Annotated in this window: 203 protein-coding genes, 1 tRNA gene and 3 riboswitches (1 of these 207 running past the window's edge); of the genes, 86 read left to right on the top strand and 118 right to left on the bottom strand. The window is 70.2% G+C overall.

Features of this window, described 5'->3' with window-relative positions; genetic code table 11:
• Both AC3ZJJ_RS01555 and AC3ZJJ_RS01550 read left to right on the top strand, forming a co-directional pair.
• Positions 1-292: the end of a glycosyltransferase gene (locus AC3ZJJ_RS01555; RefSeq protein WP_489893517.1), read on the top strand. Its footprint begins 1004 nt before the window's first position; 292 of the gene's 1296 nt are visible here — the last part of the coding sequence; its start codon lies off the left edge, out of view; the stop codon is at positions 290-292.
• 214 nt (positions 293-506) lie between these two features.
• Complete coding sequence (locus tag AC3ZJJ_RS01550) at positions 507-1472, top strand: trypsin-like serine peptidase (RefSeq protein ID WP_489893516.1); 966 nt, start codon at positions 507-509, stop codon at positions 1470-1472.
• 217 nt (positions 1473-1689) lie between these two features.
• Here AC3ZJJ_RS01550 and AC3ZJJ_RS01545 read toward each other — a convergent pair whose 3' ends face one another.
• Both AC3ZJJ_RS01545 and AC3ZJJ_RS01540 read right to left on the bottom strand, forming a co-directional pair.
• The gene (locus tag AC3ZJJ_RS01545; RefSeq protein ID WP_489893515.1) at positions 1690-3393 is read right to left on the bottom strand and encodes a DEAD/DEAH box helicase; all 1704 of its coding nucleotides are present in this window, start codon (positions 3391-3393) and stop codon (positions 1690-1692) included.
• A 293-nt stretch (positions 3394-3686) separates the two neighbouring features.
• Complete coding sequence (locus AC3ZJJ_RS01540; protein ID WP_489893514.1) at positions 3687-5885, bottom strand: MMPL family transporter; 2199 nt, start codon at positions 5883-5885, stop codon at positions 3687-3689.
• A 96-nt stretch (positions 5886-5981) separates the two neighbouring features.
• On the opposite strand from AC3ZJJ_RS01540, the gene AC3ZJJ_RS01535 reads away from it, so the two are divergent.
• From AC3ZJJ_RS01535 to AC3ZJJ_RS01510, 6 genes are read left to right on the top strand one after another with little or no spacing between them, the layout of a single operon-like run.
• Positions 5982-6443: a MarR family winged helix-turn-helix transcriptional regulator gene (locus AC3ZJJ_RS01535; RefSeq protein ID WP_489893513.1), complete on the top strand. Its 462-nt coding sequence runs from the start codon at positions 5982-5984 to the stop codon at positions 6441-6443.
• Positions 6444-6480: 37 nt separating this feature from the next.
• Positions 6481-7311 carry a class I SAM-dependent methyltransferase gene (locus AC3ZJJ_RS01530; RefSeq protein ID WP_489893512.1) on the top strand — a complete coding sequence of 277 codons (831 nt, stop codon included), beginning with the start codon at positions 6481-6483 and terminating at the stop codon, positions 7309-7311.
• A 24-nt stretch (positions 7312-7335) separates the two neighbouring features.
• Positions 7336-8949, top strand: a complete 1614-nt coding sequence (locus tag AC3ZJJ_RS01525; RefSeq protein ID WP_489893511.1) for a phytoene desaturase family protein — start codon at positions 7336-7338, stop codon at positions 8947-8949.
• Between the two features lie 20 nt (positions 8950-8969).
• Positions 8970-9593, top strand: coding sequence for a LysE family transporter (locus AC3ZJJ_RS01520; protein WP_489893510.1), 624 nt, complete (start codon positions 8970-8972; stop codon positions 9591-9593).
• A gap of 24 nt (positions 9594-9617) precedes the next feature.
• Positions 9618-10121, top strand: coding sequence for a low molecular weight protein-tyrosine-phosphatase (locus AC3ZJJ_RS01515; RefSeq protein WP_489893509.1), 504 nt, complete (start codon positions 9618-9620; stop codon positions 10119-10121).
• Positions 10111-12168: a chorismate-binding protein gene (locus AC3ZJJ_RS01510; protein ID WP_489893508.1), complete on the top strand. Its 2058-nt coding sequence runs from the start codon at positions 10111-10113 to the stop codon at positions 12166-12168. Before AC3ZJJ_RS01515 ends, AC3ZJJ_RS01510 begins: the two co-directional genes overlap by 11 nt.
• A 19-nt stretch (positions 12169-12187) precedes the next feature.
• On the opposite strand, the gene cls is transcribed toward AC3ZJJ_RS01510, so the two are convergent.
• Entirely contained in the window at positions 12188-13660 is a 1473-nt protein-coding gene (cls, locus tag AC3ZJJ_RS01505; RefSeq protein ID WP_489895630.1) for a cardiolipin synthase, read from the bottom strand.
• Between the two features lie 84 nt (positions 13661-13744).
• Between cls and AC3ZJJ_RS01500 the strand changes: the two genes are divergently transcribed.
• Positions 13745-14668 (top strand): aminodeoxychorismate lyase, encoded by a 924-nt coding sequence (locus tag AC3ZJJ_RS01500; protein WP_489893507.1) that lies wholly within the window; start codon positions 13745-13747, stop codon positions 14666-14668.
• A gap of 23 nt (positions 14669-14691) precedes the next feature.
• Here AC3ZJJ_RS01500 and AC3ZJJ_RS01495 read toward each other — a convergent pair whose 3' ends face one another.
• Together AC3ZJJ_RS01495 and AC3ZJJ_RS01490 are read right to left on the bottom strand one after the other, a co-directional pair.
• Positions 14692-17151 carry an ATP-binding cassette domain-containing protein gene (locus AC3ZJJ_RS01495; protein WP_489893506.1) on the bottom strand — a complete coding sequence of 820 codons (2460 nt, stop codon included), beginning with the start codon at positions 17149-17151 and terminating at the stop codon, positions 14692-14694.
• Positions 17152-17165: 14 nt separating this feature from the next.
• Complete coding sequence (locus tag AC3ZJJ_RS01490; RefSeq protein ID WP_489893505.1) at positions 17166-17783, bottom strand: ECF transporter S component; 618 nt, start codon at positions 17781-17783, stop codon at positions 17166-17168.
• A 50-nt stretch (positions 17784-17833) separates the two neighbouring features.
• Positions 17834-17962: riboswitch (TPP riboswitch) on the bottom strand.
• A gap of 70 nt (positions 17963-18032) precedes the next feature.
• Here AC3ZJJ_RS01490 and AC3ZJJ_RS01485 point away from each other — a divergent pair.
• Positions 18033-18302, top strand: a complete 270-nt coding sequence (locus tag AC3ZJJ_RS01485) for a DUF4235 domain-containing protein (protein ID WP_489893504.1) — start codon at positions 18033-18035, stop codon at positions 18300-18302.
• Positions 18303-18336: 34 nt separating this feature from the next.
• Here AC3ZJJ_RS01485 and mnhG read toward each other — a convergent pair whose 3' ends face one another.
• Genes mnhG through AC3ZJJ_RS01455 form a run of 6 tightly spaced genes read right to left on the bottom strand, consistent with a single transcriptional unit; the run spans position 18337 to position 24946 of the window.
• A complete protein-coding gene (gene mnhG, locus AC3ZJJ_RS01480; protein ID WP_489893503.1) occupies positions 18337-18879 on the bottom strand; it encodes a monovalent cation/H(+) antiporter subunit G in 543 nt (180 codons plus the stop codon).
• Positions 18879-19148: an MrpF/PhaF family protein gene (locus AC3ZJJ_RS01475; RefSeq protein ID WP_489893502.1), complete on the bottom strand. Its 270-nt coding sequence runs from the start codon at positions 19146-19148 to the stop codon at positions 18879-18881. Before AC3ZJJ_RS01475 ends, mnhG begins: the two co-directional genes overlap by 1 nt.
• Entirely contained in the window at positions 19145-19774 is a 630-nt protein-coding gene (locus AC3ZJJ_RS01470; protein WP_489893501.1) for a Na+/H+ antiporter subunit E, read from the bottom strand. The genes AC3ZJJ_RS01475 and AC3ZJJ_RS01470 overlap by 4 nt, the downstream gene beginning before the upstream one ends.
• Positions 19771-21420, bottom strand: a complete 1650-nt coding sequence (locus AC3ZJJ_RS01465; RefSeq protein WP_489893500.1) for a Na+/H+ antiporter subunit D — start codon at positions 21418-21420, stop codon at positions 19771-19773. Before AC3ZJJ_RS01465 ends, AC3ZJJ_RS01470 begins: the two co-directional genes overlap by 4 nt.
• Positions 21417-21965: a Na(+)/H(+) antiporter subunit C gene (locus AC3ZJJ_RS01460; RefSeq protein ID WP_489893499.1), complete on the bottom strand. Its 549-nt coding sequence runs from the start codon at positions 21963-21965 to the stop codon at positions 21417-21419. The genes AC3ZJJ_RS01465 and AC3ZJJ_RS01460 overlap by 4 nt, the downstream gene beginning before the upstream one ends.
• Positions 21962-24946, bottom strand: a complete 2985-nt coding sequence (locus AC3ZJJ_RS01455; RefSeq protein ID WP_489893498.1) for a Na+/H+ antiporter subunit A — start codon at positions 24944-24946, stop codon at positions 21962-21964. The genes AC3ZJJ_RS01460 and AC3ZJJ_RS01455 overlap by 4 nt, the downstream gene beginning before the upstream one ends.
• A gap of 154 nt (positions 24947-25100) precedes the next feature.
• Between AC3ZJJ_RS01455 and AC3ZJJ_RS01450 the strand changes: the two genes are divergently transcribed.
• Positions 25101-26432: an MFS transporter gene (locus tag AC3ZJJ_RS01450; RefSeq protein ID WP_489893497.1), complete on the top strand. Its 1332-nt coding sequence runs from the start codon at positions 25101-25103 to the stop codon at positions 26430-26432.
• A gap of 142 nt (positions 26433-26574) precedes the next feature.
• Here the strand turns inward: AC3ZJJ_RS01450 and dcd are convergent, their stop codons facing one another.
• Positions 26575-27156, bottom strand: a complete 582-nt coding sequence (gene dcd / locus AC3ZJJ_RS01445; protein ID WP_489893496.1) for a dCTP deaminase — start codon at positions 27154-27156, stop codon at positions 26575-26577.
• Between the two features lie 153 nt (positions 27157-27309).
• Here dcd and AC3ZJJ_RS01440 point away from each other — a divergent pair, with 153 nt between their 5' ends.
• The gene (locus AC3ZJJ_RS01440; RefSeq protein ID WP_489893495.1) at positions 27310-28113 is read left to right on the top strand and encodes a M15 family metallopeptidase; all 804 of its coding nucleotides are present in this window, start codon (positions 27310-27312) and stop codon (positions 28111-28113) included.
• A gap of 28 nt (positions 28114-28141) precedes the next feature.
• Here AC3ZJJ_RS01440 and kynA read toward each other — a convergent pair whose 3' ends face one another.
• Entirely contained in the window at positions 28142-28996 is an 855-nt protein-coding gene (gene kynA / locus AC3ZJJ_RS01435) for a tryptophan 2,3-dioxygenase (RefSeq protein WP_489893494.1), read from the bottom strand.
• A gap of 92 nt (positions 28997-29088) precedes the next feature.
• Positions 29089-30795, bottom strand: a complete 1707-nt coding sequence (locus AC3ZJJ_RS01430) for a fumarate hydratase (RefSeq protein WP_489893493.1) — start codon at positions 30793-30795, stop codon at positions 29089-29091.
• 155 nt (positions 30796-30950) lie between these two features.
• Between AC3ZJJ_RS01430 and AC3ZJJ_RS01425 the strand changes: the two genes are divergently transcribed.
• The 9 genes from AC3ZJJ_RS01425 (at position 30951) to AC3ZJJ_RS01385 (ending at position 37293) form a co-directional block, all read left to right on the top strand.
• Entirely contained in the window at positions 30951-31430 is a 480-nt protein-coding gene (locus tag AC3ZJJ_RS01425) for an SseB family protein (protein WP_489893492.1), read from the top strand.
• Between the two features lie 72 nt (positions 31431-31502).
• On the top strand, positions 31503-31985 hold the full coding sequence (locus tag AC3ZJJ_RS01420) for a cation:proton antiporter regulatory subunit (RefSeq protein WP_489893491.1): 483 nt from the start codon (positions 31503-31505) through the stop codon (positions 31983-31985).
• A 12-nt stretch (positions 31986-31997) separates the two neighbouring features.
• Positions 31998-33200 carry a cation:proton antiporter gene (locus tag AC3ZJJ_RS01415; protein WP_489893490.1) on the top strand — a complete coding sequence of 401 codons (1203 nt, stop codon included), beginning with the start codon at positions 31998-32000 and terminating at the stop codon, positions 33198-33200.
• Between the two features lie 136 nt (positions 33201-33336).
• Positions 33337-33407, top strand: a tRNA-Gly gene (locus AC3ZJJ_RS01410).
• Positions 33408-33466: 59 nt separating this feature from the next.
• Positions 33467-33964: an aspartate 1-decarboxylase gene (gene panD, locus AC3ZJJ_RS01405; protein WP_489893489.1), complete on the top strand. Its 498-nt coding sequence runs from the start codon at positions 33467-33469 to the stop codon at positions 33962-33964.
• A gap of 3 nt (positions 33965-33967) precedes the next feature.
• Entirely contained in the window at positions 33968-34894 is a 927-nt protein-coding gene (locus AC3ZJJ_RS01400) for an AEC family transporter (RefSeq protein ID WP_489893488.1), read from the top strand.
• Between the two features lie 107 nt (positions 34895-35001).
• On the top strand, positions 35002-35820 hold the full coding sequence (locus AC3ZJJ_RS01395; RefSeq protein ID WP_489893487.1) for an amino acid ABC transporter substrate-binding protein: 819 nt from the start codon (positions 35002-35004) through the stop codon (positions 35818-35820).
• Positions 35821-35858: 38 nt separating this feature from the next.
• Positions 35859-36524 (top strand): amino acid ABC transporter permease, encoded by a 666-nt coding sequence (locus tag AC3ZJJ_RS01390; RefSeq protein WP_489893486.1) that lies wholly within the window; start codon positions 35859-35861, stop codon positions 36522-36524.
• Positions 36511-37293, top strand: coding sequence for an amino acid ABC transporter ATP-binding protein (locus tag AC3ZJJ_RS01385; RefSeq protein WP_489893485.1), 783 nt, complete (start codon positions 36511-36513; stop codon positions 37291-37293). Before AC3ZJJ_RS01390 ends, AC3ZJJ_RS01385 begins: the two co-directional genes overlap by 14 nt.
• Positions 37294-37308: 15 nt before the next feature.
• Here the strand turns inward: AC3ZJJ_RS01385 and AC3ZJJ_RS01380 are convergent, their stop codons facing one another.
• A complete protein-coding gene (locus AC3ZJJ_RS01380) occupies positions 37309-38532 on the bottom strand; it encodes a cystathionine gamma-synthase (RefSeq protein WP_489893484.1) in 1224 nt (407 codons plus the stop codon).
• Between the two features lies 1 nt (position 38533).
• On the bottom strand, positions 38534-39802 hold the full coding sequence (locus AC3ZJJ_RS01375) for a PLP-dependent transferase (RefSeq protein ID WP_489893483.1): 1269 nt from the start codon (positions 39800-39802) through the stop codon (positions 38534-38536).
• On the opposite strand from AC3ZJJ_RS01375, the gene AC3ZJJ_RS01370 reads away from it, so the two are divergent.
• From AC3ZJJ_RS01370 to AC3ZJJ_RS01355, 4 genes are all read left to right on the top strand, one after another.
• Positions 39767-40789 carry a hypothetical protein gene (locus AC3ZJJ_RS01370; RefSeq protein ID WP_489893482.1) on the top strand — a complete coding sequence of 341 codons (1023 nt, stop codon included), beginning with the start codon at positions 39767-39769 and terminating at the stop codon, positions 40787-40789. The genes AC3ZJJ_RS01375 and AC3ZJJ_RS01370 overlap by 36 nt on opposite strands.
• Positions 40790-40875: 86 nt before the next feature.
• Complete coding sequence (locus AC3ZJJ_RS01365; protein WP_489895628.1) at positions 40876-41325, top strand: GNAT family N-acetyltransferase; 450 nt, start codon at positions 40876-40878, stop codon at positions 41323-41325.
• A gap of 41 nt (positions 41326-41366) precedes the next feature.
• On the top strand, positions 41367-43094 hold the full coding sequence (locus tag AC3ZJJ_RS01360; RefSeq protein WP_489893481.1) for a helicase HerA-like domain-containing protein: 1728 nt from the start codon (positions 41367-41369) through the stop codon (positions 43092-43094).
• A 79-nt stretch (positions 43095-43173) separates the two neighbouring features.
• Positions 43174-44145: a hypothetical protein gene (locus AC3ZJJ_RS01355; RefSeq protein WP_489893480.1), complete on the top strand. Its 972-nt coding sequence runs from the start codon at positions 43174-43176 to the stop codon at positions 44143-44145.
• A 370-nt stretch (positions 44146-44515) separates the two neighbouring features.
• On the opposite strand, the gene AC3ZJJ_RS01350 is transcribed toward AC3ZJJ_RS01355, so the two are convergent.
• Both AC3ZJJ_RS01350 and AC3ZJJ_RS01345 read right to left on the bottom strand, forming a co-directional pair.
• On the bottom strand, positions 44516-45871 hold the full coding sequence (locus tag AC3ZJJ_RS01350; RefSeq protein WP_489893479.1) for an MFS transporter: 1356 nt from the start codon (positions 45869-45871) through the stop codon (positions 44516-44518).
• Entirely contained in the window at positions 45868-46428 is a 561-nt protein-coding gene (locus AC3ZJJ_RS01345) for a MarR family winged helix-turn-helix transcriptional regulator (RefSeq protein WP_489893478.1), read from the bottom strand. Before AC3ZJJ_RS01345 ends, AC3ZJJ_RS01350 begins: the two co-directional genes overlap by 4 nt.
• 168 nt (positions 46429-46596) lie before the next feature.
• Here AC3ZJJ_RS01345 and AC3ZJJ_RS01340 point away from each other — a divergent pair, with 168 nt between their 5' ends.
• Positions 46597-47142, top strand: a complete 546-nt coding sequence (locus AC3ZJJ_RS01340; RefSeq protein ID WP_489893477.1) for a dihydrofolate reductase family protein — start codon at positions 46597-46599, stop codon at positions 47140-47142.
• Positions 47143-47178: 36 nt separating this feature from the next.
• On the opposite strand, the gene AC3ZJJ_RS01335 is transcribed toward AC3ZJJ_RS01340, so the two are convergent.
• From AC3ZJJ_RS01335 to AC3ZJJ_RS01305, 7 genes are all read right to left on the bottom strand, one after another.
• Entirely contained in the window at positions 47179-49137 is a 1959-nt protein-coding gene (locus tag AC3ZJJ_RS01335; protein WP_489893476.1) for an NHL domain-containing thioredoxin family protein, read from the bottom strand.
• Positions 49138-49373: 236 nt separating this feature from the next.
• A complete protein-coding gene (locus AC3ZJJ_RS01330) occupies positions 49374-49694 on the bottom strand; it encodes a hypothetical protein (protein ID WP_489893475.1) in 321 nt (106 codons plus the stop codon).
• 15 nt (positions 49695-49709) lie between these two features.
• Complete coding sequence (locus AC3ZJJ_RS01325; protein ID WP_489893474.1) at positions 49710-50579, bottom strand: hypothetical protein; 870 nt, start codon at positions 50577-50579, stop codon at positions 49710-49712.
• Positions 50569-52707 (bottom strand): bifunctional copper resistance protein CopD/cytochrome c oxidase assembly protein, encoded by a 2139-nt coding sequence (locus AC3ZJJ_RS01320; RefSeq protein WP_489893473.1) that lies wholly within the window; start codon positions 52705-52707, stop codon positions 50569-50571. Before AC3ZJJ_RS01320 ends, AC3ZJJ_RS01325 begins: the two co-directional genes overlap by 11 nt.
• Before the next feature lie 77 nt (positions 52708-52784).
• Positions 52785-53531, bottom strand: a complete 747-nt coding sequence (locus AC3ZJJ_RS01315; RefSeq protein ID WP_489893472.1) for a copper resistance CopC family protein — start codon at positions 53529-53531, stop codon at positions 52785-52787.
• Between the two features lie 48 nt (positions 53532-53579).
• Positions 53580-54242, bottom strand: a complete 663-nt coding sequence (locus tag AC3ZJJ_RS01310) for a hypothetical protein (RefSeq protein ID WP_489893471.1) — start codon at positions 54240-54242, stop codon at positions 53580-53582.
• 175 nt (positions 54243-54417) lie between these two features.
• Positions 54418-54702, bottom strand: a complete 285-nt coding sequence (locus tag AC3ZJJ_RS01305; RefSeq protein ID WP_435727334.1) for an HU family DNA-binding protein — start codon at positions 54700-54702, stop codon at positions 54418-54420.
• A gap of 295 nt (positions 54703-54997) precedes the next feature.
• Here AC3ZJJ_RS01305 and AC3ZJJ_RS01300 point away from each other — a divergent pair, with 295 nt between their 5' ends.
• Positions 54998-56086 (top strand): NAD-dependent epimerase/dehydratase family protein, encoded by a 1089-nt coding sequence (locus AC3ZJJ_RS01300; RefSeq protein ID WP_489893470.1) that lies wholly within the window; start codon positions 54998-55000, stop codon positions 56084-56086.
• A 314-nt stretch (positions 56087-56400) separates the two neighbouring features.
• Complete coding sequence (locus AC3ZJJ_RS01295) at positions 56401-57006, top strand: DnaJ family domain-containing protein (protein WP_489895626.1); 606 nt, start codon at positions 56401-56403, stop codon at positions 57004-57006.
• A 191-nt stretch (positions 57007-57197) separates the two neighbouring features.
• Here AC3ZJJ_RS01295 and rpsN read toward each other — a convergent pair whose 3' ends face one another.
• From rpsN to AC3ZJJ_RS01255, 8 genes are all read right to left on the bottom strand, one after another.
• The gene (rpsN, locus tag AC3ZJJ_RS01290; protein WP_435727335.1) at positions 57198-57503 is read right to left on the bottom strand and encodes a 30S ribosomal protein S14; all 306 of its coding nucleotides are present in this window, start codon (positions 57501-57503) and stop codon (positions 57198-57200) included.
• Positions 57504-57508: 5 nt separating this feature from the next.
• Positions 57509-57676 (bottom strand): 50S ribosomal protein L33, encoded by a 168-nt coding sequence (gene rpmG, locus AC3ZJJ_RS01285; RefSeq protein WP_435727336.1) that lies wholly within the window; start codon positions 57674-57676, stop codon positions 57509-57511.
• Entirely contained in the window at positions 57676-57912 is a 237-nt protein-coding gene (gene rpmB / locus AC3ZJJ_RS01280; protein WP_475375150.1) for a 50S ribosomal protein L28, read from the bottom strand. The genes rpmG and rpmB overlap by 1 nt, the downstream gene beginning before the upstream one ends.
• Positions 57913-58319: 407 nt before the next feature.
• A complete protein-coding gene (locus tag AC3ZJJ_RS01275) occupies positions 58320-58796 on the bottom strand; it encodes a MarR family winged helix-turn-helix transcriptional regulator (RefSeq protein ID WP_489893469.1) in 477 nt (158 codons plus the stop codon).
• 29 nt (positions 58797-58825) lie between these two features.
• The gene (locus tag AC3ZJJ_RS01270; RefSeq protein WP_489893468.1) at positions 58826-59623 is read right to left on the bottom strand and encodes an ABC transporter permease; all 798 of its coding nucleotides are present in this window, start codon (positions 59621-59623) and stop codon (positions 58826-58828) included.
• 8 nt (positions 59624-59631) lie between these two features.
• Positions 59632-60579 carry an ABC transporter permease gene (locus AC3ZJJ_RS01265; RefSeq protein ID WP_489893467.1) on the bottom strand — a complete coding sequence of 316 codons (948 nt, stop codon included), beginning with the start codon at positions 60577-60579 and terminating at the stop codon, positions 59632-59634.
• Complete coding sequence (locus AC3ZJJ_RS01260) at positions 60576-61733, bottom strand: ABC transporter ATP-binding protein (protein WP_489893466.1); 1158 nt, start codon at positions 61731-61733, stop codon at positions 60576-60578. The genes AC3ZJJ_RS01265 and AC3ZJJ_RS01260 overlap by 4 nt, the downstream gene beginning before the upstream one ends.
• Positions 61734-61736: 3 nt before the next feature.
• A complete protein-coding gene (locus AC3ZJJ_RS01255) occupies positions 61737-62969 on the bottom strand; it encodes an ABC transporter substrate-binding protein (protein WP_489893465.1) in 1233 nt (410 codons plus the stop codon).
• 292 nt (positions 62970-63261) lie between these two features.
• Here AC3ZJJ_RS01255 and AC3ZJJ_RS01250 point away from each other — a divergent pair, with 292 nt between their 5' ends.
• The 3 genes from AC3ZJJ_RS01250 (at position 63262) to AC3ZJJ_RS01240 (ending at position 67448) form a co-directional block, all read left to right on the top strand.
• Positions 63262-63699 carry an Lrp/AsnC family transcriptional regulator gene (locus AC3ZJJ_RS01250; RefSeq protein ID WP_489895624.1) on the top strand — a complete coding sequence of 146 codons (438 nt, stop codon included), beginning with the start codon at positions 63262-63264 and terminating at the stop codon, positions 63697-63699.
• Positions 63696-65099, top strand: coding sequence for an aspartate aminotransferase family protein (locus AC3ZJJ_RS01245; RefSeq protein WP_489893464.1), 1404 nt, complete (start codon positions 63696-63698; stop codon positions 65097-65099). Before AC3ZJJ_RS01250 ends, AC3ZJJ_RS01245 begins: the two co-directional genes overlap by 4 nt.
• A 318-nt stretch (positions 65100-65417) precedes the next feature.
• On the top strand, positions 65418-67448 hold the full coding sequence (locus AC3ZJJ_RS01240) for an acyl-CoA dehydrogenase family protein (RefSeq protein WP_489893463.1): 2031 nt from the start codon (positions 65418-65420) through the stop codon (positions 67446-67448).
• Here the strand turns inward: AC3ZJJ_RS01240 and AC3ZJJ_RS01235 are convergent.
• Entirely contained in the window at positions 67445-68260 is an 816-nt protein-coding gene (locus tag AC3ZJJ_RS01235; protein WP_489893462.1) for a gamma-glutamyl-gamma-aminobutyrate hydrolase family protein, read from the bottom strand. The genes AC3ZJJ_RS01240 and AC3ZJJ_RS01235 overlap by 4 nt on opposite strands.
• 106 nt (positions 68261-68366) lie before the next feature.
• Between AC3ZJJ_RS01235 and AC3ZJJ_RS01230 the strand changes: the two genes are divergently transcribed.
• From AC3ZJJ_RS01230 to AC3ZJJ_RS01220, 3 genes are all read left to right on the top strand, one after another.
• The gene (locus AC3ZJJ_RS01230) at positions 68367-69770 is read left to right on the top strand and encodes an aspartate aminotransferase family protein (protein WP_489893461.1); all 1404 of its coding nucleotides are present in this window, start codon (positions 68367-68369) and stop codon (positions 69768-69770) included.
• 204 nt (positions 69771-69974) lie between these two features.
• Positions 69975-71426 carry an NAD(P)/FAD-dependent oxidoreductase gene (locus AC3ZJJ_RS01225; RefSeq protein WP_489893460.1) on the top strand — a complete coding sequence of 484 codons (1452 nt, stop codon included), beginning with the start codon at positions 69975-69977 and terminating at the stop codon, positions 71424-71426.
• On the top strand, positions 71423-71827 hold the full coding sequence (locus AC3ZJJ_RS01220) for a cupin domain-containing protein (protein ID WP_489893459.1): 405 nt from the start codon (positions 71423-71425) through the stop codon (positions 71825-71827). The genes AC3ZJJ_RS01225 and AC3ZJJ_RS01220 overlap by 4 nt, the downstream gene beginning before the upstream one ends.
• Before the next feature lie 90 nt (positions 71828-71917).
• On the opposite strand, the gene AC3ZJJ_RS01215 is transcribed toward AC3ZJJ_RS01220, so the two are convergent.
• The 8 genes from AC3ZJJ_RS01215 to AC3ZJJ_RS01180 form a co-directional block, all read right to left on the bottom strand.
• Complete coding sequence (locus AC3ZJJ_RS01215; RefSeq protein ID WP_489893458.1) at positions 71918-73060, bottom strand: baeRF2 domain-containing protein; 1143 nt, start codon at positions 73058-73060, stop codon at positions 71918-71920.
• Positions 73061-73185: 125 nt separating this feature from the next.
• Positions 73186-73710: a GNAT family N-acetyltransferase gene (locus AC3ZJJ_RS01210; protein ID WP_489893457.1), complete on the bottom strand. Its 525-nt coding sequence runs from the start codon at positions 73708-73710 to the stop codon at positions 73186-73188.
• A 24-nt stretch (positions 73711-73734) separates the two neighbouring features.
• Positions 73735-75144 (bottom strand): L-serine ammonia-lyase, encoded by a 1410-nt coding sequence (locus AC3ZJJ_RS01205; protein WP_489893456.1) that lies wholly within the window; start codon positions 75142-75144, stop codon positions 73735-73737.
• Between the two features lie 95 nt (positions 75145-75239).
• On the bottom strand, positions 75240-76547 hold the full coding sequence (gene glyA / locus AC3ZJJ_RS01200; RefSeq protein ID WP_489893455.1) for a serine hydroxymethyltransferase: 1308 nt from the start codon (positions 76545-76547) through the stop codon (positions 75240-75242).
• Complete coding sequence (gene gcvH, locus AC3ZJJ_RS01195; protein ID WP_489893454.1) at positions 76544-76924, bottom strand: glycine cleavage system protein GcvH; 381 nt, start codon at positions 76922-76924, stop codon at positions 76544-76546. Before gcvH ends, glyA begins: the two co-directional genes overlap by 4 nt.
• Before the next feature lie 42 nt (positions 76925-76966).
• Positions 76967-78103: a glycine cleavage system aminomethyltransferase GcvT gene (gene gcvT, locus AC3ZJJ_RS01190; RefSeq protein WP_489893453.1), complete on the bottom strand. Its 1137-nt coding sequence runs from the start codon at positions 78101-78103 to the stop codon at positions 76967-76969.
• 31 nt (positions 78104-78134) lie between these two features.
• The gene (gene gcvP / locus AC3ZJJ_RS01185; RefSeq protein WP_489895622.1) at positions 78135-80924 is read right to left on the bottom strand and encodes an aminomethyl-transferring glycine dehydrogenase; all 2790 of its coding nucleotides are present in this window, start codon (positions 80922-80924) and stop codon (positions 78135-78137) included.
• A gap of 304 nt (positions 80925-81228) precedes the next feature.
• A riboswitch (glycine riboswitch) is annotated at positions 81229-81327 on the bottom strand.
• A gap of 101 nt (positions 81328-81428) precedes the next feature.
• The gene (locus AC3ZJJ_RS01180; protein ID WP_489893452.1) at positions 81429-82211 is read right to left on the bottom strand and encodes a VIT1/CCC1 transporter family protein; all 783 of its coding nucleotides are present in this window, start codon (positions 82209-82211) and stop codon (positions 81429-81431) included.
• Between the two features lie 197 nt (positions 82212-82408).
• Between AC3ZJJ_RS01180 and AC3ZJJ_RS01175 the strand changes: the two genes are divergently transcribed.
• Positions 82409-83995 carry a hypothetical protein gene (locus AC3ZJJ_RS01175; protein WP_489893451.1) on the top strand — a complete coding sequence of 529 codons (1587 nt, stop codon included), beginning with the start codon at positions 82409-82411 and terminating at the stop codon, positions 83993-83995.
• Positions 83996-84041: 46 nt separating this feature from the next.
• Here AC3ZJJ_RS01175 and AC3ZJJ_RS01170 read toward each other — a convergent pair whose 3' ends face one another.
• Positions 84042-84815, bottom strand: coding sequence for an SGNH/GDSL hydrolase family protein (locus AC3ZJJ_RS01170; RefSeq protein WP_489893450.1), 774 nt, complete (start codon positions 84813-84815; stop codon positions 84042-84044).
• A 57-nt stretch (positions 84816-84872) separates the two neighbouring features.
• Complete coding sequence (locus tag AC3ZJJ_RS01165) at positions 84873-85901, bottom strand: hypothetical protein (protein ID WP_489893449.1); 1029 nt, start codon at positions 85899-85901, stop codon at positions 84873-84875.
• A gap of 219 nt (positions 85902-86120) precedes the next feature.
• Between AC3ZJJ_RS01165 and AC3ZJJ_RS01160 the strand changes: the two genes are divergently transcribed.
• The gene (locus AC3ZJJ_RS01160; RefSeq protein WP_489893448.1) at positions 86121-86447 is read left to right on the top strand and encodes a hypothetical protein; all 327 of its coding nucleotides are present in this window, start codon (positions 86121-86123) and stop codon (positions 86445-86447) included.
• On the top strand, positions 86444-87148 hold the full coding sequence (locus AC3ZJJ_RS01155; RefSeq protein ID WP_489893447.1) for a hypothetical protein: 705 nt from the start codon (positions 86444-86446) through the stop codon (positions 87146-87148). Before AC3ZJJ_RS01160 ends, AC3ZJJ_RS01155 begins: the two co-directional genes overlap by 4 nt.
• On the opposite strand, the gene AC3ZJJ_RS01150 is transcribed toward AC3ZJJ_RS01155, so the two are convergent.
• Genes AC3ZJJ_RS01150 through AC3ZJJ_RS01140 form a run of 3 tightly spaced genes read right to left on the bottom strand, consistent with a single transcriptional unit; the run spans position 87145 to position 90573 of the window.
• Positions 87145-88320 carry a serine hydrolase domain-containing protein gene (locus AC3ZJJ_RS01150; protein WP_489893446.1) on the bottom strand — a complete coding sequence of 392 codons (1176 nt, stop codon included), beginning with the start codon at positions 88318-88320 and terminating at the stop codon, positions 87145-87147. The genes AC3ZJJ_RS01155 and AC3ZJJ_RS01150 overlap by 4 nt on opposite strands.
• A gap of 51 nt (positions 88321-88371) precedes the next feature.
• Positions 88372-89409, bottom strand: a complete 1038-nt coding sequence (locus AC3ZJJ_RS01145; protein WP_489893445.1) for an RNase H family protein — start codon at positions 89407-89409, stop codon at positions 88372-88374.
• A 51-nt stretch (positions 89410-89460) separates the two neighbouring features.
• On the bottom strand, positions 89461-90573 hold the full coding sequence (locus AC3ZJJ_RS01140) for a glutathione S-transferase family protein (RefSeq protein ID WP_489893444.1): 1113 nt from the start codon (positions 90571-90573) through the stop codon (positions 89461-89463).
• A 181-nt stretch (positions 90574-90754) separates the two neighbouring features.
• On the opposite strand from AC3ZJJ_RS01140, the gene AC3ZJJ_RS01135 reads away from it, so the two are divergent.
• Complete coding sequence (locus AC3ZJJ_RS01135; RefSeq protein WP_489893443.1) at positions 90755-91942, top strand: hypothetical protein; 1188 nt, start codon at positions 90755-90757, stop codon at positions 91940-91942.
• 15 nt (positions 91943-91957) lie between these two features.
• On the opposite strand, the gene AC3ZJJ_RS01130 is transcribed toward AC3ZJJ_RS01135, so the two are convergent.
• The gene (locus AC3ZJJ_RS01130; RefSeq protein ID WP_489893442.1) at positions 91958-93865 is read right to left on the bottom strand and encodes an ABC transporter ATP-binding protein; all 1908 of its coding nucleotides are present in this window, start codon (positions 93863-93865) and stop codon (positions 91958-91960) included.
• A 96-nt stretch (positions 93866-93961) separates the two neighbouring features.
• Here AC3ZJJ_RS01130 and AC3ZJJ_RS01125 point away from each other — a divergent pair, with 96 nt between their 5' ends.
• The gene (locus tag AC3ZJJ_RS01125) at positions 93962-94456 is read left to right on the top strand and encodes a MarR family winged helix-turn-helix transcriptional regulator (RefSeq protein WP_489893441.1); all 495 of its coding nucleotides are present in this window, start codon (positions 93962-93964) and stop codon (positions 94454-94456) included.
• Positions 94457-94493: 37 nt separating this feature from the next.
• Here the strand turns inward: AC3ZJJ_RS01125 and AC3ZJJ_RS01120 are convergent, their stop codons facing one another.
• Together AC3ZJJ_RS01120 and AC3ZJJ_RS01115 are read right to left on the bottom strand one after the other, a co-directional pair.
• The gene (locus AC3ZJJ_RS01120; RefSeq protein ID WP_489893440.1) at positions 94494-95441 is read right to left on the bottom strand and encodes a hypothetical protein; all 948 of its coding nucleotides are present in this window, start codon (positions 95439-95441) and stop codon (positions 94494-94496) included.
• A gap of 99 nt (positions 95442-95540) precedes the next feature.
• Positions 95541-96308, bottom strand: coding sequence for a phosphatase PAP2 family protein (locus tag AC3ZJJ_RS01115; RefSeq protein WP_489893439.1), 768 nt, complete (start codon positions 96306-96308; stop codon positions 95541-95543).
• Positions 96309-96403: 95 nt separating this feature from the next.
• Here AC3ZJJ_RS01115 and AC3ZJJ_RS01110 point away from each other — a divergent pair, with 95 nt between their 5' ends.
• Together AC3ZJJ_RS01110 and AC3ZJJ_RS01105 are read left to right on the top strand one after the other, a co-directional pair.
• The gene (locus AC3ZJJ_RS01110) at positions 96404-96820 is read left to right on the top strand and encodes an Hsp20/alpha crystallin family protein (protein ID WP_489893438.1); all 417 of its coding nucleotides are present in this window, start codon (positions 96404-96406) and stop codon (positions 96818-96820) included.
• Positions 96821-96876: 56 nt separating this feature from the next.
• Positions 96877-98088 carry an MFS transporter gene (locus AC3ZJJ_RS01105; protein WP_489893437.1) on the top strand — a complete coding sequence of 404 codons (1212 nt, stop codon included), beginning with the start codon at positions 96877-96879 and terminating at the stop codon, positions 98086-98088.
• On the opposite strand, the gene AC3ZJJ_RS01100 is transcribed toward AC3ZJJ_RS01105, so the two are convergent.
• From AC3ZJJ_RS01100 to AC3ZJJ_RS01040, 13 genes are all read right to left on the bottom strand, one after another.
• Positions 98085-99452 (bottom strand): amidohydrolase family protein, encoded by a 1368-nt coding sequence (locus tag AC3ZJJ_RS01100; protein WP_489893436.1) that lies wholly within the window; start codon positions 99450-99452, stop codon positions 98085-98087. The genes AC3ZJJ_RS01105 and AC3ZJJ_RS01100 overlap by 4 nt on opposite strands.
• 91 nt (positions 99453-99543) lie before the next feature.
• Positions 99544-101124, bottom strand: a complete 1581-nt coding sequence (locus tag AC3ZJJ_RS01095) for a GMC family oxidoreductase (protein ID WP_489893435.1) — start codon at positions 101122-101124, stop codon at positions 99544-99546.
• Positions 101124-101735 (bottom strand): thiamine pyrophosphate-dependent enzyme, encoded by a 612-nt coding sequence (locus AC3ZJJ_RS01090; protein WP_489893434.1) that lies wholly within the window; start codon positions 101733-101735, stop codon positions 101124-101126. Before AC3ZJJ_RS01090 ends, AC3ZJJ_RS01095 begins: the two co-directional genes overlap by 1 nt.
• The gene (locus AC3ZJJ_RS01085) at positions 101732-102232 is read right to left on the bottom strand and encodes a thiamine pyrophosphate-binding protein (RefSeq protein ID WP_489893433.1); all 501 of its coding nucleotides are present in this window, start codon (positions 102230-102232) and stop codon (positions 101732-101734) included. Before AC3ZJJ_RS01085 ends, AC3ZJJ_RS01090 begins: the two co-directional genes overlap by 4 nt.
• Positions 102229-103671, bottom strand: coding sequence for an NtaA/DmoA family FMN-dependent monooxygenase (locus AC3ZJJ_RS01080; protein ID WP_489893432.1), 1443 nt, complete (start codon positions 103669-103671; stop codon positions 102229-102231). Before AC3ZJJ_RS01080 ends, AC3ZJJ_RS01085 begins: the two co-directional genes overlap by 4 nt.
• Before the next feature lie 2 nt (positions 103672-103673).
• Positions 103674-105194 carry an aldehyde dehydrogenase family protein gene (locus AC3ZJJ_RS01075; RefSeq protein ID WP_489893431.1) on the bottom strand — a complete coding sequence of 507 codons (1521 nt, stop codon included), beginning with the start codon at positions 105192-105194 and terminating at the stop codon, positions 103674-103676.
• Between the two features lie 58 nt (positions 105195-105252).
• Entirely contained in the window at positions 105253-106626 is a 1374-nt protein-coding gene (locus AC3ZJJ_RS01070) for an 8-oxoguanine deaminase (protein ID WP_489893430.1), read from the bottom strand.
• Positions 106627-106824: 198 nt separating this feature from the next.
• Positions 106825-107658, bottom strand: coding sequence for an FAD binding domain-containing protein (locus AC3ZJJ_RS01065; RefSeq protein ID WP_489893429.1), 834 nt, complete (start codon positions 107656-107658; stop codon positions 106825-106827).
• Positions 107659-107664: 6 nt separating this feature from the next.
• Entirely contained in the window at positions 107665-108456 is a 792-nt protein-coding gene (locus AC3ZJJ_RS01060) for an ABC transporter permease (protein WP_489893428.1), read from the bottom strand.
• Entirely contained in the window at positions 108453-109346 is an 894-nt protein-coding gene (locus AC3ZJJ_RS01055; protein WP_489893427.1) for an ABC transporter permease, read from the bottom strand. Before AC3ZJJ_RS01055 ends, AC3ZJJ_RS01060 begins: the two co-directional genes overlap by 4 nt.
• A 26-nt stretch (positions 109347-109372) precedes the next feature.
• Entirely contained in the window at positions 109373-110200 is an 828-nt protein-coding gene (locus tag AC3ZJJ_RS01050) for an ABC transporter ATP-binding protein (RefSeq protein ID WP_489893426.1), read from the bottom strand.
• 141 nt (positions 110201-110341) lie between these two features.
• On the bottom strand, positions 110342-110845 hold the full coding sequence (locus AC3ZJJ_RS01045) for a nucleoside deaminase (protein WP_489893425.1): 504 nt from the start codon (positions 110843-110845) through the stop codon (positions 110342-110344).
• On the bottom strand, positions 110842-111927 hold the full coding sequence (locus AC3ZJJ_RS01040; protein WP_489893424.1) for an ABC transporter substrate-binding protein: 1086 nt from the start codon (positions 111925-111927) through the stop codon (positions 110842-110844). The genes AC3ZJJ_RS01045 and AC3ZJJ_RS01040 overlap by 4 nt, the downstream gene beginning before the upstream one ends.
• Positions 111928-112108: 181 nt before the next feature.
• Between AC3ZJJ_RS01040 and AC3ZJJ_RS01035 the strand changes: the two genes are divergently transcribed.
• Positions 112109-112729, top strand: coding sequence for a nucleoside deaminase (locus tag AC3ZJJ_RS01035; RefSeq protein ID WP_489893423.1), 621 nt, complete (start codon positions 112109-112111; stop codon positions 112727-112729).
• Here the strand turns inward: AC3ZJJ_RS01035 and AC3ZJJ_RS01030 are convergent.
• The 6 genes from AC3ZJJ_RS01030 to uraH are packed head-to-tail and all read right to left on the bottom strand — an operon-like array spanning position 112726 to position 120529.
• Positions 112726-113796, bottom strand: a complete 1071-nt coding sequence (locus tag AC3ZJJ_RS01030) for an isopenicillin N synthase family dioxygenase (protein WP_489893422.1) — start codon at positions 113794-113796, stop codon at positions 112726-112728. The genes AC3ZJJ_RS01035 and AC3ZJJ_RS01030 overlap by 4 nt on opposite strands.
• Positions 113793-116630 (bottom strand): molybdopterin-dependent oxidoreductase, encoded by a 2838-nt coding sequence (locus tag AC3ZJJ_RS01025; RefSeq protein WP_489893421.1) that lies wholly within the window; start codon positions 116628-116630, stop codon positions 113793-113795. The genes AC3ZJJ_RS01030 and AC3ZJJ_RS01025 overlap by 4 nt, the downstream gene beginning before the upstream one ends.
• Positions 116631-116661: 31 nt before the next feature.
• Complete coding sequence (locus AC3ZJJ_RS01020) at positions 116662-117846, bottom strand: XdhC family protein (protein ID WP_489893420.1); 1185 nt, start codon at positions 117844-117846, stop codon at positions 116662-116664.
• Positions 117846-119213 (bottom strand): allantoinase AllB, encoded by a 1368-nt coding sequence (gene allB / locus AC3ZJJ_RS01015; RefSeq protein ID WP_489893419.1) that lies wholly within the window; start codon positions 119211-119213, stop codon positions 117846-117848. The genes AC3ZJJ_RS01020 and allB overlap by 1 nt, the downstream gene beginning before the upstream one ends.
• A 57-nt stretch (positions 119214-119270) precedes the next feature.
• Positions 119271-120203 carry a factor-independent urate hydroxylase gene (pucL, locus tag AC3ZJJ_RS01010; protein ID WP_489893418.1) on the bottom strand — a complete coding sequence of 311 codons (933 nt, stop codon included), beginning with the start codon at positions 120201-120203 and terminating at the stop codon, positions 119271-119273.
• Between the two features lie 2 nt (positions 120204-120205).
• Positions 120206-120529 (bottom strand): hydroxyisourate hydrolase, encoded by a 324-nt coding sequence (gene uraH / locus AC3ZJJ_RS01005; protein ID WP_489895620.1) that lies wholly within the window; start codon positions 120527-120529, stop codon positions 120206-120208.
• A 296-nt stretch (positions 120530-120825) separates the two neighbouring features.
• On the opposite strand from uraH, the gene AC3ZJJ_RS01000 reads away from it, so the two are divergent.
• The gene (locus tag AC3ZJJ_RS01000; protein ID WP_489893417.1) at positions 120826-121899 is read left to right on the top strand and encodes an ABC transporter substrate-binding protein; all 1074 of its coding nucleotides are present in this window, start codon (positions 120826-120828) and stop codon (positions 121897-121899) included.
• 226 nt (positions 121900-122125) lie between these two features.
• Here the strand turns inward: AC3ZJJ_RS01000 and AC3ZJJ_RS00995 are convergent, their stop codons facing one another.
• From AC3ZJJ_RS00995 to uraD, 4 genes are all read right to left on the bottom strand, one after another.
• A complete protein-coding gene (locus AC3ZJJ_RS00995; RefSeq protein ID WP_489893416.1) occupies positions 122126-122974 on the bottom strand; it encodes a MurR/RpiR family transcriptional regulator in 849 nt (282 codons plus the stop codon).
• A gap of 9 nt (positions 122975-122983) precedes the next feature.
• Positions 122984-124261, bottom strand: coding sequence for an allantoate amidohydrolase (locus tag AC3ZJJ_RS00990; RefSeq protein ID WP_489893415.1), 1278 nt, complete (start codon positions 124259-124261; stop codon positions 122984-122986).
• Positions 124258-125499, bottom strand: a complete 1242-nt coding sequence (locus tag AC3ZJJ_RS00985) for a pyridoxal-phosphate-dependent aminotransferase family protein (protein ID WP_489893414.1) — start codon at positions 125497-125499, stop codon at positions 124258-124260. The genes AC3ZJJ_RS00990 and AC3ZJJ_RS00985 overlap by 4 nt, the downstream gene beginning before the upstream one ends.
• Before the next feature lie 119 nt (positions 125500-125618).
• Positions 125619-126104 carry a 2-oxo-4-hydroxy-4-carboxy-5-ureidoimidazoline decarboxylase gene (gene uraD, locus AC3ZJJ_RS00980; RefSeq protein WP_489893413.1) on the bottom strand — a complete coding sequence of 162 codons (486 nt, stop codon included), beginning with the start codon at positions 126102-126104 and terminating at the stop codon, positions 125619-125621.
• A gap of 449 nt (positions 126105-126553) precedes the next feature.
• On the opposite strand from uraD, the gene AC3ZJJ_RS00975 reads away from it, so the two are divergent.
• Complete coding sequence (locus AC3ZJJ_RS00975) at positions 126554-127027, top strand: universal stress protein (RefSeq protein ID WP_489893412.1); 474 nt, start codon at positions 126554-126556, stop codon at positions 127025-127027.
• On the opposite strand, the gene AC3ZJJ_RS00970 is transcribed toward AC3ZJJ_RS00975, so the two are convergent.
• The 4 genes from AC3ZJJ_RS00970 to AC3ZJJ_RS00955 form a co-directional block, all read right to left on the bottom strand.
• Positions 127024-129006, bottom strand: coding sequence for an APC family permease (locus AC3ZJJ_RS00970; protein WP_489893411.1), 1983 nt, complete (start codon positions 129004-129006; stop codon positions 127024-127026). The genes AC3ZJJ_RS00975 and AC3ZJJ_RS00970 overlap by 4 nt on opposite strands.
• Before the next feature lie 124 nt (positions 129007-129130).
• Positions 129131-129802 carry a response regulator gene (locus AC3ZJJ_RS00965; protein ID WP_489893410.1) on the bottom strand — a complete coding sequence of 224 codons (672 nt, stop codon included), beginning with the start codon at positions 129800-129802 and terminating at the stop codon, positions 129131-129133.
• A complete protein-coding gene (locus tag AC3ZJJ_RS00960; RefSeq protein WP_489893409.1) occupies positions 129780-131606 on the bottom strand; it encodes a DUF4118 domain-containing protein in 1827 nt (608 codons plus the stop codon). The genes AC3ZJJ_RS00965 and AC3ZJJ_RS00960 overlap by 23 nt, the downstream gene beginning before the upstream one ends.
• Before the next feature lie 378 nt (positions 131607-131984).
• Positions 131985-132821 (bottom strand): alpha/beta fold hydrolase, encoded by an 837-nt coding sequence (locus AC3ZJJ_RS00955; RefSeq protein WP_489893408.1) that lies wholly within the window; start codon positions 132819-132821, stop codon positions 131985-131987.
• A 191-nt stretch (positions 132822-133012) separates the two neighbouring features.
• Here AC3ZJJ_RS00955 and AC3ZJJ_RS00950 point away from each other — a divergent pair, with 191 nt between their 5' ends.
• The gene (locus AC3ZJJ_RS00950) at positions 133013-133645 is read left to right on the top strand and encodes an isochorismatase family protein (protein ID WP_489893407.1); all 633 of its coding nucleotides are present in this window, start codon (positions 133013-133015) and stop codon (positions 133643-133645) included.
• On the opposite strand, the gene AC3ZJJ_RS00945 is transcribed toward AC3ZJJ_RS00950, so the two are convergent.
• A complete protein-coding gene (locus AC3ZJJ_RS00945) occupies positions 133617-134375 on the bottom strand; it encodes a response regulator transcription factor (protein WP_489893406.1) in 759 nt (252 codons plus the stop codon). The two genes, AC3ZJJ_RS00950 and AC3ZJJ_RS00945, sit on opposite strands and share 29 nt — an antisense overlap.
• A 167-nt stretch (positions 134376-134542) precedes the next feature.
• Between AC3ZJJ_RS00945 and AC3ZJJ_RS00940 the strand changes: the two genes are divergently transcribed.
• Entirely contained in the window at positions 134543-136057 is a 1515-nt protein-coding gene (locus AC3ZJJ_RS00940) for a sensor histidine kinase (protein WP_489893405.1), read from the top strand.
• Positions 136058-136146: 89 nt separating this feature from the next.
• A riboswitch (glycine riboswitch) is annotated at positions 136147-136246 on the top strand.
• A gap of 148 nt (positions 136247-136394) precedes the next feature.
• The gene (locus AC3ZJJ_RS00935) at positions 136395-136565 is read left to right on the top strand and encodes a hypothetical protein (RefSeq protein WP_489893404.1); all 171 of its coding nucleotides are present in this window, start codon (positions 136395-136397) and stop codon (positions 136563-136565) included.
• 15 nt (positions 136566-136580) lie between these two features.
• Here the strand turns inward: AC3ZJJ_RS00935 and AC3ZJJ_RS00930 are convergent, their stop codons facing one another.
• The 6 genes from AC3ZJJ_RS00930 to AC3ZJJ_RS00905 all read right to left on the bottom strand — a co-directional run bounded on the left by AC3ZJJ_RS00930 (position 136581) and on the right by AC3ZJJ_RS00905 (position 142278).
• Positions 136581-136985, bottom strand: coding sequence for a hypothetical protein (locus AC3ZJJ_RS00930; protein ID WP_489893403.1), 405 nt, complete (start codon positions 136983-136985; stop codon positions 136581-136583).
• 41 nt (positions 136986-137026) lie between these two features.
• Entirely contained in the window at positions 137027-138166 is a 1140-nt protein-coding gene (locus AC3ZJJ_RS00925; protein WP_489893402.1) for an L-talarate/galactarate dehydratase, read from the bottom strand.
• 171 nt (positions 138167-138337) lie between these two features.
• Positions 138338-139555 carry an amidohydrolase gene (locus tag AC3ZJJ_RS00920; RefSeq protein WP_489893401.1) on the bottom strand — a complete coding sequence of 406 codons (1218 nt, stop codon included), beginning with the start codon at positions 139553-139555 and terminating at the stop codon, positions 138338-138340.
• Positions 139556-139654: 99 nt separating this feature from the next.
• Complete coding sequence (locus tag AC3ZJJ_RS00915; protein ID WP_489893400.1) at positions 139655-140374, bottom strand: hypothetical protein; 720 nt, start codon at positions 140372-140374, stop codon at positions 139655-139657.
• Between the two features lie 24 nt (positions 140375-140398).
• On the bottom strand, positions 140399-141145 hold the full coding sequence (locus AC3ZJJ_RS00910; RefSeq protein WP_489893399.1) for a DUF5058 family protein: 747 nt from the start codon (positions 141143-141145) through the stop codon (positions 140399-140401).
• 173 nt (positions 141146-141318) lie between these two features.
• Positions 141319-142278: an Lrp/AsnC family transcriptional regulator gene (locus AC3ZJJ_RS00905; RefSeq protein ID WP_489893398.1), complete on the bottom strand. Its 960-nt coding sequence runs from the start codon at positions 142276-142278 to the stop codon at positions 141319-141321.
• A 134-nt stretch (positions 142279-142412) separates the two neighbouring features.
• Between AC3ZJJ_RS00905 and AC3ZJJ_RS00900 the strand changes: the two genes are divergently transcribed.
• Complete coding sequence (locus AC3ZJJ_RS00900) at positions 142413-142910, top strand: DUF2975 domain-containing protein (RefSeq protein WP_489893397.1); 498 nt, start codon at positions 142413-142415, stop codon at positions 142908-142910.
• Positions 142910-143164 carry a helix-turn-helix domain-containing protein gene (locus AC3ZJJ_RS00895; RefSeq protein WP_489893396.1) on the top strand — a complete coding sequence of 85 codons (255 nt, stop codon included), beginning with the start codon at positions 142910-142912 and terminating at the stop codon, positions 143162-143164. The genes AC3ZJJ_RS00900 and AC3ZJJ_RS00895 overlap by 1 nt, the downstream gene beginning before the upstream one ends.
• On the opposite strand, the gene AC3ZJJ_RS00890 is transcribed toward AC3ZJJ_RS00895, so the two are convergent.
• Positions 143161-144717, bottom strand: coding sequence for an AtzH-like domain-containing protein (locus tag AC3ZJJ_RS00890; RefSeq protein WP_489893395.1), 1557 nt, complete (start codon positions 144715-144717; stop codon positions 143161-143163). The two genes, AC3ZJJ_RS00895 and AC3ZJJ_RS00890, sit on opposite strands and share 4 nt — an antisense overlap.
• Positions 144717-145808 (bottom strand): acetamidase/formamidase family protein, encoded by a 1092-nt coding sequence (locus AC3ZJJ_RS00885; RefSeq protein ID WP_489893394.1) that lies wholly within the window; start codon positions 145806-145808, stop codon positions 144717-144719. Before AC3ZJJ_RS00885 ends, AC3ZJJ_RS00890 begins: the two co-directional genes overlap by 1 nt.
• Positions 145809-145906: 98 nt before the next feature.
• Between AC3ZJJ_RS00885 and AC3ZJJ_RS00880 the strand changes: the two genes are divergently transcribed.
• Positions 145907-146680 (top strand): YoaK family protein, encoded by a 774-nt coding sequence (locus AC3ZJJ_RS00880; protein WP_489893393.1) that lies wholly within the window; start codon positions 145907-145909, stop codon positions 146678-146680.
• A gap of 27 nt (positions 146681-146707) precedes the next feature.
• Here AC3ZJJ_RS00880 and AC3ZJJ_RS00875 read toward each other — a convergent pair whose 3' ends face one another.
• Genes AC3ZJJ_RS00875 through AC3ZJJ_RS00860 form a run of 4 tightly spaced genes read right to left on the bottom strand, consistent with a single transcriptional unit; the run spans position 146708 to position 151489 of the window.
• Entirely contained in the window at positions 146708-147370 is a 663-nt protein-coding gene (locus AC3ZJJ_RS00875) for a nucleotidyltransferase family protein (protein WP_489893392.1), read from the bottom strand.
• A gap of 36 nt (positions 147371-147406) precedes the next feature.
• On the bottom strand, positions 147407-149401 hold the full coding sequence (locus tag AC3ZJJ_RS00870) for an SIP domain-containing protein (protein ID WP_489893391.1): 1995 nt from the start codon (positions 149399-149401) through the stop codon (positions 147407-147409).
• Position 149402: 1 nt separating this feature from the next.
• Positions 149403-150434 (bottom strand): FecCD family ABC transporter permease, encoded by a 1032-nt coding sequence (locus tag AC3ZJJ_RS00865; RefSeq protein ID WP_489893390.1) that lies wholly within the window; start codon positions 150432-150434, stop codon positions 149403-149405.
• Positions 150431-151489, bottom strand: a complete 1059-nt coding sequence (locus AC3ZJJ_RS00860) for a FecCD family ABC transporter permease (protein WP_489893389.1) — start codon at positions 151487-151489, stop codon at positions 150431-150433. Before AC3ZJJ_RS00860 ends, AC3ZJJ_RS00865 begins: the two co-directional genes overlap by 4 nt.
• Positions 151490-151545: 56 nt before the next feature.
• Here AC3ZJJ_RS00860 and AC3ZJJ_RS00855 point away from each other — a divergent pair, with 56 nt between their 5' ends.
• A complete protein-coding gene (locus AC3ZJJ_RS00855) occupies positions 151546-152391 on the top strand; it encodes an MBL fold metallo-hydrolase (protein WP_489893388.1) in 846 nt (281 codons plus the stop codon).
• A gap of 34 nt (positions 152392-152425) precedes the next feature.
• Here AC3ZJJ_RS00855 and AC3ZJJ_RS00850 read toward each other — a convergent pair whose 3' ends face one another.
• Entirely contained in the window at positions 152426-153466 is a 1041-nt protein-coding gene (locus tag AC3ZJJ_RS00850) for an ABC transporter substrate-binding protein (protein ID WP_489893387.1), read from the bottom strand.
• Positions 153467-153644: 178 nt separating this feature from the next.
• Between AC3ZJJ_RS00850 and AC3ZJJ_RS00845 the strand changes: the two genes are divergently transcribed.
• From AC3ZJJ_RS00845 to AC3ZJJ_RS00820, 6 genes are all read left to right on the top strand, one after another.
• Positions 153645-154451, top strand: a complete 807-nt coding sequence (locus AC3ZJJ_RS00845) for an SDR family NAD(P)-dependent oxidoreductase (protein WP_489893386.1) — start codon at positions 153645-153647, stop codon at positions 154449-154451.
• Between the two features lie 283 nt (positions 154452-154734).
• On the top strand, positions 154735-155682 hold the full coding sequence (locus tag AC3ZJJ_RS00840) for a siderophore ABC transporter substrate-binding protein (protein WP_489893385.1): 948 nt from the start codon (positions 154735-154737) through the stop codon (positions 155680-155682).
• A gap of 20 nt (positions 155683-155702) precedes the next feature.
• The gene (locus AC3ZJJ_RS00835) at positions 155703-156743 is read left to right on the top strand and encodes an ABC transporter permease (RefSeq protein WP_489893384.1); all 1041 of its coding nucleotides are present in this window, start codon (positions 155703-155705) and stop codon (positions 156741-156743) included.
• Positions 156736-157752: an iron chelate uptake ABC transporter family permease subunit gene (locus AC3ZJJ_RS00830; RefSeq protein ID WP_489893383.1), complete on the top strand. Its 1017-nt coding sequence runs from the start codon at positions 156736-156738 to the stop codon at positions 157750-157752. The genes AC3ZJJ_RS00835 and AC3ZJJ_RS00830 overlap by 8 nt, the downstream gene beginning before the upstream one ends.
• Entirely contained in the window at positions 157749-158507 is a 759-nt protein-coding gene (locus AC3ZJJ_RS00825) for an iron ABC transporter ATP-binding protein (RefSeq protein WP_489893382.1), read from the top strand. The genes AC3ZJJ_RS00830 and AC3ZJJ_RS00825 overlap by 4 nt, the downstream gene beginning before the upstream one ends.
• A 116-nt stretch (positions 158508-158623) precedes the next feature.
• The gene (locus AC3ZJJ_RS00820; RefSeq protein ID WP_489893381.1) at positions 158624-159025 is read left to right on the top strand and encodes a VOC family protein; all 402 of its coding nucleotides are present in this window, start codon (positions 158624-158626) and stop codon (positions 159023-159025) included.
• 25 nt (positions 159026-159050) lie between these two features.
• Here the strand turns inward: AC3ZJJ_RS00820 and AC3ZJJ_RS00815 are convergent, their stop codons facing one another.
• Complete coding sequence (locus AC3ZJJ_RS00815) at positions 159051-160157, bottom strand: mechanosensitive ion channel family protein (protein WP_489893380.1); 1107 nt, start codon at positions 160155-160157, stop codon at positions 159051-159053.
• Positions 160158-160478: 321 nt separating this feature from the next.
• Here AC3ZJJ_RS00815 and AC3ZJJ_RS00810 point away from each other — a divergent pair, with 321 nt between their 5' ends.
• The 6 genes from AC3ZJJ_RS00810 to AC3ZJJ_RS00785 all read left to right on the top strand — a co-directional run bounded on the left by AC3ZJJ_RS00810 (position 160479) and on the right by AC3ZJJ_RS00785 (position 166889).
• On the top strand, positions 160479-161024 hold the full coding sequence (locus AC3ZJJ_RS00810; RefSeq protein ID WP_489893379.1) for an AMIN-like domain-containing (lipo)protein: 546 nt from the start codon (positions 160479-160481) through the stop codon (positions 161022-161024).
• 157 nt (positions 161025-161181) lie between these two features.
• A complete protein-coding gene (locus AC3ZJJ_RS00805) occupies positions 161182-162168 on the top strand; it encodes a PhzF family phenazine biosynthesis protein (RefSeq protein WP_489893378.1) in 987 nt (328 codons plus the stop codon).
• Positions 162169-162271: 103 nt separating this feature from the next.
• Positions 162272-163750, top strand: a complete 1479-nt coding sequence (locus tag AC3ZJJ_RS00800; RefSeq protein WP_489895905.1) for a DHA2 family efflux MFS transporter permease subunit — start codon at positions 162272-162274, stop codon at positions 163748-163750.
• 45 nt (positions 163751-163795) lie between these two features.
• Positions 163796-164716, top strand: coding sequence for an amino acid-binding protein (locus tag AC3ZJJ_RS00795; RefSeq protein WP_489893377.1), 921 nt, complete (start codon positions 163796-163798; stop codon positions 164714-164716).
• 23 nt (positions 164717-164739) lie between these two features.
• On the top strand, positions 164740-165450 hold the full coding sequence (locus AC3ZJJ_RS00790; protein ID WP_489893376.1) for a TetR family transcriptional regulator: 711 nt from the start codon (positions 164740-164742) through the stop codon (positions 165448-165450).
• 155 nt (positions 165451-165605) lie between these two features.
• Entirely contained in the window at positions 165606-166889 is a 1284-nt protein-coding gene (locus tag AC3ZJJ_RS00785) for an acyl-CoA dehydrogenase family protein (RefSeq protein WP_489893375.1), read from the top strand.
• A gap of 40 nt (positions 166890-166929) precedes the next feature.
• On the opposite strand, the gene AC3ZJJ_RS00780 is transcribed toward AC3ZJJ_RS00785, so the two are convergent.
• Positions 166930-167718 (bottom strand): alpha/beta fold hydrolase, encoded by a 789-nt coding sequence (locus tag AC3ZJJ_RS00780; protein WP_489893374.1) that lies wholly within the window; start codon positions 167716-167718, stop codon positions 166930-166932.
• A 65-nt stretch (positions 167719-167783) separates the two neighbouring features.
• Between AC3ZJJ_RS00780 and AC3ZJJ_RS00775 the strand changes: the two genes are divergently transcribed.
• The 3 genes from AC3ZJJ_RS00775 (at position 167784) to AC3ZJJ_RS00765 (ending at position 170807) form a co-directional block, all read left to right on the top strand.
• Positions 167784-168968: an acetyl-CoA C-acetyltransferase gene (locus tag AC3ZJJ_RS00775; protein WP_489893373.1), complete on the top strand. Its 1185-nt coding sequence runs from the start codon at positions 167784-167786 to the stop codon at positions 168966-168968.
• Positions 168969-169304: 336 nt separating this feature from the next.
• Positions 169305-169517 carry a hypothetical protein gene (locus AC3ZJJ_RS00770; RefSeq protein ID WP_489893372.1) on the top strand — a complete coding sequence of 71 codons (213 nt, stop codon included), beginning with the start codon at positions 169305-169307 and terminating at the stop codon, positions 169515-169517.
• Positions 169518-169745: 228 nt separating this feature from the next.
• Positions 169746-170807 carry an aldo/keto reductase gene (locus AC3ZJJ_RS00765; protein WP_489893371.1) on the top strand — a complete coding sequence of 354 codons (1062 nt, stop codon included), beginning with the start codon at positions 169746-169748 and terminating at the stop codon, positions 170805-170807.
• A gap of 70 nt (positions 170808-170877) precedes the next feature.
• On the opposite strand, the gene AC3ZJJ_RS00760 is transcribed toward AC3ZJJ_RS00765, so the two are convergent.
• Entirely contained in the window at positions 170878-171801 is a 924-nt protein-coding gene (locus AC3ZJJ_RS00760; protein ID WP_489893370.1) for a LysR family transcriptional regulator, read from the bottom strand.
• A 270-nt stretch (positions 171802-172071) separates the two neighbouring features.
• On the opposite strand from AC3ZJJ_RS00760, the gene AC3ZJJ_RS00755 reads away from it, so the two are divergent.
• The 4 genes from AC3ZJJ_RS00755 (at position 172072) to AC3ZJJ_RS00740 (ending at position 178602) form a co-directional block, all read left to right on the top strand.
• A complete protein-coding gene (locus AC3ZJJ_RS00755) occupies positions 172072-174402 on the top strand; it encodes a PrpF domain-containing protein (RefSeq protein WP_489893369.1) in 2331 nt (776 codons plus the stop codon).
• Positions 174403-174411: 9 nt separating this feature from the next.
• Positions 174412-176571, top strand: a complete 2160-nt coding sequence (locus AC3ZJJ_RS00750; protein ID WP_489893368.1) for a tripartite tricarboxylate transporter permease — start codon at positions 174412-174414, stop codon at positions 176569-176571.
• Between the two features lie 24 nt (positions 176572-176595).
• Positions 176596-176982: a universal stress protein gene (locus AC3ZJJ_RS00745; RefSeq protein ID WP_489893367.1), complete on the top strand. Its 387-nt coding sequence runs from the start codon at positions 176596-176598 to the stop codon at positions 176980-176982.
• 138 nt (positions 176983-177120) lie between these two features.
• A complete protein-coding gene (locus tag AC3ZJJ_RS00740) occupies positions 177121-178602 on the top strand; it encodes a DUF5129 domain-containing protein (protein ID WP_489893366.1) in 1482 nt (493 codons plus the stop codon).
• Positions 178603-178623: 21 nt separating this feature from the next.
• Here the strand turns inward: AC3ZJJ_RS00740 and AC3ZJJ_RS00735 are convergent, their stop codons facing one another.
• Positions 178624-178932, bottom strand: a complete 309-nt coding sequence (locus AC3ZJJ_RS00735; protein ID WP_489893365.1) for an MmcQ/YjbR family DNA-binding protein — start codon at positions 178930-178932, stop codon at positions 178624-178626.
• Positions 178933-179109: 177 nt separating this feature from the next.
• On the opposite strand from AC3ZJJ_RS00735, the gene AC3ZJJ_RS00730 reads away from it, so the two are divergent.
• Entirely contained in the window at positions 179110-180513 is a 1404-nt protein-coding gene (locus AC3ZJJ_RS00730) for an NAD-dependent succinate-semialdehyde dehydrogenase (protein ID WP_489893364.1), read from the top strand.
• Positions 180514-180590: 77 nt separating this feature from the next.
• Here AC3ZJJ_RS00730 and AC3ZJJ_RS00725 read toward each other — a convergent pair whose 3' ends face one another.
• Together AC3ZJJ_RS00725 and AC3ZJJ_RS00720 are read right to left on the bottom strand one after the other, a co-directional pair.
• Positions 180591-180911: an META domain-containing protein gene (locus tag AC3ZJJ_RS00725; RefSeq protein ID WP_489893363.1), complete on the bottom strand. Its 321-nt coding sequence runs from the start codon at positions 180909-180911 to the stop codon at positions 180591-180593.
• A 32-nt stretch (positions 180912-180943) separates the two neighbouring features.
• Positions 180944-182020: an SH3 domain-containing protein gene (locus tag AC3ZJJ_RS00720; protein ID WP_489893362.1), complete on the bottom strand. Its 1077-nt coding sequence runs from the start codon at positions 182018-182020 to the stop codon at positions 180944-180946.
• Positions 182021-182203: 183 nt separating this feature from the next.
• Here AC3ZJJ_RS00720 and AC3ZJJ_RS00715 point away from each other — a divergent pair, with 183 nt between their 5' ends.
• On the top strand, positions 182204-183403 hold the full coding sequence (locus AC3ZJJ_RS00715; protein WP_489893361.1) for an AI-2E family transporter: 1200 nt from the start codon (positions 182204-182206) through the stop codon (positions 183401-183403).
• Here AC3ZJJ_RS00715 and AC3ZJJ_RS00710 read toward each other — a convergent pair.
• Positions 183400-184323, bottom strand: coding sequence for a LysR substrate-binding domain-containing protein (locus AC3ZJJ_RS00710; RefSeq protein WP_489893360.1), 924 nt, complete (start codon positions 184321-184323; stop codon positions 183400-183402). The genes AC3ZJJ_RS00715 and AC3ZJJ_RS00710 overlap by 4 nt on opposite strands.
• A 111-nt stretch (positions 184324-184434) precedes the next feature.
• Between AC3ZJJ_RS00710 and AC3ZJJ_RS00705 the strand changes: the two genes are divergently transcribed.
• Together AC3ZJJ_RS00705 and AC3ZJJ_RS00700 are read left to right on the top strand one after the other, a co-directional pair.
• Complete coding sequence (locus AC3ZJJ_RS00705; RefSeq protein WP_489893359.1) at positions 184435-185754, top strand: glucarate dehydratase family protein; 1320 nt, start codon at positions 184435-184437, stop codon at positions 185752-185754.
• The gene (locus AC3ZJJ_RS00700) at positions 185748-186773 is read left to right on the top strand and encodes a 2-hydroxyacid dehydrogenase (RefSeq protein ID WP_489893358.1); all 1026 of its coding nucleotides are present in this window, start codon (positions 185748-185750) and stop codon (positions 186771-186773) included. The genes AC3ZJJ_RS00705 and AC3ZJJ_RS00700 overlap by 7 nt, the downstream gene beginning before the upstream one ends.
• A 60-nt stretch (positions 186774-186833) precedes the next feature.
• On the opposite strand, the gene AC3ZJJ_RS00695 is transcribed toward AC3ZJJ_RS00700, so the two are convergent.
• Genes AC3ZJJ_RS00695 through AC3ZJJ_RS00670 form a run of 6 tightly spaced genes read right to left on the bottom strand, consistent with a single transcriptional unit; the run spans position 186834 to position 193358 of the window.
• On the bottom strand, positions 186834-187553 hold the full coding sequence (locus AC3ZJJ_RS00695) for a sulfite exporter TauE/SafE family protein (RefSeq protein WP_489893357.1): 720 nt from the start codon (positions 187551-187553) through the stop codon (positions 186834-186836).
• Positions 187550-188656 carry an ABC transporter ATP-binding protein gene (locus AC3ZJJ_RS00690; RefSeq protein WP_489893356.1) on the bottom strand — a complete coding sequence of 369 codons (1107 nt, stop codon included), beginning with the start codon at positions 188654-188656 and terminating at the stop codon, positions 187550-187552. Before AC3ZJJ_RS00690 ends, AC3ZJJ_RS00695 begins: the two co-directional genes overlap by 4 nt.
• Positions 188653-189696 carry an ABC transporter ATP-binding protein gene (locus AC3ZJJ_RS00685; RefSeq protein ID WP_489893355.1) on the bottom strand — a complete coding sequence of 348 codons (1044 nt, stop codon included), beginning with the start codon at positions 189694-189696 and terminating at the stop codon, positions 188653-188655. The genes AC3ZJJ_RS00690 and AC3ZJJ_RS00685 overlap by 4 nt, the downstream gene beginning before the upstream one ends.
• 2 nt (positions 189697-189698) lie before the next feature.
• Positions 189699-190700 (bottom strand): ABC transporter permease, encoded by a 1002-nt coding sequence (locus AC3ZJJ_RS00680; protein ID WP_489893354.1) that lies wholly within the window; start codon positions 190698-190700, stop codon positions 189699-189701.
• Positions 190701-190709: 9 nt separating this feature from the next.
• Positions 190710-191735, bottom strand: coding sequence for an ABC transporter permease (locus tag AC3ZJJ_RS00675; protein WP_489893353.1), 1026 nt, complete (start codon positions 191733-191735; stop codon positions 190710-190712).
• Between the two features lie 27 nt (positions 191736-191762).
• Complete coding sequence (locus AC3ZJJ_RS00670; protein ID WP_489893352.1) at positions 191763-193358, bottom strand: ABC transporter substrate-binding protein; 1596 nt, start codon at positions 193356-193358, stop codon at positions 191763-191765.
• 296 nt (positions 193359-193654) lie between these two features.
• On the opposite strand from AC3ZJJ_RS00670, the gene AC3ZJJ_RS00665 reads away from it, so the two are divergent.
• The 3 genes from AC3ZJJ_RS00665 (at position 193655) to AC3ZJJ_RS00655 (ending at position 195977) form a co-directional block, all read left to right on the top strand.
• Positions 193655-194647 carry a 2-hydroxyacid dehydrogenase gene (locus AC3ZJJ_RS00665; protein ID WP_489893351.1) on the top strand — a complete coding sequence of 331 codons (993 nt, stop codon included), beginning with the start codon at positions 193655-193657 and terminating at the stop codon, positions 194645-194647.
• 72 nt (positions 194648-194719) lie between these two features.
• The gene (locus tag AC3ZJJ_RS00660; RefSeq protein ID WP_489893350.1) at positions 194720-195112 is read left to right on the top strand and encodes a universal stress protein; all 393 of its coding nucleotides are present in this window, start codon (positions 194720-194722) and stop codon (positions 195110-195112) included.
• A gap of 64 nt (positions 195113-195176) precedes the next feature.
• Positions 195177-195977, top strand: coding sequence for an IclR family transcriptional regulator (locus AC3ZJJ_RS00655; protein ID WP_489893349.1), 801 nt, complete (start codon positions 195177-195179; stop codon positions 195975-195977).
• A 61-nt stretch (positions 195978-196038) separates the two neighbouring features.
• Here AC3ZJJ_RS00655 and AC3ZJJ_RS00650 read toward each other — a convergent pair whose 3' ends face one another.
• Positions 196039-196494 (bottom strand): SRPBCC family protein, encoded by a 456-nt coding sequence (locus AC3ZJJ_RS00650; protein ID WP_489893348.1) that lies wholly within the window; start codon positions 196492-196494, stop codon positions 196039-196041.
• Between the two features lie 54 nt (positions 196495-196548).
• Entirely contained in the window at positions 196549-197082 is a 534-nt protein-coding gene (locus AC3ZJJ_RS00645; protein ID WP_489893347.1) for a hypothetical protein, read from the bottom strand.
• Positions 197083-197656: 574 nt separating this feature from the next.
• Here AC3ZJJ_RS00645 and AC3ZJJ_RS00640 point away from each other — a divergent pair.
• The 3 genes from AC3ZJJ_RS00640 (at position 197657) to AC3ZJJ_RS00630 (ending at position 200831) form a co-directional block, all read left to right on the top strand.
• Positions 197657-198790: an L-talarate/galactarate dehydratase gene (locus AC3ZJJ_RS00640; protein ID WP_489893346.1), complete on the top strand. Its 1134-nt coding sequence runs from the start codon at positions 197657-197659 to the stop codon at positions 198788-198790.
• A 41-nt stretch (positions 198791-198831) separates the two neighbouring features.
• Positions 198832-199527, top strand: a complete 696-nt coding sequence (locus AC3ZJJ_RS00635) for a FadR/GntR family transcriptional regulator (protein WP_489893345.1) — start codon at positions 198832-198834, stop codon at positions 199525-199527.
• Positions 199528-199745: 218 nt separating this feature from the next.
• Positions 199746-200831, top strand: coding sequence for an SDR family oxidoreductase (locus tag AC3ZJJ_RS00630; RefSeq protein ID WP_489893344.1), 1086 nt, complete (start codon positions 199746-199748; stop codon positions 200829-200831).
• A gap of 88 nt (positions 200832-200919) precedes the next feature.
• Here AC3ZJJ_RS00630 and AC3ZJJ_RS00625 read toward each other — a convergent pair whose 3' ends face one another.
• The 4 genes from AC3ZJJ_RS00625 to AC3ZJJ_RS00610 are packed head-to-tail and all read right to left on the bottom strand — an operon-like array spanning position 200920 to position 204524.
• Positions 200920-201321, bottom strand: a complete 402-nt coding sequence (locus AC3ZJJ_RS00625) for a universal stress protein (protein ID WP_489893343.1) — start codon at positions 201319-201321, stop codon at positions 200920-200922.
• The gene (locus AC3ZJJ_RS00620; RefSeq protein ID WP_489893342.1) at positions 201318-202841 is read right to left on the bottom strand and encodes a tripartite tricarboxylate transporter permease; all 1524 of its coding nucleotides are present in this window, start codon (positions 202839-202841) and stop codon (positions 201318-201320) included. Before AC3ZJJ_RS00620 ends, AC3ZJJ_RS00625 begins: the two co-directional genes overlap by 4 nt.
• A gap of 21 nt (positions 202842-202862) precedes the next feature.
• Positions 202863-203498 (bottom strand): tripartite tricarboxylate transporter TctB family protein, encoded by a 636-nt coding sequence (locus AC3ZJJ_RS00615; protein WP_489893341.1) that lies wholly within the window; start codon positions 203496-203498, stop codon positions 202863-202865.
• Positions 203499-203525: 27 nt separating this feature from the next.
• Positions 203526-204524: a Bug family tripartite tricarboxylate transporter substrate binding protein gene (locus AC3ZJJ_RS00610; protein WP_489893340.1), complete on the bottom strand. Its 999-nt coding sequence runs from the start codon at positions 204522-204524 to the stop codon at positions 203526-203528.
• Positions 204525-204681: 157 nt separating this feature from the next.
• Between AC3ZJJ_RS00610 and AC3ZJJ_RS00605 the strand changes: the two genes are divergently transcribed.
• From AC3ZJJ_RS00605 to AC3ZJJ_RS00585, 5 genes are all read left to right on the top strand, one after another.
• Positions 204682-205566 (top strand): LysR family transcriptional regulator, encoded by an 885-nt coding sequence (locus AC3ZJJ_RS00605; RefSeq protein ID WP_489893339.1) that lies wholly within the window; start codon positions 204682-204684, stop codon positions 205564-205566.
• Between the two features lie 166 nt (positions 205567-205732).
• A complete protein-coding gene (kdgD, locus tag AC3ZJJ_RS00600) occupies positions 205733-206683 on the top strand; it encodes a 5-dehydro-4-deoxyglucarate dehydratase (RefSeq protein ID WP_489893338.1) in 951 nt (316 codons plus the stop codon).
• Between the two features lie 107 nt (positions 206684-206790).
• Positions 206791-208404 carry an aldehyde dehydrogenase (NADP(+)) gene (locus tag AC3ZJJ_RS00595; protein WP_489893337.1) on the top strand — a complete coding sequence of 538 codons (1614 nt, stop codon included), beginning with the start codon at positions 206791-206793 and terminating at the stop codon, positions 208402-208404.
• Positions 208401-209729 carry an enolase C-terminal domain-like protein gene (locus tag AC3ZJJ_RS00590; protein ID WP_489893336.1) on the top strand — a complete coding sequence of 443 codons (1329 nt, stop codon included), beginning with the start codon at positions 208401-208403 and terminating at the stop codon, positions 209727-209729. The genes AC3ZJJ_RS00595 and AC3ZJJ_RS00590 overlap by 4 nt, the downstream gene beginning before the upstream one ends.
• 199 nt (positions 209730-209928) lie before the next feature.
• Positions 209929-210879, top strand: a complete 951-nt coding sequence (locus AC3ZJJ_RS00585; protein WP_489893335.1) for an AEC family transporter — start codon at positions 209929-209931, stop codon at positions 210877-210879.
• A 42-nt stretch (positions 210880-210921) separates the two neighbouring features.
• Here the strand turns inward: AC3ZJJ_RS00585 and AC3ZJJ_RS00580 are convergent, their stop codons facing one another.
• Positions 210922-212028 (bottom strand): NAD(P)/FAD-dependent oxidoreductase, encoded by a 1107-nt coding sequence (locus AC3ZJJ_RS00580; protein ID WP_489893334.1) that lies wholly within the window; start codon positions 212026-212028, stop codon positions 210922-210924.
• Between the two features lie 337 nt (positions 212029-212365).
• Between AC3ZJJ_RS00580 and AC3ZJJ_RS00575 the strand changes: the two genes are divergently transcribed.
• Positions 212366-213319, top strand: a complete 954-nt coding sequence (locus AC3ZJJ_RS00575; RefSeq protein WP_489893333.1) for an aldo/keto reductase — start codon at positions 212366-212368, stop codon at positions 213317-213319.
• Positions 213320-213389: 70 nt separating this feature from the next.
• Here AC3ZJJ_RS00575 and galK read toward each other — a convergent pair whose 3' ends face one another.
• From galK to AC3ZJJ_RS00540, 7 genes are all read right to left on the bottom strand, one after another.
• Entirely contained in the window at positions 213390-214637 is a 1248-nt protein-coding gene (galK, locus tag AC3ZJJ_RS00570) for a galactokinase (protein WP_489893332.1), read from the bottom strand.
• The gene (galT, locus tag AC3ZJJ_RS00565) at positions 214634-215767 is read right to left on the bottom strand and encodes a galactose-1-phosphate uridylyltransferase (protein WP_489895903.1); all 1134 of its coding nucleotides are present in this window, start codon (positions 215765-215767) and stop codon (positions 214634-214636) included. Before galT ends, galK begins: the two co-directional genes overlap by 4 nt.
• A gap of 158 nt (positions 215768-215925) precedes the next feature.
• Positions 215926-218211 (bottom strand): alpha-galactosidase, encoded by a 2286-nt coding sequence (locus tag AC3ZJJ_RS00560; RefSeq protein WP_489893331.1) that lies wholly within the window; start codon positions 218209-218211, stop codon positions 215926-215928.
• Positions 218208-221510 carry a glycoside hydrolase family 2 TIM barrel-domain containing protein gene (locus AC3ZJJ_RS00555; RefSeq protein ID WP_489893330.1) on the bottom strand — a complete coding sequence of 1101 codons (3303 nt, stop codon included), beginning with the start codon at positions 221508-221510 and terminating at the stop codon, positions 218208-218210. Before AC3ZJJ_RS00555 ends, AC3ZJJ_RS00560 begins: the two co-directional genes overlap by 4 nt.
• A 7-nt stretch (positions 221511-221517) precedes the next feature.
• The gene (locus AC3ZJJ_RS00550) at positions 221518-222414 is read right to left on the bottom strand and encodes a carbohydrate ABC transporter permease (RefSeq protein ID WP_489893329.1); all 897 of its coding nucleotides are present in this window, start codon (positions 222412-222414) and stop codon (positions 221518-221520) included.
• Positions 222414-223322, bottom strand: coding sequence for a carbohydrate ABC transporter permease (locus AC3ZJJ_RS00545; RefSeq protein ID WP_489893328.1), 909 nt, complete (start codon positions 223320-223322; stop codon positions 222414-222416). Before AC3ZJJ_RS00545 ends, AC3ZJJ_RS00550 begins: the two co-directional genes overlap by 1 nt.
• 24 nt (positions 223323-223346) lie before the next feature.
• Positions 223347-224708 (bottom strand): ABC transporter substrate-binding protein, encoded by a 1362-nt coding sequence (locus AC3ZJJ_RS00540; RefSeq protein WP_489893327.1) that lies wholly within the window; start codon positions 224706-224708, stop codon positions 223347-223349.
• Positions 224709-224788 lie beyond the last annotated feature (80 nt).

The raw sequence follows: 224788 nt of genomic DNA, 5'->3' as shown, positions 1-224788 counted from the left end.
GTTCGGCATCGCGCTTGTCGAAAAGATGTTGGCCGGTGGCGGGCCGGTGGTCACCGCCGACACGGGCGGCATCCGGGAGGCCGTCGGCGAGTTCGCCACCTTCGTTCCGGTCGACGATCCCGGCGCCATCTCCAAGGCAATCGACCGCGCGGTCCTCGAGACGGACGTGGAGGAACGCCTGCGGCTCGAGGCGGGGGCACGCGAATACGCCATGCAGTTCGACCGCGCCGCCGTCTTCGAACGGCTCTTCTCGCGGCTCGCGCAAGAGCCCGTGGGAGTCGACGCCGGATAGCCGCGGCGTCCGGCCACACGCTACAGGCCCGTCGGAGGGTGGTCCGGCGGGCCTGAAGTGTGCTCGGGATGAGCGCGAGCGGGCATTTCACTTAATTTGTTATAGAAGCAAACCTCAAGCAAAACCTTTACAAAAAATGTTCTTATGGGTAACTTCTTGATCACGAACGGCATCGGAAGTACCTTTGCCGCCTGCACTCGAGAAAGGTTTTCCGATGGGAAAGCACCACCTGGGGCTCGGCATCGCAGCCGTCGCCGCACTCGCAACCTCGCTGGCGGCCGGCGTCCCGGCACAAGCCGCTCCCTCCGGCCAGGCCGGGGTCGTCAGCCACACCGTCGCGGCCTCCGAGAAGGCCGACGGCTACTGGACCGCGGAACGCATGCGCAACGCGGTGCCCGGCGACGTACTGGCCCAGGAGTCCCTGGCCGGCATTGCGGTGACCGCTCCCGAGCGGGTCGCCAAGGGCCTGGAGCAGCGTGTTGCGGGCATCAAGGGCAAGGCTGCCAAGGGCAAGCCGGTCCTGCACGCATCTGAAGAGCCGGTCGCCCACGTGGGCAAGGTCTTCTTCACGCTGGGCGGGCAAAACTACGTCTGCTCGGGCAACTCCGTCTCCGCCGACAACGAGAGCACCGTCTCCACCGCGGGGCACTGCCTCAACTCCGGTCCCGGCGCGTTCGCAACCAACTTCACGTTTGTCCCCGCCTACGAGAACGGAGAGGCACCCTACGGCCAATGGGAGGCCGAATCCCTTTACGCGCCCACCCAGTGGAGCAGCGCGGGCGACATGACCTACGACACCGGGTTCGCGGTGGTCTCCACCCTCGACGGCGAGACGCTCGCCGAAACGGTGGGCGCATCGGGAGTCCAGTTCAATGCGACCCGCGGCCAGGGATACACGGCCTTCGGCTATCCCGCGGCCCGGCCCTTCGACGGGCAGGAGCTGATCTCCTGCACGGGCACCGCCAGCAACGACCCCTACAACCCGCAGTTCGACTCGCAGGGCATCACGTGCGACATGACGGGAGGCTCGTCCGGCGGGCCGTGGTTCCTGGGCAGCGGCTCCGACGGGTTCCAGAACTCCGTCAACAGCTACGGCTACGGCAGCACTTCAACAACGATGTACGGCCCCTACTGGGGCTCGGTCATCCAAGCGACCTACCAGACGGCGTCCTCCAGCTAAGGTCGGGCCAACCCCCACACAACGGGAAACGGCGGGCGGCACCATGGTGATGGTGCCGCCCGCCGTTGTCTGCGAACGAAGTGTTTGCGCGACGGTGGCGCGCTGGCCTGTTCCGGCTAGTCGCCGGCTCCCGAGGGAGCCGGCGATGGCTTTCGGCCGGACGATGCGACCCGCGCGCCAGCGCCTGCCCTGAAGGGGGCTGGTCCCCCCGAAGGGACTAGTCCTTCTGGTTGGACTGCGGCGCGGTTGCGCGGCGGCTTCCGCGCGAGCGGCCCGTCCGGGCCGCGCCGCTGGCCGCGGCCGCCGCGTTCTGGCCCAGGGCGTCGGCGATGGTGTTGCCCAGTCCCCGGCTCGGTCCGGCCCCTGCGGGACGGTGGGTTCCGACACCCTGCGAGGCCGTGGTGTGGCGGGTTCCCGCGGGACGCCCCCCGGTTGCCCCTGCCGACTTCTGGCCGCCGCGGTTTCCCGTGGAGCCGGACTTCGGCGCCCCCTGGCGACGTGCGACGTCGCGGTCGCCGCGGCCCTCGGAGCGGTTCTCGCCACGGCCACCGCCGGTGGCCGGCCCCCGGGCCGCGTCGCGGCTCCCGGACCGTTCGCCCTGGCGGCCGCCGGAGCGACCGGCACCTTCCGCGGCGGGCTGGCGGGTGCGCCCGGCGCCCCGTCCGCGGCCCGAGCGCTGGGCGCCCGTGCCGGCGTCGCTTGCTCCACGGGTGCGGCGCTGCGGCGCTGCGGCCTGCGGCTCGACATAGGCCACCTCGGCGGCGCGGGAACCGACCACGGCGGCCACGGCCTCGGAGTCCGGCGTGACGGATTCGAACGGAACCTTCAGGCCCGCGGCGCGGAGCAACGAACGGACGTCGCCCTGCTGGTCCGGCGTCGCGATGGTCACTACGGTGCCGTCGCTGCCGGCGCGCGCCGTGCGGCCGGAGCGGTGCAGGTATGCCTTGTGCTCCGCCGGCGGGTCGATGTGGACGACCAGCTCGACGCCGTCCACGTGGACGCCGCGGGCCGCGACGTCCGTGGCGACGAGGACGCGGGCGTCCCCGCCGGAGAATGCCGCCAGGTTGCGGTCGCGGGCGTTCTGCGACAGGTTGCCGTGGAGGTCGACGGCCGGAACACCGGACTTCGAGAGCCACACGGCCATCTTCTTGGCGTGGTGCTTGGTGCGCATGAACATGATGCGGCGGCCGCTACCCGAGGCGAGCTCGCGGACAAGCTCCTTCTTCAGGTCGGCGTCGACGAGGAACACGTGGTGCTCCATGGTGTTCACCGCGGCCTGTGGCGCGTCCACGGAGTGGGTCACCGGGTTGTCGAGGTAGCGCTGGACCAGCTTGTCCACGCCGTTGTCCAGGGTCGCGGAGAACAGCATGTGCTGGATGCCGCGCGGGGCCCTGTCCAGGATGCGCTTGACGACCGGCAGGAAGCCGAGGTCGGCCATGTGGTCCGCCTCGTCGAGCACGGAGACCTCGACCTGCGAGAGGTCGACGCAGCGCTGGTTCAGCAGGTCCTCGAGGCGGCCGGGGCACGCGATGAGGATGTCGACGCCGGCGTTGAGTTCCTTCTCCTGGCGCGACTGGGACACCCCGCCAAAAACGACGGCGGTGCGGAGCTTCGCGGATTCGGCGAGGGGGATGACCACTCGGCTGATCTGTGTGGCGAGCTCGCGCGTCGGAGCCATGATGAGGGCGCGCGGGAAACGGGCGCGGCGCTGCTTGGGGTTGGCCACCAGGCGTGCGACGAGCGGGAGGGAGAAGGCCAGGGTCTTGCCGGAGCCGGTCTGTCCGCGTCCGAGGACGTCCTTGCCGGCCAGGGTGGACGGAAGGGTGGCCTCCTGGATCGGGAAGGCGGATTCGATGCCCTGCGAGGCAAGGACGTAGGCGAGTTCGGCGGGCACGCCGAGGGAAGTGAAGGAAGCGCTCATGGCTGCTTTCGGTCGTTGCTGCGCGCAACCGGGACCGGCGCGCGTTGTCGCCGAAGAAAAGGAATGCCTGGGCCCGTGTTCACAGGCTCCGCCAGACCGCCTCGAGGGGCGGGTGGCCTTCCGCCGCGACGGTGGCGCACTCTTGGTGCGTGCCGCGGCGGGAAAAGGATCAAATCTGTCGACGCATGGTCCCGCCTGCCCGTGCCTGAGGCCGGTTCGGCGGTACCACAAGTCCCAACACTACCAGCAGATGGCTCCGGGGCCCGCATCGGGCCCCGGAGCCTGGTCGGCCGCTAGCCGCGGACGGACGCTTCCTGATCCGCGGCGTCACGGCGCTTGTAGAGCTTGCCCGGCCACCAGATGAACCGGCCGATGTCCAGCGCGAGCGCCGGAACCAGGAGTGAGCGGACCACCAAGGTGTCCAGGAGCACACCGAAGGCGACGATGAATCCCAGCTGCACCAGGAACATGATCGGGATGACCCCCAGCGCCGCGAAGGTGGCCGCGAGGACGATGCCCGCGGACGTGATCACTCCACCCGTGACGGTGAGGCCGCGCAACACGCCCTCCCGCGTGCCGTGCAGCAGCGATTCCTCGCGGACACGGGTCATCAGGAAGATGTTGTAGTCCACCCCCAGCGCCACCAGGAACACGAAGCCGAACAGCGGCACGGAGGGGTCCGCGCCCGAGAAGCCGAAGATCCCGTTGAAGACCAGAGCCGAGACGCCGAGGGCCGTTCCGTAGGAAAGGACCGTGGTGACGATCAACAGCACCGGCGCCACGACGGAGCGCAGGACCAGCATCAGGATCAGCAGGATGGCGCCGAGAATCAGAGGGATGATCTTCACCAGGTCCGCCTGGGCGGTGGCGTTGGTGTCGAGCGAGGTGGCGGTGGACCCTCCCACGAGCGCCTCCGCGTCCATGGCGTGCGTCGCCTCGCGCAGGCCCACCACGGTGGCCTCGGCCTCCGGGGAGTCCGCGGCGTCGGCGAGGGTGACCGAGATCAGGACTCTGCCGTCGACCTCCATGGCCGGCCGCTCCGCTCCCGGGGCGCCGACGCCGGCGGGCCCTCCGTCCTCGGCCTGCACGTAGGCGGACGCGACGCCGTCGACCGCCTCGACGTCGGCCAGCATCGCCTGGGACCCGGCCGCGTCCGTCACGACGAATGCGGGGCTGCCCGTTCCGGCGTCGAAGTGCCGCGCGAGCGCCTGCTGGCCGGCGGCGGACTCGGTCTCGCCCAGCACCAGCTCGCTCTGCGGGACGCCGTTCGCCTTCAGTTGTGTGATGCCGAGGCAGCCGACCACCAGCACGAGCGCGGTCAGCGCCCAGATGGGCCGCGGGTGGCGGCCCACGAAGGAGGAAATTCCGCCCCACAGCCCGACCCTCTTGGCGGCATGCCCCCCCGTGCTCCGCTCCGGGCGCGGCACGAACGGCCAGTAGGCCGCGGGGCCCAACAGCGCCAACGCGGCGGGGAGGAACGTCAGTGCGGCCACCACGGAGAAGACGATGCCGGCCGCGCCGATGGGCCCCAACGCCTTGTTGGAGTTCAGGTCGGAGAACATCAGGCAGAGCAGGCCCACGGTGACGGTTCCGGCCGACGCGAGGATGGGTTCCGCGGCCCCCTTGAGGGCGCTGACGGCCGCCTCGAAGCGTCCCTGCCCCGCGGTCAGCGCCTCCTTGTGGCGCGCGACCATCAGGAGGGCGTAGTCGGTGGCGGCGCCGATGACCAGGATGGACAGGATTCCTTGCCCCTGCCCGTCGAGCTTGATCCAGTCCCACTTGGCCATGTAGTAGACGGCGAGGACGGCGGCGCAGAGGGCCGCGACGGAGGTGAACAGCACAGTGAAGGGCAACAGGAGCGAGCGGTACACGAGGAGCAGGATCACCAGCACGGCCAGCAGGGCGACGCCCAGCAGGATGCCGTCGATGCCGCCGAACGCCTCGACCAGGTCCGCGCTGAACCCAGCGGGACCCGTGACGTAGGCCTGCACCCCGGCCGGCGCGGCCGCGTCGACCAGGCTCCGCAGCTCGTCGACGGCGGTGTCGACGTCGGCCTCCGTGCTCAGGGGGACGAGGTACTCGAGCGCAAGCCCGTCCTCGGAGGGGAAGGGGCCAACCAGTTCGCCCTCGAGCGCCGCGCCGCCGCGGATGTCCTCGGCGAGAGCTTCCGTGTCCACCTCCGCCAGGCCGGCGGCGTCACCGGCCTCAATCAAAACGACGGCCGGTATCGCGTCGGTGCCGGTGAAGCGCTGCTGCCACTCCAGCGCGCGGGTGGCCTCCGCGGACGCGGGCAGGAACGATGCCTGCCCGTTGGTCTGGACCTCGCCCAGCTTGCCGAACGTCGGACCGCCCACGCCGCTGATTCCCAGCCACACGAGCACCAGGACAATCGCGACGAGCGCGCGCCCGGCGGCGCCCTTGGTGCGCGAGGGGCGCCTGGTGGCCGGGGGCTCGACGTCGCGGCGCTCCGCCAGCGTTTTTTGGGGGCCCATGGCCACTCCTCGGTTAGAACGGATAGAAAGGAAACAACTTCCACCAAAGACTAGTTCCATCGTGGAGAAATACCAACCCTGAACTAGACTGTCCGCATGGACCAGACAGCCGCTTTCCGCCTGGTTCGGGGACTGCAGCAGTTTGCGCTGGCCTCGGACCGCTTCATCGACGTGACCGGCGGCCGCAACAAGATGCACCGGACGGACCTGAACGCACTGTCCGCGGTCATGCGGCACGAGACGGCCGGGCAGGCGCCGACGGCCTCGCAGGTCGGGCGCGACCTGCACCTCAGTTCCCCCGCCACGACCGCCATGCTGGACCGGCTGGAACGCTCTGGCCACGTGGTCCGCGAGCGCTCGGAGTCGGACCGCAGGGTGGTCCTGGTCCGGTCCACACCCAAGGCCGCCGAGGACGGGCGCCGCATGTTTGGCCCGATGGCGCGTCTCCTCGGCGCATCTTTCGCGGACTACACCCCCGAAGAGGTCGAGGTCATCTCCCGCTTCCTGGCCGATGCCACCACCGCCATGGAAACCGCCGCGAAAGATCTCGCAACCTAGGGCTACCGGCCCCCAACGCGTCGCCTAGGCTCTTGCCATGAGCGACGAGGTCTACACCCACGGACACCACTCGAGCGTGGTCCGGGCACACGCCCACAGGACCGCCGAGGACTCCGCCCCGCACCTGGCCCCCCTCCTGAAGCCCGGCATGGTGCTGCTGGACGTCGGCTGCGGACCCGGAACCATCACCACGGGCCTCGCCGACCTCGTTGCCGCGCCGGACGGATCGGGCGGCGCCACGGGGCTGGACCGCTCCGAGGACGTCATCGCCGAGGCCAGGCGCCGGGCCTCGGAGGCGGGGGTCGCCAATGTCGCGTTCGAGGCGGGCAACGTCTACGACCTCCCCTTCGAGGACGCCAGCTTCGACGTCGCGCACACCCACCAGGTGCTCCACCACTTGGCCGATCCCGTGGCGGCCCTTCGCGAGATGCGCCGTGTGGTCCGCCCCGGCGGCCTGGTTTCCCTCCGCGAGGCCGACTACTCGGCCATGTCCTGGCATCCCGCGGCGTCGGCCCTGGACGAGTGGTTGCGGGTCTATGACTCCCTGTCCCGATCCAACGGGGCCGAGCCCAACGCCGGGCGCCACCTGCTGGAGTGGACCTTGGCCGCCGGGTTCGAGCCCGGGGACCTCACGCCGTCGGCATCGACGTGGATCTACGCGACGCCGGAGCGGCGTCGGCAGTTCGGGTCCAATTGGGCGGAGCGGGTGCTCCACTCCAACTACGCCGAGCAGGCGCTGGAGGTGGGGCTGGCCAGCCGCGCGGAACTGGACGCCATCGCGCGCGGTTGGCACGAATGGGCGGAAGACCCGTCGGGCGTGTTCCTGATGCCCAGCGTCGAAATCATCGCCGCCGTCCCCGCGGACTAGGGGCGCAGTGGTTAGGGTGTGACCATGACCACTCCTGCCGCCCCCGCCACACCGTCCGCCCCCCACACCGGGGCTACCCGCGACGTGGTGGTCGTCGGCGGCGGCCACAACGGCCTGGTCGCCGCCGCGCTGCTGGCCCGCGCGGGGCTGACCGTGACCGTGCTCGAACGGGCCGGCCACGCGGGAGGGGCCACCGTGTCCGAAGAGGTCTTTCCCGGGGCGCGAATCTCCCGCTACTCCTATCTGGTGAGCCTGTTCCCGCAGGAGCTTCTCGATGAGCTCGGCCTGGACCTCGATCTGGTGCCGCGCCGCTACTCCTCCTATACGCCCGTCCCCGGCACCGCCGCCGGCCTGCTGGTCGACAACCACGACGCCGCCGCCACGGCGGAGTCCTTCGCCTCGGTCGGGGCCGCGGCGGACGCGGACGGCTTGGCGGACCTGCTGAAAGGGACCACGGCGTTGGCGGCCGGGCTGTGGCCGACCGTAATGGGCCCCCTCCCCCGCCGATCCGAGGCCCGTGCCCTCGTGTCCGCGCAACCGGGCGGCGCGGCGGCATGGGACGACTTCGTCGAGCGTCCCCTGGGCCTCGCGATCGAGCGCGGCCTGGAATCGGACGTGGCCCGCGGCGTGGTCATGACGGACGGGCTGATCGGGACGTTCGCGGGGGCGCTGGACGCCTCGCTGGAACAGAACCGCTGCTTCCTGTACCACGTGATCGGCCGGGGAACCGGGGCATGGGACGTGCCCCGCGGAGGCATGGGCGCGTTGTCCGACGCGCTGGAGGACGCCGCGCGTCGCGCAGGCGCCGAGATCGTCACCGCCGCGGAAGTGACCCACGTGGAACCCGGCGGCGGTGTGCGGTACCGCCGCTCCGGCGTCGAACACGAACTGCGGGCCCTTCGCGTTCTTTCCAACGTGGCGCCGTCCGTGCTGTCCAGGCTCGTGGTCGGCGCGGCGGACGCGGAATCCGCCCCCGCGCCGGAGGGCGCGCAGGCCAAGGTCAACCTGCTGCTGTCCCGGCTGCCGCGCCTCAAGGACCCGGCCGTGGCGCCCGAGGCGGCCTTCGGCGGAACGTTCCACGTCAACGAGGGCTATGGGCAGCTGGAGGCGGCCCGCGTGGCGGCGTCCGCCGGGGACATCCCGTGCCCGCTCCCCCTGGAGACCTACTGCCACTCCCTGGCGGACCCCAGCATCCTCAGCCGGGAGCTCCGCGAGTCGGGCCACCACACCATGACCGTGTTCAGCCTGCACACGCCCCACCGGCTGGTGGCCGGGCTGGACCCCGACGAGGCCCGCGACAGGCTGCAGGAAGCGGTCTTGGCGTCGCTTAACTCGGTCTTGGCGGAACCCATTGAGGGTTGCATCGCTCTCGGCCCCGACGGGCAACCCTGCATTGAAACGCGCACCACGGCCGACCTCGAGGAGTCCTTGGGGATGCCCGGTGGCAACATTTTCCACGGGCCGCTCTCGTGGCCCTTCGCCGAGGACGACGAACCGCTCGACACCGCGGCCGAGCGGTGGGGTGTGGCCACGGCATGGGAGGGCATCCTCCTCTGCGGGGCGGGCTCCCGGCGGGGCGGAGGCGTCAGCGGACTGGGCGGTTGGGCCGCCGCGCGCGCGGTACTCGAAGCGCCCTGAGCCCGCCCTAGACTCTTCTGGTGACTCTCTCCCTCTGGCTGTCCCTGCTGGGCGCCTGCGTCCTGATTAGTTTCACGCCCGGCGCGGGCGCCATCAACACCATGACGAACTCGCTCAACGCCGGCTTCCGCCGGTCGATCTGGGGAGTGCTGGGGCAACAGGCCGCGCTGCTGGTGCACGTGGTCATCGTCGCGGCCGGTGTGGGGCTCCTGGTCGCCAGCTCCCCCGTGGCCTTCGCCACCGTCCGCTATGCGGGCGCGGCCTACCTCATTTTTCTCGGCGCGCGGCTCATCATGGCCACGCCGGATGCCGGCGCGGGCGCCCTCGACGTGAGGGGCGGCGAGCCAGCCTGGTCGATGTTCCGCCGCGGCCTCTGGGTGAACCTCCTGAACCCCAAGGCCATCGTCTTCTTCCTGGCCTTCACACCACAGTTCATCCGCCCGGACCAGAACCTGGCGCCGCAGTACGCCGTCTTCATCGCCACGGTGGTGGCCGTCGACATCCTGGTGATGTGGTTCTTCTTCGCGGCCGCGGCCAAGTCGTTCCGGCGCTTCACCCGCGGCGCGCGCGGGCAGCGGATCCTGAACCTCGTGTTCGGCGTCCTGTTCATTTTCGTGGCGGCCCTGTTGGTGCTGATGCACTAGGCCGCCCCAATCTAGACTGTTCCCATGTACCGGATCACCGCCGTCTGCACGGGCAACATCTGCCGCTCCCCCATGGCCGAATTTATGATCCGCCATGCGCTCGACGACGCCGGCGTCACCGACGTCGCTGTCGATTCCGCGGGCACCAGCGACTGGGAGACGGGCAATCCGGTGGATCCCCGCGCGGGCAAGCTCCTCGCCGCGGACGGGCTCGACGCCGGCGCCCACATCGCCCGCCGGTTCACGCACGAGTCCTTCGCCACCACCAGCCTGGTGCTCGCCCTGGACATGGACCACTACGCCGAGCTGCGGCGCCTCGCGGGCAACCCCGCGGACCAGGCCAAGGTACACATGCTGCGTTCCTTCGACCCGGCGTTGTCCGGCCTGGGGCCGGCGGACCAGGGCATCTACGACCCGTGGTTCGGCGACGCGGCGGACTTCGAGCTGTGCCGCGACATGATCCGTTCCGCGCTGCCCGGACTCGTTGAGCACGTCAGAAAAGAGACGGCCGAGGCGCGTGGGGCGTAGCGCGCCGGTCATCATCGCGGTCGACGGCCGCTCGGGCGCCGGCAAGAGCACCATCGGGCTGGAACTCGCCACGGAACTGCGCCGGCACCGCCCGGTGTCCCTGTTCCACCTGGAAGACCTTTATCCCGGATGGGACGGCTTGCGCGCGGGGATCGACGCCTACGTGAGCGACGTGCTGGATCCGCTCCACTGGGGTGAGGACGCGCGCTGGACGGCCTGGGACTGGGCCGCGGGAGCCGGCGGCGAGCGCCGCACCACGGCGGCCTCCCCCATTGTGGTGATCGAGGGAGTCGGCGCGGCCGCCGCCGCGGCCCGGGAGCACCTGGACGCCATCGTGTGGGTGGAGGTGTCCGACGACGAGCGGCGGCGCCGCGCCCTGGAGCGGGACGGCCAGAACTATGCGCCGCACTGGGAGCGCTGGGCAGCGCAGGAGGCCGCGTGGCTGTCCCGCGACCCCGTCCGGGAGGCGGCCGACGTCGTTGTCCACAACGCCGCCGACGGCCGCGCTCCGGGAGACGCCCTGCGAGCACTGCTGTCTGTCCCCGCGTTGCGGGCCGCACTGCACCCGGAGATCGCGCAGGCGGCCTCCCCCACCCTGTTGCACCGGGCGGTCCCGCTGCCCGCCGGCGCAACGGCGCCCCGCCTGTTCGAGGACCTCTACGGCGGCAGCACCCACGCCGTCCTTCTGGACTCCTCCAACACCGGGGACCCGGACCCCGGCGGGCGGAACCGCTTCAGCATCATGGCCGACGCCGGAGGCGCCGCCGGCGCGGTGGCCGAGCACCGGGCCGGCACCACGCGGTACACGGTCGGCTCCGCGGTCGCCAGCGTCCGCGGACCGTTCTTCGCGTGGCTGGACATGGCGTGGGGTTCCCCGCGGCTCCACGCGCCGGAGGGCTTCGAGTCCGGATTTTGCCTCGGCTGGCTGGGGTGGCTGGGCTACGAGCTCAAGCGGGAATGCGGCGGCTCCGACGTCGGCGGCTCAGTCGCCGCCGGGAGCGCCGCGGACGCCGCGCTGCTCCACGCTGGCCGCGCAGTCGTCATGGACCACCAGTCCGGGACCGCCTGGCTGCTGGCCCTGGCCGCGCCCGACGCCGACGAGTGGATGGAGTCCGCGGCCGCGGCCGTCGCGAACGCCAGCGCGGAACGTCCCGGAGGGCACGCCCCCGGTCCGCCCGCGCCGAGCTTCGCCTCCCTGGATGGCCGCTCGGGGTACCTCGCCAAGGTGCGCGACGCGCAGCGCGAGATCTTCGAGGGCAACAGCTACGAAATCTGCCTGACGACGGCGCTGCGCGCCGACGTCGCGGAAGCGGGGTGGGATCCGTGGGCAGCGTACCGGCTCCTGCGCGCGCGCAATCCCGCGCCGTTTGCCAACTACGCGCGGTTCGGCGGCACGGCCGTCGCGGGCACGTCGCCGGAACGGTTCCTGCGGGTGGGGGCCGACGGCGCGCTGCGCGCGGAACCGATCAAGGGCACCCGGCGGCGGTCCGCGGATCCGCTGGAGGACCGCCGCCTGCGGGACGAGCTGGCGTCCTCGCCCAAGGACCGCGCGGAAAACGTGATGATCGTCGACCTCCTCCGCAACGATCTGGTGCGCTCCGCCGATCCGGCGACGCTCACGGTGCCCCGGCTGTGTGCGGTGGAGTCCTATGCCACGGTCCATCAGCTCGTCTCCACCATCGACGCGCGGCTGCGCCCGGACGCCTCGCGCGCGGAGGCGGTGGCGGCCGCCTTCCCTCCGGGCTCGATGACCGGCGCCCCGAAGATCTCCACCATGGCCATCCTGGACAGGCTGGAGGACGGCCGGGCCCGCGGCGTCTATTCCGGCGCGTTCGGCTACTTCTCCCACACGGGAGCGGCGGACCTCTCCGTGGTCATCCGCACGCTGGCCATGCAGGAGGTTGTGGGCACTGCCGGGTGGCGCCTGAGCCTGGGGGTGGGCGGCGCGGTGACCGCGGACTCGGTCCCGGAGGACGAATGGGACGAGGTCCTCGCCAAGGCGCACGGCGTGCTCAGCGCCCTGGGATCGGATTTCCCGTCCGCCTAGGCTCCGCTGCGGGAACCGCCTACTGCAGCGTCGCGGTGAGCCGCGCGACGTTGTCCACCCAACGGGCCAGAGGCGGACGAGCCTTCCACTCCTCGAGCGTCAGGAGCTTCGACGACGCGCGGTACCCGTCCTGCACGCGCGACACCTCCGCGACGGCGTCGGCGCCGATCAGCATCACGGACACCTCCAGGTTCAGGGAGAACGACCGCATGTCCATGTTCGAGGAGCCGAAGACGGCTACCTCGTCGTCGACGGTGAAGCACTTGGAGTGCAGCACCATCGGCGAGTGGTAGCGGTAGATCTTCACACCGGCGGAGAGGAGCTGCGTGTAGTAGGACTGCTGCGCGTGGTGGACCAGCAGCTGGTCGCCGGTCTGCGAGACGAACAGCTCTACGTCCACGCCGCGCTGGGCCGCCGTCGTCATGGCGTACAGGAGCGAATCGTCCGGGACGAAGTAGGGGCTCGTGATGGTCAGGCGCTCGGTCGCCGAATAGATCAGGGTGGTGAAGAGCCGCAGGTTGTTCTCCAACTCGAAGCCCGGGCCGCTGGGCACGATCTGTCCGGTCAGTGGCCCGTGCGGCCCCTCCGGCATGGCGCGTGTGACGTCCTCCATCAGGTTCTCGTCGGTCTCCTGCGACCAGTCCGTCGCGAACACCACGTCGAGCCCGGTGACCAGGGGTCCGCGGATGCGGGCCATCAGGTCGACCCATTCGCGCCCCGCCGCGTGGGCGGACGCCCGCTTGTAGCCCGGTTCGATGAGGTTCTGGCTGCCGGTGAACGCCACCTCGCCGTCGATCACCAGGATCTTGCGGTGGTTGCGGAGATCCGGACGGCGCCACTGCCGCCGCTTGAGCGAGACGGGGAGCATGGCGCGCCACTCGATTCCGGCGTCGTCCAGGCGCTGCTTCAGCTTGGAGAACCCCTTGATCCGCAGGGTGCCCAGGTGGTCGAACAGGAAGCGGATCTTCACCCCGCGCGCCGCGGCCGCGTCAAGGGCGTCCAGCAGCGGGCCGGCGAATTCGTCGTCGTCCCCCACGATGTAGAACTGCACGTGGATGTAGCGCTTCGCGCCGTTGATCTCCTCGATCATCGCCCCCAGGGACTCGCGGTAGTCCGTGATGAACTCGATCGCGTTGCCCTCCTGCATGGGGAAGGCGCCGAGGTTCCGGTTCAGTTCGACGGCGGACCGGACCCACTCCGGGGCGTCGAATTCGCTGTCGTCGATGTCCAGGTGCCGCGTGGACTCCAGGACACGGTCGTTGACGTCCTTCTGCCGCTGGATACGGCGCTGCGAGAGCCGGAAGTTTCCGAACAGCAGGAACAGCACCAGGCCGACGATCGGCAGGAAGAAGATGGCCAGCAGCCAGGCCATGGCGGTGGTGGGGCGCCGGTTGCCGGGAACCACGCCCAGCATCAGGAGCCTGATGCCCATGTCCACGACCCACGCGGCCCCCAGCAGCCATCCGGGAAGCCTCTCCCACAGGGCAAGCATGTCGAACACGGAACCTCCAAGTCACCCCGAGCAATGCCTATCAGCCTAGCCGCAACCGTCGGGAGCCGGGCGTAGGGTTAATCCATGACTGTCTTGGTGTTTGTGGAGCCCTCCCACCCGGCCGGCCGGGTGGCCGACGCGTCCGTCCCGCAGCTCTCCGTGCTCGACCAAGGGATCACCCGCGGCGACGGCGTCTTCGAGTCCGCACTCTACAAGGGCGGGGTTGTCCGCAAGCTCGACGCGCACCTGGCACGCATGGCCGTGTCCGCCGCCAGCTGCGACCTGTCCCTTCCCACGGAGGAGGCCTGGCGCGCGGCCATCGCGACGGCGGTGGACGCCTACGGGGCCGGGCGCGCGGCGGGGACCGGCTCCGCCGACGCCCCGGGGTCCAAGGACGCCCAGGACAACGACGAGGCGGTCCTTAAGCTGGTTGCAACGCGCGGCACCGAGGGCGCCCCGCACGGCACGGCCTGGGTGACCGTGGCGCCGGCCCCCGCGTTGGGCCGCAGGCAACGCGCCGCGGGAGTCGCCGTTCTCCTGCTGGACCGCGGCTACGATTCCACGGTCGCCGAGCGCGCGCCGTGGCTGCTGATGGGCGCCAAGACCCTGTCCTACGCCGTGAACATGGCCGCGCTGCGGCACGCCCGCAAGCTGGGAGCGGACGACGTCATCTTCGTTTCCAGCGACGGCCGGGTGCTGGAGGGCCCCACGTCCACCGTGCTCCTCGCCGTCCGCGAGGGCGACCGAAAGCGCCTCATCACCCCGATGCTGGAGACAGGCATCCTGCCCGGCACCACGCAGGGCGCCATTTTCACCGCCGCCGAGGCGGCCGGCTGGGATCTGGGGTACGGGCCCCTGGAACCGCAGCATCTGATCCAGGCCGACGCCGTGTGGCTGGTTTCCAGCGTCCGGCTCCTGGCCCCCGTGAACTCGCTCGACGGGGTCGAGCTGTCCCGCGACGCCGAACTGCACGCGGAACTCACGGCCATGGTCGACGCCATCCGCTGACCGCACGGGGCGCACCACCGCGGCTAGGCCCAGACGAGGTTCCAAGCGCCCGCCGCGACGGCGGCCCACACGGCTGCGGCGCCGACGAGCGCGCCGCCGGCCACGATCCCCAGGTCGCGCCAGGCGAACACGGATTTGCGGGCCCACGTCCGTCGCGCCCCGCCGAAGCCCTTGGCCTCCATGGTGACCGCGAGGCGCGAGGCCCGGCGGATCGCCTGCACCAGCAGGCCGAACGCCTGGCCCAGATTCGCCGCGACCCGCTGCCCCAGCGAGCCGTGGGCGCCGACACCGCGGGCCCTCCGCGCCATGCCCAGGGTCGTCCACTCCTCCACAAGAAGGCCAAGCAGGCGCATTCCGGCCAAGGCTCCCAGGACGAAGCGGTGAGGCAGCCGCGCCTTTTGCGCCAGAGAGTTCGCGAGGTCCGTGGGGTCGGTGGTGGAGAAGACCAGGACCGCCGGCACCGCGACGGCGAATGCGCGCAATCCGGTCGCCAGGCCCGCTGCCAGGGAGCCCTCCGTGACCGTAAAGACCGCGAGGTCCAGCAGGACCTCGCCCGAATCGTTGCCCACAAGCGCGGTCCCCCACGCCCCGAACAGGCCCGCCACCAACAGCGGCCACGCCCGCGCGAGGAAGCGCCGGGCGGAGAGGCCCGCGAGCGGCAGAAGGAACAGGGTCGCCAGCACCACAACGCCGGCGCTGACAAAGTCCAGCGTCGCCACCAGCGGGATCGTCGTCAGGGCAACGGCCGCGAGCTTCGCCAGCGGGTTTGCCCTCCCGAGGAAACTGTTGCGCCCGGAGGCGCCGGGCTCGAGCAGCCCGGACCGCGGTGCGGCCGCAGTGGATTGCGGCACCGCAGGCGCCTCGATGGCCAGCGTCCGCGCCCCCAGCGCCGCGGCGAAGTGCTCGTCGTGGGTGACGGCCACAACGGAGGCCCCGGCGTCGAGCTGTTCGCGCAGCAGGAGCGCCAGCTCGCGCCAGGTGTTCAGGTCCTGGCCGAACGTGGGTTCGTCGACGATCAGCACGGACGGCCCGGAGGCCACAACGGTGGCGACCGAGAGGCGCCGCTTCTCGCCGCCGGAGAGCGTGAAGGGGTTTGCGTCGGCCAGGTGACGGAGCCGCAGCCGGTCCAGCAGGTCATCCACGCGCGCCGCGATCTGCTCCTCGCTGAAGAGCGGACGGCGGGTGCCGGCAACCCTCGCCCGGCGGGGACCGAAGGCCAGTTCGTCCCGCACCGTGGCGGTGACAAACTGGTGCTCGGGCTCCTGGAAGACGGTGCCGATGCGGCTGACGAGATCGGCCGCCTTCCACCGGTACGGGCGCTCCGGCAACGGGGCGCCCGCCCCGTCGTGGATCAGCGCGGCCCCGGCACGCACCTCTCCCGATCGCTCGGGCAGCAGTCCGGCCAGCGTCAGGGCCAGGGTGGACTTTCCGGAGCCGTTGGGTCCGGAAATGCACAGCGCGCCGGCGGCCGCGAGTTCCAGGTCTACCCCGCCCAGCGCTTCCGGCCCCCCACGCGCGCGGGCCACGGACAGCCTGTCCGCCCGCAGCAACGCGCCGCCCGCGGGCACGGCGCCCGGCGCGGCACCCGCCCGCGCGCCGGCGGGCGTCGCCGGCGGCACTCGCACCGGGAGCGTCGGGACGTGCCCGGGTACCCAGACGCCGGCGAGGATCAGCTCTTCGCGGACCGGACCGGGCCCGAAGAGTTCGGCCGGAGTGCCGTCGTGCCAGACGCCGCCGCCCGGCTCCAGGACCACCACACGGTCGACGTGCGGCGCCCACGCGTCGAGGCGGTGCTCGACGATGACCGCCGTCGCCCCGCTGGCGTCCAGCGCCGCGACCACGGCGTCGCGAACCTCCACCACGCCGTCCGGGTCCAGGTTGGCCGTGGGCTCGTCCAGCAGCACCAGCCCGGGCCGCATGGCGAGGATCCCGGCGAGGGCCAGGCGCTGCTTCTGTCCCCCGGACAGGGCCGAGGTGGGATAGTCCAGCCCCACCCGCAGCCCGACGGCGTCGAGCGCCGCGCGCACGCGGGGCCAGATCTCTTCGCGCGGAACGGCGAGGTTCTCGGCGCCGAAGGCCACGTCGTCGCCCACGCTGGCCTGGACCACCTGGGTTTCGGGATCCTGTTGCATCAGCCCGGCGCGGCCCCCCGAGGCGTGCGCGGGGATTCCGTCGATCGACAGCTCCCCCGTCGATGCGGTGTCCTCGTCCTCGTGGAGCACGCCGGCCAGCGCGTGCAGCAGCGTGGACTTGCCGGCGCCGGACGGCCCGGCGAGCAGGATCCGTTCTCCGGGGCGGATGTCCAGGTCCAGTCCGCGAAGCGCCGGGGCGTCGCGGCCGGCGTGCCGCCAGCCCCACCCGCGCGCGCCGACCGAGGCCGGCGGCCGGGCGGGGGTCCGTGCGTCCGCCGGGGCAGCCTGACGCGGTGCCGCCGCGCGGCCGGCCGGAACTCCGGCGGTATCGGGGATGGGTGGTGTGGCCACGTCGGATCCGGTCCCTAGCCCCGAACCGGTTCCTGGCCTGCCTTGCGGGAGGCCAGCGCGGAGAGGGCTCCAGTGCGCGCCAGCGCGCGCGTCGCAAGCCAGGACAACAGGCCGGCGACGACGACTCCGGAGACCGTCATGCAGACCACGTAGACCAGCTTCATCGCGTCGGTGTACTCGGGAAACCATTCGAAGATGAACGCGTCGTTGACACCGCCGAAGAGGCCGGCGGCCGCGCCGGCGAGCAGGGCGGTGGGGAGCCCCCAGTTGCGGTACAGGAAGGCGGCGAAGACCAGTTCGGCGCCCAGGCCCTGCACCAGCCCCGACACCAGGACGGTCCAGCCGTACTCGGACCCCAGGAACGACGACACCACGGCGGCGACGGTCTCGCAGAACAGCGCGGCGCCGGGCTTGCGGATGACCAGAGCGCCCAATACGGCCGGGAACAGCCAGAAGCCCGCGAGCAGGGCCGACGAGGGCGGGAACGCCACGAACAGGAAGTCCAGGACGTGGTGGAGGGTGTTCCAGCCGAAGAAGACGACGCCGGAGGCCACCGCGATCACGGCGGCCACAACGATGTCGACTACACGCCACGAGGCGCGCACGGGGCGGGGATTTTGCAGGGTGGTCATGGGTTTTTCCTCCTTGAGGCAAGGAGGGGAGGAAGAGCCGGCAAGCAGCTCACCCTGAGATCTCGACTCCCTTCGCCGGTACTAGCCGGAGCAGGTTCGAGGGTCTGCGTCGATGCGCACTCTCAGCGTCCGTGGCCCGGCCTTGGCGGCCGGATCCTGACGCTCCCCTGTCGTAGGTGTTCAGTTTTCCCAGTCTATCCCCGCGCTATGCTGGGCGGGTAATCACCCCAAACGACGGGAGCATCGCACGTGAAACTACTGCTGAAGGTTGTGGGCACGCTCGTGTCGCTGGGCGCGGGACTGGTGGGCGCCAAGCTTGTGGACGCGGTCTGGACAAAGATCACCGGACACGAGCCGCCCAAGCCGGCCAATCCGGAAAGCCAGGCGGAGGCCTCCCTGCGGCAGGCGCTCGGCTTCGCCGTGGTGTCCTCCGTGGTCGCGGCCATCATCCAGGTCGCCACCAACCGCGGCACGCAGCGCGCCATCGCCCGCTTTGGCAACAACCTCGACGAGGTCTAGGCCCGGACGAGTCCTGGCCCCACCGGGGCGCCGGCTAGTTGCGGGCGCCCTCGGGGCCCGGCGTCGCACCATCCGCGGCCTCACCGTCATCGGCCGCGGGCCCCGTGCCGCTCTGTGGCGCGGCTCCGGCCCCGGACTCCGCCCCGGCCTCGGCCGCCGCCGGGGGAACGGACAGGGCGTCGACCCGGCCCGCTCCGTCCACGGGGTGGAGGTGCCCGTCGGCCGCGCGGGACACGACCTCGTCAAGATCGTCCAGCACCAGGGTCTCCTTCTTCAGGTGCTTGGTGCGGTAGCCGGATCGGCCCACCATGTGGGCGCTGACGGGCGCCGTGAGCAGCTGGAACAACCACGCGAGCAGCAGGGCCGGGACCAGCGACCATTGGCCGAGTTGCAGTCCCACGGCCGTCAGCATCAGCAGCATGCCGAGCACCTGGGGCTTGGTCGCCGCGTGCATCCTCGAGAGCAGATCCGGGAAACGCAGCATGCCGATCCCCGCGGCGAGCGACATCAGCGCCCCCACAACCAGGCAGAGCGCGGACACGATGTCCACGGCGGTGCCGATTCCCGCATCCTGCATCAGGAGTTCCTCCTGTCCGTGACGTACCGCGAGACGGTGACCGAGCCGATGAAGCCCACCACGCTGGCGACCACGACAAACGGCAGGTTGTTGATGTGCCGGTTGGCGGCCATGTCCACGCAGAGCGCGGCGATGAGGATCGCCAGCAGCACGTCCAGCGCCAGCACCCTCTCCAGGATCGAGGGCCCGCGGGCGATGCGCACGATCGCCAGGGTGGCTGCCGCGGCAAGCAGGAGCCCGGCGACCCAGACCGCGATGTCGAAGATCATGCTTTCCTCTCCTGCTCCGGCGCGTCGACGGCGCCGTCCTCGGCGTTGAGCGCGGCCAATTCCTCGCGCGTTCCCATAACGCGGATGAGCCGGGCCTCCGTGTCGCGCACGGTGCGGCGGAAGTCCTCCGCCTCGGCCACTGTGTTCACGTTCAGGACATGCAGGTAGATGGTCGCGTGGGGGCGGTCCACCTCCACCACAAAGGAACCCGGCACCAGCGTGAGCACATGGGAGAGCGTGGTGGTCATCAGGTCCTCGCGGCTGCGCAGCTTGATGGCGACGACGGCGTTGCGCACCTTCGGCCCCCTGAACAGGGCGACCCCGAAGACCTGGAAGCTCGCCACGGCGACGTCCCACACGAAGCGGACGGCGAACAGCGCCGCGTGCAGGACGTTGAACCTGCCGCTCAGTTCCACCGGCGGGAGCCGGAACGTGGAGACGACGCCGAGCGAGATCAGGAAGCCGAAGACCAGGTTGCCGGCGCTGAAGTCCTGCCACAGGGCTCCCCACACCACGGCCATCCACACCAGCAGGGGAAGCTCCACCAGGAACCTGGCGCGCTTCCGCCGCCGGGACGTCGCGCCGGGGGTCCGCATCCCCAGGGCGGACGGGCGGGTCGGGCTCACGGGGCGACCCCCTTCACCGGATCGGTGGGCGCCGAGTCGGTCCCCAGCACGGCCTCGATGTAGTCGGTGCGGTCCAGCATGGCGCGCGCTGCCTGGTCGCTGAGATCGAACAGCGGCCCGGCGAAGACCGTCAGCGAGACGCCCAGCAGCACCAGGGCGGCCGTCGATCCCACCATGGTCCGCGGCAGCAGCTCGATGTCGCCGCGCTCGCTGAAGCGGCTCGCCGGGAAGTTCGCGACGTGGCTGTACGTGGTCACGCGGCCGCCGTCGGCCGCGCCCACCAGCAGCAGCGGATCCGGGTTCTCCGCGTCCTCCGCCTTGCGCCAGAAGGCGCGGTTCCAGACGCGGGCCACGGCCAACAGCGTGAGCAGCGAGGTGGCCACGGCGCCGACCAGCAACGTCCAGGCCAGGGGCGTCCCCAGCTCGATGCCGCCCTGTAGCAGCCCCAGCTTGCCGAGGAATCCGGAGAAGGGCGGGATGCCGGCCAGGTTCATGGCCGGCACGAAGAACAGGACCGCCAGGACCGGGGAGAGCTTGGACAGCGAGCCGAGGCGGTCCACGTTCGATGTCCCGGCGCGGCGTTCGATCAGGCCCGTCACCAGGAACAGGGACGTTTGGACGATGATGTGGTGCGCCACGTAGTAGACCGTCGCCGCCAGTGCCGCCACGTTGCCGACCGCGAGTCCGAAGACCATGTAGCCGATGTGGCTGGTCAGCGTGAAGGAGAGCATACGTTTGATGTCCGCCTGCGCGATGGCGCCGAGGATCCCGACCACCATCGTCAGCAGCGCGACGACCATCAGCAGGGAATTGATCCGGTCCCCCGGGAACAGGAGCGTCTCGGTGCGGACCATCGCGTAGACGCCGACCTTCGTCAGCAGGCCCGCGAACACCGCCGTCACGGGTGCGGGCGCGGTCGGGTAGGAGTCCGGCAGCCAGAACGAGAGCGGGAAGACCGCGGCCTTGATGCCGAAGGCCACCAGCAACATCAGGTGCAGGACCATCTGCGTGCCCGAATCGAGCTCGTTCAGCTTGATGGCGAGGTCCGCCATGTTGACCGTGCCCGTGGACGCGTAGATCATCGCGATGGCGATGAGGAACAGCATGGAGGAAACCACGGAGACGACGACGTAGGTCACGCCCGCGCGGATCCGCGCCGTGGTTCCGCCGAGCGTGAGCAGGACGTATGAGGCCGTCAGCAGGATCTCGAAGCCGACGTACAGGTTGAAGAGGTCGCCGGCCAGGAAGGCGTTGGAAACACCGGCCACCAGGATCAGGAAGGTCGGGTGGAAGACGGAGACGGGGCCGTCCTCGTCGCCGTCGGCCATGCCCTGCCCGGTCGCGTAGAGCAACACGGCGAGGCTTACTGCCGTCGAGACCACCAGCATCAGGGCGGAGAACTCGTCCACCACCATGGAGATGCCGAACGGCGGCGCCCAGCCGCCCAACAGGACGGCCTGGGCTCCGTTGCCCCACGCGGAGGACAGCATCCAGACCTCGAGCGCCAGCGTCAGGACCAGCGCGGAGATAGTGACCGCGCGCTGGACGCGGGTGTGCCGGCGCAGCACGAACGCCAGGGCGGCGCCAAGGATCGGCAGGGCGACGGCGAGCGGGGCGAAGGCCACGGCGGCCAGTGGTTCGGTCATCGTGCCTCCCTGTTCCGTCCATGGTTGTTGGTTCCGGCGCTTTCCTCCGACGCCGCCTGGCGCCGGTCCGATCTGTCCCGAGACCGCGTGGCCGCCGCCGTGGCCCGCGAGGCGGCCTCGTCGTCGTCTTCATCGGTGAACTCCGTGGTATCCGCCGCCACCTCCGAGTCCTCCTCGAAGTCGAAGTGCGACTGGGCCGCGACGCGGCGGTCCTCGACGTCGTCGACAACCTCGTCGCGGCGGGCGATCACCCACGAGCGGTAGATGATCGCGAGCATAAAGGCCGTCACCGCGAAGGTGATCACGATCGCCGTGAGGATCAGGGCCTGCGGCAGCGGGTCGGAATACTCCTCCGCGGCGACGTCCGCGTTGAAGAGCGGCGCCAGCCCCGGAAGGCCGCCGGTCGCCAGGAGCAACAGGTTCGCGCCGTTGCTGATGAGCATCAGGCCCAGCAGCACGCGGGTCAGGCTGCGTTCAAGGAGCAGGTAGATTCCCGTGGCGAAGAGCACGCCCATGACCACCAGCAGGGTCGCGTTGACGGTCATCGGGCCACCCCCTCGGCCTGGGCCTCGGCGGGCTCGTGGTCCTGGTGCGGCGCGGCGCCCTCGGACCGTTCGTCGATCTCGGAGCCGAGGCTGCGCAACACGTCCACGACCAGCCCGACCACCACCAGGTAGACGCCGATGTCGAAGATGGTCGACGTGACGAACTTGTGGTCGCCGAACACCGGGAGCGAGAACTCGAAGGCCGCGGACTGGAACACCTGTCCTCCAAAGAACAACGGCACGACGCCGGCGAGTGCGGCGGCGGCGAGGCCGAGGCCCAGCAGCGTGCCCGGGCTGATCGGCGTGGCCTCCGCGAGTTCGAACCGTCCGCCGGCCAGGTACCGGATGGCCAGGGCCAGCCCGGCCAGCAGGCCCCCGGCGAAGCCGCCGCCGGGCGTGTTGTGCCCGGCGAGCAGCAAGTAGACGGACACGAGGATCAAGGAGTGGAACAGCAGCCGCGTGACGACCTCAAGGATGATGGAGCGGCGCTCCGGGGCAAGGGTGCGCCCCGCCACGATCCAGGCGTCCTTGGCGGACTTGGCGAAGTGCCGGGCGATGGCCAGCGCCGCGGCGGACCGGTTCGGCTCGTGGATGTGCTCGGATCCGCGGTCCACCGAGCCCGGCTCGACGTCCTCCATGCTTCGCTTGTCGTCGCCGCGTCCGCGCACGTAGATCAGGCTGGCAACGCCGGTCGCGGCGGCCGCGAGAACGGTGATCTCACCGAAAGTGTCCCAGGCGCGGATGTCCACCAAGGTGACGTTGACGATGTTGCCGCCGGCTCCGCCGTAGTAGGCGAGCGCGGGGAACTGGAGGGAGATGGGGTCCGCCGTGCGCGAGGCCATGGCCGTCGCGGCCACGGCGATCATCACGAGGCCGAATCCGATGCCGATGGCCGCGCGGAGGACACGGTGCCCGGCCGGGTTGGATGTCCACAGTTGGGCGGGCAGCGTCCGCAGCGCCAGGACCATGGCCACCATTACGATCGTCTCCACCAGGAGCTGGGTGAGCGCCAGGTCGGGTGCCCCCTGCAGGGCGAACATGATGGCCATGCCGTAGCCCGTGACTCCCACCATCAGGACGGCGAGGAAGCGCTTGTTGGCCTTGATCGCGGCGATGGCGCCCACGGCCATGCACGCGCCGACCATCAGCTGCGCCGGGGTGTCGAACCAGACGATCTCACGCGGCAGCGGCGTCTCGAACCAGATGACCGCGACGGCCGGAGTCAGCAGGCCCACGGAGAGGATGACCGTCAGGTAGAACATCAGCGAACCGCGCTGGGTGCGGCCGGTGACCCAGACGGCGACCTCGTCCGTGGCGCCCAGGATGTACTTGTAGGCGCGCTCGGCGTCCAGGACCGGGTACAGCAGGTTCTGGGCGCGGGAGACCGCCCCTCGCAGCGCGAAGAACAGGACACCCACCACAACCACGAGGCCGGAGAGGCCGAGCGCCGGAGTGAAGCCGTGCCACAGGGCAAGGTGGACGGAATGCTCCTGCGCTGGGAACAGCGCGGCGTAGGGGGCGATCGCGTCCTCAAGGATGCCGGGCGCGAAGGCGAAGAAGACGGTGGCGACGGCCAGCAGCAGCGGCGCCGCCAGGAACAGCCAGGGGACGGGCTTGAAGGAGGTGGCGGGAACTCCGGGCTTGGTGGCGAAGCCTCCCCACACGAAGCGCGCGCTGTACGCGAACGTGAGCATCGAACCCGCCACGACGCCGGTGAGCAGCCATGTTCCTCCCGGCCCGCCGGCGGCGCCGTCGATCAGGGTCTCGAAGACGGACTCCTTGGAGACGAAGCCGAAGAATGGGGGCAGGCCCGCCATGGATGCGGCGCCGATGGTTGCGACGGCGAAGAGCTTGGGCGACGTCCGCCACAGGCCGGAGAGCTGGCGCAGGTCGCGCGTTCCGGCCTTGTGGTCGATGATGCCGACCACCAGGAAGAGCGTGGCCTTGAAAAACCCGTGCGCCAGCATCATGGCGATGCCGGCCATGGCCGCGTTGGCCGTCCCGATGCCCACCACAAGGATCAGGAAGCCGAGCTGGGAGACGGTGCCGTAGGCCAGGAGCAGTTTGATGTCGTTCTGGCGGAGCGCGCGCCATCCGCCCACCAGCATGGTCGCCAACCCCAGACCCAGCACCACCGGATGCCAGAAAGCGGTCTCGGAGAAGCCGGGGGCCAGTCGCGCCACCAGGTACACGCCGGCCTTCACCATGGCCGCGGCGTGCAGGTACGCGGACACCGGTGTCGGCGCCGCCATGGCGCCCGGGAGCCAGAAGTGGAAGGGAACCAGGGCCGACTTGGAGACGGCCCCGATCAGGATCAGGAGGATGGCGACGTCGACCGCCGTGCCCTGGGCCGCCACCGCGCCGGCCTGGGCCATGATGTCGGAAAGCCTGTAGGTGTCCGCGGCGTCGCCGAGCATGATGAGGCCAAGCAGCATCACCAATCCGCCGAACGTGGTGACGATAAGGGCCTGCAGCGCCGAGCGCCGGGCGAAGATTCGTGTCCGGGAGAAACCGATGAGCAGGTAGGACAGGACGGTGGTGAGTTCCCAGAAGATGAACAGGAGGATCAGGTCGTCCGCCGTCACGAGGCCGAACATGGCCCCGGCGAAGGCGAGCAGCTGCGCGCCGAACGGGCCGATGTTGGCGTCCTCGTTCTTGAAGTAGCGCGCGCAGTAGAAGAGCACCAGCGCGCCCACGCCGAGGACCAGCAGGCTCATGACGGCCGCGAGCGCGTCCATGCGGAAGGCCGCCTCGAGGTGCAGCGACTCGATCCAGGTGACCACGGTGGACGGCGGTGCGTTGGGTTCGCCCGACGCGGCGGCCTGCTCGGCCGAGGTGAATTCGCTGAAGTTGACGAGGAGCCACACGAAGCCGGCCGCGGGCACCGCGCCCAACACGTAGAACGTTCCCCGGCCCAACCTGCGGAAGATTAAGGGCGCCACGGCGGCCACCGCGAACAGAGCGATGAGCACGACGAGCACGATGATCTCCTGGTGGGCGCAAACTGCGTAGACACCGCTGGGCGTCGTGGCAGGTGGTCAAGGGCTGACTTAACTTTAACAGTTCGGCCGGGCCCCGCCGGACCAGGGGGGCCGTTCGGCGGGGCAATTACGCGTAGAGCGTTACGATTCAACCATGAGCCACCAGCCCGCGGCCGCGCCGGCCCCCGCCAACGCCGCGAGACCCATCAACCGGCAGGTTCTGGCATGGGCATCTTGGGACTGGGGCTCCGCGGCCATCAACGCGGTTATGACCACGTTCGTCTTCACGGTGTACCTGGCGAGCCCGCTGTTCGGAGAAACGGACTCCAACTCGGCGGTGTTGGGCAACGCGCTCGCGATCGCCGGCGTCGTCATCGCGCTGCTGGCGCCGGTGACCGGACAGCGATCCGACGCCGGCGGGCGGCGCCGCTTCTGGCTGGGCGTGAACACCGTCCTGGTGACCCTGGCGACGGCCGCCTGCTTCTTCGTTTTCCCGGAACCGAGGTTCCTGATCCTCGGCGTCACGCTGATCGCCGTGGCCAGCGTTTTCGCCGAGTTCGCGACCGTGAACTACAACGCCATGCTGCCCCAGGTCTCCACCCCCACGACCATCGGCAAGGTGTCCGGCTTCGGATGGGGCATGGGATATCTGGGCGGCATCATCGCCCTGGCCATCGTCCTCTTCGGATTTGTGCAGCCGATCGTGGACTGGCCGGGCGCCTCCGAGGACGGCTCGTTGAACCTGCGCCTCGTGGCCGTGTTCTCCGCCATCTGGTTCCTGGTATTCGGGTTGCCTGTCCTTTTCGCCGTGCCCGAGGTACCGAGAAGGGTGGACACGTCCAAGGTCGGCTTCCTGGAGTCGTACCGCATCCTCGGCCGGCACGTGAAGGCGCTCGCCGCGTCGGCTCCGCACACGCTGTACTTCCTGATCGCCGCGGCCGTCTTCCGGGACGGCCTGGCCGCCGTGTTCACCTTCGGCGGCATCATCGCCGCGGGGACCTTCGGCTTCTCGACGTCCCAGGTGATCGTTTTCGCCATCGTCGGAAACGTGGTGGCGGCGATCGGCGCCATGGTGGGCGGCCTGCTGGACGACAGGATCGGCCCGAAGGCGGTCATCATGGGCTCGCTCGTCGGCCTGCTGGTGGCCGGCGGCGGAGTGTTCCTCTCCCCCGACGCCGGCGGCTTCTGGGTGTTCGCGCTCCTGCTGTGCCTGTTCGTTGGGCCCGCGCAGTCCTCGGCTCGCGCTTTCGTCGCCCGGCTGGCGGAGCCGGGGCGGGAGGGGGAACTTTTCGGCCTGTACGCGACGACCGGCAGGGCGGTCAGCTTTATGGCGCCCGCCCTGTTCTCGCTGGCGATCGTGCTTGCCACCCCGCACGTCGCCGCCGGTGGCGCCCAGCGGTTCGGGATCCTCGGCATCCTGGCGGTCCTGCTGATCGGCCTTCTGTTGCTGCTGCCGGTGCGCAGGCCCGCCCGCCAGAACCCTTAGCCGCCGGCCCCGGCATCCCACGGTCCCGCTCCCGTGCGGTTCCGCGTCCAACCGGTTGCCACTTCTCCGGCCGCACTTCTCCGGCCGCACTTTTCCGGCCCTACTTTTCCGGCCCTACTTTTCCGGCCCTACTTTTCCGGTCCTACTTTTCCAGCCGGGTGCGGTGGAAGTTCAGGTGGCTGCGCGACGCCGTCGGTCCCCGCTGCCCCTGGTAGCGGTTGCCGTATTCGCCCGAACCGTAGGGGTGCTCTGCCGGGGAGCTGAGCTTGAAGAAGCACAGCTGGCCGATCTTCGAGCCCGGCCAGAGTTTGATGGGAAGCGTGGCCATGTTGGAGAGCTCAAGCGTCACGTGCCCGGAGAAGCCGGGATCGATGAAGCCCGCCGTCGAGTGGGTCAGCAGTCCGAGGCGGCCCAGCGACGACTTCCCCTCGAGCCGGGCGGCAACGTCGTTCGGAAGCGTGACGGCCTCGTAGGTGGAACCCAGGACGAACTCCCCGGGGTGCAGGATGAACGGCTCGTCCGGTTCGACCTCAACCAGCCGGGTCAGCTCCGGCTGGTCCAGCTCCGGATCGATGTGCGCGTACTTGTGGTTGTCGAAGAGGCGGAAGAAGCGGTCGATCCGCACGTCGACGCTCGAGGGTTGCACCATCGAAGGGTCGTAGGGGTCCAGCGCAATGCGGCCGGAGTCGAGTTCGGTCCGGATGTCGCGGTCTGAGATCAGCACCCGTCCAAAATATCCCATCGGGCGGCGTTCGCCGGCAAGCGTTTCGGCGCCACCCGAGTCGATGCCTTGGCTGTCCGCCCGGGCCGCGGAGGGATACCCTGAGTGCAACACACCCGAGGCGGGCGCAGCGCCCGCCCTAGCGATGGACGAACCATGGACGAACCCGCACTTCAGCGCCGGATTTACGGGGGCGCGGCACTTGTGGCCGCCGCGGCGCTGGCGCTTGCCGGGACGGCACCGGCGGCGGCCGCGACCTCCGCGGACCAGGACGCCGTGTTCGACTTCTCCGACCCGGCCGCCGCGACCGTGCTCGTCAACGGCAAGAACCCGCTAGATCCCCTCGACTACGTGCCCGCCGACCTGACGCCGGCCGGCGGCTCCGAGAACCTGATGGCGCCCGAGGCCGCCGTCGCCCTCGCCGTCCTGCTGGAGCACGCGGCCGCCGACGGCCACCGACTGATGGTGGAGAGCGCCTACCGGTCCCACTCCCGCCAGGACGCGCTCTACCGCCGCTACGTGGCGCGTTACGGAGAGGCCTACGCCTCCACCATCTCGGCCAAGCCGGGCACCAGCGAGCACCAGCTGGGACTTGCCGCCGACGTCGGCCTCGCCAGCGGCGAATGCTCGCTGGAACGCTGCTTTGGGGACACCCCGGCCGGGCGGTGGATCGACGGCAACGCGCGAGAGTTCGGGTTCATCGTCCGGTACCCCGACGGCCAGGAGGACGTCACGGGGTACAAGTACGAACCCTGGCACCTCCGCTACATCGGCACGACGGCGGTGGCCGCCATGGCGGAAACCGGCGCGCAGACTTTCGAGGAGTTCGCGGCCGCGGTGACGGTCGAGGGGGCCGGCGAGGTTCCCGGTTCCGGCGGAACGCCGTCCACCATTGCCCGTCCCGAGGCGCCGTCGCTGGACTGGTACCCGAAGTGGAGCCTGCGCATCAGGCCCTTCTGAGGCCGGGCTCGGCGACCGGACCTCCGGATCAGGCGCCGACCTCCGTGCGCACGGCCAGCAGCTCCGGGAAAAAGGTCAGCTCCAGCGCCTTTTGGAGGAAGCCGACGCCGGAGGAGCCGCCCGTGCCGCGCTTGAACCCGATCGTGCGCTCCACGGTCTTGAGGTGGCGAAAGCGCCATAGCTGGAAGTTTTCCTCGAGGTCGACGAATTCCTCGCAGGCCTCGTACAGGTCCCAGTACTCCCCGGCGCTCTCGTAGACCGTCTTGTAGACACCCACCAGCGCCTCGTTGAACACGTGCGCGCGCGTGACGTCGCGCTCCAGCAACTCGGCCGGGACGGGAAGGCCGCGGCGGGCCAGGAGCCGGATGAACTCGTCGTACAGCGACGGTGTCGCCAGCAGCTCGGTGAGCAGCTCGTGCGCCTGCGGATCGGCGTCGAACACGGCGACCATCGCGGCGTTCTTGTTGCCCAGCAGGAACTCGACCGCACGGTACTGGTAGGACTGGAAGCCGCTGGAGGACCCCAGGTCCCCGCGGAACTCCGCGTACTCGGACGGGGTCAGCGTGGCCAGCACGCTCCACTGTTCGGTCAGCGTGCGCTGGATGTGCTTGACGCGGGCAATGTGTTTGAGCGCGTAGCGCAGGTCGTCGTTCCGCAACCGGACCACGATGGCCCGCAACTCGTGCAGCATCAGCTTGAGCCACAGCTCGGAGGTCTGGTGCTGGATGATGAAGAGCAACTCGTCGTGGTGCTCGGGCCGGCTCACCGGGTGCTGCGAGGCGAGCAGGGTGTCAAGGCCCAGGTAGGACCCGTAGCTCATCTTGTCCCGGAAGTTGGTCTCGATGCCGTCCTCGAGGGCCCGCGTGTTCTTCTCGACGGACATGCCCGTCCCTTCTCCGGCGGCGCCGGAACGTGGTGGTTGATGGGATCCAGCCTACGCCGGGGGCCCACACCACGCACCGGCGGGCCGTCCGTCTAGCGTGCGCGGACGGGGATGCCCGTGAACGTCGGCTTCAGGGTCTCCGCGAAAAAGTCGTTGCCCTTGTCGTCGACCACGATGAACGCCGGGAAGTCCTCGACCTCGATCCTCCAGATGGCCTCCATTCCCAGCTCCGCATATTCGAGGACCTCGACCTTCTTGATGCAGTCCTGGGCCAGCCGCGCGGCCGGTCCGCCGATGGAGCCAAGGTAAAAGCCGCCATGGGTGTCGCACGCCTCCGTCACTTGGCGGGAGCGGTTCCCCTTGGCCAGCATCACCTTGGAGCCGCCGGCCGCCTGGAACTGGTCGACATAGGAGTCCATGCGACCCGCCGTCGTCGGGCCGAAGGAGCCGGACGCCATGCCTTCGGGAGTCTTTGCGGGGCCGGCGTAGTAGACCGGGTGGTCCTTGAGGTACTGCGGCATGTCCTCTCCGGCGTCGAGGCGCTCCTTGATCTTCGCGTGCGCGATGTCGCGCGCGACGACCAGCGGGCCGCTCAGGGAGAGCCGCGTCTTGACGGGGTGCCGCGTCAACTCGGTCAGGATGTCGTCCATCGGGCGGTTCAGGTCTATCTTGACGACAGAGTTCCCGCCGGTGCCGGAGACGCCGGCGGCGTCCTCGCCGTGCTCGGCGACGGCGGCGTGCGTCTCGTCCGGCATAAAGCGGGCGGGATCCGTCTCCAGCTTCTCGACGAACACGCCCTCCGGCGTGATCTTGGCCAGCATCTGACGGTCGGCGGAGCAGGAGACGGCGATGGCCACCGGCAGGGACGCGCCGTGGCGGGGCAGGCGCACCACGCGGACGTCGTGGCAGAAGTACTTGCCGCCGAACTGCGCGCCGATTCCGAAGTGTCGGGTCAGCTCGAGGACCTTTTCCTCGAGTTCGACGTCGCGGAATCCCCGGCCGGTCATGGACCCCGTCGTGGGCAGCCCGTCCAGGTACTTGGCCGAGCCGTACTTCGCGGTCTTGAGGGCGAACTCGGCGCTCGTGCCGCCGATGACGATGGACAGGTGGTACGGCGGGCAGGCCGCGGTGCCGAGCGAGCGCAGCTTCTCGTCGAGGAACCTCAGCATCGAGTTCTCGTTGAGGATGGCCTTGGTCTCCTGGTACAGGAAGGACTTGTTCGCGGAACCGCCGCCCTTGGCCATAAACAGGAACTTGTACTGGTTCTCGTGGCCCGGTTCGGTGTCGGCGTAGAGCTCGATCTGCGCGGGCAGGTTGTTGCCGGTGCTCTTCTCCTCCCACATGGTCAGCGGCGCCAGCTGCGAGTAGCGCAGGTTCAGCTGCGTGTAGGCGTCGTAGATGCCCTGCGAAAGGGACTTCTCGTCCGGGCCCTCCGTGACGACCCGCTGGCCGCGCTTGCCCATAACGATCGCGGTGCCGGTGTCCTGGCACATCGGCAGGACACCGCCGGCCGCGATGTTGGCGTTCTTGAGCAGGTCGAGGGCCACGAACTTGTCGTTCGGGCTGGCCTCGGCGTCGTCGAGGATGTTGCGCAGCTGCTGGAGGTGCGCCGGGCGCAGGTAGTGCGAGATGTCGTGCAGCGCCGTGCGGGAGAGAAGCGCCAGGGTCTCCGGATCCACCTCGAGGTACGTCCGGCCGCCGGGCCCCTCCACGGTCCTCACGCCATCGGTCGTGAGCAGGCGGTAGGGGGTCTCGTCCTGGCCGATCGGCAGCAGGTCCTCGTACTGGAATTCCGTCATGGTGCTTCCTCGCAGTGTCTCCATCTAGGGCGACTCCACTGTAGTTCGACAATCGGGTCTGCAAAGAAACCTGCGCCCCGATGACGCGCGCGGCGCCCCGGGTGCGGCCCCGCGGCGGCTTGCACAACGTCCATGGGCATGGTCGGCTGGAGTGCATGAGCGAACAGCCGAACGAAGCACCCGAGACCGAGAACACGGGCAACGAACCCCAGACGCACCTGGAGACGGTCCTGGTGGCCGGGCAGGCCGATCCCGGAATGGCCGGCACCGTCATCGGAACCTTCCTCCGGGAAGAGGTCTACTTCCTGAGCCGCGAAGAGGTCGGGGAATCCACGGAGAACGTCCAGCCGCTCCTGCTGCAGAACAGCGACGGAAGTCCGCTGATCGCCCTCTTCACCCACGTGGACCGCATTCCCGCCACCTACATCGAGGAGGCACCGTTCGCCGTGCGCGTGGTCGGCGCGGCCGTGATCGACAACCTCCAGGGCGCCGGCATGGTCATCAACCCCGGCCACCCCATCGGCTTCGAGATCGGCCCCGAGGGCGTCGAATCGATCCGCCGCGATTTCCGCCCCGACGGCACGTCCACCAGCCAGGCACCCGGCGACGCGGCACCGACGCAGGCCCCCGAATAACCCGCGGGCAGCCCCGCCGCCGGGTCCCGCGCACGGGATCCGGCGGCCGTGGAGCGGGTCTAAAGTGGAGTCATGAATCTTGAAGAGACCCCGCTGCCCGGCATCGGGGTGCGGCGCGAAATCACCCTGTCGACGGGTCGCCGGGTGGGTGTGGTCATGCGCCGCGACGGAGAGCTGGAACTCATCGTGTCCCAGCGCGACGATCCCGACGCCTGCCAGGCGTCGGTCCGCCTGACGGACGAGGAGGCGGCCGCGCTCGGCGGAATGCTGGGGGCGCCCCAGCTGGTCGCCCACCTCACCAGCCAGCACAGCAACCTTCCCGGGGTCAATACCCAACAGTTCGTGCTGAGCGACGAAAGCCCCTACGCGGAGAGCTCGCTGGGGGACACCCATCTGCGGACCCGCACCGGCGCATCGATCGTCGCCGTCTCGCGCGCGGGGCAGGTGGTCCCCTCCCCCGCGCCGTCGTTCCAGCTGGCCGCCGGCGATGTCCTTGTGGTCGTCGGCACCTCCGAGGGCCTGGACCGGGCCGCCGAACTTCTCGCCCGCGGGTAGGAGCGGACGCCCATGGATGACACCCAATTTGTCTTGATCGAACTGGGTGCCGTGTTCCTGGGACTCGGGCTCCTCGGCCGCCTGGCCGCGCGCATCGGCATGTCGCCGGTGCCCCTGTACCTCCTTGGCGGACTGCTGGTCGGCCACGGCGGCGTGGTGCCGCTGTCCGGGATCGAGGAGTTCGGCCACATCGCCAGCGAGCTGGGCGTGGTGCTGCTCCTGTTGATGCTCGGCCTGGAATACACGGCCAAGGAGCTGATGACCGGGCTCAAGAGGTCCTGGCTGGCCGGAGTGATGGACTTGGTCCTGAACTTCACGCCGGGCGCGGCGCTCGCCCTGATCCTTGGGTGGGGGTTCCCCGGCGCCCTGGTCCTTGGCGGCGTCACCTATATCTCGTCGTCCGGCATCGTCGCCAAGGTGCTGACCGATCTGGAGCGCCTGGGCAACCGCGAAACGCCGGTGGTCCTTTCCATCCTGGTTCTCGAGGATCTGGCGATGGCCGTCTATCTGCCCATCCTGACGGCCACGCTGGCCGGCGTCAGCTTCTGGGGCGGGCTCCGGGCGGTCGGCGTTGCGTTGCTCGCCGTCACCCTGGTCCTGTTGCTGGCCCTGCGCCACGGCGGGGCGATCTCTCGGCTTGTGCACTCCAACGACCGCGAGAACTTCCTCCTCAAGCTGATCGGAGCCGCGCTGCTCGTGGCGGGCTTCGCGGCCGCCCTGCAGGTCTCGGCCGCGGTCGGGGCGTTCCTCCTCGGCATCGCGATCTCGGGTTCCACGGCGCATTCGGCCGCCAAGATCCTCGAGCCGCTGCGCGATCTCTTCGCCGCCATGTTCTTTGTGGTCTTCGGCATCAACACCGATCCGACGACCATCCCGCCCGTGCTTGCGCTGGCCCTTGGGCTGGCCGTATTCACGTCCCTGACGAAGGTCGCGACCGGTGCCTGGGCGGCCAAGCGCGCCGGCATCGGCATGCGCGGGCGGATACGCGCGGGAACGGCGCTGATCGCGCGCGGGGAGTTCTCGATCGTGATCGCCGGCCTCGCCGTCTCCTCCGGCGCCGTCGGCTCGGAACTCGCCGCCCTCGCGACCACCTACGTGATGCTCCTGGCCGTCCTCGGCCCCGTGGCGGCACGCTACGCCGAGCCCGCCGTCCGGGCCCTCCGCGCCCCGCGCCAGGAACCGGAACCGACGCCTGACGCGTTCCCTTCGGGCTAGGCACCGGCGAGTCTTCCCGGCACTTGCGCCATCGGCGCCGCGCGCGGCACGCCGTCGCCAAGCCGATGGCGCAAGGCATGCCTGACGTGGGATATGCTGGGTTGCGCCCGCGGTACGAACGGACTTGCGGGCGTGTGCGGGCGTAGCTCAATGGTAGAGCGCCAGCTTCCCAAGCTGGACACGCGGGTTCGATTCCCGTCGCCCGCTCTCTTTGTGACCAAGTCAGGTCACCTGCCGACGGACCGGCGGCGTAAACTGGAGGCGCTATGAGACGCACCATGTTCAAGTCCAAGATCCACCGCGCCACGGTCACCCACGCCGACCTGCACTACGTCGGCTCGGTCACCGTGGACCTCGATCTGCTCGACGCCGCCGACATCCTTCCCGGCGAACTCGTGAGCATCGTGGACGTCACCAACGGCGCCAGGCTGGAGACCTACACGATCGCCGGCCAACGCGGCAGCGGCGTCGTCGGCATCAATGGCGCCGCTGCCCACCTGGTCAAGACGGGCGACGTCGTCATCCTCATGACCTACGCGGAAATGGACACGGCCGAGGCACGCGGGTTCGTCCCGAACGTGGTCCACGTCGACGCGGACAACCGCGTGGTCGACGTTGGATCGGATCCGGGCGCCGCACTCGTCGAGGGCCTTTCGCGTCCACCGCTGTCCGTCGTCCCCGACGACCACGCGCCCCGGACGGTGGTTCCGGGCGGCGTCCCGGACGACGCCCCTGGCGCCCGCCGAGCACGGTTCGAGTCCTAGGCCTTGCTGGGGGTCCTGTCGGGTTTCGCCGTTGTCTGGACCGTCATTGCCGTTGGCTACGCGGTGGGACGCACCGGGGTTCTGGGTCCCAACGCACGCTTCGTACTGAACCGCCTGACCTTTTTCGTCGCCAGCCCCGCCCTGCTCTTCACCACCGTTTCCGATTCGGATCCGGCGTCCGTCCTGGGGCCCATGCTCGGCGTCGCACTCGTCAGCGCCGTCATCGTGGCGCTCCTGTACCTGGCCATCACGGCCTGGTGGCTCAAGCGCGGCCGTTCGGAGGCGCTCATCGGCTCCATGAGCGCCGCCACCGTGAACTCAGCCAATCTTGGACTGCCGATCGCCGCGTACGTGCTCGGGGACATTTCCTACGCGGCTCCGGTCATCCTGTTCCAGCTGGCGCTCTTCAGCCCGGTGTTCCTGGCGATGCTGGACGCGTCGACGACCCGGCACCGAACAACCGCGCTGTCCATGATCGTGCAGACGGCCCGCAATCCCATGATCATCGGGTCGCTGCTAGGCCTGGCGTTCGCGATCTTCGGCTGGCAGCTTCCGCAGCAGCTGGCGGACCCCGTGGAGCTCATCGCGGGGGCCTCCATTCCGGCCATGCTGATCGCCTTCGGGATATCGCTCGTCGGTTCCAAGCCGTTGGACCGCGCCTCCGCGCGCCGCGCCGACGTCCTGGTCGCCTCCTTCCTGAAGCTCTTCCTGCAGCCCGCGCTGGCGTGGGCGATCGGCATGTGGCTGTTCGGCCTGCGCGACGCCGAGCTGTTCGCCGTTGTGGTGATGGCCGCCCTGCCCACGGCCCAGAACGTCTTTGTAACCGCCTCGCGCTACGAGCGCGGCGTTGTGGTGGCCAAGGACACCGTCCTGGTGACGACGATCGTGGCCGTCCCCGCGATGATGCTGGTCCCGCTGCTGCTGGCCTGACGGAATAAATGCCTCTCGCGGCGGCGTTGAGCCTGCTAGCGTACGCATTGCCGCCGGCTCGGGCCGGCAACCCGCACCATGCCCCAACAGCACCAAAGGATTCCGCCATGAACCGACGCAAGCTTTCACTCGCCGCCGCCGCCGTTGCCATCACGTTCGCCGCCGCGGGCTGCGGCGCCAGCGCCCCGGAGTCCGAGAACTCGACGGAGGCCGCGGGCGGCCTGACCCTGCAGGACGTCAAGGACGCCGGAGTGCTGAACGTCGGGACCGAGGGCACCTACAAGCCGTTTTCCTTCCACGAGGGCGGAACGGGCGAGCTGACCGGGTACGACGTCGAGGTCGTCACCGCGGTGGCGAAGAAGCTCGAGGTCGAGGCCAAGTTCCAGGAAACCCAGTGGGACGCCATCTTCGCTGGCCTGGAGTCCGGCCGCTTCGACACGATCGCGAACCAGGTGTCCATCACAGAAGACCGCGAGGCCAAGTACGACTTTTCCGAGCCGTACACGGTGAGCACCGGTGTCGTGGTGACCGCGGCGGACAACAACGAGATCAACTCCTTCGAGGACCTCTCCGGAAAGACCACCGCGCAGTCGCTCACGAGCAACTGGTACAACTTGGCGAAGGAGAGCGGCGCCAAGATCGAGGCCGTCGAAGGCTGGGCCCAGTCCATCACGCTGCTGGAGCAGGGTCGCGTCGACGCCACGATCAACGACAAGCTGACGTACCTCGACTACCAGAACACCGACAACAACCCGAACATCAAGATCGCCGTCGAGACCGACGAGCAGTCGTTCTCCGCGCTCGCCTTCCCGAAGGGCAGCGCTGACCTGGTCAACGCCGTGGACACGGCCCTGGCCGAACTCGAGGCGGACGGCACGCTGACGGAACTCTCCGAAAAGTACTTCGGTGCCGACATTTCCAAGTAGCGGATGGGCAGGATCGGGGCTAGCGATACTGTGAGCCCATGAGTATCGACTGGCAGCTCTTCCTCGACTCGCTGTGGCCGATTGTCCTGGGCGGGATAACGGGCACCATTCCGTTGTCTCTGATGAGCTTCGCGATCGGGCTCGCCATCGCTCTCGTTGTTGCGCTGATGCGCATCGGGCGAAACCCGGTGCTGTCCTGGATCGGCCGCGCCTACATCTCCATCATTCGCGGCACTCCCCTGCTGGTCCAGCTGTTCGTCATCTTCTACGGCCTGCCGTCGATCGGCGTGACGCTCGATCCGTGGCCGAGCGCGGTCATCGCCTTCTCCCTGAACGTGGGCGGCTACGCGGCCGAGATCATTCGCGCGGCGATCCTGTCGGTGCCCCGCGGCCAGTGGGAGGCCGGCTATACGATCGGCATGTCTCGGGGGAAGGCGCTGCGCCGGCTGATCCTGCCGCAGGCCGCACGGGTCTCCGTTCCGCCGCTGTCCAACACGTTCATCTCCCTCGTCAAGGACACCTCGCTCGCCTCGCTGATCCTGGTGACCGAGCTGTTCCGCCAGGCGCAGGAGGTGGCGGCGTTCAGCCAGGAGTTCATGTTGCTCTACGTGGAGGCCGCGCTGGTCTACTGGGTGTTCTGCCTGGTGCTGTCGGCGGGCCAAAACAAGATCGAGGAAAGGCTGGACCGGTATGTCGCCCACTGAGCCGTCGTCGCCCGCGGAGCCGTTGCTTTCCGTCAGCGGCCTGCAGAAGTCGTTCGGCGACCACCAGGTGTTGAGATCCATCGACCTGAAGGTCAACCAGGGCCAGGTCCTGGCACTCATCGGTCCCTCGGGCTCCGGCAAGACCACCGTGCTCCGTTGCCTCAACGGGCTGGAGAGGCCGGACGCCGGAACGGTCGCGTTCTCGGGCGGGCCCAGCGTCACCTTCGGCGCGAAGACCACCCGGGCGCAGGCGCAGTCCCTGAGGCAGAAGAGCGCCATGGTGTTCCAGGGCTACAACCTCTTCCCCCACATGACCGTGCTGCAGAACGTCATCGAGGGTCCAGTGCAGGTGCAGCGCCGCCGGAAGGCCGAGGCCACCGCCGACGCCGAGGCGCTGCTCGCCCGGGTCGGTCTGTCCGAAAAGCGCGACCAGTACCCCCACGAACTCTCCGGAGGACAGCAGCAGCGCGTGGGGATCGTGCGCGCGCTCGCATTGAAGCCGTCGCTGCTGCTCTTCGACGAGCCGACGTCCGCACTCGACCCCGAGCTGGTTGGCGACGTGCTCACGGTCATCAAGGAGCTCGCCGAGGAGGGCTGGACCATGGTCATGGTCACCCACGAGCTCGCGTTCGCGCGCGAGGTCGCGGACGAGGTGGTCTTTATGGATGGCGGGGTGGTCGTCGAACGGGGGCACCCGGACACGGTGTTGCGCGAGCCCGCGCAGGAGCGCACCCGCCAATTTGTGCACCGCCTGCTGAATCCCTTCTGAGGACCGCCGCCCCGTTCACACCGCCCGGAACCCGACCCGCATCCCGTCGAGCTCCCGCACCTTTCCCAGCGCCGCGGCCAGGTCTTCGCGCAGGTCCCCGACGTCCTCAACTCCGACCGAGAGCCGCACCAGGTCCGTGGGAACCGCCAGCCCGGTCCCACGGACCGAGGCATGCGTCATGTCGGAGCAGTAGCAGACCAGCGATTCGACCCCTCCCAGGCTGACGGACAGGCCGAACAATCGGGTCGATTCGGCGAAGGCGCGCGCCGCACGCTCCCCGCCCGCGAAGCGCAGCGACACGATGCCGCCGAACCCGGACATCTGCCGCGCGGCCAGCCGGTGTCCCGGATGCCCGGGCAACCCCGGGTAAAGGACGTCGGAGACGCCGTCCTGTTCGGAGAGCCACAGCGCCAAGTCGAGGGCGTTGGCGCAGTGCCGCTCCATCCGCAACCCCAGCGTCTTCAGGCCACGCGCCGCCAGGTAGCAGTCCTGCGGCCCCGCCACGGCCCCCGCCGCGAACTGCTGGTAGCCAACGCTCTGCGCCAGCGGTTGGCCGCGGTGCGACCGATCCGCCAACACGACGGCGCCGCCGAGCACGTCCGAATGCCCGCCGATGTACTTGGTCGTCGAATGGACCACGACGTCGGCGCCCAGGTCCAACGGTCGCTGGAGGTAGGGCGAGGCGAACGTGTTGTCGACGACCAACAGCGCCCCGGCCGCGTGCGCGACCCCGGCCCAACCGGCGATGTCGGCGATGCCCAGCAGGGGATTCGACGGCGTCTCCAGCCACAACAGGGCGGTCCGGCCCGGCTCCACGGCGGCCGCGACGGCGGCAAGGTCCGTGGTGTCCACGGGCGTGTTCGCGACCCCCCACGGGCCGAGCAGGTGGTTGACGAGGCGGTTGGTGCCCCCGTAGCCGTCGCCGCCGAGGACGATGTGGTCGCCCGGGAGCAGCAGCGCGCGCAGCAGGGCGTCCTCCGCCGCCAGTCCCGAGGCGAACGCGAATCCCGCGGCACCCCGCTCCAGCGCCGCCAACTGCGCCTCGAACCCGTTGCGGGTGGGATTCGATCCGCGGCTGTACTCGTGCCCGGCACGCAGCACGTTGATGCCGTCCTGGATAAAGGTGCTGGTCTGGTAGATCGGCGGGATGACGGCGCCAGTGAGCGGATCCGGCTCCTGCCCGGCGTGGATGGCGGTGGTGTTGAAGCCGCGGCTCGCCTGGCCGGCCGGCCACCCCACGTCAGCCCACCCGCCCTGCGGGCGCGGGCGGCCCGGCCGGCACGGGCGGCCCGGCAACCGCCGGGTCGGCCTCGGCGGGAAGGAGCGCCGACAACGCCCGGTCGAGGTCCGCCAGCAAGTCCCCCGGATCCTCCAGCCCCACGGAAAGGCGGATGGTGGTATCCGCGATTCCCGCGGCCGCCCGCTGGTCCGCGGTGAGCCGGCAATGCGTCATGGCCGCCGGGTGCGCGACCAGCGAGCGGGTGTCTCCCAGGTTGGCCGCGAGGGTGAAGAGCCGCAGCGAATCGATGAACGGGCCGACCCGGTCCGCGCGCGCCGCGAGATCGAAGGCGAAGACGGATCCGGCCCCGCGCGGGAAGTCGCGCGCTGCGATGCCCGCGTCCGCGTTGCCGGGGACGGAAGGGTGGTGCACCCGGGCTACCGCGGGGTGCGCCGCCAGGAAACGGGTGACCCGCGCCGTGTTGGAGGCGTGCCGTTCAACCCGCAGCCCCAGCGTCTCAAGCCCCCGCAGGATTTCCGCCGCGCTGGCCGGCGCCAACGACGGCCCCAGGTCGTGCAGGTACTTGCTGCGCGCGAGCGCCAGGTACGCCCCGCGGCCGTGCCGCCGGGCGAGGCTGTCGCCGCCGTACCGTGCCTTGGGGGACGCGAGTTGCGGCAACTTGTCCGGATGCGCGGCGAAGTCGAAGGATCCGGAGTCCACGACGGCACCGGCCAACACGGAGCCGTGCCCGCCAAGGAACTTCGTGGCGGAATGGACCACAACGTCGGCGCCGTGCTCGAAGGGCCGGTAGAGGACCGGCGTCGCCAACGTGTTGTCCACCACCACCGGCACGCCGGCCCGGTGGGCGGTCGCCGCGATGGCCGGCAGGTCCGGCAGGGTCGCCAGCGGATTGGTGATGGATTCGAGCAGCACCGCGCGCGTGTCTCCCGTGATCGCGGAGGCCCACTCCCGCGGGTTGCCGGGGTCGACGAAGTCCACGGCGATCCCGAAGTCGGCGAAGGTATCCGTCAGCAGGTCCACCGTTCCCCCGTGCAGCCGGGATGAGGCGACGACGTGCCTGCCGCCCGGCGTGCGGACGCCGTGTTCGTCCCGGCCGCCGCCCAGCAACGCCAGCAGCGCGACGGCGACGGCCGACTGCCCCGTGGACGTGGCGATCGCGCCGGTCCCGCCCCGCTGGCGGGCGATCCCGCTCGGCCCCCACGGTTCCTGAACCGCGAGGCGGTGGCCAAGCTGGTGGCCGAGAACGGCGAGCTGGACTTCGCGGAACACCTGTGGCCCCTGCTGGCGAAGGACGCGGCCTACGGCTACTACCGCGAGCTGTTCACGGGGCATCCGGACCGGGTCTCCATGGGTTGGCCCGAATTCGACGCCGGATACGCCGCCGTGGACTGGTACTCCGCGGGCCGAAGGGAGCTCGTCGAACACTCGGTGCCCCGCCACGAGGACAGACTGGAGTTCGAGTCGCTCGACCGGCCGCTGGACGGCGCCGTCTTCTCCCGTCGCGAGGACCTGCAGCGCGCCGTCGCCGAGCACATTGCCGGCGACCTGGAACTGCGTGACGGCGGCCGGAACACCGAGACGCTCGGCATCTTCCTCGGACTGCTGGGGGTGTACATGGAGCTCGGCCGGCTGGTGCCCCTGGATGCGCTCAACAAGGCTTCCCGCGCCACGGTCTCCGGCTGGTGGCACGGCTTCTTCAGCTATGTGGACTCCGGCCCGCCCGCCCACCGGCTCCGCGAGCTGTTGGCCCTCCACCGGGCCGGGCTGGTCGAGTTTCTGGGTCCGGACACGCGGTTTGGGGCCGACGAGTCGAGCGGGATGTTCACCGCGCACAGCGCGTCCCTGGGTCAGACCTTCGCAGCCCGCACCCTGGTGGAGGCCCGGCTCCCCCACCCCACGCTCTCCGGGAGCGCCAACCCGGTGTTGCGGTTCCTCCACGACGCAGGGATCGCCGCCGAGGAGGCCACCGGGACGGGCAAGCTTCTGGTCGACGCGGAGCGCCGCGTCGTCGGCCCCGACGGGTCGGCGCGGGCCTGGCTCTTTGCGGTGGGCGCCGGAGTCTCCGGATGGGGCGGCGGCGCGTTCGCCCGGCCACACAGCAACGCGGCCCCCTTCCGGGACACCGACGCGCTGGCCCGCTCGCTGCTGGGAACACTGGCGGAATCACCACCGGCCGCGGCCGACGCGTCCACGGCGGCCATGTCCGAATCGCAGTTGGCGGCGTCCGTCGCCGACCTCCACCGTTACGTAGGGTAGGCACAGTGAATCCGAGTCCCCCGGCGTCCACCACCACCCCGCCCGCCACGACCGCGCCGAGCACCCGCCGCACCGTCGTCGTCTCGATGGACGACCCGCGCGCCAGACCGTTGTTGGACGGCCTGACGCGGGAATACTCCGAGCGCTACGGCGACATTTTCGGTGGGGCCTCCGCCGAGATGGCACGCTACCCGGCCGCCGAGTTCGCGGCGCCGGACGGACTCCTCCTCCTGGTCATCGAGGACGGGGAGCCCGTCGCCGGCGGCGCGTACCGAAGGTACGACGCCGAGACCGCGGAGCTCAAACGGATCTGGACGCACGAAGCGCACCGGCGCCGGGGCCTGGCGCGGCTGGTCCTCGCTGAACTGGAATCGGCCGCAGCGCGCAACGGCTACGCGCGCCTGTATCTCACGACCGGGCCGCGCCAGCCCGAGGCCAAGCACCTCTACCTTGCCACCGGCTACACGCCCGGCTTCGATCTGGGCGCGGATCCCGAGACCGTGGTTCATCTGGCCTTCACCAAGCCCCTCGCCTGACGACGGGTGCGCGGCCGCGGCACGCGCCGTAGGCTGGGGCCATGTCGACGACCACACCGGCCGAGCAGGCCGAAAAGATCAGGACCGGCTACACGTTCGAGGGCGCCTCGGTGAACCTTGGTGCCGCACTCGTGGGTGGGGAGATCCACCCGGAGGCGCAGGTCAGGCTACCGCTCGGGATGATGAACCGCCACGGCCTGGTGGCGGGTGCGACCGGGACGGGCAAGACGATCACCCTCCAGGTGATGGCCGAGCAGCTCTCCGCCAACGGAGTCCCCGTGTTCCTGGCCGACATCAAGGGGGACTTGACGGGCCTCTCGACGCCGGGCACGGCCAGCGAGAAGCTCCTGGCCCGGACCAAGAGCGTCGGCATGGACTGGGAGGCGAAGAGCTACCCGGTCGAATACTTCTCCTTGGGCGGGGACGGCACCGGGATCCCGGTCCGAGCCACGATCTCCTCCTTCGGGCCGCTGCTCCTCTCCCGGATCATGGAGCTGAACGAAACGCAGGAGTCCAGCCTGCAGCTGATCTTCCACTACGCGGACACCAAGGACCTGGAGCTCTACGACCTCAAGGACCTCAGGGCCGTTATTTCCCACCTCACCGGCGACGAGGGCAAGGCGGAGCTCGAGGAGCTGGGCGGGCTGTCCAAGGCCACCGCCGGCGTCATACTGCGCGAGCTGGTGACCCTGGAGGCGCAGGGCATGGAAAAGTTCTTCGGCGAACCGGAGTTCGACACGGCGGAGCTGCTGCGCACGGCCCCCGACGGACGCGGGGTCATCTCCTGCCTCGAACTGCCGACCATCCTGCAGCGGCCGCTGGTCTTCTCCACGTTCCTGGTCTGGTTGCTCGCCGACCTCTTCGAGGAGCTGCCGGAGGTGGGCGACGTCGACAAGCCCAAGCTGGTGTTCTTCCTCGACGAGGCGCACCTGTTGTTCCGCGACGCGTCCAAGGCGTTCCTCGACTCGATCATGACCACGGTGCGCTTGATCCGTTCCAAGGGAGTCGGGGTCTTTTTCGTGACGCAGACGCCGAAGGACGTCCCCGAGGAGGTCTTGGGGCAGCTCGCCAACAGGGTCCAGCACGCTCTCCGGGCCTTCACCCCCGACGACGCGAAGGCCCTGAAGGCCACGGTCTCCACCTTCCCCGTGAGCGACTACGACCTCGACGAGGCGTTGACCCAAGCGGGAACGGGCGAGGCGATCGTGACGGTGATGAACGAGAAGGGCGCGCCCACACCCGTCGCCTGGACGCGCATGTGGAGCCCGGAGTCGAAGATGGGCGCCTCCGACCCCGCCGTAGTGGCCAAGGCCGTGGCCGACTCGGCGCTCTTGTCCGTGTACGGCACGGCGACGGACCGGGAGTCCGCCTACGAGGTGCTCAAGGGAAAGACCGCGGCGACGGCGGAGGCCCCGGCGCAGGTCCCAACGACCGGCGGCTCGGTGGCCGGCCGTGTGCCCGGCGCCGGCCAGACCCAGGCGGAGATCGACGAGGAGGCCCGCCGCATCGAAGCCGAGATCTTGGGCAGGCCCAGCAGCATCCCCAACGGCGCGCCCCAACCAGGCGCCGCGGACCACAGGGGTGCGGGCCAGGGGGGTGTGGACCACGACGGCGCTCGGCCGGCGTCGCGGACACGGACGTCGGCGCCCCGGCGCGAACCCGAACCGGAGTCGAACCCCATGATGGACTTCGCCGTTCAGGCCGCAGGCGCGATCGGCAAGGAACTGCTGCGCGGCATGTTCGGCACCAAGCGGCGCCGGCGCCGCTGATCCCGGCCCCGGCGTCGGCTGCCCGGGATGGTGGGCGCGGGCCGGTAACGTAGGTCGGGTGCAAAACGGTTCGCCCCTCGTGAAGGTAGTCGCCCTCTGGCTGGCTGCCCTGATGGTGGTGGTCGTCGCCGCCATCGTGACCGTCGCGACCGTCAACCAACGCGTCTACGGACCGGAGAAGCTGGTCGAGGACTACTTCGCGTTGCTGCGGGCGGGCGAGGGCGAGCGCGCGCTGGGGCTTGTGGGCGCGGAGGTGCCGGCCGGAAACGCTGTGCTCCTGGACGGCGATGGCCTGAAGGCGACCGTTGCGCCGATCTCCGACTTCCACGTCGCCGAGACAATCGCGCTCGCGGGAGGGCACGTCGAGGTGACGACCGCCTACACGGTGGACGGCGAGGAGCACAGCACGGTCTTCAAGCTGCGCAAGACAGGGAGCGACTGGTTGTTCTTCGACCGGTGGGCCTTCGAGGCACCACAGTTGCCCGTCCTCCAGGTTGAGGCCGACACCACGAACGAGGTCCTCGTCAACGGCCGCAAGTCCCCGCTGCTCAAGGGCTCGCAGCGCCTGCCCACCCTCGTTCCCGCGGTGGTCGAGGCAAGCTACAAGACCAAGTACTTCGAGGCTCCGGCCAAAACCCGCGTGGTCGATACCCGGTTGGCGGCCGAGCGCGAGCCACTGGACCTCGTCACCCAGCCCACCCAGCGGCTGGTCGACGACATCGACAAGCAGGTCCGTGCCTACGTCGACGGCTGCGCCGACCAGCAGGTCCTGAAGCCGGCGGCCTGCCCTTTGTCCTACACGACCAATGCGCGGGTCTCGGCGGACACGATCAAGTGGGACGTCGTCAGCTACCCGAAAATCGACGTGGGGGCGTACCAGGGCGGCTGGGTCCTCCGCCCGTTGGAGGTCGGGACCCGGCTGACTCTGGTGGAACAGGACCTAATGACTGGGGCGCTCGAAGAGAAGGCCGTGACCGAGACGTTCGGCTTCACCGCCACCCTCTCCGTGGGCCCGGACTCCGTCAGCGTCACCCCGGTCTCTGGCGACTGACCGCACCCCGCCCGCGTTGCGCGGCGGCTCCGGGGACTGGCCGCATGGCCGCTCACCGTTCCTGGTGCCCCTCTTCTCTCGTCCACGCCGTCCACCTAACGCTGCTTACCTGCAGCGTCGCGACGCGTGACGTACCCGCGGGAACAGGGCCCGACAGCAACTGCCCTTCTGATGCGTCGAGCCGGCCTATTAAAACGGGCTCCTTGGGGGCCGGCTCGTCCTAACGCGGCCATCCTGGCCCGCACAGGGCCGGATCGCCTTGGACAGGCCTGTGGGAAAACGGCTTCCCGCGGACCTGCCCCTTGGCGACCGATCGATTGAGTCAGGCCGAGAGACCCGGCGGCCCCGCGGCCATGAGTGTCGAGTGCGGCTATGAACGTCGAATGCTGCGGCTTGTTGGACGCCGGTACCAACTTCCCGGACGCTTGGTTGCGGTGTCGTCGGCGTCGTCGGCTTTGTCGGCGATGTCGGTGGCCGAGCCCTCGTCGCTCCCTGCCGGCGCGTCGTCCGGAGTGTCCTTTATGTTGAGACGGCCCCGGCGAATAGCCACCAAGGCCCACACGCCGGCAGCCAGCGCGATGAACCCACCGATGCCAACGGACCAACGCGCGCCAAACTCGGTACCGATCCAGCCGATCAGTGGTGCTCCGATCGGGGTTCCACCCTGGATGACCGCCATGTACAGCGCCAAGACCCTCCCTCGGAACTGGGGTTCCACGGAGAGCTGGATGGACGTGTTGCAGCTGTTCAGGAAGGTCAGCGCCGCCACACCCACCGGCACGAGCGCAAGCGCGTAGAGCCAAAACAGGGGCATCAGCGAGGCGACGACGGCGAAGGCCCCGAACCCCACCGCGCCGCCCACCAGATAGCGGAGCCTAAAGCGCCCGCGTCGGGCGGCCATCAGGGCGCCGGCCAGGGTTCCGAGTCCCATGATCGAACCCAACAAGCCGTACTCCCCCGGCCCCTGCCCGAACACCTGCGTCGCCATCATCACGTTCGTGACCTGAAAGTTGAGCCCGAAGGTCCCGATGAGACCGGCGAGGACAAGAATCATCACCAAATCGGGACGCCCGCTCACGTAGTGGACACCCTCCATGATCTGGTGCTTGCCGCGGGGCGCCCGCTCGCTGGGGTGCAGCTGATCGGTCTTCATCTTGGCGATCGAAAGGATCACCGCGGCGAAGCTTGCGGCATTGATGAGGAAAGCCGGGGCGGTACCGACCCAGGCGATGACCAGGCCCGCGACGCCGGGGCCGGCCAAACGGGCCAGGTTGAAGGAGGCGCTGTTCAGCGCGACGGCATTGGGGATGTCGCCCTTGCCGACCACCTCGGAGACAAACGCCTGCCGGGCAGGTGCGTCGAAGGCGCTGGCCACACCAAGCGCGAGCGCAATGGCGTAGACCATCCACAGCTCGGCCATGTCCGTGAGCACCAGCAGCCCAAGCAGCAGGGCGCACAGTCCCATGGCGGTCTGGGTGAGCAGCAGGAGCCGTCGCTTGTCGTAGCGGTCCGCAACGAGCCCCGCAAACGGACCGAGAAAGAGGATCGGGAGGAACTGCAGCCCGGTCGTGATTCCAACGGCCGTACCCGACTGGTCCGTGAGCACCGTCAGCACCAGCCAGTCCTGGGCCACCCGCTGCATCCAGGTGCCAATGTTGGACACCAGGGCGCCGGAAACCCACAGCCGGTAGTTCGGGTTCCGCATGGCGCTGAACATGGCGCTCATTGGGCGCTCATCCCCTGCAGCAGGCTCGCCGCGCGGGCCAATACGTCCCGGTCCTTGTCCCCCAGTTCGGCCACCCTGCGGGACAACCACGCCGTCCGCTGGCCCCGGGCCTCATCCAAGGCCGCGGCACCGGCGCTCGTGATGCCGATCAACACCCGGCGGCCGTCGTCGGGGTGCGCCTGCCGCTCGGCATACCCCTTGTCCTGGAGGGCCTTGACGATGCGCGTCATCGACGGCGCCTGAACATTCTCCCTCGCGGCAAGCCGACCAAGGGTCTGCGGCCCCCCCGAGAGCGCCACCAGGACGGAATACTGTCCGGCGGAGATCGAGTGCCCACTGGCGTCGATCCGCAACCGCCGCGACGTGCGCATGATGGCCACCCTCAGCTCCGCCGCGAGGTCGTTGTTCCCTGGTTTGGTGCCGTTGGGCAGGGGGCTGGCGAGAGGGGGGTCGGTGGGAGGTGCGTCGGCCGTGCAGGGATTCGCCGGATCACCTGTCGCGGCACCGGGCGCCCTCGCTTCATCGGGGCCGCCCTCCAGGGCCTCGGGGATTGGCACGCGCGCTCCTCTGCTGCTGGCTGGACCGGCGGCCTGAACATCCTCCGGATTTAGTTGCTTAGCAGTGCTAAGTATACTCCTCCATTGACGCCATGTCCCGGGTCGGGTGACGCTTGGTCAGGCCGGAGCCGCGTGCCGCGGCCCGCGTAGCCCACCGGAAGGAACCCAATGCGCAAGGTCACCGCAGGACTTTTCCACTCCGTCGACGGCGTGGTGGAATCGCCACACCTCTTCCAGTTCGACGCGTTCGACGACGAGCTGGGCGCCGGCATGGATGCCATGATCAAGAGGGTCGAGACCGTCCTGCTGGGCAGGGTCAGCTACCAGGAGTGGGCGGGGTACTGGCCGACCGCCACGGACGAATTCGGCTCCTTCATCAACCCCGTCGAAAAGTTTGTGGCCTCGAAAACCCTCAGCGGTCCCCTCGCGTGGAACAACTCGCGGCTCGTCGAAGGACCGCTGGAGGATTTCGTCGCGGAGCTCAAGCAGGGGGACGGCGGTGACATCGCAGTGTGCGGCAGCATCTCCGTGGTGCGCCAGCTCTTCTTCGCCGGGCTCTTGGACGAGCTGATGCTGATGACACACCCGGTGGTTGCCGGCTCCGGCCGCCGGCTGTTCGAGGCCGGCGATCCAACGACCCGCCTGGAACTCGCCGCTTCGACGATCACCAGCAAGGGAAACGCCGTGCTCACCTACACGCGCCGGGGCGAGTAGCGCAGGCGGGCAACCGCCTGCGCTCCCCGCGGAAGGCTAGTCCAGGCCCCGCAGATCCAGGGTCAGCCCGGTCTCGCCGTCGGCGTCGACCAGCACCGGGATGCCCCAGTCCTGCTGGTACAGATGACAAGCGGCATGGTCCGGGATCTCTCCCCCGGGCTCGCCGTCGCAGGCCGCGGCCCGTGCCGTGATGTGCAGGACACCCTCGGGCACATCGGGGTTGAGCCGCAGCGTCCGCGTCAGGCCCACGGACGTGCCGGCCCCGCCCACCAGCAGTTCCTCCGGCGAGGCCGAGATCTTCAGCTGGGTCGGGTCGCCCCAGCGGTCGTCCAGCTTCTGGCCCTTGGGGGCGGAGAAACGGACCACAAGCCGGTGGTCGCCCGGGGCCACCGGGGACTTGGGACGGGAGGTCTGCGACGCGCCCTCGTCCACGGTGAGCGCCTCCTTGGGCAGCGGCAGCCGCACCAGCTGGTGCTGGTTGGTCTCGACGACCAGCAGCACGGGCTCGCCGTCGACCGTTGTGTCCAGCAGGACGTCGGAGGGCTCGGCCAGGCCGCGCGCCAAGGTCGATACGGTCCCCGACGCCGGATCGTAGCGTCGGACGGCGCCGTTGTACGTGTCGGCGACGGCCACCGAGCCGTCGGGAAGCACGGTCACTCCGAGCGGGTGCTGCAGGCGCGCGTCGGCGGCCGCCCCGTCGCGGAAGCCGAAGTCGAACAGCCCGGCCCCCACAGCGGACTCGACCGCGGAGACGCGGCCGTCGTCCCCGAGCCGCAGCATACGCAGCGAGGAGGTTTCCGAGTCCGCGACCCAAATGTCGCCGTTGGCGTCGTCGGCGAGGCCGGAGGACTGGGCGAACCATGCCTGACCCGGCGCACCGTCCTGCAAGCCCTCGAGGCCCGTGCCCGCGAACACCTCGAGCGCGCCCGTGGCGGGTTCGAAAGAGAAGATCTGGTGGGTCCCGGCCATGGCGACGATCAGCCGGCCTGCCTTCTGTGACCACAGGACGTCCCAGGGCGAGGACAGGGATGTCTCCAGCGGGGCCGCGCCCAAATCGTGAATCCACGCGTCGGCGTCGTTCGCTGCGTCCCCCGCCGCCCGGGCCTGGTCGGCGTCGAGCAGGCGCTGAACGCCGTTCCCGGCGATGGTCGTGACCTCACCGGTCGAAAGGACCAGGCCGCGGAGCCTGTGGTTGACGGTGTCGGCGACGACGACGTCGTAGCCCACCCGCGCGGCGACGTCGGCCGGAAGCGCGGTGAGGCCCTGGGGTTCGTTGAAGCGTGCCGTGTCCGCCGGACCGTCGGCAAAGCCCTTGACTCCCTCGCCGATGGTCCGGACCACGGTGGTGAGGTCGTTGGCCAGCTCGACCAGGCGGTGGTGGCCCGAGTCGCCGACGAGGAAGTTGCCGTTCGGCAGGGCCAGGACCTTGCCGGGGAACCGCAGGTCGCCCTCGAGCGCGGGCGGCGCCACGTAGGGCCCGTCGCCACGATGCAGCGAGCCCTTGGCCTCGTGCTCGGCGACGAGCTCCTCGACGAGGACCTCCAAACCGTTGGCGTGGCCCTCGCCGGACAGGTGCGCAGCGATGTAGCCCTCGGGGTCGACGACGACGAGCGTGGGCCACGCGCGGGCGGAGTACGCCTGCCACGTCTCAAGCTCCGGGTCGTCCAGCACGGGGTGGTGGATCTCATAGCGCTCGACGGCCGCGGCGAGCGCCACCGGATCCGCCTCGTGTTCGAACTTCGGGGAGTGCACACCGACGATGACCAACAGGTCCCGGTACTTCTCCTCCAGCGGACGCAGCTCGTCCAGCACGTGCAGGCAGTTGATGCAGCAGAAGGTCCAGAAGTCCAGCACCACGATCTTCCCGCGGAGGTCCTCGAGCGTGACCTGCTTGCCGCCGGTGTTGAGCCAGTTGCGGCCCACGAGTTCGGAGGCGCGCACGCGGTAGGCGGCGCGGACGGATTCGGTGGTCACGGTTGTGGGCTCTGCTGACATGCTGGCACTCCTAAGACTTTGTCGGCTGACGTAGTTTCTCAACCCTATTATCGACGCGGTTGTTCCCGAGTCCGGGCCTGCATGACGGCGTACGACGCCGGCGCGCCGCAGACCCGCACTACGCACAGCACCAACGCGACGCAGCCCCTCGCGAGGGGGCCCGCCCGGGTCGGCCCGAGGGTCGAGGGTCGAGGAAAGGACGCGCGGCGGTCGAGGGCAGGACGCGCGCCCGCGGCTCAGCAGCGCAGCGCCCGCAGGATTCGTGCAGCCGCCAGCCCGGCCGCCCCGACAACGGGAGCGCTGGCCGCCAGCAAGGCCACGGGATTGGGCCTGAAGACCGTCCCGGTGTCCGTGGAGACGTAGGCCCCCACGGGACAGGCGAAGCCGCCGCCCCCGCCGCCGGCGGCCCCCTCCGGATCAGATCCGCCGCCCGCCCCGCACCAGACGAAGGCCACCGGGACGACTGTCCGCCCGCCGACGTCGACCGGTTGCCCCTGCGCGATTCCCATGAGCGAGTTCCGCAGTGATTCGAAGATGTCCGAGACCAGGTGTGCCATGGGCCGAAGATACCCCTATTCGGGCAGTTCGGCGATGGCGGCGTCGAGCACCGCGGTCGCCATGTCGCTGAATTGCTGTGCCTCCAGTCCCTCGGTCGCGATAAAGGAGACCATCGCCACGTGGTCCCCGCGCTCCTTCACCAGCACCAGCGCCTGCTGCCTGAGCTCGCTGTCGCCGCGTCCACGGGTCCACAGGAGCGCCGAATCGGCGGCGCCCTTCGCCACGTCGGGAACCTTGCTGGTGAGCGGGACGGTCTCAGTCACCACTCCCCCGCTGGGCCCCTCGGTCTGCATGTTCAGAGTCATGCCCTTGCACTCGCCGAGCATCTTTTCCACGGTGGCGTAGTGCGCCTCGAGGTCGGCACGGTCCTCCACGGCGGCGACCTCCACCGAACCGGTGGCCAGAACGTTGTCGGTGGCGAAGTCGGTGCGGGCGGAGTCGTCCCCGAGCAGCACCGGCGACCAATTCAGGTCCCTCAGCGCCGACTCGCAGGTGGACGGGATGACCACCACGCCCTCGAGGGTGCCGTCCGGCGCGGAGCGCAGCGCCTCGAGCTGTTCCTGGCCGGCCGCCAGGCTGCGGTCGAACCCGTAGCTCGCGGCCCGCTGGATCCCGGCGGCCACGGCCCGTCCAGCAACGGTATCGGGGGCCGCGGTCGCCGGCGACGTCGTGGCCTCGGCGCCCGGCACCCGGGTCTCGACGCCGGCGTGCGGGTCCGGTGTCTCCGCGGGATCCCCGCCCGCGGCGCAGCCGGACAGCGCGATCACCGCCGCGACGACGACGGCAAGGACCGCCAGGACCCTGGCCAGGCGCATGGCGGCCACGTGGGAGCGGACGCCGGGCGGTGGGGTGGTGCCCGGGGTGCGGTGCGGTTCAGCGGCCACGTTGGTCAAGCTCCTCGTCGTGGTTCTTCAGTTGGGAGAACATGCGGTTGTAGGCCTCCAGCTCGGCGTCGTCGTCGCGGTCCGCGGCTCGGTCCTTGCGTTTGGACTCGCGGGCGTCGTCGCGGCTCCACGAGACCATCACACCCAACGCGAGGAGCAGGGTCGGGATCTCCCCGATGCCCCACATGGCGGCGGCTCCGGTGCGCTGGTCCTCCAGCGCGGACGCGCCCCACGGGCGGCCCAGGTTGCCGAACCAGCTGGCCTGCATCAGCGACTCGCTGCCCATGATGGAGACGCCGTAGAAGGCGTGGAAGCTCATCGTGGCCAGCAAGATCACCAGCCGCAGCGGGTACGGGGCACGCCGCGGGAGGGGATCGGATCCCACCATGTTCAGCGCGAAGATGTATCCCGTCAACAGGAAGTGCAGGTTCATCAGCTCGTGGCCAACGTGCTCGCGCAGCGCAAACCCGAACAGATCCGTGTTGTAGAAAATGATGATCGAGCCCGCGAAGTTGGCGGCCGCAAACAGGGGGTTGGTGACGATCTTCGAGAACCACGAGTGGACCAGGACCAGGATCCATTCGCGCGGCCCGCGGGTTCCGTCCGTGCGGGCGGGAATGGCCTTCAGGGCCAGAGTCACCGGCGATCCGAGCACCAGGAAGAACGGTGCGACCATGGTCAGCGCCATGTGCGCCACCATGTGCATCGAGAACATCACCATGCCGTAGACGGCGGGGGCGCCCGAGGTGATGTAGAAGAGTGCCGCCAGCCCGAAGAGGAACGTCGCCAGGCGCAGCACCGGCCACTTGTCGCCCCGTCGGCGGACGGTGATGAAGCCCTTGAGATAGGCCGCGGCCAGGAAAACGATGATGGCCAGCCACAGCCAGTCGATCCGCCAGACCGTCAGCCAACTGCCGGACACCAGCTCGGGCGGCAGGTCGTAGCCGGTCAGGATGCGGGCCGGCGTCGCGGCCGGCGGGAGCTCTTCCGGCACGGGAGGGGCCGTCCGGCCCAGGGCCGTGGCGAGGCCCATGACCGCCGCCATGACGGCCGCCTCGACGGCGACGATGCGCCAGGCCAGCCGCGCCGCCGTCGCCCGCCCCGCCTCGAGCAGCCCGATGGCGCGATACCGGTGCGCCAGTCCCAGCACGCCAAGGACAAGCGTCAGGACAACCTTGGCGACCAGCAGACCGCCGTACGGGGTGGCCAGCTGGGCCCAGGACTCCATCCGAACGGTGGCGCTGACGACGCCGGAGGCGAAGACCAGGAAGAAGCACACCGTGGCCAGCGCGGAGAAGCGTCGCAGCACCACACCGGCCAACACGGGGCGCACATCGGCGAACCGGCCCGGCGCCCTGCCCTCGAGCAGCCCCGCCAAACAGGCCAGCACGCCGATCCCGCCGACCCAGATTGAAACCCCCACAAGGTGCAGCAGGATGGCGTTTGTGGCGCCCCAGTGGTCGTCTCCGCCGGAGGCGTGGCCCACCAGCGACACCGGCAGGACGCCGGCCAACGAGAAGACCGCGGCGACGCCGACGCCGGCCGGCGAGCGGACGCCGAAGGCAAGCGAGGAGGTGACGGCCGCGATGACCACCATCCACATCCAGGCCTGGCCGAGGGAGATGTTGACGACGTAGTCCAGCAGAGCCGCCGTGTAGGCGGAATCGGAACTCAGCGGGAGGCCGGAGACATCGGAGAAGGAGAGCACCAGCACGGTGGCCGCCGCGAGGGTCCACACGATCCCCGCGCCGGCGGCGATGTTCATGGCGCGGGCGAAGGCCGGATGCTCGGCGCCGCCGTCCGTGGTCCCGCCGCCGTCCTCGCCGCGGCGGGCGCGCTGCGGCTTGGTCGACCGCGGGAGGACGACGGCGGCAAACAACAGCGCGCCAACGGCGAGTGACATCGAAACGTGGTGGATGGCCACCGCGAACGGCAGCCCCCAGCGCGTGAACGCCCCGGGGTCGGAGAGCTGGCCGGCGACCGTGGACCCGGAATAGAGCAGGGCCGCGACCAGGCCGAAGACGCCCGCCACCAGGGCGGGCAGGACCAGGGCGGCCCAACGCCGGTCCGGGCCGGTCCCCGAGGGGTCGGCGGCACCGACGGTCGTGGTTCTGGCGTTCTGGTTCACTGGATCCTCTCGCACGGGCAGGCCTTCAATTCTCTCACTCCGCCCCGGGGCGGCGACGGCGCTCTTTCCGGGGTGCGCTACTTCGTTTGGCGGCGCGCCTTGGCCAGCACCACGCCGGCCGCGGCAACCACGGCCACGCCGAGGACGATCCAGACGACCGGCGCCGGCAGGCCGCCCAGTCCCGTCGCCTCGGTCTCGGCCGGCGCGGTGGACGCGGAGGCGTCCGGGGTGCCGCTCTCGGCGGCGCTCGGCGTGGCGGCGCCGCCGGAGGCGGCGGGGGCCGAGGCCGCGCCGCTCGAGGCGGTTGGGGTCTCGCTTGCGGCCGAAGCGGCCGCCGACTCCGTCGTGCTGCCGGCCTCGACCGTGAACTCGATGGCTTCACCGTTGGAGGGCGTGCCCTCGATCGGATGGCCATCGCTGGACACAACGCGCCAAACCAACGTGTAGCCGCCGTCGGGCAAGTCTTGGCCAAAGTCGACCGTCAGGGTGTCGCGGTTGATGCTGGCCTCGGCGTCCAGCTCGGTGCCCGCCTCGTCCGTCAGTTCCACGACGGTGCTCTTCCCGATGGTCTGCAGCGCGCCGCTGAAACGAAGGGTCGCCTCGTCCGGCGCTGTTTTTACGGTGGCGCCCGACGCGGGGGTCGATTCGACCAGCGCGTCGTGGGCGAAGGCGGCCGGCGCGGCAACCACGGCCGCGCCGGCCAGCAGCAGCGCTGCCGCGGCGGAGAGGAGAGTCCTCGTGGCTGCTCGCGGCACCAGGGTCGTGGCGGCGAGGGAACGTGCCGCGTCGGAGCGTGTTGGGGTGGGGGTGTGTACGTGCTGCATGGTGTGTTCCTTGTCTCCCCGCGGACGGGGCCTGCTGACTGCTGTCGGTTACGAGGCAGGGCAGGCGGGAGGCCCGCGGCGGCGGAGGGCGCGCAACGGGACGCCCAGGTCCGGCAGGCCGGGAACCTGGGCGGGGGCGGGAAGGAGAACCCGGACGACGGCGGGCGCCGACTTCCAGCGCAGCACCGCAATTGGAGCCGCGAGAAGTGCCGTCTCGGCGAGGGTGCGGAGGGTCAACTCGCCGCGGCGCAGGATAGCGATTGTCAATAGGGCGGCCGCCAGGTGGGCCACGGGCATCCACGTGGCCTCCGCCGGAGAGCCCGGCCCCGAGGCGGCGTCCGGACCCAACCCGCGGGCCGTCAGCGAGACGGACCACCAATCCGCGCGGCCGATGCCGTGCGCGGCGTGCGTGGCGTGTTCGGATGCGCCGGTCGGCGGCAAATAGCGCGCCCCCGCGTCGGCCGCGTGGCCCCAGCCGAAGGACAGGTGGTAGAGGCCCTGGCTGAAAGCAACCGCCAGCGAGGTTCGGGCCAGCGACAGCCCACGTCCGGACAGCGCCGTGCAGACGGCGGCGGAAAGCGCCAAGACCAACACCAGAAGCTGTGGGGCCGGAAGGCTTCCGCCGGCAAGGGTGTGCGATGCCGCGGCGAGGGTCGTGGCGGCGAGGGCGCCCAGCCAGCCGCGCAGAAGGCGCAGGCTGCGGTGCTCCACGGAAACGACTCCTTGGGACGGCTGGAAACTGGACGGCTGGGCGATCGGAAAGACCGACAAGCAACGGCATAAATTCTACGTCAAGTAGAAGCATGCGGCACGCTCGTCGGGCCCGCAAGACAGCAAGGGCCCGCCCTCCCCGTGGGGTGGGCGGGCCCTCGGCAGGCGCTGCGGACTACTTCTTCGCGACGGCGGCCTTCAGCTTGGAGCCGGCGGTCAGCTTCACGGAGTGGCCGGCCGGGATCTGGATGGTGTCGCCGGTCTGCGGGTTGCGGCCCGTGCGGGCGGCGCGGTCGGTGCGCTCGACGGCGAGCCAGCCCGGGATCGACACCTTTTCGCCCTTGGAAACCTGGTCAACGAACACCTCGAACACGGAATCCAGAACGCCGTTCACGGCGACCTGGGAGTTGCCGGTCTTCTCGGCGACGGCTGCAACGAGTTCACTACGGTTCATAGCCAATGTATGTCCTCCTGGACTGTTCCTTTCCGGCCCGTACGGGCCGGAATGCCCCGCGGTTACGGGGTCTTCTGACAAGGAAACTACCAGCCATGCCGGACAGACACGCCCGGTTTCGGGGGGTTTGGCCCGATTATTTTGGTTTTTCCGCGGAATTTCGGGGTTTTTCAGCCCTCGGCGTGATTTTCGCCGCCTTTCGGCGTGATGGTGCCCGCTCCGGCGGAACCCCGCGCCGGGGGCTGGAATCCCCACGGTTTGGCCGTCGGCCTCTCTCTACGGTGGTTGTTAGGCTGGCCGGATGCCCACCAGAGACCCCACAGCGTCCTCTCCCCGCGCGCTGGTGTTCGGCGGCACGGGACCCGTGGGCAGGGCCGTCGCCCAAGGCTTGCTCGCCGACGGATGGAGAGTGGACGTGACGGGGCGGGATCCGGCGCGCATGCCGCCCTCGTTGGCCGCCGCCGGTGCGCGCTTCCTTGCCTCCGACCGCACCAACGACCGCGAGGTGGGCGACGCCGTCGGCCCCGGGGCAGACCTCGTCGTCGACTGCCTCGCCTACACCGGCGCCCACGCGGCGATGTTGCTGCCCCTCCTGGCCGACGTCGGACACACGGTGATGGTCTCCGCCAAGGCCGTCTACGTCGACGCGCTGGGCAACCACGTGAACTCAAGCGTGCCCCCGGACTTTCGGGTGCCGGTGACCGAAGACCAGCCGACCCTGCCCCCCGGCGACATGGATTACGACTCCCGGGAGGGCTACGGGCCCAACAAGGTCGCCGCCGAACGGACCTTCTTGGACAGCGGACACCCCGTGTCCGTGCTGCGGGCTTCGAAGGTTCGCGGACCCGGGGCGGAACGCCCGCGTGAGTGGGTGTTCGTCCGTCGGGCCCTGGACAGGCGCCCGGCCCTGTTCCTACGCGGCCTGGGGCTTCAGCGCGAGCACTGCACGTCCGCCGTGAACCTCGCCGGGCTCGTGCGATTCATCGCGGACCGCCCGGCGCCCCGGATCCTCAACGTGGCAGATCCGGACAGGCCCAGCGCCGTCGAGCTCTCTCGGGTGGTCGCCTCCCACCTCGGTCACGTGTGGGACGAAGTGCTTCTGCCGGAGGGGACGGGTGGCGGATTGGGCCGGCATCCATGGGAGGCGGCACTCGCAATGGAACTGGACACATCGGCCGCGCGGAAGCTGGGCTACCGGCCGGTGGCCGGCTGCGCGTCCACCTTGCCCGGCGACATCGATTGGATGGTCGCCAGGGCATCCGCCGCGGGGACGGCTGCCGCCTTCGACGCCGACTATTTCCGCCCGTACTTCGACTACGCGGCGGAGGACGCCTATCTGGGAGGGGCCCACGGGCCCGGACGTGTTGCCCGAGGGCACCCCGCTCCCTAGGCTGGAGGCCAACGCCGCGAGGCGGTCAACTGCGGCGCTCCGCCGGCGTCGGACTCGGTACAGGCGTCGCGCGGACAGCGCGTTCGATGGGCGCCCGGTGGGCTGCGGGTGCGCGGCGGGCGCTCGACCGGGGGGCGGCCGATCGGCGGCTGGCGGCGGACACCAATGGAGGCAGGTGCGGGACCGTGGACGAAAAAGCAGGCAAACGCGATAGTCCGCGCGTTCGTGCGGCGCGCTACCGCGCCGCTGTGAGCAGCAGGGCACACCCGGAGACCGCCGACCCGGCCGGCGCGGACTGGTCGGCCGGAGTGGACATGCCGGACGAGGCGGGCGGGTCGGACGAGGCGCAGGAGCCGGGCGCGACGAGTCGGGCGGGCCGTGCCAACGGCGCGGGGGCCGCGCCCGACGATGGCACGCCGCCGATCCTTCCCACCGACGAGGCCTACGAGATCGCCAACAAGAGGATCGACGCCGCCGTGGCCCGGGGCGACTTCGACAACCTGGCCTATGCCGGAAAGCCGATCCCGAACCTCGGCGGCACCAGCGATCCGGACTGGTGGCTGAAGGGACTCATCGAGCGCGAGAAGCTCACGGGACTGGGGCCTCCGGCGCTGCTGCTGCGCACCGAGAACGTGGAGCTCGACGGCAGGCTGGACCGGCTGTTCTCGGAACGGGAGGTGCGCGAGGCGCTCGAGGACTTCAACGGCCGTGTCGTCGAGGCGAGGCGACAGCTACTCGGTGGCCCTCCCGTCATCACGCCCACCCGCGACGTCGAGGCGGAACTCCGCCGGTGGCACGAGCGCCGGGCCCCGGCCGCGGCCCCGCCCTCCCCCGCCGAAGGCGACGCGCCGGCGTCGTGGTGGAAGCGGTGCCTGCGGTGGTGGGAGCGACGGAGCGGCGCCTCCCGCCGCCCGTCCTGAGCACCTTCGGGTTCAAGCGTGCGCGTCACCGCACGTCGGGAACGCGCGGGCCGGGGAAGCCGCCCAGGACGGTCCAAAGCGTCTCGCGACGGGACGGAACCGGGCGGCCGGCCGCGCACAGCAGCACACACACAAAAAGGCGAGGGCCCCTCCGGTAACCGGAGGGACCCTCGCCGCAAGTTCGCTGGTGGTTACCAGGAAGACTTGGTGATGCCCGGAAGCTCGCCCTTGTGGGCCATGTCGCGGAAGCGGATGCGGGAGATCCCGAACTTCTGGAACGTGCCGCGGGGGCGGCCGTCGATGGCGTCGCGGTTGCGCAGGCGCACCGGCGAAGCGTTGCGGGGCAGCTTCTGCAGGCCCAGGCGGGCCTCTTCGCGTGCCTCGTCGGTCGCGTTTTCGTCGACCAGGGTCTTCTTCAGCTCGGCACGCTTCGCGGCGTAGCGCTCAACGACGACCTTGCGCTGCTCGTTGCGAGCAATCTTGGACTTCTTAGCCATAGGGTTTAGCGCTCCTCTCGGAATTCAACGTGCTTGCGGATAACCGGGTCGTACTTCTTCAGGACCATGCGGTCCGGGTTGTTACGACGGTTCTTGCGCGTGACGTAGGTGAATCCGGTGCCCGCGGTGGACTTGAGCTTGATGATGGGACGTACGTCCTGTGCCTTAGCCACTAGAGCTTCACACCCTTCGCAATCAGGTCGCCAACAACGCGCTCGATGCCACGGACGTCAATCGTCTTGATGCCCTTGGCGGACAGCGTCAACGTGACGTTGCGGCGCAGGGACGGAACCCAGTAGCGCTTCTTCTGGATATTCGGGTCGAACCGACGCTTGTTGCGGCGGTGCGAGTGGGAGATGCTGTGTCCGAAGCCCGGAACCGCACCTGTCACCTGGCATACAGCTGCCATGATCACTCCTCAGTAGTAGTAAAAATTGACGGTACTCGTAACAGATACAGCGCGGTCTTGCTGCCTCTGGATCTGCGCAAAGAGTCCCGCCACCAGTTGTGACACCGTTTATTACTGCGAACCGTTGAAGGTAACCAGGTTGGGTGAGAACCAACCGAAGCGCCTCGCCGCGTGAAAGTACGGTGAACCTCAGGACCGGGTGAGCATTTTTCCCTACTCGGTTGGTCCAGATATTCGGTAATACGGGTAAACACGCGGTCTTCCTTGCCGGCCCCAAGAGGAGCACGGCAGAGAACCCGCGTGACTTAACGCCTTACTATCTTAGGCCGGGCCGGCCGCGATCGCAAAACCGGGACGGACGACGCCGGAGGTCGGCTTCCTCACACGGCGCGCCAGGGCCCGCGGCGCTACTTGCGGAAGATCCAGTGTTCGGGGTCGAAGCCCGCGATGACTTTCCGCCCGATGCGGGCCAGGTCCTCGACGTCGCGCTCCGTGAGCCCGTCGAAGATCATCTGGCGGACCGACTCCACGTGTTGGGGCGCCAAGTCCTCCAGCATCTCCATGCCCTCGTCGCGCAGGTGGGCCATGGTGACCCGCGCGTCGGACGCACTCTGGGTGCGCTCCACCCAGCCGCGGCCCTCGAGCTTCTTGACCACGTGGCTCAGCCGGGACAGCGACGCGTTGGTCATCCCCGCCAGCTCGCTCATAGCCAACATGCGGCCGTCGCTCTCGGAGAGCATCGCCAGCACGTTGTAGTCGAAGAGCGTGATGCGCGCCTGCTTGTGCAGTTCGCTGTCCAGCCGGCTCGGCAGTTGCATGGACACGGCCAGGAGGGCCAGCCAGGAGTCGCGCTCCTGCTTGGAAAGCCAGCGGGGTTCGGTCATGATTCCTATCTTGGCATAGGAGCCGGAGGCTACCTGCCCGCGAGCGCCTTGCGGCGGCGGTAGGAAAGCACCTGCGAGCCGAGCACCACCAGCAGGGCCAGGATGAACATGGCGGAACCGATTACGTTGGCCTGGGCCGGTATGCCGCGGGTGGCCGCGACGTAGATGAACTTCGGGAAAGTGTCGTAGTTGCCCGAATTGAAGTTGGTGATGATGAAGTCGTCGAAGCTCATCGCGAAGGACAGCAGCGCGGCGGCGACGATACCCGGCAGCAGCAGCGGGAACGTGATCTTCCAGAAGGCCGCGAAAGGGGAAGCGTAGAGGTCCGCGGCCGCCTCCTCCAACCTGGGGTCCAGCGAGGAAACCCTGGCCCGGACCGTCACCACAACGAACGCCATGCAGAACACCGTGTGCGCGATGATGATCGTCCAGTAGCCGAGGTCCCAGCCGAGGTTCAGGAACTGGGCCAGGAGCGACGCACCCAGGACGACTTCCGGCGTCGCCAACGGCAGGATGATCAACAGGTCCGCCATGCTGCGGAAGCGGAACTTGTAGCGGACCAGCCCCATCGCGATGCACGTGCCGAAGACCGTCGCCAGGATGGTGGCCACGATGCCGACCTGGAGAGAGTTGCCCAGCGCCGCGCAAACGTCCGGGGCACCGCACGGGTTGGCCCAGTTCGCGAACGTGAAGCCGCGCCAGGTCAGGTTGGTGCGGCCGGCGTCGTTGAAGGAGAACACGAAGATGTAAGCGATCGGCACCAGAAGGTACACGAAGGCCAGCCCGCCGATCACGGGGATGATCCAACGTCCGATGGTGCGTTTCATGCCTCCCCCTAGAAGAGTTCTTTGGTGCCGAAGCGCCGGATGTAGATCATGACGAGGATCAGGATGGCGACCATCAGGATGAAGCTGAGCGCGGAGGCTCCCGGGTAGTCGACGACGCGGAAGAAGCGCGAGTCGATGACCTGGCCGATCATCGTGGTGTCCCGGTTGTTGCCCAAGAGGGCGGCGTTGACGAAGTCTCCCGACGCGGGGATGAACGTCAGCAGCGTCCCGGCGAAGACACCGGGCGCGGCCAGGGGCAGCGTCACCTTGCGGAAGGTGGTGAAGGGGCTGGCGTAGAGGTCCCCGGAGGCCTCCAGCAGCCGGATGTCCAGGCGTTCGAGGCTGGCGTAGATCGGCAGCGTCATGAACGGCAGGAAGTTGTACGTGAGCCCGCAGACGACGGCGAAGGCGGTCGCGGTCAGCCGCCCGTCCGGAGGCAGGATGGACACCGCCCTCAGGGTCTCGACGACGAGGCCCTCGTCCGCGAGAATCTGCTTCCAGGCCTGCGTGCGCAGGATAAAGCTGGAGAAGAACGGCGCGATGAGCAGCACCAGCAGGATCCCGGCCAGGAGCTTGCGTTCGCGCAGCCTCACGGCCACGAGGTAGGCCATGGGGAAGCCGATCAGCAGCGCGGCGACGGTGGCGATGAGCGCGAACCCGAAGGACCGCACCAGCGCCTCCCAATACGCCTCGAGGACCACCGCATAGTTGCTGAATTGGAGGGCGGGCACAAACTCGCCGATCTCGGCGCCCGCCGGACGGGCGTAGAGGGACATCGCCAGGAGGACCAGCACCGGCGCGGCGAAGAAAAGCAGCAGGAAGGTGAAACCGGGCAGGATGAGCGCCAGGCCGATCCGCCCGCGGCGCTTTTCGGCGACGACCTCCTCGGGGCTCCGGCCGTCGTCGGCCGGCTGCCTGCCGCCGCGGCGCGCCGCGGGATCGGCCAGGGCGGTCATACGGCGTCGACCCCCTCGGACGTCTCCTCGTCGCCGGGCAGTCCGAAGGAGTACTCCGGTTCCCAGACCAGGCGGACCTTGTCGCCCTTCCGGGCGGGCTTCTGGCCCATGTTCTGCGAGAAGGTCCCGATCATTCCCACGCCCGGGGCGTTGACGATGTATTCGGTGCTGACGCCCGTGAAGGAGGCGTCCACGACGTCGCCGATCAATTGGTTGGCGGTGGGCGAATAGGCCATGTCCATGTCCATGATGCGCATCTTCTCGGGACGCACCCCCACAACCACGCTGCCGTTGTGGCCGGAGCAGCGGTCCTTGGGCAGGACCACGCGGACCCCGGCGACGTCGACGCCCATGGCGTCGCCCAGGTCCTCGGCCACGCGCCCGCGCATCAAATTGGACTTGCCGAGGAAGTTGGCGACGAAGGCGGTGCGCGGCAGTTCGTAGAGTTCGCGGGGATTGCCCATCTGCTCGACGCGCCCCTTGTTCATCACGGCCACCGTGTCGGCCATGGTCATGGCCTCCTCCTGATCGTGCGTGACGTGGATGAAGGTCAGGCCGACGTCGGTCTGGATCGCCTTGAGCTCCACCTGCATCTGCCGGCGCAGCTTCATGTCCAGGGCGCCAAGAGGCTCGTCCAGAAGCAGCACGGCCGGCCGGTTTACGAGGGCGCGGGCCAACGCCACGCGCTGCTGCTGCCCGCCCGAGAGCTGGATCGGCTTCCGCGAGGCGAGGTGCCCGAGCTCGACCATCTCGAGCGCGGCCAGGGCCATGGCGTTCGAGTCGCGCACCCGCCGGCGCTTCAGCCCGAAGGACACGTTCTCCAGCACCGACATGTGCGGGAAAAGCGCGTAGGACTGGAAGACGGTGTTGACCTCCCGCTGGTGCGACGGCAGCGAGGTCACGTCGCGCCCGCCGATCGAGATGGAGCCCGACGTCGGCTGCTCCAGTCCCGCAACCATGCGCAGCGTCGTCGTTTTGCCGCAGCCGGACGGGCCCAGAAGGGCGAAGAAGGAACCAGCCGGGATGGTGAGCGACAGGTCGTCGACCGCCACGAAATCGGAGAACCTCTTGGTGACGTTGGACAGCACAAGGTCCTGGCCGCTGTTGTCTCCGCTGCCGGCCACCTCTTGGGCCTGCCTGACTTGCTGGACCATGCCTCAGACTCCGATGGCGGCCTGGAAGCGGGACCCGTAATCGGATTCCTCCTCGGCGGACAGGGAACGGAACACGTGGGCGTTGGCGAGGTCCTCCTCGGTGGGGAAGATCAGGGGGTTGTCCACCAGGTCGGGATCGACCTTCTCCATGGCCTCCTGCGCGCCGCTGACCGGACAGATGAAGTTGACGTAGGCCGCGACGACGGCCGCGACGTCGGGATCGAGGTAGTAGTCCATCAGCTGCTCCGCGTTCTTCTTGTGCGGCGAGCCGACGGGCACCATCATGTTGTCGCTCCACAGCGTGCCGCCGGCCTCGGGGATGGCGAACTCCCACTTGTCGTTGTTCTCGAAGTTGAGCTGGGTGATGTCCCCGGACCAGCAGATCACGGCGAGCGCGTCCCCGGAGACCAGGTCCTCCTTATAGGAGTTGCCCTTGACCTGGCGGATTTGACCCGACGCGATCTGCGCTTCGAGGACCTCCAGGGCGGCGTCGAACTGGTCCCCGCCCCACTCGCCGGAGATGTTCACCCCGTTCTGCAGCATCAGGAGTCCCACGGTGTCCCGCATTTCGTCGAGGACCTCCACACGGCCCTTGAGCTCGGGCTTCCACAGGTCCTCCACGGACTTCAGACCGCCGGGGACCTGCTCCTTGTTCCAGGCGATGCCGGCGAATCCCGACTGCCAGGTCAGCGAGTTCTTCCGCCCCGGATCGAAGTCGACCTCCTGCAGCGACGGCAGCAGGTTCTTGCTGTTCGGGATGTTGGCCAGGTCCAGCGCCTGCGTGTAGCCCTGCCGGATGACCCGGCCGGCCATCCAGTCCGTGAGCGTAATGATGTCCTGGCCGATGTCCTGCCCGGCCGACAGCTGCGCCTGCACCTTGCCGTAGTAGGTGTCGTTGCCGTCGATGTCCTCCGAGTAGTTGACCTTAATGCCGGTCTGCTTCGTGAACGCCTGGAGCGACGGGTATTCCTTCGTGGCGTCGTCGTAGTCCAGGTAGAGCGTCCAGTTCGCGAAGTTCACGACCTTCTCGGAGTCCGAGAGGTCCTGCACTGCGGGCGCGGCAGCGGACGTGCCACCCGTCCCGGTGCCTCCGCCGCCGGTTCCGCAGGCCGCGAGGAGTCCGCCCAGTCCCAGCCCGCCGGCCCCGGCCATAAACCGTCGGCGCGTCAGTTGCGCCCGGACGAGTGCCCGAAGCGCCGGATCGTTGGGTAGTTCCGGTCGAGGACGCGGTGCCATGTTCGTCTCCCTCACAAGAGTTGCCCGCGCGGCCTGTTGTGGCGCGGGCGGGGCCGCCATCAACATGTCAACCCTTGGTAGTGGATCATTCCAGCGCACAAACCCCGTGACAATAGTTCGAGTTGTAAATTCTAAGTTTCACCACTGAATCAGTTGCACTATTGGGCTTTTCACAACGGAATCTTTAGGGCTATCCTCGGTTGCGAGAGGGGACGTCCCTCCCGGTCCGATCCGCAGGAGGTACTCCCGGGTGTCCAATTCAGCCAGCCCGCCACCGGGGAACACCTACGTGATGGACGCAACCTCGAAGGCGATCATCGAGCAGCTCCAGGAGGACGGCCGCCGCTCCTATGCGGCCATCGGCAAGGCCGTGGGGCTCAGCGAGGCCGCGGTCCGCCAGCGCGTGCAGAAGCTCGTCGAGGCCAAGGTGATGCAGGTGGTCGCGGTAACCGACCCGCTTCAACTGGGGTTCACGCGGCAGGCCATGATCGGCATCCGCTCCCACGGCGACCTCGTCGCCACGGCCGACCGGATTGCCGCCATGCCCGCCGTGGACTACTGCGTCGTCGCGGCCGGATCCTTCGACATCCTCGCCGAGGTCGTCTGCGCGAGCGACGAGGACCTCCTGGACATCATCAACGAAATCCGAAGCATCGAGGGGGTCCGGGAATCGGAAACGTTCCTCTACCTCTCGTTGCGCAAACAGGAATACAACTGGGGCACACGATGACCGAAACCACCACCACGGCCAGCACCACACCACGCGGAACCGACCGCCAGCAGGCGGCCCGCGACCACCTCTGGATGCACATGGCCCGCCACTCCAACCTGGCCCGCGGCGGCACCGTGCCGGTGATCACCCGCGGGCAGGGCCATATGATCTACGACGACGCCGGCAAGGGCTACATCGACGGGCTGTCCGGCCTGTTTGTGGTCCAGGCGGGACACGGGCGGGCCGAGTTGGCCGAGGCCGCGGCAAAGCAGGCGGAGCAGCTGGCGTTTATGCCGATCTGGTCCTACGCGCACGAGCCTGCGATCGACCTGGCCGAGCGCCTGGCCGGCTACGCGCCGGGCGACCTGAACCGGGTGTTCTTCACGACGGGCGGCGGCGAGGCCGTCGAGTCGGCGTGGAAACTGGCCAAGCAGTACTTCAAGCTGATGGGAAAGCCGGGCAAAACCAAGGTGATTTCCCGCGCGGTCGCCTACCACGGGACACCGCAGGGCGCCCTGTCCATCACGTCCATTCCGGACATGAAGACGCCATTCGAGCCCCTGGTCCCCGGCACGTTCCGCGTCCCCAACACCAACTTCTACCGGGCGCCCGATCAGTTCGCGGACAACGAGAAGGACTTCGGGTTGTGGGCCGCGGAGCGCATCCGCGAGGCCATCGAGTTCGAGGGACCCGACTCGGTGTGCGCCGTCTTCCTCGAGCCCGTCCAAAACTCCGGCGGGTGCTTCCCGCCTCCGCCGGGCTACTTCCAGCGCGTGCGCGAGATCTGCGACGAGTACGACGTCCTGCTGGTGTCCGACGAGGTCATCTGCGCGTTCGGACGGATCGGATCAATGTTCGCGTGCAACGACTTCGGCTACGTGCCGGACATCATCACGTGCGCCAAGGGCCTCACCAGCGGCTACTCCCCCATCGGCGCGATGATCGCCTCCGACCGCCTGTTCGAACCGTTCAGGCACGGGGACACCACGTTCTACCACGGCTACACGTTCGGCGGGCACCCGGTCTCCGCGGCCGTCGCCATGGCCAACCTGGACATCTTCGAGCGCGAGGGGCTCAACCAGAACGTTAAGGACAACGCCCCCGCGTTCCGTGCCACGCTGGAGAAGCTGCTGGACCTGCCGATCGTCGGCGACGTGCGCGGCGAGGGCTACTTCTACGGCATCGAGCTGGTCAAGGACAAGGCGACCAAGGAGACGTTCAACGACGACGAATCCGAGCGCCTGCTGCGCGGCTTCCTGTCCAACGCGCTCTTCGAGGCCGGCCTCTACTGCCGGGCGGACGACCGCGGCGACCCGGTGGTGCAACTCGCGCCGCCGCTGACCACGGGGCAGAAGGAGTTCGACGAGATCGAGTCGATCCTCCGCTCGGTCCTGGTCGAGGGACTGAACCACCTCTGACCGTCTGACCTTCCGCCCCCAACCCTGCCCGCCCCCACCCCCCTACCCCGCCCCCGGAAGTGGACGACACCACGGTTCGTTAGCCGAGGTGTCGTCCACTTCCGGGGGTGAAAAGGCGGAAAGGCGGGACGGCGGCGGCTCGGGTGGTTCAGGGGTCGGAAACGGGACCGGGGGGCGGGCGGGGTTTTGGGTGCGGCCAACCGTAGCCCTCCGCGCTACCAGTCGGTAGCCTTGCGGTGAGCGTGAGGGCCCCCGGCCCGCGGCGGGCCCCGCACCACGGCGCCGCGCGCAGCGGTGCGCCAGCCGAAGGGGTCCTTCATGGAAAAAACCCAGGCCGAAGAAGCCGCAGCCGAGCATTCCGGGGCCGCCGGGGTCACGGTGCAGACCGCGGCCGAGGCCGCGAGGGCCGTCGCCGAGGCCGCCCGCGAGTCCGACTGGACGCGGCCCAGCTTCGCCAAGGGCCTGTACCTGGGTCACTTCGACTGGCACCTGGTCCACCCCCATCCCGTGCCGCCCGCGGCCGATTCCGCCCGCGGCGCGGAGTTCCTGGGGCGGCTTGCCAACGCCGTCGAAGGGTTCGACGGCGGACGGATCGAACGCGACGCGCGCATCCCCGACGAGTACATCCGCACCCTGGCGGAGCTGGGCGTGTTCGGCATGAAGATCCCGCGCCAGTACGGCGGCCTGGGGCTGACGCTGGCGGACTACGGCCGTGCCCTCATGCTCCTCGGTTCGGTCAGCCCGAGCATCGGCGCGCTGATCTCCGCCCACCAGTCCATCGGCGTCCCCGAACCGGTCCGCATGTTCGGCAGCGAGGATCAGAAGCGCGCCTTCCTCCCCCGCTGCGCGGCCGGCGCCATCACCGCGTTCCTCCTCACAGAGAACGACGTCGGATCCGATCCGGCGCGCATGGGCACCACGGCAACTGTGTCCGACGACGGCGAATCGTACGTCCTCAACGGCGCCAAGCTCTGGACCACCAACGGCGTCGTCGCCGAGCTCCTCGTGGTGCTGGCCGGCGTCGTCCCACACCAACTGGCGGACGGCACAACGTCGCGGGGAGGCATCACCGCCTTTGTCGTCGAGGCCGATTCGCCCGGGCTGGTGGTGGAGAACCGCAACGCGTTTATGGGCCTGCGCGGCATCGAGAACGGAGTCACCCGCTTCCACAACGTCCGTGTGCCCGCGGCCAACCGGCTGGGCCGCGAGGGACAGGGCATGCGGATCGCCCTGAGCACCCTGAACACCGGTCGCCTGTCCCTGCCGGCCATCAGCGCCGGCGGCGGCAAGTGGGCCCTGAAGATCGCGCGCGAGTGGTCCACCGAGCGCGTCCAATGGGGACGGCCGATCGGAAGGCACGAGGCGGTCGGCCAAAAGATCGCGTTCATCGCCGCCACCACGTTCGCCCTGGAGTCGGTCTTCGAACTCTCCGCGGCCCTGGCCGACTCGGGCATGAAGGACGTCCGGATCGAGGCGGCACTGGCCAAACTCTTCAGCTCGGAGATGGCGTGCCGGGTCGCGGACGAGCTCATGCAGATCCGCGGTGGCCGCGGCTACGAGACGGCGGACTCCCTGCGGGCCCGGGGCGAGCGCGCCGTGCCGGCCGAACAACTGCTGCGGGACCTGCGGATCAACCGCATCTTCGAGGGGTCCAGCGAGATCATGCACCTGCTCATCGCGCGGGAGGCCGTGGACGCCCACCTCAAGGCCGCCGGCGACCTGGCCAACGCCAAGGCCGACCTGTCCGCGAAGGCCCGGGCCGCGGTCGGCGCCTCCGGCTTCTACGCCAAGTGGCTGCCCACGCTCGCCGCCGGGCCCGGCCTGCTGCCGTCGTCGTACCGGGAGCTGGGGGCCCTCGCGCGGCACGTGCGCTACGCGGAGCGGGCGTCCCGGCGGCTGGCGCGGCACACGTTCGCCGGGATGGCTCGCTGGCAGGCCGCCATGGAGAGCCGGCAGGTCTTTCTGGGCCGGATCGTCGACATCGGCGCGGAACTCTTCGCCATGTCCGCCTGCGTCTCCCGCGTGGAGCTGCTGCGGAAAAGCGACGCGGAGCAGGGCCGGCAGGCCGCGGAACTCGCCGACGCGTTTTGCCGGCAGTCCCGCGCCCGGGTCGAGGTGCTCTTCGGGCAGCTGTGGCGGAACACGGATGCGCGGGACCGCCGGCTGTCCGGGCGTGTGCTGGACGGGCGATACACGTGGCTCGAAAAGGGCGTTGTGGACCAGTCCGAGGGGACCGGGCCGTGGATCGCGGCGTGGTCCTCGGAGGATTCCGCGCTACCGGACCGGCGCCGGCCTTATGGGCGCACCGGCGCACGGGCCCCGGCGGACGGCGACGGGTGGTCCGGCTAGGGCAGGTGGGCGGCCGGGGCCGATGCCCGGACGCCGGCGCGCAGTTCGGCACGACGCCGGCATTCGGAGACGAACGGCCCCATCAACGCCGCCATCTGACCCTCCGGCGTGCCCTCGTGCTCGGGGTGCCACTGCACGGCGACCAGCCATCCGTCGCCGTCGCCGCCGACCAGCTCGATGGCCTCGACGAGGCCGTCCGGCGCGAATGCCGAGGCCACCAGGCGTTCGCCGAGCATGCCGATCGCCTGGTGGTGGCCCGACATGACCCGGGACACCGACGCGCCGAGCATCGACTCGAGCCGGGAGCCGGGCACAACGTCAACCGGATGCCCCACCATCTCGTCGCCCGGCCCGTGGTCCTTGTGCGGTGACTGCGGGCCCAGATCCTCCACGAGCGTTCCGCCGAAGGCCACGTTGACCAGTTGCAGGCCGCGGCAGATGCCAAAAACGGGACGCTCGAGCGCCAGCGCCCCCAGGACGAGGGCAATCTCCAGGTCGTCCGCCCGCTGGTCCGCGTCGACGACGCTGGGGTGGCCCTCGCTTCCGTAGAGGGCCGGTTCCACGTCCCCTCCGCCGAGGATCAGGGCGCCGTCGATCGATGCCACGTCGGCGATGCTCTGCTTCGGGCCGTCCGGGTCCTCCCCCGCGGAATCCAGCACCAGGGCGGTGCCGCCCGCCGCCTCCACCGCCGCCTGCGCAAGCCCGGCCAACCGGACGAGATCGGCGCGGTACGCGTCGGAGTATGGCGCGGCCGACGCGGGGAACGTCAGCGCGATGACAGGTCTGGTCACGGCGTCAATGGCTTGAGTCATACCAGTAGGCTATCCGCTGCATCCGTCACGGGGGGGTATCGGTCGGTGAACCCGCGGGGACCGGTGGGTAGGGTGGGCCCAGAACACCCCCACGAAAGGAATCGCCATGAGCCCCGAGACCACTCTCCCCGTCACGGACGCGGACATCGAGGCGGGGCGCCGGGCCCACGCGCTGGACCGGGCCCACGTCTTCCACTCGTGGCAGGCGCAGGGGCGGTTCAACCCGATGACCGTCCTGCGCGCCGAGGGATCGCTGGTGTGGGACGGCGAGGGAAACCGCCTGATCGACCTCTCCAGCCAGCTGGTGAACACCAACATCGGGCACCAGCATCCGAAGGTGGTCGCGGCCATCCAGGAGCAGGCCGGCAAGCTCTGCACCATCGCCCCGCAGCACGTGAACGACGCGCGTTCGGAGGCCGCGCGCCTGATCGCCGAGCTCACGCCGGGCGACCTCAACCACGTCTTCTTCACCAACGGCGGCGCCGAGGCCGTCGAGCACGCCATCCGCATGGCCCGCCTCCACACGGGCCGCAAGAAGGTCTTCTCGGCCTACCGCAGCTACCACGGCGGCACCCAGCTGGCCGTGAACGTCACCGGTGACCCGCGCCGGTTCGCGAACGACGACGGCGACACCGGCGTCGTCCACTTCTTTCCCCCGTACCAGTACCGGTCCTACTTCGGCAGCACCACGGAGGCCGAAGAGTGCGAGCGGGCGCTCCGCCACCTCGCGGACATGATCGAACTGGAGGGGCCCGCCAACATCGCCGCGGTGATTCTGGAGTCGGTCCCCGGGACAGCGGGCATCTACCTGCCGCCGGCCGGATACCTGGCCGGCGTGCGGGAGCTGACCCGCAAGCACGGCATCATGTTCATCGCGGACGAGGTCATGGCCGGATTCGGCCGGACGGGCAAGTGGTTCGCCATCAACCACTGGGACGTGGAGCCGGACCTGCTGACCTTCGCCAAGGGGGTCAATTCCGGCTACGTGCCGTTGGGCGGCGTGGCGCTCTCCGACTCGATCTTCGAGACGTTCCGCGACCGTGCCTATCCCGGCGGCCTCACCTACTCGGGCCACCCGTTGGCCTGCGCCGCGTCCGTGGCGACGATCAACGCCATGCGCCAGGAGGAGATGGTCGAGAACGCCGCACGCCTGGGCGCGGACGTCATCGGCCCGGCGCTCCGCGAGATGGCGGAGCGCCACCCCTCGGTCGGCGAGGTCCGCGGCACCGGATGCTTCTGGGCAGTCGAGCTGGTCAAGGACCCCCAGACGCGCGAGCCGCTGGCCGCGTACGGCGGATCGTCGCCGGAGATGAACCATGTGATCGCCGCGCTCAAGGGGGAGGGCGTCCTGCCCTTCGCGAACTTCAACCGCATCCACGTGGTTCCGCCGCTGAACATCCCGGACGATCTCCTGCGCGAGGGACTGGCCGCGCTGGACCGGGCGCTGGACGTGGCGGACGGCTTCGTCCGCGCGGCGGACGCCCAGCCGGACGCGCAGCCGGACGCCTAGCCCGACGCCTGGCCGAACGCTCAGCCGGACGTCTCCCCCAACCCCACGGCACGGCCCAACGGTCGCCGAACCACGCCGTGCCGGCCCCGCGCGACGAATGCCCGTTGACGTGCCGGCGGGCATGGGATTCGATGAGTGCACGGCTGGTGGAACGACCCGCCGCGCGCCACGGGAACGCCCAGAGCAAGGACCGGAGCAGCACAGATGAGCCGACACGGAGTCCCCACCAGCTTCGAGCGCGCGGAACGGCGGGTGCCCGGATCGCTGGTCGATTCGGGCCTGGCCGGCGCCGCCCCGACCCCCTACTGGCTGGACCGGGCGGACCGTCCGGACGCCGGGCCCGCGCTTCGGGGCGGATCCACCACGGACCTCGCGATCGTTGGCGGCGGCTACACGGGCCTGTGGACGGCACTGCTGGCCAAGGAGCGCGACCCGTCCCGCCGGGTGGTGCTGCTGGAGGGCGGCAGGGTCGGTTGGGCCGCGTCCGGCCGCAACGGCGGCTTCTGCGAGTACAGCCTGACGCACGGCGAGTCCAACGGGGAGCGCCACCTGCCCCGGGAGGCGGAACGCCTGGCCGTGCTGGGCCGGAAGAACCTGGCGGAGATCGGCAACGCGGTGCGGCGCCACGGCATCGACTGCGACTACTCCCCCGCCGGCACCCTCACCGTGGCGACGGAGCCCCACCAGGCCGCCTGGCTGGCGGAGGAGGCTGCCGGAGATCCCGACGCCGAGTTCCTGGACGTGGAGGCAATCCGGGCCGAGGTGGCCTCGCCCCTCTTCCACGCCGCGCTGCGGGACAGGACCTCCACGGTCCTGCTGCATCCCGCCAAGCTGGCGTGGGGGCTGGCGCGGGCCTGCCGCGACCTGGGTGTGGAGATCCACGAGTCGACGCCGGTCCGTTCGCTGGAGTCCGCCGGAAGCGGAGTTGTGCTGCGCACCGACGGGGGCAGCGTCCACGCGGCGTTCGTCGCCCTGGCGACGAACGCGTTCCCGTCGCTGTTGCGGCGCCACCGACTCTTCACCGTGCCCGTCTACGATTACGCCTTGATGACCGGGCCGCTGGACGACGCGCAGCAGGCGGCGATCGGATGGGGCGGGGGCGAGGGCATCGCCGACCTCAACAACCGGTTTCACTACCTGCGACCCACCGTGGACGCCGAGGGCCGCCGCCGTATCCTGATCGGTGGATACGACGCCGTCTACCGCTACGGGCGGTCCCTGAAGCGGTCCCACGAGCAGAACCCCGCCTCCTTCCGGCGGCTGGCGGCCCACTTCTATGCCATGTTTCCGCAACTCGAGGATGTGGGCTTCAGCCACCGCTGGGGCGGGGCGATCGACACCTGCAGCCGATTCTTCCCCTTCTTCGACACCTCCCACGCCGGCCGCGTGGCGTACTGCGCCGGCTTCACCGGCCTGGGCGTGGGCGCCAGCCGTTTCGGCGCGAACGTGATGCTCGACCTGCTCGCCGGCGACCCCACGGAGCTGACCGAGCTGGAGATGGTCCGACGGAAGCCGATACCGTTTCCGCCCGAGCCGGCCGCCTGGCTGGGCATCAAGGCCACCACCGCCGCCCTCGTGGGCGCCGACCGCCACGAGGGGCGCCGCGGCCCGCTCCTGAAGGTGCTGGACGCCGTCGGAATGGGGTTCGACTCGTGAGCCCGCTCGGCGGGCCCGGCCCCGTGGTGCTGAAGCCCGGCCAGGCCCTGGTGGTCAACCGCCTGCCGCTGGAGCTCGCGCCCGTGCCGGAGGCACAATCCGGCGGCGGCGCGCCGTCGGTCGGCCATCGGCGGCTGGCGCTGCTGGACGGCCACGAGCTTGGCGTGTGGGAAATGACCGAGGGCACCATGTACGACGTCGAGGCCGACGAGGTCTTTGTGGTCACCGCCGGGCGGGGGGTGGTGGTGATCGACGCCGAAAACGGCCATCCGGTGCGGACTGCCGAGCTGCGCCAGGGCACCCTGATGCGGCTGTCCGCCGGCATGCGGACCACCTGGACCGTGATCGAGCCGCTGCGCAAGGTATACCTCACCCAGGCGGCCTTCACCGGCAACACCTAGGGGCGGAGCGCACGACGGCGGGGCGGCTTCTTCGCCGCCCCGCCGCACCGCAGGTCGGTGGACGGGCGCCCACCGACGGCGACCGTGTGGCTACCCTGTGGCGCTGCCGTTCGGCCAGCGCAGGAGCGCGGCGATGGTCGCCCCGGACGGCAGGACGCCGGACGGCACGTACCGGATCGACGCGTCCGTCAGTGCCACGGCTCGCAGCAGGACCTCGGGGGCCGGCCACGACCCGATGATTTCGGTTCCCGGGGTCCCTGACTCGTCCGTCGCCAGCCACGGCTCGGCGGCCAGCGCCAGAAGCGAGTGGTCGTCCTGGAACTCGGACACGATCACCGTTTCCGCCTGTGCCCGTTGCAGCGCGGCCACCACCTCCTCGAACCCGAGGACCGCCCCGGGATGGTCCCCGCTGGACCGGTTACCGATCTTCTCGGTCAGCTGGTTGATGTCGTCGGCCAGCACCTCGGCGACGCGGGACTCCACGGCCTTGGCGACCACCTCGGGGTCCGCCCCGCCCGTCCGCGTATGCTGGTCCAGCTCCGTGGTCACGGCCCGCGTCGCTTCCGCCAGCTGGGTCAGCACCAGCTCGCGCGCCTTGACGTCTCCGGAGAGGACCACCAGGCGGGCACGGTTTTCGCGCACAACCTCGTCGATGTGTTTCGCCAGTTCGTCGGCGTTGCGCCTCCAGATCTCCTCGGTCTGCGCCCTGTTCTGCGGCTCGTCGTACCGGCCCGGAACCCGCCGGGCGTGGTGCGCCTCCTCAGGGTCACCGGCGACGCTGCGCTCCTCGCTGACGCCGGGAACGGCGGAGTGCAGCAGGCGGATCTCGCCGCCGTCGCGCCCCACCTCGGCCACCACATAGGGGAATTGCCCGCCGCGTGCCCGCGCAAGCGGCACCAGGTTGGGGAAGGGCGCGCACTCGACGCGCGGCTCGCCGGCCAGGAAGCCCTGCACCAGCTCGTCGATCAGGACCTCGCCATCGTTGACGGCGACAAAGCGCGCCACTGGCGCCGGGCTGCCGTCCGCCGGCCGGATGGCGGCACGCATAGCCTCTATGTCTTGCGGTTTGGCCTGCTGGCTGGACAGGAGGTGGGCGACGGATTCGGGTAGCCGGTCCGCTGCCTCCTGCGCCGCCGAGGTGCCGAGCGATGCGTCGACGAAGGCCGTGCACCACGGGCCTTCCTTTCGGTACAGCGTGGCGTCGATTCCGTTGGAACCTGCCCTATTTGCCATGGGGAAACTCCTTCCCACACGGCGTAGCAGCCGTGTGCCTACTGGATCCGTCCGTTCACCGTAGCACCGGGCCACTCTGGCCGAAAGGGGCACTTTTTGTGCCCACCGGCCGGTAAAATCGCAGGTCAGGGCCTGGTTTCAACCCAATATCGGCGTTTGGCCACGCCGGGGACCAGTTCGATCGCGTCCTCGAAGACGCCGCCGGCGGCCTCGATGGTTCGAACCGACCCGACGTTGTCCTCGTCGCAGGTCAACAGGGCCGCCGGAATGCCGAGCACGGCCGCCACTTCCAGGGCCTCCCGCAGGATCCGCCCCGCGTGGCCGCGCCGGCGTGCCCCCGGGCGGACCGCGTAGCCGATGTGGCCGCCGATCGCCGCCAAATAGGCGTTGAGCTCGTGGCGGATGGACACCCTCCCGACCAGCGTCCCGCCGTCGTCGGCCACACGGAAGGTGTGCGGCACGGTCCCCCGGGGCAGGCGCTCGCCCCGCTCCTGCGCCGCCAGCAGCTCCAGGTATCCGTCCCAGTCGTCGCCGTCGTCGTAGCCCAGCAGGAAGTCGAAGCCCTCGGCCGCCAGCTCGGCGTGTGCCGCCAGCGCCTCGGCACGGTCGGAGTGCCGCAGCGGCCGCAGGAAGCCGGGGGGCGTGGTCATGAGATCCAGCCTATCCGCGGCCGGTCAGCACTCGACGACGTTGACCGCGAGTCCGCCGAGCGCCGTCTCCTTGTACTTCGAGCTCATGTCCTTGCCGGTCTCGCGCATGGTCACGATGACCTCGTCGAGCGAGACGCGGTGCTCGCCGTCGCCCATCAGCGCCATCTTGGCGGCGTTGATCGCCTTGGACGCGGCGATCGCGTTGCGCTCGATGCACGGAATCTGCACCAGGCCCCCGATGGGGTCGCACGTCAGTCCGAGGTTGTGCTCCATCGCGATCTCGGCGGCGTTCTCGACCTGGGCCGGCGAACCCCCGAGGATCTCGGCCAGCCCGGCGGCGGCCATGGAGGACGCGGAGCCGACCTCTCCCTGGCAGCCCACCTCGGCCCCGGAGATGGAGGCCTGCTCCTTGTAGAGCACGCCCACCGCCGCGGAGGCCAGGAGGAACTTCACGATCACGTCCTCCTTGTCCTGCTGGGTCGCCCATCCGATGCCCGGCGAGTAATGGGTGGCGTAGAACATCACGGCGGGGATGATGCCGGCCGCACCGTTGGTGGGCGCCGTGACCACCCGGCCGCCGGAGGCGTTCTCCTCGTTGACCGCCAGCGCCACCAGGTTCACCCACTCCTGCCAGTACTTGGGGTCGCGGTCCTTGTCCTCCTTCGAGAGCCGCTCGTGCCAGTCCGGGGCACGGCGGCGAACCTTGAGCCCGCCGGGCAGCAGCCCTTCGCGGGCCAGCGCGGAGTCCTTGGAGGCCTCCATGACGGACCAGATGTGCAGCAGGCCAGCGCGGATCTCCTCCTTGGACCTCGACGCCATCTCGTTCGCCAGCATGATCTCGCTGATCGGCAGCCCGGTGTCGCGGCAGTGGCCAAGCAGTTCGACGGCGGTGCGGAACGGGTATGGAACGGCACGGAGGTCCTGCTCGATCTCCTCGACGACGGCGTCCTCCTCGCCCTCGCGGACAATAAAGCCGCCGCCCACGGAGAAGTAGGTCTCGTCCAGCAGGACCCCGCCGTCGGCGCCGAGGGCCTGGAGGCGCATGCCGTTGGTGTGCCGCGGCAGGACCGTCAGCGGGTGCTGGACCATGTCCGGGACGCCGTAGTCGAGGTCCCGGCGCGCACCCAGTTCGGCGCACAGCCGGAGGACGCCGGTGGCTTCCTGGTCGGCAATGCGCTCGTCGACCTGTTCGGGCAGGATTTTCTCCGGCTGGAAGCCCTCGAGCCCCAGCATCACCGCCGTGAAGGTGCCGTGCCCGCGCCCGGTGGCCGCCAGCGACCCGTAGAGGTCCACTCGCAGTCCCACCGTGCGCTCCGCGAGCCCCTGCCGCGCCAGCCCCTCGGCGAAGCGGTGGGCCGCGCGCATGGGACCGACCGTGTGGGAACTGGACGGACCGATGCCGACGGAGAAGAGGTCGAAGACGCTGATGGCCATGGGAAGGGTTCCTCTGCTGGTGGTTTGGGAAAGCACAACGGGCCCGGCGAAGCGGCCGGGCCCGTTGGCTATGGCTTGCCCCGACGGGCCGCCCGTCAGGCGAGCGGTGCGAGGTCTGGGTAGAGGGGATGGGCCCGCGCGACGGCCTGGACCCGCGCCCGCAGACCGGACACGTCCGCGCCCGGACCCGCGACAAGGGCCTCCGCGATAATGTCCGCGACCTCCCCGAACGCCGCCGCGCCCAACCCCCGCGTCGCCAACGCCGGCGTCCCGATCCGCAACCCCGACGTCACCATCGGCGGCCGCGGATCAAACGGCACCGCGTTGCGGTTCACCGTGATCTCGATCGACGCCAACAAATCCTCCGCCTGCTGCCCGTCCAACTCCGAGTCCCGCAAGTCCACCAACACCAGGTGCACATCCGTACCCCCGGTCAACACGCTGATCCCCCGCGCCGCGACGTCCTCCCGGCCCAACCGCTCCGCCAGGATCCCCGCCCCCGCCAGGGTGCGCTCCTGCCGGTCCCGGAACTCCGCCGTCCCCGCGACCTTGAACGCCACCGCCTTGCCCGCGATCACATGCTCCAACGGCCCGCCCTGCTGCCCCGGGAACACCGCCGAGTTCACCTTCTTCGCCACGTCCGCGTCGTTGGTCAGGATGATCCCGCCCCGCGGACCCGCGAGCGTCTTGTGCGTCGTGGACGTCACCACGTGCGCGTGCGGCACCGGCGAGGGGTGCAGCCCCGCCGCGACCAGGCCCGCGAAGTGCGCCATGTCCACCATCAGGTACGCCCCCACCAGGTCAGCGACCCGCCGGAACGCCGCGAAGTCCAACTGCCGCGGATACGCCGACCAGCCCGCGATGATCAGCTTCGGCCGGTGCTCCACAGCCAACCGCTCGACCTCGGCCATGTCCACCCGGTTCGTCTCCGGATCCACCCCGTACGCCGCGACGTTGTACAGCCGCCCCGAGAAGTTGATCTTCATCCCGTGCGTCAGGTGCCCCCCGTGCGCCAGGTTCAACCCCAAAATCGTGTCCCCCGGACGGATCAGCGCGTGCATCGCCGACGCGTTCGCCTGCGCCCCCGAATGCGGCTGCACGTTCGCGAACCCCGCCCCGAACAGCGCTTTCACCCGGTCGATCGCCAACTGCTCGATCACGTCCACGTGCTCGCACCCACCGTAGTACCGCCGGCCCGGATACCCCTCCGCGTACTTGTTCGTCAGCACCGAACCCTGCGCCTGCATCACCGCCTGCGCCGTGTGGTTCTCCGACGCGATCATCTCCAACCCGTCCTGCTGCCGGCGCAACTCCGCATCGATACGCGCCGCAACCTCAGGATCCAGTTCGGACAGCGGGGCGGTCAGGGAGCGGGAAGCCACCGCCTCGTAGACAGCGCTCATGCCACGTCGCCGCCGTTGGCGGAGGCGTAGTCCTGCGCCGAAAGAAGCGGGCCCTCCTCGGAGACCTCGACCGTGAACAGCCATCCGGCGCCGTACGGGTCCTCGTTCAGGATCGCGGGGTTGTCCACGGCCTCCTGGTTGACCTCGACCACCGTTCCGGAGACCGGCGCGTAGAGGTCGGACACGGACTTGGTGGACTCGACCTCTCCGCAGGACTCCCCGGCGGTGATGGTGGCGCCGACCTCGGGCAGGTCGACGTAGACGACGTCGCCCAGGGCGTCCGCCGCGATCTGCGAGATGCCGACTTTGGGGGGCGTCGAGGAGTCGACCCACTCGTGCTCGGCGGAGTAGCGGAGGGTGGAGATGACCTTGCTCATGGTGTGTTCCTTTCGGGGAAGCCGGTGGGCTACGGGATGGCTTTACTTTTGGCGCTTGTAGAACGGGAGTGCGACGACCTCGAAGGGCTCCGCCTTGCCGCGCAGGTCGACGTCGAGCCGGGTTCCCGGCTCGGCGAGACCCGCGTCGACGTAGGCGAGCGCCACCGGGTAGCCAAGCGTGGGGCTCGGCTGCCCGGAGGTGACCTCGCCGACCGGCGCGCCATCCTTAAGGACAGGGTAGTGGGAACGGCCCGCCCTGCGTCCGAGCCCCTTCAGCCCAACGAGCACGCGGTCGGCACCGGCGGCCTTCTTGGCCTCCAGAGCCGAGCGGCCGACGAAGTCCTCCTCCTTCTTGAAGGAGACGACGCCGCCGAGCCCGGCCTCGAACGGGGTGACGTCCTCGGACAGCTCGTTGCCGTAGAGCGGCATGCCCGCCTCCAACCGGAGCGAATCGCGGCAGGCCAGGCCCGCCGGCACCAGTCCGTGGCCGTGGCCGGATTCGAGCAGCGCGCTCCACAGCGACGCGGCCGCGGCGTTGGGCACGTACAGCTCGAATCCGTCCTCGCCCGTGTAGCCGGTCCGCGCGAGGAGGACCTTGAGTGGGGCGCCGGACACCGTGAACTCGACGTCGTCCGCGGCGTAGTACTTCATGTCCGTGACCGTGGCTTGCTGAGCGGCCGGCACCAGCGGCAGGAGGATCTCCAGCGCGTTGGGGCCCTGGACGGCGACGAGTGAGGTCTCGGCCGACGCGTCCGTGACGGTCACGTCGAAGCCCTGCGCGCGCTCGGCCAGGGCCGCCGCGACGCGCGGCGCGTTGCCGGCATTGGGCACCACGAGGAAGCGGTCCTCGGCGCGGCGGTACGTGATCAGGTCGTCGATGATCCCGCCGTCGGCGTTGCAGATCAGCGAGTACTTTGCCTTGCCCACGGCGACGACGGCCAGGTTGCCCACGAGGGCGCTGTTGAGGAACGTTGCGGCCTGCGGGCCCTCGACCCACACCTCCCCCATGTGGGAGAGGTCGAAGAGGCCGGCGCCCTCGCGGACGGCCTTGTGCTCGGCCAGCTCGGAGCCGTACTTCAGCGGCATGTCCCAGCCTCCGAAGTCGGTGAAGGAGGCGCCGAGGCGGGCGTGCTCGTTGTGCAGCGCGGTCTGCCGCGGCGTGGCGGTTTCGGTAGTCACGGGGTGTGCCTTTCGGTTCGGGGAGGCCGGGCTAGTTCTCGAACGCCTCGGGCGCCGGGCAGGAGCAAATCAGGTTTCGGTCTCCCCCGGCCCCGTCGATGCGTCCCACCGGCGTGAAGTACTTGTCCTGCCGCAGGCTGTCCACCGGGAAGGCGGCCTGCTCGCGGGTGTACTTCCGGTCCCACTCCGTGCTGACGACGGCCGACGCGGTGTGCGGGGCGTTGCGCAGCGGCGACTCCTCCACCGTGAAGTCTCCGGCGAGGACCTGATCCATCTCCTTGCGGATGGAAATCATCGCCTCGATGAAACGCTCGATCTCCTCCAGGTCCTCCGACTCGGTCGGCTCGACCATCAGCGTCCCCGCAACGGGGAAGGCCAGGGTCGGAGCGTGGAACCCGTAATCGATCAGGCGCTTGGCGACGTCCTCGGCCGTCACGCCGGTCTTGGCGGTGACATCGCGCAGGTCCAGGATGCACTCGTGCGCGACGAGCCCCTTGTTGCCCGTGTAGAGCACCGGGAAGTGCTCGTTGAGGCGGGACGCGATGTAGTTGGCGGCCAGCAGGGCGTTCTTGGTGGCGTTGGTCAGCCCCTCGCCGCCCATCATGGCCACGTAGGCCCAAGAGATCGGGAGGACTCCGGCGGAGCCGTACGGGGTCGACGTGACCGGGGTGCCGTTGTTGCCGTTGGAGGCGCCGGCGGGGGCTCCGGGCAGGAACGGCACCAGGTGCTCGGCCACGGCCACGGGGCCGACACCCGGGCCGCCGCCGCCGTGCGGGATGCAGAACGTCTTGTGCAGGTTCAGGTGCGACACGTCGCCACCGAACTTGCCGGGCTGGCCGAGGCCGACCAGGGCGTTCATGTTGGCGCCGTCGATGTAGACCTGCCCGCCGGCCGCGTGGACCTTGTCGCAGACCTCGCGCACGTCGGCGTCGTACACGCCGTGGGTGGACGGGTAGGTGATCATGATGGCGGCCAGCGCCTCGCGGTGGGCCTCGATCTTTGCGTCCAGGTCCTCGGCGTCGATGGTGCCATTGGGCGCGGTCTTGACGACCACCACCTTCAGGCCGGCGAGCACCGCGGAGGCGGCGTTCGTCCCGTGCGCGGAGGCGGGGATCAGGCAGACGGTGCGGGCGTCGTCGCCGTTGGCCAGGTGGTACTGGCGGATGGCGAGCAGCCCCGCGTATTCGCCCTGGGAACCGGCGTTGGGCTGGATGGAGACGCCTGCGTAGCCCGTGATGGTGCTCAGCCGCGCCTCGAGGTCGGCGATCAGCTCGCGCCATCCGGCGGTCTGGTGCGCCGGGGCATACGGGTGGATGGAGGCGAACTCCGGCCAGGACATGGATTCCATCTCGGCCGTGGCGTTGAGCTTCATGGTGCAGGAGCCCAACGGGATCATGGTGCGGTCCAGCGCGAGGTCGCGGTCGGAGAGCTTGCGCAGGTAGCGCAGCATCTGCGTCTCGGAACGGATGGAGTGGAAGATCGGGTGCGTCATAAAGTCGCTGGTCCGCGCGACGGCGTCCGGCAGTTCGCGCCCGGCGTCGAGTTCGGCCTCGGCGACCTTGGCGGCCGCGTCTTCGATGCCGAAGGCCGCGGCGATGGCGGCGAGGTGCGCCGTCGTTGTGGTCTCGTCCGCGGAGGCCCCGATCGTCTCCGGGTCCACCAGGCGCAGGTTCACGCCGTGGGTCTCTGCGGCCGCGATGATCTGGGCGGCACGGCCCGGGACGCGCGCCTGGACGGTGTCGAAGAACGCCTCGGAAACCAGGGCGATTCCGGCGCCGGAGAGAACGGCGGCCAGCGTGCGGGCGCGCAGGTTGGCGCGCCGGGCGATCGCCTTCAGCCCCTCCGGGCCGTGGTAGACCGCGTACATGGATGCGGTGATGGCAAGCAGCGCCTGGGCGGTGCAGATGTTGGACGTGGCCTTTTCGCGGCGGATGTGCTGCTCGCGGGTCTGCAGGGCCAGCCGGTACGCGGGCGTGCCGGCGTCGTCCTTGGAGACGCCGACGAGGCGGCCGGGGAGGGACCGTTCGAGGCCCTTGCGGACCGCCATGTACGCGGCGTGGGGCCCGCCGAAGAACAGCGGAACGCCGAGGCGCTGGGTGTTACCGACGGCAATGTCGGCGCCCTGCTCCCCTGGCGCGGTGATGAGCGTGAGCGCGAGGATGTCCGCGGCGACCGTGACCATGGCGCCGCGCTCCTTGGCGGCGGCGATGGTGGCGGTGTGGTCCACTACTCGGCCGGAGTTGCCGGGCTGCTGCAGGACGATGCCGGAGATGTCCCCGTCCGGGAGTCCGGCGGAGAGGTCGGCGATCTCCACCTCGAAGCCGAGCGCCTCGGCGCGGCCGCGAACCACGGAGATGGTCTGGGGGAAGAGGTCGGCGTCGAGGACGGTCTTGGCGTCGCCCTTGGCCTTGTTGGAGCGGCGCATCAGCAGGACTGCCTCGGCCACGGCGGAGGCTTCGTCCAGCAGGGACGCGTTGGCGATGGGGAGGCCGGTCAGGTCCCCCACCATGGTCTGGAAGTTCAGCAGGGCCTCGAGCCGGCCCTGGGAGATCTCCGGCTGGTACGGCGTGTAGGCCGTGTACCAGGCCGGGTCCTCGAGGACATTGCGCAGGATGACGGGCGGCGTGAAGGTGTCGTAGAACCCCTGGCCGATCATCTGCGTCTTCATGGTGTTCTTGGACGCGATGGCCCGCAGGTCGGCGAGGACCTCCGCTTCGGAGCGCGGGGCCGGGAGTTCCAGCGGCTCGGACTGGCGAATGTCGGCGGGGACCGCCGTGTCCACCAGGTCGTCGAGCGTGGCGTAGCCCAGGTGTCGGAGCATGGACTCGGCGGCGTCGCCGCGCGGGCCGATGTGGCGGTCGGCGAAGACAAGGTCGCCGGGCTCGCGGGTGGTGCTCTCGCGGGCGGTGGTGGGGCGGGCCGGTGTCGCGGTCATAAGGGGAACTCCAAGGTTGGTCGATGTGCGTGCACGCCGAATGAGCTTTGGTTCCTCCCCGACTCTGTATTGGACCTGAGAGTTTCCGAGGTTCCGGGCGGTGGCCCGGCGCCTCTTGCACCGTCGGTGAGTCCCGCTGCGCCGACCGGTCGGACCGGATCGGAAAAACGCGACTGCTTTCCAGAGTTGCCTATGCGCGACGGTACGGGGGCCTGAGAGATTCCCGGGGAGGAAATTGCTCCTACGGCGCCCGCCAGTGGATCTGGCGGATCTCTCCCGCCGCATGTCATTGGCCGTGCCGCGAGGGCACAGGCACAGTCTAGTTGGAGACGCGGACCACAGACAACCGCGGGGCCGCCCGGCGTCGCACCGGACTCATGGAGGGAGGCCCTAGCCCACGATTCCCGTGGTCCCGAGCCACGAGCCGATCGCGAACGTGACGCCGAGCGCGGCGATCCCGCCCACGAGCACGCGGATGGTCGGCACGAGCGGTTTCGCGCCGCCGAGGTAGGCGCCGAGCGCGCCGGTGACCGCGAGGGCAACAAGGACCGCCGCGAAGGTGACGGGCACACGGAGCTCAGGGGGAAGGAGCACGGCGGTCAGGAACGGGAGGACGGCGCCGACCGTGAAGGCGACCGCCGAGGCGGAGGCGGCGTGCCAGGGGCTGACAACCTCGGTCTCGTCGATGTGGAGCTCCGCCTCGAGGTGGGCCTGGAGGGCGTCGTGTTCCGTCAGTTCGATCGCAACCCGGCGGGCCGTCTCCTGCGAGAGGCCCTTGGACTGGTAGATGTCCGCGAGTTCGGCGAGTTCCTCGGCGGGGGTTTCGGCAAGCTCCCGCTTCTCCTTCGCGATGAGTGCCCGCTGCGAATCCGCCGAGCTGGAGACCGAGACGTACTCCCCCAAGGCCATGGAGATGGCGCCACCGATCAGGGCCGCGGCACCCGCGGCCAGGATGGGCCCGGTCTGGGTCGTCGCGCCCGCCACGCCGACCACAACCGCCGCGACGGAGACGATGCCGTCGTTCGCGCCAAGCACGCCGGCCCGCAGCCAATTGAGCCTGTGGGCGACGCCCGCGGAGTCGTGGGGCTCGTCGCCGTGCCGCGACTCCACGGCTTCGGCTTCGGCGAACACCGCGGCGTCGGCGGACTCGTGCCCGGATTGCTGTTCGGTCATGGGAGTAGCTAAGCATCGAGTCCCCCGCCTTAGCTAGGCAGGCGCCTTCGCCCGCCCGGCCCCCGTGCAGCACCGCAACACCCCGGCACTCATCCAATTGCTGGGCAAACCCCCCGGCGTCGGTACGCTGAAGTGACCCAGTGTCGCCCCGCGCCATGCAGCGCGCCCCGTGACAAGGAACGACCAAAGGAATCCGCGTGAGCCGCAAGACCCTCCCCGTCCTCGGCTCGACGGCCGCAGTCGTTGCGCTGCCGCTTCTCGATCCGCTGACCCGCGCCCGCGTCCTCAACGGCGTGCTGTTCCAGCAGGGCGTGTGGATCGTCGTCGGGGCGCTGCTGATCCTGACCCTGTGCTGGGGGATCGTGGTGCTGGAGGAGCGCAGCAGGCGGCTGAAGCCGTCGCAGAAGTCCGCGGAGGCTGTGGACGCTGCGGAGGCTGCGGACTCCACGGAGCCGGCCCCCACCCCCGCGGGCACAACGGACCCGACCGGGCGGACCGAACGGGTCTGGGTGCCGTTCGCCGCCGCGGCCGCGATTGTGGTGATGGCCGTCGCGGGGTATTTCCTGCAGCAGTGGGACCGGCACACGACCCTGCGGGACACCTTTGCGATAGCCGACGTACCGGTGCCGGCCATGGGCATGCGCGCTCCGTACCTTGTCGCGGAGCGGCAGGCATCCTCCAACCTGTCCGGGACGGTCGGGAACATCGGCGAGACGGACTACCTGCCGGCATCGGACACCTACTCCACGCTCGTCAACCGCCCCGGCCCGCTGAACCCCGGGTATGAGGCCATCGTCTCCCAACAGCTGGCGCTGACGGGCAATGCAGACAGCACCATGTGCCGCTTCTCCGAGCAGGCGGACCAGCGCATGGGCGGCTTCCTGTGGAACTCGCTGGAACGCGGGATCGCCGCACACGACTTTATGCTCATCGCCAAGGAAAAGGACGCATGGGGCTACTGCGACGGCGACACCCCCATGGTCGTGGTGCCGCTGACGAAGCTGCACACTTGGCTTTCGCCGGTGGACGTGCCGGCAGGCGTCGCCGTGTACAACGGCGGGGACGGAGTCCTTGAGGTGCGGGACTCGGTCGAGGCCGGCGCGTTGCCCGGACCTGTTGTGTCCATCAGCCACGCGGAGCGCATCAACGCCTCGCTCGCCACGTTCGGCGGCACCTGGTGGTCGTCCCTCATCGGCCAAAGCGGTCTGACGGACCAGCCCAAGGACGAGGACGACACGAACATCTCCAACGCCTCAAACTTCAGCCTCGCCGTCGGACCGGACAAGCTCCAGGGGTTCGTCTCGCCGTTCACCTCGCGCGCCTCGAGCCGCACGATCGACCACGTGGGCGTCGTCGACTCCTCGCGCGTCGCCGCCGGAAACCACGCGGGCGCCTCCCTGCACACCCTGGCGACGCCGCGGCAATCCAACGCCGCCACGGCGGACGGCATCAAGTCGACCTACGCGTCCATGCCGGGCTGGGCCGCCGGCATGGCGGTCATGGAGATTGTCCCCGGCGGCGGGGAGGAGGTCTGGCAGGCCTCGATTGGGCAGAAGCAGAACGTGAACTACCGGGTGGAACTGCTGGCGGACGGCACCTCCTGCCTGCTCACCGCGACCGGCACCAAGCTTTCCTGTTCGGACGGAGAGGGCACCACGGAAGCGGTCGGCGGGACGGGTACGCCGATCGACGCCGACGCGGACCCGTCGGAATTGACCGACGAGCAGTTGGTCGAACTCCACGAAGCCGTGGTGGAGGAGATCCACCGGCGCCTGGCCGGCTAGCGCGACGACCGGGCCGCGGTGTGTGGTGGCCGAGGGCCTGCCCCGGCTAGGCGTCGGCCTGAAGGCGGACGTAGTCCGGGTAGCGGGCCGTGAGGGTGTCTCCCGAGGAGGTCCCGGTGAGCCTGCGCCTCACCCACGGCACCACGTGTTCGCGCGCCCACTGGGCGTCGGCCTGGACTTGCCGCAGCCGTCCGATCGCGGGCGCCGTCTCAAGCTCCGGCGTCGCGATGCCGTCCGTGGCGCGCAGCACCTCCAGGACCCTTTTCGCCATCAGCGTGTGGCCGGGCACGCCCATGTGCAACCGGTCCTGCGCCCAATAGCGCCAGTCCCGGAACTCGCGCCAGCGCCAGTAGTCGGCGATGGCGGCGTCGTGCTTCTCGGCGATTTCGCGCACCCACTCGTTGTAGATCGCCGTGCGGCCGCGGGTCTTGCCGAAGACGGCCGATGCGGACGAGTCGAATCCCGTGAAGAGCACGACGGCGGCGCCGGTTCCGCGCAGCGCGGCCACGGCCGCCTCGTACCCCTCCATCAGGTTGTCGATGTCCACGCTGGGGCGAAGGATGTCGTTCCCGCCGGCGTAGAGCGTGACCAGGGTCGGCTTCAGTTCCAGCGCCACGGGCAGCTGCTCGGCGACCACTTGGCGGATCTTCTTGCCCCGGACCGCAAGGTTCGCGTAACCCCATGCGGGGTCCGCCGCGCCCAGCTGTTCGGCCACCCTGTCGGCCCACCCGCGGACACCGTTGGGGCGGCCCGGGTCGTCGTCGCCCACACCTTCGGTGAACGAATCTCCCAGGGCCACGAATCGCTTTGTAAAGTCCACGCAGACAGCCTAGCCACGTTCCCGCGCCAATGCCGTACGTGCGGCGGCCGGCGGTCTCTAGCCGGCGGTCGCGCCGTCGAGGAGGTGGATACCCCGGCCCGTGGCCAGCGTGTGCCGGAGCCGGGGGGATTCCTCGGCGTCACGCAGGGGTGCGCGACCGCGCAGATGGTCCCGGTATCCCAACGCGGCCAGGGTCAGGTAGCCCAGGCCGGCCTCGGGCAGCGCGGCCTGCAGCTCCACCGTGGCCCCGTCCGCGATCAGCAACCCGAAGACGCGTTCGCGACCCTCGGCGGGTTCCCCGCGCTCCACGTCGACGCATCGCCGCAGCCCGTGCAGGGCGCCGACGTCCGCCATCACCGTCTTGCTCTCGATGACCAGCCTGTCCCCCCGGCGCAGCGGGCCGTCGTCGTGCCGCACGCGATACACGCGATCCGGCCGACGCCGTTCACCTGGGGCCAATTCTCTTCCGCCGCGTTGGCGGGCCGGATCGACCCGCGGTGCCAGGTCGTAGCCGAACGGCGCCAGCACCGAGATGTTGTCCTCCAGCCAGGCGGCGAATTGCCTCTCCGACCCAACGCGGGGCACCTCGAACGGACGCCCAAAGGGGTAGTCGGCCTGCCGGCCGAAGCCATCGACCCACGCGAACAGGACTAGCCCGAGATCGTCTAGGGACTCGTTCGTATACGCCGTCCGGATCGCCGCCAGCTCCGAGAGCAGGTTCAACTCGAAATACACCGGGTGTTGTTCGACGACTTCCGTTGCGAGACCCAGTGTTGCCGCGAGTTCCGGCGGTTCCAGCGTGTAGAGGTCCTCGGGCAGCGACCGGGCCTTGAACAGTCGCCAGACGGCGTCCCAGACGGGGTCGCCCACGCGCGTGTACATCAACGGTGGCGCAAAGATCGAACCGTCGTCTGTGACCAGGTCGCGCACCAGGTGTTCCGCGTCCTCGACGACGGACGCGACGTAGACGGGATCGAGCCCGCAGCGACGGGCGATCGACTGAACGCGCGCGCGATCGCGGTCCCGGTGCGCCGACCATCTCGGTCCCGGTGCCGTGGCGCCGCCGTGCTGCGTTTCGTTTCCCACCCCAAGGCCCCCAGACCAATTCCAGCGGTTGTTCCCCACAACCGCCTGCAAGAACATCAGGGGCACACCACGGTGTCAATGCTTGTGAACCGCGACTAGTCCCGGCCGCGCGCGGCGCTCACGGGCCCGGCGCACGGGGCTCACAGCCAACGCCTAGCTCCGGGCGAGAGGCTGGGAGGGCAGGCAGCAACCTGCTGCACGACCCGAAAGGACAACGCCGTGAACCTCCGCAGCGCGATCTTCGTCTCCGTCGCTTCCGCGGGGGTGGTGGCGACGGGATGGCTCGGCGGCACCGCCGCCGGTCCGCTCCTGGCGCCCGCGGCAGCTACCAGCTTCGCGGCGCCGACCAGCTTCGCGGCGCCCACCAGCTTCGCGGCGCCGGCGGCGCTCCCGGACACCCACGGAGCAACCGGAGCGGCGGTGGCCATGGTCGACAGGCGCGCCCTGGTGAGCGGATCGCCACTGCAGCTCGTCGGGGGCCCGGACTACGCGGCGGCCGACTATCCGCGCACCCTTCAGTCGACGGTGGACGGGGAGCACGCGTGAGCGGCGAGGGCCCGGCCTCCCGCGTCCCGGACGGGTCCTCTCCCTTGACCTTTCAGGTCGCCACCCGCACGTTTGTGGCCGTCGATACCGTGGTCGCGGTAAGCGCGCCGATGGACCCGGAGGAGCTCGCCGCCGTCGTCCAGGCCGTGGAACGCGTGTTCACCGAGGACGCGCACCGGATGCCGGGCGGGGCGGACCTGAAGGCCCGTCTCACGGCACGGACCGGCCGGGCCCTCATGGACTTGGCGCTCCCCCACTGGGCCGTCAACGCCGGCGGGGACATCCTCTGCACGGGATCGCCGTCCCCTGGCCAACCCACCGGCGGCGACCCGTACTACGGCACGCCGTGGCGGGCCGGCATCGCGGATTTGATCGGCGGGAGCTCCCTGGTGGCGGACGTTCCGCTGGCGGGCACGCCCGGGTTCACCGCGGCGCTGGCGACGTCGGCCGACGGTAGGCGGGGCGCCTACCGTCAGGTGAGCGTCCTCTCCGAAGACATCGTCGCCGCGGGACGCGCGGCCGCGGTCATTCTGGCCGGGGGCCCCGCCGCCCTGGCGGCGGCGCTGCGGGAACCCGGGCTCGCCGTTCTCGCCGTCAGGCATGGCGGGCAGGTGCTGGCATCGAACGCGTGGCCCCTGCCGGCGAGGGGTCGGGAAGGCGCCGGGGAGACCGGAGACCCGCGCCGGGGGCCGGAAGCCTAGACCCCGAGGACGGCCTGGCGGACCGCGACCGTCAGACGCGCACCGCGCGATCCCGTCCCCGACGCCTCCGCCCGCGCGGGGACGTAGCCGAAGCCGGTCCCGTACGCCGGGTCGGCGAATCCGAGCGATCCGTTGGCGCCGTCGTGCCCGAAAGCCCGCGCCGAACCGAAATCGTTGCGCGGCTGGGACTTCATAAAAACGACGCCGAACGCCCCGCTGAGGCCGTTGCCCCGATCGATCCCGAAGACCTGCTCCTGCGCCATCGCGGCTCGGGTGGCGTCGGAGAGGAACGGATCGCCCACGGTTCCGTCCGCTTGGACGACGCCGGTGCTCGCCGCCGCATACAGGCGCGCCAGTCCGCGGGCGCTGGCCACGCCGCCCGCCGAGGCGAGCCCGGCGGCGCGGATCGCGCGGACGTTCGGCAGGTCGAGGATGTCACGGCTCGGGCCTTCGGGCCCCTCGAAGCCGGCGGTGGAATTCACGGAGAGGCCGAGGACGCCGAACGGGTCGATGAAAGGAAGGTCCGGCGCTTGCGCGGGCTTGAGCACGTTGCGGAAGCGAGCCTCTTCGGCGTCGGGCAGTCCCAGGTGGAAGTCGATCCCGAAGGGGGCACGGATCCGACGCTCGTAGATGTCCTGCAGCTGTTCGCCGGCGACGCGTCGGGCCAGCTCTTCCATAAAAACGCCGATGCTCAGCGCGTGGTACGAATGCGCGGCGCCGGGCCGCCACGCCGGGGTCAGGGAGCCCAGGATGCGTGCCGCGAGCCGGGAGTCGACGTACTCCTCGAGGGTCATCCCGCCGTCGACGCCGGGAAGGCCCGCCTGGTGGCTCAGCAGTTGGCGGACCGTGACCAACTCCTTGCCGCCGGCCGCGAACTCGGGCCAGTACGCGGCAACCGGCGCGTCGAGCTCCAGCACTCCCTCCTGCAGGAGAATGCCGACCACCATGGCGGCGGCGCCCTTGGAGCAGGAGAAGATCCCCGTCAGGGAGTCCCGTTCGCTGTTCGGCCCGACGGCGACGTCCACGACCGGGCGACCCTCGTGGTAGACGGCGAGCTGCGCCGAGTAGTCGGGATCCTCGGCGGCGAAGTCGCGGAGCAGGTCGGCGACCGGCTCGAAGCGGGGGTCGGCCGGTTCCCCGGTCACGGTGCGGCTTTCGGTGCTCTCAGTCATCTGCCCCAGTGTATTGGGCCGGGAGGCGCGCGGCCGCCCGGCGGGCCGGCGCTAGGATTCGGGCGTCTCCTGGCGGAAGCGCAGCCGCCAGCGGCCGGCGTCCCGCTGCCACGAGGACCCCACGAGGATGGTTCCGTTCGGGTCGGAGAGCCGGTAGGCCAACTGCACCACGTCTCCCCCCAGGAGGTCGGAGGCGAGGAGTTCGAAGCGTCCGGAATGGCCCGGGCGCGCCCGCCGCTCCCCGGCGAGGTCGTCCTCGTCGGCATCGTCCCCGTCGTCGTCCGCCGCGCGCGCGGCGTCGTCCTCCGTGGCGAGCGAGGCGAGCACGGCGATCGTCGAGTCCTTGTCTCGAAGCGTCCCGTCGGAGGCGATCTCCCGGTAGCCGGGATGCAGGAGGTAGTTCAATTGCCCCACCTCGAACCGGACGGACGGTTCCAGGAGCTCGCGCTCGAGCGTCACGACCGCGTCGATGTCCACGCTGCCCGTTCCGGTCTCCTGAATGTCCTCGAGCGAGCTGAACAGATCGTCCTGCTCCACTCCGGCACTCCCCGGCTCCGCCGCGGGCGTCGGAGCGGTGCGTTTCGGCGCCGTGCCTGTCGGCGCGGCCTCCTCGATCGCCGTCGCCCCCGCGAAGCCGGGCCCCGCGTCGACGGCGCGCTTGCCCTGGTAGGCGGTGGCCGCGGCCCGCGCGCGCACGTCCGCGGCCTCGTTGAGATCGTGCCCGGCGTGCCCGCGAACCCACTCGAAGCTGTAGTCGCGGCCCTTGATGGCGTCGTCGATCTGCCGCAGGATGTCCACGTTCAGGACCGGCTTGCCGTCCGCCTTTTTCCAGCCCTTGCGCTTCCAGCCCGGCATCCACTTCGTGACGCAGTTGATGACGTACTGCGAGTCGCACAGGATGTGCAGGTGCTCTTGGGGAACGTGGGCGGTTGCCTCAAAGAGGTCCAGGACGGCCATCAACTCGCCCATGTTGTTGGTTCCGTGCGGCCATCCGCCGGCGCGCCAGCAATCGTCATCCACGTACCAGGCCCAACCCGCCGGGCCGGGGTTTCCGAGGGCAGAGCCGTCCGCGGCGGCAGTAATCGTCATGGATTCAATCCTGCCATGTCCCGCCCACGGCTTGCGGCGGCGGGACGCGGACTACGCGGGGGTCAGCGGATTGTGGCCGGGCTCGACCTCTTCCCCCGGGCGCACGGGGCCGGGTGCCGTGCCCGTTCCGAACGGGGCACCGCCCAACGCCTCGCGGCCGTGCGGATCCAGCCAATTGGCCAAGTCGGGGCCCGCCGGAACGATCCTTGTGGGGTTGATGTCCTCGTGCACCACGTAGTAGTGGGCCTTGATCTGTTCGAAGTCCACCGTGTCCCCGAACCCGGGCGTCTGGAACAGGTCCCGCGCGTAGGCCCACAGCACCGGCATGTCCGTGAGCCTGTTCCGGTTGCACTTGAAATGGCCGTGGTAGACGGGGTCGAACCGGACCAGCGTGGTGAAGAGGCGCACGTCCGCCTCGGTGATGGTGTCCCCCATGAGGTATCGCCGGCCCGCCAGGCGCTCCTCGAGCCAGTCCATCGCGGTCCATAGGCGATCGTAGGCGTCCTCGTAGGCCTCCTGCGAGCCGGCGAAGCCGCAACGGTAGACGCCGTTGTTCACCTCGGTGAAGATCCGCTTGATGACCGGTTGCATGTCCTCGAGGAGATCGGCCGGCAGGAGGTCCGGGGCGCCCTCCCTGTGGAAAGCGCGCCATTCGGTGCTGAAGTCCAGGGTCATCTGCGGGTAGTTGTTGGTGACCACCCCGCCGGAGGGGATGTCGACCATCGCCGGCACGGTGATCCCGCGCGGATAGTCGGGGAAGCGACGGAAAAAGTTCTCCTGCAGCCGCTCTGTGCCCAACACCGGGTCGCGGCCGTCGGGATCCAGGTCGAACGTCCAGGAACGGGCGTCGTGGACGGGACCGGGGGTGCCGAGCGAAATGGCGTCCTCGAGACCGAGCAGGCGCCGAACGATGATGGCCCGGTTAGCCCAGGGGCAGGCGCGCGCGGCCACCAAGCGGTACCGGCCCGGTTCGACCGGCCACGCGTCGGCTCCCTCCGCAAGGCCGCCACCGGGGTCGCCGATGCTGCTTCCCGTCGGGCCGGCCGAGGCCCGCGCGGCCTCCGGATCGGCGACGATCCGGTCCTCGATGTAGTTAGTGTCGCGGCTGAATTCGGCACCGCCGGTGACGTAGGAACCTCGCGTGGAGTACTCGTTTGCTGCCATGCCCCCAAGCCTACGGTCACGCGGGCGGCCACCTCCCCTTGGACCGTGCCGAAGCCATTGTCCGTTCAATGGATTTGCCTTACGATGTCAATCGGATGGGGAAATTGTTCCCTCCTGGGGGACAAAGGTGCTGGTGCGACTCAGCCATGGCCCCTGCCTTTCTTTCACTCCAGGGGAACCCATGAGCCGCCGCTTGACCACACTCCTTGCCGTTTCCACGACGATGGGCGGGCTCCTTCTCACCGCCACGCCCGCCCTGGCCGAGCCCGTCTCCGATCAGGTCGTGACCGACGTCGCCTCACCCCAGACTGCATCCGCGCCGGCCGAATCCGCCGCCCCTGCTGTTGCCGCGCCCGTTGTTTCCCCGGCCGCGCCTTCCGCTGCGGAGACGCCCGCTCCGCAGGAGGCCGGGGAGTCCACCGCGCCGGCCGGTGGCGGGACGGCCGGCGGGACCGACGTCGTGGTCGACGAAGCGACCACCGCGGTCCCGGAGCCGGTCGAGGCGCCAACCGAAACCTCCGATGGCGAGTCGCCGATCACCGACGCCGGCGGGGCCACCGAGGCGGTCGGCGAAGATCTGCCCGCCGGCCTGCCGGAAAACATCGCGTCCGACGTCGCTGCTCCCGTCCTCGTCGAGGCGCCGGCGGCGCCCGTTGCCACCGACGCGACGGCGGCAAACCTCGACAAGGTTGCCGTTCCGACCGCGGTCGAGGCAGCCCTTGCACAGGCCCTGGAAGCGACGGAGAGCGCGGACGCGTCGACCACCGCCAGGGCAGCGGCCGCGGCCCGCACGGACTATCCCACCCTGCCGGAAGGCTCCGAGCACTGGGATGACGAGAAGTGGTCCGACGAGGCATTCGACATGGTCCTCGACTGGCTGGACGAGAACGAGGAAGCGCTCGCGAACGACAAAGAGTTCTTCGACATCTTCGAAACCATCCTGGGCTACATGTTGGCGGAGGACGAAGACGCGCTCTTGGCGTACCTCGAGGAAGAGTTCGGTGACAACCAGGACTTCGCCTACGGTCTGACGCTCCTCATTGAACGGGCGCTGTCCGGCGAATGGCCCGGCGACGAAACCGACGGTACCGGGACCGGGGATCCCGAAACCCCTGCCGTACCCGTGGAGCCGGAGGTTCCGGCGGAACCCGTCGTGAACCCGGAGCCGGCAACGCCGCCGCGCATCGAACCCGTGGCGACCGTTGTGACGCCGCGTGCGCCCGTGGCCGCGGCCGCACCGGCCGAGTTGGCTCAGACCGGTCCCGACCAAGCCATTGTGGCCGCCGGCGCGGGAGCGGCACTGCTCCTCGCCGGCGCCGCGATGGTCCGTCTCGGCTCCCGCGGGCGGCGCTCCTCGCCCTCGATGTAGACGCACTCCGCACGGCTATTGGGCCGGCTGCCTTTCGGGGCGGCCGGCCTTTGCCGTTCCCGCCAGCCGGGCGTACGCCCCGTCGCCGGCCAACAACTCGTCCGGCGTTCCCCGTTCAACGATTCTGCCGCCGTGCAACACAACCAGCTGGTCGGCCCGCTCGACGGTGGAAAGTCGGTGGGCGATGGTGACGGTCGTGCGCCCTTGGGAGAGGCGGTCCAGAGCGGCCTGAACCTCGGCTTCCGTGGTGTTGTCCAGCGCCGATGTGGCCTCGTCCAGCACCAGCACGCGCGGATTGCGCAGAATCGTGCGCGCGATGGCCAGCCGCTGCTGCTCGCCGCCGGAAAAGCGGTGGCCGCGGGCCCCCACCACGGTGTCCAGGCCGTCCGAGAGGCCCGCAACGAGGTCGGCGATGCGCGCGGACGCCAAGGCCCGCCATAGCGCGGCGTCGTCGGCGTCCGGGGCCGCCAACAACAGGTTGTCCCGGATCGACGCATGCACGAGGTACGACTCCTGGGAGACGACGCCCACAATCCGGGCGAGGTCGTCCGTGGCGAAATCCCGCACGTCGATCCCGTCGATGGTGACGCGGCCTCCGGCGGTGTCGTGGAGCCGGGACACAAGCGAGCCCAGCGTCGTCTTTCCCGAACCGGTCGGGCCGACCACCGCCGTGGTTGTCCCGGCGGGCACGCGCAGGTCCACCTGGTGCAGGACCGCGGGGCCGCCGTCGTAGGCGAACGACACGCCTTCGAAGCGGAGCTCGCCCAGCACGGAGGCGTAATCCACACGCACGGGGCGGGCCGGAGGAAGGATCTCCGGCTCCAGATCCAGGTATTCGAAGATCCGGCTGAACAGGGCCAGGGCCGTGACCCACTGGACCCCGACGTTGAGCAGGCCCATGATCGGGCGGAAGATGGTTCCCTGCAGCGCGGTGAAGGCCACGAGGGTGCCGATGGTCATCCCGCCGGTGGCTGCCGGGAAGCCGGCCGCAAGATAGATCGCCGCGGGGATGGCCGCGAAGACGATCCCCATGGTGGCCATACGCCAGCGGCCCGCGAGCTGCGACCGCATCTCCAGGCCGATCAGCCGGTGGGAGGACTCCGAGAACCGGTCGGCGTCGCGTCCCGTGGTCCCCAGCGTCTTGGCCAGGCGGACCCCGGAGACGGACAGCCCCTCCTCGACGTGGGTGTGCAAGTTGGCGAGTTCGCGTTGCCGCTCGGCGGTGATGTCCCGGCGGAGCAGCGCCACGCGGCGGCTGAGCCAGACGGCGGGCGGGATGACCACCAGTGAGAGGAGGCTCAGTTGCGGCGAGAGAGCCACCATGGCGACGGCTGTGGCGACCGCAGTGGTCAGGTTGGAGGCGACCGACGTGGCCGTGTTCGTGACCACCGACTGCATGCCGGAGATGTCGTGGGTGAGGCGTGACTGGACGTCGCCGCCGTGGGTGCGCGTGAAAAATCCGAGGGACTGCCGCTGCAAGTGCGTGAAGAGGCCCGTTCGGAGCGTGTGCATAACGCGCTGTCCCATGTCCGTGGCCATCCACGTCTGCACCACTCCGATCACCGCCGTGGCCGCGGCGACGGCCACGAGGCCTCCGGCGAGCGCGGCCAGCAGCGCGGTGTTCCCGGTCGGCAGCGCGTCGTCGATGATGGCCCGGATGAGGAATGGCTGGGCGAGCCCGATGACCGAGGACAGGCTGATGAGGAGCACAACCAGTACGATGCGTGTCTTGTGTGGGGCGAACAGCCCTGCGATGCGCCGGAGGCTGACCGGGTGCGCCCTCAGCTGGCCCTTGTCCGCCGGGTCGACCCGCGCCGCGCGAGGCGCTCCGCCGGGTTCGCCGCGCGCCTGGCCCGCCGCGGATCGGCCCGTCCCGCCGTTGGAAGGCCGGGGTACTGCTGAGGAATTGGCTGGCATTGTCATGGGCACCACCTCCTGTGGTGTGGGGACGCTGGTTGCGCGTCAATATACAGAGGTTACCTCACTATGTGGTTGCCGGGCAATCTGTAGGATGGTGTTATGCCTCTCCCCCAGCACTCCTCCCCCGACTCCGCGGCGCTGGGGGATCTGTTCCACGCGGCGTTCCGGGGCCTGCGCAGGACCTGGTCGTCCCAGTTGGCCCCGTTCGAGCTGACGCCGCACCAGTGGCGCGCGCTGCACGTCCTCGCCGGCGGCCACGGACGCCCGCAAGGCCGTGGGCAGGCCGAGGCCCTGCGCCTGAACGAAGTCGCGGAGCGGCTGCGGATCGCGCCGCGTTCGGCGACGGAGGTGGTGGACCAGCTCGAAGCCAAGGGGCTCGCGGCCCGGCGGCCCGATCCACGAGATCGCCGCGCCACACAAGTGCTCCTGACGGGAGAGGGCGAAGAGCTGTTGGAGCGCGTGCTGGCGGTGCGGCGGCAGGAGTCCGGCCGCTTCTTTGGACGCCTGGGAGCGGACGAACAGGCTCAATTGGCCCGCCTCCTTGGCATCCTGGCGGACGACGGCGACATCCCCGGAGACGAACGCCCGCGGTGAGTGTCCGGCCACGCGAGCCACCCGGCGCGCCCCGGCGCTAGCCGCGCCTCCGGCGGACGCCCGCCTGCCGCGAACGGCGCTTCCTGTCGCGCTTGCGACCGGCCCGGCGGTCGGCGGCGTCCGACCGCTCCAGGCGGCCGCCCGCGGCGGCCCGCCCGGGGCGGCGCGCCGGCGCCTCCGGCCGGGTGGACGCCGGCAGCTTGAGGGCAAGCCAGGCGGCGAACACACACAGCCCCAGGACCGCGGGAAACGCCATTCCGAAAATCAGCCCCGCGGCCATCCCGCCCGCGCCCAAGGCACCCGTGAGCCAATGCGCCAGCACCAGGCGGTGGACGGCGGGCAAGTGGCCGGACTCGGCGCCGATCGCGTAGAACCACGCCACCGCGGCGGCCAGCAGGCCATAGGCGTAGATCTCCCACACGTCGTCGCGGGCAAACCAGGAGATCGTCAGCGACGCGAAGCTGCCGGTCAGCAGGAGTGCCGCCGGGACGCCTTTCCAGCCTGCCATGATGGCCGAACCCGCCACGGAAGAGATCAGGATGGCAAATCCGATCAAAGCCGCGAACGCCCCGACGACCCAGTCTCCGGAGCGGTACCAGGTCCCCGGCATGAACTCCGCAAGCGGGGCCAGGCCCGCCAACACGGCCGCAAGCACAACGAGCACCAGGGGAATCGATGTCGCCAGCCGCACGGCCGTCCCGGCCCGGGAGAACGCCACCCACTCGCCCCGGTCATCGATCCACGCGGCGCCGCCAACCTTGGCGATCAGCACCAGCGCCAGCGGAATCAGCACGCCCGGCGCCAAGATGTGGAGGATGGCGCCCGCCCAGCGGTTGCCGGGCGCGTGGCCGAGGAACGGGATGGTGAGCAGGCAGGCCGCGGCGGCCAGCACCGCCAATCCAGCGAGAATTCCGGCGGCCACCAGGAGCGAGCCGCGCGCGGCCTCCGCCCTGGTATCGCCGGCCTCGCGCTGCGCCACCGTCATCGCTCCGCTACGGCTCTCATGGCCTGAAGCCTAGCCCGCCGCGCCGCGGCCCCCGCCGCGCCGCGCGGACGAGGGCCGGTGGTCGGCGGCGGGCGCGGCCTAGCGGGACGCGGGCGGGCCGGCCGGCTCCGTCTCGGGGCCGGCCGGCGTCCCTTCCGGTTCCGCCGTGTGCCAAGTGTCGACGGCGATCACCAGGCCGAGGATCGCCAGCGCGATGCAGATGGAGCCGGTGACGTCGGTGAACCAGTGGAAGCCGGTGTAGAGGCGGCTGGACGCGGAGGACAGGATCCAGGCCGTCGCGGCGGCGAGCCCGCCCCAGAACATCCATGGCCTCGGATGGGTGTGCCGCGAGTACAGGACGTAGAAGCCCAGGAGGGCGAAGTTCGTGGCGCCCAGGGTGTGGCCGGAGATGAACGAGAACGTGTGGTCCGCCTCGAACAGCACCATCAGGTCCGGCGGCGGGCGGGGCTTGTCCACGGTGTCGCGGATCAGGATGGCGATCAGGACACCCAGAAGCATGCCGCCGGCAAGCATCGTGGGCCGCCAGGCGTGCTTCCCGAGCCAGATCCAGCCGACGGTCAGGACCAGCATCAGCACGGGAAGGAAGACCGGGCCCGTGACCATGGACAGGAACCACATCACCCCGTCCAGCCCCGGCCCGCGCAGATCAACGAAAAAGGCCCGCAGGGGTTCGTCGAGCGTTGCGGCGCCGGCATGGTTCAGGATGCTCCACAGGATGAACGCAAACCCCGCCAAGCCCACAACCGCCAGCGCGGCCGCGGTCCTCAGGAGTGCCTGCCGCGACTGCGCCGACATCGGCCGTTGTTCGTCGAAGTAGCGCCTCAAGACGGCGCGCACATGTGCCATGGGCAGAAGCGTATCCCTTGGCCTGTTGGTGCGTGTGGCCGCGACGTATTCTGATGCCACCCAAGACCAGACCAAGAGAAACAAGGTGATGGACCATGGCCGGAATTGTCAGGCGCGACAGGTTCGACTTTCTTCCGGAGCAGTTCCGCAAGTTCGTGGAGGGCGAGTGGGACACGTCGTGGATGCGGGTGGAGGAGTTCCAGGACGGAGGGACGCTGGTGGTCCGCGCCGAGCTTCCGGGCATCGATCCCGAGAACGACGTGGACATCACGGTGGCCGAGGGCGTGCTCCACATCAAGGCCGAACGCCGGGAACGGACGGAGAACAAGGACAAGTCGGGCTACCGCTCCGAGTTCCGCTACGGGGCGCTCACCCGCAGCATCACGTTGCCCAGCGGAGCCAGCCAGGACGACATCTCGGCGGCGTACCGGGACGGCGTCCTCGAGGTGCGGGTGCGCGTGCCGGAGGCCGGCGCGGGGACCACCACGAAAATTCCGGTCACCCGGGCGTGACGCGCGGGCGGCGCAACGATTGTGCCGCCCGGTCCCCGACGGGACAGTATGGGGCCGTGAACACACCCACGCGGCTCTGGCTCCCGGCCGGGCTTTCCCTGATGATGGTCGGCTGGGGGGCCAACCAGTTCGCCTCGCTCCTGGCGTTCTACCGGCAGGAACACGGCTTCTCCGAACTCGCCGTGACGTCCATGCTCGGCGTCTACGTCGCCGGGCTGATTCCGGCGCTGCTTGTCGCGGGGCCCGCCTCGGACCGCATGGGGCGGCGCGCCCCGACGCTCGGGGCCGTGCTGCTCTCCGTCGTTGCCAGCGCGGTCATGGCCCTCGGCGGCGTCGGGGCCGCGCCCCTGTTCGCCGGCAGGTTCCTGGCCGGTGTCGCGACAGGAATCGCCATGGCCGCCGCGACCAGCTGGATCAAGGAGCTTTCCCAGCCCCCGTGGTCCGCCGCCCAGCCCGTGGGGGCGGGCGCGCGGCGGGCGTCGCTGCTCACCACGGCGGGGTTCTGGCTCGGCCCGGTCGTGAGCGGGCTGGTGGCGAACTGGGCGCCATTGCCTGGGGTCCTCCCGTACCTGCTGCACATCGTTCTCTGCATTCCCCTGGTGGCCCTCGCCTGGCGCCTCCCGGAAACCCGGACCGGCGCTGGTTCTCCGGATGCGGGGATCCTCCGCTCGCTGCGCACGACCCCGGTCCCCCGGTTCCGCCGGGTCGTCGCACCGGCGGCGCCATGGGTGTTCGGATCCGGCACGATCGGCTTCGCCGTTGTGCCAGGCATGATCGACGACGTGGGCGACTTCCGGCTGCTCTATTCGACGGCGGCCGTGGCCCTCACGCTCGGCTGTGGGGTGGCGGTGCAGCCTCTGGCCCGGCGGATCGACACGGACCGCTCCGCGCGCGCCCTGCTGGTGTCCCTGGCGACGGCGCTGGGAGGCCTCCTGGTGGCCTTGCTTGCCGTCGTCGCCCAAGATCCCTGGACCGGGCTGGCGGCCTCCGCAGTGCTGGGCGCGGCCTACGGGCTCACGATGGTCTCCGGGCTACTCGAGACGCACCGAGCGGCCGCCCCCGCGCAGTTGGGGGCGTTGACGGGCCGCTACTACACGCTCGCCTACCTGGGATTCCTGGCGCCTACCGCTTTGGCCTTCGCCGGCCAGTGGCTGGGCTCCACGACGATCCTGGTCTCCGTGCTGGTGCTGTGCGCCGGGTCGATCGCGACCGTGGCCGCGAACGGGCGATTCCGCTCTCCAGCGCCCCCGCCGCTTCCCCGCCCCTAGGCGAACAGTCCTGCCGGCTCCCCCGTCCCCTCCAGATAGGCGCGCCGGCGGTCGAACAGGCCGGGCACGGCGTCGCGCGCGCGCTCGATGATCCGCGGCAGGTCCCCGGTCACGAGCCGTCCGCCGCGGACCACTTCGACCCCGTCGACCACGGTGAGGTCCACGTCGGAGCCGCGCACCGCGTGGACCAGGTTGTGGTGGATGTTGGCGTAGTGGCCCTCCCCGATCAGCGGCGTCATTCTGGGCGTGTCCGTCCGCACCGCGATGAAGTCCGCACGCTTTCCGGCCTCCAGCGACCCGAGCCGCCCCTCTTGACCGAGCGCGGCGGCGCCGCCCATGGTGGCCATCCGGAGGACGGTCCAGGAGTCCATCGCGGCGGCGTCCATGGCTCCCAGTTTGCCCAGCAGCGACGCGACCTTCATCTCCTCGAACATGTCCAGGTTGTTGTTCTCCTTTTCGCCGTCCGTCCCCAGACCGACATTCAGGCCCGCACGCAGCATGCCGGCCACGGGGGCGATGCCCGAGGCGAGCTTCATGTTGCTGACCGGGTTATGGGAGATTCCGACGCCGAACTCCGCCAAGTGCCCGATCTCGTCCCCGTCGAGCCACACCGCGTGGGCCAGCATCACTCGCGGCGCCTCGTAAAATCCCAGCTTCTCTAGCGCGAAGGCGGGCCGGCAACCGTAGCGTGTCCCGAACAGCTCCAGCTCCTGCTCGGACTCGCTGCAGTGCGTGTACAGCCCGGTGTTGTGCTTGATCGCGAGGTCCACGGCGCGGCGCTGCCCGGCCTCGTCGGCGTAGAAGGGATGCTCCAGCCCGACCCAGGGCACTATTCGGCCGTTGGCGGCGCCGGACCAGCGCTCCAGCATCCGCTCGTTGTCGTCCAGCGTGTCGAAGTAGTCGTAGTCCGGATGCTCGCCCACGTAGTTGACGGTGACCAGGCGGTTGCCAAGGGCCTCCGCGGCCCGGGCGGCGCCGTCCATAAAACGCCACATGTCCACGATGGTGGTGGTGCCCGCGAGCAGGCCCTCCGCGTAGCAGAGCCACGCGGCGGCCTCCGCCTCCTCCGGCCGAAGCACGCGGTGCATCGGGTCGATGTGCAGCCGCAGCCACTCCCACACGGGCAGATGTTCGGCGGTCCCGCGAAGCAGCCCCGAGTGGTGGTGCGCGTTGACCAGCCCCGGCATCAGGAGGCGGTCCCGGAGTTCGTGGGGCACTGCCGCCGGGTGGCGGGCGCGCAGCGTCGCGGCGTCCCCGACATCCAGGATCGCGCCGTCCGCCACGAGCATGGCGCCGTCTCTGAGGATGGTGTTCCGTGCGTCCATCGTGACGACGTGGTCGGCCGAGTAGAGGTGCTGCGTCATGTGTTCTCCCGCTGGGGTTTGGGGGCTGGTCTTCGGAGGGGTCGGTGTCCGGAGGGGCTGGTGTTCGGAACGGCGGTCCGGTGCGGCGGTCTCAACGCGTGGCCGCCGCCACGAGCTCGGCCGCGCGCTCCGCTACGGCCACCACCGGTGCCTGGATGTTGCACGTCGGGATCTCGGGGAAGACGGAGGCGTCGGCCACGAAGAGGCCACTGATGCCGTGCACGTCCAACCCGGGCGAGACGACGGATTCGGGGTCCGTTCCCATCCGCGCGGTGCCGCAGCAGTGGAAGAACGTGTCGCAGGATTCGCGGACGAACCGCTCCGCGTCGCGGCGGGAGAGCCGCCCGGGAGGGCTCAGCGGCCCGTCGACGAGTTCCCGGTAGCCACTGGTCCGGGCGAGGTCCTGGACAGTGTCCAACGATTCGACGAGCGCTTCGAGATCCGCGCGTTCGGACAGGTAGTTGGGTTGCAGGTCCAGCGTTCCGGCGGCATCGCGCAGCCGCACGTGACCGCGGCTGCGCGAACGCATCAGCCCCGGGGAGACGGCGCACACGTCGCCCTCGACCCCGTATCTGGCCGCGAGCTCGGGCCCGGCATGGGGACCCTGCACGACAAACGCGTGCAGATCCGGCCGGTGGTCCGCGCGCGAACTGCGCCAGTTCAGCATCGATCCCCCGCCGTTGTCCCGCAGGGCGGCCAGGGGGCCGCGGAGCCTGAAGTTCACGCCCATCAACAGCGGGTGGTCCTGGAGGTTGGCGCCCACGCCGGGCAGGGCCGCGCGCGTCCGGATGCCCAGCGGACCCAACTGCCCCGGATCCCCTATGCCGGAGAGCATCAGCAGCCGCGGGGTGCCGATGGCCCCGAGCGTCAGGACCACGGCGGCCCGCGCCAGAGTTATGGTGCCGCGCCCGCCGTCGTGGTGGGCGACGCCCGTGCACCGGTCCCCCTCGAACAGCAGCCCCGCCGCCTCCGCGCCGGTGCGCACGGTCAGGTTGGGCCAGCCCGTGGCGGGCCGAAGATACCCGCGGGCCGTGCTCCAGCGGCGCATCACGCCGTCCGGCCCCGTCGTCGCATTGAAGTTCGCGAATGTGGCACCCTCGTTGGATTCGGCGTTCGCGTCCTCGACGACGGGCAGGCCCAGCTCGGCGGCCCCGGTGAGCAGCGCGGCGGCGACCGGGTGCGGGTCCGGGGAAGTCTCGATGCGCATCGGCCCGCCCGCGCCGCGGAACGGGGTCCGGCCTCCCTGCCAATCCTCGCTTTTCCTGAAGTACGGCAGGAGCGCGGCGTAGTCCCATCCCTCGGCCCCGGCGTCCGCCCAGGCGTTGTAGTCGTCGGCGTGCCCGCGGTACCAGAGCATGGCGTTGAGGCTGCTGGAGCCTCCCAGCACCCTCCCGCGCGGGATGGCGATGGACCTCCCGTTCACCGCGCCGGTGGGTGTGTAGCGGTGCTTCCAATCGTGCTCGCCGCCCAGCAGCGAGGTCCAGCGCGCGGCCACGTCGATGTCGGCGGCTCCGGCGTCGGGCCCTCCGGCCTCGAGGAGCAGGACGGTCGCGTCCGGGTCCTCGGCGAGCCGCCGGGCCAGCACGCAGCCGGCGCTTCCGCCGCCGACCACCACGTAGTCGTAGGCCGCCGCGAGTTCCGCCCCGGGCGTCCGGTCCTCGACCCCGGGCATCAGTTGTGCTCGCTGGGGCCCATGATGGTGATCCCCTCGGTCTTCTCCACGTGGCGGACGAAGATGTACTTGTCCTCGCGGCCGTCCGAGTGCTTGCGCTTGATGCCCGGCTCGAGGATCCCGTCGGTCTTCGCCACCACGACGTAGGGCGCGGTCGCGGCGAGGCCCGCGGCGCAGTGCGCGTCGAAGTCTTCCAGGTTGTCCACCACATACGCGTCGCCGATACCGCATCCCTTCGCGATCTCGGCGAGGTTCACCCGGCCCCCGGCGGTGTGCGTCTTGGGTCCGCCGATGGACTGGTAACACTCGTTGTCCCAGACGACGACGAAGAGGTTTTCCGGGCGTTCGTTTCCCAGCGTGGCGAGGATGCCGAGGTTGAAGAGCAGGCCGCCGTCCGTGTCCAGCGAAACGATCCGGCGGTGCGGCAGGCCGACGGAGAGGCCGAACGCCTCCCCGGTGACGCAGCCCAGCTGCTGTTGGAACAGGGACGCGTCGCGCATGTGCGGGGCCGCGTTGTACCACTCGTCGACCGCGCCGCCGAGGGACAGGACCACCAGCTCGTTCTCGAGCCGGGCGCCGAGGCGGCGCATGCATTCGATTCTCTTCATCATCGGACGATTCCTCCCGAAAGGACGACGGCGGAGTGGTGGTAGGCGGCGTAGGACCAGGCGTAGGAGTCGGTGATGGCCCGCTCGATCTCGCCGGCGTCCTTGACGATCCGGTACGGTGTGCGCAGGGCGTCCAGGATGGGCTCCATGGTGATGCCGTGGGGGACGGCCCACCAGTTGTTCTCGCCGAGGTCACCGCGGTGGCTCATGACCATGACCACGGGGATGCCGGCCCCGAGCCCCAGGCGTGCAAGGTGCTCCACGGACGCGCGCAGACCGGAGTTCTCCATGATGAGCGCCGCCTTCTTGCCGGAGAGGAAGACCCCGCCGCAGATGGCGGCACCCTCGCCCTCGTTGGTGACTTGGATGGTGCGGATGTCCGGATCCGCGTCAAGCGCGGGGTAGAGCTCCTTCAGCAAAGAGTCGGGCAGGTAGCAGACCACCTCCACCCCGGCCATCTTCAGGCCGCGGATCACGGCGTCGACTGAGTCCTTGTTCATCGGTTTTCCTTCCTTGGTGCGTGCAATGGCTGGGGTGCGGTGCTGCGGGCGGGGCGGTGCCGGGCGCCTGGATGGCTCGCGGCCAGTCGTCCCTCCCCGCCGGTCAGCCGTTCGCGCAGTGTCCGCGGCGTCCCGCCGTCGTGGTCTTTCGTGGGCACGAGCCCGCGCTCCCGGAGCAGCGGCAGGACGCCGCCGATGAAGTCCGCGAAGCAGTCGGGGCCTCCGAAGGTCGGTTCGAGCATCAGGCCGTCTAGTCCCGTCTCGGAGACGAGGTCCCCGATCTGGTCGGCGACGCCGTCCGCGGTCCCCGTGAGTTGGAATCCGCGCAGGGCCTGCCGGCGGAATCCGTCCAGCACGGCCCCTATCGTCGGGACCGGCTGGCCGGGACGCACGTAGCGGTCCACCAGCGTCTGGCCCTGCTGGGCGTCCATGCCTGCGGCGGCGGCCTCCGTCACCGGCGCCTCGGGATCCGCGGAGCGCAGGTCGATTCCGGTCATCCCGGCGAACATGACCGCCGCGTCCCCAAGGGTGTAGAGCGCCTCGAGCTCCGCGCGCCTGGCGGCCGCGGCCGCCGGCGTCGCGCCGATGACCACCGTGGCGCCGCTGATGACCTTGATCGAGTCCGCCGGCCGCCCGTTGGCGACGGCCGCGGCCCGGATGGCCGCCACCTGCCCTGCGGCCTGGGCGTTGTTCTGGCCCTGGATGAAGACGGACTCGGCGTTCCGGGCCGCGAACTCCCGGCCGCGCGTGGAGGTTCCCGCCTGGAAGAGGACGGGCGTGCGTTGGCGTCCGGGCGCCACGCCGAAAATACCGGAGCTGGCGTAGTGCGCGCCCCGGTGCTCGATGCCGCGCACCCTCGTGGCATCCGCGTAGACGTTGGCGCCGGCGTCCCTGGCCTCCGCCCCGTCCTCCCAGCTGCCTTCCCAGAGCTTCAGGCAGACCTCGACGAACTCGTCCGCGCGGTCGTAGCGCCCGTTGTGGGTCGCGCCGGCGTCGGACAGCCCGAACAACCGGTCGGTGGTGGACTGCGAGCTGCCGGTGACCACGTTCCATCCGATGCGGCCGCCCGTGAAGTGGTCCAGGGTCGCGAAGCGTCGGGCCGAAGCGTAGGGGTGCTCCACCGTGGTGGGGGACGTGACCACAAAGCCGAGCTCACGGGTCTCCCGGGCCAAGGCGGCGATCAGGAGCATGGGGTCCAGCCCGGGGAACTGGATCCCATGCTCGATGACCTCGCGCGGCACTTCCCCGTCGATGCTGGCGTAGCCGTAGGTGTCCGCGAAGAACAGGAAGTCGAAGCCGGCGTCGTCCAGCATCCTGGCGACGCCGACCCAGTAGTCGACGCGGTCCCAGTCGCCGCCCTTCGCGTCCGGATGGGTCCAGGTGGGGAGCCCGTTGTTGGGGTTGAGCATCTCGAAGACGCCGAGGCTGATCTGTCCCACGGTTAGACCACCGCGCAGACGGTCTTGGACTCGAGGTAGTTCTCCAACCCGGGCATGCCGTTCTCGTAGCCCCAACCCGACTCCTTGTGTCCGCCCTTGGGCAGCTCGGGCGAGAAGTAGGAGTGGCAGTTGATCCACACCGTCCCGGCCTTCAGGTCGGCGGCGATCCGGTGGGCGCTGGACAGCGACTCCGTCCAGACGCTGGAGGCCAGCCCGTAGTCGGAGTCGTTGGCCCAGCCGAGCACCTCCGCCGTGGAATCGAAGGGTGTCACGACGGCGACGGGCCCGAAGATCTCCTCGCGCATCAGCGCCGAGTCCGCGGCCACCCCGGTGACGACGGTCGGGCGGAAGAACGTCCCGTTGTCCCCTTCGCGCACCCCTCCAGCGACGACCTCCGCTCCCTCGGCGCGGCCGGCGGCGATGCGGGACTCCACGCTCTCCGCCTGCTTCCGGCTCACCAGCGGGCCGAGGTCGCTGTCCGGGGCCAGCCCGTGGCCCAGCCGCACGCCCCGAGCGTAGTCGGCGAGGCCGGCGACCACGCCGTCGTAGACGTCGCGGTGCGCGTAGATGCGCGACCCGGCCACGCATACCTGACCGGCGTTGTCGAAGATGCCGTGCGCGACGCCGGGGACCGCGACGGCAAGGTCGGCGTCGGGCAGGATGATGGCCGGGGACTTGCCGCCGAGTTCCAGGGTGAGCCGTTTCAGGTTGCCGCGGGCGTCGGCGACGAGTTGGCGGCCGACGGCGGTCGAACCGGTGAAGGCGACCTTGTCGACGCCGCGGTGCCTGGACAGCGCGGAGCCCACCTCGTTGCCGTAGCCGGTGAGGATGTTCACGACGCCGTCGGGCGTCCCGGCCTCGAGGAGCAGCTCGCCCATGCGCAGCGCGGTCAGCGGCGTGTTCTCCGCGGGTTTGAGGACCACGGTGCAGCCGGCGGCCAGGGCAGGGGCCAGCTTCATTGCGGCCATCAGCAGCGGCGAGTTCCACGGCACGATGGCCGCGACCACGCCGACCGGCTCCTTGGTGGTGTACGCGAAGATCCGCTTCCCCGGACCCTGGCGGGTGATGGAGGTGGGGATGGTGGTGCCCAACACCTGCGAGGTGAGCCCGGAGTAGTAGCGGAACTGGGCGACGGCGGCGGGGATCTCCCCCTGCCGCGCGGTTCCCAGCACCTTGCCCTGGTCCAGGGTCTCCAGGACCGCAAGCTCATCGGCGTGGGTCTCCAGCAGGTCCGCGAGGCGCCACAGGAGCTTGGCGCGCCCCGCCGGCGGCATGCCGGCCCAGGGGCCGTCCGTCAACGCGCGTCGCGCGGCGGCGACGGCCAGGTCGGCGTCCGCGGAGTCCGCACGGGCCACCTCGGCGAGCAGTCCGCCGTCGGCGGGGTCGTGGGTGGCGAAGACCGCGCCGGAGACCGCGGCGACCCAGCGGCCCCCGATCAGCAGCCGCTTCGCTCCCCCGTCGAGGAAGCCGGCCGCCCTGCGCCGGTGTGCGGCCTCGGCCGCTGTTGTTGTGGTGGTGTCCATGGTTCTCCTCGGAGCGTTCTGGTTGTTTTGGTGCTGAGGCGTTGTGGTGGCGCGGGCCCTAGCCGGACAAACCCTGGAGCCTGCCGGCGGCCGCCCTGTGACGGGCCAGGATCTCGGCCAGCGCGGAGGCGACCGGCTCTCCGTTCCTGACCAGCGGCCGCCCGGCGACAAAGGTGTGCCAGGCGCGGGCCGGGCCGGTCCTCAGCCAGGCCTCGACGGGATCGCTGAGGGCACCCGCCAGCGCGACCGGATGCGTCTCCCAGACCACAAGGTCCGCGCAGGCGCCGGGCCTCAGGTGGCCGATCTCGTCGTCCCAGCCCAGGCAGGCGGCGCTGCCGCGCGTTGCCATGTCCAGGGCGTCGCGGGCGCGCATCGACGCGGGCCCGTTGCGCAGGCGGCCGAGGAGCAACGCGTTCCGGGTCTCCATCCACATCGACCCGCTGTCGGTGGAGGCGGATCCGTCGCAGCCCAAGCCGACGTTCATTCCCAGCTCCCGCCAGCGCATGGCGTCCATCGAACCGTGGCCGATCATCATGTTGGAACTGGGACACTGCGTCGCGCCCACGCCCGCGGCGCCCAGTCGCCGGACCTCGTCCTCGGACGGATAGATGAAGTGCGCCAGCCAGGTGCGCCCGGACGACCAGCCGACCCGCTCGAGATACTCGGCGGGCGTGCATCCGTAGACCTCGGCGCAGTACTCGTCCTCGTCGTGGTCCTCCGCGAGGTGGCTGTGCAGGCGGACGTTGTGCTTCTCCGCCAGTTCCGCGCTGGATGACATGATGCGCTCGGAGACTGAGAAGGGCGAGCACGGCGCCAGGGCGATGCGGGTCATGGCCCCGGGCGAGGGGTTGTGGTGGGCCGCGATCAGGCGCTCCGAGTCGGCCATGATCGAGTCGTGGTCCTGGACCACGGACGCCGGCGGAAGCCCGCCGTCCTCGACGGACCGCGTCATGGAGCCGCGGGTGGCCATCAGCCGGAACCCGAGCTCTGTCGAGGCCTTGACCTGCGCGTCGATGAATCCCGGGCGCGGGTGCACGTAGAGGTGGTCCGAACTCGTGGTGCAGCCGCCCATCAGCAACTCCACGACGGCCACGTAGGTGGACAGGTAGATGTCCTCCTCCTCGAGTCCCGCCCAGAGGGGGTAGAGGGTGGTCAACCAGTCGAAGAGGCTGCCGTTGATCGCGGGACCGTAGGCGCGGGTCAGGTTCTGGTACATGTGGTGGTGGGTGTTCACCAGGCCCGGCGTGACCAGCCGGCCGCCGGCATCGACCACGGTCTCCGCCGCCGGCCGCGGTTCTGTCGCCGCCCCGACCGCCAGGACGCGGCCGGCGCCGAGGGCGATCCAGCCGCCGTCGAGCTCGGTGTCCCGGTCCACAACGACGTAGGCGTTGGCGATCAGGGTGTCGCAGCGTGCGGTTCCTGGTTTCTGCATGGTCGCTCCCGAGGCAAGTAGCGCGGGGGCGCCTCCACCTTGGAGGGCCCCGTCCCTGTCTCAGGAGCTGCGTGGAACCTGAATCGTCACCGCTAGGCGGGCGGGCAGTGGATCGGCGGCCGGGGCCGGCCATTCCACCGGATGATGCTTGTTGACACGAGTGTTGCAGGGCTGCGTTTCGGGCCATGGACGCCGGCGTTACGGGCGCATTAAGGCGCCCAACTCGCCGCGGATCTCCTCGGCGAGGAGATGGGTCATGTCCCGGCGCCAGGCCGGGTGGCCGTGGACATCCCGGTGGTAGAGGTCCCCGGGGATGGCCGCCTCGAGGGCCGCCGACAGCTGCGCGGCCGTGGCGCCCGCCGGCAGCGTGAGCTGGATCGGGCGGACCGTGGCCGCCGTGACGGTCAGCCGCTGCGCGCCGTCCGGCAGGACCCGTCCCATCAGCACGACGGCGGAGCGCCCCAGGTTGGACAGGGACAGCCGGCGGAAGGCGGTCCGCTGCCGGAGCGAGGACCGGGGAACCAAGAAGGACCGGATCAGCTCCCCCGGCGCCAAGGAGGTCGCGCCGTCGCCGGTGACCAGTTCGGCGACGGGGAGGTCCCGCCGACCACCGCCGGGCGAAAGGACCGTGGCGACGGCGTCCAGCCCGGCGAGCAGGGAGGTCATCGGTCCGGCCGGCAGCGCGGTCGCGACGTTGCCGCCCACGGTGGAGGTGTTCCAGATCTTGAAGGAGGCCACAAACGCGTCGCAGCAGGGCCGGATCAGGGCCGTCGCTGGCCACGCGACGGCGCCCGGGAGCCCGCCGGACGGCAACTCGTACAGCTCCGCGATGGTGCAGGTCGCGGCCAGCTCAAGGCCGGCGTCGAGGACTTGCCACGGGCGCCAGCCGGCCGCGGTGATGTCCAGCAGGCGGAGAAGGCTATCGCTTCCGTCGGAGAATAGGACGGTCCCGCCGGCCAGCCAGGCGTCGCCGGGCCGCCAGTCGTCCGGGTCGGCGGTGGCGAGGAGTTCCTCGACGGTGTTCAGGTCCATGCGGTGTCAGGCCGCCTTGCCCATGCGCTTCATCACGGACGATTCGAGGACGGCGACGAGCGCGTAAAGGACCAGCGAGGCGACGGTGACGACGACGACGGAGGCCCAGACGGCGTCGTACCTAGCCCTGGACACGGCCGAGACGATCGAATAGCCGATGCCTTGGCCAGTGGCCAGCCATTCGGCGAGCAGCGCGCCGGTCAGCGCCCCCGGGATGGAGATGCGCAGGGCCGTGAAGAAGGCGGGCAGCGACGACGGGAAGGCGACCTTGCTGAAGGCGCTGAACTTCCTGCCCCCGAAGACGTGGACCACGTCAAGCATCGCGGGCGAGGAGGAGCGCAGCCCCATCACGATCGTGACCAGCGCCGGGAAGAGCACCACAACGCCGCCCATGGCGGCGACCGTGGCCGTCTCGCGGCCGAAGACCAGGATGATGATCGGGGCCATGGCCACCAGCGGCACCGAGCGCAGCAGCATGGCCAGCGGCATCAACGCGTGTTCCACGCCCTTGAACAGGGTGAAGAGGGTGGCGATGACCAGCGCGACCACCAGGCCGGAGATGAAGCCGATGCCGGCGTCGGCCAGCGTCCTGGCGAGGTCGGCGAAGATCGCGGCGCGGTTCGCGGCGGCGTCCTCCTCCGCCATGAGGTAGTTCCAGACGTCCAGCGGGCCTTTGCCGATGTACGTGGAGACGTCCAGGAGCTCGAGCGCGGCGATCCAGATGACAACAACGACGACGAGCGAGATCCCGACGCTGGCCGCGGATTTTCCCAGTCCCTGCAGGGCGGCGGTGTTCACGGGCGTGCTCCTTCGGTGCCGGCGGACCAGGGGGTGGCGAACCGGGATATGAGGCTGAAGACGAGGAATCCGGCGCCGGCCAACAGGCCACAGACCAGAGCGACGCCCCAGACCCGCTCGATCTCCAGGGATTGCTGGGCGTTGACCATGGCCGGGCCGAGGCCGCGGTCGACGCCGCCAACATACTCGCCCAACACGGCGCCGAGGAAGGCCGCCGGGGCCGCGATCTTCAGCGAGTTCAGGATGCTGGGGATCGCGGCGATGACCTGGACCTTCAGGAGCTGGTGGATCCGGCGCCCGCCGTAGACGCTGACGATGTCCAGGCTGGACCGGTCCGCGGCCTTGAGGCCCATCAGCGAGCCGACGAGGGTGGTGAAAAAGACGGACAGGGCGGCCAGCGCGACCGCCGTGCCGGAGGGCTCGCCGGTGGACGGCGGTCCCAGCACGATGAAGATGATGGGGCCGATGGCGACCACGGGGAGGCAGTAGCTGATGATGCCGAGTTGGGTCACCAGGCGTTCGAGGATCGGGAACACCATCACGAGCCCCGCGAGCACCAGCGCCGCCGCGTTGCCCCACAGGTAGCCCATGCCGGCCTCGGCGAGTGTGACGCTGGCGTTGCGCCAGTAGTAGTCCAGGCCGTCCACACCGTATTGCCGCACGATGGCCAGCGGCGTGGGGATGCTGCCGCCCTGGCCGTTGGGGCCGGCGCCAACGCCCTTCAGAAACGTCACCGCGCCGATCCACCAGACGGAGATGGTGAGGGCGACGCCGATGCCTCCGACGACCCACGGCGGCGGGCCCGGACGGGCGCGCCGGCGGGCGCCGGTGGTTGGGGCGCCGGCGGTTGGGGAGCCGGCGGTTGGGGTGCCGGTCATCGAGGTGCTCATGGCGGTTCTCCTCCTCGCTTCCGCGCTCAGTGTCCGTCCGCCGCCGCGCCGTTGGAGCCGAAGAGCAGCTCGGAGGCGTAGTCGTGCAGCGCGTGGAACTCGGGGGTCCGCATCATGTCCGGCGTCCGCGGCCGGGGCAGGTTGACCTCGAACACCTCCACGATGCGGCCGGGACGCGGGCTCATCACGGCCACGACGTCGGAGAGGAAGATCGCCTCGGCGATGCCGTGGGTCACCATCAGCGTCGTCGCGGGCTTCTCGGTCCAAATGCGCAGCAGCTCGAGGTTCAACCGCTGGCGGGTCATGTCGTCCAGGGCGCCGAACGGCTCGTCGAGCAGCAGGACGGAGGGCTTGACCACCAGCGAACGCGCGATGGAGACGCGTTGGCGCATCCCGCCCGAGAGCTGGCCGGGCTTGGCCTTCTCGAACCCCTTGAGCCCTACGAGTTCGATCAGGTCCCGGATGTAGGCGTCGTCAGCGGACAGGCCCGCGACCTCGAGCGGGAGACGGATGTTCGAGTACACCGAGCGCCACGGCAGCAGCGCGGAGTCCTGGAACGCGATGCCCAGCTTGTGGCTGCGGCGCAGCTCCTCCGGGTTGTGTCCGTCGACCATGGCGGTGCCGCCGCTTGGCGTTTCCAGCCCCGCGAGGATGCGCAGGATGGTGGACTTGCCGCAGCCCGACGGTCCAAGCAGGGACAGGAACGTGCCCTTGGACGTGGCGAGGTTGGCGTCTTCGAGCGCGGTCACGGTCTTGCGCCCCATGGTGAAGGTCTTGCCCAGGCCGCTGAGGTTGATGCCGGTGCCGCTGAAGAACGGTGTGCCTGATGTCTGTGGGGTGGTCTCTACAGTCATATCGTGAACTCGTTTTCTGTGGGCTTCCCGGGGCTGGCCCCGAGCCTATGGAACCCTTGTTTCACCGGGAATCGCTTCCCGTTACGTACGTGTAAATCGGAGGGACGGGGCCACCGCGGAACGGGGCGGCGGCCCCGCCGGTCACCGCCAGAAGCCCCGGTGGGGCGCGGCGGCCTCGTCCTCCAGGAGGGGTCCCACTACGTCGATGTGCCGCTGTCCGCGCTTGATGACTTCCCGGCAGGGAAGGTCGAACGTCGGATTCTCCGGATTGTCGCCGGTCAGTTCCAGCAGGCGGCGCTCGGACAGGGCGTAGACGATGCGCCCGATGCCGGTCCAGTAGGCCGCGCCGGTGCACATCACGCATGGTTCCGCGCTGGTGTAAAGGGTGGCCGCCGCCATCCCCTCGGGGCCCAGCACCGTGGAGGCCGTCGCGAGGGCGGTGAGTTCCGCGTGCCGGGTCGGGTCCCCTTCGGGCGGCATCGAGTTGTTGCCGGCGCGGGCGGCGATCCGTCCCTCCGCGTCGACCACGACCGATCCGAACGGGTGACGGCCGCGGCCCTTCGCCGCCGCCGCCTCGCCGATGGCCTCCCGCAGGAAGCCGAGCTCCGGCGTCGTCAGCTCCCGCCGGGTGGGCGCCCCGCTCATTCCTTGAGCTCCGGGTGCTCCGCGTAGACCTCCTCGAGGAGCGAGTTGTCGAACAGCTCCTCCGCGGTGATCTCGTAACCCGCGAGCTTGAGGACCTCGATGTTCGCGTTGGCGAGCTCGTCGGAGATGGTCAGGATGCCGTTGGACGCCGTGTCGTCGCTGGCGACCAGTTTGTTCTGCGCCGCCGCCTGGAGCTTCTCCTTCTCGGGGTTGAGGCCGAGGTCGGATCCGTACTCCTCGTAGGCCAGGCGGGCGGACTCGTCCGGATCCGCCAGCGCGTCCTGCCAACCCTTGATCGTGGCCGCCAGGAAGGCCTTGAGCTCGTCCCGCTTCTCCACGGTGTTCTCCTCCGTGGTGACGAAGGCCCCCGCGACGAAGGGAAGGCCGTTGTCCGCGAACGGCATGGTGGCCACGTCGTATCCCTCCAGGCCCACCGTGATGGCCTCGTTCGTGAGGAAGCCGATCTGACCGTCGACCTCGCCGTTCATCAGCGGCTGCGGATCGAACTGGACGGGCACGGCCTCCACCTGCGACGGATCGATCCCGTTGACCTCGAGGAGCGCCTCGAAAAGGACCTCGTTGGTGCCCGTGGCGACGCCGATCCTCTTACCGATCATGTCCGCGGGCTTTTCGATGGGATTGTCGCCCAAGGAATAGACGGTGAACGGGTTCTTCTGGAACTTGGCGCCGATCACCTTCAGCGGCGCATCCTCGCCGGCGGCCATCGAGCCCGCGGCGATCGGGGTGGTGGTGCCCACCAGCGCGCTGCCGGCCAGGACCATGGACTCGGAGGAGGTTCCGCTGGGGCCGCCGGAGATCAGGTTCACGGTGTCGAAGCCGGCCTCCTTGTAGTAGCCCTTCGAGTCGGCGAAGTACTCCCCGGCGAACTCGGTGGTCTTGATCCAGGACTGGTTGTAGTCCAAAGTGCCGAAGCTGGCCTCGGAGTCGCTGGACGCCTCCGAGGCGCCGGAGCAGGCTGTCAGCGCCAGGGCGGGGGCCAGCGCCAGTGCGGCAATGGCCAGCCGGGACCGGCGGGCGGAACGGCGGGATTCCTGGGCGGGGGAAACGCTGGGCGTGGTCATTCGGTGTCCTTGGCTGGTGCGGGTTGATGGCACCAACCTATGGAACATGTGTTTCAGCACGCACCGACTGTCGTTACGAATGTGTAAATGCGCGGGCGCCTCCGGCAACCTTCCCGATACCTGGGCCGCCTACGCTGGCCGACGGACCGTTTGTTGCCGCCGCACACAGGGAAGAGACCACATGGATACGACGTCGTTTGCCACCACTTTCGGAGTCGGCATTCCCGACTGGGTCCTCGCGGAGCTGGCTGGCGAGCCGGAGGTCCTGGAGACCCCCGAGGAGCGCATGCGCGTGCTGAACCGCCTGGCCGGGCGGAACTTCCGGGACGGCGGCGGAGGGCCGTTCTCCGCGATGGTCCTCGAGTCCGGAACGGGCCGCGTGGTCTCCGTCGGCGTGAACCGGGTCCTGGACTCCCAGCTCTCCAGCATGCACGCCGAGGTCACGGCGCTGTCGCTGGCCCAACGCCGGCTCGGCACGTGGGACCTCGGAGCGGCAGGCGGACCCGGGCACGAGCTGTGGGTCAATTGGCGCCCGTGCGTCCTCTGCTACGGGGCCACGATGTGGTCGGGCGTCCGCAGGCTCGTCATCGCCGGCGACGGCCCCGAGGTGGAGGAGCTCACGTCCTTCGACGAGGGGCCCATGCGCGCGGACTGGGTGGAAAAGTTCGCCGAGCGCGGGATCGACGTGGAGATCGGCGTCCTGCGCGAAGAGGCCCTGGACGTCTTCCGCGACTATCAGCGGTACGTCGCAGCGGGGAAGGCGACCGTCTACAACGCCCGCGGAACCGGCCTGAACACCTAGGTGGCGTTCCGGGCCGCCCCGGTCCCGGCGGCCGCCCGGATGCGTTCGGCCTCGGCCGCAGCCGTGGCGTTCAGCCTGCCCCTGCGGGAGCCCGCCAGCTTCGCGTTGATGTTCTCGATCACCGTCAGGGGCGGGTATTTGGGCTCCGTGCCCTCCGGCACACAGGTGGGGATGGCCCGCACGACGGCGTCGGCGTTGCCGTCGTGGAAGAACGCCGCCGAGCGCCGCCGGCGGATGGTCCCGTCGATGATCGGAGGCTTGACCCGGTGGAGCGTGGACCGCCACCGGTCGTTGGTCCACCGGGCGGTGATGTCTCCCAGGTTCACCAGCAGCGCGCCGTCGATGGGGGCCACGTCCTGCCAGGCGCCGTCCGGCCCGACAACCTGGAGGCCGGCCACCTGGTCCGCCCACAGCACGGTGACGATGCCGAAGTCGGTGTGTTCGCCCATGCCGGTCAGTTCGCCGTCCAGGTGGACCGCGCCCTCCGGCAGCGCATAGTTGATCATGCGCATCACGTCCAGGGAGCGGTCCGTGAACGGGGCGAAATAATCGGTGGGCATGCCCAGCGCGTCGGCGAAGACCTCGGTGAGGGTGCGCGCGACACGGCCGGCCTCTGCGAAGTAGGCCTCCACCCCCGGACGGAACGACTCCGGCTCCGGCCAGACGTTTTCCGGGTAGGCGTCCACGGAAAGCCCCGCGCCGGGGAAGTCGGACGACTGGGACCCGACGTTGAACGCCTCGAAGAAGTCGTTCATCCGCGTCGCGGACTCGACACCCGCCGAGAGGCTCAGGGATTCGGATTTCGGCGGCGAGTAGCCCCGGTTGACCGCTGCCGGAAGCCGGTACCCCAGCTTGTCCTCCAGCGGCAGCGCGAAGAACCCGTCGATTCCGGCTTTCAGCCCCTCGACCACCGCATCGGGTATGCCGTGGCCGAGGATTTGGACAAACCCGTACGTGCCGCAGGCCGCGTCCATGGCGCGCGCGACGTCGGCGCGCCCCGTGGCCGTGCCACCGGCGACGTAGGGGGTGATGTCGATGGCGGGAACCTCAAAGGGTGCTGCGCTCACGATGGTCCTCTCCGGGGTGATGGCGAATCAGCGGGTGATTGCGAATCCGCGGGTGATGCCGGCTGCTGGCCAGACCGGACCGCGCGGAGGCCCAGGTAGATCGTGTCGCGCCCCAGCGGAAGGCGGGGGTAGCGGACGCCGACCGCGTCGCGGACCGCGTTGGCGAGGGCCGGGGCGACCGGGTTGAAGGGGCTCTCGCTCATCGATTTCGCGCCGAGTGGGCCCAGCGCGTCGCTGGTGTCCGCGAAGTAGACCTCGGTCCGCGGCACGTCCGCGAACGTGGGGATGTGGTACTGGCGCAGGACGTCCGTGGCGACCCGTCCGTCGTCGTCCAGCGCCACCTCCTCGTACAGGGCCGCCCCGATGGCCTGAGCGGTCCCGCCCTCCACCTGCCCCCTGCACTGCATCGGGTTCACAACGTAGCCGGCGTCCGCCGCCTGCACGCTCTGCAGTATCCGCAGCTCGCCGGTGCGCTCGTTGACGGCCACGCGGAAACCGTGGACGTTGAAGGCCACCGAGCGCGGCGTCCCGTCCCAGCTCCCCTCCGCTCCGAGGACGGTGCCCCGCCCGGCGGCCCAGCGGCCCAGCTCCTCCCAGGAGACCGAACGCCCGGCGCCGCGCAGCCCCTCGGGTCCGGGCGTCCACGAGGCGTCCGCTACGCCCGTCAGCTCCGCGGCGGCGGCGGCCAGGCGCCGGGCCAGTCCGGTCGCCGCGATGTGGGTGGCCCGTCCCGCGACCACCGTCCCGGTGGACCCGTAGGCTCCGGTGTCGTGCCCCACCAGTGCCGTGTCCGATTGGCGGATCCGGATGCGGCTTGTGGGGCATCCCAGCGCCGTCGCGGCGAACTGGGCATGCACCGTGGTGGTGCCGTTGCCGAACTCGGCGGTGCCGACGTACACGTCGAAGCGGCCGTCGGCGGCGAGCTCGATCCGGCTGTGCGAGTAGTGGCCGCCGGGCGGGACCGTGTCCAGCATGGCCAGCGCCATGCCCTCGCCGACGCGCCAGCCCCGGCCCGCGTCCACGGCGTCGTCCGTGCCGCGGGCCTTTCCGCGCCTCAGCGCGTCCTGCACCAGGTCCAGGCACTGGTCCAGCCCGTAGCTGCCGATCTGCACGTCGGCCACCGGCTCCGGGCCGGTGGAGACCATGGGGTCGCCCGGCCGGATGGCGTTGATGCGGCGGAAGTCGAAAGGGTCGATGCCCAGCTGCCGGGCCAGCTCGTCCAGGGCCGATTCGACCGCGAACGCCGTCTGGCTGAGCCCATAGCCGCGGAACGCGCCCGACGGGACGGTGTTCGTGTAGACCACCCGGGCGTCGACCGCCTTGTTGGGGCAGTTGTAGACCGCCAGGCACTCCCCCGTGCCGTGGTACATGGTGCCCGGGCCGTGGTTGCCATAGGCGCCCGTGTTGGAGAGCAGCTCCAGGTGCAGGGCCGTGAGCCGTCCCGCGGCATCGGCCCCGGCGCGGACCCGCATTCGCATCGGGTGGCGGACGGACGTGGACGTGAACTGTTCGGTGCGCGTGTGCTCCAGCTGGGCGGGCCGACCCAGGCGCAGCGCCACCAGCACGGCCAAGTCCTCCGTGAACACCTCCTGCTTGCCGCCGAACCCGCCGCCCACGCGGGGGGCGACGACCCGGACCCCGTCCTCCGGGAGGGCGAAGAGCCGGCAGAGGGTGCGCTTGGCCAGGTAGGGAACCTGCGTGCTGGAGCGCACCACCAGCCCTCCGTCGTCGTCGAAGGACGCGATGGAGGCGTGCGTCTCCAGACTGACGTGCTGCAGCCGCTGGGTGCGGTAGACGCCGTCGTGCACAACCGCCGCCTCGGCCAGGCCCGCCTCGACGTCGCCCACGCGGCCGGTCAGTTCGGCGACGACGTTCCGCGCCGCGTCGGCGATGCCCGCTTCCGGTCCCTTGTCCCCGTGCAGGGCGGGCCCGCCGGTGGCGGCCTCCGGATCGAAGACCGCCTCGAGCACCTCGTAGCGCACGCGCAGGGCGCGCACCCCGGCCTCCGCCGCCGCGACGGTGTCCGCGGCGACGGCGGCCACCCGCTGTCCGACGAACCGCACGGTGCTGTCCAGCACGCGGGTGTCCAGCGGATCGTCGGTGTACGTCTCGTGCTGGCCGGTGGAGAACAACATGGGCGGGGCGTCCTCGTGCGTGAACACCCCGCGGACACCCTCGATGCCCAGCGCCGCCTCCGTGTCGATCGAGAGCACGCGGGCGTGGGCGTGCGGGGAGCGCAGGACCTTGATGTGGACCAGGCCCGGAAGCGACGCCGGATCCACGTCCAGCGTGAACGGCTCCGTGCCCGTGACGATCCTGCGGGCGGCGGGCGCCGCTCCGTTGCCGCCCGCCCCCGCGTTCGCGTGCACGTGGCCCACCCCGCAGACGGCGTCTTCGATGGCGCGGTAGCCGGTGCAGCGGCAGAGGTTCCCCTTGAGGCTGCGGGGCAGGTCCGCACGCTGTCTGTCGTCGAGCGCGGCCGCCGTCATGATGGCGCCCGCGGTGCAGAAGCCACACTGGAAGCCCTGCGCGTCCAGGAAGCCCTGCTGGGCGGGGTGCAGCTCGCCGCCGGCCGCGAGCCCGTTGATGGTGGTGACCTCCGTCCCCTCCGCCCGAACGGCCGGAAAGACGCAGCTGTGGACCGGCCTGCCGTCGACGTGCACCGTGCACGCGCCGCAGTCCCCGCCGTCGCAACCCTTCTTCACGCCCAGCCGGCCCAGCTCGCGCAGGTAGGTGCGCAGGCACTGGCCCGGCCTCGGCGGCGCGGCGGCCGGCACGCCGTCCACGACGGCGGGGGTCCGTCCGCCCGCGGGCGGTTCCTCGGCGCCGCTCATGCCTTGGCGCCCGTGTTGCGGCTGTTGCGGTTCATGCGATGGACCTCTCGGAACGTTCGGCCGTGGGGCGGTGGATGGGTTCGCCGGCCGCGCTGAGCCTCGGGGCGCTGAGCGGCGCCACGGCGGCGCGCCCGCGGCGCTCCGCGATCACCTCTGACATGATCGAGACGGCCACCTCCGCGGGAGTGGTGGCGCCAAGATCCAGCCCGATCGGCGAGCGCAACCGTCGCAGGGCGGAGCGGGCGACGCCGCCCGCGCTGAGGCGCGCGTCCCGTTCGCGGTGTGTCCGGCGGGAGCCCATGGCGCCCACGTAGCCCACGGGGAGCTCCAGTGCGCGGGCGATCAGCGGATCGTCCACCTTGGGATCGTGGCCCAGCACGCAGACCGCGCTGCGCGCGTCGAGGCGCCCGGCGGCGTTTTCGGCGCGGAGGTACTCGTGCGGCCACGCGACGACGACGCGGTCCGCGCCGGGGAAGCGGGCCGGTGTGGCGAGTGCGGCGCGGGGGTCGCAGACGGTTGTGTCGTAGCCGAGCAGGCGCCCCTGCTCGACGAGCGCCGCCGCGAAGTCGTTGGACCCGAACACCAGCAGCCTCGGCGGCGCCGTGGCTGTCGCGAGAAACAGTTCCGGCGCGCCGTCTGGGACGGAGGACAGGTGCACAATGCCGGTGTGCCCCTCCGCGGCGAGCGAGGCGACCCGCCGGGCCAGCCGCACCGTGTCCACGAGCGCGTGCGGCGGCCCGGGATCCGTCCGCGGGCCGGCGAACAGTCGTGCGAGCGCGGCGGCCCACGCCGAGGGGTCTCCGGCTTGGGACGGCGGGAGGTCGGCGCGGAGTTCCGGGCGGTCCAGCCTCAGGACGAGCGCTGAAGCGGCCGCGTCCGAGGCGGGACCCGGCCCGCGGGACGCGCCGTCGACGAGGTGGATCAGCACGTCCAGTTCCCCTCCGCACGTCAGGCCGGCCTCCCACGCGTCCGCGTCCGAGTATCCGTAGCGGCGCCGTTGCGGCTCTCCCGTGGCCAAGACCTCCTGGCAGGTGGCCAGGACGTCGCCCTCGACGCATCCACCGCTCAGGGAACCGCGCACCTCGCCGCCTGGCCCCAACGCCATGGAGGTGCCCGCCGGGCGGGGCGTGGAACCGCTGGCGGCCACGATGGTCGCCACGGCGAACGGCGCCCCTCCGGACGTCCAGTCGGCGCAGCGCCGCAGGAGGTCGAGCATCACTGCCTCCCCGCCCCGGGACCGGTCAGGAACGCCCCGTGTCCCTCGGCCACGGATCCGCCGTCGTACACCAGGTCTCCGCGAAGCATGGTTCCCACAACACCGCCGCGGATCTCCATGCCGTCGTAGGCCGAGAGAGGGTTGCGGTGCGCGAGCGCCGCGGCCCGCACCGTGTGGCCGTGGCGGGGATCGTAGAAGGCCAGGTCCGCGTCCCTGCCGGCGGCGATGGCGCCCTTGGCCGCGAGGCCCACCAGGGAGGCGGGGGCCGTGGACATCCAGCGGGTGACGTCCTGAAGCCCGATGCCGCGCTCCCGCGCCCGGGACGCGACGGCGCCGAATCCCACCTGGAGCCCGGAGATGCCCCCCCAGGCCTGTTGCAGGTCCGGTGCCCCGCGGTACTTCTCCCGCGCCGTGGAGGGCGAGTGGTCGCTGACCACCAGGTCGATCAGTCCGTCCGCGAGCCCCTGCCAGAGGGCTTCGCGGTTCCCGGCATCGCGGATGGGCGGGCAGCACTTGAATTCGGGGGCTCCGTCGGGGATCGCGGCCGCGTCGAAGCAGAGGTAGTGCGGGCAGGTCTCCACCGTCAGCGGCAATCCTTCCGCGCGGGCGTCCGCGATCAGGTCCAGGGCCCTGGCGCTGGAGAGGTGCAGCAGGTGGGTGCGCGCGCCGGACTCGCGCACGGCGTCGATCAGCCGGGCGATCGCGGTCAGCTCCGCGGCGTCCGGGCGCGAGGCGAGGAAGTCGGAGTAGGCGGCCGACGGCGTCGCCGGTGCGGCGTCGATGGTCCGGGCGTCCTCGGCGTGGACGATCACGAGCCCGCCGAAGCCCTCGACCTCGCGCATCGCCTCCCGCAGCTGGGCATCGTCCACGGGAGGGAACTCGTCCACGCCCGAGGGCAGCAGAAAGCACTTGAACCCGAACACACCCTCGTCCCACAGGGGGCGCAGTTGCGCCGTGTTGCCGGGAACGATCCCGCCCCAGAAGCCCGTGTCGACGCGGATCTTCCCATGCGCCGCGCGCTGCTTGGCCCGCAGCGACGCGACGTCGACCGTGGCCGGGATGCTGTTCAGGGGCATGTCGACGAGTGTGGTGACGCCGCCCAGGGCGGCCGCCGTGGTGGCGGAGGCAAAGCCCTCCCAGTCGGTCCGGCCGGGCTCGTTGATATGGACGTGCGTGTCCACCATGCCGGGAAGCACGCTGATGCCGTCCGGCACCACCAGCGTGTCCGGGCTGGCCGTTGTGCCGTCCGGCACCCCTTGTGGCAGGGGCAGGACGGCGGAGATCAGTCCGTCCGCCAGCCGAAGTTCGGCGGCGACGAACACTCCGTCGACCAGAACGCTCTCGGCGATGACGCGGGTGGGCTGCATGCGCTGTGTATTCCTCACGTGGTGCGTGGGCGGCCGGACGGCCGCTTGGGAGTGTCCTTAGCAGAACCCGGCAAGCCACTCCCAGGCGGCGGGCGCCTCCGGCTGTCCGGAGCGCGTGACGGCGGCGTTCATCAACCCGTAGGGGCGGTCGCCGGCGATGAACACCTCGTTGTTGTTTTCCAGGCCGAAGGGCGCGAGGTCCATCAGGTAGTGGTGCTTGTTCGGCATAACGAACCTGATCTCCGCCAGCTCGGGCCGTTCGGTGAGGATGCGCTCCCCGATAGCGAACAGGCTCTGCTGCAGGGACAGCGAATGGGTGAGGGCGAAGGTCTCCAGCAGGAGGGCCTTGACGGCGGCGTAGGTGGCGTCGAAATCGGGGCCGGGATCCAGGAAGCGCCAGCGCGCCGCGACCTCGGTGGCCAGGATGCGGTCCGTGGTCTCGGGCAGGGTGGTGTATCTGTCCCTGGGGAACCCGTGGAACTCGCTGCCGGTGGACTTGAGGACCGTCAGTCCCTTGAGTCCTCCGAGCACGTGTTCCACCCCGTCCTGGATTGTCAGCGCCGCCGTGCGCACCTCCTGGCCCGTCCTGACGAACGAGTGGTCGTGCCCGGAGCCATTGGCCACGATGCGCTCCCAGCCGAATTGCTCCGCCTCCCACCGCCCGCCGGTGATGCCGGGCGTCTGCGTGGTGAAGTGCCGGCCGAGCTCCTGGAGGAACCGTTCCGGCGAGGAGACGCCGCGCTCCTTCGCGAGCGCGTAGACGGTGTTCTTCTGGGTGTCCGTGGCCACAACGCGGGCGTTGTCACCGGTGCGGTAGCAGTCCTCGAAGTCGCCGCGCAGCATGGACGTCACGTTGAGGTCGCTGATCGTGTGCCGCGCGGTGTCGCGGTTGATGCGGACCAGCCGGACCTCCGCCTTGCCGTACTGGTTGGCGCCCAGCACGATTCCGCCGGATTTGACGGCTGTGTGTTCCATCATGGCCTCGCTCATGGTCAGCTTCCCCGGTAGGTGGAGAAGGCGAAGGGGCTCAGCAGGAGGGGCACGTGGCAGTGCCGCGCGGAGTCCACGGTGAAGGCCACGGAAACCTCCGGGAAGAAGGTCTCCTGGCCCCGCGCCGCGAAGTAGTCCCCCGTGGCGAAATCCAGGCGGTAGGTCCCGGCCTCCAGCCGCTCCGGCCCGAGGTCGGCCACCCGCCCGTCGGCGTCCGTGGTGCCGCTGCCGAGCGTGGCGCCGTCCGCGGTGGCCAGGACCACCGCGATGCCCGGCGCCGGGAGCCCGGTCGCGTTGTCCAAGACGTGGGTGGTGACGTGGCTGATGGCTGTCGCTCCTTGTTCGCGGGCCGTGGCCCTCCCCTGCTTGGCGGGCCGGTGTTCCGGTCCGCTCCAGACGCTACGGTGCCGGTTCGACGCTTCCGTTTCCCGCGCGTAAAACATTTGTTTCATGGACTCCCCCCGGAGAACCGCCCGATTCGGCGCGCCCCGGGCCCGCCAGTCACATTCTTGTTAACACACGGGTAACAACCCGCGAGAGCGGGTGAAACAAACGGTTCTTAGCTTGGAACCACTCCGTCCCGCCATTTTGCACCGGGACCCGTACGAAAAGAAGGTCACCCATGAGCCTTTCGGCACCCACCCACGTCAAGCGCCTCGCCCTGGCGACCGCCACGACGGCGGCGGTCCTCGCGCTGGCCGCATGCGGCGGTTCCGCCGCGTCCACCGAGAGGTCCGCGCCGGCCTCCGGGGAGGCCGCGGACTACGGGAGGTTGGACATGAACCTGTCCTGGATCAAGAATGCCGAGTTCGCGGGCGAGTTCTTTGCGCAGGAGAAGGACTACTTCGCGGACGCCGGGTTCAGCGAGGTCAACCTGATCGCCGGCGGCCCCAGCGGCACGTCTTCGGAAACCATGGTCCTCTCCGGGGGCGCGCTCGTCGGGACCACCAGCCCGCTGGGCGTCGCCCCGGTCATCCAGGAGGACGACGCGCCGCTGAAGATCATCGGCACGAAGTACCAGAAGAATCCCTTCACCGTGGTGTCGCTGGCCGACAATCCCATCAGCGCCCCCGCGGACCTGGTGGGCAAGAAGATTGGTGTCCAGGCGGGGGTCAACGAGACGCTTTTCGAGGGTCTGCTCGAGGTCAACGACATCGACCCGGCGGACGTGACCGTCGTCCCCGTGCAGTACGACCCCCAGCCGCTCGTCAACGGGGAGGTCGACGGCTTCTTCGCGTACATCACCAACGAGTCCCTCACGCTCGAGTTGGACGGCCACGAGGTGGAGAACCTGCCCCTGGCGGACAACGGACTGCCGTTCATGGCCGAAAGCCTGGTGACCACGGAGGAGAACATCGAAACGAAGCGGGAGGAGCTCAAGGCGTTCCTCGGCGCCATGATCAAGGGGTGGAAAGACTCGGTCGGCGACCCGGAGGAGTCGGCGCGCCTGGCGGTCGAGGTCTACGGCAAGGACCTGGGCTTGGACATGGAGAAGGAGGTCCGCCAGTCGGAGGAGCAGAACAAGCTCATAGAGACCGCCGACACGGAGGCCAACGGCCTGCTGACGATGTCCGATGCCCTGATGGAGGAGAACGTAGAGATCCTCAAGCTCGCCGGGTACGACCTGGCGGTGGAGGACCTCTTCGATCCGTCGCTGCTCGAGGAGGTCTACGCGGAGAATCCGGACCTGAAGTAAGTCCAGGGCGGCCGGGCGCCGGTTCTTTGGCCGGCCACGCGGGGAAGGCTCCGTCCGAGACTCGGACGGAGCCTTCCGGCTATCCGCCGTCGCCCGGCCGGCCATCCGGCGGGAGCGCCCGCGCGTCGCCGGTCGTTGAAGACGGACGCATTGCCCGAAGGATGGCCACGGCCACGCCCCGGTCATGGCCCGATTCTTGCCCCCGTCGCCGCCTTCGCCACCGCGGTCAGGCGTCCCCGAGTTCGCCGAGATCCTCGTAGGCGGCCGCGATGGCACTGATGCGCCGCCGGCCCGTGGTCACCTGCCGGTTCAGGACGCCGTTCGCCAGCAACCCGACCAACGCCATGGCGGTCGAGTAGCTGTCGAACGCGCCGTGGCTGTCGATCGGGCACTCGAGCCAGCAGTCGGCCGAGGCCGCGTAGGCCCGCGCGGTGCCGTCGCCCACAAGGATGACATCCGCCTGCGAGGCGTTGAGGGTTGCCACCAGCTTGGCGAACAGCGCGGGCCGGCGCCGGAAACCGATCAGCACCACAACGTCGTCCTTGCCCACCCCCGCGAGCTCCTCGCCGAGCGTCTGGCCGGGTTGCGGAGCCAGGCGGACCCCTGTCCTCGCCTGGATGAGCTGCTGGTGGAGGTGGAGCGCCACCGGGTAGCTGTTGCGCAGGCCCACCACCAGAAGGTTCCGCGCCCCGGCCATCAGCTCGACGGCGGTGTCCAGCCTGCCGTCCCCGAGCACCTCCAACAGGCGGTCGTGGTTCTCCCGCTCCTTCTCGGCGTGCACCTGCAGCGCCGAGGACACCTCGGCACCCGTGCGCGACGGCGATGCCATGGGCACGCCGCGCCCGCGCATCGCCCGGGTGTGGTCCTTGACCTCGCGGAAATCGGCGAACTCGAGCTTCCGGAACAGGCGGCTCACGGTGGCCTTCGAGACGCCGGTTTCCCGGCTGATGTCCGCCGCGCTGAAGACGGCAAGGTCGCCGAGGTGCTCCAACAGGAAGTCGGAAACGCGGCGCTCCTGCGGTGAGAGGTCCGCGTATTTGGCGTCGATCCGGGCGTCGATCCGGGCGTCGGTCATAAGTGAACCCTATCCGAGCCCGGCGACGGCCAGCACGGCCGCCTCGAGCGCATCGAGCGCCACGGCCACGTCCGCGGCCGTGACAAGCTCCGCGGGGTGGTGGCTGATGCCGTCCTCACAGCGGACAAAAAGCATGGCCATGTCCGTCACGCCGGCAACCGCCATGGCGTCGTGCCCGGCCTTGGAGAACAGCTCCATCGGTGAATCGTCGCCGGTGGCCCTGATGCCCGCGCCGACGGCGTCCTTGAGCCGGGGCGAGCAGCGGACCGCGGGGGCGGCATGGATCTCCTCCACCTCCACGCCGAGCCCGCGGCCCCCGCAGAACGCCTGGATTTCGGCCCTCACCAGGTCCCATACCCTGTCACGCAGCTCGTCCGTCTCGGCCCGCAGGTCCAGCGAGAGCTCGGCCCTGCCAGGCACCACGTTGACGGCTCCGGGGAAGGCCTCCATCTGGCCGACCGTCGCGATGGCCCCCTCGGCCCGGGCGATCGACTCGATGTCCAAGACGGCGCGGCTGGCCCCAACGAGCGCGTCGCGCCGGCGCCCGTAGGGGGTCCCGCCGGCGTGCCGGGCCTCCCCGACGACGGCGATCCGGAACCGGCGCGCCCCGGCGATGGACGTGACGATTCCCAGCGGTCGGCCGCCCTCCTCGAGGTAGGGACCCTGCTCGATGTGCGCCTCGAGGTAGCCGGCCAGCTCCTCCGGCCGGCGGGACGCGTCGGCGACCCGGTCGGGATCCAGGCCGAACGCGCGGAAGGCCTGCTCCATGGTGGTGCCCGACTCGTCGGCGAGCCCGAGCCACTCGGGATCCCACGTTCCGGCGAAGGCGCGGCTGCCCAAGAGCGTGGCCCCGAATCTTGTTCCCTCCTCGTCCCCGAACGCCACGGTCTCAAGGGCGAAGGGCAGCTCGGCGGCGCGCGGACGCAACCGCGCGGCGGTCTCGATGGCCAGCATCACGCCGAGGATTCCGTCGTAGCGGCCGGCGTCGGGGACGGTGTCGAGGTGCGAACCCAGCACCAGGGCGGGCAGGCCGGGTGTGCGGCCCTCGAGGCGCCCGCACTGGTTGCCGGCGGCGTCCTGCCAGGTCTTAAGGCCGGCCTCGGCCATCCACCGCGCGGCGAGGGCGTTGTGACGGGCGTGCTCCGGGGTCAGGTACGCGCGCACGATCCCGCCGTCCATGGCGCTGATGGCCGCCAGTTCGTCGCAGCGGTCCATGATGCGCACGGCCGCACCGCCCGGCGCCGGGGCGGTCGGGGAGGGGCGGGGGCCGGCGTCGTGGGTGCTCACGAGCGCACCACCGCGGGGTGCCTGTTGGACGCGTAGACCTCGCGGGCGGCGCCCGTGCCGCCACCCCCGACCACGGGGAACCCGCCGTCTCGCAGGACCTGCTCGAGGGCCGCGAGCGTGAGCAGCACCGCGTCCCGCCGCGCGTTGTAGCCCATGGTGCCGACGCGCCACACCTTGCCGTGCAGCGGTCCGAAGCTGGTGCCGATCTCGATGGCGTAGTCCTCCAGGAGTGCCTGCCGGGCCGCGTCTCCGTCGATGCCGTCCGGTATGCGCACGGCCACCACGTTGTTCATCTTGTGCGCCGTGTCTCCGAAGACCTCCAGGCCGAGCCCGATGACGCCGGCGAGCATGGCCTCGCCGTGAAGCCGGTGGCGCTCGACGGCGGCGTCCATCCCCTCGGCCCGCAGCAGCCGGGCGCACTCGCGGGCGGCATACAGCATGCTCGTGGCCTCCGTGTGGTGGTTCAGCCGTGCCTGCCCCCAATAGTCGAGGATCATGCCCAGATCGAAGTAGTTGGAGGCGATCCGGGTGCCGCGTGGCGTCGAGCCGTCGTCGATGCCGGCCTCGATGTGCCGGCGACCGTCGATGAGTTCGACGGCGCGCGGGGACAGGCTGACGGGGGAACTTCCGGACGGTCCGGAGAGGCACTTCTGCAGTCCGGCGGTGGCGGCGTCGATCCCCCAGGCGTCCATCTCGAACGCGTTCCCGGCCAGCGAGGCGGTGGCGTCGGTGTAGAACAGGACGCCGTGGCGGGCACAGACGTCCCCGATCCCCTCCAGAGGCTGGTTCATGGTGGTGGAGGTGTCGCCCTGGACCAGGGCCAGCAGCTTGGGCCGCGTCTCGACGATGGCCCGCTCGATCTGCGCGGCCGTGAAGACGCGGCCCCACTCGACCTCGCGGACGGCGACCTCGGCACCGCAGCGCTCCGCGATCTCCTTTAGCAAGTGTCCGAACCGCCCGAAGATGGGAACCAGCACCTTGTCGCCGGGCTCGATCAGCGAAACCAGGGCGGCCTCGATGCCCGCCCTGGACGTGCCGTCCACCAGCAGCGTGGCCTCGTTGCCCGTCTTGAAGACCCCCCGGTACAGCTCCATGGTCTCGTTCATGTAGCCGGTCATCGCCGGATCGTACTGGCCCACCAGCGGAGCGGACATCGCGCGCAGCACGCGGGGATCCGCGTTGATGGGCCCGGGGCCCATCAACAACCGTTGCGGTGGATGGATCTGCTGGGAGTTCATGCTGCCGTGTCCGTTCTGCAGTCTGCGGGTTTCTTGACCTCAATCTAATGAAACAATAGTTTCAGCGGTGTTTCTACTGCGGATCAACTGGGCAAATCCTCAACCTCCCGCGGCCCGGCTCACGCGGACACCAGCTGGCCCAGGCGGAGGAGGGCTATGTGCGCCAACTGCTCCGCGCGCTCGCGCTCCTCGTCCTTCACCGAGTTGCCCAGCCGGCGCTCGAGCTCGGCGAGCATGAGCGGCTGGGTCCGTCCGGCCGCGCGGATCAGGAAGATGACGCCGAAGCGCTCCTCGTAGCGCCGGTTCGCCTCTACCCACGCGTCCGCGTCGGTGACGCCCGACTGCTCCGCGGAGGAGTGCGCGGCCTCCTCGGGCGCTAGTGTCCGCGCCCGTTCGCCGATTCGCGGGTGGTGGGCCAACGCGCCGGCCACGTCCCCGCTGGTCCAGCGCCCCGCATGGTCGGCGGCGGCGTCCAGCAGTGCGGCAAGTGAAGGGTATGGCCGTCCGGCGAGCAGCGCATCCGCCCAGGACCGGATGGGCGCGCAGGCCAAAAGCGGGCCCTCCAGCGTCCGTGCCTCCGCGACGTTGAATTCATCGAGCCTCATCAGGGTTCCGTCCTTGTGGGTGTGTTCGAGCCAGTGCGTCCGTGCGCAACGCTACGGATCCCCGCGACCGTGATGGTTTCTGTCGTGTGAACGGCGCGTGACGGATGTTCCAGCCGCCTGTTTGGGCGTCAACTTCCGTTGCCGGCGGTGGCGGCGGCTCCGCCGAGTCGGTGCCGTCCCGTCTGCGACCATGGCGCCTGTCCCCGTCCTCCCGCCGTCCCGTCCCTGACCTGAAGGTTCCTCCAAGGCGTCGGCCACCGGAAGGGCGGGCGCACACATTCGCGCACGATGGGACCGGCCCCGCGGGTGTGCGGGATGCCCGCCCAAACCCCGCCGCGGTTCGCCCCGGTCCTACCCTGTGCAGCGCCCAAGGCAGGGCGCATGATGGGGTCACGTGGCAGCCCGAACGCCCGGCCGGTCCCGGCCCCGGCGGTGAGAACGGAGGAATCATGGAAGAGAACACCCGCGCCCCGCGGATCGTGGTCGGCGTCGACGGGTCCGAGGGGTCCGTGGAGGCCCTCCGTCAGGCGCACCGCATCGCCGCTCCCCTCGGTGCGCGCATCGAGGCGACGGCGTGCTGGGACTATCCGCGCATGGCCGACGGCTACGAACTGATGGGTATCGGCGGCTTCGAGGAGCGGGCCGGCGAGATCCTGGAGGAGACCCTTGTGAAGGCCTACGGGGACGAGCGACCCGCCAGCGTGGAATCGGTGGTGCGCCAGGGCAACGCACGCCCCATCCTCATCGAGGCCAGCCGCGACGCCGACATGCTGATCGTCGGCAGGCGCGGCCACGGCGGATTCCACGGCCTGCTGCTTGGGTCCGTGAGTTCGGCCTGCGTGGCGCGGGCCCACTGCCCGGTGCTCGTGGTCCACGCGCCGGACAGGAAGGCCGACAAGAAGGCGGAGGCCCGGCCCTCCTAGCCCACGTGGATTCCGGGACGCCGCCTCGGGTCGCTCTCGTTCTCGCGGATGATCTCGCGGACCACGGGCGCTGTGTCCCCCCTGCCCAGCAGCAGGTAGCGCATCAAGTGCCCCAGCGGATTGCCCTCGGACCACTCGAAGTACGCGTGCGGCCTGACTCCGGTGGCGTCGCGCAGGGCCAGGAGGATCGCCGCGATGGCGTTCGGGGCGGCGGGACTTTGCGCGCGAAGGACCCGGTGCCCGCCCACCTCGAACCCGTGGACCTCGAGGACGCTGCCGAAGCCCGAAGGATCCGTGATCTCGACCTCCAGGAAGATGACGTCCGTCGTCCCGGGAACCGGGTTCATGGCCCGCTGCACCGCCTCCTTCCGCGCGTACTCCTCGGCGTCGCGGAGGCGGGGGCGGTGCGCGATGATGTTCAGGCGGCCGTCGAAGTCCAGCGATTCCGTCAGGAAGCGCCGGGCCTCGTCGTCGAACTCGATCCTCTCGACGCGCAGTTCCGTGGTGCGGCTGACCCGCGAGACGAGCGAGACGGCGACAATACCGAGGATGAACAGGCCGGAGATCGCGAGCCCGTCCGGCTTCTCGACGATGTTTTCCATCAGCGCGTAGAGCATCACCACCGTCAGGACGGTGAAGCCCAGCGCTGCCGGGCGTTGCCTGGCCCGGGCCGCGGAGATGGCGACGGCGACTGCGCCGGAGACCATCATGGCCAGGATGCCCGTGGCGTAGGCCCCCGCTTGCGCGTTGACGTCCGCGTTGAATCCGATGGTGATGAGGATGCTGACCGCCGTGTACACCAGGACGACGGGCCGCACGGCGCGGGACCACTCCGGGGCCATGCCGTAGGAGGGCAGGTAGCGCGGAACGATGTTGATCAGCCCGGCCATCGCGGACGCTCCGGCGAACCAGAGGATCAGGATGCTGCTGACGTCGTAGACGGTCCCGAAGCCGTTTCCGAGCCGCTCATGGGCCAGATACGCCAGCGCGCGGCCGTTCGCCTCGCCGCCCTCGGCGAACTCGGCCGGCGGAATCAGCACGGTGGTCACGAAGCTGCTTCCCAGGAGGTAGACGCTCATGATGCAGGCGGCCGCCGTGAGCAGGCGCCGGGTGTTCCGCACGCGCGACGCGAGCCTCTCCTCGGCGGTCGCGCCCGAGGAGCGGACCAGGGGCATCATGCTGACGCCGGTCTCGAAGCCGGACAGGCCCAGGACCAGCAGGGGGAACGCCACAAGGGCGGGACCAAGGATGTTGCCCATGCCTCCGCCGGTGGAGGTCAGCGCGTCGGTCCAGGAGGCCAAGGCGCCGGGGGTGGTGAACACGTCGACCATGCCGGCGCCGATGATCACGGCGTTCAGCAGGAGGAAGACGGCGACGAGCGGAATGGCCACCACAACGGCCTCGGTGAACCCGAGCAGGAAGACCCCGCCGAGCACCAGCAGCATCAGGCTGGTGATGATGACGGACTTCCCCTCCAGCGCGTCCGGCACATACGGGTTTTCCAGGAGGTGCACGGTCGCGTCCGCGGCCGAGAGGGTGATGGTGATGATCCACGACGTGGCCACAAACCCCAGCAGGATGAGGACAAAAACCTTCCCGCGCCAAAACGGCAGGAGGTTCTCCAGCATCGCCACGGACCCCTGTCCGTGCGGGCTCTGCTTGGCCACGCGGCGGTACATGGGCAGCATGCCGCCCAGGGTAAGGACCACGATCAGCAGGGTGGCCAGCGGGGACAGCGCTCCGGCGGCCAGCGCGGCGATGCCGGGCAGGTAGGACAGGGTGGAGAAGTAGTCGACGCCGGTCAGGCACATGACCTTCCACCAGCTGTGGGGCCTGGCCTGGCCCGTGGCCGTGCCGGGCCCCACGGGCGGGTGGACACGGTTCTCCAACAGCCAGCGGACCGCCGCGCTGTGCGCGCGTGGCTCTGGCTTCGGGTTGGGCAGGATCGCGGGTATCGAGAACTGCGCGGAGGCGGTCAAAGGGGTGTCTTTCTGTCCACGACGGCGGGGTTTTCCTGCCGAACACCGGCGAGCGTAGCACCGGGAATGCGCCCGAATCCCCGAGATTCCGGGGATCTTAACGCTTTCTTAACGCCTCGCGGCCTTACGCCTGGAAGCGGTAGCCGAGCCCCGTGTCCGTGAGCAGGTGCCGGGGGTTCGCCGGATCCCGTTCCAGCTTCCGCCGCAGCTGCGCGAGGTAGACGCGCAGGTAGGCCGTCTCGCCCACGTAGGCGGGTCCCCACACCCGGGTCAGCAGCTCGTCGTGGGTGACCAGGGCGCCGCTGTTGCGCACGAGCAGCTCCAGGACGCCCCATTCCGTCGGCGTCAGGCGGACCGCCGCGCCGTCTCGGGTCACCTTCTTCGCCGCGAGGTCCACAACGAACGCGTCCGTCTCGACCACGGGGTCCCCGCCACCGTTGGTCCTCCGCAGCGCGGCGCGCATCCTCGCGAGAAGCTCGTCCATCCCGAAGGGCTTGGTGACGTAGTCGTCGGCGCCGGCGTCGAGCGCCTCGATCTTGTCCTCGGATCCGTGGCGCGCGGAGAGGACGATGACGGGAACGTCGGACCAGCGCCGCAGGCGGCGGATGACCTCCACGCCGTCCACGTCCGGAAGCCCGAGGTCCAGGACCATCAGGTCCACGCGCCGGCCCGCCGCCAGCTCGAGGGCGAGGGTCCCGGTCGGCGCCGTGAGGGTCGAGTACTTGCGCGCGGTGAGGTTGATTTCCAGGGCGCGCAGCAGCGGAAGATCGTCGTCAACTACCAGAACCGTCGGCACGGCCCTCCTTCGGTGTCGTGGTTCCGGCGGACGTGGACAGCGGCAACCGGATGATCATCGTGAGCCCTCCACCGGGGGTCGGCTCCGCGAGGAGTGCTCCGCCCATGGCTTCCATAAATCCTTTCGCCACGGCCAGCCCCAGACCGATCCCGGTCCCCGGCGTGGTGTCGTCGGCACGCTGGAACGGCCGGAACACGGACAGGATGTCCTCGGGCGGGACACCCGGGCCGTGGTCGGTGATGCGCAGCTCGCTGGCCGGAACGTCGCCGATCCGCGCGTCTCCGTAGCCCCCTGCGGTTGCCGTGACGTCGACGTCCGAGCCGGGCGCGTACTTGAGGGCGTTTTCCACCAGGTTTGCAATGACCCGTTCCAGCATGCCCGGATCGCCGTCAACGGGAGGAAGGTTGTAGGGCAGCAGAACCTGGACGCTCCCGGTGTCGGTCTCCCGCAGGGCCTCGCTGACCGCGTCGGCCCAGTACACGGGCCCGATCAGCGGCGAGACCGCGTCCGCCGTGATCCGGGACATGTCCAGCAGGTTGGCGATCAGCCGGTCCAACCGGTCCGCGCCCGACTCGATCGTGGCCAGTAGCTCGCCGCGTTCCTCCTCGGTGAAGACCACGGCCCGGCTGCGCAGGCTGCCCGACGCCAGCTTGATGGCGGCCAGCGGGGTCCGCAGGTCGTGCGAGACGGCGCGCAGGATCGCCGTGCGCATCTTGTTCCCCTCCGCCAGGCGCAGGTTCTCGTGCTGGCTGCGGGTCAGTTCCTCGCGCTGCAGCATGGCCAGCAGGTGGGCGGCAAACGCGCTCAGCAGCCTGCCCTCGCGCTGGTCCAAGACCCGTCCGGCCAGCGTGAGGGCCGTGTTGTCGTCCAGGCGTTCGACGACGTCGGCTTCCTTGGGCGTCGAGGGGCCGGGGACACCGGCGGAGGTTCGGAGCCGCCAGTCCGCGCCGTCCCCGCCGCCGCCTTTCGGCCGCCGCTCCCACAGCCCGGCGCCCTCCGCCTGGAAGTGGTCGCGGATCTGCTCCAGGAACACGGCGACGCTGTTGCCCTCCACCACCGCGCGGCGGCTGAGGTCGCCCAGGATGCGCGCCTCGGCCCCCGCCAGCCGCGCCTCCTTGCTGCGCCGCGCGGACCGGTCCACCACCAGCGAGACCGCGACGGCCACGGCCACGAAGATGGCCAGCGCCAGGACGCTTTCCGGATCGAGCACGGACAGCGACCCGTAGGGCACCACGCTGAAGTAATTCACCACCAGGCCGGCCAGCAACGCGGCGACGAGCGCGGGCCAGAGGCCGCCGAGCAGGGCCACCGCCACGATGCCGGCCAGCTGGACCAGCATGTCGGTGGAGAGCAGGTCGTGGGGCAGCAGGTCCAGCGTGAGCTGCAGGAGTGGCGGCAGGGCCACGGCCACGGCGAACCCCCAAGCCTCGCGGCGCCGGCCGAGGCGCGACGGCGCCCGCCGCTTGGCCCCCGGCGTGGCCGACGGGAGCGGGACGATGTGGAGGTCGACGTCGGCGGACCCTCCCAACCTTTCGGCCACGGTTGCCCGCCCGAACGGGTTTCGGGAACGGTGGTGCGGGGCGCCGAGGGCGATCTGGCTGGCGTTGTTGTTGCGGGCGAACTGCGCCAGCGCCGCGGCGGCGTCGTCGCCCCCGACGGTGTGGAAGACGCCCCCGAGCTCAACGGTAAGCTTCCGCTGCGCGTCGAGCTCGCGGGCGGCACCGACGTCGTTCCCCGCGGCGCTCTCCCGGACGTGCACCGCGTGCAGCTCCGCGCCAGGTGCCCCCGAGAGGGTGTCCGCCACGCGACGAAGTAGTTGCGCGCCCTCCGGCCCGCCGCTCAAGCCGACGACGACCCTTTCCGGAGCCGGCGGGCGTGCGTCGCCGCCCATGTGGGCTAGCGCCGCCCTTCGGATTGGTGTTCGTTCCCGTAGCCGCCGACGTCCCTCGGCAGCTCCGCGACGGAAGCCGGAACGATCCGGCGGCCCGGGAGGCGCGCATTGCGCAGTTCTATCACGGTTCAGACGATACCCACCATCAGGGCGCCAGTCACCGCGGCGCGCGTCAGCCCGGCCGGCGCCCGGTAGCGTCGTGCTGGTCGTCGGTCTCGTGGCGGAGGTGCCGTCGGCCGACGACCGGGTGGTGGAGCCGCTTGGCTCCGCTGCGGTGGCGGTGCCCGCGGTTCAGTCGGCCAGGAACTCCAGCAGGAGTTCGTTGATCTCCGCCGCGTGGGTCCACAGCATCCCGTGCGGCGCCCCCTCGATCTCCACGTACCTGGCCCCCGGCAGCGCCTCCGCAAACCTGCGGCCGGTCACGTCGACGGGCAGGATGTTGTCCGCGGTGCCGTGCACGATCAGGGCCGGCACGTCGATCTTGGGAATGTCCGCCCGAAAGTCCGTCAGCCAGGTTGGCTGCGCGGCCACCGAGGCGGTCGCCCCGGCCTTGGCGGCGGTCTGCCGGCTGGCGTCGAACGCTTCCTGGCTTAGGCGATCGGTGCCTAGGAATGTGTCCGCGTTGTAGAAATTCCTGAAGAACTCCGTGAAAAAGGCGTACCGGTCCGCCTTCACGGCCGCCGCAAGCCCGTCGAAGACGTCCTGCGGCACGCCGGCGGGGTTGTCGTCGGTCTGCAGCAGGAACGGCTCAAGCGATCCCAGGAACGCGGCCTTGGCCACCCGGCCCGAGCCGTGGTTCGCCAGGTAGCGGCCGACCTCGCCGGTTCCCATGGAGAACCCGACCAGGACGGCATCGCTCAGGTCCAAAGTCTCCATGAGGGTGTTCAGGTCGGCCGCGAACGTGTCGTAGTCGTAGCCGACCGTCGGCTTGCTCGATGCGCCGAAGCCCCGGCGGTCGTAGTGGACCACCCGGTGCCCGGCCGCCAGCAGGGCCGCCTCCTGTCTCTCCCACGACGCGCCGTCGAGCGGATAGCCATGGATCAGCACCACCGGGCGGCCGCTGCCGTGGTCCTCGTAGTGGATCTCGATGTCGGTGCTGTTCTCTTTCCCAACGGTGATGTAGCCCATGTCCGGTCCCTTCGTCGAGGTGGAAAAAGCGTTCGTCCTGCGGACCACACACACCCTAGTGACCACGGGTTGGGCGCGAAAGGGCAGGCGCCGGCCCTCTCCCCTTTCGCGCCCGGTCCTTATCGGGAATAGTCGCTGCTGTGGAGCCGGGTCCGTCCTGATCCCGGGGTGAACGTCTCGAGGAGGCATTGATGGCAAAAACCGAACCGGAACCCGTGCGCGACGCGCAGACCGACCACCTTCTGACGCCGGAAAACGCGGTCTTGGCGTTGATCGATTTCCAGCCCGAGCACTTCGGGACGGTGGCGTCGGCCGCCCGCGAGGACATCGACCTCAATGTGGTGGCCCTGTGCAAAATCGCCACGGCCTACGCGATCCCCGTGGTTGTGAGCACCGTCGCCGTGGGGATGGGCGTCAACGAAGGCACCGTGGCGCACATCCTGAAGGAGCTGCCCGGTGTTGTGGAAATCGACAGGACCGGAGTGAACGCCTGGGAAGACCCTGATTTCCGCGCCGCCATCGAGGGCAGCAAGCGCCGGAAGGTGGTGATCGCCGGCCTCTGGTCCGAGGTCTGCCTGGCGCTGCCCACGCTGGACATGCTGGCCGAGGGCTACGACGTCTACCCGGTCGTTGACGCCGTCGGTGGGATCAGCCCCCTCGCACACGAGAGCGCGCTGGAGCGGATGCGCGCCGGCGGCGCGTTGCCCGTGACCGCCCTTGCGTTCGGCTGCGAGATCATGCGCAACTGGGCGCGCGGGGACGCGGACCACATGCGTGGGGTGATGGATTGGTATTTCAGGGAGAGGGAGCGTCTGCGGGCTTGATGACGTAGCCGACGCTGCGGACCGTGTGGATCATGGGCGGCCGGCCGGCGTCGACCTTCTTGCGCAGGTATGAGATGTAGAGCTCGACGACGTTGTTCTGGCCGCCAAAGTCGTAGTTCCACACGTCGTCGAGGATCTGGGACTTGCTCACCACGGTCCGCGCGTTGACCATCAGGTAGCGCAACAGCTCGAACTGCGTGGCGCTGAGCCGGATGTTGGTGCCGTCGCGGGTGACTTCCCTGGTGTCCGTGTTCAGGACCAGATCCCCCACGACCAGCTCGGACCCGCTCGCGGCCACCGCACCGGAACGTTCGATCAGCCGATGCAGGCGCAGGATGAGTTCCTCCATGCTGAAGGGTTTGGTCACGTAGTCGTCGCCGCCCGCGGCCAGCCCCCGGATGCGGTGTTCGACCGCGTCCTTGGCGGTCAGGAAGACCGCCGGCACACCGGGAAACACGGCGCGGATGCGGCCGAGCGCCTCGATGCCGTCGAGCCCGGGCATCATCACGTCCAGCACCAGTACGTCCGGCCGGACCTCCCGTGCCAGCCGGACCGCCGCCTGGCCGTCGTTCGCGACCGAAACGTCCCAACCGACCATGCTCAGCCCCATGCGGACCAGGTCCGACAGCTGCGGCTCGTCGTCCACGACGAGCGCCCTGATGGGGCTGCCGTCGGGGTGCTTCAGGCGCGGCAGATCGGCGGTGAAGCTGGTGAAACCCTCGTCAACCATTCCGGTGCCCCTCCCTGCCCCACGGATGGATCCTGCGCCCACGATAGCCCGCTTCGGTGCCGCTGCCACAGCCTTTCCGTGCCGCGGCCCGGCCTCCTGCACTACAGTGTCGTCCATTACCGACGCCTCCCGGCCCGACCGGTGGGTCAACGAGCGAGGTGCAGGACATGCCAGAGACCGCGTGGACGGAGCCCCCTGCTCCGACGGGCCGCCGGCGTCGCGGCCCGTTCGCCAACTGGCAGCTGCGCAGCAAACTGGTCGCCGTGACGATGGCGCTGCTCGCGGTGATCTGCCTCGCCATCGGATTGTCCGCGCACGGCGCCATGGACCGTTTCCTGTCCGCGAAGCTGGACGAACAGCTCCAGCGGGCCGCCGACAGCGCCGTGCGCTCACAGCGCCAATTCCGGGACTTCGAGGACGCCGGGCTGGTTGCCCAGGACCATGGCCCGCCCATCCTCAACGCGCGCATCGCCCCCGACGAGATCGACCGCGCGGGCGTGTTCAACTCGGAGGGCCGCGTCGCCGACCTGACCCCGTCCGACCTCGAGGTCCTGTCCGCGCTGGTCCCCGACGGGCGGGCCACGAACCACACGCTCTCCATGGGAAACTACCGCCTCGTCGCCAACGTCCAAGAGGACAACGATGTTGTGATCGTCAGCGGGCTTCCCCTGGAGGACAACGAGTCGACCTTGTCCTCGCTGACCGCGATCATGACCATCGCCTCCCTGGGCGGCCTCGCCGCCGCCGCCGTCATCGGCATCGTGGTGATCCGCCGCACCCTCCGTCCGCTTCAGGAGCTCTCCAGCGTCGCCACACGCGTGGCCCGCCTGCCCCTCGGCGCGGGCGAGGTCTCCATGGTCGAACGGGTTCCCACCGACATGGCCGGTCCCGGCACCGAGGTGGGACGCCTCGGCCATGCCTTCAACCTGATGCTCGACAACATCGCCGGGGCGCTCCGGGCCCGGCACAACAGCGAGCTCGCGCTGCGCCAATTCATCGCCGACGCCAGCCACGAACTCCGCACTCCACTGACGTCGATCCGTGGCTACGCGGAGATGGTCCGCCTCGCCGAGGACCTCAGCCCCAACGGCCGCTCCTCCATCTCCAGGGTCGAGGCCGAGACCCGGCGCATGACGGAACTCGTGGAGGACCTGCTGTTCCTGGCGCGGATCGAGGAGGGCAACCCCACCGGCCAGGCCGACGTCGATCTGGCCGAGCTGGTGGTGGAGTCGGTCAACGACATCAGGATCGGCGCTCCCGACCACCGCTGGCTCCTGGATGTGCCCGAGGAGCCGCTCGTCGTCCGGGCCGACGCCGGACACCTGCGGCAGGTCCTCATCAATCTCCTGTCCAACGCCCACAAGCACACGGGCCCGGGGACGACCGTCACCACGTCGGTCAGGGAGGAACCCGACGGCGGCATCCTCCTGGTTGTGGCCGACGACGGTCCGGGCATCCCCGAGGACTTCATCGATCTGGTCTTCGCGCGCTTCGCGCGGGCGGACGTCTCGCGCTCCGACCGGAGCGGCACCCACGGCCTGGGACTGGCGATCGCCAAGGGCATCGTCGAGTCGCACGGGGGCCGGATCTCCGTGGTCAGCAGGCCGGGCCGGACCGAGTTCGCCGTTCGGCTGCCAGCCGGGGTGCACCCTCCCTTGATAGCGGACGCCGCACAGGCCTAAGGATCAGCCGCGCCCGGCCCCGCCGCGGTGCGCGGACCGATAAGCTTGGGACACCGTTCGCCCCGGCCGCGGAACAATTGAATAGCCTTCGAACCGCGGCGGGAGAGTCCCGCACGGCCATGTCGTCGGGCGCCGTAGGAGCAATTTCCTCCCCGGGAAACTCTCAGGCCCCCGCACCGCCGCGAAGAGGCACATCTGGAAAGCAGCCCGGCCCGGCCGGACGCACCGACGGAGCAAGCCCCCACGCGGCGGCGGAAACTCTCAGGTCCAAATACAGAGCGGGGAGGAACACAAGACAACGCGTGGCGCCGCCACCCAACGATCTGGAGTTCCTCCCATGTCACCGTTTCCCCCGCCCGGGACGCCGCCCGCCGACGCAGCCAAGGGTTCTGCCGGCAGAACGCTCGCGCGCATGTTCCTCCTGTCGATCGGCGTGACGGCCGCCGTAGCCGCAGTCGCCACGGGTTTGCTTGCCGCGCTGGCCGCGGCGGTGTGGCTGCTGCTCTAGCCGTCCCTCGCCACGTCAGGCGTCGGGTCCGAAGATGAACTCCTCCGCGTGGGCCACCGCCTTCTTGAACGAATCGTTCCGGAGCGCGGTCAGCCCCGCGTCCCCCATGTCCTCGACGTATTCGGTGTAGCCGGGCATGAGTGCCCAGATTCCACCGGCCGGCGGAAGATAGAACACGGCGAACGACCTGTTGGTGCTCTCGTCCTGCCAGACCGGCACGACGGCCACCGCCGCGCCGGTGTCCACGTTGATCCACTGGGCCCGCGGCCGCGGCTGGTTCTCGTCGTAGACGCCGGGGTCCAGGAACGGCGCCGTTCCCGGCCCCCAGCGCTCCTCAAACCGCTCGTGGAAAACAGGGAACAGGTTGTGGTCGTAGCGGCGCCACCCGCTGTTCCCGCCGTCGTTGCGTCCTCCGAACATCTTCGCTCCCTCGTCAAGGCCTGCGCGCCGATATCCATATTTTAGGTTCGGCGGTGCCCGATGACCACGCTGTCCGTCGTCCAGGCGCGCGCCTGCTCGCTGATCGTCAGCCCCAGCCCCGGCCGCGTCGGGACCACCATGCGCCCGTCCTTAAGCTCCACTCGCTCGTCGAACAAGGGCTCGAGCCAGTCGAAGTGCTCCACCCAGGCCTCGCGCGGGTACGCCGCGGCCAGGTGGAGGTGGATCTCCATCACAAAGTGCGGCGCCAGGTCCAGGCCGGCCTGGTCCGCCAGGGTCGCGACCCGGAGGAACTGCGTGATGCCGCCGATGCGCGGCGCGTCGGGCTGCAGGATGTCCGCGGAGCGCGCCTCGATCAGCCGCTCCAGCTCCGGCACCGCGGAAAGCATCTCTCCGGTGGCGATCGGGGTGTCCAGCGCGCGCGCCAGGTCCGCGTGGCCCACGGCGTCGTAGGCGTCCAGGGGCTCCTCGATCCAGGTGAGGCCGAACTCCTCTAGCCGCCGTCCCATGCGCAGGGCCGTGGTGCGGTCCCACTGCTGGTTGGCGTCGACCATCATGGGAACGTCCCCCCCGATGTGCGCGCGGACGCCGGCGACGCGGCGCAGGTCCTCGGCGGAATCGGGCAGGCCCACCTTGATCTTGACGCCGCCGATCCCCGCCTCCAAGGACTGGGTGGCCTTGTCCCGCACCTCCTCGAGGGAGGCGTTCAGGTAGCCGCCGGACGTGTTGTAGGTCCGCACCGAATCGCGGTGCGCCCCCAGGAGTTTGGCCAGGGACAGCGAGGCCCGCCTGGCCTTCAGGTCCCAGAGCGCGGTGTCCAACGCGGCGATGGCCTGTGGCGCGACGCCGGAGCGCCCCACGGACGCGCCGGCCCAGATGAGCTTCGTGTACAGCCGGGCAATGTCGTTGGGGTCTTCCCCGATCAGGCCCTCGGCGACCTCCCGCGCGTGGGCGTACTGCGCCGGGCCGCCGGCCCGCAGCGAATAGCTGAAGCCCATGCCCTCCAGCCCGCTCTCCGTGGTGACCTCGGCGAAGAGGAAGACCCCCTCGGTCGTGGCCTTCTGCCGCCCGGTGAAGACCTTGGCGTCGGAGATGGGGGTGGCCAGGGGGAGCGTCACACTCGAGAGCTTGACGGTGCGGATGGCGTCGACGGTGCCGGTCACGGGGTTCCTAGCGCTGGGGAATGGTTGGCACACCCCACGCTAGGGACGGGATGGAATGCTGTCCAAGATCATCTTTGGACCTGTCCATGCCCAATCCGCATGGATGAAAAGGCGGCGGCCCGCCAGTGGTGCGGAGCGTCGGGCCGACCGAAGGCGCGGTAGGCGGCGGGACTAGCGCTCGAGGTACGCCAACACCGCGGTGAGCGCCGCCGCCGTGCCGGTGGCAAGCGTGGGCTCGGGCACGGGCGCAAAAAAGGGCGAGTGGTTGACCGGCATCTCCTCCGCCGGTCCGTCGAAGCCACCGAACATCCAGTACACCTGCGGCACCCCGATCGAGTCGGCGAGGTGGCCGACGTCCTCGCTTCCCATCAGCGGCTGCTGCTCGTGCACGTGCGCGTCGCCCAGCACGCGGCGCAATGCCGCGGCCACGCGGTCCGTGGCGTCGGGATCGTTGTGGCAGCGCGGGAACGAGTAGAGCTCCTCGACCATCGGTTCCGGGGCGGCGCCCGCGGCCGCCTCCGCGCTCACAATCCTCCGCACGGCGGCGAGCACCTGGGTCCGGACCGGCTCCTCGAAGGTGCGGATGTTCAGCGTGAACTCCGCGCGGTCGGGGATGATGTTCTCTTTCAGCCCAGCGTGGAAGGTCCCCACGGTGACCACCGCCGGCCTCAGGGGGCCAAGCTCCCGCGAGACGATCGTCTGCAGGCGCGCCACCGTGTGCGCGCCGATGACGATCGGGTCGATGCTGTTCTGCGGCTGGGACCCGTGGGACTGCTTCCCGAAGATGGTGACCTTGAGCGAGTCCGCCATCGCCATAGCATTGCCCCGGCTGTAGTTCACGTGGCCGGCCCGCAGCGGCATCACGTGCTGGCCCAGCACCACCTCCGGCCGGGGCGCGCGGTCCCAGAGCCCGTCGTCGATCATCGCCCGCGCGCCGGCCGCGGTCTCCTCGCCGGGTTGGAACACCAGCACCAGCGTCCCGGACCAGCGGTCCCGTTCACGCAGGAGGACCCTGGCCATGGTGAGCGCGGCGGTCACGTGGGTGTCGTGGCCGCAGCCGTGCATCACGGGGACCTCCGTGCCGTCGTCGAGGACGCCGCGCGCCGTGCTGGCGTAGTCGACTCCTGTGGCCTCGGCGATGGGCAGGCCGTCGGTGTCGGCCCGGAACGCCACCACCGGACCGGCGCCGTTGGTGATGGTGCCCACCACGCCCGTGCCTCCGCACCGAAAGTTCTCCACACCCATCGCGTCGAGTTCGGCTTCGATGCGCGCGGCCGTGGCGTTTTCCTGCATGGACAGTTCCGGATGCGCGTGCAGGTGCCTGTACAGGGCATGCATGTGCTCGCGCTCGGCCTCGGTGGGCTCGGGTGCAACGTGTGTTGTGGCCATGGCCTGGGTACCCCTCTGTTCGGTGTCCGTTGTGCTCGGTGTCTGGTGCTGCTGGTTCCCGGCCGGCGCGCGGTCCGTCCGGGGGGCGTGGGCCCGGCGCTATCCCGCCGCCGCGACGTGCACTTCCCGCCGGTCCCGCAGCAACCAGGACAGGACGATCGTCGATACGACGACGATAGCGGTGCCGAACAGGGCGACCTGCGGCAGCGCCGGGATCACCACGAACAACATCACGAGGGACAGGACGACGGCGATGGCCGTGGGCCTGATCTGCCGCATGGTCGCGATGCTCTGCACCAGCACCGCGCCGAGCACGGCGGGGAGGATGTAGAGCCGCGCGACGTCGATGACGGTGGTCGGGATGACGCTGATCAGCCATGTTCCTAGGATCCCGACGAAGAACAGCAGCGACGCGAGGTGGACGGTGGCGGCGCCGCAGATGGCCATCACCGCGGCGATGTCGCCGCGGCGGGTGCCCGGCTTGGCGCCGATGCTGGACTGGGCCACGATGGCGGCCGGCAGCAGCTTGTTGGAGATGTTGCCGATCATAAACGCCTGGTACATGGCCGACGGGCCGAGGATCGGAAAATAGGTGACCGGCTCGAGGACCCACAACACGCCGAAGACGCCGGCGACGGCGATGAAGGCGACCCAGATCTGGCTGCCCGAGAGCTCCATGCCGGAGAACAGTGCAAGGTAGACGGGCCCGATGAGCGAAAGCATCAGGCCGGCGATCATCGTGATGCGTCCCCAGCGGGACGTGGTGGTCTCGAACTCGGCCATTCCCGCGGCGGCGCGCTGGTCGGTCTGGATGCTCATGGTGGTTCCTTTCGTGGCGGCGGGCTAGGCGGTGTGGGAGGCGTACGCGACGATGAGGGCGACGATGATGGCGATGCCCAGCGCCCATTCCCTGAGCCAGCGGATCCGGAACCTTGCGGCGGCGTGGAGGCATGCGGCCATCACAGCGGCGGACACGGCGACGGTCACCACGTGGACCCCGGACTTGGGGAGTTCCGTCAGGGTCAGCATGCTGAATGCCCCCAACAGGGCGGCGCAGGGGATGATGGCCATCGCCGCAGGGTTCACCCTGGCGAGGCTTTTGCTGCCGCGTTTGAGGACGGGCGTCAGGATCAGCGTGGCCAGCATCCACATGGCGCCGCTGAGGCTCATGGCGATAAATGCGAGCGCGAAGATCTGCTGTGTGTAGTCCGGCCCTCCCAGGGTGGCGCCCGCGGTGTTGGCCGCGATGCCGGCGGACGCCGTCTCGGCCGCGGCCGAGCCGATCAGACCGATGCGGACGAGGACAGCCGGTGTGCCGAACAGCGCCAGCAGTGCGATGGCCACAAGAACGACGGCCAGGGACGGGCCCACGGACGCGACCGCGCCGGCCCTGAAGGCGCCCTTGATCTCCGACGCCTCCATGCCGATTTCCGGCCCGGCCTTCCGGGCGGCCCTGACGTAGACGAGGGATTGGAAGCAGATGACGGCGAAAACGCCGAGCGCGCAGATCCACACCAGGGGCGAGTTGGCGAGCGCCAGGATGTCCGTGGAGCCGGGGGTGGCCTGTAGCGGAAGGTGCAATGGGCGCATTCTTGACGGCTCCTGTTTGTCGGTGGGGGACACCTTTTCGGTGTGCGGGGTGAAGACCACCTTCCAATGTGAGCCACGTCATGGCAATGAATGTCGGAAATGGCCACATTGTTGGCCAGAAACCCCATTTCGCGAACCCGAAGCGGCTCGATACCTACCGCACGTGACGGATGTCAGAAAGCGAGGTGGTTGAGCCTGCCCCCGCGCTTGCGCGCGTGGAGTAGCACCGTGGACTCGATCGATTCGGCCTCCTGGGCCCAGTCCGACGTCGTGATGAAGTCGTAAAGCTCCGCATTCGTGGCGAAGGTGACGTTGGCGACCACGTTGTGCGCTCCGGCCACGGCCACCGCGTAGCGGACCTGGCGGTGCGTGGCCAGCGACCGTCCCAGGGACTCCACCCGGTGTGGCGCGGCCTTGATCCACAACATCGCCTCCACGGGGAGCCCTAGCGTCGCGGGCTCCACCAGCGCACGGATCTGCACCCTGCTGTTGGCCAGCATCCAATCGAGTCGCCGACCGGCCGTGGTTTCCGAGGTCGCGGCCCGCCGCGCGATGGTCTCGAGGTTCGCGCGCCCATCCTCGGCGAGCACGTTGGCGATGCGCAGGTCGACGCCGGTCAGCACGTCGTCCGGGACCATGCCGCTCGTCTCCGGTGTGAGGTCGGTTGTGAGCGCGGCAATCTGCTGCGGCGTGATGGCCTCGGACGTCCAGCGCCTGATGGTGCGGAAATAGCGCAGGATCGGATAGCTCAGTGCGCGCACGAGCCCCACCGTGGCGGGGACCTCGGTGGTCAGCACATTGCGCATGTCGCCGTGGTCGAACAGGAGCTCGGCCACGCAGTCCGCCCCGCCAGTCATGATGTAGGAAAACGTCGAGTCCTGGCGCTGGGCTATCGACTCGGCCGTGACCCGAGCGGTTCCCGGCGCGCATTGGAGGCGCAACAGCGCCGATTCCGCGCGCAGCCTCACCCCGACGATGTTCACGAGCCGGGCGTCGATCAGCTCGTTGCCGCGCCGGCCCACCGTGCGCTCGGGTTCCCTCAGGACCGCGGCGATCTTGCGCCACGGCGCGCGGGGGTCCACCTGCAGCGCGGCAACGACGCGCAGTTCCAAGTCGTCCAGAACCCGGACCATCAGCGCCGCCCTCCTCGCATGTGCACCCAAGAAGCCTAGCCGCTGGCGACGGTTCGCTAAGCAGACCAGTCGGATGCATATCGATCGTTTATCGATGTATTATTACTGTTAATCAATTGTCTAAGGAGTTTCGCATGGGGAAGTTCACCGTCATCACTTTGCGCATCGTGCTCGCGCTGGTGCTCGCAGGATCGCTGTTCGTGCAGGCCGTGATGGTGCCGCTCCTGGCCATCGACCTGACCGAGTTCGGTCCCGACGTCGCCGCCGTCCGGACGCCGGTCGTCGTCATTGTGGTCCTCGGCATCGTCGCGGCCCAGGTCGTCCTGGTCTGCGTGTGGCGCCTGCTGACGATGGCCCGGCGCGGGACGGTTTTCTCCGACGCCTCGTTCCGGTACGTGGACGTAGTGATCGGCGCCGTCTCCAGCGCCGCCGCGCTGGTCTTCGCCCTCGGCGTGGTACTGGCGCCCGGGGACGCCGTGGCCCCCGGGATCGTGCTCCTCATCGGCGGAGGGGCCGTGACGATCGGCGCCGTGGCCCTCGTTGTCCTTGTGCTCCGCGCCCTCCTCGTCCAGGCCGTGGCGCGCGACGCAGAGGCGAACCACCTGCGGTCCGAGCTCGACGAGGTGATCTGATGCCGATCGTCGTCGACATCGACGTGATGCTGGCGCGGCGCAAGATGGCCGTCGGAACGCTCGCGGAGCGTGTCGGCATCACGCCCGCGAACCTGGCAGTGTTGAAGAACGGCCGCGCCAAGGCGGTGCGCTTCACCACGCTCGCCACCCTCTGCGAGGTCCTCGACTGCCAACCCGGCGACCTGTTGCGCTGGGAGCCCGGGGGTCCGTCGGCGGGCTCCGGCGTGGAGATGGCAGCGGACGCGGCGGACTAACCGAACCGCCGCGCGTAGGCCAACAGCGCGGCGTCGCATCCCGGAGCCGCCAGCAGGGACAGCCCGCAGGGCAGTCCCCCGGCCGTCCGGAGCGGGACGTTGACGGCGGGCAGCCCGGCCAGTCCCGCGAGGCAGGTCAGCAGCATGGTCAGCTCGCGACGCCGCTCGATGGCCTCGCCTCCGGCAGCGGACTCCTTGGCCAGCGGGGCCACGGACGACGCCGACGGAACCGCCAGGACGCCGTCGCCGACCAGAGCGCGGATCGTTCGGCCCGCCTCAGCGGCCACGGCGCGCGCGGCGGCCTCCTGCCCGGCGTTGATCACCGAGGCGGTCCGGAAACGCGCGGCCACGTCCGGGGCCATCGTGTCCCAGTGCGCCGACACCCAGTCCCCGTGCGCCGCCCACGCCTCCCTGCCCTGGATCGTCTGGAACGCCCTCAACCAATCCGTGTGGCGGTCGGCGTCCAGCGGCTCCAGTTCATCCACGTCCCGGTCGTGGCTCCACTGCCCCAGCGTGTCCCGCAGGGCTGCGGAGACGTCCGGTTCGGCGAGCTCCAGCAGCGCGGGGACAACGCGCAGCCCCGAGAACGGCGGTTGCGGCGGGCCGGTGGGCGGCAGCAGCACCTCGCCGACCTCCTCGAGCAGTTCCGGCGTCCGGCACATCCATCCCACCGTGTCGAAGCTCGGCGCCAGCGGCAGCAGGCCGTCGCGGGAGACGGCACCGTGGGTGGTGCGGATGCCCCACAGCCCCTGGTAGGCGGCCGGAACCCGGATCGAACCGCCCGTGTCGGTGCCGAGGCCGATGCTTGCGTGGCCCAGCGAGACAGCGGAGGCGGAGCCGGAGGAGGATCCCCCACTGATCCTGAACGGCGCCTTCGGGTTGGGCGGGGTGCCGTAGTGCGTGTTGGTGCCGGCGAGGCTGTAGGCGAACTCGTCCGTCGCGGAGATGCCCTTCACGGAGGCGCCGGCGGCCAGCAGCGAGGCGACGGCGTCCGCCGTCGTACCCTCGGCCGGCGCCGTCGCGAGGCGCGCGGGATTCCCCGCACCGATGGAGTGTCCCGCCACGGCGAACAAGTCCTTCACCGCCACCGTCTGCCCCGACAGCGCCCCGGCCGCGGAGCCGGATACCAGCGGGTCCCCGAGCACGCGCCAGATCCGTCGGTCGAAGGCGGGTCCCGAGACCATCACGTGCGCCACGGCGACGCGCCAGGCGCCGCCGATCCGCGACCATACTTGGGTCTGCTGTCCGCGGCCGCCGGTCAGCAGCTCGGTCACCGCCACGACTGCGGCGTGGTCCGGGCCCAGGGTGCGCACCTCCAGCGCCACAACGCGTCGCTTGGGCGCCCCGCCGCGCTTCCCGCGGAAACCGCTGATTTCTTCGTGGCCCACAAGAAGCCCGTTCACGTCGCCGCGCATCGTGTCCGGCCCCGGGGCGAACAGCGCGTCCATGGCGGGAAGGTCGTCCTCCATCAGTGCGCGCTCGTACTCCCAGAACGCCTCCACGACGCCGGGTGCCGCCGAGCCCTGCGCGGCCGGCCGCGGGTACTGCGGCATCACGGAGCCACCCCCGCGAAGTCCTCGAGCCGGATCCGCGCGTGAACTCCCTTCACCAGATCCACGACCTGGGAGATGTTGAAGTCCGTTGCCGCGCTCAGGTAGGCGTAGGCATGCTCGGCGTCCAGCCCCCAGCGGGCCTGCAACAGCGCGATCGCGGCGCGGACGCACTCCCGCACCGCCTCGTCCAGGTCCGCGTTCATGCCCGTGGGCACAAGAAACTCGGTGGTCTGGGCGACTGGCCCGAGCTGCTCGCCGAAGAGGCGCAGCGCGTCCTCGCGCGGAACGACGTCGAAATGAAGCCGGGCGCGCAGGCTGGCCTCCATGGCGGTGAGCGCCACCTCCCCGTCGCCCTGCGCGAAGTGTGGGTCCCCGACGTACGCCAGGGCGCCGTCGACCTGGACCGGCAGGTAGAGCGCCGCCCCCTCGGTCAAGAGGTTGATGTCTATGTTCCCGCCGTGGCGGCCGGGCGGCACCGAGTGCGGGCGGACGTCCCCGGCCACCGCGACACCCATGGTCCCCAGGAACGGGCGCAGCGGGAAACGGATGGCGCGCCCGGCCCCCGCGTTCGGCGCCATGGTGCCGAACGCCGCGCCGGAGTCGTGCTCTTCGACGCCGGCAAAGATGCTCACGTTGCCCGGCGAGCGCGGGAACTCGCCGGCCAGGGCGCCCTTCCCGTGCCGGTTGGAGACGATCCCGTAGGGAACCCTGCGCTCGAGCCGGGACACGGTAACCTTCAGCAGGTCGCCCGGCCGGGCGCCCGCCACGTGGATGGGTCCGGTGACCACGTGCGGCCCGTCCGTCGCCGCGTCGCGGTCGGCGTGGCTTGCGGCCAGCGCGACGGCGTCGCGCAGCACCAGCTCGCCGTCGACCCCGTGGGCGGCGAAGAACGCGCGCGGATCGCGGCCCTGGTCCTCGAGGACGCCCTCGTGGCTGAGGGTATCGACCACGGCCTCCTGCCCGGGCTCGAGCTTGAGCACGGGCGCGTCCGCCGCGCAGGGCAGGCGCCCCCACATCAGGTTGCCGGCGGCGGCGGGAAGGTATTCGGCGCCTGCGGGCAGGTGCTCGCCGGGCTGCAGGATGGTGGTCATCTCTCTCCTTCGGTTCCCCCCAGACTAGGAACGAAGTTTTACGTGGCTGTTACCAAAGGATGCAATGAGTGTTTCATTTGGATCCCTAAGGTGAAACGGTGACCGAAACGAAGGCCGGACAGGCCGCCGATCCCGCCGTCCGCGACGCCGCCAAGCTACACCTGCGCCTGATGCTGGCCCTCACGTTCGCCACCGGCATCGTCGATGCCGTCGGCTACCTGGGGCTGGACCGCGTTTTCACGGCCAACATGACCGGCAACGTCGTGATCCTTGGGATGGGCCTCGCGGGCGCCGACGACCTGCCGGTGGTGGGCCCGGCGCTGGCGCTGGCGGCGTTTATGCTCGGCGCCGTGGTGGGCGGGAGGACGATGCGCGGGCATACCGGTTCCTGGACGACGGCCGCCAGTTGGCTTTTCGGGGCCGTGGGGATGGTGGTCCTCGCTCTGGGCGCGTCGCTCATGCTGTGGACGGATCCGCCGGAGGCCGCGCTGTTGTCGGTGACCGGCGTCCTCGGTGGCGTGATGGGCGTCCAGGCTGCGGCCGCCCGCGCGATCGGGGTCAAGGACGTCACGACCGTGGTGATCACGTCCACGATCACCGGGCTGTCGATGGACTCGCGCCTGGCCGGCGGATCCGGGGACCTGTGGGGCCGCCGCGCCGCGGCAGTGCTGTTGATGCTCGCCGGCGCCGGCGTGGGGGCCCTGCTGCTGCGGGCGAACCTCGGCCTGGGACTGGTCGTTGCCGCGGCGGTCTGCCTGGCCGTCGCCGTGGTCGGCCACCTGAGGGCCCGCGGCCGGAACGCACGGACTAGGGCGCCACGGACCAGGGCAACGCCGGTCGGGAAAACACCGGCTGGAACAACACGGCCCTGAGGAACGCAAGAGTCCGGCCGGGCACCGTCACGCCTCGCCGCCGCCGTCGGACACGAGCCGAGCCAGATCCTCCGCGGTGTCCACGTCCCCCCCGTCGTCGAGGTCCGAACAGTCCACCAGGTCGATCAGGCCGGGATTCCGGGCCAGCCAGGTCCGCGCCGCCGAGTCCCCCCGGGCGAAAAGGGCCGCCGATCGGGCGTGCGCCGGCGCGAAGAGCACCGGATGGCCCCTCCGGAGCCCGCCGTCCTGTCCCGCGTAGCCGGCGGCCGTCACCCGTCCCGGCCGGTGGGCGTGGATGATCCGGGCGACGAGTCGTCGATCGGTGCCGGGCTGGTCCACCAGGGCCACGAGGGCGGCCGTCCCGGCGGGCAGCGCGGCGATCCCCGCGCGGAAGGAGCCGCCCATGCCGCTCCCCCACGCGCCGTTGACCAACACACGGGCGTGCGACGGGCCGCGCTCGTCCAGCCGGGCCTCGGCGCGCACCCTCTCCGCCTGCGCGCCCAGCACCACCACAACGTCGCCGCACCCGCCGGCGCGCAGCTCGGCCACGAGGTGTTCGGCGAGGGTGTTGCCACGGTGGCGGAGCAGCGCCTTCGGGCCCAGGCCCAGCCGCGTTCCGCCGCCGGCCGCGAGCAGGACGCCGGTCACGCGCGCCGCTCCGGTCGCCTGGTATGCGGGGTCCGTGGTCACGGATCCAGCGTAGTGCGGCGCCCGGCGTTTCGATCGCTAGGCCTCGGCCTTGCCCCGGCGCCAGTACCCCATGAACGAAACCTGCTTGCGGTCCATGCCCGCGTCCCGCACCAGGTAGCGGCGGAGGTCCTTGATGGTTCCGGCCTCCCCCGCCAGCCACGCGTAGAACGGCTGGGTGGCGCCGGTGGTGGTCTCCCACAGGATCGTCGCGTCGACGTCCACGTCCTCGGGTTCCGCGCCGGTGTCCACGGCCCCCGCGGCGGGGATGGCCACTGCGGAGCGCACCGCCGCGCCCAGCAGTTCGCCGTGCGGTCTGGAGTCGCGGGGAAGCCACTGCACGGTGACACCCGATCGCGTGAAGGATCCCTGGATGTCCTCCACGGTCGGCACCTCGATGTACGCGTTGCCGGTGATGCCGGGCGGCAGCGACTCGAGGATGGAGCAGATCGCCGGCGCGGCGGTCTCGTCGCCGGCCAGCAGGATCCGGCGGGCGGCACCGGGACGGAACTCGACGCCGCCGTAGTCCGGTCCGCACAAGCTCTTGTTGGGGCCCAGGAGCGTCAGTTCCGCGCCGGCGGTCGCCTCGGCCGCCCAAACGGACGCGGGGCCGCCCACCAGCCGGCCGTTTTCCCGGCGCACGTGCAGGACAAAGTCGATGTCCAATTCCGGGTTCGGACCCACGTTTCCGGGATGGCCCGCAGGGCGGAACGAGCGCACGGAATAGGTGCGCATGTTGCCGCGCACGGCCGCGTCCTGGGCCAGCCAGGCCCGGTACCACCCCGTCGCGTCGGCGTCGGAGATGGTTCCGTCCGGCCGGAGGTCGGCGAACAGGTCCTCGCCCCCTCCGCCGCCTACCGCCGCGGCGGCGGAGCCGGGCTCCCCGGACGGCGGGATGATGACCTTGATGCGCAGGTCCAGCGGGAACCCGCCCGTCCCGAAGTGCGCCAGGTCCGCGCCCGTGAACGTGATGCGCCGGAAACTGGGGCCGAGGTCCTGAACTTCCACCGCGGTCATGGCGAAGGCAAGGGTGGGGCAGACCTCGGCGGAGGGACGCCGCTCATCGACGGCCACCGCGACGGAGCCGGCCAGGGCTTCCGCGGCCGGCTCGGCGACGGCCGCGGCATGGCCCGTCGGGGTCGCCGCGGGCTCGCCGGCCTCCGCGGGCGCCGCGCCGGAGGATCCCGCCGCATCGCCCACGCGGCCCTCGGTGGACGCCGGCGCGCTGACCGCTGCGGCCGGACGCACCACCCGGTGCCGGCCGATGGGAAGAACCAGTGGGGTTCCCGCGACCGGGTCGGGGATCACGCGGCACGGCATGCCGAAGACGTCCTGCACCATGGCTTCAGTGACGACGTCGGCGGGCCGGCCCTGCGCCACGATCCGCCCGTCCTTCAGCGCGACCAGGTGGTCCGCGTAGCGCGCGGCCAGGTTGAGGTCGTGCAGCACGATCGCCACCGTGGTGCCGCGCCGGCGGTTCAGGTCGGCGACCACGTCCAGGACCTCCAGCTGGTGCGCGACGTCCAGGAACGTCGTCGGCTCGTCCAGCAGCAGCAGGTCCGTCTCCTGGGCAAGCGCCATGGCGATCCACACGCGCTGCCGCTGCCCGCCGGACAGCTCGTCGACCGGCCGCTCGGCGAGGTCCGCGGTGCCGGTGGAGGCCAGGGCGCGGTCCACGGCGGCGTCGTCCTCGCCGGTCCAACGCCTGAACCAGCCCTGGTGCGGGTAGCGCCCGCGGCCGACGAGTTCGCGCACGGAAATGCCGTCCGGGGCGAGCGGCGACTGGGGAAGCAGCCCCAGGACCTTGGCCACTTCCCGCGCCGGGCGCTCGTGGATGTCGCCGCCGTCGAGCAGGACGGCGCCGCCCGCCGGCTTCAGCAGGCGCGAAAGCCCGCGGAGCAGGGTGGACTTGCCGCAGCCGTTGGCCCCCACGATCATGGTGATCTCGCCCGCGGGCAGCACCAGTGTCAGGTCCTCGACCACGCGCGCGGCGTCGTAGGACAGGGTCAGGGAGCGCGCCTCAAGGGTCGCCATCTCAGCCTCCGGTTCCGGTTTTGTTGGTGCGGACCAGCAGCCAGAGGAGGAACGGCGCGCCGAGGGCGCCCGTGACCACCCCCACGGGCAGGCTGGTGTCGCCGAATGCGTTGCCTGCCACGAAGTTCGCGGCGAGCACCAGCACGGTGCCGGTGAGCGCTGAGCAGGCCAGGTTGTTGCGGCCGCCGGCCAACATGCGCGCCAGCGGACCGGCGAGGAAGGCGACGAACGCGAGGGGGCCCGTGACGGCCGTGGCGACCGCGGTGAAGGCGACGCCGAGCAGCACAAGCCCCAGCCGGGTGCGCCCGACGCGTAGCCCGAGTCCCGCGGCCGCGTCGTCTCCGAGTTCCAGGATGCGCAGCTTGGACCCGGCCAAGGCGGCGAACGGCAGCAGGACCGCCACGGCCGCCGCGAGCGTCGCGGCCCGCTCCCAGTTGCTGGAGGACAGGGAACCCACGAGCCAATGGAGGGCGTCGCCCGCGGTCCGGACGTCGGTGCGCGTCAGCAGGTAGCTGATCACGGCCTGGAGCATGGCGGCGAACGCGATGCCGGTCAGCACCATCCGCGCACCGGTGTGCCGCCCGGAGTCGGCCAGCCAGTACACGGCCAGGGCCACCGCCAGCGCCCCGGTGAAGGCGACCAGGGCGAGTGCCGGCCCCTGCAGGCCGAAGACCAACATGCCGACGACGGCGGCGGCGGCCGCCCCGTAGCCGATTCCGATCACGTCGGGGCTCGCCAGCGGGTTGCGCAGCAGCGTTTGGAAGATGGAGCCGGAGAGCCCGTAGGCGGCGCCCGCGAGCGCTCCGACGACGGCCGCGGGCAGCCTGTCCTCCATCACGATGAAGCTGGCGCCGGGCACGGTTTCCCCGGCCAGGATCGCAAAAAAGTCGGGCAGGGACACGCTGTAGGAGCCGAGGAGCACGTTGGCCAGGAACAGCAGGACGGCGCCGGCGCCGAGCCCCGCCGAGACGAGCGCGACGCGTCCTCGGCGGCGCCCGGCGCGGGGCGGGGCCATCTCGGGTGCGATGCTCACAGCGCGGCCCGCTTGCCGCGCCGGATCAGCCAGATGAAGACGGGCGCGCCGACGACCGCGGTCATCACGCCGACCTGGACCTCCGACGGCGGCAGGACGACGCGCCCCGCGACGTCGGCCAGCAGCAGCAGAACCGGGCCGGCCAACGCCGACAGCGGGAGGATCTTGCGATAGTCGCCGCCCACCAGGCTTCGTATGGCGTGCGGAACAACGAGTCCGACGAAGCCGATGGGTCCGGCGAGCGCGGTGGCCCCGCCGCACAACAGCACCACGCCCACCGCGGACACGGCGCGCGCGCGTCCCGTGCGGATGCCCAGGCCGCGGGCGGCGTCGTCCCCCAGGGCGAGACCGTTCAGCAGGCGGGCGGAGAACAGGACGACGGCGGCTCCGACCGCCAGGAACGGCACCACCTGCGCCATCTCGGCCAGGCTGCGCACACCCAGCGTGCCGACCTGCCAGAAGCGGAAGCGGTCCAGGACCTCGTCGCTCATCATCAGGACGGCGTTCATGACGCTGGCGAGCCCCGCCGCCAGCGCGGCTCCGGCCAGGGCGAGCTTGAGGGGGGTCGCGCCCTCCCTGCCGAGGGCGGCCACGAGGTACACCAGGACCGCGGCGGCCGCGGCCCCCGCGAAGGCAAACCAGACGTAGCCGGCGATGCTGACGATGCCCAGCAGGTAGATGCCCAGGACCACGGCCAGCGCGGCGCCGGCGTTGACGCCGAGGATGCCGGGGTCGGCGAGCGGGTTCCGGGCAATCCCCTGCATGGCCGCGCCGGCCAGGCTGAGCGAGGCCCCGACCAGCAGGCCCGCCAGCGTCCTCGGGATCCGGGATCCGACGACCGCATGGTCGCCGTTGGTGGCGTCCGGATTGGTCAGGGCGTCCCAGACCGTCCCCAGCGACGTGGCCCGCGCGCCCACGGTGAGCGAGAGGACGGCCGCGGCCAGGAGGAGGACCACCAGGACGGCGCCCAGCAGGACGGCGCCGCGCGGGCGCAGGGGTGCGCGCCGGCGGGGGGCCTCGCCGGTGGCGGCCGCGCTGCCGGTGGTGGTGCTCATGATCGGATCCCTCGTGGTTGCCAATGTGTTCCCGGGGCTGTCCCTAGACTGTGGGGATGGTACAAACGCCCCCGCAGGGACCCTACTCCGGCCCCGCCCCGGAACCCGTATCGGCCTTCGCCGCGGTGCTGACCGCACCCAACCCGGGCCCCATGACCCTTGACGGCACCAATTCCTATGTCCTTGGCTTCCCCGGCGCGGATTCGGTGGTGGTCGTCGATCCTGGGCCGGACCACGCCGGGCACCTTGCCGCGTTGGCCGGCCGGGGACGGGTGGAGCTGATCCTGGTCACGCACCGCCACGCCGACCACACGGCCGGCGTCGACACCCTGCATCGGCTGAGCGGGGCACCGGTCCGGGCGGTCCTGCCGGAGTTCTGCCGGGGGGCCGAGCCGCTGCTTGGCCCGGGAACCGGGGGACGCGAGGTGATCCGGGCGGCGGGGCTCGAGATCTGGGCTCTGGCGACGCCGGGCCACACGTCCGATTCCGTCAGCTTCTTCCTTCCCGACGACGGACCGCACGGGGCGATGGCGACGGGCGACACGATCCTGGGCCGCGGCACCACGATCCTCGACTTCCCGGACGGGACGCTCGGGGACTACCTGGCGTCGCTGGACACGCTGGGGGGCTTCGGCCACGCCGCACTGCTGCCCGCCCACGGGCCGGTCGGCGCGTCGCTCGTCGACGTCGTCGACCAGTACCGTGTGCACCGCCTGGAGCGCCTCGAGCAGATTCGGGACGCCTTGGCGGCCTTGGGTCACACCGCCGGGGGCCCGGCGCCGACCGTCGCCGAGGTGGCCGACGCCGTGTATTCCGACGTCGACCCCACGGTGCGCGGCGCCGCCGAGCAATCGGTGGCCGCCCAGCTCGAGTATTTGCTGGGCGGCCGTTCCGGGCGCTAGGACCACTGCGGGACCCGGGTGGACCGGCGCTGCCCTAGTTCTTCGCCGCTTCCGCGGCGTCGACGAGCAGCGGGGTGAACTCGTCCAGTGCCCATGGCAGGCTCAGCGGACTGGAGGCGGAAATGGCCAGGGTGAGCTGGTCGTCGGTGATGGAGACCAGCCCGCCGTCCTTGACCGCGGGGATCTGGCCGAACAGCGCGTGCTTCTGGATGGACGCGTTGGTCGTGCCGGCCGGCAGCCAGGTGAAGAATACGTCGGACTCGAGCTCGTTGCCGCGCTCGGCGGCCCACGTGTAGTAGAACTCGCCCTCCTTGGCGTTCTCGGCGACAACGGGCGCCTCGGTCATGCCCAGCGCGGACAGGAAACGCGGGCGGTTGTCGCCGCCGGCGTAGATGCTGAGTGCGTTGGTGGCGGGATCGAGGTTGCCGGCGATGAAGCTGGACTCCTTCAGCACGGGGTTCGCCTCGGTGACCGCGGCGACCTGCGCGTCCACGTCCTCGACCACGGCGTCCGCCTCGGCGGTCTTGCCGAGCGCCTTGCCGATGGTGGTGGTGGCGTCCTGCCACGACGTCGTGTAGTTCGCGGCGACCGGGCCCACCACGGGGGCGATCTTGGAGAGCTTGTCGTAGTCCTCCCGAGTCAGGCCCGAGTAGGCGGCCAGGATGACGTCCGGACTCAGCTTGGCGATCTCCTCGAAGTTCACGCCGTCGGTCTCGTCGTACTGGGCCGGAGCCTTGTCCCCGCCGATGGCCGCGCCGAGCTCGTCCAGCTTGGCGTCCTTCCAGTCGGTGGAGCCGTTCTCGTTGTTGCCCCACGTGTCCAGGGCCATGCCGACCGGGACGACGCCGAGGGCGAGCGAGACGTCCGCGTTGACCCAGGAGATGGTCGCGACGCGCTGCGGCTGCTCCTCGATGGTGGTCTCGCCGTAGACGTGCCCAACGGTCACGGGGAAGGCCGCGGACGCCGCTGGGGACGTGGCGGTCTCGGTTGACGCGGCGTCGGCGCCACAGGCAGAGGCGGACAGTACGACTGCGGCTGCGGCTGCGAGCAGGCCTGCGCGACGGGAGAATTCCATGGGAGTCCTTCGGGAGAAGAGAACGGTCCCGGACTGTTCCGGGATGGGGTTGCTCAGTAAGGCTAGCCTTAGTAGCTCGAATTACGCAAAGCTGATCTAACGTAAAGCGAATCCAACGCAGAACGGCCCGTGCCCCGTGGCCCTTGGGTGGCAGGCCGCGCTTCGCTACAGTCGGTTCATGTCCAGCGCCACGCCACATCCCGAAGCCCACTTCACGGCACACCCCGCGTACACCGCGCTGATCACGGGAGCCTCCGCCGGCCTGGGTGCGGAATTCGCGCGACAGTTGGCCTCGCGCGGGTACGGGCTGGTCCTGGTGGCGCGCAACGCGGAGCGCCTGTCCGACCTGGCGGCCGACCTCACGGCGCGCTATGCGGTTCCGGTGGAGACCATCCGGGCCGACCTGGTCACCGACGAAGGCATCGCCGCGGTCTCCGGCCGCCTCTCCGATCCCGACCGGCCCATCACGATGCTCGTCAACAACGCCGGGCACGGCCTCAAGGGCAACTTCGCGGACAACGACCTTTCGGAGGAGCTGGAGCAGCTGCGAATCCACACGGAGACCCCGCTGGTCCTCGCCCACGCCGCGTTGCGCGCCATGTCCGAACACGGCGGCGGCCGGATCATCAACGTCGCCTCCGTCGCCGCGTTCACGCCGCGCGGCGTCTACTCCGCCTCCAAGGCGCTCCTGGTGAACTTCAGCCGGTGGGCCAACGTCTTCTACCGCGACCGCGGCATCACCGTCACGGCGTTGTGCCCGGGCCTGGTCCACACCGAGTTCCACCAGCGAATGGGCATGGACAAGAAAGGCATTCCCCGATGGGCTTGGCTGCAGGCCGACCGGGTGGTCGAGGTGGCCCTCACCGACGCCAGCGCAGGCAGGTCCGTATCCATCCCCTCGGCGCGCTACCGAATAGCCGCAACCGTCGCCCGGATCGCCCCGGACTCGCTTGTCGAACGGATCGGACGCCTGGGGCGCGAGTAGGGCCCGTCCGGCCCGACACGGGGCGCCCGCCGGCGTTCCGAGGCGCAATGTGACTCCCCCATGGGCAACGTGGCGCGTATCACTCCACCCCGCATCTTCACCGAACTGGCGGGGCGTCGCGGCCGCCGCGGCCGCAACGAGTGGCCCTCTTGCGCGAATCCGCATTGGTACTTAGGCATGCCTTGCTATAGCTTCAAGTGAAGCCAGGGATTTACGAAAACAATCCGTGCGCTAATTACTCGACCGCACGCCGCAGGGCGCCCACACCACGGAGCACACCCCCATGAAGACCTCCCTCAGCACCGTCCTCGGCAGCGTTGCCGCAGGCGCCGCCCTCCTCGCAGTGACCGCATGTGGCGGCGCCGCCCAATCGGACCCGGGATCCGCCTCGGCCGAGGGCACCGTGTCCATCACGCACGCCCAGGGCACCACGGACGTTCCCGTGAACCCCGAGACGGTCTACACCTTCGATCTTGGCGCCCTGGACACCATGGAGGCGATCGGCGCCGAGGCGGACGGCGTTCCCGACGCCGAGTTCCCCGAGTCGCTCTCCAAGTACGCCGGCGAGGACTTCGAGAAGATCGGCTCCATGAAGGAGCCGGACTTCGAGGCCATCAACGCGGGCGCCCCCGACCTCATCATCATCTCCGGCCGCACCGCCGGCGCCTACGAGGAACTGAGTAAGATCGCGCCGACCGTCGACCTGTCGGTCGACGCCGCGAACCCCGTCGAGTCCTTCAAGGTGGGCGCCACCTCGCTCGGCCGGATCTTCGCCGCCGAGGACGCGGTCGCCGCCCAGCTCGACGGCATCGACCGGCAGATCGCCGACGTCAAGAAGGAGGCCGCCAACGCCGGCAAGGGACTCATCGTCCTGACCTCCGGCGGAGAGGTGACGGCCTACGGCGCCGGTTCGCGCTTCGGCCTGATCCACGACGTGCTCGGCGTCGCGACCGCGGCCGAGGTGAAGACCGAGGGCTCCCACGGCGAGTCGATCTCCTTCGAGTACATCAAGGAAACCAACCCGGACACGCTCTACGTCGTCGACCGCGACTCCGCGCTCGGCACCGGTGGGGCGGCCGCCAGCGCGGTCCTCGACAATGAGCTGGTGCGGTCCACCAGCGCCGCCCGGGACGGCAAGATCGTCGCCCTGGACGCCAACTCCTGGTACCTCGTGGGCTACGGCTTGAACAACCTGCCGAAGATGATCGGTGAAGTGGCAGCGGCGCTCTAGCGCCGGCGACACGGCCCACCATGGCAGCACCGACGCTTGACCGGCCGGCCGCCGCGGACTCCCCGTCCGCGGTGGCCGTTCGGCGTCCCCGAAGGCTGGACAATCCGGTGGGCCTGGCCATCGGGGCCGCGCTCGTCCTGCTCCTCGCCGTGGTCAGCATCTTCGTGGGGGTGACGGACGTGTCCCTGCCCCGGTTGCTCGCCGGCGACCCCGATGCGTGGCAGATGCTGTGGGTCTCCCGCTTGCCCCGGACCCTGGCCGTGGTCCTCGCGGGAACCGCCGTGGCCGTCGCCGGGCTCGTGATGCAACTGATGGTGCGCAACCGGTTCGTGGAGCCGTCCACGGTGGGCACGGTCGAATCGGCGACGCTCGGCATCCTGGTGGTGACCGTCGCCATCCCCGCCGCGCCCCTTATGGCCAAGATGGGCGTGGCCAGCGTCTTCGCGCTGGCCGGCACGGCACTGTTCCTTGCGGTACTCAGCCGGCTGCCCACGCGCAACACCCTGATGGTCCCGATCGTGGGCATCATGCTCGGCGGCGTGATCTCCGCGGTGACCACCTTCTTCGCATACCGCTTCGACCTCCTGCAAACGCTGAGCAACTGGATGGTCGGCGACTTCTCCGGCGTGCTGAGGGGCCGCTACGAACTGCTGTGGATCGTCGCGGCGCTCACGATCGTGGGCTACGTCGCCGCCGACAGGTTCACGGTCGTCGGCATGGGCGCGGACTTCACCACCAACCTGGGCATCAACTACAAGGCGATCATGCGCCTAGGGCTGGTGATCGTCTCGCTGATCTCCGCCGTCGTCGTGGTGTCCGTCGGCGCCGTCCCCTTCCTCGGACTGATCGTCCCCAACATCGTCTCTCTCATCTTCGGCGACAACCTGCGCCGCGCCGTGCCCTGGACGGCGATCTTCGGAGCCGCGCTGGTGCTGGTCTGCGACATCATCGGGCGGACCATCCGCTTCCCCTACGAGGTGCCGGTCGGCATGGTCATGTCGGTCCTCGGCGCCATCATCTTCTTGGCCCTCCTGCTCCGAACCAGGAAACGCGATGCATAACGCCCCCGCCGCCCCCGCGCCGTCCCGAACCAGCGGCCGCGGTCGCCTGCGGCTGCCCTCCCTGTCCCCGAAAACCCTGGTGGTCCTCCTCGCGGCGCTGACACTCGTGGCCATCGCCCTGTTCCTGACCGTGGACCTCCGCGGCAACATCGGATACGCGCTCTCGCGGCGGGGCCTCCGGGTGGGGGCCATGCTGCTGGTCGCAGTGGCAGTCGGCCTGTCCACGCTGATGTTCCAGACGGTGACGTCCAACCGCATCCTGACCCCGTCGATCATGGGCTTCGACGCGCTGTACATCCTCATCCAGACGGCACTGGTCTTTGCCCTCGGCTCCAGCACGCTGCTCACCGCGGCGCCATCGGCCAAGTTCGCCGTCGAGGTGGTGCTGATGGTGGTCTTTTCGGCGCTGCTCTACCGTTGGCTCTTCACCGGCGGAACCGGCTCGCTGCACCTGATGCTGTTGGTCGGCATCGTGGTCGGCACGCTGTTCCGCGGGTTCTCGTCCCTGCTTCAGCGGCTGATGGAGCCCAGCGAGTTCATCGTCCTGCAGGACCTTTTCTTCGCCTCGTTCAACCAGGTCGAGCCCGTCCTCCTCGGCATCTCCGCGGCCATCGTGGCAGTCGTCGCCGTCGTCGCCTGGCGGTTCCGCCACAGCTTCGACGTGCTGGCCCTGGGCCGCGAGACGGCGGTGAACCTGGGCGTGGACCACCGGCGGATCGTCACGCTGGTGCTCGTGATGTGCTCGGTCCTGGTCGCGGTCTCGACGGCGCTGGTCGGCCCGGTGACGTTCTTCGGGCTCCTGGTGGTGTCCCTCGCCTACCAGCTGGTCCGGGAGTTCTCACACCAGTGGCTGCTTCCGGTCACCTGCCTGCTGGGCGCAATCACCCTGATCGGCGGCCAACTGGTCCTCGAGCAGGTCTTCGGTTTCGCGACCGCGCTGAGCATCATCATAGAGTTTGCCGGCGGCCTGCTGTTCATCTACCTGCTCCTGAAGGGCTCCCTGAAGTGATTGCGCTGAACGAGGTCTCCAAGGCCTACGGCCCCAACACCGTGGTCGACTCGGTGACCGCCACCATCCCCCGCGGCGGCGTGACCTCGATCATCGGCCCCAACGGCGCCGGCAAGTCGACCCTGCTCTCCATGATCTCCCGGCTGCAGCCGATGGACGGCGGCTCCGTCGAGGTCTCCGGGCTGGACGTCAGCACGACGCCGAGCCGGGAACTGGCGAAGACCATGGCCATCCTCCGCCAGGAGAACCACCTGACCATGCGCCTGCGCGTGCGCGACCTTGTGGGGTTCGGGAGGTTCCCTCACTCGGGCGGCCGTCCGACCGCCGGGGACCGCGCGCACATCGAGAACGCCATGGAACAACTCGACCTGGCCTCCATGGCGGACAGGTTCATCGACGAGCTTTCCGGCGGGCAACGCCAGCGCGCCTTCATCGCGATGGTGCTCGCCCAGGACACCGACTACCTGCTGCTGGACGAGCCGCTGAACAACCTGGACATGAAGCACTCGGTCGAGATGATGCGGCTGCTCCGCCGTCTGGCCGACGACCTGGGCAAAACGGTCGTGCTCGTCATCCACGACATCAACTTCGCCTCCTGCTACTCGGACACCATCCTTGCCATGCGCGAAGGTGCGCTGCTCCACCAGGGTGCCCCGGCGGACATCATGCGGCCCGAGGTGCTCCGCGACGTGTACGACGTCGACATCCGCATCGAGGAGATCGACGGCAACCGGATCGGCGTCTACTTCGCCTGACGCGCACTGAACGCTCCGGCGCCGTTCGCCGTCTTCCGCGGGGCCCGGACGCTTCCTACACTGGGCGCACGAGGCGTGGACCGCCCGCGCCGTCCCCCGGAAGACAGGTGCCACCGATGACCGGACGAGTCGTGCATTTCGAGATCCCCACCGACGACCCCGAGCGGGCCAGCGGCTTCTACAGTTCCGTGTTCGGCTGGCAGACCCAGGCCATGCCGGAAATGGAGTACACCATGGTGACGACGGCCCCCACGGACGCCGACGGCAGGCCCACGGAGCCCGGATCGATCAACGGGGGCATGTTCCGCCGCGAGGAGAAACTCAGGACGCCGATGGTCACGCTCGAGGTCGAGGACATCGATGCCGCGCTGGACAAGGTGGCCTCGGCCGGCGGATCCACCGTGTCGCCCCGGGAGCCGGTCGGAGACATGGGCTTCGCGGCCTACTTCCGCGACAGCGAAGGCAACGTGCTCGGCCTGTGGGAGAACGCCGCGCCGGCGGGCACGGAGGCCACCTGAGGGCTCCTTCGCCCGCGGAGCCCGATCAGGCCGGCGGGCGCTGGCCCACCGGCGTCGGAAGCGCGTCCGGGTACTTCTCCTGCATCTCGTGGATGAGGCGCTCCCGGACGTAGTTCTTCAGGTCGAACAGGTCGCCCGGGTTGCGCGCGCTGACGAAGATGCTGACCTGAAGGATGCCTCCGACGGCGTTGACGACGTTCAGCGAACCGGAGCGGCCGTCCCACAGGTCAGAGGAATCGAGAAGCTGTTGCAGCCGCGCGCGCAGCCGCTCCACGGGCGCCGTCCAGTTCAGGTCCAGGACCACGTTGCCGCTGATCTCCGACGTGCCGCGGGACCAGTTTTCGAACGGCACCGTGGTGAAGTGCGTCGACGGCAGGATCATGCGCCGCTCGTCGGGCATGGCCACCACGACGTAGGTCAGCGTGATCTCCTCGATGCTGCCCTGCTGCCCCTCGACCAGCACGATGTCGTCGACCCGGATGGCGTCCGTGAACGCGATCTGCAGGCCCGCGAAGACGTTGGAGAGCGTGCCCTGGACCGCCAGGCCGGCGACCACGGATATCAGGCCCGCGGACGCCAGGATGCCGGCGCCCAGCGCGCGGACCTGCGGGATGAGCAGCAGGATGGCCGCCACGGCGAGCGTGATGACCACGGCGATCGCCACTCGGCGCAGCAGCGTCACTTGGGTGCGCAGCTTCGCCATCCGGCGCTGGTTGGGCAGGTCCTTTCGGTACTTCGCCAGCAGCGCCGACTCCAGCAGGTGCAGCAGAACCGTGACGAGCCACGCAAAGCAGCCGATCAGCAGGCACAGCAGCACAAAGTCGACCGCGCCGTGCCACCCCGCGTCCGCCGCCGTGGCCTGCAGCGCGGCGGTCGATCCGGCGAGCGCCAGCACCAGCAGGAACGGCAACCGGGCGCGGTTCACGTCCGCGCGCAGCGCCTCGCGGTGGCGGAGGACCTTGCCGACGACGAACGCCAGGACCAGGGTGATGGCGACCGCCGCAACGACGGCGATGGCGACGGCCATGAGAGGCCGGGCGCCTACGGGCAACGCCTCGGCGCCGGTGGCCTCGGCCAACCCATCGAGGGCGCCGCCCAGCGAGGAGGTGGAAGCGGTGGGAAAGGCAAGCATGGTTCAAGCGTTCCACACCGTGCGCCGCGGACGCGACGCGAACCGCGGGGGCCGCCGCGGACGGTGGCGCGTCCGGCCACGTCAGAACGTGACCGCGGGCCGGCGCCGGGACGGCCACGGTGACGCATTAGACATCCCCGCGCGTGCCCGGCGGTGACCTTCAGGGTCCGCGTAACCGGCGCCGCCCGGGCGCCCGGGCGCCGCCGCCGTTATCGCCGATAACGCTTGCGCCGCACTTTGACAAACCACTTCCCTTGGCCGAACGCGCGGCGCACCATGGACCCGTCACAGCCGTTTACCTTCCATCGGGAGACGATTTTCATGAAAGCAATCAAGGCCGGCATCGCTGCGGCGCTGCTGGTTGCCGGGCTCGGACTGACCCCGGCAAGTCCCGCCACCGCGGCCCCCTACTGCGGCATCACGTGGGGTTCCGTGGCGGACCGCGAGGCCGGGATGGCCACCGCGCAGGTCAAGAACGTCCGCACCGGACGCCACGCCTGCTTCGACCGCATGGTCATCGACCTGCGCGGCGACGTGAAGGGCTACGACGTCCGCTACGTCAAGAGCGTGTACACGGAGGGCGAGGGCCGCCGCGTCCCGCTCGCCGGGGCCGCCGACCTCCAGGTCATCGTCCGCGCACCGGCGTACAACTCCGCCGGCCGCGCCACCTACAAGCCGAAAAACCACAAGAAAGTGGTCAACGTCTCCGGATACCGGACGTTCCGCCAAGTCGCCTTCCTCGGGAGCTTCGAGGGCCAGAGCTCGTTCGGGCTCGGCGTGCGCGCCCGGTTGCCGTTCCGCACCATGACGCTCGACGGCCCGGGCAACACCACCATGCTGGTGATCGACGTCGCCCACCGCTGGTAGGCACACCAACCGGTCCAGGCCACCGCGCCTCGGCGCGGTGGCCTCGCCATGCCGCCCCACGCCGGAGGGCGGGAGCATGGCGTGCCTGGGCGCAACAGTGGCGTCACGATACCCCGCCGGACGGGCCACGGCCGGGCGCCTGTGCCACGATGCTGGTATGAACCGTCCCTATAAACAGGTCGATGTCTTCACCTCGGTGCCGTACCGGGGCAACGCCCTTGCCGTCGTCCTGGACGGCGAAGGCCTGGGCGACGCGGACATGTTGCGCTTCGCGAACTGGACCAATCTGGCGGAAACGACGTTCATCCTGCCACCCACCCGGCCGGGCGCGGACTACAGGGTTCGGATCTTCACCACAACCACCGAACTCCCCTTCGCCGGCCATCCCACGCTTGGCACGGCGCACGCGTGGCTCGAGGCCGGGGGCCGGAGCGCACGGCCGGGGGTCCTGGTCCAGGAGTGCGGCGCCGGACTGATAGAGGTGCGGACCGGTTCCGACGCTGGAGACGACACGGGACGTCGATTGGCGCTGAAGGCCCCGCCACTGGTCCGTTCCGGCCCGCTGGAGGAGGACGTGCTCGAGTGGGCGCTCGGCGGCCTCGGATTGCGACCCGAGGACGTGCTGGACCACCAGTGGGTGGCCAACGGCCCGCAGTGGGCCGGCCTGCTGCTCCGCGACGCCGACGCCGTGCTCGCTCTCGAGCCCGACTTCACCGCGCTGGAGGGCCTCGAGGTGGGCGTGATCGGCGCCCACGCGACACCCGGAACCCGGGCAGCCGGCTACGGCGGTGAGGGCCGGCAAAGGCCCAAGGGCGCCCGGGCCGAGCTGGAGCCGCTGCCCGTGCGCCACCGCACCGGCCGGGCCGGCGCCTTCGAGGCCGCCGTGTCCACCGCGCCGGCCGACTACGAGGTCCGCGCCTTCTGCCCGGGCGAGGGGCTGCCGGAGGACCCGGTCACGGGAAGTCTCAACGCGGGGCTGGCGCAGTGGCTGATCCCCGCGGGGCTCGCACCGGAAAACTACACCGTCCGCCAGGGTACCCGGCTGGGCCGGGACGGCCACGTGGAGGTTTCCTCGGACGCCGAAGGGGTGTGGATCGCCGGTCAGGCGGTCACATGCATCGACGGAACTATGCGCTCCCACTGAGGAGTACGCTCTACCGGTGACGACAGACCAGCCAACCACCGCCGCAGACCTCCACGACAAGAAGTCATGGGCCGCCCTTTGGGCTCTTGTTATCGGCTTCTTTATGATCCTCGTCGACTCGACGATCGTCTCCACCGCCATGCCGGCCATCATGGGCGGGCTGAGCACGGACATCAACGGCGTCATCTGGGTCAATAGTTCATACCTCTTGGCGTTCGCGGTCCCGCTGCTGATCACCGGGAGGCTCGGCGACCGCTTCGGCCCGAAGAACATGTACCTCATCGGTCTGTCCGTCTTCACGCTGGCGTCGCTGTGGTGCGGCCTGTCCCCGGACATCGAGACCCTGATCGCCGCCCGCGTGCTCCAGGGTCTCGGGGCGGCGCTTATGAGCCCCCAGACCATGACCTTCATTACCCGGATGTTCCCGGCCAGCCGCCGCGGCGCGGCCATGGGCGTCTGGGGCGCCGTGGCGGGCATCGCGGCGCTGACCGGGCCGCTCCTGGGCGGAGTGCTCGTGGACACGTTGGGCTGGGAGTGGATCTTCTTCGTCAACGTTCCGGTCGGCGTGTTCGCGTTCTACCGCGTATGGGTCAAGGTCCCGCAGCTCGAGCGGCACAGCCACCGGTTCGACCTGCCCGGCGTGGCGCTCTCCGCCGTCGCGATGTTCCTGATCGTCTTCGGCATCCAGGAGGGAAACACCTACGGCTGGGGCGAGATCGCGGGCGGCATCGGCGTCTGGCACGTCATCGGCGCAGGAGTTGTGGTGCTGGCGCTGTTCCTGGCCTGGCAGCGGTTCAACCGCAACGAGCCCCTCCTGCCGCTGGGGCTGTTCCGCGACGCCAACTTCTCGCTCGCCAACGTGGCGATTATGGCCATGGGCCTTGCCATCACGGCCATGAGCTTCCCCATGATCCTCTATCTGCAGTCCGTCCGTGGCCTCTCGCCGACGCTTTCGGCGCTGATGATCGCCCCGATGGCGGTCGTCGCGGGCATCCTCGCGCCGCTGGCGGGGCGCTACGTGAACCGGGTCGACCCCAAGCTGCTGGCCGTCCCCGGCTTCCTGCTCTTCGGCGGCGCGATCGTGGCCTACGGGCTGATCATCGCCCCGGACACCCCGTACTGGGTCCTCCTGCTGCCGCCCGTTGTTATGGGGCTGGGCAGCGCACTCATCTGGCCCTCCGTGTCGCTGACGGCCACCCGCGACCTCGGGCAGGCGGAGGCCGGCGCTGGTTCCGGCGTCTACAACACCACGCGGCAGGTGGGTGCCGTGCTTGGTTCGGCGCTGATCGCCGCGCTGATGGAGGGGCGCATCGCCGCCGAAAGCGCCGCGGCGCTGGCGGCCGGGCAGGGCTCCGCGGCGGGGGTTCCCGCCGTGGCGGGCGAGGGCGCCATGGGGCAGCGGATCCCCGATTTCCTGCATGCGGCGTTCAGCGCGGCGCTGGGACAGTCGCTGCTGCTGCCGGGCCTCGTGGCGGTCGCCGGGGGTATCGTCGCGGTATTCTTCCGGCGGCCCCGCACGGCACCGGCCGCGGAAACCTCCGCCTCCCCGATGGACGCGCAGGGCGATCTCACACAAAAGTGACGGACGCGCAACACTGCCGTGACACCGGCGGGCCAAGCTGGGGACATGAAGAGGCTCACGGGGGCCCCGCGCCCCGGACACGATGCGCACAGGCCGTCGGACCATCCCCTGGCCTGCCCGGACTGCGGCCAGCCGCCGGAGCCTGCACGCTTCCGGCGCACGCTCGGACTGGTCCTGGCCATCCTGCCGGTGGAACTGGCCGTCCACGCCGCCGTCCTTCAGTTGCACCTGCCCCTGCCGCTCAAGGTGCTGCTGCTGACGGTCGCCGCCACCGCGCTGGCCATCTGGGTCGCCGAACCGTCGGCGGCCCGGTTCCTTCGGGGGTTCCTCCACGCGCCGCAGCTGCGCCGCCGGCGGGAGCTCGACGAAGCGCAGGCCCTCTGGCGCCTCCGCTTCTCGCTGCCGGACCGCGCCGGCGCGCTTGAGCGCGTCACCCACGAACTCGCCGTGGTGGACGCCAACATCCTGGCCATTCACGTCCACCCGCTCGGCGGGGAGTCGTCGGCCGTCCTGGACGAACTCGTGGTCTCGGCCCCGGCCGGGCTCGGCGAGCGGGACTTGTTGGACGCGCTGAGGACCGCGGGAGCGCACGAGGGCGCGGCCTGGCCCACGACCCCCATGGCCCTGGCCGACGCTCAGACCCGCAGCCTCGGCCTGGCCGCGCGGGTGGCCGCGGAACCGGAGTCCATCGCGGAGGCGCTGTCCGAGCTGTTGGGGGCCACCATCCACTGCGGCGGAACCGCGATCAACGTCTCCCGCACGGGCGGTCCCAACGGCGTGCCGGAGACCGCTCCCACGGCCGCGGACAAGGCGGCGGGCACGGTCCTGCGGCTCCCGACGGCGTCCGGGGCGCCGCTCATCGCGCACCGGCCCGGCGAACCCTTCACCCCCGCGGAGTCCGCCCGCGCCCACCGGCTCGCCGAGTTGGCCGAGGCGGTGGAGGTCAGCCGCGCGCGGCGCGGCTAACGGCCCGTGCTACATTCACCGGCATGACCGCCACGCCACCGTCCGCGATTCCCGACGCCGCCCTGCGCCTCCTCGTGGAACAGGGATTCGACGCCACGAGCGTGGACCAGTTGGCCGCCGCCGCCGGCATCAGCCGGAGCACCTTCTTCCGCCGCTTCGGCACCAAGGAGGACATGGTCTTCGCGGACATGGAGTCCGTGATCTCCCTGGTCGAGCACGTGCTCGCGGGAGGGCGGGACTCTCCCCGGGACGCCGTCGTCGACGCGGCGATGGCAGTGTTCGACCACCACACCTCGCGCCCGGAGGCCTCCCTGCTCCGCCATCGCCTCCTCCAGGAGGTGCCCGCCCTGCGGGACAGGGAACTGGTCAGCACACACCGCTACGAGCGCACGTTCCGCCGCGGCCTGGACGCCTCGGACGGGGACGGTTCGCAGGCCGGCGGCGGCACCGCGTCGGTTGCGTTCGCGGCCGCCGTCGTGGCCGTGCACAATGCCTTCCTGCGCCGCTGGCTCCGCGACCAGGACGGCGCCATCCGCGGCGAACTCGAGCGCGAACTGCGGGGCCTCGCGCGCCTGTTCGGTCCGCGCCTTGCGGGCCGCGCGCCCGCGGCGGGCGCGATACCCCGCGCGGCCGCCGCCCCGGCCGGGCCAGCCGTCGTGGTGACCGTGCTTGACCCGGGCGCACGCCCGGAAGACATCCTGGCGGCGGTGCGCGAGGCCCTCCCCCGCCACTGAGGCCACCGAGCGGGGCGGCGTCGCGGCGCGCACTCTACGTGACACTGAGGTTCTTGACGTGAACCGCAGTTTCAATCATGCTGTGTGGAGCCCACCACGCCCGTGTGCCGGCGCCCGTCGACGGCGTCGTGGACGCGGCTTCCCGAAGGACTCCCATGGCCCCGCTGAACCCGACCGCCACCGACCTCGACGACCTGGCCCAAGAGGCCGCCTCGCCCGTGCGCGAAGACGCCTTCCCGCACGGAGTGGAGGAGCCGGAGTACGAACTGTGGGGCGAGGTCGACGTGGACCCGGCCGGCCTGTTCGGCGCCGTGCCCGAGGCCGACCGGGCCTACTGGGACCGGGCACGCAGGTTCTCCCTGGATGAGGTCCGCCCCGTCATCGACGCCTATTGGAACGCGGCCGACTACCCCTTCGCACTGGCCACGCGGCTCGGCGAACTGGACCTGCTGCGGGACGGAATCGATGTGGCGGGCTACCCCGCGATGAGCACGCTGGCCGCCGGGCTGGTCAACATGGAGCTGTCCCGGGGCGACGGCTCTGTGGGAACGATCGGCGCCGTGCAGGCCGGGCTTGCCCTCCGCTCCGTCGCGATGTGCGGCTCACCCGATCAGGTCGCCGAGTGGGTGCCGAAACTGGCGACCGCCGAGGTCCTGGGCGCGTTCGCGCTCACCGAGCCCACCCACGGCTCCGACTCGGTGTCGCTGGAGACCCGCGCCACCCGCGTCGACGGGGGCTACTTGCTCAACGGCGAGAAGAAGTGGATCGGCAACGGCTCCACCGGCGGCGTGACGATCGTGTGGGCCCGGGACGACGAGGGCAACGTCCGCGGCTTTATTGTCCCGCAGGAGTCCGAGGGCTACACCGGAACCACCATCGAGGGAAAGCTGAGCCTGCGCGCCATTTGGCAGGCCCACATTCGGCTGGAGAACGTCTTCGTTCCGGACGCCAACGTTATGCCCGGGGCCAACTCGTTCAAGGACACCGCCAAGGTCCTCTTCGCCACCCGGCTGGGCGTCGCGTGGTCCGCCGTCGGGCACGCCACCGCCTGCTACGAGACCGCCGTGCAGTACGCGTCGCAGCGTATCCAGTTCGGCCGGCCGCTCGCGGCGTCGCAGATCGTCCAGGAGCGGCTGGCACGCATGCACTCCGAGCTGGCCACGATGCAGCTGATGGTCACACAGATGACCGCCCTCGAGGAGCGCGGCCAGCTCAGCCCCGTGCAGGCCTCCCTGGCGAAGTACACGTGCACGCGCACGGCGCGCCAGATCGCCTCGAACGCCCGGGACCTGCTGGGCGGAAACGGGATTCTGCTGCGGAACCGCATCGCCCGCCACATCGCGGACATCGAGGCCATCCACACCTACGAGGGCACGGAGACCGTCCAGGCGCTGATCATCGGCCGGTCCATCACCGGCCTGTCCGCCTTCGCCGGCTAAGCGGGGCGGCCGCTTTCGAGCGGCCGTCGCGGCACAGAATTCAGCAGGAGCCACGCAGGAAGGGAACCAGGTGCTCGAGGACGTCGCCCGAAGGATGCAGCGTCCCCGCGTGCGTGCGCCCCGGCAACTCGACGAAGCGGGCGTTCGGCATCACGGTGGCCGCGTGGCGGGACTCCTCCAGCCGCGCGGGATCCCGGGTCCCGGCCATGAGCAGCGCCGGCATGGTCAGCTGGTGGAGCAGCGGTTCGGAGAGTCCCGGCGCCGCCTCCGTCGCCTCGAAGTAGGCCCCGAGGGCCAGCGGGTCGTTGGCGAGGAACGCGGCGCGGGTGGCCGGATCGACGTCGCGGCCGGCGGCGACCATCCCCTCGACGAACCCGGGCATCCCCCCGTCGCGCAGGGCCTCGGCGTAACCGTCGAAGAAAACCTTCGCGACCTGCCCTGCCTGCGGTCGGTACGCCCCGCCCAGGGTGGCCAGCCGCTCCACGCGCCCCGGCGCGGAGGCGGCGAGCGCAAAGCCGACCCGGGCTCCGAACGAGTATCCGACGACGGACGCCCGGTCCAGGCCCGCGGCGTCCATCACGGCGAGCACGTCGCCGGCGACGAGCCGCATGGCGTACGCCCCGGCGTCGTGCGGCTTGTCGCTTCGCCCGTGTCCGCGCAAATCAATCCGGACCAGGGTGTGGGCGTCCGCGAGCGCCCCCACGTAGCCGAGCCCGCGCCAGATGGCGCGCGAGAGGGCCGAGCCGTGCAGCAGCACGACGGCGGGGCCCTCGCCCGTCGCGTCGAAGGAGATGCGGGTTCCGTCGATCGGGTTCAGTGCTTCAGCCACCCGCCTAGACTACCGACCGCGCCGGCGACCGCCGGGCACTGCGGCACACCGATGGAGGCAACACCATGACCGACAACACTCCCGTGATCCTCGCCGGCGCGCGCACGCCCTTTGGGAAGTTCCGCGGCGGGCTTGCCCCGCTCAGCGCAACGGAGCTCGGCAGCCACGCGATCCGCCATGCCCTGGAGCGCGCGGGCGTCGCGCCGGAGCGGATCGGACACGTGATCGTCGGGCAGGTCATCCTCGCCGGGTCCGGGCAGGGCCCGGCACGCCAGGCCGCCCTCGGTGCCGGGATCGGCTGGAACGTGCCCACCGTGACCATCAACAAGCTGTGCCTGTCCGGCCTCACAGCGGTCATCGACGCGGCCCGGATGATCCGTGCCGGGGAGGCTGACTTCATCGTGGCCGCCGGCCAGGAGTCCATGACCAACGCGCCGCACCTGGTGAAGGGAATGCGCGGGGGTGTGGCGCTCGGTGACGCGCCCATGCTCGATTCGCTCAACCACGACGGTCTGCACGACCCCGTGTCCGGCGAACTGATGGGCGGAGCCACGGACCGCGGCAACGCCGAGCGCGGGATCGGGAGGCGGGAGCAGGACGAGGTGGCCGCGCGCTCCCACCAGCGCGCCGCGGCCGCCCGTCCGCTCTTGTCGGAGGAGATTGCGCCGATCGAGGTTCCGCAGCGCCGTGGGGAGCCCGTGCTCCTCGCGGAAGACGAAGGCATCCGCGAGGACACCTCCGTGGAGCGGCTGGCGGCGCTGCGTCCCGTGTTCTCCAAGGACCCGGGCGCGACCATCACGGCGGGCTCCAGTTCCCCGCTCTCGGACGGGGCGGCCGCCCTGGTCGTGGCCCGCAAGGGCGCCGCCATCGAGACCGGGCTCGAGTGGCTGTGCGAGGTGGGCGCCCACGGCCAGACCGCCGGGCCCGACGGGCAACTGCACTCCCAGCCGAGCGACTCCATCCTTGCGGCGCTGGCGAAGGAGGGGCTCTCGCCCGCGGACTTGAACCTGATCGAGATCAACGAGGCGTTCGCCTCCGTGGTGCTGCAGTCCGCGAAGGACCTCGGCGTGGATCCGGCGGCGATCAATCTCGACGGCGGGGCGATCGCCCTGGGGCATCCCGTGGGAGCGTCGGGAGCCAGGCTCGCGCTGCACCAGGCCCTCGCGCTCAGGCGTCGCGGCGGCGGCATCGGCGTCGTGGCGCTGTGCGGGGGCGGCGGGCAGGGCGACGCACTGATTCTCAAAGCCTGAAAAGTGCTCACCCAGGCGGGCTAATGTGGCGCCAAGGGGGCCGTGTAACCCAGTGTTTCACTGTATTCACACGGCGTTCCGACCCATTTCTCAGGCAACGCCAAGCTTCGATTCCTAGAGTCGTAGATACCTCATGAAGGTGCGAGTGATGAAGAGCACCGACCGGAGCCACGGCTATCCCCCCAACTGCCGTCCGGTCGGTGCTCGCCCCTTTTAAGTGTGGAAGTTCCCCCGGACGCCGATTGCGCACGGCACCTCCCCGCATTCCTCGACAGGCCACGTCTGCGGCGGGAGACTGGAGTCGGTAGATCCGCCCCAATCCAGGAGGAATGCACCATGAGCCATTCGATCGACGGCACCCCGGCCGAGGATCTCCCCACGCCGTCCCCCCACGAGCGTCCCGGGGCCGGGAAGCCCGACGCCGAGAAGACCGACGCGGAAAAGCTCGCCGGAGAAACGGCCGCGATGAAGCACGACCATGAGGAGGAGATGGTGGAGGAGTGGGAGGACGAGTCCTTCCCCGCCTCCGATCCGCCGTCGAACTACTAGCGGAATCCGCACACACGATGCTCCGATGCGGCGCACAGCAAGCTCCAAGAATCGGCCCCTAGGCTGAGACCACCTTCTCAAGGTGCGAGTGATCAGGAGCACCGGTTGTAGCGGCTTTTATAGCCTCCTTGTCCGCTACGACCGGTGCTTCATTCGTTAACGCCCGGTCAGGGCGCCTCAACGTAGCATTGCTGGTGACCCCCGCCACCGAACATCCTGGAGGCCACCTTGGCTGACGACGTCCGCTTCCCCCGCGTCCCCGAATCGCACCGCCCCTACGCGGCCGCGGAAGACCGCTACGACCACTTCGGCTATCGCCGCGTCGGGACCTCCGGGCTGTTGCTGCCGCCGGTGAGCCTGGGCCTCTGGTGGAACTTCGGCGACAACCGGCCGTTCGACACCCAGCGCGAGATCCTTCGCCACGCGTTCGACCGCGGCATCACGCACTTCGACCTCGCGAACAACTACGGCCCGCCGTACGGCTCGGCGGAGGAGAACTTCGGCCGCATGATGCGGACCGACTTCAAGCCCTACCGCGACGAGCTCATTGTCTCGTCCAAGGCGGGCTGGGACATGTGGCCCGGCCCCTACGGAAACAACGGCTCGCGGAAGTACATCACCGCCTCGGCCGACGCGTCCCTTCAGCGAATGGGGCTGGAGTACGTGGACATCTTCTACTCGCACCGTCCGGACCCGGAGACGCCCATCGAGGAGACCGTCGACGCGCTGGACCGCCTCGTCCGCCAGGGCAAGGCCAACTACGTCGGCATCTCCTCCTATTCGCCGGAGCGCACGGAGGCGGCAGTCAAAGTGGCACGGGAGCTGGGAACGCCTCTGGTGATCCACCAGCCGTCCTACTCGCTGCTCAACCGCTGGGTGGAGGACGGACTTCTGGAGACGCTCGCCGCGAACGGGATGGGATCGATCGCCTTCACTCCTCTGGCCCAGGGCCTGCTGACAAACAAGTACCTGGACAACGACGACGCCGTTCCCGCCGGAGGGCGCACGTCCCTCTCCGGGCTCAACGCCGAGAACCTCCGCAAGGTCCGCGATCTGGCGGCCCTGGCCGGCGAGCGCGGCCAGTCCCTGGCGCAGCTCGCCATCGCCTGGCTGCTGCGCGACGGCGGCGTCACCTCCGTTCTCCTCGGGGCCTCCTCCACGGCGCAGTTGGACGAGAACCTCGGAGCCCTGGCCAACACGGAGTTCACGGACGGGGAACTGCGGCGCATCGACGCCATCACCACGGACGTGGCGGAGGTCGACCTGTGGCGGAGCCAGTCGGAGAGGTAGCCAGATAGGAACATGACGACGCCCCGTCCCACACGTCCGTTTGGGGCGGGGCGCCGTCGTCAACAAGTCGCTAGGACGGCGACACGACGTCGCGTTCCCACTCCTCGGCGACCCGGAGCAGCAGGGACTGGAAGGCGACCTCGGCCGGCGCGCGCACCCTGTCGTGCCGCTGCGCCAACACAACCCGCCGGGAGGGTGCGCTGTCGCCGAGCCGCAGGACACGCACCCCGGGGTGCTGGATGACCACGGCGCTCAGCGGCGCCAGGGCGATGCCCAGGCCCACGCTCACCATGGCCTGCGCCTCCTGGTAGTCGTTGGCCTGGAATGAGATCAGTGGCGAGAAGCCCGCCGCGTTGCACGAGCGCTGCAGGACCTCCCCCACCGGGTGGTTGTCCGCCCTCACGATCCACTGCTCGGCGCCCAGCTCTGCCATCTCCACCTGACCGCGGTCCGCCAGCGCATGCTGTGCGCCCACGACCAGGACCGTCGGCTCCTCGAAGACCGGCAGGAGATCGAACTGCTTGGGATCCAACGGATTCCAGGCGTACTCCCAGAGGAGGCTGAGCCCGAGGTCGCCCCGGGCGAGCAGGTCCAGCAGCCCGTCGAGCCGGCTGCTGGTCACGTGCAGCGCGATGGCCGGATACTGGCTGCGGAACCGGCTGATCACGAGCGGCAGGAACGAGCCGCCCAACGTGGGAAAGGTTCCCAGGTTCAGGCTCCCGCCATCCAGCGCCGACAGCTGGGCAAGGTCGGCAACCGCGGCATCCATCTGGCGCAGGATGGTCCGGGCGTGGCCGGCGAGCACGTGGCCCGCGTCGGTGGGGACCATGCCGCGGGCCCGGCGGCGCAACAGCGGTTGGCCGACCTCGTCCTCCAGTTTCCGGAGCTGCTGGGACACCGCCGAGGGCGTGTAGAAGAGCTCGTCCGCGGCGGCGCTCACCGATCCGGTCTCGACCACCTTGAGCAGTACCTGGAGTCTTTTGACGTCCAGCATTAAACCTCCTTGTAGTGGCGCTTCAACCCATTGAAGCCCGCGGAACCCGCACTTCATTCGCCGATCGCCGCCGAGCGGGCGGCCCAGTGCCGGCGGGAACCTGGCAGCCGTTCGGGCACCATCCGCTCGCCGCCGCAAATGGATGAAGCATTGCTACATGGCACTCTACTTACTGTAACTAGTAATTCAATCATTGCGGCATCACCATCGATAGGGAGACAGTGCCGGGCGTCACACCGGCAGAAGACCTTGTATCGACTTGGACGGCAGATGAAAACAACAACCCATTCGGTTCCCGCGGTGTGGATGCGGGGCGGAACCAGCAAGTGCTGGGTCTTCGAGCGCCACGCCCTCGACATCCCCGGCTACACGCTCGACGAGACGCTCCTGCGACTCTTCGGGAGCCCCGATCCGCGCCAGGTGGACGGCGTCGGGGGCGGCACCTCGACCACGAGCAAGGCCGTCATCCTCTCCCGGTCGGCGGACCCGGACGTGGACGTGGAATACACGTTCGCCCAGGTGGGCATCGAAGAGGGCACGGTCGACTGGGGCAGCAACTGCGGAAACTGCTCCGCCGTCGTGGCTCCGTTCGCGCTGGAGAAGGGGTGGGTGCCGGCACACGGCGCCGAGACGCTCGTCCGCACGCGCAACACCAACACGGGCCAGCTGATCCTGCAGCGCGTCGCGACCCCGGGCGGCCGCTGGGATCCCCAACTGGACACGACCATCCCGGGCGTCCCTTTCCCGGGCACCGCCGTCGGGCTCGGATTCGTCGATCCGGCGGGGCGCACCACGGGCGCGCTTCTCCCCACGGGCAACGGCACGGACATCCTCTCCGTACGGGGCGCCAGAATCGAGGCAACATTGCTCGACGCCGGCGCGCCGCTGGTCATCGTCTCGTCGGAAACGGCGGGGCTGGGCGGGATCCCGTTCGCCAACTGGCAGGTCGAGGTCCTTCCCGAACTGGAGCGCCTCGATGCCATCCGCCGCGCCGCCGCCGTCGTGATGGGGCTCGCGGCGACCCCCGAAGGCGCGGAACGCGCGGTCCCGAAGCTTGCGATCGCCTCGCCCGTCGACGCAACGGCTGGCGCGGACGACGGCGCCGCGGTGCAGGTCATGATGCTCTCGATGGGCAACCCGCACCCCGCGCTGGCGATCACCGGTAGCGTCGGGTTGACCATGGCGGCCGGCACGCCGGACACGGTCGTCCAGCGCGCCCTGGCCACGCCCGCGGGCCCGGACCTGCACATCCGAACCCCGGCCGGCATCGTGTCCACGTGGCGGCGCACCGTCGAGGCCAAGGACGTCGTCGGCTCCACGCGGACCGCCCGCGTGCTGGCCCGCGCCGACCTTCCCCTGCCCGGGCGCGTAGCCGCCGCACCGGATCTCCAGTCCGCGTCCCGTGGCTACGCGCCCGCCTCTCCGGACGCCGCGGTGCCGGCGGACACCGCGCTGGCCAAGCTTCGGCTGCATGCCGATCCGCCGCAACACTCGCGCCGCACCGTCCTCGCGGCCGTGGGCCTCTTCGCCGCGCTGGGACTGGGCACCACCGTCTTCGGCGGGAGCCTGCTGAATCCGCCCGCCACCACCGAGGACGGCGACTTCGCCGGCGAGACCATCCAGCTCACCATCCCGCTCGCCGAGGGTGGCGGCACGGACACGTGGGCCCGCTTCATCGGCTCGGAGTTGGTGCACTTCGTGCCCGGCGTCCCCGGGTTCGCACCGACCAACGAGGCCGGAGGCGAGGGAATCACCGGCTCCAACCACTTCGCGACGTCCGCCCGCGACAACGGCACGGAGATCCTGGTCAGCACGGCCAGCACGGTGGTCCCGTGGGTGCTCGGCCGCGACGCGGTGAAGTACTCCTTCGACGAACTCACCCCCGTCCTGGTCAATGGCACCGGCGGCGTCATCTACGGCCGCACCGACGCCGGCGTCGAGGGACTGAAGGACCTGGTCGACCGCGACAAGCCGCTGGTCTTCGGCGGCATCAGCGCCACCGGGCTGGACCTGACCACGCTTGTGGCGTTCGACCTCCTCGAGGCCGAAACCACCGCCACCTTCGGATTCGAGGGGCGCGGCCCGGTCAACCTGGCGCTGCAGCGCGGCGAGGTCGACATCGACTACACGACCACAAGCTCGTACGCCTCCGCGGTGAAGGGGATCGCCGAAGAGGGCAAGGCCACCGTCCTGATGTCCTTCGGGCAGCTCGACGCCGACGGCAACGTGGCGAGGGACCCGAACTTCCCCGACGTTCCGACCGTCGTGGAGGCCTACAAGGAGATCCACGGCTCCGAGCCAGCGGGCGAGAAGCTCGAGGCCTACAAGACGCTCCTCGGCCTGACCTACACCTACCAGAAGGGGCTTTGGGTCCCCGCGGGCACCCCCGAGAAGGCGGTCGGCCTGCTCCGCGATTCCGCCCACGAGATGTCCGAGAACACCGACTTCAACGCCAGGGCCGACACGATCCTGGGCGGCTACCCGATCTCCGCCGACGAAAAGCTCCAGCAGCGCGTCTCCGAGGCCTACACCGTCACCGACAGCACCCGCCAGTACGTGCAGCGCCTGCTGCACGACACCTACGACATCAGCGTCGACTAAGGAACCATCATGCTTGATTCAGCCATGGCCGCATTGGCCTCCCTGGCGGACCCGTCACTCTTGATCATGCTCCTCGTCGGAGTGGTCGCGGGACTCGTTATGGGCCTCATCCCGGGTCTCGGCGGCACCGGCGCCGTCGCCATCCTCCTGCCCGTCACCTTCGGCATGGAGCCCGCCTCCGCCCTGGCCCTCCTCATCGGGGCCCTGGCGGTCGTCCACACCTCGGACACCGTGTCCGCCGTCCTGCTCGGAGCCCCCGGCTCCGCGTCGGCGTCCGTCACGATGCTCGACGGCTACTCGATGGCCCGGAAGGGCCAGGCGAAACGCGCCCTGAGCCTCGCCTTCCTCTCCTCCATGGCGGGCGGCGTCATCGGCGCGGTGGGCCTCACGCTCGCCATTCCGCTCGCGCGCCCGCTCGTCCTCTCCTTCGCCAGCCCCGAGCTCTTTATGCTCACGGTGCTCGGCGTGGCCCTCGCCGCCGTCCTCTCCCGCGGCAACGTCGTCAAGGGTCTTGTGGCCGGCATGCTCGGGCTCCTGCTCGGCATGATGGGCACCTCCCCGACGACGGCCGAGGAGCGTTTCACGTTCGGCAGCCTCTTCCTCGGCGACGGGCTCTCCCTCGTGGCCGTGGCCCTGGGCATCTTCGGACTCGCCGAAATCGCCTCCCGCGCCAGCCAGCGCCGGGGCGATGACGCGCCCATCGAGGTCACCGGCGGCTGGGGGTCCGGCATCCGCGAATGGTTCACCCACTGGTCGCAGGTCATCCGCGGCGCGCTCATCGGCATCTGGGCGGGCATACTCCCCGGCGTCGGGGCCACGGCGGGCACGTGGCTGGCCTACGGCCAGGCCGTCGCCACCGCCAAGGACAAGCGCAAATTCGGCAAGGGCGATCCGCGCGGGATCGTGGGCCCGGAAAGCGCCAACAACTCCGTCGAAGCCGGCGACCTGATCCCCACGCTGCTGTTCGGGATCCCGGGCGGCGTCCCGTCGGCCATGCTGTTGGGCATGTTGCTCACCTACGGCATCCAGCCGGGGCCCGCCATCATCAGCGAACACCTGGACCTGATGTACCTGATCGTCTGGTCGTTCGCGATCGCCTCGGTGCTGGGCGCCCTGTTCTGCTTCCTCGCCGTGCGGCCGCTGTCCTCGCTCACGAAGGTCCCGTTCGCGGTCCTCTCCGCGGGCCTGATCGCCATCATGCTGCTCGGCGCCTTCCAGGAGGGTGGCCAGCTCGGCGACCTCTGGGTCATGGTCCTGCTCGGCGTCGCCGGCTGGGTCCTGAAGTCCACGGGCTTCCCCCGGGCGCCGTTCCTGATCGGGTTCGTCTTGGCCATCCCGCTGGAGCGCTACTACTTCCTCACGGACAGCCTGTACGAGGGCTTCGAATGGATGTTGCGCCCGGGAACCCTGGTGTTCATCGCCATCCTCGTCCTGCCGATCATGTGGAACGTCTTCAAGTGGTTCCGTGCCCGCAGGCGCATGGACCGCGACGACGATTCGGCCTTCGAGTCCGCGGCCGATTCCGACGCCCCGCTGAAGAACACGTCCTGGTCGCTCGGCGCCGCGGCGGCGGCCCTGCTGGTGTTCGTCGGCTCGCTCGTCCTCTCGGCACAGTTCTCCCCCGAGGCGCGGCTGGTCCCCCAGCTGGTCGGGTGGGCCGGGCTACTGCTCGCGGCGGCGCTCCTCATCCAAGAGGTTCGGGTGCGGCGCCAACGGCGCTCCGGCAACGGCACGGCCGCGGGCGCACCCCGCGCCGAAGGCGGCGCCCCCGCGCCGGGACCGGTTCCGGGAACGACGCCGGCCGGGCCGCCTACGGCAGCGGCGACCGGAGCGCCCGGCGTCGTGACCACGGCTCCCGCGACAGCGACAGCGACAGCGACAGCGACAGCGACAGACACGATGGAACCAGCCGCCGCGCCGGCGCCGTCGGACACCCGCTTCGCATTCAAGACCTTCGCCTGGATGGCGGGATTCCTGGTCCTCACGGCAGCGCTCGGCTACATCGCGGCGGTCATGGTCTTTGTGCCGGCATTCCTGCTGGTCGTGGCGAGGGCACGAACCAAGACAACCCTCATCTACACGGGCATCCTCTACGTCGTGCTGCTGTTGCTCCCCACGCTGCTGCCGATCGACCTGCCGCAGGGCTGGCTCGGCCGGCTTGTGTCCTAGCCCCACCCCACCAAGGAGAATCACATGGCAATCCTTGCCTGCTACACCAACACGCCCGAGGGGCATGCCGCCGTCGATAGGGCGCACGCGGAGTCCCGCCGGCTCAACGAGGACCTGGTCATCATCGACGTCGACAACGGCGGCGGCGGCACGGGCGCCGGCGGCCCCGACCTCCGCGGTCCCGGTGCCGGGGCCGGGGCCGGGGCGCGAAGCGTGCGGGTCGTGCCGCCGTCGGATTCCGTCCACGATTCGGCCGATCTGGTCCTGCGGACGCAGCAGGAGTTGAACGCCTCGCTGATCGTCCTTGGCCTCCGGCGCCGGTCCCGGGTGGGAAAGCTGATTCTGGGAAGCCACGCGCAGCGCATTCTCATCGAGGCAAGCTGCCCCGTCCTGGCCGTCAAGGCGACCTAGAGACGGCACCGAGTCCTCCATGGCGGCCGCCCCGGGTCCGCGCAGGCGCCCCCGTCCACGAGTCACCGTGGGCGGGGGCGCCTCTCATACATTGCCGGTAGGGTCGGAATCACCACGACGTACGCGAGGAAGGCCACCATGGCACGGCAGCGCACCGCAAGATACGTACTAGTCAGGCTGGCTGCGGCACTCTGGCTGCTGGCCCTCGGGAGTGTGCTGGCGCTCGCGCCGGGCGCGTCCGCCGACAAGCCCACGGAGATCGTGGTTGAGGACACCGCCGGCATCCTGGATTCCGGCACGCTGATGCCGGCCCTGCGGGACATCGAATTCCACGAGCCCACGAAGGTCGTCGTCTTCACCGAACGCGGTTCCGCCGGCGACAACTTCAACGAGCGCGTCCTCGGCTTTGCGCGGGCGGAACACCCCGAATGGATCAGCGAAGACGGCCAGAAATGGGCCGACGGGCTCTACATCGTCGCGATCGACCCCGACGGGCGGCACGTCGGCACCTACATGGGCGAGGACCGCAAGGTCAGCCTCGACCAACGCGAGGACATTCAGGAATCGATGTTCGACCTGCTGCGCGACGCCCAGTGGACGGGCGCGGCCATCGTGGGTGTGGAGGAGGGGGCCGCTGTCATCAACCGCCCATGGTACCGCTCCCCGCTTCTGTACGTCGGCGGCAGCGCGGCCGTCCTTATTGGCGGGGGAACCGCGGTGGCGGGGGCGTACGTGCGCGGGAGTCGCCGCAAGAACTGGGCGGCCGCCATCGAGACCGGCGACCGGAGCTACAGCAACGTCACGCTGGACTTGGAGGTCACGGACCTCAACGCCAGCACGATCCCGGAGGACTCGGCCTACGGGGGCAAGATCCTGGAGCGGCACCGGGGCTTCGCAACGGACTACGCGGCCGTGCACGCCATGCGGGAGGAGTTGCACGCCACCACCGCCAGGGAACGCTCGCGCAAGGCAACCCTGGAGAAGGCGGTGGCCTATCGCGACCGGGCCGTCCGGCTCGACGCCCTCGACGATGTCATTGCCGACTCGAACGACTTCCTCAACAAGTCCTCCAACTGGGAACGGGCCTGGGACCGCCAGACGGAGGACTTCCGCGCCGACCTCGACGCCATCGACGGGACGCTCGACGGGCCCGACGGCCACCCGGAGTCGGCGACCGCCGCCGCGCTGCGGGCGTTCCGGGGCACCGCGGCGGGGCGTCTCGAGGCCTGGGGAGCCGGCCTGGCCGACGGTTCGACCACGCCGGACGCGGCGTTGGATTCGCTGGCCGAGGCGCGGGACGAACTGTCGCAACTCCTGGAGAACCACACCGAGACCGTGATCGCCGGCTTCGCGAAATCCGACTCCGAACGCGCCACGATGCGGGAGAAGATGGCGGAGGCCCGTAACACCGCCGGGCAACCCCGCCGAAGCGGCGCGGGGATCCTCGACATCGCCTTTCCCTCGCGCGGCTACTTCTCCGTGCCGTCCTTCGCCGCCGGCTACAGCGCGGCCCAAGGCAGCGTGGAGGCCGAACGCACGGCCGCCAGCAGCGGCTCGAGCACCGGCTACGGAAGCAGCGGCGGCAGCTTCTCGGGCTCGGGGAGCTCCTCGAGGTTCTAGCGCCACCGGGGGCCGACGCGCCTAACCGCCGACGGGGCCCGCAAGGCCGTAGGACTCCTCGATCAGCTCCCTCAGCTCCTCCGGGTCCACCCGGTCGAGCCGGACCAGCACCAGCCCGGGCGAGCGGTTGTGGTGAGGGGTCCAGAAAAAGGTGTCCGGATCCGTCGCGGCCAGGGCTTCGCGCTCCCGTGTCTTGACGGTCAGCACACCGTCGTCCCAGATCCTGGCCATCATGGTCTTGGCGAACCACGCGGGGCGGTTCCAACTCGGGCGTTCGGTCACGCCGGGATGGGCCAGACACATGGCGCGGACGTCCTCTTCCCCGGGCATGGCACCAGCGTTCCACCTGCCCGCTCCGGGGGCAACACCTCGGCGCGGGTCCACGCGATCCCCGCCAACCCGCCCCGCCGCGTGACTGGATTCACAAATGCGGCCATTCAGGACATGATGGCAGTACCGCGGCTCCCCACCGTTTCGCCGCGGGCTGCAACCGATAGGAGTCCGGCTGTGACAACCACCGCCAATACGTCCGCTGAACCCGGCTACCGCGTTCTGAACCCCGCCACGGGAGAGGTCGTCGAGTCATTCCCCACCGCCACCGACGACGAGATCCGTGCGGCCATCGATTCCGCGGACCGGGCCTTCCGCGAGTGGCGCGACGTGCCGATCCAGGATCGCGCCAAGGTGGTGACCCGGATCGCCGAGCTGTTCACGGAACGCGCCGACGAACTCGCCGCCATCATCACCGAGGAGATGGGCAAGCCGCTCTCGCAGTCCAAGGGCGAGGCGGAGTTCTGCACCGACATCTTCAACTACTTCGCCACCGAGGGACCCGCCCTGGCGGCGGACCAGGAGATCAAGTCCTACTCCGGCGGGCGCGCCGTGGTGCAGAAGCGCCCCGTAGGCGCGCTGCTGGGCATCATGCCGTGGAACTACCCGTACTACCAGGTGGCCCGCTTCGCGGCCCCGAACCTGATGCTGGGCAACACGATCGTCCTCAAGCACGCCGAGATGTGCCCGCGCTCCGCGCTGGCCATCCAGCAGATCATGGACGACGCCGGCCTGCCGAAGGGCGCCTACGTCAACGTGTTCGCGTCCCACGACCAGATCGCCGACATCGTCGCCGACCCGCGCATCCAGGGCGTGTCGCTGACCGGGTCCGAGCGCGCCGGGGCCGTCATCGGCGCCCTCGCCGGCAAGAACCTGAAGAAGGCCGTGCTCGAGCTCGGCGGATCGGACCCGTACGTGGTGCTCGACGCCGACGACGTCAAGGCCGCAGCCGCGACGGCGTGGGAAACCCGGATCGAGAACACCGGCCAGGCCTGCAACTCGAACAAGCGCATGATCGTGATGGAGGACATCTACGACGAGTTCGTCGCCGAACTGACGAGCCTGGCGAAGGGTCTGCGCGCCGGGGACCCGGCCAAGGACGAGGAGGGCACCTTCGGGCCGCTGTCCTCGCGCGCGGCCGCGGAGGGCCTCGCGGAGCAGGTCAAGGACGCGGTCGACAAGGGCGCCACCCTGCACGCCGGCGGCGAGCTGGTCGAGGGCGGCGCGGCGTACCTGTCCCCCGCGGTGCTCACCGGCATCACCAAGGAGATGCGCGCCTACGCCGAGGAACTCTTCGGCCCGGTCGCTGTCGTCTACAAGGTCTCCAGCGACGAGGAGGCCCTCACGCTGGCCAACGACACCCAGTACGGGCTCGGCGGCGCCGTGTTCAGCACGGATCCCGAGCGGGCCCGCAAGGTGGCCGAGCGGCTCGACGTCGGCATGTCCAACGTGAACGTCCCCGCCGCCGAGAGCGCCGAGATGCCCTTCGGTGGCGTCAAGCGCTCCGGGTACGGCCGCGAGCTCGGCCCGCTGGGCATGGACGAGTTCGTGAACAAGCGCCTGCTCTACATCGCCGACTAGATTTCCGGCGGAGCACCAATACGGCGAAGGGACGGCCTCCACGGGGCCGTCCCTTCGGCGCGTTATCCCCCGCCGCCTCAGGCTCGTTGCGGCGGGCCCGAAGCGGCGCGCGGAAGGGCGCCGATTCGCTCCCCGTCCGCGTCGAAGACGATCAAGTCGTCGCCGGCCACGCGCACCGACGCCATGCCGGACAGCCAGGTGTCCACGCCCTCGCAGTACATGCGCGTCATCATCACCGGTCCAATGTCCACGGTGCCGTCCCCGGTCACGCGCCACGGACCCGCCATCGAATTGCATCCGTCGGAACCCGTGCACCGCTGGGCGTCGAAGGACAGCCACGGGCGCCCCCGAACTTGCTCTCCCCAGGTGCCGGTGGGGTCGTTCGCTACGTCGTCCATGGGGCCAGACTACGACGCCGGGGGCGTCCGCCCTAGCGTCCCTCGTACTCGAAGTGCCAGGCCTCGGCGTACGGGCTGCCCTGCTCGAGGTAGCGCTGGTGGACCCAGTTGTACTTCTTGGAGTTGGCCTTCAGCCACTTGTAGTACCTGCCGGAGAAGCCGTAGTCCCTGGTCTCCGGCACGTCGATGGCCAGGCCCCATCCGTGGTTGGACGTTCCGGGGCGTGCGGCGATGTACGGGCCGAGCTCCGCGTGGATGTACTTCTGCGTGTCCAGCGTCCGGTAGGCGAGGTCCACGTCCAGGTTCCGCCCGAACTTCTTCTTGAAGGCGGCGTTCAGGCGGGTCAGGTCCCTCAGCGCCGGTGCGGCTATCAGCGTCTTCTCCTTGTCCCAGGGAATGGCGACGAGTGCGGCCGCGGGCAACTGGCCGTTCCTTTGGGCCCGCACCTTAGCGCGGGTGTAGGACGGGGCGGACGTCGACGCCGTGGACTTGCGCTGCAGCGTGGATGTCTTCATCCAGCCGGCGATGCCTTGGGTCCGCACAAAGACCCATCCGCCGACGGAGCCTGCCTGCTTCTCGTGCCGGCTGTCCCGGTAGACCACGGAGTTCCGGGGCACGTCCCCGATCCGCACCTTCCCGTTCACGGACTCGTAGACGTTCGCGCCGGCCACCCGGGTCCAGTAGCGGTCCGTCAGCCCGGCACGGTTGGAGGTGTAGGGCCCGTCGATGTAGATCTCGCGTCCGGGCCGGTCGGCCACGACCTTGGTGTATCTGGCCGAGAACCATCCCGTCTTCCCGCGGAACGTGGTGCGGTGCCAGCCGCCGGACGTCGCGGTCACGCGCACGATCGCCCCCTTGGGAAGCGTGAGCAGCCGCTTCGCCGAGGTCGAGGCGCCGGCGCGCAGGTTCAGGTTGGCCGTGGTCTTGCGGAGCGCGGAGGCCTTCGCAGCGGGAACGGCGACGGAGACGGACGATGATGGCGGGGCGGGCGAGGCGGGTACCGGTGGCGCGCCGACGGCCGGTCCGGCGGCGAGCAGCGGCACCAGGGCGGCGACCACGACGAACGCCACGACGCGGCGGCGCGCGCCCGGAAGGAACTGTGGATACATCTCGACCCCTGACGAATTTTGGTGGATTGGGCGGAGGCGGCCGAACCGGACGTTCCCTCCGCACCATCAAATCTAACGCCAGGCACTCCGGGACGCCTAGCCACCATGGCCACTCCCCTCACATGGTGCCCCGTTCCCGCTGGGCTGGATAGAGTGGTCGGTACGCCGCCGATGAGGAGTTCCATGACGTTCCGACCGTTCAGCACCCGACGCCGCCCAGGCAACCAGCCGAACCCGGCGGCCCTTGCCGCGCCCCTGCCACAGACCAACGGACGCGAACGGGTGGCCGGGCTGTGGAGCGACAACCTGGGACGCACCGCAACGAGGTCCGCCCAGCTTCTGGTGGTCCTTGTGCTCGCCGGCGCCGCGATCTATGCCCTGCTGCAGCTCAGCCTCGCGGTGCTTCCCCTCCTGATCGCCCTTATCCTGGCCAGCGCCCTGTGGCCGGTCGTCCGGCTCGCGCGCAAGGTCATGTCGCCCATGCTGGCGGCCTGGACCGTGTTCCTGGGATCGCTGGTGGTCCTCGGCGGCATCGGCACGGGGATCGTGTTCGCGGTGCGCGCCGAGTGGCCCACCCTGGTTGAACAGGCCGTGGAGGGTTTCCACCAGCTCCAGGGAATGATCCAGAACCTGCCGATCACGATCTCGCAGCAGCAGATCGACGAGGGCATCACCACCGTCACCGACTTCCTCACCTCAAGCCAATTCGGCGCCGGCGCCCTGTCCGGGCTGACCGCCGCGGGCAGCTTCCTCACGGGCCTGGTGCTCCTGCTGGTGATCCTGTTCTTCTTCCTCAAGGACGGGGACAAGATCTGGGAGTTCTTCCTCAGCTGGATTCCCGACCGCCACCAGACCAAGTGGCGGCAGTCGGGCGCGCGGACCGTCGAGACGCTCGGCGGCTACATGCGCGGCACCGCCACCATCGCACTTGTCGACGCCGCCGGCATCGGCATCGCGCTGTGGGTGCTGCAGGTTCCACTGGCCCTTCCGCTCGCGGTGATCGTCTTCATCACCTCGTTCATCCCGATGGTCGGCGCCACGTTCGCGGGCATCCTGGCCACGCTCGTTGCCCTGGTGGCCAACGGGCCCGTGGTCGCCCTGATCGTGCTCGGCGTTGTGGTGCTCGTCAACCAGCTGGAGGGCAACTTCCTCCAGCCCGTGGTCATGGCGCAGGCCCTCAACCTCCACGCCCTGGTCATCCTGCTGGCGCTGACCATCGGAACGGTCCTCGGCGGCCTGGTCGGCGCCGTGCTCTCCGTGCCGCTCACCGCGGTCGTCTGGGCTGTCATCAAGATCTGGACCGGGCGTGACGCGGAACAGCAGGAGCAGGCGCGCGTCCGCGGCAAGTCCGCGAACGGCCACCGGGGCAAGGCCCGGGCCTAACCCTCCGCCGGGCCCCCGGCCGCCTGCCCGGGTCCCAGCAGCAGCGCCAGCAGCTTGGCCACGGCCCTATTGGTCGTGGCCTCGTTCCAGGCGATGTGCAGGTCCGCGTGGTTGAGGTCCGCCAGCCCCGGCGATCCCACGAGCTCCTCGAACCCGACCCCCGGCGACGCCCACTCCATGGTCGACGCCGGAACCAGCGAGACGCCGAGGCCGGCCGCCACGAACGCGAGAAGCGCGGGCACCTGGCTGGCGTACTGCGAGACGTTGGCATGCGCTCCCACGCTGTCGAACAGCCGGCTCACGAGGTCGAAGAAGTACCGCGCCTCCGCCGTCGAGTACATCATCAGCGGCACGCCATCCAGCTGGCGCATGTGCACGCCCTGCCCGGTCAGCAGCTCGTGCCCCGCGGGGAGGGCGACCACCAGGCGGTCCTCCAGCAACGGCCGCGTGAGCAGCCCCGGCCGGGCCACGATGGGGCGCAGCAGGCCGATGTCGATCGATCCGCGGCCCAGCATGTCCAACTGGTCCGTGGACACCGCCTCGCGCAGCACCAGCGAGACTCCTGGCAGGTGCTCGCGGGCGGAGCGCAGGATGGACGGCAGGCCGGACTGGCCCGCGATGGCGGTGTAGCCGATCACGATGGATCCGGCGTCCCCGGTGGCGACCCTGCGGACGTCGAGCTCCGTCTTCCGGCACAGGTCCAGGATGGCCCGCGCACTGGGCAGCAGGGTCTGCCCGGCCTCCGTCAGTTCGACCCGGCGGCTGCTGCGGACAAACAGCTGGGCGTCCAGTTCCCGCTCCAACAACTGGATCTGCCGGCTCAGGGGCGGCTGGGTCATGTTCAGGCGGGCGGCTGCCGCGCCGAAGTGGAGCTCCTCGGCTACGGCGACGAAGGACTCCAGCTGGATCAGCGAAAACATCGATGCTCTCCTTGAATGATTTAGTGCACACTTTAGCTTGGACACGCATAGATCGGCGCGCATAGCGTGGACGCAACGCCCGTTGTCCCGCCCGCCCCGCAAAGGATCCCCATGCCGTCCACACAGTCCAAACCCGGCTCGCTCGCAGAGGCCGGCAACCGCCGGCAGAGCGCCATCACCTCGGTCACCATCACCCCGGTCGCGTTCGCCGACCCGCCGCTGCTCAACACCGTGGGCGTGCACGAGCCGTTCGCCCTGCGGGCCATCGTGCAGGTCCACACTGACGCCGGCGTGACCGGCCTGGGCGAGACCTACGGCGACGCCGGACACATCGCCCGGCTCGAGCTCGCCGCCGCCGCCGTCGTCGGAGCGGACCCCTTCAATATCAACGACCTGCGTGCGCGCATCGCCCGCGTCCTCGCCACGGACAGCATCCAGGGCGGACACGGAATGAGCGGGATGGTGACCGGGTCCTCCACCTCGGACCGCGTCCTCTCCCCGTTCGACGTCGCCGCGCTGGACATCCAGGGCAAGCTGCTCGGCGTCCCGGTGAGCGACCTGCTCGGCGGCGCCGTGCGCGACGCCATCGACTTCAGCGGCTACCTGTTCTACAAGTGGGCGGGACACCCGGGCCAGGCCGACGACTCGTGGGGCGCCGCCCTGGACCCGGAGGGCATCGTCGCCCAGGCGCGGCGCATGGTCGACGGCTACGGCTTCACCGCCCTGAAGCTCAAGGCCGGCGTCTTCGAACCCGACGCCGAGGCCGAGGCCATCGAGGCGCTGCGCGCCGAGTTCCCGGACCTTCCCCTGCGCATCGACCCGAACGCCGCCTGGTCCGTGGACACCTCGGTGCGCATCGGCCGCCGGCTGGAGGGCATCCTGGAGTATCTCGAGGACCCGACGCCGGGCATCGAGGGAATGGCCGCGGTCCGCCGCCAGGTCGACCTCCCGCTGGCAACCAACATGTGCGTGGTGAGCTTCAACGACCTGCCGCCCGCGATCGCCGCCGGCGCCGTCGACGTTGTGCTCTCCGACCACCACTTCTGGGGCGGCCTGCGCCGCTCCCAGCACCTCGGGGGCATCGCCGAGACCTTCGGGCTGGGCCTGTCCATGCACTCCAACTCGCACCTCGGGATCAGCCTGGCCGCCATGGTCCACCTCGCGTCCGCGACGCCGAACCTCGACTACGCGTGCGACACTCACTGGCCCTGGAAGGACCCCAGCGAGGACGTTGTGGTCGACGGCGTGCTGAGCATCACCGACGGCGCCGTGGCCGTCCCGACCACGCCCGGCCTCGGCGTCGAACTGGACGGGGAGAAGCTCGAGACGCTGCACCGCCAGTACGTGGAGTGCGGCCTGCGGGAGCGCGACGACACCGGCTACATGCGCCGCTTCGAGCCGGCCTTCGAGTCCAAGAGCCCCCGGTGGTAGCCGCCGGGGCGGCGACCGCCCCCGCGGAGGTCCTCGACGTTGTTGTCACGGACCCGATCATGAGCACGTTCGCCGAGCAGCTGGTCGCGGGCGCGCCCTCCCACCGCTGGAAGTTCCTGGCCGACGTGCCCGCCGCCGGGCGGGCCGCGGAGGTCGCCGGCGCCGACGTTGTGGTCTGCTCGCGGATGGCCCCGGAGGAGGCACGGACTGTCGCTTCCGCGCGGCTGGTCCATGTGACCGGCGCGGGCGTGGACCGGGTGGCCGTGGCGGACCTGCCGTCCACGGCCGCGGTCGCGAACACGTTCCACCACGCGCGCCCCATCGCCGAGCACGTGGTGATGACGACGCTCGCCCTGGTGCGGCGGCTCCTCCCAACGGACCGCGAACTGCGCGGCGGCACGTGGAGGACCATCCTGACGGATCCGACGGCGCCGCTGCACCCCACCCTGGACACCATGACGATCGGCCTGGTCGGCCTGGGCACCATCGGGGCGGAGACGGCACGCCTGGCCGCCGGCCTCGGCATGGACGTCATCGCGGTGCGCCACCGGCCGGAGGCGCCGCTGCCCGACGGCGTGGCGCCGCGCTGGGTCGGCGGCGACGCGGACCTGCACCGCCTGCTGGCCGAATCCGACGTCGTGGTGGTCACCGTGCCGCTGTCGCCGGCCACGGAGGGCTTGATCGGCGCCGCCGAGCTCGCCGCGATGAAGGACACCGCGTTCCTGGTGAACGTCGCGCGCGGGCCGGTCGTGGCACAGGACGCACTCTTCGCGGCGCTGCGCGGGGGGACCATCGCCGGTGCGGCGCTGGACGTCTGGTGGGGATCCCCCGAGGCCGGCCGGACGCCCCCGGCGGACTTCCCGTTCGCGGAGCTGGAGAACGTCATCCTGACGCCGCACTACTCCGGCCTGGCATCGAGCACGTTTGAGCGGCGGGTGCTGGACATCGCCGCCAACATCGAGGCGGTCGCCTCCGGCGGCGAGCTGCGCAACCGGGTCCGCCCCGGCGCCACCGTCTGACCGTACGGCAGTGCCCCGGCCGCTGTGATCCCACAGCCGCCGGGGCACTGTTGCGTGCGGCTAGCCCAGCAACAGCCGCACGGCCAGCACCAGGGCGCCGCCGGCCGCCGCGAGCAGGCCCACGAGCCGCAGCCGGTCGGCGTCCAGGAAGCGGTTGAGCCAGCGGGAGGCGAAGAACCCGGCGAGCACCACGGGACTCAGCCACAGGAACGCCTGGACCACGGCGGGGGTCACCAGCCCGGCAATCGCCAGCAGGCCCACCGAGATCAGCGAGCCCACCAGGAAGAACGCGCTCATGGTGGCCCGGATGCGCGCGGGAGGAAGGCCCTGCCAGATGATGGCCATCGGCGCCCCGCCGACCGATGTCGCCGTGCCCATCACGCCGGAGAGGGCCCCCGCCGTGGCCAGCGATGCGCGGGTGCGTGCCGGCCTCCACCCCAGAAAGGCGGAGCCGATGCCCACGAGCACCGCCACGGCCACCATCCACGAGAGCGTGGTGGTGGAGACGACCACCACCAGCCACGTGCCGACGACGCTCCCGGGGATCCTGCCCGCCAGCGCCCAACCGGCGCCGCGCACGTCCAGGAACGCCCGGTCGCGCACGGCCACCAGCAGCGTCACGACACAGGCGAGCATCACCACCAGCGCGGGGAGCAGGTCGGGCTCGACCAGCGCGATCACCGGGGCCGCAACCAGCCCCGCGCCGAAGCCGATCGAGCCCTGCAGCCCGGACGCCACGAAGATCGTGGCGGCCAGGACGGCATAGTCTGCCGGGCTCACTCCCCCGCCGCGACGGCGCGCAGGCCAGCCTCCTGCGGATCCTCCAGCGGGAAGTGGCATTCAGCCGTGTGGACGGGCGGGCCGTCCGTGCCGACCACCCGCAGGCGCGGGGTGCCGAGCGGGACGCGGCCGGCCTCCGCCGCCGTCGTCGCCGGTGGCGCCTGTTGGGCGCAGATGTCCTGGGCCTTCCAGCAGCGGGTCCGGAAGCGGCAGCCCGACGGCGGGTCCAGCGGGGAAGGCAGCTCGCCCTTCAGGACGATCCGCTCCGTGGGACGCGCCGCGGGGTCCAGCTTCGGGGACGCGGACATCAGGGCGGCCGTGTAAGGGTGCAGCGGGCGCTCGAAGACGTCCTCGGTGGTGCCGGTCTCGATGATGCGGCCCAGGTACATCACGGCCACGCGGTCCGTGACGTGCCGGACCACGGAGAGGTCGTGGGAGATGAAGATGTAGCTGACGCCAAGCTTGTCCTGCAGCTCGTTGAGCAGGTTCAGCACCTGCGCCTGGACGGAGAGGTCCAGCGCGGACACCGGCTCGTCGAGGATGATCAGCTCCGGGTTCAGGGCGAGCGCGCGGGCGATCCCGATGCGTTGTCGCTGCCCGCCGGAGAACTCCTGCGGCGACTTCTTCGCGTCCGAGGGGCGCAAACCCACCAGCTGAAGCAGCTCGCGCAGGCGCGCCTCGCGCTCGCGGCCGGTCTTGTAGAGGCTGCGGTGGGTGGCCCACGGCTCGGAGATGATCTCCCCGGCGGTCATCCGGGCGTTGAGCGACGCGAACGGGTCCTGGAAGACCATCTGCACGCGCCGACGCCAGGCCAGGAGCTCCTTGCCCTTGAGGCCGAACGGGTCCTGCCCCTCGAAGGCCACCGTGCCGGAGTCCGGCTTCTCCAGCAGCATCAGGGTCCGGGCGAGCGTCGACTTGCCGCAACCGGACTCGCCGACCAGCCCGAGCGTCTCCCCGCGGCCGACCGTGAGATTGATGCCGTCCAGCGCGCGGAGCCGGTTGTTGCCGGAGGCGCTGCGCGCCACCTGGAAGGTCTTGGTGACGTCGCGGACCTCGAGGGCCACGTCTGCCGCGGAGTGCGGGCGGTCCAGCAGAGCGGTCATGACTTGATCTCCTCAAGGGTTTCGTCGGTGGCCAGCAGTTCGGAGAAGTGGCAGGCGGCCTTCTGGCCGGGCGCCACCTCGCGCAGGACCGGGCGTTCCTGGCGGCACAGGTCTCGCGCCAGGGGGCAGCGGTCCTGGTAGACGCAGCCGGCGGGGATGTTCTTGAGCTCGGGCGGGCTCCCGGGGATGGAGGACAGCTTCCCGCCGCGCTCGGCGTTCACGGGGACCGATTCGAGCAGGCCCTTGGTGTAGGGGTGGCGGGGCCGGGAGAAGACCTGTCCGACCGGTCCGGTCTCGGCGACCGTCCCGGCGTACATGACGGACACGTCGTCCGCCTCCTCGGCCACCACGGCGAGGTCGTGGGTGATGAGGACAACGGCCATGTTCTCCTCTTCGCGGAGGCGGCGCAGCAGGTCCATGATCTGGGCCTGGACCGTGACGTCGAGCGCCGTCGTCGGCTCGTCCGCAATCAGGAGCTTGGGCCCGAGCGCCACGGCCATGGCGATGAGGATGCGTTGGCGCATGCCGCCGGAGAACTGGTGCGGGAACGCGTCCACGCGGGATTCGGGCTCCGGGATGCCCACGCGCTTCATCAGGGCGATGGCCTCCTTGCGGGCGGCCTTGGCGGAGAGCCCGCGGTGGATGCGGAAGGCCTCACCGATCTGCAGCCCGACAGGGTAGACCGGGTTGAGCGCCGTCAGGGCGTCCTGGAACACGATGCCCAGCTCCGCGCCGGCGACCTTGCGGCGCTGCTTGGCGGACATGCGGTTCAGGTCCTTGCCGTCCAGCTCCACCGTGCCGCCGGCGACGTGCGCCACCGGGTCCAGCAGGCCCGCGACGGCCTTGGCGGTCATGGACTTACCGCAGCCGGACTCGCCGAGCAGGGCCAGGGTCTGTCCGGCGCGGGCGATGAAGCCGGCGTCGCTGACCGCGCGCACCTCCCCGGCGGGGGTGCGGATGTCGACGTCGAGCCCTTCGACGCGCAGGACGACGGGGTTGGGTTCGCCGGGGCGCTGGGTCCCCTCGGTGGTTGCCGTCATGGTCACTTGGACTCCTTGGCCGGGATGCGGGTGATGAGCTTCTTGCGGCCCGGCAGCGTCAGCCGCCACCGCTGTGCGGGGTCGGTGGCGATGCGCAGCCACGCCGCCAGCAGGTTCGCGGAGATGGCGGTCACGACGATCGCGACGCCCGGGAAGATGGAGAGCCACCAGGCGGTCTGCAGGTATTGGCGGCCCTGGGAGACCAGGAGGCCCCAGCTGACGTCCGGCGGCTGGATGCCGATGCCCAGGAAGCTGAGCGAGGACTCCGCCAGCATCACGTAGCAGAACTCGAGCGTGGCCAGCGTGAGGATGGTGGGCGTGACCACGGGGATCACGTGCCGGACGATAATGGCGTTGGGCCGCGCGCCGAAGGTCCGTGCCGCGTCCACGAAGGTGCGGCTCTGCAGCTCCGCCGATTCGGCCCGCGCGGTGCGCAGGTAGATCGGGATGCGGGTCAGCGCCAGGATCAGCACGATGTTGGCGATCGAGGGGCTGAAGACGTACAGCACAACCACGGCGAGCAGCAGCGACGGGAAGCTCATGATGACGTCGGCGACGCGCATGGAGACGTTCTCCCGCCAGCCGCGGTGGTAGCCGGCCCAGACGCCCCAGAGGGAGCCGATGAGCATGGAGACCAGCACCGCCGGGATGGCGACCATCAGGGTGGTGCGGGTGGCCACGACCAGTCGTGCCAGCACGGAGCGGCCCAGCGAGTCGGAGCCGAGCAGGTATTCCCAGCCGTTCGACAGGATGAACGGGGCCTTGTTGGCGAACATCAGGTTCTGCCGGGTGGCGAGCTCGCCCATGAGCATCGGCCCGAAGACGGCGGTCGCCGCGACGATCAGCAGCACAACGGCGCCGGCGGTGGCGAACTTGTCGCGCAGGAGCATGCGGAACATGCTCGGGTGGTTCGTTTTTGCCTCGGCGGGCGGTTGGATGCCGGCCGTGGCGGGGTCGTGCGCCGGGTTCGGCGCGGCGGGCGTGGTGTCGAGTGGTTGGCTCATGGTGCCCTCCTAGGCCTGGCTGCCGGCGGTGGCCGGGGCGGGGGTGGTCGTGGCTGGGGTCGAGGCCGCGCCGCCGGCCGGCGGCGCGGCGGAGACGGACTTCGCCTTGGACGACGCCGAGGCGGGCCTCACGCGGGGGTCCAGCAGGGCGTAGAGCAGGTCGATGATGATGTTGAGTGCGAAGATCGCGACGGCGGTCAGCAGGACACACGCCTGCAGGACGGCGAAGTCGCGCTGCAGGATGGAATCGATCATGAGCTTGCCGATGCCGGGCCAGCCGAAGATGGTCTCGACGACGACCGCGCCGTTGACGAGTCCCACGGTGAGGTCGCCGGCGACGGTCAAGGCGGGCGCCGCCGCGTTGCGCAGCGCGTGGTGCGTCACGACCCGGGTCTGCGATGCGCCCTTGCTGCGCGCCAGCTTGATGTAGGGCTCTGACAGCGAGGACACCATGGCACCGCGGACCACCTGCACCAGGGTGCCGAACGGCCGCATGAGCAGGGTGCCGATGGGCAGGACCCACGCGGCGGCGCCGGTGACGCCCGAGGTCGGGACCCAGCCGAGCGTGATGGCGAAGACCCAGATGCCGACGATGGCCAGCCAGAAGTCCGGGATGGAGGCGGCCGCCATGGAGAGAAAGCTGGCGACCCGGTCCGCGATGCCGTTGGGCTTCAGCGCGGCCCAGCTGCCGACCAGGACGGCCAGGATGATGGCGAGGACCATGGTGGTCGCCGCGAGCTGGAGGGTGGCCGGGAAGGCCCGCAGCGCCATTTCGGCTGCGGGCTCCCCCGTCCTGAGGGAAGTGCCGAAGTCCAGGACGAAGACTCCCGTGAAGTAGTCCCACATCTGGACCAACAGCGGCTGATCCAACCCGTTGCGGGTGGCGAAGTCGTCACGCATCTGCTGCGTGGCGTTCAGTGGCAGGTACAGGCTTGCCGGGTTGCCGGTGAGGCGGGCCAGCGCGAAGACACCGACGACCACCACCACCAGCGGCAGCGCACTGGAGACGATTCGCTTGCGTAGATAGGTCAGCATGACTTCCCTCGTGTTCTTGTGCGGCCGCTACTGTACGGGCTTGATCTCGGCCAGGCGCAGTTCGTCGCCCGAGGACGAGTTGGGCGCGTAGTCGACGCTGGCGGCCTTGCCGATCATTCCGGTCTGGTGCGCGATGTGCGCGAACTGGACGACCTCTTCGTTCTGGTAGGCGAAGATCTCCTCGAAGGCCGCCTGGCGGTCCTCGCCGGTGGCGGCGTCGGCCTTCTTGATCATGGCGTCGAGCTCCGGGGTGCCGAACGCGCTCTGGGCACCGTTGCTGAGCATGTACTGGTCCACCGTGAAGGCGGCGTCGCCGGCCTGGTTGCCGTGCTGGATCATCAGGCCGATGTCGCCCTCGTCCTCGACGAACGGACGCACCTGGTAGGTGAGCTGCTGGCTGGTTTCCAGCATCTTCAGCTTGACGTTCAGGCCCGCCTGAGTGAGCTGCTCCTGGATGACCTGTGCCAGCTCCTGGATCTTCGGGAACTGTGCGGTGCGGACCACCAGGCTGATCTGGGCGGAGGTGTCGACGCCGTCGGCCTTGGCCTCGGCGACGAGCTGCTTGGCCTTCTCGGCGTCGTATGCCCACGGCGCGAGGTTGGCGTTGTGCCCAACGACGCCCTCAGGCACGAGCTGCGCGGCCACCTTGTCGCGGCCCCCGTAGAGGCTGGCAACGATGCCTTCCTTGTCGATCGCGTAGTTCACGGCCTGGCGGACGCGGATGTCGTTGAACGGCGCCTTGTCGTTGTGCATGCGGATGGCGACGGTCTCGTTGTTCGGGTACGGGACGCCGAGGTCGCCGATGTTGTCCTCGGGGCTCAGGCCCATCGCGATGTCGGCCTCGCCGGAGGTGATCATGGCGGCGCGGACGCTGCCCTCCGAACGCCACTGGTACTCGGCTTTCGCGTAGGCCGGCTTCTCGCCCCAGTAGCCGTCGAAGGCGGAGAGGGTGATCTTCTGGCCCGCGTCCCACGAGTCGAGCTTGTAGGGGCCGGTGCCGATCGGCTCGCGGACCTTCTCGGTGGAGGACGTCTCCGCCGGCACCACCTCGAGGAAGGAGACCCGCAGCGGGAGGATGGGGTCGGCCTGCTTCGTGGTGACCGTCAGGGTGGTGTCGTCGACGACCTCGACGCCGAGGTCGTCGTCGCCGAACACGTAGCCCTCGACGTTGCAGCCGAGGTCCGAGTTGACGGCGCGTTCGATGGTGGCGGCGGCGTCCTCGGCGGTGAAGTCGCTTCCGTCGTGGAACTTCACGCCCTCCTGGAGCTTGAAGGTCCAGACCGTGTCGTCCTCCGAGCTCCACTCCGTGGCGAGCTTCGGCTCGAGCTCGCCGGTGGTCGGGTTGCGCTCCACCAGGGGCTCCGTGACGGTGGAGCGGTCGATGACGCCGGTGCTGGTCAGGTTCGACTCGCACGGCTCGAGCGTCGGCGGCTCCTGCTGCAGGACCACGCGGAGTGTGTCGGAGACCGCTCCGCCGGAGCCGCTGGCGGCGGTGTCGGAGTTGGCCACGGCGCAACCGCTGAGGACCACGCTGCCGCCGAGGGCCGTGACGGCGAGTGCGGTCAGCGCGCGGCGCTGCGTGGACCTTGCGGCGGGCGTCGCTGTCTTCTGTGAATCAAACATCATTGTCGTCCTTCGGGAGCGGGTGCCGAACTCGCCGCGGCTGTCTACATATGAAGCCGCGAGCTCTACTGGTAAGCAACAGCTTGGGAGTGCGCCCGGTCGCCCGTCAAGGGCGGAAACCCCCGCGACGGCGGGGATCGGGGCACGTGACGGAGCCTTAAGCCGCCCCCGCCGGCGCCGATGCAGTGTGACTTCCGCTACATTTGGCGGATTTTTGACAACCTATGCCCCGAAGGTATTGATCCATGCAACTTGCGTGTTGGACGCGCATTGGCCGCGGTGCCTACTGTGCAGGAATGACCAACAATGCAGCGCCCGCGACCGAGGCCCACACCACCGCGACCGTCTCCGAGCACATCCTGCAGGTGGGTGCCGTCAATCCCACCGTCCAGGCGACCCTCGCCGCGGAGTTCGGCGCCCTGCGCCTGCCCGACGACGCCGCGGAACGGGCGGCGTTCCTGGACACGCACGCGGAGGGGATCGAGGTCGTGGTGTGCTCCGGCCGCTTCGGCGTGGACACGGAGCTGATGCGCCGGCTGACGGGACTCAAGGCCATCGTGAACTTCGGCGTGGGCTACGACGCCACCGACGTCGCCCAGGCCACCGAGCGCGGCATCCGCATCAGCAACACCCCGGACGTGCTCACCGACTGCGTGGCCGACACCGCCCTGGCCCTCTACCTCGACGTCCTGCGCCGCATCTCCGCGGCCGACCGCTTCGTTCGCCGCGGAGACTGGGAGAACACCGGCAACTTCCCGCTGGCCGTGCGCGCCTCGGGCAAGCGGGTCGGCATCCTCGGCCTCGGCCGCATCGGTTCGGCGATCGCCACGCGGCTGGACGGATTCGGCTGCGAGATCCACTACCACAACCGCCGTCCCGTCGACGGCTCGTCCTACACCTACCAAGACTCCGTCGTGGGCCTCGCCGCCAACGTCGACGTCCTCATCGTGGCCGCCGCCGGCGGCCCGGACTCGGCCGGTCTGGTGGGCGCCGACGCGCTCGCGGCGCTCGGACCCGACGGCTACATCGTCAACATCGCCCGCGGATCGGTTGTCGACGAGGAAGCGCTCGTCTCGGCTCTGGTAGGCGGCCGGCTCGCCGGCGCCGGCCTCGACGTCTTCGCGGACGAGCCGCGCGTCCCGCGCGAACTGATGGACCTGGATAACGTGGTCCTGCTCCCCCACTTGGGAAGCGGCACCCACGAGACCCGGCGCGACATGGCCGAGCTGACACTGGACAACCTGCGCAGCTACCTGCGCGACGGCAGCCTCGTCACGCCGATAGGCTAGCGAGGCACCGGGGCCGCACCCGCGGATCCCGCGCCCACCACACACCGGACACCACCTGGCAAGGACACCACCATGAGCATCGCCGTCGGATTCGCCACCACGCAAGAAGCCGCCGCCGCGCTGAGCGCCGCAGTGTCCGAGGCCGCCCTGCGCAGCACGGGCATCAACCTGTACCTGCCCGCGGGGGCCGAGTCGACGTCGGACCTCGAGGCGCTGGAGCGCACCCGCGCCGAGGCCGAGGCCGCCGGCGTCGCGCTGGACGTTGTGACCCTCGAAAAGGACGCCGATCTCGGAGACGCCCTGATCGACGCCTCCTACCGCGCCGACACCGAGGTCGTGGTGATCGGGCTCCGGCGCCGGTCCCCCATGGGCAAGCTGCTGCTGGGCTCGCTGTCCCAACGCATCCTCCTCGAGGCGGGCTGCGCGGTCCACGCCGTCAAGGTCCGGGTGGGGCCGCGAGGCTAGCTGCCCGCCGGTCGGGCGGCAGCAGTACGATGTCGCCAAGCCAGTGGCACCGAAGGGGGTGGGCATGACCGCGCAGCAGCCGTTCGGCCATTCGCAGGGGGTCCGCGAGGTGAAGTCCGCGGCCAGGACCATCGAGGTCCTGGAGCTCCTGGCCTCGCGCGGCAACTCCCCCGTCACCATCCGCGAACTGTGCGCGGCGATGGACGCCCCACGCAGCAGTGTCTATGCCCTGCTGCGCACGCTGACCGAGGCGGGCTGGGTGCGCACCGACCCGTCGCGCGCCACCTATAGCATCGGCATCCGCGCGCTGCTGGCCGGCACCACCTACCTGGATGCCGACCCGCTGCTGCGGATCGTGCGCCCGCACCTGGCGCTGCTGGGCCGGCAAACCGGCGGCACGGTCAACTTCGGCCGCCTCGACTCCGGCCATGTGGTGTACCTCGCCAGTTGGGAGGCCCCGGGGCGCGAGCGGACGACGCCGCGCGTGGGGCGCCGCCTCCCGGCCCACGCGACGGCGCTGGGCATGGCGATCCTCGCTTGGCTGGAACCCCAAGACCTGGACTCGCAGCTCCCGGCGGAACCCCAGCGACTGACCCCCGCGACGATCGTCGGCAGGGCCGCCCTGGGCCGCGAGCTGGCGGCGGTCAGGAGGCGCGGCTACGCCGTGGAGCGCGAGCAGAACACCCCGGGGATCGCCTGCGTGGCGGTTGGCCTCAAGACCGGGGTCGGCCGCGACGCCCTCTCCGCGTCCCTGCCGCTGGCGGAGCTCACCCGCTCCCGGGAGCGCGACGTCGGCGACGCCCTGCGGGCCTCCGCCACGGCCATTGCCGACGTGCTGGCGGGCGTCGAGGGCCTGCTCGGCTGAGCGTTTTCCGGGAGCCCGGCTGGAGGGCGTCTCGCCAGCCGCCGCGGCGGGTGGACACGGACTATGCGCGGGGCGAGTCCGCGGTCAGGTGCCGATTCCGCGACTCGATCAGGTTCCGGAGGTAGCGGGCCAGCAGCAGTCTCTCGGCCAGGCGCCCCAGGGGGCCGAATGGCGCGGCGAACTCGACACGATCGACCATCGTGCTGCCCGCCGGATCCCGACTGAACTCGTGGACGTGCCGGAAGCGCCGAAAGGGTCCCCTGACCTGCTCGTCCACGAAGTAGTCGGGTGACTCCATCTCGGTGATGCGGCTCGTCATCCGCAGCGGAAGGCCGAAGTGCCAAGCGCGCCAGGTCACTTCCTCGCCCAGGGAGATGAGCCCTGACGTCACGCCCACGATGGCGTCCTCGCGGGACGCTGCCATCGAGTCCTTGTGCGCGTCGATGCTCCGGGCGCGGTCGAACAGCTCCGCCGTGTCCATGCTTGTCCGTGTTGTGCACTCGAAGTAGACGGCCATGGTCAGAGTATGGCAGTTCGATCCCGCCGGAGGTAACTTGTCCGTTGCCCGGCGCTACGAGGCAATATGGACCGCCCTGGGCTGGAGGGCCACACCGTCCACCAGCACCGCGCGCGCGTCTCCATCCGGGGGTTCCGAACCTTCCGGGGCCAGCCTCGACTGGTCGCTGCCCGTGCTTGTCCACCGGCGTTCCGCCACCTGCACGGCTCCCCGCATGTGGAGGCGGCCCAGCGCTCCCGTCACCACGCTGGCGCCGAGATGGGTCGATCTTGCCAGTTCAACGGCGGTCTGGGCCGGCCGGACGGCGAGCGCGTCGGCGACGAGCTGCGCGTCCAGGTTCTCCTCCTCCATCACCATCCTGATGGTGAGGTCCAGCCGCATCCAGGTTCCATCCTGAAAGCAGAGCCGCGGAAAGGGCCCGGAGCCTTCATTGTTGCCGGTGTCGATCGTTCCGACCCGCATCTCGCCGCCCCAGAGCCGGCTGCAGGCGCGCCGACCGTGGATGGCCCGGGTGACGTTGCGGCGGGGTGTCCTCATGGCCTCCGCGTGCACATAGGCCTCGTGCAGGTCGTACCAATACGTTTCCATCACATGCTCCCGTTGTGCCAAGACTTCCCGAGCCGGCACTCGGCAACGCGGACGGGACCGGCCCGCCGAGCCGACTGCGACTCCCGAGGTGCCCCGAGAAGCAGTGGAGCCCGGGCTTTTTCGAACGCATCTCATAAGGGTTATCTCACACGGGCATTATTGCGGTGTTATCGGCGGTGCCCATCCTTCCGATTCGGCCACAACAGGCCGCCCGTCCCGCTCGTGCAGCAGATGCCGGAGAAGTTTCCGTTCGGTCTCTCGGCGGCGCCGGACCACCCCGCGGAGCGCGGCTTGGGCCCCCTGCAGGGGCCGCCAGTCAAAGGAAGCGGGCGGGGGTGGCGCAGTGCCCGGCCCCTGGTTCGGTTGATCGTCCATGGGCGATGGTCGCATCCTCCGCCATCCGCCTGAAGACATGCGCGGTGGCGGGATCGGCGAACGCACCATCCCGCCCGCCCTGGCCACCGCCCCCGCGGCGCAGACGATGCGGCGCAGACGATAATGCCGCCATGCTCTTGTAGTACAAGTCAGCCACTTGTACTATAAGTACATCAGGCCAGTCCAACGAAGGATTCCCATGCCGTACACCCCCGATGCCATCCGCCACGTCAAGCTCTCCACGGTCACGCTCCCGCTCGCGACGCCGATCTCCGACGCCAAGGTCTTCACCGGCCGCCAGAAGCCGATGGTCGAGGTCATCTTCCTCTTCGCCGAGATCACCACGGAGCAGGGCCACGAGGGCCTCGGCTTCAGCTACTCCAAGCGTGCCGGCGGCCCGGCGCAGTTCGCCCACGCCAAGGAGGTCGCGGAGGCGATGATCGGCGAGGACCCGAACGACATCGCCAAGCTGTACAACAAGCTCCTGTGGGCCGGCGCCTCCGTGGGACGCTCCGGCGTCGCCACCCAGGCGCTCGCCGCTCTGGACATCGCACTCTACGACCTCAAGGCCAAGCGCGCCGACCTGCCGCTCGCCAAGCTGCTCGGTGCGCACCGCGACTCGGTGCGCACCTACAACACCTCCGGCGGCTTCCTCAACGCCTCGCTCGAGGAGGTCAAGGAGCGCGCCAGCCAGTCGCTGGAAGAGGGCATCGGTGGCATCAAGATCAAGGTCGGCCTGCCCGATTCCGCCGAGGACCTGCGCCGCGTCGCCGGAGTCCGCGAGCACATCGGCGCCGACGTGCCGATGATGGTCGACGCCAACCAGCAGTGGGACCGCGCCACGGCGCTGCGGATCGGCCGAAAGCTGGAGGAGTTCGACCTGGTCTGGATCGAAGAGCCGCTGGACGCGTACGACGCCGAGGGCCACGCCCAGCTGGCGCTCGCCCTGGACACCCCCATCGCCACCGGCGAGATGCTCGCCTCCGTGTCCGAGCACGAGCGCCTCATCCAGGCCCGCGCGTGCGACATCATCCAGCCCGACGCGCCCCGCATCGGCGGCATCACCCAGTTCCTGCGGCTGGCCACTCTGGCCGACCAGGCCGGACTGGACCTGGCCCCGCACTTCGCCATGGAGATCCACCTGCACCTGGCCGCCGCCTACCCGCGCGAGCCCTGGGTGGAGCACTTCGACTGGCTCGACCCGCTCTTCAACGAGCGCCTCGAGACCAAGGGCGGGCGCATGCTGGTCCCGAACCGTCCGGGGCTTGGTGTGACCTTCAGCGACCAGGCGCGCGCGTGGACCACGGACACCGTGGAGTTCGGCCGCGCGTAGGTTCGCGGGGTACCCCGCCCGGACGTGAAAGCATCGAGTCCATGAGTCGAAACCTGACGGCCACCCTGGTCGCCGCGCTGCGCGCCGATATCGTCGATGGCAAGATCGCCCCCGGCGACAAGCTGCCCAGCGAGAGTTCGCTGATTGCCGAGCACGGCGTCAGCCGGACCGTGGTGCGCGAAGCGATCACACGCCTGCAGGCCGAGGGACTGGTGCATACCCGGCGCGGGGCCGGCAGCTACGCGCTGACCCCGCCCACAGAGGGCGTGGGCGGCGGATCCGTCAGGCCGGTCCGGACACTCCAGGAGCGCGCGGCGCTACTGGAGTACCGGGCTGGCTTGGAGACCGAGGCGGCCGCGCTGGCTGCCCTGCGTCGCCGCCCGGAACACTTGGCCGCGCTGCAGTCCAGCCTCGCGTCCTTCGAGGACGCCGCGGGCAGCCCGGCGGACATGCTCGCGAGCGACTTCGACTTCCACCTCACCGTTGCGCGCGCCAGCGGCAACGCGTTCTTCGTCGACGCCGTCGAGGCGCTGGGCCCTGCCATGATCTCCATGCCGCGCGGGCGCCTCGAGGCGGACGACCACCCGGGCGCCCGCGCGGCCCAGGTCGGCGCCGAGCACGCCGCCGTCGCCGCGGCCCTCGAGTCCGGCGACCCCGTCTCGGCGGCAGCAGCCATGCGCACCCACCTGGTCAACTCGCGGCGGCGCATGGAGGCCGAGGCCGGCGCCACCGCCTGAGCGCGCCGGGACCTCCGTGGAGGACGGGTCTTGCGTGCCACTCCCTGGGCGCGCCGGGACCCCGTGATGAACAGGGCCCGCGTGCCACTCCTTGCGTTCTGCCTTGACCGCGGTCCATGGACCCATCGGCGGCGGCACGCCACTGGCCTAAGCTCGTGGGCGGCGATCCAGCCATCCAACAGCCCCGCCGCGAGGCGGAGGAGCAAGGGAGACGCACGATGAATGCATCCGCTACCGCCCGGAGAAGCGCCTTGGTGATCGGCGGGACCGGGATCTCCGGCCGCGCCCTGGTCCGGGAGCTCGTGGCGCAGGGATGGCAGACCACCAGCCTCTCCCGGCGGCCTGCGCCGACCCAGGACGGCGTCCACGCCGTACTCGCCGATCTCACCGACGCGGGGTCCGTGCAAGCCGCCTTGGCCGGGCTCGATCCGACGCACGTGTTCTTCACGGCGTGGAGCCGCATGCCCACCGAGGCGGAAAACATCACCGTCAACGCCGCCATGGTCCGCAACGTCCTGGACGCGGCCGGCCCCTCCGGGACCCTGCGCCACGTCGCCCTGGTCACCGGCCTCAAGCACTACCTCGGGCCGTTCGAGGCGTACGCGACGGGATCCACGCGCGACACGCCGTTCCACGAGGACGAGCCGCGCCTCGATACGCCCAACTTCTACTACGCCCAGGAAGACGAGTTGTGGGACGCCGCCGGCCGCCACGGATTCGCCTGGAGCGTCCACCGGTCGCACACCATGGTCGGGCACGCGACCGGCAACGCCATGAACCTCGGCCAGACCCTGGCCGCGCAGGCTGCGCTGTGCCGAGCCGAGGGCTTGCCGTTTGTCTTCCCCGGCAACGAGGTGCAGTGGAACGGCATCACCGACATGACGGACAGCGGACTGCTCGCCCGCCAGATGATCTGGGCGGCCTCCGCCCCGGCGCTGCCGAGCCAGGCGTACAACACGGCCAACGGGGACGTGTTCCGCTGGCGTTGGATGTGGCCGCGGATCGCGGAACTGCTCGGCGTCGAACCCGAGGGCTATGCGGGCCGGCCGCGCCCGCTCGGGGAGCAGATGGCGGACAAGTCCGACGCCTGGCGCCGGCTGGCCGAGCGCGAGGGCCTCTCCGAGCCCGACCTCGACCGCGTGGCCTCCTGGTGGCACACGGACAGCGACCTCAATCGTCCCGTCGAGTGCTTCACCGACATGGCCCGCAGCCGCAACGCCGGCTTCACCGAGTACGCGGACACCCTCGCGTCCTTCGCCGGGCTGTTCAAGGAGCTGCGCGGCGCCCGGGTCATCCCCTCCTGACGCGCAAAGGCCCGGATCCCGCACCGGCTGGTGCGGGGTCCGGGCATTCGCCGCGGGGCCGGTCAATGGCCTCAGTGCGCTTGAGCCGTTAGAACCCGTCCCCGGCCTTGACCGCCAGCACGGGGCGGTCCGCCTGCAGCAGGATGCGCTGCGCGTGGGATCCCATGATGAACTTGCCGACCTGCGACCGCTGGCGCAGGCCGATGACGATCAGCGACGCGTTGCGGTCCCGGGCGAGCGTCAGGATCTCCTCGGCGAGGTCGTCGCGGTGGGAGGGCCGCAGGACCTCGAAGGCCACACCGGCCGCCGTCGCGGCCTCGGAGACGCGGGCCAGGTCCTCGGGGCTCGCGACCGACTTGTCCACCATGGCTCCGTCGCGCGCGGAATTGACGATCAGCAGGTCCTCGCCGCGCAGCTTCGCCTCCTCGATGGCCTTGGTCACGGCGGCTTCGCCGACGGGCGTCGGGACGTATCCAACAATGATGCTCATGCGTTTTCCTTAACTCGGTTGGACGGGATGGACGCCTGCCGGCGGCGGCGCAGCGCGGACTGGAGGATCGGAGCCACGGCGACGACCACAAAGACCACCAGCAGCGTTCCGGAGATCGGCCGGGCCAGGAAGCCGAACAGGTCGCCGTCGAGCACCAGCAGCGAGCGGCGCAGGTTGGCCTCCAGCAGCGAGCCGAGGACGAAGGCGAGGACCAGCGGGCCCGGTTCGAAGCCGAACTTCTTCATCAGGTAGCCGACCAGTCCGAAGAAGACCACCAGCGTCACGTCGAACATCGAGTTGTTGATCGTGTAGGCGCCGAGCAGGGTGATGAGAGCCGTGATGGGCGCCAGGATCGCCGCACGGATTCGCAGGATCTTCACGAAGACGCCGACCAGCGGGATGGACATGATCAGGAGCAGGATGTTGCCGATGTACATCGAGTTCACCACGCCCCAGAACAGGTCCGGGTGTTGCTCGACCAGCTGCGGCCCGGGGGTCACGCCCTGGATCAGCAGCGCGCCGAACATCAGCGCCATGGTGGCGTTGGCCGGGATGCCCAGCGTCAGCAGCGGGATGAAGGAGCTGGTGGCCGCGGCGTTGTTGGCCGTTTCCGGTCCCGCGACGCCTTCCACGGCGCCGCGGCCGAAGCGCTCCGGCGTCTTGGACCGCTTCTTTTCCACCGCGTAGGCGGCGAGGGAGGAGATCGTGGCGCCGCCGCCCGGCAGGATGCCGAGGAAGAAGCCGAGCACCGAACCGCGGCCGATCGCCCCGGCGGACTGCTTGAGGTCCGCCTTGGACGGCCAGACGTTGGCGACCTTCGCCGGCGCCTGGGCCGCCCGGTGGCGCTCCTCCAGGTTGTAGAGGATCTCGCCAAGGCCGAAGAGGCCCATGGCCACGGGAACGAAGTCGATGCCGTCGGCGAGGTCGAGGTTGCCGAAGGTGAAGCGCTCGGCGCCGGTGAACACGTCGCGGCCGACAGTCGCCAGCAGCAGCCCGAAGGCCGCGGCGATCAGCGCCTTGGACTTGCTGCCGTTGCTGATGGTGGCCACCAGCAGGATGCCCAAGAGGGCGAGCGCCGCGTATTCGGGCGGTCCGAAGTCCAGCGCGAAGCTGGCGACGAGGGGAGCCAGGAACGTCAGGCCGATGATGCCGACCGTTCCGCCAATGAAGGAGCCGATGGCGGCGATGCCGAGCGCGGTGCCGGCCCGGCCCTGTTTGGCGAGCATGTAGCCGTCGAACACGGTGACCACGGAGCTGGCCTCGCCGGGCAGGCGCAGAAGAACCGACGTGATGGTGCCGCCGTACTGCGCGCCGTAGAAGATGCCCGCCAGCATGATGATGGCGGTGACCGGCTCGATCCCGTAGGTCAGCGGCAGCAGGATGGCGATGGTGGCCGCCGGGCCGAGGCCCGGCAGGACGCCGATCAGCATGCCGATGACGACGCCGATCAGGCAGTAGAGGAGGTTGGTGGGGTCCAGAACGACGCCGAAGCCGTCCAAGACCGGTTGGAAGAAGTCCATGGGTTGTGCCTTTCGGTGCCGTTAGAACATGTGGGGAATCGAAGTCCCCAGGCCCAGGATGAAGATGCCGTAGAACGCCGCGACAACGAGCACCGAGTAGAGGACGGCCGAGCGCCAGGTTTCGCCGCCGAGGAACTTCATCCAGATCAGGCTCAACAGCAGGGACGGGATCTCGAACCCGACGACGGGCATCAGCGCCACCAGCCCGACGAGGGTGATGAAGCCGTAGAGCGTCATCAGCGAGAGCCGCGAGAACTTCTCGCCGTCGCCGCCGTGCCGGCCGATCACCAGCTGGCACAGGGACAGGACGGTCACCACGAGGCTCATGATGAACGGCCACATGCCCGGCTGCGGCTGGCTCGGGCTACCGAGGCCGAGCTGCAGCGAAAGCACGATTCCCGTGGCCCCGACGGCGCCGGCCACCAGGGAGGCCGCCGTGTTGGCGATCCCCCCGGCGGTTGGCGGCGCCTCGGATTCCCACAGCTCGGCGAGCTGTTCCGGCGTCAGGTCCGGCTCGAGTGCCGGATCCGGTCCGGCCGCGGCCGACTCGGGCACGTCCGGCACCGAGTGTGCGGACGCCGTGGCGGCGTCGTCGCCGTCGTGGGCCTGGACGTTGCCGGGAACGGTCCCGCCGGTCCTGTGCTCGCTCTGCTTCATGGGAAGAATCTCCTGCTGCTGTGGTTGTTACTCGGACTTCAGCGAGATGCCGTATTCCTCGGTCAGCGACTTGTACGTCTCCGCCAGTTCGGTCCACTCCGCGACGACTTCCTCGCCGGAGATCTCCTTCGGCGTGAGCAGGTTCGTCTCGTTGAACTTCTGGTACTGCTCCGTCTTGAAGGTGGCTTCGAAGGCCGTCTTCAGGCGGGCCTTGACGTCCTCCGGGGTGCCCTTCGGCGCAACCACGGCGCGGTACTGCGAGACGGGGATGTCGTAGCCCTCCTCGGTCGCGGTCGGGACCTCGGGCAGGTACTGGTTGCGCTCGGTGGAGAAGACAACGATGGGCACAAGCTTGCCGGCGTCGATCTGCGCCTTGGCCTCGCCCATCTGGACGGTGGCGAGCTGGACCTGGTTGCCCAGGGCCGCGGTGACCGCCGGTGCGCCGGAGTCGAACGGGACCTCGGTGCCGTCGATCTCGGCCTGCTTGAGTAGCAGGGCCTGGGCCAGCTGCGATCCGGTGCCGACGCCGGTGGTTCCGAAGGACAGGCCCTTGGCCGCCTTCAGGTCGTCGATGGTCTTGAGCCCGGTCTCCGGGTTGGCGACCAGGACGTAGTCGTCCTGGGACAGGCCGACGATGACGTCGACGTCGTCCAGGGAGACGGCGTCCGCCTCTCCGACGGCGAGCGGCGTGATGGTGATCAGCGACGCGTTCAGGGTGGCGAGCTCGTAGCCGTCGGCCGGCTTGGACTCGACCTCCTTCATGGCCAGCGCGCCGTTGGCGCCCGGCTTGTTGACGACCGGCATGGCGACGCCGAGGTCCTGGGAGGCCCCCTCGGACAGGGCGCGGGCGATCAGGTCGGTGGAGCCACCGGGCGCGGCACCGACGGTGACGTTGATGGGCTTGGACGGGAACTCTTCGGACGCGGCCGAGCCGCCGCCCACGTTGCCGCCGCATGCGGTGAGTGCGAGCAGCGTCGATGCTGCCGTGACGCCCAGGACGGCCCTGCGGGTCGGGAAGAACTTCATGGGTGGCTCCTTGTTTTCTGATGGCTGTTGGGCGGATGGATCGCCGCGCATTCGATGCGTGTGAACGGGATCACTCCTGTCCGCCTAGGAGAGCCTAGAAAAGACTATGATGCATGTCCAAGCCCTTTACTGCATTGAGTGATACTCGAAAGGCATCATGTTTACGTTGGATCAAGCGAGAAGCTTCATCGCCGTCGCGGAGCAACTCCACTTTGGCCGGGCGGCCGAAATCCTCAACATGACCCAGCCGCCGCTGAGCCGCCAGATCCAGAAGCTGGAGCGCACCATCGGCGTCGAACTGCTGGAGCGCGACAACAGGAAGGTCTCGCTGACGGCCGCCGGCAAGGCCTTCCTGGTGGAGGCGCGGAAGCTGGTGGTCTCGGCGGACCGGGCGCCACTCACTGCGCAGCGGATCGCCGCCGGCCGCGCGGGAGTCCTGCGGATCGGCTTCACGGCCGCCTCCGGCTTCAGCCTGCTGGGGCCGCTGCTGTCCGAAATCGCCACGGGCCTTCCCGACGTCGACGTGGACCTGCAGGAACTCGTGACAAGCGAGCAGGTGCAGGCCCTGCAGGAGGGCGACCTGGACCTGGGCCTCGCCCGGCCGCCCTTCGACACCGATGTCCTGGACTCGCACCTCCTGCTCTCCGAAAACCTCAGGCTCGCGGTGCCCACGGGGCATCCGCTGGACCGCCTGACCCGGCCCGTTTCCGCCGCGGACCTCAAGGACGTGCCCCTGATCATGCACTCCCCCACCAAGGCCCGGTACTTCTACGACCTCGCCGTCCGCCAGGTTCCCATCGAGCACCGCAACGTGGTCCACACCGTCAGCCAGATCCTGACCATGGTGGCGCTGGTGGCGGCGGGCCGCGGCGTGGCGTTCGTCCCGGAGTCGGCACGGATGCTCGCAATCGACGGCGTCTCCTTCCTGCATCTGGCCGGCATCGAGACGGACATCGTGGAGTTGCACGCCATCTGGAGCCGCGAGTCCCGCAATCCCGCCCTGAAGCGGCTGCTGGAAGTGGTCCGGGTCAGCGCGGCGTGAGGCGCGGCACCGCCGGGCGCCCGCGGCGGTGCCGGAGCTCCATGCCCAAGGGGTATCAATCCATACAAAAGAGGGCTTGGACAGGCATCAAGCACTCTCCCTACTGTGGGACACGAAGCACCATTCGCCCCGCCGCCCGCGGCACCATTGCAAAGGAAGATGCACCGTGGCTCAGTACACCCCCCAGGAACTCGCCGACAAGCTCAAGGACGGCCTGCTGTCCTTCCCGGCCACCGCTTTTGATGCCGAGCTGAACATCGACGAGAAGAAGTACCGCGAGCACCTCGCCTGGCAGGCCAGCTACGACGTCGCCGGGCTGTTCGCAGCGGGCGGCACCGGCGAGGGCTTCAGCCTGACCCCGGAGGAATCCGCATCCGTGGTCCGCATGGCCGTCGAGGAAGCCGGCCACAAGGTTCCCGTCCTCGCCTCCGCCGGCGGCACCACCGCCCAGGCCGTGGCCAACGCCAAGGCCGCCGAGGCCGCGGGCGCCGAAGGCATCCTGCTCCTCCCGCCGTACCTGACCGAGTGCGACCAGGCCGGCCTCGCCGCCTACGCCGACGCGGTCGCCAGCGCCACCAAGCTGGGTGTCATCGTCTACAATCGCGCGAACGCACGCTACAACGCCGACACCGTCGCCGGCCTCGCCGACCGCCACGAGAACTTCATCGGGTTCAAGGACGGCGTGGGCGACATCGAGCACAACGTGAAGGTCTACGCGAAGAACGGCGACCGCCTGTTCTACCTCGGCGGACTGCCGACCGCCGAGACCTTCGCCCTGCCGCTGCTGCAGCTGGGCATGAGCACCTACTCGTCCGCCATGTTCAACTTCGTCCCGGAGTTCGCGCTCGATTTCTACCGCGACGTCCGCAACCTGGACCGCGACGCGGTCAACGAGAAACTCAACCGCTTCGTCCTGCCCTACATCGACATCCGCGACCGCGTGAAGGGCTACGGGGTGTCCATCGTCAAGGGCGGCCTGAAGGCCGTGGGACGCGACGCCGGCGGCGTCCGCCCGCCGCTCCAGGACCTCACCGAGCGCGACCTCGCCGACCTCACCGCGCTGATCGACTCCGCCGCCGTGCGTCCCGCCGCGGCCGCGGCAACGCAGGGCGCCTAACCACCCGGCTGCGGCCGTCCGGAATGCCGGGCGGCCGTAGTCTGTTCCACCCAGCAGACCTGCCGGCGAACGCGTCGGCGCCACATAGATATGAAGGAGCACCCCTGATGCCCACGCAGCAGACCACCCTCCGCGGACACTCGATCATCGCCGGTCAGGAAACGCCCGGCACCGGCAAGACGGTCAACGGGTTCAATCCCGCCACCAACGACCTGCTCGAGCCCGCCTACTCGCTGATCGACGCCGACCAGCTGGACGCCGCCACGTCGGCCGCCGAGGAGGCCTTCGAGTCCTTCCGCGCCCTGGACCCGGAAACGCACGCGTCGTTCCTGGAGCGCATCGCGGACAACATCGAGGCCATCGCACCGGAGTTGACTGAGCGCGCCATGGCGGAGACCGGGCTCCCCGAGGCCCGGCTGAACGGCGAGCGCGGCCGCACCACCGGCCAGCTGCGCCTGTTCGCGTCCGTCGTCCGCCAGGGTGACTTCCGCGGCGTCCGGATCGACCCCGCCAAGCCGGAACGCACCCCCATGCCGCGCGCCGACATCCGCCAGCGCAAGGTGCCCCTCGGGCCCGTCGCCGTCTTCGGCGCCAGCAACTTCCCGCTCGCGTTCTCCACAGCCGGCGGGGACACCGCCTCCGCGCTTGCCGCCGGCTGCCCGGTGGTCTTCAAGGCCCACAACGCGCACCCCGGCACCAGCGAGCTCGTCGGACGGGCCATTACCGACGCCGTGCGCGACGCCGGACTTCACCCCGGCGTGTTCTCCCTGATCTACGGTCCGGGCGCGAGCATCGGCCAGGCACTGGTTTCCCACCCGGTGATCCAGGCCGTCGGCTTCACGGGCTCCCGCTCCGGCGGCACGGCCCTGATGTCCACCGCCGCGGCGCGCCCCGTGCCGATCCCTGTGTACGCGGAGATGAGCTCCATCAACCCGGTCTTCATCTTCGAGGGTGCCCTCAAGAACGACGTCGATGCGCTCGCCAAGGCCTATGTTGCCTCCGTGACCGGTTCCTCCGGCCAGCTCTGCACCGCCCCCGGCCTGGTTTTCGTCCCCACCGGCGCGGCCGGCGACGCGTTCGCCGCGGCCGTGAACGGCACCCTGTCCGGCTCCACCGGCCAGACCATGCTCACCAAGAACATGGCGGGCTCGTGGACCAAGGGAGCGGAGGCGCTCGAGGCCCAGGCCGGCGTCGAGGTCGTCGCCCGAGGACAGGAAGGACCCACCGAGAACGCCCCCGCGCCGACCGTGTTCGGTACCGACGTTCCCACGTTCCTCGGCAACGACGTCCTGCACGAGGAGATCTTCGGGGCCGCCTCGCTGGTGGTCCGCTACTCCTCCGCCGAGGACCTGGTCGCCTCCGCCCGCCGCCTCGAGGGGCAGCTCACGGTGACGCTGCACCTGACCGAGGAGGACCAGGCGACGGTCGCCCCGCTGCTGCCGGTGCTCGAAGGCAAGGCGGGGCGCATCCTGGCCAACGGCTGGCCGACGGGCGTCGAGGTGGGCCACGCCATGGTCCACGGCGGCCCGTTCCCCGCCACGTCGGACTCGCGCACCACCTCCGTCGGCACGCTCGCCATCGAGCGCTTCCTGCGCCCGGTCGCGTACCAGGACATCCCCGACGGCCTGCTGCCGCAGCCGCTGCGCAACTCCAACCCGTGGAAGCTCAACCGCCGCATCGACGGAAACCTGACCCTGGCCGGTTCCGAGGGCAACGCATGAGCGGCCAGCCCACGATCGCCGGCGTGGAGGTTGTGCCCGTCGCCGGGCACGACTCCATGCTGCTGAACCTCTCCGGCGCCCACGGTCCGTTCTTCACGCGGAACGTGGTCATCGTGACGGACTCAGACGGGCGCACCGGCCTCGGCGAGGTGCCCGGCGGCGAGAAGATCCGCGCCACCATCGAGGAAGCCGGCGCGCTCGTTTCCGGCCAGCCGGTGGCCCTGTACCGCACGCTGCTGCGCCGCATCGCGGCCGAGTTTGCGGACCGCGATTCCGGCGGGCGCGGCCTGCAGACGTTCGACCTGCGCACCACGGTGCACGCGGTCACCGGCATCGAGTCCGCGCTGCTGGACCTCCAGGGCCAGTTCCTGGGCGTGCCGGTGGCCGAGCTTCTCGGCGACGGCCAGCAGCGCGACGCGGTCCCGATGCTCGGATACCTCTTCTTCGTCGGGGATCCGGATTCCACGGACCTTCCCTACCTTCGCGAGACCGAGGGCGCCGACGATTGGGAGCGGGTCCGCCGCGAGAAGGCCATGACCCCTGAGGCGGTCGTCCGGTTGGCCGAGGCCGCGCAAGCCCGCTACGGTTTCCAGGACTTCAAGCTGAAGGGCGGAGTCCAGGCCGGCGACGTCGAGGTCGATGCCGTGGTGGCGCTCAAGGAGCGCTTCCCGGACGCGCGCATCACGCTGGACCCGAACGGAGGCTGGCTCCTAGAGGAGGCCATCCGCCTGGGCAAGCGCATGCGCGGGGTCGTCGCCTACGCCGAGGATCCCTGCGGCGCGGAGGGCAAGTTCTCCGGCCGCGAGGTGATGGCCGAGTTCCGCCGCGCCACCGGCCTGCAGACGGCGACGAACATGGTCGCCACGGACTGGCGCGAGATGGCTCACGCCGTCCGCACCAACGCCGTGGACATCCCGCTGGCCGATCCGCATTTCTGGACCATGGGCGGGTCCGTCCGCGTGGCCCAGCTGTGCCACGAGTTCGGCCTCACGTGGGGATCGCACTCCAACAACCACTTCGACATCTCGCTGGCGATGTTCACCCAGGTCGGCGCCGCCGCCCCGGGCGAAATCACCGCGCTGGACACGCACTGGATCTGGCAGGACGGCCAGGGCCTGACGGTCGAGCCGCCGCAGATCCGCGACGGCCAGGTCAAGGTGCCCGCCAGGCCGGGCCTCGGCGTCGAACTGGACCGCGAGAAGCTCGCCGCCGCCCACCAGCTCTACCTGGATCACGGACTGGGCGCCCGCGACGATGCGATTGCGATGCAGTACCTCGTCGACGGCTGGGAGTTCGATCCGAAGCGGCCCTGCCTGGTTCGCTAGGGGGACGCGTCCAGCAAGGGACGGGTTCGCCAACGTAGCCGGTCGGCCAACGACTCTGGTTGGCAGGCACAGGATTGGTTGGCAACCACAGCACTGTCCCGTCCCGACCGGGCCGGTCCGCACACGGACCGGCCCGGTTCTGTTTCACCGAGGTTCCGCCGCGGCCGCCGCGGGGCCCCACTACCCCAAGGAGTTCACGGTGGACGGCGTTCTGCTCGGTTTCGGCGTCGTGCTGGTGATTGTGCTGACGGGTCTGGCCGCGGCCGCGTTTGTGCCCTCCCAGGTGACGGCCATGCAGAAGGGCCTGACCCCGGCGGTCTACTACATCACCAACCCGGCGCTGATGTTCATGCTGCTGGCGGAGACGGACCTGGGTGCCGTCGTCGGCGTCTACACGCCGATCGCGCTGATCACCGCCGCGGTCGGAGGCGGTGTCTACGCGCTCGTCAGCGGTCCGCTGCTTAGGCGGAAGGCCTCGCAGACCGCCGTCGGCGCCATGGCCTCCTCCTATGTCAACGCGGGAAACATCGGACTGCCCATCGCGCTGTACGCGGTAGGCAGCTCCGCGCCGGTCGTGGCCGTCCTCCTGGCCCAACTGCTGGTCATCGCACCCGTGTACCTGGCGATCTTCGCCTGGTGCACCCGCCAGCCCGCCGGCGGCGACGGCGCGCCGGCCGCCCCGCCCCTTTGGAGCACCGTGCTGCGGTCCATCGCGAACCCGGTGACCGTGGCGACCGCGGCAGGCGCCGCGATGTCCCTCACCGGCTGGCACCTTCCGGACGTGGTCTGGACCCCGATCGAGATGATGGGCAACGCGTCCATAGCCATGCTGCTGCTCCTGTTCGGCATGAGCCTGTACGGGCAGAAGCCGTTCACCGAGCGGGGCAGCCGCCCCGATCTGGTCCTCGGCACCGTGGTCAAGCTGGCGGTGATGCCCCTGGTGGCGTGGGTCGCGGGCCGCTTTGTCTTCGGCGTCGAGGGCATCCACCTCCTGGGCGTGGTGGTCATGGCGGCGCTGCCGACCGCCCAAAATGTGTTCCTGTTCTCCAGCCAGTTCCGCATGCCCTCCACCCTGGCGCGGGACATCATCTTCATCAGCTCGATCCTCTCCCTACCGGTGATCGCGCTGGCCGCGCTCCTGTTGGAGTAGGCCGGTGCCGGCGCGGGCCGGACGCCGGCGCGCCCCACGGGGCTATGCGGTGCCCATGGCGCGCCCGGCAGCGGCGAGCGAACCTGCCCGTTCGAGCACCGCCCGGCGCGTGTCCTCGCCGACCAGATCCGCGTTGATGGCCGCGCCGGCCATCAGCCCGGCGGCCGCGGACGCGATGACCTGGGCCGCGGGGTTGGCCACGTTTCCCGCCGCGTAGACACCCGGTACCGTGGTGGCCCCCATCGGATCCACCGCGATCGACGTACCCATGGACACCTCGCCCTGCCGCACCTCGACCGTGTCGACGCCCAGCGGCTCCAGGAAGCCGTCCCGGACCTCCACCCGGGAAAACACGGCGACCGCCTCCCGCGCGACCACCTCTCCCGACGCCAGCGCGACGCCGGTGAGCCTGTCGCCCTCGGCCTCGATCGCCACGACCTCCCCCGGAACCACCCGGATGCCGCGCGCCTCAAGCTGCTCCGCCGACGCCGCGTCGGGCGATTCGGCGGTGTGCAGGAAGAGAACGACGTCGTCCGTCCACTGTCGCCACAAGAGGGCCTGGTGCACGGCGGCCGTGATGTGTGTGGCAACGATTCCCAACGGCCTGTCGCGGACTTCCCACCCGTGGCAGTAGGGGCAGTGCAGCACGTCGCGGCCCCACCGTTCCGGCAGACCGGCTATCGCGGGCCGGCGGTCGACGACGCCGGAGGCGATCAGCACGCGCCGGGCGCGAACAGTGACTTCGTGGTCGATCTCGAGGGCAAACGCCGCGTCCCCGTCGCGCCGCGCCGCAGTCACTTCGCCGGTGCGGAACCGCGCGCCATAGGCTTCCGCGTCCCGGCGGCCCGCCGCGACGAGCTCCAGCGGGGAGATGCCCTCCAGACCGAGGTAGTTGTGCACGTGCCCCGCCGGGGCGTTCCTCGGGCTGCCGGCATCGACCACCAGCACCGATCGGCGAGCGCGCGCGAGCGCCAGCGCGCCGGAGAGGCCCGCGGCTCCCCCTCCCACCACCACGACGTCGTACTCCTCGATGCCCCTCGCCGCCCCGCCTCCTTCCGTTTCGTCTTGCGGCGTCGTGTCCTGTGCCGTGGCGTCCTGCTCCGCCGCCTTCTCCACTACAGCCTTCTCCGCTGACGTCTTCCCAACCATGGTTCTCCGCTTCCGTTCGGTGGCCGCCGTCCGGCGGCCAGGGGTTCAGCCACCCGTCCCCTTCAGCGTGGCCTCGGGATTCGCAATCGGCAACGATTCTTGCCAATCGGCAAAAGCACCGCCGGATCGACCCCCTCGCCGGCGCCCGCCGGGCAGGATTCCGCGGGGCGGCGCCGGATCGACACGGGAACGTGTCCCGAACGTCGCCCGACCGTGTCCGGAATGATCTGGGCCACCCGGTAGTTTGAATTGGGTACGGAGCCTCGGCCATGCCGCCGGCGCCGTACTTCCCCAACCACCACGGTGCCCGCCCCGGCCGTTGTCGAAAGGAAATGACGTGCCCCTCATTGGAACCTCGGAGCTCGAGATCTTCCCGCTGGCCCTCGGGGCCAACACCTTCGGCTGGACGTCTGACGCGGCCGAATCGCACGAGGTGCTGGACGCCTTCACGGCCGATGGCGGCAACCTCATCGACACGGCCGACGGCTACTCCGCCTGGTTCCCCGGCAACAGCGGCGGGGAATCGGAAGCCATCATCGGGTCTTGGCTGGCGTCCCGCGACGCGCGAGACGACGTGGTGATCGCCAGCAAGGTCGGCACCCATCCCGAGTTCGGCGGGCTGGCCGCGCCGAACGTGGCGGCGGCAGCGGACGCCTCGCTGGGACGGCTCGGAATCGACACCATCGACCTCTATTACGCGCACTTCGACGATCCCGAGACCCCGCTGGCGGACACGGTCGGGGCGTTCGGCCGACTGGTTGCCGCCGGGAAGGTCAGGCATGTGGGCCTGTCCAACTACTCCCCCGAGCGCGTCCGCGAGTGGATGGCGCTCTCCGACGAGCTGGGCGTGCCGCGTCCGGTCGCCCTCCAGCCCCGCTACAACCTGGTTGCCCGCCAGCCCTACGAGTCCGCCTACGCCGCCCTTGCCGCCGAGTTCAACCTCTCGGTCATGCCCTACTCCGCGCTCGCCTCGGGCTTCCTGACCGGGAAATACCGGACCCCGGAGGACTTCAGCGGCGTCGCGCGCCAGCAGGGCGTGGAGAAGCACTTCTCCGACGCCGGGTTGGGGATCGTGGACGAACTGCAGCGTATCGGCGCGCGCCACGGAGAAGAGCCGGCGACCATCGCGCTGGCGTGGCTGCGTTCGCGTCCGGAGATTGTTGCGCCGATCGCCAGCGCTCGGGTCGTCGCGCAGCTCGGTTCCCTGTTGGCCTCCGCCCGGCTGGTGCTCTCCACCGAGGACGTCCGCGCGCTGAACGAGATTTCGGCCCCGCTGGCGGAGCTCAACTAACGGCGGAACCGAACCGACGGCGGAGCCGAACCCGCGCAGGCGGTGGCCACAGATCGACGTCCTGCGTCGCCTACCGGTCCGCGTCCAGTCTCCGGGCGCCGGGCCCGGGCGCCACATGGAAGATGTCCGGCGCCGCATAGCCGGCCGCCGCGAATTCGGCGCGGACCCGATCGGCGACCTCCTCGGCATCGGAGGAGCGGACGAGGGCTATCGCCGAACCGCCGAACCCGCCGCCGGTCATGCGCGCGCCCAGCGCGCCCGCCGCCAGGGCCGTGTCCACCGCGAGGTCCAGTTCCGCACAGGAGATCTCGAAGTCGTCGCGCATGGACGCGTGGCTCGCCGTGAGGTGCTCCCCGATCGACGCTGGACCGGTTTCCTCGAGCAGCCGCACCGTCTCCAACACCCGCTGGTTCTCGGTCACGATGTGGCGCACGCGGTGGAACGTCACGTAGTCCAGTGTCCTGCCGGCTTCGTCGAGACGCGACGGCGGAACGTCGCGGAGCGCCGTCACCCCCAGCGCCTCGGCGCCCTTCGTGCAGGCGGCAACAAGTCCCTTGTAGCCGCCCGTGTCGTGCGCGTGGCTCACCCTGGTGTCGACGACCAGGATCGCCAGCGCGTCCGATGCAAGCGGCAGCGAAACCTGCCTGGCCTCGCGGCTGCGGCAGTCCAGGAACAACGCGTGGTCGGCCGTTCCGAGCAGGGCGGCCGACTGGTCCAGGATCCCGGTCGGCGCCCCCACAAAGTCGTTCTCGGCCTGGCGGCACAAAAGCACCAGTTCCTGCCGGCCCACGCCGGCGCCAACGAGTTCGTCGATCGCCAGCGCCACGGCACACTCGATGGCCGCGGAGGAGGAAAGTCCGGCACCGATGGGCACGTCCGAGTCCAGCAGCACGTCGAACGCCGGAACGTCCACGCCACGCTCCTGGAACGCCCACACAACGCCGGCGATGTAGCGCGCCCACGGCTCGACGGCGTCCCGCGCGAGGCCCTCCAGCGACACCTCCACAACGTCATCCCGCGCCGGCGCCGGCCTTCCGGGCGCTGAGCGCGCCCCAGGCCTGCTCTGGCTCTGGACGCTCGCCATCCGCAGGGTCCTGGCCACCGCCTCCGGCCGCAGCCGCACGGCCACCCGGGCGCTGCGGTCGATGGCGAAGGGAAGGACGTACCCCTCGTTGTAGTCCGTGTGCTCCCCGATGAGGTTGACGCGGCCAGGGGCCGCCCAGATTCCGTCCGGCGCCTCGCCGTAGAGCGCGGCGAACGCGTCGGCGAGCTCGGCGCCGTCGTTCCGTGTGGCTCCCTTGGCTTCCTGCGTGCTCATGCCCCTCCTCCAATGCGCGCGGCGGCCTCCCGCAGGCGGGCGGCGGTTGACTCCGGGGTCACGTCCCCGATGAACGCTCCCATGGCCGCCTCCGACCCTGCAAGGTATTTCAGCTTGTTCTTCGCGCGGCGCGGGGACGTGAGTTGCAGGTGGAGACGGACCTCCGCCCGGTCCGGGTGGCGCGTGGGGGCCTGGAACCAGGCGGCGATGTACGGAGTCGGCGTGTCGTAGAGGGCGTCCACGGTCTGGAGGAGGCGCAGGTAAACGTCCGCCAGCTCGGCGCGTTCGTCCGCCGTCAGCTCGGCGAGGCCGCCAACGTGGCGGTGCGGGACCACGTGGGCCTCGATCGGCATTCTCGCGGCGAACGGCACCAGGACCGTCCAGTGCCGCCCGCGTTCCACGATCCGCTCGCCCGCGGCCACCTCAAAGTCCAGGACGTCGCCCATCAGGTTCCGGCCGGTCCGTGCCCGGTGCGCCGTGGCCTGCGCCAGGTGCGTCAGGGTGCGGGCCGGCACGTACGGGTACGCATAGATCTGGCCGTGCGGGTGGTGCAGCGTGACGCCGATGTCGGCGCCGCGGTTCTCGAACGCGAAGACCTGTTCCACGCCGGGCAGCGCCGAGAGGTCCGCGGTCCGCTGGGCCCACGCGTCCACGACGGTGCGCGCCCTCGCCGGTCCGAGGTCGCCGAAAGAATCCGTGTGCCCTGCGCCGAAGGCGATCACCTCGCAGCGACCGTGCGCCGGGGCGACCGCGCCAAGGTCGGGCTCCGGCAGCGCGTCCAGCTGTCGCGGCCCGAAGGACGGGAAGCGGTTCTCGAACACCACCACGTCGTAGTCCGGCGCCGGGACCTCCGTCAGGTGCCCGGCGTCGGTGGGGCAGAGCGGGCACTCGTCGGCCGGCGGGAGGTGGGTCCTGGTTTGCCGGTGCGCGGCGAAGGACACCCACTCCCCCGTCAGCGGGTCGAAGCGCAACTCGGAAGCCGCGGGGCGGTCCGGTAGGTCGCGCGCATCGACTGGCCCGTGGAATACTGCCGGGCCGCCGGCGGATGGTTCGTGGGACCCGACGGGACGTGTGCCGGCGTCGATTGTGCCGGCGTCGAAGAAGTACAGCAGTTCCCTGCCGTCGGCCATGGACGCGCGCAAGGGCACCGGCAAACCGTCGGCCCCGCGCGTCCCCGTCGCCCCGGCGGCCCCGCTCGCTCCGGGCCACCGGCCCGATCCGGGTGCCGCGGAGGCGGCGGCCACTCTGGCATCGATTTCCGACGTCGCCGATGGGCGATCCGCGGTGCTCATGGCGCCACCACTTCCTGGTCGTGTGCCGGATCCTGGTCGTGTGCCGGATCCTGGCCCTGTGTGGAGCGCTGGTCGTGTGCCGCGGTCTGGTCGTGTGCTCCGTCATGGGCCCGCGCCACGTCCGCGCCCCGCGACTCGTCCCCTAGCCGGGGCGCCTCCTCGATCCGCAGCAGCATGGCGCGCTCGGGGTTCAGGGCCGGGAGCGGAATGCCGATCGTGGCCAGGTGCCGGCCGGTCGCGACGATGCCTTCCCGCCCCTCGCCCCCGGACGTCGTGCGCAGCCACGCGGGGTCCACACGGTGCCCAAACGTCCCGGGTTCGTTGCCGGGGACGATGCCGCGGACGCGGTACGTCCGCTCCGGATCGAGCCCCGGAAGCGCGACGGACCCGGGGGCCTCGTCGTCCGGCGTCGCCAGCGAGACGAACGCGAGAAGCGCCTCGGAGCGGTCGGGGGACACCGTCCCGTAGAGCGAGTGGGCCGGCTCGGAGAGGTCCGCCCGCACGGCCGTGCCCGAGTGCAGCAGCGCCCTGTGTTCCTTGTACAGGCCCACCAGCTCGCGCAGCGTCTCCCGTTCGGCGCCGACCGCCTCCCGGATGTCCCATTCCATGCCGAAGTGCCCGAACAGGGCGGTGATGCCGCGGAAGGCCAGCGCGTGGGTGCGGCCGGACGTGTGGGCCGTGTCCGGGCCGATGTGCTGGCCGACCAGCTCCGGGGGCAGCACGCGCTGGGTCCACTCCTGGATGGTCTGGCGGGCCAGCGCGTCGTTGGAGTCGGAGGCCCACACACGATCCGCGTGCTCAAGGACCCCCAGGTCGACGCGGCCTCCGCCGGAGGAGCAGGATTCGATCTCCAGGCCGGGGTGCCGGTCGCGCAGCTCGTCCATCAGCCGGTAGGCGGCCAGCGTCTGGGTGTGCTGGGAAGGGCGGCCATCGGAGGCCATGTCCGTGAGGTCGCGGTTCTGGTCCCACTTCAGGAAGGAGATTGGTTCCCCCGCGTCGCGGCAGTCGGACAACACGGTGTCGAGGGAGTCGAGGATGTGCCGGTAGGCGTCGGGATTCGTCAGGTCGACGACGTGCTGGTGCCGCCACGTCGGCGCCAGGGCGTCCCGCCTGGCGCGGCACAGCCACTCCGGGTGGTTGCGGGCCAGATCGGAATCGGGATTGGCCATCTCCGGCTCCACCCACAGCCCGAACTCCATGCCGCGCGAGCGCACGTGGGACACCAGCGGCAGCAATCCGTCGGGCCACGCGTCCGCCGAGACCCGCCAGTCGCCAAGGCCGGTGGTGTCGTCGCGCCGGGAACCGAACCAGCCGTCGTCGAGCACAAACCGCTCGACGCCGATCTCGGCCGCCGAGTCTGCGAGCTCCTGCAGGACGCCCAGATCGTGGTCGAAGTAGACGGCCTCCCAGGTGTTGAGCACCACGGGGCGCGGTCGCGAGGGGTGGTTCGGCCGGGCGCGCACATGGCGGTGGAAACGTTCGGTGACCCCGTCGAGGCCGTCCGCCGAGTACGCCAGGTAGAGCCACGGCGTCGTGTGGCTCTCCCCCGGCGCCAGGGTCAGCTCCCGCGGCCCGAACAGCTCGCCGGCGCCGAGCATGCGCGACGGCGTGGAGGCGCGTTCCGCGAACAGCGTGGAGTTTCCGCTCCATCCGAAGTGGGCCGCCCAGACCTCGCCCCTCCGGTTGCCGAAGCCTGCGGTCCCTGCGGCGAGCAGCAGCGGGGAATCGTGCCCGGTGCGGCCGTGGCGGCCGTTCCGCGTCCACGTCCCGAGGTTGAACGGCGCCCGCTGGGGGTGGCGCTCGCGGGTCCACCGTCCGGCGAGGTCGAGCAGTTCGGTGGCCTGCGGTCCCACGGGCAGCGCCAGTGTCAGGCCTTGGACCTCGTAGGGGGTGTCCCCGTCGTTGGCCAGGGTGTGGGCCATGCGCAGCAGCCCGCCTTCGAGCAGCTCGAAGCGGGTCGAGAGCGTCAGCCGGGCGTCGGCGTCGGATGCCCTGAGCGTCAGGGCGCTGGCCTCCGGGATGGCCTCGGCGTCGGCGAAGCGCGGCGACGTGTCCCGGCCCTCGCGGTGCCCGGAGAGCAGCGGCGTGCCGGAGAACCCTTCCGCGGCGGCCGGCCACAGCGGGTGGGCCGCGGGCGTGTCGTAGCCGGAATGCACCACCGGGCCCGCCGCAACGGACGCCGGAAGCGGCCCGGGGTCGGCGCCGAAGTGCACAACCGCGGGCGCTCCGGACGTTTCCACGATCAGGGCGACGCCGTTTCCGGCCAGGCGGACAAGGCTCATGGGGTCTCCAAACGTGGGAAGTGGTTACCGGGCGCGGCGCCGGCGTCGGCGACCGGGACGGCATCGTTGACGGGGAATTCGATGCCCGGGCTGCCGTCAACGACCGAGATGTCGAGCACCAGTTCGGCCTCGGTGGCGAGGAAAGCGTCCGCAGCCGGAACGTCCACGCCGCAGGACCTGCTCCCCAGGCCGTGCTGTCCGGCGTCGATGCCCAGGTGCCAGGCCGACGGCTCGGGCAGCTCGCAGGGGTGCCGGGCAGCGTCGAGTTCGTTCTGGCTCCACGGGCTCAGCGTGAATCCGGTGTCCTCGGGCCCGGAGACGACGTCGATGCGCAGCACCCGCCCGTCGCAGAGTCCCAGTTCCAACCGGCGCAGCCCGGCCCGCCGGCCGTTGGCCTGCGGCATGGGGTAGTCCGTGTGGAGGTCGTCCGGCGCGGCGGTGTGCCGTCCGAACCGTTGGGCCTTCGCCGAATCGGAGTAGCCTTCGCCGGGACCGAGCCCCAGCCAGCGGACCGTGTCCGGCGTGTCGGCGAGCGCGTCCCGGGAGAGGGCAAAGTCGAGGCCCAGGCGGGCCAGGGGGAAACCATAGTCCTGCAGCGCGGCGGCGCGGGCGCGGAGCCGGAGGGCCGCGGGAGCGCCGAGTGCGCCCGCCGGCGCGGCCGTCCAGGCCTGTTGGACGCGGAACCCGGTGGGGAGTGCGGGTGGCGCGTAGCGGTACTCCGCGCGCACCGCGCCCCGTTCCCGCTCGAGGGACACGGTGCGCCGCTGGAGCAGGTGCAGGCCGGCGTCCTTCCATCGTTGCGCGATGGCGACGACGGGGCCCGGTTCGGTGCCGGCGTAGGCGTCCCAGTCGAAGTCCTCGGGCACGGACGGGTCGGTCGCGGGCACGTGGCGCATGTCCCGGGTCGGTTCGATGGTGCCGGTGTCGTTGTCCGTGGGGGCGCGGTAGGCGCCGAGTTCCGGCCCGGTGAGGCCAACTCCGTCCAGCGAGCGGAGGAGCCCGTCGGGCCCGAAGACCGCACCATCCGGCAATTCTCCGGAGGGGGCGTGGACCCGCTCGTCCCGAGCGGCGCCGACCCCGGGCAGCGCCTCCGCTTCGGACACACTTCCGACACTGCCCACGGCCCCGACATCCTGGCCCCAGGCGAGGACGTGTCCGGCCTTGGCCCACGGGGTCGCCCGCGCGAGCATCGCCTCGATCGTGACCGTCGCGCCGGCGTTGGCATTCAACGCCCGGAGGGCCTCGGCGGGCAGGCTCGCGGTCGCGCTGTGGCGTGGCGGCACGGTCTCGACGCCCATCTCTCCGGACGCCACCGCGAGGCCGTCCGCGTTGTGGACCGTCCAGCCGAAGGCGAGAGCCGCGGTGTCGGCGAAATCCTGCCGGTTGGCAATGGCGACGGTCCCGGCCGCGGCGTCCGGCGATAGCCGCACCGGTTCGATGACCTTGGCGTATTCGGCGAGGCCCGGTCCGGGTGTGCCGTCGGCGAAGACCAGCCCGTCGAGCACGAAGTTCCCGTCGTGGATCGGTTCGGCGAAGTCGCCGCCGTAGGCGTGGACGGGTTCCCCCTCCGGGGTCCGGGCCAGGATCCCGTGGTCCTTCCACTCCCAGACGAAGCCGCCGGCCGCGCGTGGATTCTCGTCGAAAAGGGCCTCGTAGTCGGAGATCCCGCCTGGCCCGTTGCCCATGGCGTGCACGTATTCGCACAACACGTACGGCTGCCCGGCGATCCGGGCCGAGCCCGCGGCGGACGCCGACGGCACGGCCTCCGCGCGCAGGATCGAGGCCGATTCCGGGGGCGTCGCGTACATGCGGGAGTAGACGTCCGTGTAGGCCGCGTCGTGGTCGCCCTCGTAGTGGACGGGCCGCATGGGATCGTGTTCGCGGACCCAGTCGGCCATGGCCGCGAGGTTGGCCCCCGTTCCCGACTCGTTGCCGAGGGACCAGAGCACCACGCTGGCGTGGTTGGAGTCCCTGCGCCAGGTGCGCTCGATGCGGTCGAGGTACGCGTCCCGCCACGCCGGATCGTCCGAGGGGTTCCGGGCCCAGTCCTGCACCACAAAGCCGTGGGTCTCGAGGTCGCACTCGTCGATCAGCCAGAAGCCCAGCTCGTCCGCGAGGTCCAGCAGGTGGTGGTTCGGCGGATAGTGGCTGGTGCGGATGGCGTTGATGTTGTTGCGCTTCATCAGCAGCAGTTCGTTGCGGGTGAACTCCTCGGTGACGGCGCGACCGGCGCGGGGGTCGAACTCGTGGCGGTTCACGCCCTTGAGCCGCACGGGGCGGCCGTTGACGGTCAGCACTCCGTCCTCGATCGCCACACGGCGGAATCCCAGCCGCAGCGAGACGGTCTCCCCCGGCGCGGACAACTCCGCGGCGTAGAGTCTCGGCGTCTCGGCGGTCCAACCCTGCACGGCCCCAACGGGAACGACGGCGCGGGCCGGCCCTCCGGCGTCGGGCACGTCCAGCGTGTGTTCGATGCCCAGCTCCGGGATCCGGAGGACCAGGGGGTGCGCGTCGGCGGGCGCGTCCGCCTCGAGCGTGAGCGTGCCGGCGCCGTCGTCGTAGTCGGCAACGACCCGCGCGTCGGTGATGCCCCGGCGCGGCTGGCCAACGAGGCGGACGTCCCGGAAAATGCCGGGGAGCCACCACTGGTCCTGGTCTTCCAGATAGCTGGCGGCCGAGAACTGGTGGACGCGCACGACGAGGCGGTTGGGGCCGTCGGCGCGCAGCGCGGCGGTGGCGTCGAACTCGTGGGTGAGCCGGCTGCCGGCCGCGTGCCCCAGCTCGGTGCCGTTGAGCCAGACCTTGAAGACGGATTCCACGCCCTCGAAGCGCAGCAGGACGCGGTCCATGACGCTGCGCGCGTCGTCGTCGAACCCGAGCCCGGCGAGCGTGAACTCGCGCAGGTGGTCCCCCGTCCCGTTGGCGTCGGGGACGAACGGCGGATCGACCGGGAACGGGTAGACCACGTTCGTGTACCAGGGGCTGCCGAAACGGTTGGTCCGCCCGGTGACAAGCGGGCCGTTGGACTCGTCGAGGACCCAGTGGCCCGGGACCGCCGTCGTGTCCGGGAACTCGGCCCCGTCGCCTGCGGGATCGGCGTGCGCCGCGGCGACGCTGGGGGCGAAGCAGAACCCCCACCGGCCGGCCAGTGACGCCTCCGGGCGGTCCGACGCGAGGTGGGCCCGGGCCGGCAGGGCGCCGGCACCCGGCGACGGGTCCAGGTGGTACGGGAGCGCCGTGGGCGCGGCGCGCTCCGCGGGGACGGGCGTGCGGGCTTCGGTGGCGGTGCTGGAGTCCATGGTTGTCCTACTTGTTGGAGCCGAGGGTCAGACCGGCGACGAAGTGCTTCTGCAGGGCAATGAAGATGACGACGGTGGGCAGGGCGATCATCACGGCGCCGGCCGCGACCAGGTTGTTGTCCGTGAAGAACGCGCCCTTCAGGTTGTTCAGCGCGCTGGTGACGGGCATCGCGTCGCCGTCGCGCAGCAACACCAGGGCCCAGAAGAAGTCGTTGTAGATCCAGGCGAACTGGAGGGTGGCGAGGGCGGCGAGCGCGGGCCGGGTCAGCGGCAGGATGATCTGGTAGAACTGCCGCCAGACGCCGGCACCGTCGACCTGGGCGGCCTCGCCGAGCTCCGGCGGCAGCGCCTTCATGAAGTTGCTGAGCACAAAGACGCAGAAGCCCATCTGGAACGCCACATTGATCAGGACCACGCCGAGCTGGGTGTTGTAGAGGCCCACGGACAGGAACATTCGGTAGAGCGGTGTGATGATGACCTGCTGCGGGAGCAGGTTGGCGGCGGTGAAGAACATCAGCAGCGGGATGTTGAGCGCGAAGCTGAAGCGGGCCAGCACAAACGCCGCCATTGAGGAGAGGAAGAGCACCAGCACGACGGCGGGGATCGCGATCAGCAGCGAGTTCACGAAGTACTTCGGAAGCTCGGCCTGGGTCCACGCGGTGACGTAGTTGTCGAAGTTGAGCGTGTCCGGCAGCGAGACGTAGCCCTTGACCGCGGTCTCCGAGTATGGCCGGAGCGAGGTGTAGACCGCCCAGACCAGCGGGGTGAGCCAGAAGAGCGCCCAGACGGCGAGGCTGACGTGGAGGATGACGCGCCCCGGCCGGACCCCGGCCTTGCGGCGCGGTTCCTGCGGTTCGGTGGTGCCCGTGGCGCGGTCGGCGCGGAGGGGTGTGGAGAGGGCCATCAGCGGTCTTCCTTTCGGAAGGTCTGGACGAGGTAGGTGATGATGAAGGCCAGCGAGATGACCAGCAGGATGACGGCGATCGCGGACCCGAAGCCAATGCGGCTGGCCTCGCCGATGATGTTGTTGGTGATCAGGACGGACAGCAGTTCCAGCCCGTTCGTGCCCTTGTTGATGATGTAGACGATGTCGAAGGCGCGCAGCCCCTCGATCACGGTGACCACCAGCACCACCACGTTGATGGGCTTGAGGGTCGGGAAGACCACGCGGAAGAACGTCTGCGCCTGGTTGGCGCCGTCGATCGCGGCGGCCTCCTTGATGGAGGGGTCCACGCCCTTGAGGCCCGCCAGGTAGAGGACCATGATGTAGCCGACGTGCCGCCAGCCGGCGGCCACGAGGACGGCCCACAGGTTGATGTCCGGGTCGCCGAGCCAGTTCACCTGGGCGCCCGTGAGCTGGTTGATCAGGCCCTGGTCCTGCGAGTACAGCAGGGTCCAGATGAAGCCGACGAGCGCCAGCGAGAGCACAACCGGCAGGTAGAAGATGCTCTGGTAGAACCGCGTCGCCCGAATGTTCTTGTCCAGCAGGACGGCCAGGAACAGGCCGAGCGGGGTGGCGACGAGGCCGAGGACGGCCAGCCAGATCAGGTTGTGCTGGAGGGCTGGCCAGAACGGCGGGTAGATCGTGGCGATCTGCTCGTAGTTCTGCGTCCCGATCGGCTCGATGGCCGTTACGCCGTTCCAGCGGGTAAAGGAGAGGAACACCGATGCGAGTGCCGGCCCCCACACGAGGACCAGGACGATCAGGGTCGGGATGCCGAGCATCAGGATCATGGCGATCCGGTCCGAACCCGAGTAGCGCCTGACCTTGCCACGTCCGGGGGCGAGTCGAGTGCTTGTTGTGGTTGTCATGGGTGTTCCTCTCCTGGCCGGCCGTCAGCCGACGAAGATGGCTTTCTTCTGCGCCTCGATGTTCTTCAGGACCGTATCGATGTCCTTCGGGGCCTTCAGGAAGGCCTGGAGCGACGGAATCATCACGGTGGAGGCGAAGTCCGGGCGGGTGTCGCGGTCCAGGAACTGCGCGATGTGCTTCGCCTCGCCGACCACCTCGACCGCCTTCTTCTGCAGCGCCGTGTAGCCGGAGGTGTCGATGCTGTTCGCCGGGCCAACGAGCCCCTTGTCGGCCGCCGAGTTGATCTGCTCCGCCTCGGCACCGCCGAGGAACTCCAGGAGCTTCTTGGCCGTGCCGGCGTTCTGCGTCTTTGAGCTCATCATAAAACCGTCGGTCGGCGCGTCGATGGAGTCCGTGCCGAACTCCGGGTTGATCTCGGGGAACGTGAAGAAGTCGAGGTCCTCCAGCGCCTCGCCGCCCTCCGCGTCCTGGAACTGCTGGGAGACGAACATGCCCATCACGTAGGTGCCGGACTTCTTCTGCAGCAGCCCCTGCGCGGCCTCCTGCCAGTCGCGGCCCAGCGCGCCATCCTGGTGGTAGGGAAGCAGTTTGGCCCACGTGTTGAAGACCTCCTTGACCTCCGGCGACTCCCAGGAGCCCTCGCCCGCGAGCAGCTTGGTGTGGAAGTCGTAGCCGTTGACGCGCATGTTCAGGATGTCGAACGTGCCCATGGCCTCCCAACCGCCCTTGTCGGCGAAGCCGATGGGGGTGAGTCCGTCCTTCTGCATCTCGACGCTTAGGGCGATGTACTCGTCCAGCGTCTTCGGCTCGGTGTAGCCCTTGTCCGCGAAGACGGACTTCCGGTAGAAGACGGCCCACGGGTAGTAGGAGAGCGGCACGAAGTACTGCTTCCCGTCCGACGCCGTGGCGGCGTCCTTGAACGACTGGTTGAAGTTCCCGCCAATGGTGTCCCAGACGGAGGAGATGTCGCCAGCCAGGCCCTGGTCCGCGAAGAACCGCATCCGGTAGCCCGAGAACCACGAGAAGACGTCGTCCGGCTGGCCCTGCAGGTAGGAGTTGATCTGCTCTTGGAAGGTGTTGTGGTCGACCGTGTTGATGCTGACCTCGGAGCCGGACTCCTTGACGAAGGCGTCGACGATCTTCTTGTACGCGGCTTTGGGAACGGCGTCGGACTGGTTCGAGCCGAGGCTGATCGCGCCCGTGCCCTCGGAGACGGCCGCGCCTCCGCCCGAGCCGCCGCAGGCGGTGAGCGCGGCCAGGGTCGACAGGCCGACGGCGCCGCCGAGGACGTTGCGGCGGGTGAGCGGGACGCTGGACAACGGCCCCAGACTCAGCGGGCTCGGCGACAGCTGCCTGCCGGCGAAGGGGTTGGAACGGATAGCCACGGTTTCTCCTTTGAAGTTCACGCTGGGCCGCCCGATGACGGGTTGGCGATGGTAGAAAATCAACCAAAGTCGATCAGAAA

The organism is Arthrobacter sp. AOP29-A2-19 (assembly GCF_058138025.1).
Note: the sequence above shows the minus strand (reverse complement) of the source record. Positions and strands in the feature narration are given on the sequence as shown.

Excerpts from the sequence above, each read along its gene's own strand:
- AC3ZJJ_RS00905 (WP_489893398.1), bottom strand. The coding sequence starts at position 142,278 with ATGGTCCGGGTTCTGGACGACTTGGAACTGCGCGTCGTTGCCGCGCTG.
- AC3ZJJ_RS00840 (WP_489893385.1), top strand. The coding sequence starts at position 154,735 with ATGAAGACCTCCCTCAGCACCGTCCTCGGCAGCGTTGCCGCAGGCGCC.
- AC3ZJJ_RS00940 (WP_489893405.1), top strand. The coding sequence starts at position 134,543 with ATGCCAGAGACCGCGTGGACGGAGCCCCCTGCTCCGACGGGCCGCCGG.
- AC3ZJJ_RS00950 (WP_489893407.1), top strand. The coding sequence starts at position 133,013 with ATGGCAAAAACCGAACCGGAACCCGTGCGCGACGCGCAGACCGACCAC.
- allB (WP_489893419.1), bottom strand. The coding sequence starts at position 119,213 with ATGCAGCCCACCCGCGTCATCGCCGAGAGCGTTCTGGTCGACGGAGTG.
- rpmB (WP_475375150.1), bottom strand. The coding sequence starts at position 57,912 with ATGGCAGCTGTATGCCAGGTGACAGGTGCGGTTCCGGGCTTCGGACAC.
- AC3ZJJ_RS00830 (WP_489893383.1), top strand. The coding sequence starts at position 156,736 with ATGCATAACGCCCCCGCCGCCCCCGCGCCGTCCCGAACCAGCGGCCGC.
- AC3ZJJ_RS00595 (WP_489893337.1), top strand. The coding sequence starts at position 206,791 with ATGCCCACGCAGCAGACCACCCTCCGCGGACACTCGATCATCGCCGGT.
- AC3ZJJ_RS01295 (WP_489895626.1), top strand. The coding sequence starts at position 56,401 with ATGCCGGACGAGGCGGGCGGGTCGGACGAGGCGCAGGAGCCGGGCGCG.
- AC3ZJJ_RS01025 (WP_489893421.1), bottom strand. The coding sequence starts at position 116,630 with ATGAGCGGCGCCGAGGAACCGCCCGCGGGCGGACGGACCCCCGCCGTC.
- AC3ZJJ_RS01150 (WP_489893446.1), bottom strand. The coding sequence starts at position 88,320 with ATGACTGAGAGCACCGAAAGCCGCACCGTGACCGGGGAACCGGCCGAC.
- AC3ZJJ_RS00835 (WP_489893384.1), top strand. The coding sequence starts at position 155,703 with ATGGCAGCACCGACGCTTGACCGGCCGGCCGCCGCGGACTCCCCGTCC.
- AC3ZJJ_RS00725 (WP_489893363.1), bottom strand. The coding sequence starts at position 180,911 with ATGGACGACGTAGCGAACGACCCCACCGGCACCTGGGGAGAGCAAGTT.
- AC3ZJJ_RS00665 (WP_489893351.1), top strand. The coding sequence starts at position 193,655 with ATGACCAACAATGCAGCGCCCGCGACCGAGGCCCACACCACCGCGACC.
- AC3ZJJ_RS01035 (WP_489893423.1), top strand. The coding sequence starts at position 112,109 with ATGGATACGACGTCGTTTGCCACCACTTTCGGAGTCGGCATTCCCGAC.
- AC3ZJJ_RS01420 (WP_489893491.1), top strand. The coding sequence starts at position 31,503 with ATGAATCTTGAAGAGACCCCGCTGCCCGGCATCGGGGTGCGGCGCGAA.
- AC3ZJJ_RS00855 (WP_489893388.1), top strand. The coding sequence starts at position 151,546 with ATGGTACAAACGCCCCCGCAGGGACCCTACTCCGGCCCCGCCCCGGAA.
- AC3ZJJ_RS00900 (WP_489893397.1), top strand. The coding sequence starts at position 142,413 with ATGGGGAAGTTCACCGTCATCACTTTGCGCATCGTGCTCGCGCTGGTG.
- AC3ZJJ_RS00870 (WP_489893391.1), bottom strand. The coding sequence starts at position 149,401 with ATGGCGACCCTTGAGGCGCGCTCCCTGACCCTGTCCTACGACGCCGCG.
- AC3ZJJ_RS00775 (WP_489893373.1), top strand. The coding sequence starts at position 167,784 with ATGACCGACAACACTCCCGTGATCCTCGCCGGCGCGCGCACGCCCTTT.
- AC3ZJJ_RS01540 (WP_489893514.1), bottom strand. The coding sequence starts at position 5,885 with ATGGGCCCCCAAAAAACGCTGGCGGAGCGCCGCGACGTCGAGCCCCCG.
- AC3ZJJ_RS01475 (WP_489893502.1), bottom strand. The coding sequence starts at position 19,148 with ATGATCTTCGACATCGCGGTCTGGGTCGCCGGGCTCCTGCTTGCCGCG.
- AC3ZJJ_RS00615 (WP_489893341.1), bottom strand. The coding sequence starts at position 203,498 with ATGAAGCAGAGCGAGCACAGGACCGGCGGGACCGTTCCCGGCAACGTC.
- kynA (WP_489893494.1), bottom strand. The coding sequence starts at position 28,996 with ATGTCCGTCGAGAAGAACACGCGGGCCCTCGAGGACGGCATCGAGACC.
- AC3ZJJ_RS01110 (WP_489893438.1), top strand. The coding sequence starts at position 96,404 with ATGGCCGGAATTGTCAGGCGCGACAGGTTCGACTTTCTTCCGGAGCAG.
- AC3ZJJ_RS00560 (WP_489893331.1), bottom strand. The coding sequence starts at position 218,211 with ATGAGCCTTGTCCGCCTGGCCGGAAACGGCGTCGCCCTGATCGTGGAA.
- AC3ZJJ_RS00845 (WP_489893386.1), top strand. The coding sequence starts at position 153,645 with ATGTCCAGCGCCACGCCACATCCCGAAGCCCACTTCACGGCACACCCC.
- AC3ZJJ_RS00740 (WP_489893366.1), top strand. The coding sequence starts at position 177,121 with ATGGCACGGCAGCGCACCGCAAGATACGTACTAGTCAGGCTGGCTGCG.
- AC3ZJJ_RS01130 (WP_489893442.1), bottom strand. The coding sequence starts at position 93,865 with ATGACAATGCCAGCCAATTCCTCAGCAGTACCCCGGCCTTCCAACGGC.
- AC3ZJJ_RS01095 (WP_489893435.1), bottom strand. The coding sequence starts at position 101,124 with ATGCCCGGGGTCGAGGACCGGACGCCCGGGGCGGAACTCGCGGCGGCC.
- AC3ZJJ_RS00920 (WP_489893401.1), bottom strand. The coding sequence starts at position 139,555 with ATGGCCACAACACACGTTGCACCCGAGCCCACCGAGGCCGAGCGCGAG.
- galT (WP_489895903.1), bottom strand. The coding sequence starts at position 215,767 with ATGGCCGACGGCAGGGAACTGCTGTACTTCTTCGACGCCGGCACAATC.
- AC3ZJJ_RS00860 (WP_489893389.1), bottom strand. The coding sequence starts at position 151,489 with ATGAGCACCACCACCGGCAGCGCGGCCGCCACCGGCGAGGCCCCCCGC.
- AC3ZJJ_RS00930 (WP_489893403.1), bottom strand. The coding sequence starts at position 136,985 with ATGTTCGGAGGACGCAACGACGGCGGGAACAGCGGGTGGCGCCGCTAC.
- AC3ZJJ_RS01350 (WP_489893479.1), bottom strand. The coding sequence starts at position 45,871 with ATGAGCGCCATGTTCAGCGCCATGCGGAACCCGAACTACCGGCTGTGG.
- AC3ZJJ_RS01545 (WP_489893515.1), bottom strand. The coding sequence starts at position 3,393 with ATGAGCGCTTCCTTCACTTCCCTCGGCGTGCCCGCCGAACTCGCCTAC.
- AC3ZJJ_RS01550 (WP_489893516.1), top strand. The coding sequence starts at position 507 with ATGGGAAAGCACCACCTGGGGCTCGGCATCGCAGCCGTCGCCGCACTC.
- AC3ZJJ_RS01250 (WP_489895624.1), top strand. The coding sequence starts at position 63,262 with ATGGACGCAACCTCGAAGGCGATCATCGAGCAGCTCCAGGAGGACGGC.
- AC3ZJJ_RS01055 (WP_489893427.1), bottom strand. The coding sequence starts at position 109,346 with ATGAGCACCTCGATGACCGGCACCCCAACCGCCGGCTCCCCAACCGCC.
- AC3ZJJ_RS01205 (WP_489893456.1), bottom strand. The coding sequence starts at position 75,144 with ATGGCCATCAGCGTCTTCGACCTCTTCTCCGTCGGCATCGGTCCGTCC.
- AC3ZJJ_RS00805 (WP_489893378.1), top strand. The coding sequence starts at position 161,182 with ATGAACCGTCCCTATAAACAGGTCGATGTCTTCACCTCGGTGCCGTAC.
- AC3ZJJ_RS00590 (WP_489893336.1), top strand. The coding sequence starts at position 208,401 with ATGAGCGGCCAGCCCACGATCGCCGGCGTGGAGGTTGTGCCCGTCGCC.
- AC3ZJJ_RS01070 (WP_489893430.1), bottom strand. The coding sequence starts at position 106,626 with ATGCAGAAACCAGGAACCGCACGCTGCGACACCCTGATCGCCAACGCC.
- panD (WP_489893489.1), top strand. The coding sequence starts at position 33,467 with ATGAGACGCACCATGTTCAAGTCCAAGATCCACCGCGCCACGGTCACC.
- AC3ZJJ_RS01225 (WP_489893460.1), top strand. The coding sequence starts at position 69,975 with ATGAGCCGACACGGAGTCCCCACCAGCTTCGAGCGCGCGGAACGGCGG.
- AC3ZJJ_RS00655 (WP_489893349.1), top strand. The coding sequence starts at position 195,177 with ATGACCGCGCAGCAGCCGTTCGGCCATTCGCAGGGGGTCCGCGAGGTG.
- AC3ZJJ_RS01235 (WP_489893462.1), bottom strand. The coding sequence starts at position 68,260 with ATGACTCAAGCCATTGACGCCGTGACCAGACCTGTCATCGCGCTGACG.
- AC3ZJJ_RS01020 (WP_489893420.1), bottom strand. The coding sequence starts at position 117,846 with ATGCTCGACCTCCTGCGGCGCTGCGCCGACTGGACGTCCGGAGGGGCG.
- AC3ZJJ_RS01385 (WP_489893485.1), top strand. The coding sequence starts at position 36,511 with ATGTCGCCCACTGAGCCGTCGTCGCCCGCGGAGCCGTTGCTTTCCGTC.
- AC3ZJJ_RS00620 (WP_489893342.1), bottom strand. The coding sequence starts at position 202,841 with ATGGACTTCTTCCAACCGGTCTTGGACGGCTTCGGCGTCGTTCTGGAC.
- AC3ZJJ_RS01045 (WP_489893425.1), bottom strand. The coding sequence starts at position 110,845 with ATGAGCGGGGCGCCCACCCGGCGGGAGCTGACGACGCCGGAGCTCGGC.
- AC3ZJJ_RS00685 (WP_489893355.1), bottom strand. The coding sequence starts at position 189,696 with ATGACGGCAACCACCGAGGGGACCCAGCGCCCCGGCGAACCCAACCCC.
- AC3ZJJ_RS01215 (WP_489893458.1), bottom strand. The coding sequence starts at position 73,060 with ATGGCAAATAGGGCAGGTTCCAACGGAATCGACGCCACGCTGTACCGA.
- AC3ZJJ_RS00640 (WP_489893346.1), top strand. The coding sequence starts at position 197,657 with ATGCCGTACACCCCCGATGCCATCCGCCACGTCAAGCTCTCCACGGTC.
- AC3ZJJ_RS00605 (WP_489893339.1), top strand. The coding sequence starts at position 204,682 with ATGTTTACGTTGGATCAAGCGAGAAGCTTCATCGCCGTCGCGGAGCAA.
- AC3ZJJ_RS01275 (WP_489893469.1), bottom strand. The coding sequence starts at position 58,796 with ATGACCGAACCCCGCTGGCTTTCCAAGCAGGAGCGCGACTCCTGGCTG.
- AC3ZJJ_RS00985 (WP_489893414.1), bottom strand. The coding sequence starts at position 125,499 with ATGAACTCCCAGCAGATCCATCCACCGCAACGGTTGTTGATGGGCCCC.
- rpsN (WP_435727335.1), bottom strand. The coding sequence starts at position 57,503 with ATGGCTAAGAAGTCCAAGATTGCTCGCAACGAGCAGCGCAAGGTCGTC.
- AC3ZJJ_RS01115 (WP_489893439.1), bottom strand. The coding sequence starts at position 96,308 with ATGGCACATGTGCGCGCCGTCTTGAGGCGCTACTTCGACGAACAACGG.
- AC3ZJJ_RS00625 (WP_489893343.1), bottom strand. The coding sequence starts at position 201,321 with ATGAGCATCATTGTTGGATACGTCCCGACGCCCGTCGGCGAAGCCGCC.
- AC3ZJJ_RS00945 (WP_489893406.1), bottom strand. The coding sequence starts at position 134,375 with ATGGTTGACGAGGGTTTCACCAGCTTCACCGCCGATCTGCCGCGCCTG.
- AC3ZJJ_RS01525 (WP_489893511.1), top strand. The coding sequence starts at position 7,336 with ATGACCACTCCTGCCGCCCCCGCCACACCGTCCGCCCCCCACACCGGG.
- AC3ZJJ_RS01450 (WP_489893497.1), top strand. The coding sequence starts at position 25,101 with ATGAGCCACCAGCCCGCGGCCGCGCCGGCCCCCGCCAACGCCGCGAGA.
- AC3ZJJ_RS01145 (WP_489893445.1), bottom strand. The coding sequence starts at position 89,409 with ATGACGATTACTGCCGCCGCGGACGGCTCTGCCCTCGGAAACCCCGGC.
- AC3ZJJ_RS00670 (WP_489893352.1), bottom strand. The coding sequence starts at position 193,358 with ATGTTTGATTCACAGAAGACAGCGACGCCCGCCGCAAGGTCCACGCAG.
- AC3ZJJ_RS01490 (WP_489893505.1), bottom strand. The coding sequence starts at position 17,783 with ATGACCACCCTGCAAAATCCCCGCCCCGTGCGCGCCTCGTGGCGTGTA.
- AC3ZJJ_RS01535 (WP_489893513.1), top strand. The coding sequence starts at position 5,982 with ATGGACCAGACAGCCGCTTTCCGCCTGGTTCGGGGACTGCAGCAGTTT.
- AC3ZJJ_RS01390 (WP_489893486.1), top strand. The coding sequence starts at position 35,859 with ATGAGTATCGACTGGCAGCTCTTCCTCGACTCGCTGTGGCCGATTGTC.
- AC3ZJJ_RS01340 (WP_489893477.1), top strand. The coding sequence starts at position 46,597 with ATGCGCAAGGTCACCGCAGGACTTTTCCACTCCGTCGACGGCGTGGTG.
- AC3ZJJ_RS01125 (WP_489893441.1), top strand. The coding sequence starts at position 93,962 with ATGCCTCTCCCCCAGCACTCCTCCCCCGACTCCGCGGCGCTGGGGGAT.
- AC3ZJJ_RS01050 (WP_489893426.1), bottom strand. The coding sequence starts at position 110,200 with ATGACTGTAGAGACCACCCCACAGACATCAGGCACACCGTTCTTCAGC.
- AC3ZJJ_RS01240 (WP_489893463.1), top strand. The coding sequence starts at position 65,418 with ATGGAAAAAACCCAGGCCGAAGAAGCCGCAGCCGAGCATTCCGGGGCC.
- AC3ZJJ_RS00690 (WP_489893356.1), bottom strand. The coding sequence starts at position 188,656 with ATGACCGCTCTGCTGGACCGCCCGCACTCCGCGGCAGACGTGGCCCTC.
- AC3ZJJ_RS00795 (WP_489893377.1), top strand. The coding sequence starts at position 163,796 with ATGAAGAGGCTCACGGGGGCCCCGCGCCCCGGACACGATGCGCACAGG.
- AC3ZJJ_RS00635 (WP_489893345.1), top strand. The coding sequence starts at position 198,832 with ATGAGTCGAAACCTGACGGCCACCCTGGTCGCCGCGCTGCGCGCCGAT.
- AC3ZJJ_RS01230 (WP_489893461.1), top strand. The coding sequence starts at position 68,367 with ATGAGCCCCGAGACCACTCTCCCCGTCACGGACGCGGACATCGAGGCG.
- pucL (WP_489893418.1), bottom strand. The coding sequence starts at position 120,203 with ATGAGCGAGGCCATGATGGAACACACAGCCGTCAAATCCGGCGGAATC.
- AC3ZJJ_RS01315 (WP_489893472.1), bottom strand. The coding sequence starts at position 53,531 with ATGCAGCACGTACACACCCCCACCCCAACACGCTCCGACGCGGCACGT.
- AC3ZJJ_RS01245 (WP_489893464.1), top strand. The coding sequence starts at position 63,696 with ATGACCGAAACCACCACCACGGCCAGCACCACACCACGCGGAACCGAC.
- AC3ZJJ_RS01300 (WP_489893470.1), top strand. The coding sequence starts at position 54,998 with ATGCCCACCAGAGACCCCACAGCGTCCTCTCCCCGCGCGCTGGTGTTC.
- AC3ZJJ_RS00935 (WP_489893404.1), top strand. The coding sequence starts at position 136,395 with ATGTCACCGTTTCCCCCGCCCGGGACGCCGCCCGCCGACGCAGCCAAG.
- mnhG (WP_489893503.1), bottom strand. The coding sequence starts at position 18,879 with ATGCAGGATGCGGGAATCGGCACCGCCGTGGACATCGTGTCCGCGCTC.
- AC3ZJJ_RS01465 (WP_489893500.1), bottom strand. The coding sequence starts at position 21,420 with ATGACCGAACCACTGGCCGCCGTGGCCTTCGCCCCGCTCGCCGTCGCC.
- AC3ZJJ_RS00910 (WP_489893399.1), bottom strand. The coding sequence starts at position 141,145 with ATGCGCCCATTGCACCTTCCGCTACAGGCCACCCCCGGCTCCACGGAC.
- AC3ZJJ_RS01265 (WP_489893467.1), bottom strand. The coding sequence starts at position 60,579 with ATGACCGCCCTGGCCGATCCCGCGGCGCGCCGCGGCGGCAGGCAGCCG.
- AC3ZJJ_RS00995 (WP_489893416.1), bottom strand. The coding sequence starts at position 122,974 with ATGACCGACGCCCGGATCGACGCCCGGATCGACGCCAAATACGCGGAC.
- AC3ZJJ_RS00675 (WP_489893353.1), bottom strand. The coding sequence starts at position 191,735 with ATGCTGACCTATCTACGCAAGCGAATCGTCTCCAGTGCGCTGCCGCTG.
- AC3ZJJ_RS00895 (WP_489893396.1), top strand. The coding sequence starts at position 142,910 with ATGCCGATCGTCGTCGACATCGACGTGATGCTGGCGCGGCGCAAGATG.
- AC3ZJJ_RS01100 (WP_489893436.1), bottom strand. The coding sequence starts at position 99,452 with ATGACGCAGCACCTCTACTCGGCCGACCACGTCGTCACGATGGACGCA.
- AC3ZJJ_RS00650 (WP_489893348.1), bottom strand. The coding sequence starts at position 196,494 with ATGGCCGTCTACTTCGAGTGCACAACACGGACAAGCATGGACACGGCG.
- AC3ZJJ_RS00705 (WP_489893359.1), top strand. The coding sequence starts at position 184,435 with ATGCCGTCCACACAGTCCAAACCCGGCTCGCTCGCAGAGGCCGGCAAC.
- AC3ZJJ_RS01085 (WP_489893433.1), bottom strand. The coding sequence starts at position 102,232 with ATGAACAAGGACTCAGTCGACGCCGTGATCCGCGGCCTGAAGATGGCC.
- glyA (WP_489893455.1), bottom strand. The coding sequence starts at position 76,547 with ATGAGCGCTGTCTACGAGGCGGTGGCTTCCCGCTCCCTGACCGCCCCG.
- uraD (WP_489893413.1), bottom strand. The coding sequence starts at position 126,104 with ATGAGGCTCGATGAATTCAACGTCGCGGAGGCACGGACGCTGGAGGGC.
- AC3ZJJ_RS01255 (WP_489893465.1), bottom strand. The coding sequence starts at position 62,969 with ATGGCACCGCGTCCTCGACCGGAACTACCCAACGATCCGGCGCTTCGG.
- AC3ZJJ_RS01065 (WP_489893429.1), bottom strand. The coding sequence starts at position 107,658 with ATGGACCTGAACACCGTCGAGGAACTCCTCGCCACCGCCGACCCGGAC.
- AC3ZJJ_RS01365 (WP_489895628.1), top strand. The coding sequence starts at position 40,876 with ATGGACGACCCGCGCGCCAGACCGTTGTTGGACGGCCTGACGCGGGAA.
- AC3ZJJ_RS00545 (WP_489893328.1), bottom strand. The coding sequence starts at position 223,322 with ATGACAACCACAACAAGCACTCGACTCGCCCCCGGACGTGGCAAGGTC.
- AC3ZJJ_RS00710 (WP_489893360.1), bottom strand. The coding sequence starts at position 184,323 with ATGTTTTCGCTGATCCAGCTGGAGTCCTTCGTCGCCGTAGCCGAGGAG.
- AC3ZJJ_RS00955 (WP_489893408.1), bottom strand. The coding sequence starts at position 132,821 with ATGGGCTACATCACCGTTGGGAAAGAGAACAGCACCGACATCGAGATC.
- AC3ZJJ_RS00770 (WP_489893372.1), top strand. The coding sequence starts at position 169,305 with ATGAGCCATTCGATCGACGGCACCCCGGCCGAGGATCTCCCCACGCCG.
- AC3ZJJ_RS00680 (WP_489893354.1), bottom strand. The coding sequence starts at position 190,700 with ATGAGCCAACCACTCGACACCACGCCCGCCGCGCCGAACCCGGCGCAC.
- AC3ZJJ_RS00715 (WP_489893361.1), top strand. The coding sequence starts at position 182,204 with ATGACGTTCCGACCGTTCAGCACCCGACGCCGCCCAGGCAACCAGCCG.
- AC3ZJJ_RS00720 (WP_489893362.1), bottom strand. The coding sequence starts at position 182,020 with ATGTATCCACAGTTCCTTCCGGGCGCGCGCCGCCGCGTCGTGGCGTTC.
- cls (WP_489895630.1), bottom strand. The coding sequence starts at position 13,660 with ATGCTTGCCCTGTGGGAGAGGCTTCCCGGATGGCTGCTGGGGGCCGCG.
- AC3ZJJ_RS01075 (WP_489893431.1), bottom strand. The coding sequence starts at position 105,194 with ATGGACACCACCACAACAACAGCGGCCGAGGCCGCACACCGGCGCAGG.
- AC3ZJJ_RS00850 (WP_489893387.1), bottom strand. The coding sequence starts at position 153,466 with ATGGAATTCTCCCGTCGCGCAGGCCTGCTCGCAGCCGCAGCCGCAGTC.
- AC3ZJJ_RS00820 (WP_489893381.1), top strand. The coding sequence starts at position 158,624 with ATGACCGGACGAGTCGTGCATTTCGAGATCCCCACCGACGACCCCGAG.
- AC3ZJJ_RS00760 (WP_489893370.1), bottom strand. The coding sequence starts at position 171,801 with ATGCTGGACGTCAAAAGACTCCAGGTACTGCTCAAGGTGGTCGAGACC.
- AC3ZJJ_RS01530 (WP_489893512.1), top strand. The coding sequence starts at position 6,481 with ATGAGCGACGAGGTCTACACCCACGGACACCACTCGAGCGTGGTCCGG.
- AC3ZJJ_RS01515 (WP_489893509.1), top strand. The coding sequence starts at position 9,618 with ATGTACCGGATCACCGCCGTCTGCACGGGCAACATCTGCCGCTCCCCC.
- AC3ZJJ_RS01270 (WP_489893468.1), bottom strand. The coding sequence starts at position 59,623 with ATGAAACGCACCATCGGACGTTGGATCATCCCCGTGATCGGCGGGCTG.
- AC3ZJJ_RS01430 (WP_489893493.1), bottom strand. The coding sequence starts at position 30,795 with ATGACGGAATTCCAGTACGAGGACCTGCTGCCGATCGGCCAGGACGAG.
- AC3ZJJ_RS01135 (WP_489893443.1), top strand. The coding sequence starts at position 90,755 with ATGAGCCGCCGCTTGACCACACTCCTTGCCGTTTCCACGACGATGGGC.
- AC3ZJJ_RS00630 (WP_489893344.1), top strand. The coding sequence starts at position 199,746 with ATGAATGCATCCGCTACCGCCCGGAGAAGCGCCTTGGTGATCGGCGGG.
- AC3ZJJ_RS01425 (WP_489893492.1), top strand. The coding sequence starts at position 30,951 with ATGAGCGAACAGCCGAACGAAGCACCCGAGACCGAGAACACGGGCAAC.
- AC3ZJJ_RS00915 (WP_489893400.1), bottom strand. The coding sequence starts at position 140,374 with ATGAGCATCCAGACCGACCAGCGCGCCGCCGCGGGAATGGCCGAGTTC.
- AC3ZJJ_RS01415 (WP_489893490.1), top strand. The coding sequence starts at position 31,998 with ATGGATGACACCCAATTTGTCTTGATCGAACTGGGTGCCGTGTTCCTG.
- AC3ZJJ_RS00735 (WP_489893365.1), bottom strand. The coding sequence starts at position 178,932 with ATGCCCGGGGAAGAGGACGTCCGCGCCATGTGTCTGGCCCATCCCGGC.
- AC3ZJJ_RS01500 (WP_489893507.1), top strand. The coding sequence starts at position 13,745 with ATGACTGTCTTGGTGTTTGTGGAGCCCTCCCACCCGGCCGGCCGGGTG.
- AC3ZJJ_RS00755 (WP_489893369.1), top strand. The coding sequence starts at position 172,072 with ATGAAAACAACAACCCATTCGGTTCCCGCGGTGTGGATGCGGGGCGGA.
- AC3ZJJ_RS01140 (WP_489893444.1), bottom strand. The coding sequence starts at position 90,573 with ATGGCAGCAAACGAGTACTCCACGCGAGGTTCCTACGTCACCGGCGGT.
- AC3ZJJ_RS00660 (WP_489893350.1), top strand. The coding sequence starts at position 194,720 with ATGAGCATCGCCGTCGGATTCGCCACCACGCAAGAAGCCGCCGCCGCG.
- AC3ZJJ_RS01180 (WP_489893452.1), bottom strand. The coding sequence starts at position 82,211 with ATGACCGAACAGCAATCCGGGCACGAGTCCGCCGACGCCGCGGTGTTC.
- AC3ZJJ_RS01395 (WP_489893487.1), top strand. The coding sequence starts at position 35,002 with ATGAACCGACGCAAGCTTTCACTCGCCGCCGCCGCCGTTGCCATCACG.
- AC3ZJJ_RS00890 (WP_489893395.1), bottom strand. The coding sequence starts at position 144,717 with ATGCCGCAGTACCCGCGGCCGGCCGCGCAGGGCTCGGCGGCACCCGGC.
- AC3ZJJ_RS00810 (WP_489893379.1), top strand. The coding sequence starts at position 160,479 with ATGAAAGCAATCAAGGCCGGCATCGCTGCGGCGCTGCTGGTTGCCGGG.
- AC3ZJJ_RS01440 (WP_489893495.1), top strand. The coding sequence starts at position 27,310 with ATGGACGAACCCGCACTTCAGCGCCGGATTTACGGGGGCGCGGCACTT.
- AC3ZJJ_RS01090 (WP_489893434.1), bottom strand. The coding sequence starts at position 101,735 with ATGATGAAGAGAATCGAATGCATGCGCCGCCTCGGCGCCCGGCTCGAG.
- AC3ZJJ_RS00750 (WP_489893368.1), top strand. The coding sequence starts at position 174,412 with ATGCTTGATTCAGCCATGGCCGCATTGGCCTCCCTGGCGGACCCGTCA.
- AC3ZJJ_RS01040 (WP_489893424.1), bottom strand. The coding sequence starts at position 111,927 with ATGACCACGCCCAGCGTTTCCCCCGCCCAGGAATCCCGCCGTTCCGCC.
- AC3ZJJ_RS01330 (WP_489893475.1), bottom strand. The coding sequence starts at position 49,694 with ATGGCACACCTGGTCTCGGACATCTTCGAATCACTGCGGAACTCGCTC.
- AC3ZJJ_RS00745 (WP_489893367.1), top strand. The coding sequence starts at position 176,596 with ATGGCAATCCTTGCCTGCTACACCAACACGCCCGAGGGGCATGCCGCC.
- AC3ZJJ_RS01260 (WP_489893466.1), bottom strand. The coding sequence starts at position 61,733 with ATGGTCCAGCAAGTCAGGCAGGCCCAAGAGGTGGCCGGCAGCGGAGAC.
- AC3ZJJ_RS00790 (WP_489893376.1), top strand. The coding sequence starts at position 164,740 with ATGACCGCCACGCCACCGTCCGCGATTCCCGACGCCGCCCTGCGCCTC.
- galK (WP_489893332.1), bottom strand. The coding sequence starts at position 214,637 with ATGAGCACGCAGGAAGCCAAGGGAGCCACACGGAACGACGGCGCCGAG.
- gcvP (WP_489895622.1), bottom strand. The coding sequence starts at position 80,924 with ATGCTCCGACACCTGGGCTACGCCACGCTCGACGACCTGGTGGACACG.
- AC3ZJJ_RS01210 (WP_489893457.1), bottom strand. The coding sequence starts at position 73,710 with ATGACCACGCCCCCCGGCTTCCTGCGGCCGCTGCGGCACTCCGACCGT.
- gcvH (WP_489893454.1), bottom strand. The coding sequence starts at position 76,924 with ATGAGCAAGGTCATCTCCACCCTCCGCTACTCCGCCGAGCACGAGTGG.
- AC3ZJJ_RS00580 (WP_489893334.1), bottom strand. The coding sequence starts at position 212,028 with ATGGTTGGGAAGACGTCAGCGGAGAAGGCTGTAGTGGAGAAGGCGGCG.
- AC3ZJJ_RS01120 (WP_489893440.1), bottom strand. The coding sequence starts at position 95,441 with ATGACGGTGGCGCAGCGCGAGGCCGGCGATACCAGGGCGGAGGCCGCG.
- AC3ZJJ_RS01460 (WP_489893499.1), bottom strand. The coding sequence starts at position 21,965 with ATGACCGTCAACGCGACCCTGCTGGTGGTCATGGGCGTGCTCTTCGCC.
- AC3ZJJ_RS01335 (WP_489893476.1), bottom strand. The coding sequence starts at position 49,137 with ATGTCAGCAGAGCCCACAACCGTGACCACCGAATCCGTCCGCGCCGCC.
- AC3ZJJ_RS00885 (WP_489893394.1), bottom strand. The coding sequence starts at position 145,808 with ATGACCACCATCCTGCAGCCCGGCGAGCACCTGCCCGCAGGCGCCGAA.
- AC3ZJJ_RS00815 (WP_489893380.1), bottom strand. The coding sequence starts at position 160,157 with ATGCTTGCCTTTCCCACCGCTTCCACCTCCTCGCTGGGCGGCGCCCTC.
- AC3ZJJ_RS00785 (WP_489893375.1), top strand. The coding sequence starts at position 165,606 with ATGGCCCCGCTGAACCCGACCGCCACCGACCTCGACGACCTGGCCCAA.
- AC3ZJJ_RS00800 (WP_489895905.1), top strand. The coding sequence starts at position 162,272 with ATGATCCTCGTCGACTCGACGATCGTCTCCACCGCCATGCCGGCCATC.
- AC3ZJJ_RS01360 (WP_489893481.1), top strand. The coding sequence starts at position 41,367 with ATGTCGACGACCACACCGGCCGAGCAGGCCGAAAAGATCAGGACCGGC.
- AC3ZJJ_RS00555 (WP_489893330.1), bottom strand. The coding sequence starts at position 221,510 with ATGGACTCCAGCACCGCCACCGAAGCCCGCACGCCCGTCCCCGCGGAG.
- AC3ZJJ_RS00610 (WP_489893340.1), bottom strand. The coding sequence starts at position 204,524 with ATGAAGTTCTTCCCGACCCGCAGGGCCGTCCTGGGCGTCACGGCAGCA.
- AC3ZJJ_RS00975 (WP_489893412.1), top strand. The coding sequence starts at position 126,554 with ATGGAAGAGAACACCCGCGCCCCGCGGATCGTGGTCGGCGTCGACGGG.
- AC3ZJJ_RS00550 (WP_489893329.1), bottom strand. The coding sequence starts at position 222,414 with ATGGCCCTCTCCACACCCCTCCGCGCCGACCGCGCCACGGGCACCACC.
- AC3ZJJ_RS00645 (WP_489893347.1), bottom strand. The coding sequence starts at position 197,082 with ATGGAAACGTATTGGTACGACCTGCACGAGGCCTATGTGCACGCGGAG.
- AC3ZJJ_RS01000 (WP_489893417.1), top strand. The coding sequence starts at position 120,826 with ATGAGCCTTTCGGCACCCACCCACGTCAAGCGCCTCGCCCTGGCGACC.